The organism is Sphingopyxis sp. Geo25 (assembly GCF_949769135.1).
Classification (GTDB): Bacteria; Pseudomonadota; Alphaproteobacteria; order Sphingomonadales; family Sphingomonadaceae; genus Sphingopyxis.
Genome location: NZ_CATKOZ010000003.1, coordinates 109,890 through 336,777 on the forward strand (window position 1 = coordinate 109,890; position 226,888 = coordinate 336,777).

Consider the following 226,888-nt stretch of genomic DNA (forward strand, 5'->3'; position numbering starts at 1 on the left):
CAGCCCGTGGCCCGCGCCTTGGCGATCGCGCGGCGCAGCGCGTCATAGCCGACCTGGCCCTGGAACAGCTGGTCGCCGACGATCCAGGTCGGGGTCGCATTGAGCTGCAACTGCGTCGCGAGCGCGAGGTTCGAATCGATCTCGCGCTGGAACAAGGCCTCGTTCGCGGTCGCGTCGGCGCTGCCGTCGGTGACGACGCCGGCGCGCGAGGCGGCGGACGCGATCGCCGACGGGTCGAGCGACGACGCCTGGAACATTGCGTGGTGGAAGGCGTCATATTTGCCTTGCCGCGCGGCGGCGAGCGCCATGATCGCGGCGTCGCGGCTCTGCGGCGATATGATCGGCAGTTCGCGGAACACGACCTTTAGTCGCTTGTCTTCGCGGATCAGCCGGTCAACGTCGGGAACGCTCGCGCGGCAGAAGCCGCAGGCATAGTCGGTGAAGACGACGAGGGTAACGTCGCCGTCGGCATTGCCCGCCCAGGCACCGGCATAGGGCTTCTCGAGCGCCGGACGCACCGCGTCGACGGCCTTCGCCATTTCCTTGTTCCGCTGCGCCTCGAAGGCTTCGGGCACGATCTCGGGGTGCGCGCGAATATAGTCGGCGACGATCGTCTCGACCTCGCTCTTGCTCATGCCTCCGCCGAAGCGGCCGCCGAGCCAGAAGGCCGCGCCAAGCAGCAACAGCGCGCCGAGCGCAACTGCCCAGAGCGGTGCAGGCAGAGTGGGCGCCGCGGAGGCGGGACGCGGCGTTGCCGGACGATAGGGCGTGCGCTCGTCATCGGCCGGCCCCGAAACCGACGGCGGCGGCGCTGCCGAAGCAGCCTTGGTCCGCGCTGATTTCGCGGGACGCCGCGCAGCTGCCTCAATTGATTCGCCAGCGAACAGCGGCAGATCGGGAGCCGCTGCCGGCGCCTCGGCGATGCGAGCCCCCGCTTCTTCGCGGGCGAGCAGTTGCTCGAGCCCCGACGGCGGCGGTGCCAGTTCCTCGCGCGGTGCGGGCCGCAGCTTGGTCGCAGCACCGCCGATCCCGTCGCGGATCGTTTCGCCGCCGGCCCGCGCGGCGTTGCCGATGCCGGCTTTCGCCTTGTCGGCAACCTCGCCGAGCCCGCGCCCGGCCTCTCGCGACAATCGCGAAACCTTGTCGCCGATCGCCATCTTGTCCCACGCCGCGCCGCTCGCTCGGGCGGCGGCGCAGCTCGCTTTCGCCGATCCACGCCCCACCGCGCGGGCGGCGCGGGCGGTCAGTTCACCGGTTTTCGCGGCAAGTTCGCGCGAACGGCGCGGGATTTCCATCGCTTCGACACGTGCAGGAATGTCGGCCCGCTCGCCGACGTCGATCGTCCAGTCGGCGAAGGCTTCGGCGCCGTCGCGGATGCGGTCCCACAGGTTCGCGGCCCCTGCCTTGATCGTTTCGGGTTTGACTAGCGGGTCACGCGGCTTGTCGCCCGCCCTGTAGCGCGCGAGGTCGATGCCGACCGGCGGTTCGTCCTTCGGCTTTGCCAATCCGCCCTGGTCAAGCGTGTCGCGCATGGGTGCGCTCCCGGGCGTCGGGGCCGGGTCGCGCAGCCACGGCTGGTAATAATCGTCTTTCCTGTCAGTCACTTGTCGCCCTTGTGCATCGCCGATGGCGATGCGTCCCCATCGTATCTCGTTCGAATCTAGCGTCTTTTGCGCGCCTGTTCCACCTCGGCGCGCGACACCAGCGCAATATCCTGTGCACGGATCCAGTCGGGCGACCCTTCGGCCAACCCCTGCATCGCGGTTTCGGCATTACGCAGCGCCAGCGCCGACTGTCCACCCTCAAGGCTGTAACGCTCGGCCGAAGCGAGCGCCGCGCGCGGCTGGTCGCCCTTGCTCGCGTAGACGATGCCGAGTTGGTACCAAGCGAAAGGATTCTGGTTGTCGAGCGCGACCGCGGTCTTGAGCACCTTTTCCGCTTCAGCGAAATTGCCGGGATCTTCGGTCGCGATAAGTGCGTGGCCGAGCGTTGCGGCGATCAGCGGCTGCGAGCGCGAATTGGCCACCGCCTCGCGCAACGGCGGAATCGCGTCCTTCGGCCGCCCCGATTCAAGCAGGACCTGACCTTCGAGCTCGAGGAAATAGGGGTCGTGCGGGTTGCTTTTCAGCAACCCTTTGACCTCGCCGAGCGCCTTGTCCGGGTAAGCGCTCTTGTGCCAGGCATAGGCGCGGGCATAGCGCGCCGGGATGCTCGTGTCGCTTTCAGGATATTTGCGCAAGGTACGGTCGGGGTCGGCGATATAGCCCGACAGTTTCGCCTTGATCCGCTGGAAACGCGCCTCGATCGCCGGGTCGGCGGGTTTGCTCCACGCCGGGTCGACGACATAGACTTCGCGTAACGCCTGGATGCGATCGCCCGACATCGGGTGGGTCCGGCCATAGGCCTGATCGTCGTCCTGCTTGATGCCATAGCGGAATTCGAGATTCTGCAACTTCTTGAAGAAGGCGAGGCTGCCGCGACCGCTGATCCCGGCCTTCGACAGATATTGCGCGCCCGCCGCGTCGGCGGTCGATTCCTGGACGCGGGTGAAGGCGAGATATTTGCCGAGCGCGGCCTGCTGGCCCGCCATCAAGATACCCATGCCGGCCTCGCCGCCGCCCGCCGCCATCGCCGCTGCTCCGAGCAGCAGGCTGAGAAGCGAAATGCCGGTCGCGGTTTTGGCCCCCTCGCTCGCGCGGATCGCGTGGCCGCCCATGATGTGCCCGAGTTCGTGCGCGAGCACGCCCTGCACTTCTTCGGCACTGTCGGCAGCCTCGATCAGTCCGCTGAAGACATAAATGTCCTGGCTGCCCGCGACGAAGGCGTTGATGCTGCGGTCGCCGAGCAGGTGAACACGCACCTGCCCCGGCTGGAGCCCCGCCGCGACGAGCAGCGGATCCATCATGTCCTGGAACAGCGCCTCGGTCTCGGCATCGCGCAGGATCGACTGCGCCATTGCGGGCCGCACGGCAACGGCGACCATCGCCACCAAGGTCAAGAGGATGCGCGGCAACGCACGAAGGCCATGCGCCCGGTGCGCCTTGTACGACGGGGAAGCGGTCATCGCCGACTGTCTCGCGCCGCGCGCCTGAACCTCGAGTGAAGCCATGGAAGGCTTATTGGGGTTCAGCGCGCGCGGACGCAAGGTCAGCGTGTCGTTTCTGCGGTCAACCGCGTCGATCAGTTGCCAAAGGTGCGCTGCCACCAACCGCGACGAGGTTCGCCGTCGGGGCCGGTGCTGTCCTCTTGACCATCTGCGGCAACCGTTTCCCGGTCGCTCGTCGTCGCTTCCTCGGGCGCAGCCTCGACCGCGACGGCCTTCTTCGCGCGGCTCGCACGCTTTTTGGGCGCGGGCTTGACGATTTCGGCATCATCCTCGGGTTCGACCGCCGGTGCTTCGGCAGCGGGCGCCTCGACGGCTTCGGGCACCTCGGCCTCGGCAGCCGCAGCAGCCTTGGTCTTGCGCGGCGCGCGCTTGCGTTTCGGCTTCTCCTCGGCGGCGGGCGATTCCTCGACAACCGGCTCGGGCGCAGCTTCGGTGGGGGCAGCTTCTTCGTCGGTCACTGCCTCGGCTTCGGCTTCCTCGACCTTCTTGCGGCCGCGTCCGCCGCGGCGGCGCTTGGGCTTCGCCTCTTCCCCTTCGTCCGCTACCGGAGCAGCCTCTTCGGCGGCCGCTTCGCGGGGATCTTCGCCAATGTCCTCGCCATCGGCAGCCTCACCCTCGGGCGCTTCGCTGCCTTCCTCATCGCGGCGACCGCGACGTCCACGGCGACGACGGCGGCGGCGCTTGCGGCCCTCGCCATCCGCGCCCTCCGGGCGTTCCTGTCGTTCGCGGCGTGCGGGGCGCTCCTCGGCTTCGGCCTCCCCGGCCTCTTCCTCTTCTTCCTCGTCCTCATCGACAAAATCGTCGTCGTCATCCTCGATCGGGGCGATCGGCGCGAAGCTGCGGCGGGCGACGGGCGGCGGCCCGCCAACCTCGATCGCCATGCGCGCGCCCTCGGTCTCGCCATCGGGCAGGATTTCGACGCTGACGCCGTAGAGTTCCTCGATCTCGCGCAGCTCGCGACGCTTTTCGTTGAGGAGGTAGAAGGTCGCCTCCTGGCTGGCGCGCAGGATGATCTTGCTGCCCTTGCCGCGTGCGGCTTCCTCTTCGATCAGGCGCAGCGCACTGAGGCCAGCCGAGCTGGCGGTCCGGACGAGGCCCGTGCCCTCGCAATGCGGGCAGGGGCGGGTCGAGGCTTCGAGCACGCCGGTTCGCAGGCGCTGGCGGCTCATTTCCATCAGGCCGAAGCCCGAAATGCGGCCGACCTGGATGCGCGCGCGGTCGTTCTTCAGCGCATCCTTCATCGCCCGTTCGACCTTTCGGACGTTCGAACCATGATCCATGTCGATGAAGTCGATGACGATCAGCCCGGCCATGTCGCGCAGGCGGAGCTGGCGCGCGATCTCGTGCGCGGCCTCGAGGTTGGTGTTGAGCGCGGTCTGCTCGATATTATGCTCGCGCGTCGACCGCCCCGAGTTGATGTCGATCGACACCAGTGCCTCGGTCGGGTTGATCACCAGATAACCACCCGACTTGAGCTGGACGACGGGATTGAGCATTCCCGCGAGCTGGTCCTCGACGCCGTAGCGCTGATAGAGCGAGACCGGGTCGGCATATTGCTTCACGCGCCGCGCGTGGCTCGGCATCAGCAGTTTCATGAACTGCTTGGCCGCCTTGTAACCCTCGTCGCCCTCGACGAGCACTTCCTCGATATCCTTGTGATAGATGTCGCGGATCGCGCGCTTGACGAGGTCGCTGTCGGAGTGGATCAGCGCCGGAGCGCTCGACCCCAAGGTCTTTTCGCGGATCTCGTCCCACAGGCGCGCGAGATAGTCGAAGTCGCGCTTGATCTCGACCTTGGTGCGGCTCATCCCCGCGGTGCGGACGATGCAGCCCATCGTCGGAGGCAGGTTGAGTTCGTCGATCATCGCCTTCAGCTTGCGGCGATCAGCGCCGTTCGAAATCTTGCGGCTGATCCCGCCGCCGTGCATCGTGTTCGGCATCAACACGCAATAGCGCCCGGCAAGCGACAGATAGGTGGTGAGGGCGGCGCCCTTGTTACCGCGTTCTTCCTTCACGACCTGGACCAGCATCACCTGACGGCGGCGGATGACGTCCTGGATCTTGTAGCGGCGGCGCAGCGACATGCGATTTTCGCCGTCTTCGTCGTCGCCCCGGCGGCCACGGCCACCCTTGCGGCCATTGCGTCCGCCCTTGCTCCGCCCGCGGCGGCGATCGCCGCGGCCGTCCCTGGCCTCTTCGCCCCCGTCTTCGCCGTCGGCCTCGCCATTGTCTTCGGCGTCGTCATGCTCATCGTCGCCGTCTTCGCCCACCGTTTCGGGCGCGCGCGGGGCGTCGCCATTATCGTCACCGTTATCGTCGTCATGATATTCGACATCGGCGACGTCGCCTTCGAGCTCGTCGAGGTCATCCTCGGCGCGCTGCGCCGCCGCGGCGGCATGTTCGGCCTCTTCGCGAAGCAGCGCCTCGCGATCTTCCTTCGGAATCTGGTAATAGTCGGGGTGGATTTCGCTGAAGGCCAGGAAACCGTGGCGATTGCCGCCATATTCGACGAACGCCGCCTGCAGGGACGGTTCGACGCGGGTAACCTTGGCCAGATAGATATTGCCCTTGAGCTGCTTGTGCTCGGCGGACTCGAAATCAAACTCCTCGATGCGGTTTCCCTTGGTGACGGCGACCCGGGTCTCTTCCCGGTGCCGCGCGTCGATCAACATGCGCGTGGTCATTAGTATCACTCCAGGCGCGCAGTGGCGCGCCAAACAAAAAGGCCGCGACCATCCTTGGCGGACGGCGGCGGTCGATAGGGTTCAAAGAAAAAAAGACGTTATTGCCGCGCGGGGCCCGCGTCCGGTCGTGGACGCGCATGCGGTCTTTCGCCGCGACACATGCGGAAGCAAAAGCCTCCGCGTCGCGATCGAAAGAGGGCATGGCAAGCCTCATACGGCATCAACCTGTTTCGGGGCGGACGGGAAGCCGGGGCAATTTTTCGTTGAAAAATCGCGTCAGCCGCCCGATCAGCCGGGTGGATCGACGGAGCGAGATTTTCGGCAGGTCCGGCACCGGGGCGGCCATGATCCGCGATTCGCGAGATCAGGCCTCTTCCCCTCAAAAGGCCGGACGGAGCCGGAAAGTCCTCCGTCGTGGCAGGGTGCTAGCATCGGCATGGGCCGACGGCAACCTCCACCACCCGATAAAGATGGGAGAGTGTGACCACATTGCAACCATCTCGCCGCATTCTCCCGTCTTTGCCGCATGCGTCCGGCGTGGTTAACCGCCGTTTGACACAGGCTGGCTAATAAGGGATTTGCCCTGTTGGATTGCCCCGGCGCCATGGAATGACGATGATCCTGCCCTTTCTCCTCGTGGCAATCGCACCGGCCCCGGCGCTTCCGGTCGAAGCCGCGCTGCATCCTCGCCGGAGCGAAGCGGCGCGACACGCCGGTTTCTTGCGGGCCGATCGCCCGAAAAAGCGCTACAGCGTCACTGTTCGGATCGGCAAGCCCAAGCCCGCGGTGGCCCTGCCGCGGATCGAAGGCCCCGACAATCCGCGCCTGCCGCTCGTGGTGATCGACGCCGGGCACGGCGGACACGATCCGGGCGCGACTTCTCCCTACAGCGGCAAGCGCGAAAAGGATCTGACGCTGGAACTCGCGCGCGCGATCCGCGACGACCTGGTCGCCGGGGGCCGCGTCCGCGTCGCGCTTACGCGGTCTGACGACCGCTACCTCGTGCTAGAGGAGCGTTACGGCATCGCCCGGCGGCTGAAAGCCGACCTGTTCCTTTCGATCCACGCCGACGCGGCAGAGAATGAGCAAGCAAACGGCGCGTCGGTCTATACGCTCTCCGAGGTCGCATCCGACCGTGAAGCCGCGCGGCTCGCGGCGCGCGAGAACAAGGCGAACATCATCAACGGAGTCGACCTCGGCGCGCACAGCAGCGACGTGTCGTCGATCCTGCTCGACCTGACGCAGCGCGAGACGATGAATGTCGCGTCGGATTTCGCGAGGCTGCTGCAGCGCGAGGCATCGGACGAGATGACCTTCCGGACGACCGCGCACCGTTTCGCGTCGTTCGTCGTGCTCAAGGCGCCCGATACGCCCTCGGTGCTGTTCGAGACGGGCTTCATCTCGAACAAGGGCGATTCCGAGTTTCTGACGTCGAAGGGTGGGCAGAAAAAGGTCGCGCGCGGAGTACGCGACGCGGTGCAGATTCATTTCGCACGGAAGATCGCCGCCGCGCGCTGAAACGCCTTGACCATCGCCCGGCGCGCCGACAGCTTGCCGGCGACGGGAGAGATCGATGGGGTGGAGCAACTGGTCGGGCAGCGTGACCGCGCCAGCCGAGGTCGCAAGGCCGCAAAGCGAAGACGAATTGGCCGCGCTCGTACGGCGCGCGGGCAAGGTCCGCGCGACCGGCGCCGGGCACAGCTTCATGCCGCTCTGCCAGTCGGACGAACTGATCCTCGGCCTCGACCGGCTGGCCGGAGAGATGCGGATAGCCGCCGACCGGACCACCGCGCACATTCCGGCGGGCTGGAGCATCAGGAAGCTGACCGCAGCGCTTTGGGAGGAGGGCCTGTCGCTCGCCAATCAGGGCGACGTCAATCCGCAGTCGCTTGCAGGCGCGATGGCGACCGGCACACACGGCACCGGCATCGACCTTGGTTCGCTGGCGACGATGGCGCGAGGTTTTCGTCTGGTTGGCGCCGACGGTGAGACGCGCTGGTGCGACGCCGCGACCGAAGCGGACCTCTATCAGGCGCAGCGGCTGTCGCTCGGGATGTTCGGGATCGCGACAGAAATCGAGGTCGCCGTCGTTCCCGCCTATCATCTCGAGGAGCGGATCGAGAAGCGGCGCTGGAGCGAGGTGCGCGAATGCTATGACGAGCTTGCTTCGCGGCACCGCCACATCGAATTCTGGCTCTTTCCGCACGCCGACGACGTGATCCTGAAGACGCTCACGCCGTGCGACCCTTGCGATCCGCCGCCCTCGACGACCGACATGGAGGAGAGCGCCTTTCGCCGCGTGCTCGATATCGCCGCGAAACTGCCCTTCCTCACCCCCTTCCTGCAGCGCGCGATGATGCGAACGCGGTTCGAAGGACTTCGCCGCGGCCCCGCCCATGCGATCTTTCCGTCCGACCGGACGATCCGCTTCGAGGAGATGGAATATGAACTGCCGCGCGCGGCGGGTCTGGCGGCGCTGGACGAAGTCGTCGGCTGGATTCGCAAGAAGCGGCTGCCGGTGACCTTCCCCTTCGAATATCGCACCGTCGCGGCCGATGATATCTGGATGAGCCCGATGAACGCCGGACCTGTCGCGGCGATTTCGATGCACCAATATGCCAGGATGCCGTGGCAAAGCCATTTGGCGGGCGCCGAGGCGATCTTCCGCAGCTTCGGCGGACGGCCGCACTGGGCGAAACGCCACACGCTGACGCGCGATGACGTCGACGCGCTTTACCCGATGGCCGAGCACTATCGCACCGCACGCCGCGCCGCCGACCCGCACGGCAAATTTCTCAACGCGCATCTGGAGAGCCTGTTTTCATGAGCGACGATTTGACCCTGCACGCGCATCTGATCGGTCGGCAGGGGTCGCGCGCCGACCTCAACACGCCCGTGCTCGTGCTCGACCGGGGAGCGCTCGACCGCAATATCGCCGCGATGGCCGAACTGGCGGCGCGGCATGGCGTGGGGCTCCGTCCGCACGCGAAGACGCACAAGAGCGTCGACATCGCGCTGCGCCAGATCGGCGCGGGCGCGCTCGGCGTGTGCTGCGCGAAGATCGGCGAGGCCGAAGTCCTGTGCGATGGCGGGATAACCGGCATCCTGATCACCTCACCCGTCGCGGCGCCGCGCGCGATCGAACGGCTTGCCGCGCTCGCGGCGCGTGCCGTGGGGCTGATGGCGGTGGTCGATCATCCCGCCGTCGCCCGGCGAATCGACGCAGCGCTTGCGACGGCGGGGACGACGCTCGACGTCATCATCGACATCGATCCCGGTATCGCACGCACCGGTGTGGCGTCGGCGGAGGCAGCGGTCGCACTGGCGGAGACGATTGAGGGGCTGCCGAACCTCAATGGGCGCGGCGTGCAATTCTACTGCGGCTCACAGCAGCATATCGAGAATTATGCCGAACGCCGCGCGGCGATCGTCGAACGCACCGGCTATCTAAAGTCGGTGGTGGCGGCGCTGACCGAGGCCGGATTCAAGCCCGAGATCGTCACCGGATCGGGCACCGGCACGCACCGGATCGATCTCGACCTCGGCGTCTTCACCGAGTTGCAGGCCGGCTCCTATGTCTTCATGGACAAGCAATATCTAGACTGCGACCTGACCGGCAACGACAGCACTCCGTTCGAAACCGCGCTCGGCGTCGACGCGCGCGTGGTCAGCGCCAATCATTCGGGGCTCGTGACGATCGATGCCGGATTCAAGTCGCTTTCGACCGACGGCGGCGTCGCGGTGGTGCGGCACGGCGCACCCGAAACCGCGTTCTTCGTCTTCATGGGCGACGAACATGCGGCGCTGATCGCGCCGGGCATCGGCGAGCAGCTCATACCCGGCGATCCGGTGACGCTGACAGTGCCGCACTGCGACCCGACCGTGAACCTCTACGATCATTATCATGTCGTCGAGGGCGACACGCTGGTTGCCATATGGCCCGTGAGCGCTCGCGGCAGAGCGCGGTAAGGCAAACCGCCGCAACGCAGCTTCCCTTTCGTTCACGCAGGCTTTAGAGGCTCTTCGCATATGGCTTCCGAGACCGCGTCCCATTTCCGCCTGCGCCTGCGCCGCGACAGCAATGCCGTCATCGCCTGGTTCCGCGAGATGTGGACACGGCGCTGGTTCCGCATCCTCGGCTATCTGGCGGGCGCGGGGCTGCTCGCCATGCTGCTGATCTGGGTGGCCTTCGCGCGCAACCTGCCGTCGGTCGACCAACTGCGCGATTATCAGCCGCCGCTGCCGACGATGGTCCGCGACGCCGAGGGCAAGCCGGTGCACAGCTATGCGCGCGAGCGGCGCGTCCAGCTCGAATATGCGGAATATCCGCAACTGCTGGTCCGCGCCTATCTCGCGGCCGAGGATCGCACCTTCTTCGAACATGGCGGGATCGACTATCCGGGCATCGTCACCGCGATCATCACCAACCTCACCAACAGCGGCCGCCCCGTAGGCGCCTCGACGATCACGCAGCAGGTCGCGAAGAACCTGCTGCTGACCAATGAGGTCAGCTACACGCGCAAGATTCGAGAGGCGATCCTCGCCAAGCGCATCGAGGCAGCGCTGACCAAGGAGCAGATTCTCGAACTCTATCTGAACGAAATCCCGCTCGGCCGTCGCAGCTTCGGCGTACAGGCCGCGGCGCGCGCCTATTTCGACAAGGATGTCGACCAGCTCGCGCTCCATGAAATGGCGTTTCTCGCGATCCTGCCGAAGGCACCTGAAACCTATGGCCGCGCGCGCAACGCCGACAAGGCGATGGCGCGACGCAATTTCGTGCTGTCCGAAATGTACCGCAACGGATGGATCACGGCGGCGCAGCGCGACGCCGCGCAGGCGCAGCCGCTCGGCCTCACCAACAGCGGCAACACCGCGATCGCGCAGGTCGGCGGCTATTACATGGAAGAGGTGCGGCGACAGCTGATCGACCAGTTCGGCGAAACCCCCGAAGACGGTCCGCTGTCGGTCTATGGCGGCGGTCTGTGGGTGCGCACCGCCTACGACGGCAAGATGCAGCAGGCGACGACCAAAGCGCTGCGCCGCGGCCTTATCCGTTACGACACAGGCAAGGGCTGGTCGGGGCCGATCGCGACGATCGAAGCCGACGACCAGTGGCAAAGCCGCCTCGCGTCGAGCTTCATCGGCATTGATTACGACCAGTGGCGGATCGCGGCAGTGTTGTCGAAATCGGCGAGCGCCGCGCGGATCGGTTTCGCCAATGGCGACACGGGCAGCCTGCCCGCGAGCGCGGCGCAGCTCGGCTATCGCAAGAGCGGCGGCCCGGCCTTCTCGGCGCTGCGCCCCGGCGACCTGATCGCGGTCAGGGCGACCGCACCCGGCGTCTATCAGCTCAAGAATATCCCTGAAGTGTCGGGCGGGATGGTCGTCGAAAGCCCGCATTCGGGGCGCATCTATGCGATGCAGGGCGGCTTCGACGTCCGCCTGTCGCCCTTCAACCGCGCGACGCAGGCCGAGCGCCAGCCGGGTTCGACGATCAAGCCCTTCGTCTATGCCGCCGCACTCGACAACGGGATGACCCCCGCGACAATGATCGTCGACGGGCCTTTCTGCGTCTATCAGGGCGCGCGCTTCGGCAACAAATGCTTTCGCAACTTCGGCGGCAGCGCGGGGTCGGGCGAGCATACGATGCGCTGGGGCCTCGAACAGTCGCGCAACCTGATGACGGTGCGGACCGCGAGCCAGATCGGCATGGAACCGGTCGTCGAGACGATCCAGACGATGGGCATCGGCAAGCACGAACCCTATCTCTCGACCGCGCTCGGCGCCGGGTCGACGACGGTCGAGAAGATCACCAATGCCTATGCGATGCTCGCGAACCACGGGCGCGAACTCAAGCCGCGCCTGATCGACTATGCGCAGGATCGCCGCGGCAAGGTCATCTTCCCGAAGAATTGGCGGCCCTGCCAAGGCTGCAACATGAAGGACTGGGACGGCAAGCCGATGCCGCGCTTCGCCAAGACCGGCAAGCAGCTGATGGACCCGATGACCGCTTATCAGGTCGTCCACATGCTCGAGGGCGTCGTCCAGCGCGGCACCGCGGTGCGCCTTCGCGACCTCGGCGTCCCGCTGTTCGGCAAGACGGGGACGACCTCGGGGCCGAAGGACGTCTGGTTCGTCGGCGGGTCGCCCGACGTGATCGCGGGCGTCTATATCGGCTTCGACCAGCCGCGGAACATGGGCGGCTATGCGCAGGGCGGTAGCCTTGCGGCGCCGATCTTCAAGGAATTCTTCCAGGGGTCGCTGATGGATGCGCCGCCGGTGCCCTTCACCGCGCCGAAGGGCATTCGCATGGTGCGTATCGACCGCCAGTCGGGCCGCCGCGTCTATGGCAGCTGGCCGGGCACCGACCCCAAGGCCGCGATCATCTGGGAAGCGTTCAAGCCCGAAAGCGAACCGCGCCGCACGATCCGTGAGGACGAAATCAAACCGATCAAGACGCCGAAACGGTCGACCGGCCCGGCGCAGAAGGGATCGTCGGGCCGCACCGACACCGACTTCCTCGACGACCGCGGCGGGATTGTCTGACGCCGGTAATCTGGCTTGTCACCGGCGCCCGAGCCTCTATGGCCGGTCGCATCGAATTTCAGGAGCAAAGACCATGCGCGCCGAAGCGCAGGATCATGTCGATACCATCAATGCCGCCCTCGCGTTGCTGCGCCGCTTCCTCGACTGGGACCGCGCGGTGCGCCGCCTCGACGAACTCAACGCGAAGGTCGAGGACCCGACGCTGTGGGACAATCCCAAGGCGGCACAGGACGTCATGCGCGAACGCCGCCGCCTCGATGAGGCGATCAACGCGACGCGCGCGATCGAAAAGGAGATGGGTGACACGGTCGAACTGATCGAACTCGCCGAGATGGAAGGCGACGAGGCGCTGGTCGACGATGCCGTCGCCGCGCTGGCGACGCTCGCCGCGCGCGCCGAAGACGACAAGATCAAGGCGTTGCTCGCGGGCGAGGCCGACAGTTACGACTGCTATATCGAGGTCCACGCCGGCGCCGGCGGCACCGAGAGCCAGGACTGGGCCGAAATGCTCCAGCGCATGTACAGCCGCTGGGCCGAGAAGCGTGGCATGAAGGTCGAGCTGATCGAATATCAGGCGGGCGAGCAAGCGGGGATCAAATCGGCGACGATGCTGGTCAAGGGCGAGAATGCCTATGGCTATGCCAAGACCGAAAGCGGGGTCCACCGCCTCGTCCGCATCTCGCCCTACGACAGCTCGGCGCGGCGCCATACCAGCTTCTCGTCGGTGTGGGTCTATCCGGTGATCGACGACAATATCGAGATCGAGATCAAGGAAAGCGACCTCAAGATCGACACCTATCGCGCCTCGGGCGCCGGCGGCCAGCACGTCAACACGACCGATTCGGCGGTGCGCATCACCCACATGCCGACCGGTATCGTCGTCGCGTCGCAGATCGACCGTTCGCAGCACAAGAATCGCGCGACCGCGATGGGAATGCTGAAGGCGCGTCTTTATGAAGCCGAGCTGCAGAAGCGCGAGGCCGAAGCATCGGGCGAATATCAGGCGAAGACCGAGATCGGCTGGGGCCACCAGATCCGCTCCTACGTCCTTCAGCCCTATCAGCTGGTGAAGGACCTGCGCACCGGGGTTACCTCGACTGCGCCGGGCGACGTCCTCGACGGTGCGCTCGATCCGTTCATGGCGGCGGCGCTGTCGCAGAAGGTGACCGGCGAAAAGGTCGAGGTCGAGGACATCGACTGATGATGCGCGGCGTCCTCGCGGCGCTGGCCCTCGTGCCGCTGCTTGGCGGCTGCGACGGCCCGTGGAACGAGGATAGCGATCGTATCGAGACCGCGCGCGAATTCCCGCCTGCAGATCGACCGGTTGCGCCGATCACCTCGACCAAATGGTCGACCGAGGAAGCGCGCGATCGCGTCAACGAAGCCGATGACGTGATGGATTCGGCCGACGTCCGCCCGGGAATGACCGTCGCCGACATCGGCGCGGGCGATGGCTACTACACCGTACGCCTCGCCCCTCGCGTCGGTGCGACGGGCCGCGTGCTCGCGCAGGACATCCAGCCCGAAGTGATCGAGCGCCTCGCCGATCGGGTCGCACGCGAGCGGCTCGACAATGTCTCGCTCAAGCTCGGCGCGGTCGACGATCCGCGACTGCCGGCGAACAGCTTCGACCGCGTGTTCATGGTCCATATGTATCACGAGATCGGCGAGCCCTATGCCTTCCTCTGGCGATTGCGCCCGGCGCTGCGGGCCGGCGGGCAGGTGATCGTCGTGGACGGCGACCGTTCGATCGCGCAGCACGGCACCCCCTTCCGCCTGCTCGTCTGCGAGTTCGAGGCGGTGGGCTACAAGCTGGTGTCGTACAACGACAAGGCGCACGCCGGCGGCTATCTCGCGCGCTTCGTGCCAGAGGGCAAACGCCCCGCGCCCGACGCGATCACGGTCTGCAAAAATCCCTAATAGGTCAGCAGCTGGTCGTTCGGCCCACTGTCGGCAAGAAAACTGACGAGACCGCCCGCGCGGACCTGCGGCACCAAGTCGCTTGCCGTCATCCGCACCAGCGCCATGCCCGACTGACAGACGGTCAGCCGCACGTCCATTGCCATCGCCTCGGCGATCAGCGAGACGAGATCGGGTTGTCCCGCGGCGCGCCGCGCGGCGTCGCCGTCGAACGTGACGGGTGTGCGGAGCAGCGCCGCAGCCTCGCCCTGCAGGAAGATGCGCACCGATCGGCCGAGCGCCGCCGCCGCCGCCGCGACTTCGAGCGCGGCATAGAAGCGCTGGCCATCGGCCGAGGCGACGATGATGCTCAGCCCCGGCATATCGGACACTCGGCATCCTTGGGCACCGCCACTTCGCGCCAGCGTCGGTCGAGCATGTCGATGATCGCGAGCTTGCCGGTCAGGGGCTGCCCCCATCCGGTGAGCGCGCGCACCGCTTCGAGCGCCGCCATCGTCCCGATCATCCCCGCAAGCGCGCCCATCACCCCCTGTTCGGCGCAGTTGATTCCGGGCCGGTCGGGGTCGTCGCCGACGAGACAGGCATAGCAGGGGCTGTCCTCCCGCCAACCTTCGTACAGCGCGACCTGCCCTTCGAACGCGCCGATCGCGGCGGAGAGCAATGGAATTCCGAGCGCAACGGCGGTGCGGTTGACGGTCAGCCGCGTTTCGAAATTGTCGCAGCCGTCGAGGATCAGGCCGGCACCGGTCAGCAGAGCATGGGCGTTGCCCGCATCGAGCCGCCGGGGAACCGCGACGGCCTCGACATGCGGATTGATCCGCAGCGCGGCGTCGGCGGCGACGTCGGCCTTAAGGGATCCGATATCGGCGTCGGTAAATAGAGGCTGGCGCTGGAGATTGCTGCGCTCGACGACATCATGGTCGATGATCGTCAGTTGACCGATGCCCGCCGCCGCAAGATAGGTGATCGCCGGACAACCGATCCCGCCCGCACCGATGACCGCGACATGCGCGGTCTTCAGCTTCGCCTGCCCTGCGCCGCCGAAGGCGGGCAGGATGATCTGGCGTGCATAGCGGTCGAGTTCGGCGTCCGACAGCAACGCCTATTCGCCCGGCTGGCGGAGTTTCATCGCGGACAGCGAGCCGACATTTTCGGGGATATTGTCGTCTTCGATCGCGTCGTCGCCGGTGCCGCCCGCGACGCCGGTCGACCCGAAGCCTCCGGCCCCGCGGGCGGTTTCATCGAGCGTCTCGACCTCGGCAAAGACGGCACGCTGGACGGGCGCCGGGACGAGCTGCGCGATGCGGTCGCCACGCGTGATCTCGAAATTATCCTCCGACAGGTTGGCGAGGATCACCTTCACTTCGCCGCGATAGTCGCTGTCGATCGTGCCCGGCGTGTTGAGACAGGTGATACCGTGCTTGAGCGCCAGACCCGAGCGCGGGCGAACCTGTACCTCATAACCGGGCGGGATCGCCATCGCGAAGCCGGTCGCGACCGCGTGGCGCGTGCCCGGCCGCAGGGTCAGCGTTTCGGCGGCGACGACGTCCATCCCCGCTGCGCCGCCCGACGCATAAGCAGGAAGCGGCAGGCCGCCGCCGTTCGGCAGGCGCTGGATGGCGATCTCAATCGGAATTAGCGGGTGCACGGGTTGCGAGTTCATCGGCGATCTTTTCCATCAATTTGCGGGCGACCGCGTTTTTGGGCAGCCGGTCCCAACTATCTACGCCCGCTTTGCTAACGATATGTACCCGGTTCGTCTCGCCCCCCATCGGGTCGACCGAGACGTCGTTGGCGACGATCCAGTCGCAGCCCTTGCGTGCGAGCTTCGCCTCGGCATGCGCGATCACATCATTGGTTTCGGCGGCGAAGCCGATCAGCAGCGGCGGGCGCTGCGGGCTTTTCGCGACGCTGGCGAGAATATCGGGATTCTCGGCGAGCGCCAGCGGCGGCACGGCGCCGCTGCCGTCTTTCTTGATCTTCTGCGGCGCGGTGTCGGCCGCACGCCAGTCGGCGACCGCAGCAACCATGATCGCGGCGTCGACCGGCAGGCCCGCTTCGACCTCGGCCGCCATCTCGCGCGCGGTCTCGACATCGACGCGGATCACTCCGGGGGGCGTCGGCAGATCGACCGGGCCGGCAATCAACAGCACCTCGGCGCCCGCTTCGGCGGCGGCGGCAGCGATCGCGAAGCCCTGCTTCCCGCTCGAGCGGTTGGCGATGTAGCGCACCGGGTCGATCGGCTCGTGCGTCGGGCCGGCGGTTATCAGGATGCGGCGGCCGAACAGCGGGCGATGGCTCGCGGGCGCAAAGTCGGGCTGGCCGGTGAGCGGGATCGGGGCGGGCGCGTTGGCGAGCGCCCGGTCGATCGCCGCCTTGATCGCTGCGGGTTCGGGCAATCGGCCCGGACCATATTCGCCGCACGCCATTTCGCCCTCGTCGGGCTCCATCAGGACGACGCCGTCGCCGCGCAGCGTTGCGACGTTGCGGCGCGTGGCGGGGTGCAGCCACATGCGCACGTTCATGGCCGGCGCGGCGAGCACGGGCTTGTCGGTCGCGAGCAAAAGCGTCGTTGCCATGTCGTCGGCGATGCCCGCCGCCATCTTTGCAAGCAGGTCGGCGGTCGCCGGCGCGACGACGACCAGGTCGGCCTCGCGGCTCAGCTGGATATGCCCCATCTCGACCTCGTCCTTCAAATCGAAAAGATTTGTATATACTTTATTTTCGGACAGCGCGGCGAGCGTCAGCGGGGTCACGAACTGCTCGCCGGCGCGAGTGAGGACGGAGCGCACGACATAGCCCGACTTGCGAAGCAGCCGGACGAGTTCGATGCTCTTGTACGCAGCGATACCGCCACCGATGATGAGCAGGATGCGGGGATTGGCCATCGTTTCAATATCCCGTCAGCAGGACGTCGAGCGCCCCGACAATCGTGAAATGCTCGCTCTCCAGATTGGCGATCGGACGTTGCAGACGGTCTCGCGGAATCGCGAAGATCAATTGGGTGGCCATTATCAGTTCCTCGCCATTGATGGCAAAGGCCGGATTGAGCCGGGGAACCGGTTCAAAACCCTTCGCCGGCATGAGCGGCACCACGACACGCGTCACGAGATCGCCAAGCAATTCGCTCTGACAGTCGAGCAGATAGCCCAATCCGCGCGAGCCCGGATAAACGTCGTACCGCGCCATCAAAACTGCCGGTATTTGTCATAAGGCATGCCGTTTTTGCGGATATATTCGTTCCAGCTCTCGATGGCCGCGCGATTTTCCTCTTTCCACGCGGCGTCGCGCGCCTTCTTGACCTCGGCGGCAAGGCCGGACTGGCAGGCATCGCTGACGTTGATGCCGAGCTTTTTCGCCTCTTCGACGAGCTCGGCATTCAATGAAACATTGGTTGCCCTTTTGGGCCCTTCGAATCGCGCAGGACGGTTCATCACCATTCTCCTTGCGCATAATCTATGCGCAGATCGCCACCCATTCAACCCATCCAGTTCAGAGCCGCCGCGCCGGCCGCCGCGCCGGCCAGCGCGGTCAGCGCATACCGCCACCAGCGCCGCGTCGCGCGCTTTTCCCACATCAGGGGAATGTCGGGCAAGGGCGGTGCGGGCGGCGCGGCGCCTTTCTTGGGCAATTGCTGATCGAGGCGGCGAATGATGTCGGGGATCAGCGCCAGCGTCTTGCCCTGTTCGCGGAGGCCATCGGCGAGCGCGGCTTCGGGGCCGAGTTCGTCGCGGATCCATTCGCTTACAAAGGGGCCGGAAACGTCCCACATGTTGATCTTCGGATTGAGCATCGTCGCGACGCCCTCGACCATCACCATCGTCTTTTGAAGAAGGAGGAGGTGCGGCTGCGTCTGCATGTCGAAATCGCGCGTGATCGCGAACAGCCCGTCGAGCATCTGCCCGACGCTGAGCTCGCTCACCGGCTTGCCACGCATCGGCTCCCCGACCGCGCGCAGCGCCGTCGCGAACTCCTCGACGCTGTGATAGTCGGGCACATATTGCGCCTCGAAATGAATCTCGGCGACGCGGCGGTAATTGCCCGTTGTCAGGCCATAAAGGATTTCGGCGAGCCAGTAGCGCGCCTGCCGGTTGATCCGCCCCATGATACCGAAATCGACCGCGGCGATCGTCCCATCGGCCTTCACGAACAAATTGCCCTGGTGCATGTCGGCGTGGAAGAAGCCCTCGGCGATCGCCTGCCGCAGAAAAGCGTTCACCAGATTGCCCGACAAGGCCTCCATGTCGTGCCCCGCCGCGATCAGCTGATCGCGGTGCGAAATCTTGATGCCGTCGATCCAGTCGAGCGTCATCACGCGATTGGCGGTGCGATCCCAGTCGATCGCGGGCACCTCGTAAGTCGGTACGGCCGCCATCGCGTCGGCGAGCTCCGACGCCGAAGCCGCCTCGCGGCGCAGGTCGAGTTCGCGCAGCGTCCACCGGCGGAAGTTGGCGATGACCTGCCGCGGGCGGAGGCGGCTCGCCTCGCCGCCGAGCGCCTCGAGATGCGCGGCGGCCCATTCATAGGTTTCGATGTCGCGCGCGAACTGCTTGTCGATGCCGGGGCGGCGGACCTTGACCGCGACCCTGCGGCCGTCGGTCGTCACCGCCCGGTGGACCTGGGCGATCGAGGCCGAGCCGACGGGTTCGGGTTCGAATTCGCTATAGAGGCTTTCGAGCGGAGCTTCGAACGTCGATTCGATTTCTTGCCGGATGCGGTCGAAAGCGACGGGCGCGAGCGCGTCCTGCAAAGTGAGCAGGTTACGCGCAGCCTCTTCGCCGACGAGATCGGGACGCGTTGCGAGCGTCTGGCCAAGCTTGACCGCGGCGGGGCCGATCGCCTGAAAGGCCGCGGCATAGTCGGGCACCGCGGGCTGGATCGTCCCGAAGCGCGCAATGCGGCACAGGCGCTTGACCCCCGGCGGGGTCTGCGGCGCGCTCTCGATCCCGCGCAGCGCGCCGTGGCGCGCGAGGATGCGTCCCCACTTCAGCAAGCGGGCAATATGGGTGATCGGTCGGGTCAAGCTTTCCACCCACTGTGGATCGCGACGAGGCCGCCCATGATCGGCTCGACCTTCACCGCTGTGAAGCCCGCCTCGCGGATCATCCGCGCGAATTCGGGCATCGGGGGGAAGCGGCGGATCGATTCGATCAGGTAGCGATAGCTGTCCTCGTCGTCGGCGATCAGCTTGCCGAGCTTCGGCACTAAATGATGCGAATAGGCGTCATAGACCTGTGCGAAGCCCGGCCATTCGTTGGTCGAAAATTCGAGGCAGAAGAAACGCCCGCCAAAGCGCAGCACGCGGTGCGCTTCCTTCAGCGCCGCAGGGATGTCGGTGACGTTGCGGATACCGAAGGCGATCGTATAGGCGTCGAAAAACTGGTCGGGAAAGGAGAGCTTCTCGGCATTCTGTTCGGACCAGACGAGCGTGTCGATCCCGCGCTCCGCCGCGCGCTCCATGCCGACGCCGAGCATGTCCGGGTTGATGTCGGCGACAGTGATGCTGGCGCCCGACCGCTCCATGCGGAAGGCGATGTCGCCGGTGCCACCCGCCATGTCGAGGATCGTCTCGCCCTCGCGCGGTTTGACGCGGCGCACGAAGCGATCCTTCCACAGGCGATGCATACCGCCCGACATCGCATCGTTCATAATGTCATACTTGCGCGCGACGCGGCTGAACACTTCGCCGACCATCGCGGTCTTCTCGCCCGCGGGGACTTGCTCATAGCCGAAGCTGACGGTTTCCGGAGTGGCCATGCAATTGCGCTTTCATGCGGGGAGAAACAAAGTCTGACCGGCCTTTAGCCAAGGGTTGAAGCGCAGGCAAATGGCGCGTAGCCGCATTGGCGATATGCCCGAACTGCCAGAAGTCGAAACCACCGTCCGCGGCCTCGCCCCTTTCCTCGAAGGACAGCGGCTGGCGGCGGTCACCACCTTCCGCCCCGATCTGCGCCGCCCCTTCCCGGCCGACCTTGCGCAGCGGCTGACCGGGGCAACGGTCACCCGCCTGTCACGCCGCGCCAAATATGGCATCGTGTCGACCGACCGCGACGACCATATGATCTTTCATCTCGGCATGTCCGGGCGCTGGCGCACCGAGGGCGGCGCGGCGGGGAAGCACGACCATCTGCTGCTCGAAACCGGCGCGGGGCACCGGCTGTTCCTCCACGATCCGCGGCGATTCGGGTCGGTCGATCTCGTGACCGGCGATCCGCTGCTGCTGTTCGAGGCATTCGTAGCCCTCGGCCCGGAACCGCTGTCCGATGCGTTCGATACGGCGTATCTGGCGGGGGCGCTTGCCGGGCGCCGTGCACCGATCAAGGCGATGCTGCTCGATCAGACGGTCGTCGCGGGGCTCGGCAACATCTACGTCTGCGAAGCGCTCAACATGGCGAAGATATCGCCGCTGAAGCCGGCGGCCGATGTGTCCAGGGCAAAACTGGCCGCGCTCGTGCCGGCAATCAAGGACGTCCTGATCGCGGCGATCGCCGCGGGCGGATCGACGCTGCGCGATTTCCTCAGCCCCGAGGGCGACCTCGGCTATTTTGCGAAGGACTGGCGCGTCTATGGCCGCGAAGGCGGGACGTGCGAATGCGGCGGCAAGATTGAACGCACGGTGCAGAGCGGCCGCTCGACCTTTCATTGCCCGAAATGCCAGCGTTAGGGGCGTTTCGCGGTTGACCCGAAATGACAATCTGGCTATGGGCGCACCCTTCGAGCAGGGTCCGGTCGTCCGGAACCGGCCGCATCCGGACATTGATTCGCTGCTTTCGCGCGATTCGGCTGCTCCGCTGAGGCTGTGCTCCGACCATGTAGACCGTTTGAAAGACTAGAGGAATTTATGGCCAATACGCCGCAGGCAAAGAAGCGCATCCGCCGCAACCAGGCGCGTGCCACGATCAACAAGAATCGCGTTTCGCGCATCCGCACGCTGGTGAAGAAGGTCGAGGCCGCCGTCGCTTCGGGTGACAGGGACGCTGCGGCGACCGCGCTGAAGGCGGCACAGCCCGAAATGGCGCGCGGCGTTGCCAAGGGCGTGCTCCACAAGAACACGGTCGCCCGCAAATATGCGCGCCTGACCAAGAGCGTGAACGCGATCGCCTAACCGCGCGATCGCCTGAACCCATTGTCCCGAAAGGGAACAAAAAGGACCCGTCGGCACCCAGTCGGCGGGTCCTTTTTTATGGCCCACTTTGTGACTCGGCGATGGCATTTGTGTTGCAGCGCGGTAAGTCACGGAATTCTCGCGATTCGCTAGCGTCACAAACGATGTCACAAATAATATATTGAAATTATTGAATAAAAATTGATCTTGGCGCGATTCCTGACCCCATCGGGAGTCAAGATTTTTATTTCAGTATTTTTACATGAGCGCCCCTTGATCGACTCGGCACCGCCTGCCTAGACAGGGGTGTCGTCGGCCTTCGCTGGCGGCCGCCACATCGACATGATTCGTTCTTTTTCGGACTGCGTGTCCGGGACAGGAGGCTTGCGCCCTAGGCGTGGGCTGTGACGGACCAGTATGTGCGCAGGCCGCGCGAAGCGTCTGGACGGTGGGGGACTTCAGGGGGCGACACGGGTGATACAAAGCAGGAATCGGCATGGGATGGACGCAAGGGATGGGGCTGTGAGCGGTGGAGACGCCGCTATGCTCTGGCCGCGCGTTGCAGAGGGGCTGCGCCGCGACCTCGGCGCGCGCACCTTCGACCATTGGCTGAAGCCGGTCCGCTTTGCCGACTATTGCGCACTTTCGGGCGTCGTGACGCTCGAGACCGCCAGCCGCTTTTCGGCAAACTGGATCAACGAACGCTTTGGCGAACGGCTCGAACTCGCGTGGCGGCAGCAATTGCCCACGGTGCACGGGGTAACGGTGCGCGGCGGCGCAGCGGCCGCCGACCGTGCGACCGCCCTGTCGTCGCAGCCGCTCCCCGCGTTCGAGGCGCCGCAACCGGCCCCCACCGCGAACCCTGCCCTGCTCGGTTTCGATCCGCGCCTCTCGTTCGACCGTTTCGTCGTCGCGCGCTCGAACATTCTCGCCGCCAATGCCGCACGGCGCATGGCGATGGCCGAGACACCGCAGTTCAACCCGCTCTATCTCTGCTCGGGTACCGGTCAGGGCAAGACGCACCTGCTTCAGGCGATCGCGCAGGATTATGCCGCGTCGCACCCGACCGCGAATATCATCCTGATGTCGGCCGAGAAGTTCATGCTCGAATTCGTCGGCGCGATGCGCGGCGGCGACATGATGGCGTTCAAGGCGCGGTTGCGCGCCGCCGACCTGCTGCTGCTCGACGACCTGCAGTTCGTGATCGGAAAGAATTCGACGCAGGAAGAGCTGCTTCACACGATCGACGACCTGATGACCGCGGGCAAGCGCCTCGTCGTCACCGCCGACCGGCCGCCGGCGATGCTCGACGGGGTCGAGGCACGGCTCCTGTCGCGCCTATCGGGCGGGCTCGTCGCCGACATTGAGGCGCCCGAGGATGATCTTCGCGAACGGATCATCCGCCAGCGGCTCGCCGCGATGCCGATGGTCGAGGTGCCCGACGCGGTCGTTGCCTATCTGGTCAAGCATTTCACCCGCAACATCCGCGAGCTTGAAGGCGCGCTCAACAAGCTGCTCGCCTACGCCGCGCTCACCGGCACGACGGTCGACCTCGCGCTCGCCGAAGACCGGCTGGCGGAGAATGTTCGCAGCGCTCGCCCGCGGATCACGATCGACGAGATCCAGCGCGCAGTGTGCGCTCACTACCGTCTCGACAAGTCGGAAATGGCCTCGAAGCGCCGCGTCCGCGCCGTCGCCCGCCCGCGTCAGGTCGCGATGTATCTCGCAAAGGAACTGACGCCGCGCTCTTATCCCGAGATCGGTCGCCGCTTCGGCGGGCGCGACCATTCGACGGTGATTCACGCCGTACGCACGGTCGAGGCGCTGCGCGTCGCCGACAGCGAACTCGACGCCGAAATTGCCGCCATCCGGCGCAGCCTGAACAGCTGATTGGGTCGCACCAAGGAAAAGGCCCGGCTTCCCTGGGGAAGCCGGGCCTTTTTTCTTGTCGCTTGCCGCTTGGCGATCAGCCCTTTTCGGGCGGCGCCACGGTGATGCGCACGCGCTCGCCCGAATTGCCGGGGAAGCCCGTGAACATCGCCTCGACGAGGTTCGGGACGATCGCCTGCAGATTATTGTCGCGCGACTGCGCTTCGGCATGGCCTTCGAACAGGCGATAACCATCGGCGGCGCGGTTGATCTGGAGGTTGAGGCCGCTGGTGTAGACGGTGTAGCTCGACACGTCGTTATAACCCCAGCCGGGTCCGAAACCGCCCCACAGGAAGGGGTCGCGATAGCCATAGACATAGCGGCGGCCGCCCGAACCGCGGACGATCACGGGGCGATAATAGGAAGGACCCCAGCCGCCGTACCATGGATCGCCGAAGCCGGGGCTCGAGACGACCTTCTCGCGGCCCTTGTCGACGCCATAGTCCATGCGGACGACAAGGTCCGGGCGCTCCCCGCTACTGGCAGGACGATAGCCGTAGCGGGTGAGTTCGCCCGCCACGAGATTGGCATATTGGCCGAACTCGATGCCGCCCTGCAACGCGGGATTGCTCGCCTCGATCGCAAAACTCTGGCCCTGCGGCGCGGGAAGCTGCGTCTGGAAGCGCGCGACATCGGCCTTGAAAGGCGTCGCGCAGCTTGCGAGCGCCAGTGCGGCACCCGTCATGGCGGCCAGGCCGAGATGCCGGAAATTGATCTTGCTCATGTCTCTGCTCCGTGATTCGGATCGGCACACACGGCGCCTTTTATAGCATGACTATATCGATGCGACTTAACCTTGGTTGAACCCGCTTCGTCGCGCGGCGGTTCCATCTCCCCGATATGGGGAGGTGGAACCGGCAAACAAGATTTTTCGTAATGAGACGAAGGTTTAACGGCAGAGCCCAAGCGCGGCATAGGCGGCATCGAGCGTCGGCTTGGCGAGCGCCGCGGCGCGCGCCGCGCCGGCTTCCAGCGCCGCGTCGATCGCCGCCGGATCGGCCTTCAATTCGGCAAAGCGCGTCGCGATCGGCCGCAGCGTCTCGACGAGCAATTCGCCGAGTGCCGGCTTGAACGCCCCGAACCCCTGCCCCGCAAAGCGCGCGAGCACCTGATCGACGCTTTCATCGGCCATCGCGGCATATATCGAAACGAGATTGGCCGCCTCGGCCCGACCTTCGAGCCCCGCGGCTTCGGACGGCAGCGGTTCGGGATCGGTCTTCGCCTTCCGGATCTTCGCCATGATCGTATCGGGATCGTCGATCAGGTTGATCCGGCTCGCGTCACTCGGGTCCGATTTCGACATCTTCGCCGTCCCGTCGCGCAGGCTCATGATCCGCGCCGCGGTCGGCGGGATCGTCGGCTCGGGAAGCGTGAAGGTCTCGGTCCCGGTATCGAGGTTGAACTTGGTCGCGATGTCGCGCGCGAGCTCGAGATGTTGTTTCTGATCGTCGCCGACGGGGACGTGCGTCGTCTGATAGAGCAGCACGTCGGCCGCCTGCAGTACCGGATAGGCATAGAGGCCGACGCTCGCGCCCTCGCGGTTCTTGCCCGACTTTTCCTTGAACTGCGTCATCCGGTTGAGCCAGCCGATCCGCGCGGTGCAGAAGAGCAGCCAGGCGAGTTCGGCATGCGCGGGGACGCGCGCCTGGTTGAACAGGATCGCCTTGTCGGGGTCGATACCGGCCGCCATCAGCGCCGCCGCCATTTCGCGCGTGTTCGCGGTGAGCTCGGCCGGGTCGTTGTGGACGGTGATCGCGTGAAGGTCGGCGAGGAAGTAAAGCTTTTCCCCCGGCATATCGTCCTGCATCCGCACCCAGTTGCGAATCGCGCCCAGATAATTGCCGAGGTGCAAATTTCCGGTGGGCTGGATGCCCGATAGCGTCCGCATGCCTTATTCCTTCGTGGTCGCCGCGCCATTGCGGCGCCGCCGCGTCAGCATGGCGAGCAGATCCTTGTCAAGCGCGCCGGTCGCGAAGGCGGCGGCAAAAAAGACCATGCCGCCCGCGGCGACGAGGATGGCGAGCGACCAGATGCGCTCGAAGGCACTGCCGCCGTAAAAGGGCTCCATCAGCGGCATCATATAGAGGAGCAATGCCGCCATCGCCGCGACCGCAACCAGCTGGCGCGCGATGCGCCCGGCGAGCTTCGCCGTGAAATGGAACCAACCGCGACGATGAAGCACCGTATAGAGCAACAGGCAATTGACCGACGCCGACACCGCGGTCGCTCCGGCGAGCCCGACGATGCCATAGCGTTCGACGACATAGAGGTTGATCGCGATGTTGACGAGCAGCGAGGCAAGCGCGGTCCACACCGGCGTCTTGGTATCCTCGCGCGCGAAGAAGCCGGGATTGAGGATTTTCACGATCACATAGGCGGGCAGGCCGCAGATCAGCGCGACGACGATTTGCGCCATGACCACGCCGTCGCCGGCCGTAAACTTGCCCCCGACGAAGAAGGCGGTGACGAACGCCGGAGCGCAGATCGCGAGCGCGGCGGCGGCGGGGAGCGTCAGCAGCGTGGCGATTTCGAACGCGTTCGCCTGCAACCGCTGTGCCTCCGATGCGTCGCCGCTGTGGATGTGGCGCGAGAGCATCGGCAGGATCGCGGTGCCCAGCGCGATGCCGACGATCCCGAGCGGCAACTGGTTGAGCCGGTCGGCAAGCTTGAGCAAAGTCAGCGACCCCTGCGGCAGCGAGGTCGCGAAGAAGGTGTCGACGAACTGGCTGACCTGATAGATGCCGGCGCCGAAGGTCGCGGGCAGAATCAGCGCCCCGAGCCGCTTCACCTCGGGGGTGAATTTCGGGAGGCGCCAGTGGAGCGTCAGGCCGGCGCGCCGCACCGCCCACACCATATAGGCGAGCTGAACGACGCCCGCGAGGCTCACCGCGATCGCGAGCGCTTCCGCAACGATCCGGTCGTCGCCGCCGGGCCCCCGCAGCCACCAGCCGGTGACGATCCCGCCGATCAGCACGATATTGAGCAATACCGGCGCAAAGGCGCCGGGCGCGAAGCGCGAGCGCGCGTTGAGCAGGCCCGAGAGCATCGCGACGAGGCTGATGAGCGCCAGATAGGGAAAGGTCACGCGGCTCAGGAACACCGCGAAGTCGAACTTGCCCGGCACCTGCTGGAAATCGCGCGCGAGCAGCCACACGATCCCGGGCATCACAACCATCATGATCGCGGAGAAGCCGAGCAGCACCCAGAGGAAGACCGAGAGCACATCGTCGGCGAATTTCGCCGCCGCTTCCTCACCGCCCGCTCCGCCTTGTCCCGTTCCGTGCAGCGCGCGGCTGTACATCGGCACGAAGGCGACCGAAAAGGCCCCTTCCGCAAACAGGCGGCGGAAGGTGTTGGGCAGGGTGAAGGCCAGCTGGAAGGCGTCGGCGGCGAGCCCGGCGCCGAGGACGCGGGCAAGCAGCATGTCGCGCGCAAAGCCGAAAAGGCGGCTGACCATCGTCAGGCCGCCGATCGTCCCCACGCTTTTGACGAGGCTGCTCAACCCCTTCGCCTGCCCCCGTCGCGGGGTTTAGGCCTGACCGACCACGACGTCGCCGGCCGCCTCGGCCTGCATCGCCTGCGCCTGTTGCATGAACAGGCCGTGGAAATCGATCGGTTCGAGGAGCAAAGGCGCGAAGCCGCCGTCGCGCACGACGTCGGCGACGACGCGGCGCGCGAAGGGGAAGAGGATGCGCGGCGCTTCGGCCAGGAAGAACGGCTGCAGCTGGTCGTCGGGGACGTTGCGGACGCCGAACAGGCCGGCATATTTCAGGTCGACGATGAACGACGTGCCCTCGTCGGTCTTCGACGTGATGTCGATCTTCAGCGACACTTCGTACAGATTTTCGCCGACGTTGTCGGCACCGATGTTGAACTGGACATCGACCTGCGGCGCCGACTGCCACTGGTAGACGGCGGGCGCGTTCGGATTCTCGAACGACAGATCCTTCACATATTGCGAGATCAGGCCGATCGCGGGCGCGGTATCCTCGCCGTTCGGCTGCAGGGCGGGGTTGAAGTCGCTGCTGGTCTCGTCAGCCATGATCTTAACGCTTTCGTTGGAAAAGAATGGGAAGGATCGGCCGCGAAGGCGGCGCGTTGCCGCGGCGCTTAGCAGCGGCGAAGCGTCAGCACAATGGGCGCGAATCGTTGACCTGCCGCAAGCCTGCGGTCATGGTGATTTGAAACATGGCCGCGGATCGCCTATGTTGAACCAAGATTTTCCATCGTCCGCACTGGATATTTGCCTGTGACCGCTTTTTCGATCGTCCTGCTCGCCATGATCGCTGCCTTTTTGGGTATGCGGCTCTACTCGGTGCTCGGCAAGCGAACGGGGCACGAGCAGGAACCCGTGCTCCCGCGCCGCGACGACCGTCCAACCTCGCCTTCTGCCTCCGCGCCGGTTCGCCTCGACGACGCCGACACGTTGAGCGCGCCGCAGGCGGCCGCGCCCGGCGGGACAGGCCTCGTCTATGAACCCGCCGCCGAAGCGGGCCTTCGCCAGCTGCTCGCGAGCGATCGCAATTTCGACGCCGGCCGCTTCATGGAGGGCGCCGAGGCGGCGTATCGGATGATCCTCGAGGCCTTCTGGACCGGCGACCGAGACACGCTCCGCGACCTCTGCGACGACGACAGCTACGATGGTTTCGTTACCGCGATCGAAGCGCGCGAGGCGCGCGGCGAGAAACTCGACAACCGCCTGATCGGGATCGATTCGGCAAAGATCACTGCGGTCGAGATCGACCGCCGCGAGGCGCGGATCACCGTCCGCTACCGGGCCGACATCAGCGCCGTCACCCGCGACGCCGACGGCAAGATGATCGCGGGGTCGATGAGCGACGCGTCGCAGACCGACGATTTCTGGACCTTCCGCCGCCAGCTCGGCAGCAGCGATCCGAACTGGTTGCTCGACGAAGTCGAAGCCGCCTGATTTCCGTGGCTGACGCGAAGACGCACCGGGCGCCGCTGGCGCGCCGATCCAGCTTCGCCCTCTTGGCCTTCCTGCCGTTGCTGTCGGCCTGCACTTCGGTGATCCCCGAAGCGGGCCCGCGTCCGGCCGCTGCGACGCAGGCCCCCACGCCTGCGCCCACGCCCGTCGGTTCCCCGCGCCCCTATACGCCGCGCCCATCGGAAACCGGGAGTGTCGCCGCGCAGCCGGTCCCTGCGACACCCAATCCGCCGCTACCGGCCCCCGCCCCGTCCGCGACAGCGACGACCGCGGCCGAGGCGGGCGTGATCGCCGGGCCGGAATATACCGAGCTGGGGATCGGCGCCGAACAGGCGACCGCCGCGCTTAAGGCGTTTCGCCTGAGCTGCCCGTCGCTGCTCCGCCGCACCGACACGAGCGGTCTCACCCAGAACGCCGAATGGACCGAAAGCTGTGCCGCCGCGAAAGACTGGGCCGACCGCGACGCGACCAATTTCTTCAGCCGCTATTTCGGGACCGTCCAGGTCGGCGCGGGCACCGCCTTCGTCACCGGCTATTACGAGCCCGAAATCGCCGGATCGCGGACCCCGCGCCCGGGCTATGACGTGCCCATCTATCGCCGCCCCGCCGACCTGGTCGACGTCGACCTCGGCCAGTTTTCGGGCGACCTCGCTGGCAAGAAGATCCGCGGCCGCGTCGAAGGCAGCAATCTCATTCCCTATTACGACCGCACCGCGATCGAGAGCGGCGCGCTCGCGAACCGCGGGCTCGAAATCGCCTGGGCGGCCGACGCCGCCGAATTCTTCTTCCTGCAGGTGCAGGGGTCGGGGCGCCTCCGTCTGCCCGACGGCGCCATCATGCGGATCGGCTACGACAGTCAGAACGGCCGCGATTATGTCGGCATCGGCAAGCTCCTGCTCGACCGCGGCGAGTTGCAGCGCGGACAGGCGTCGATGCAGGGCATCCTCGACTATCTACGCGCCGATCCGGTGCGCGGCGCGGCGGTGATGAACGAGAATCCGAGCTGGGTCTTCTTTCGCGAAGTCACCGGCCCCGGACCGCTCGGCGCGCTCGGCGTGCCGGTGACCGCGCGCTCAAGCCTTGCCGCCGATCCCAAATTTGTGCCGCTCGGCGCGCCGGTCTTCCTGTCGCTCGACCGCGCCGAACCGAACGGGCTTTGGATCGCACAGGACACCGGCGGCGCGATAAAGGGCGCGAACCGCTTCGACAGTTTCTGGGGCGCGGGCGATCAGGCGCGCGCGATCGCCGGCGGCATGGCGGCGCGCGGCGCGGCGCTGCTCCTCCTGCCGCGCGCGAGCGTCGCGCGGCTCGCCCCGCGACCCTGACATGGCACGCCGGCTCGATCCGCACGAAACGGCGCTCTGGAAAAGGGTCGCGGCGACCGTCGAGCCGATCGTCAAGCGCCCCGCAGCACCCGAGCCCAAGGCCCCGCCGACCGTGCGCCCGCCGAAAGCCACGCCGCGAAGCACCGCCGCGCCTGCCGCTACACCTGATCCGGTCCGCTTGCCGCCACGGCGGCGTAGCTGGTCGGGCGCGACCCTCGACGGCCATTGGGACCGGCGCCTGCGCAAGGGGCTCGTGCGCCCCGAGATGACCATCGACCTTCACGGGCACAGCCTCGCCTCGGCGCAGGCTCTACTCGACGAGGCGATCGGGCGCGCCCTGATGCGCGGGGCGCGTGTCCTGCTGGTGGTTGCCGGGCGATTGCGCCCAGGCGCCGACCGCTTGCCGCTGATGCACGGCGATCCGCGTCCGCGCGGCGCGATCCGCGCCTCGCTGCCCGACTGGCTGTCGGTGTCGCCCTATGCCGACCGGATCGTCGCGCTGCGCCCCGCGCATATCAGCCACGGCGGCGGCGGCGCGGTCTATGTGATCCTGCGCCGCCCAAGAGAAGACTAGAGGAAGGCGCGCATCAAAATGCCGCGATAGATGGCGGTCAGCTTGTGCAGGTCGTCGACCGCGACCGCCTCGTCGAGCTTGTGCATCGTCGCGTTGGTGAGGCCGAATTCGACCACCGGGCACAGCGCGTGGAGGAAACGCGCGTCGGAGGTGCCGCCGGTCGTCGACATTTCGGGCATCAGGTCGGTCTCGGCATGGATCGCCTCGGCGACAAGCCCCGACAGTTCGCCCGGCGGGGTCAGAAAGGCTTCGCCCGAAATCCTGCCCACGACCTTCGCCAGCGGCTCGACGTCCTGCGCCAGCCGCTCGACCATCGCGACGAGATCGGCGCCGCGATGCTGGTCGTTGAAGCGGATCGACAGCCGCGCGCGCGCCGAGGCGGGGATAACGTTGGTCGCGCCATTGCCGACCTCGATATCGGTGAATTCGATGTTCGACGGCTGGAACCAGTCGGTCCCGGCGTCGAGGCTGACCGCGTCGATCGCCGCCAATATCCTGACCAGCTTGGGGATTGGGTTGTCGGCGAGGTGGGGATAGGCGACATGGCCCTGCGTCCCCGGCACGTCGATCCAGATATTGACCGAGCCGCGCCGCCCGATCTTCACCATATCTCCGAGCCGGTTGACCGATGTCGGCTCGCCGACGACGATCATGTCGGGCCTTATGCCGCGCGCATCCATATGCTCCATCAGCGCACGGGTACCGAAGATCGCGGGCCCCTCCTCGTCGCCGGTGATGATCAGGCTGATCGTCCCCGCTTCGGCCGGGGTCGCAGCGGCGGCGGCAACGAAAGAGGCGATCGCGCCCTTCATGTCGACCGCCCCGCGGCCGTAGAGCAAATCACCACGGATCTCCGGCACGAAAGCATCGCTCGTCCAGCCGACGCCCGGCGGCACCACATCGAGATGCCCCGCGAAGCCGAAATGCACGGGCCCCTTGCCAGCACGCACCGCGAGCAGATTCTCGACCGGCCCGTCGGGTTCGATGCCGTCGATGAACCTCTCGACCGTGAAACCAAGGGGCGTCAGCGCTGCCTCGAGCACGTCGAAAACGCTGCCCGTGGCGGGCGAGATGCTGGGTGCGGCGATCAGCGCCTGCGCGAGGGTGACGGGATCGACGGCGTTGCTCATGCCGCTCCCTTACCCGCTTGCGCCGCACCAAGTCGAGGCTTTGCATCGGACCCGCGTTGTGCGAAACAAAGGAAGAACAAGGAAAGGGACTGCCATGCCCAAGCTCGATCTCGACGCCATCCCGCAGACCAATGCCACCGGCTATCCCGCGCCCTATGACGCGCCGGTACAGGGGCGCTGGTATCGCCGCCTTGCGCCGCCGGGCGGGATCAGCGACTTCGCGGCGAGCCACGTCGTGCTGAAACCCGGCGCCTGGTCGTCGCAGCGCCACTGGCACGACGGCGAGGACGAGATGCTGGTGATGATTTCGGGCGAGGCGGTGCTTGTCGAGGATGACGGCCGCTGGCCGATGCGCGCGGGCGATATCGCGGTGTGGCCGAAAGGCAGCACCAACGGCCATCATCTGATCAATGAATCGGATGCCGATTGCGTGTTCGTCGCGCTGGGCGGCGGCAGGAAATATGATACCGGCGGAGGCTATTCCGACATCGACATGGTTTTTACGCCCGACGGCTATTTCCACAAGGACGGCACGCCCTATCCGGCGAAGCGAATTCCATGATGCCCAGGCAGTGATGGGCCGCTCTGCGGCGGGGAGCGGACAGTGCTTCATCCTCCTCGGTCATCGCGTGCGCAACCCGGAGGCGACGGTGACACAAGCATCGCCTTCGGCCGGACCCTAGCCGCTTTCCTATTTTACCGGCAGCCCTATATCCTGCTCGCTTCATGACCCGCGCCCGCGTCCTCCTTTTGACCGCCGCCCTCGGCCCGCTCGACTATCGCGTGCCCTATGGCAGCGAAGCCCCGCTCGGCAGCGTCGTCGTCGCGCCGCTCGGCCCGCGGCGGATGGGCGGCGTGGTGTGGGAGGACGCCAGTTTCGGCGCCCCCGAGCCCGTCGGCGACAACCGCCTGCGCAACCTGTTCGAGGTCGTGCCGGTCCCGCCCGTCGCCGCGCCGCTGCGCAAGCTGGTCGAATGGACGAGCGACTATTATCTCGCACCGCCCGGGTCGGTGCTGCGCATGGTGCTGCCCGGCGCGGCCTTTACCGACGCGCGGCGCCCGATCGTCGAATATCGCGCCACCGGCGAATTGCCGGCGCGGATGACCCCGCAGCGCACCGTCGCGCTCGAAAAGATCGGCACGCGGCAGGGCATCGTCCGCGAACTCGCCGCCATGGCCGAAGTCAGCGAGGCGGTGATCCGCGGGCTCGTCCAGACCGGGGCGCTCGAAGCGGTCAGCGTCTCGGCCGACCAGCCCTATCCCGAGCCCGACAGCGACTTTGCCCCGCCCGACCTCTCCGACGAGCAATCCGCCGCCGCGCAGCAACTGAGGGACGCGGTCGCCGCGGCGAAATTCGAGACTTTGCTGCTCGACGGCGTCACCGGGTCGGGCAAGACCGAAGTCTATATGGAGGCGATCGCCGCCGCGGTCGAGGCGGGCAAGCAGGCGCTGGTGCTGCTCCCCGAAATCGCGCTCACCGAGCCGATGCTGACGCGCTTCGCCGCGCGCTTCGGTTGCGAGCCCGTCGCCTGGCACTCGGGCCTGCGCTCGACCGAACGTCGCCGCGCCTGGCACAGCATCGCCGCGGGCGAGGCGAAGATCGTCGTCGGCGCACGCTCGGCGCTGTTCCTGCCCTATGGCAACCTTGGGGTCATCGTCGTCGACGAGGCGCATGAGACGAGCTTCAAGCAGGAGGACGGCGTCCATTATCACGCGCGTGACGTCGCGGTGATGCGCGGGCATTTCGAGGGGCTGCCGGTCGTCCTCGCGAGCGCGACCCCGGCGCTCGAAAGTCTCGCGATGGTCGAGGCGGGCCGCTACCGCCACATCGTCCTCCCTGCGCGCTACGGCGGCGCGACGCTGCCCGACCTCGCGGCGATCGACATGCGGCAAGACCCGCCCGACCGCGGGCGCTGGCTCGCGCCGCCACTCGTCGACGCGCTCGCCGACCGGCTTCACAAGGGCGAGCAGAGCCTGCTCTTCCTCAACCGCCGCGGCTTCGCGCCGCTGACGCTCTGCCGCACCTGTGGCCACCGCATCCAATGCCCGAACTGCACCGCATGGATGGTCGAGCATCGGCTCGTTCACCGCCTCGCGTGCCATCATTGCGGGCATGTCATGCCGCCGCCGCGCCTCTGCCCCGAGTGCGAGGACGAGGACAGCCTGGTCGCCTGCGGCCCCGGGGTGGAGCGTGTTGCCGATGAGGTGAGCTTACGCTTTCCCGAAGCGCGCACCGCGATCGTCACCTCGGATACCCTGTGGTCACCCGCGAAGGCCGCCGAATTCGTCGATGCGGTCGAGGCGGGCATGGTCGACATCATCATCGGCACCCAGCTCGTGACCAAGGGCTATCATTTCCCGAACCTGACGCTCGTCGGCGTCGTCGACGCCGACCTCGGCCTCGACGGCGGCGACCTTCGCGCGTCCGAGCGCACCTTCCAGCAGATCGCGCAGGTCGCGGGCCGCGCGGGTCGCGGGGTCAAGCCCGGCGCAGTGCTGATCCAGACCCGAGTCCCCGACGCCCCCGTCATGGCCGCGCTCGTCGCGAACGACCGCGAGGGCTTCTACGCCGCCGAGGCCGCGGCGCGAAGGCAAGCCGGCGCGCCGCCCTATGGCCGCTTCGCTGCGCTCGTCATCTCGTCCGAGGATATCGAGGTCGCCCGCGGCGTTGCCAAGAGGCTGGGCGAGAAGGCGCCGGTCGCCGACGGACTCGCCATCTACGGCCCTGCCCCCGCGCCGCTCGCGATGCTCCGCGGCCGCCACCGCTTCCGCCTTTTGCTCCACGCGCCGCGCAGTTTCGACCTGCAAGGGGCGATCCGCGACTGGGTCGGCCGCATCGACTGGCCGGCGAAGGCGCGCCTCGCGATCGATATTGATCCATATAGCTTTGTATAGTCGTACCAGCCCTTTACACCGTCGGACGGTGCTGGCAGCATTGCGGCATCAGGGGACGGGGGCGCAGAATGAAGAAAGCCGGTTTGGGCCTGCTGGCCGGAATCGCGATCATGGGCGGGGCAGACAGGGCTGAGGCCAAATGGCTGCGCGCCGATACCGACAATTTCATCATCTACAGCGAGGGCAGCGAGAAATCGCTGCGCGACTTTGCCGACAAGCTCGAACGCTTCGACGCGACGCTCAGCCTGCGCTTCGGCATTTCGCGCGTGAAAGAGCCCAACCGCCTGACCATCTATCTGGTCGAGCGCGCCGCCGATGCCGGCAGACTCACCGCGGGCCGGCTGGGGCCATCGATCGCGGGCTTCTACAGCGCCGACCCCGAAGGCAGCTTCGCGGTTTCGAACCGCGAGAGCACGGTCATCAAGGGCACGCCCGAATGGCAGCAGACGCTGTTCCACGAATATGGGCATCATTTCATGCGGCGCTACCTGCACGCCGCCTTCCCCGCCTGGTTCATCGAGGGCTTTGCCGAATATTATTCGACCACCGATTTCACCAAGGACGGCAAGGCGGAGATCGGCAAACCACCTTATGGACGCGCCTACGGCCTGCTCGAAATGCCCAAGATCCCGGCGGAGACCCTGCTCTTCCAGCGGCCGGGCACGATGCGCAATTCGGGCCAGATGGACGTCTATTACGGGCGCGCCTGGCTGCTCACCCACATGCTCTACAGCAGTACCACGCGCTCGGGCCAGCTCGGCGCCTATCTGGGCGCGATCAACAAGGGGGTGGAGGCGAAGAAGGCCGCGACCGACGCCTTCGGCGACCTGACGCAGCTCGACCGCGACCTCAACACCTATCTGAAACAGCGCCTATCCTATCGCACCACGGGCGAACCGATAGCCGTTTCGGCCACCGTCACGATCACGCCGCTGTCACCCGCCGACGATGCGATGCTGCCGCTGCAGCTCGAGCGCAAGAGCGCGAGCGGCGACGAGGAGCGGCTGAGCAAGGTGCGCGATGGCTTGGCGAAGCTGGCGGCGCAGTATCCGGGCGACGCCGACGTCTGGTACGAGCTGGCGATGGCCGAATGGGACCGGGGCAAGGAAAAGCGCGACTCCGGCGCCGCGCGTGCGTCCGTCGACAAGGCGCTGGCGCTCGACCCCAAGCATGTCCGCGCCAATGTCCTGCTCGGCCGCATCATGCTCGACGCGCTGCGCGAGAAGGACGATCCCTCGGCGGCCGACTGGAACGCCGCGCGCAAGCCGATCATCCTCGCCAATCAGACCAACCCCGACGATCCGGTGCCGCTGCTGGCCTATTTCCAGAGCTTCGCCCCTCAGGGCCGCGAGCCGCCGTCGATCGCAATCGACGGTCTCGCGCGCGCATTCGAACTTGGGCCCGAAAATGGCGAGGCGCGGATCAACTACGCCTTTGCGCTTGCGAATCGGGGCAAGTTCGACCGCGCCATCGCCCTCGCCAAGAGCATCGCCTACGATCCGCATGGCAATGGCGACGGCCCGGCGCTGCTCGACCGGCTCGAAGCGATGAAGGCAAAAAGCGAAGGAAAGGCCGCGGCCGACGACGAAAGCGCCGACTGACCCTGCCTCAATAGTCTGGCTCTTCGCCGCCCAGAACCTGCGCGGTTTGCGCAGCGAGCCACGCCATCGCCCCTGCCCACGGCTGGTGCCCGTGGCTGATCCGCGCGACGCCGAGCGCGGCCAGTTCCCGATGCGTCGGGCCGCCCTTGCCGCGCAATATGTTCACCGGCAGCGGCGAGCCTTCGCAGATCGCGCCGATAGATTTCGGGTCGAGCAGGAAAGGCACGAACAGCGACCCTGCGCCCGCGTCGGCGTAGGCACGCGCGCGTTCGAGCGTCGCGGCGACCAGCGCCGCGCCGTCCTTTGCGACGTCAGCCCCGCGAAACGTGTCGCAACGCGCATTGACGAAGATGCCGGTGTCGGCCGCGGCGCGATAGCGCGCCACCGCCTCGGCGACCGGCAGCAGCGCGTTCTCGCCGGGCAGCCGGTCCTCCATATTGATCCCCGCCGCGCCCGCCGCCTTCGCGCGGCCGACCGAAGCGCCGACCGCAGCCGGATCGGCGCCATAGCCCGATTCCATGTCGATCGTGACCGGCAGGTCGGTCACCGACAGGATACGGTCCAGATTTTCGAACACATCCTCGAGCGGGAAATCCTCGCCGTCGGCGCGGCCCTGCGCGCCCGCGACACCAAAGCTGCCCGTTGCGATCGCCTTCGCGCCCGCGCCGGCGACCGCGCGCGCGCTCCCGGCATCCCAGATATTGACGAGGATCAGCGGGTTGCCCGGAACGTGCAGCGCGCGGAACTCGGCCACTTTATCGGTCATTTGCTTTCCCTCTTCAGAAGCTCGCGCTTGATCGGCAGGCCATAGGCGTAGCCGCCGAGCGACCCGTCGCTGCGTACCACGCGGTGGCACGGGATCAACACCGCCACGTTATTTGCCCCATTCGCGCTCCCCGCCGCGCGCACCGCCTTGGGCTTGCCGACGGCTGCAGCGATATCGGCATAGCTGCGCGTCTCGCCCGCCGGAATCTTGCGCAGCTCGCGCCACACCGCTTCTTGGAAAGCGGTGCCCTTCACGTCGATCGGGATATGATCGAAGCCGGCCGTCGGCGCCTCGACCGCGTCGACGACCTCTTTCAGCAGCGCCGAAAACTCGTCACCGCCTTCGACCAGCTCGGCCGCGGGAAACCGCTCTTCGAGCGCCTCGCGCCCCTCGTCGAAGCTCAGGCGGCACACGCCTTTATCGGTCGCCGCGACGAGCATGTCGCCAAGGCTGGTCGACACGACCGCCCAGTGGATCGTCGCGCCCTTGCCGCCATTCACCCACGCCGAAGCCGTCATGCCCATGCGTCCCTCCATATTGTCATAGAAACGCGACGGCCCCGAAAAGCCCGCGTCGTAAATCGCGTCGGTCACCCTTGTCCCGTCGCTCAGCGCCTGCCGCGCGCGCTCCTCGCGCAGCGCGCGGGCGTAAGCGGCGGGCGACAGACCGGTGTGGCGGGTGAAGACGCGCTGGAAATGCGTCGGCGAATAGCCGGTGCGCGATGCAAGATCGGCGAGCGCGAGCGGTTCTTCGCTCGCCTTGATCGCCTGGATCGCGGCGAGCACCGCCCCCTCGTCGCGCGCGACGTCGTCAGGCAGGCAGCGCCTGCACGGACGAAGCCCCGTCTCGCGAGCCGCGGCGCCGTCGGCGAAGAAGCGGATATTCTCGCGCAGCGGATGCCGCGCGGCGCAGCTCGGCCGACAGTAGATGCCGGTCGTGAGCACGCCGGTCACGAAGCGCCCGTCGAGCGCGCGGTCGCGGCGAAGCACCGCCGCCCAGCGATCGTCGTCGGTCATCAGATCGCCGGTCATGCTGCATCCCTTTCGATCCGCGCGGCAAAGCAGCCATACGCAGCGTTGTGAGCGTGAATATAGGCAATGCCATCATCGGCGAACAGGTCGCGGATCGCCGTGTCGGCCTCTCCCGGCGCCGCGAGCCGCGCAGTCTGCAGCATCCCTGCAGAGTCGAAGGCGCGCAGCGCGAGCGGGCGGCCCTCGAACACCGGCGGCGTCTCGCCGCGATAGGTCGCCGCTTCAACGCCGGGCCGGACATAGATCGCATAGGCGCTGCGATAGGGCGTCGCGACGTCGTGGCTGGTGTGATGCAGCAGGATCAGCTCCTCCCCCGCCCTCGCGTCCTCCAGGCTGATGCGGCAGGGAAAGCCGCGGTCGGCGGTCGCGGTGACGCGGCGGGCGTTCAGGGCATCGAGGCCGGCCTCATCGAGGTCGAACAATCGGGAAAAGGGTTCGGGGTCGAGCCCCCGGATCACATAGGTCATGGCTTGTCCTTTCTCTTGCCTGGACCGCCAATGCCACGCCTCGATCCCGGCCGCGTCCCGATGCTTGCGTTCAAAATATCGCAGCGAACTGTATTACTGTATTATATCATTGACTCACTTCGGCAACAGCGCCATTCTCCCAACAATTTCGGGGAGTCTGCCATGGCGACGATCGACGCATCCCTCGTATCCGCCCGGCCCGCGCGCCGCGCCGACTGGCTGGGCCGCGCCGCGACCTTTTGCTATCTGTCGATCGCGGCGGGACAATTGCTCTTCACCGCTTTCATCCTGCTCTTCTATTACCCCTCGTCGCTGTCGGGCGATTTCGCGGCATGGAACGCCAAGCCGCTGATCAAGGGCTTCGTCGCGGGCGACGCGAGCGGCAATCTTTTCTTCGCGGCCCATGTGCTGATGGCGGCGGTGATCACCTTCGGCGGGCTGATCCAGCTCGTCCGGGCGATCCGGGGTCGCTGGCCGCAGGTCCATCGCTGGAACGGCCGCCTCTATCTGGCGACCGCGCTCATGCTGTCGCTCGGCGGGCTGTGGCTGACATGGGGTCGCGGCACCTGGCTCAACCTGATCGGCGCGGCCGGCATCACGCTTGACGCGCTGCTCATCCTGGCTTTTGCGGCGATGGCGTATCGCGCTGCCCGCGCACGCCGCTTTGCCGATCATCGCCGCTGGGCGCTGCGCCTGTTCGCGGTCGCTTCCGCCGTCTGGTTCATGCGGGTCGGCTATATGGCGTGGGGCATCGCGACCGGCGGCGCGGGGATCGGCAAGGCGATGGACGGACCGTTCGACATCTTCCTTGCCTTCGCCAACTCGCTGCTGCCGCTGGCGGTGACCGAACTCTATCTCCGCGCCGACGCACGCGGGACGCCTGCCGCCAGGAATGGCGTCGCCGCGCTGCTGGCAATCGGCGGCGTCGTCATCCTCGCGGGCAGCGCGGGCGCGTGGATGATGATGTGGAGCCCTTATCTGTAACTGGCTGACTATTCTGTAACTGGCTGACTATAAAGTCGTGCTCGCGCCATTCCGCTTTGACTCCTCGGCAGCCGGATTCCCGCCTTCGCGGGGACGCAGGACATTTCATGTCCAGCGGCTTGCCTTCGTGGCCTCAACGGCTAGGTTCGCCGCCATGACCCGCTTCCTCGCGCTCCTGCTCGCCCTCCTCACCGTCACCCTCCCCGCCCGCGCCGCCGACGATATCAGCGCCGTTTCGCGCAGCGTCGTGCGCGTCGTCACCGTGGCGATGGTCGATGGCGAGGTCGTCGGCTTCGGCCACGGCAGCGGCATCGCCATTTCGCCGACGCGCATCGTCACCAACGCGCACGTCGTCGAATCGGCGGCGCGCTACCCGGGCAATGTCGCCCTGGGCGTCGTCCCGTCGGAGGGGCAGAAAAGCTATGCCGCGAAACTGATCGCGATCGACACCGAGCGCGACCTCGCGCTGATCGAGATGACCGAGGGGCGCGTTCCCGCCGCCGCGGTCTATTCGGGGCCGATCGATTCGGGGGTCGACGTCGTCGCCTTGGGCTACCCGGGCAACGTCGATCTCGCGACCGCGCGCAGCGCCGCCGACTATATCACCCCGCGCACCCCGGTGCGCAGCGAGGGCAATGTCTCGAACCGCCAGCTCGTCGAGGGTGTCGATTCGCTCGTCCATACAGCAAAGATCTCGCGCGGCAATTCGGGCGGGCCGCTCGTCGACCAGTGCGGCCGCGTCGTCGGCATCAACGCCGCGATCACCCGCGCAGACGAAGGCGATTCGCCTTTCGCCTTCGCGATCTCGACGCGCGAGCTCGCGCGCTTCCTTGCCGATGCGAACCAGCCCTACAGCTCGATCGGGACGCCCTGCCTGTCGATGGCCGAGGCCGATGCACGCGACCGAGCCGCGCTCGACGCCGATGCACGCAGGGCGGCCGAAGCCAATGCCGCGAAGGAAGAGGCCGCGGCGCGCGACCGCCAGCTGAGGCAGGAGCGCGCCGATGAGGAAGCGCTTGCCGCGCGCGAGAACCGTATCGCGCTGGCCGGAGTGTTGTTCGTCATCGGCGCGCTGTCGGCCGGCGCAGGCCTGATGTTCCATGGCCAGAAGAACGCCCGCAACGCAAAGATCGCCGGCGGCGCCGGTGCGGCGCTGATCCTGGCCGCGGCGGTCGTCTTCATCACCCGCCCCGACGCCCATGCCGAGCCGCCCGCGGAGAAAGCGAAACCTGTCTTCGCCGATGCGCCGACGGTCGCCGAGGGGCAGTTCCTCTGCACAATCCGCGCCGACCGCAGCCGCATCACCGTCTCATCGACCACCGACGTGCCGATGAAGGTCGCCGCGAACGGCTGTGTCAACGACCGCACCCAATATGCGCAGGGGGCCGACGGCCATTGGCAGCGCATCCTCGTCCCCAACGACGACGCGACCGTCACCGTCGCCTCGCTCGACCCGACGGGTAAGGAGTATCGCGTCGAACGCTATCTGCTCGACGCCGACACGATGACGCGGGCGCGCGAGATTCGCGCCGGGGTGACGCTCAAGAGCTGCACCGCCGACCCCGACGCACTCGCGGGCCTCGCGACCCAACAGGAGGCGATCCGCGCCGTCCTGCCCGCGAGCCCGAACGAGCGCCTCGTCTATCAGTGTCAGAAGGCAGCCGCGAGCGCGGCCGCGCCTGCCCCCTGATCGGGGAAACGACGACCGGGGAGCGGGCGCGAGCGGCCGCGCGCTATTTCGACAGGTCGCGCAGCAGACTGTCCCAGTGCGCCAGCGCGGGGGCGATCGCGTCGACGGGCACGCGCTCGTTGAGGCCGTGCGCGTAGCTGTCGCTGGCTTTCGAGAAGAGCCCCGCGACGCCGTAGCTCGGCACGCCCTGGATGCGGAAATGATAGCTGTCGGTCGCGCCCGCGCTCATCGACGGGATGATCGGCAGGCCCGGCGCGCGCGCATGGACCGCTTTCGCCACCGCCGCCATCACGTCGGGTCGCAGCGGCGAGGCGTCGCTGGCGCTGGCGTCGGGATCGGGGTTCACCGTCACGCCGGGGTCGCCGATCACCTTCACCAGTTCGGCGCGCACCTCTTCGACCGGCACGCCCGGGAAGATGCGGCAATTGATGTTCGCGGTCGCGCGCTGGGGCAGCGCATTTTCGGCATGGCCGCCCTTGACGAGCGTCGGCACGCAAGTCGTGCCGATCTGGCCGACATATTCGGGGTCGGCGCGGATCGCGGCGATCGCCTTCGCATCCGACGGGTTTGCGGCAAAAGCCTTCAGCGCCGCGCCGATGTCGCCGCCGACCTGATCGGCGACGATCGGCATACCGACCCTGGTCAGCTCGTTCTGCTGCGGCGTAAAGCGATAGGCGCCGATCTTGGCGAGCGCCTCGGACAGCTCGGCGATCGCATTGATCGCGCCGGGGCGCGAGCTGTGGCCGCCGGGATTGGTGACTTCGAGGGTGAAGTCGGCATAGGTCTTCTCGCCCGCCTGCAGTCCGTAATATTTGGGCTTGCCGTCCTCGCCGATCAGCCCGCCGCCGCCGTCGCCGTTGAGCGCGAACTCGGCGTTCTTGTATTTGGCGGCGAGCGCGCGCGTCGTCGTCATCGAGGTTTCCTCGTCGCCCGACAGGAGCAGGATGATCGAGCGCCTGGGCTTGAAGCCGTCCTTCTTGAGCTGCGCCATCGTCGCGACCATCATCGAGACGTCGAACTTGTTATCCTCTGACCCGCGGCCGAAAATATAGCCATTTTCCTCGACCGGAACGAAGGGATCGCGCGTCCAGTCCTTCGGATCGGCCTCGACGACGTCCATATGGCCGAGCAGGACGATCGGCTTTTGCTTCGTCGTGCCCTGCAGGGTCGCGGCGAAGGTTGCGGTCTCGCCCATCGGGGTGATTTCGATGTCGGCGTCGGTGTAGCCCGCCGCCTTGAGCACGCTCGCATAATAGGCCGCCAGCTCGGGAACCTTGCCGCGGCCCATAACCGTCGGGATCGCGATGCTGTCCTTCAGGATCTTTTTCGCCGCGTCGGTGTCGGCGGGCTTGGCGTGGACGGGCGCGGCGGCGAGCAGGGCGGCGGCGAGGGCGATGGGGGCGGTAAGGTTTCGCATGGAAACCCAACCTAGCCGGCCGGCGCCGCGGCGCAAGAGATAGAAATGGATCAGCATCGCGTCGATGCCGATCCGCATCGCAGCAACCTATTCGCTCGCCTCCGCCTTCGGCTTGCGGAATTCACTGACCAGCAATTTGTCGATCTTGCGCCCGTCCATATCGACGATCTCGAACTTCCAGCCGCGGTCGGTGAAGCATTCGCCTTCCTTGGGCAGATGTTTCAGGATCGCGAGCGCATGGCCCGCCGCGGTTGCATAGTCGCGGTCGTCGCCAAGCTCGATCCCCAGCCGCTCGGCCATCTGGTCGGCGGGCATCGATCCCGCGATGAGCAGGCTGCCGTCCTCGCGCTCGACCACGAAGGGCTCGCTGCCGATATCCTGGTCGGACGCGAATTCGCCTGCGATTGCGGAGAGCAGATCGGCGGGGGTCACCAGCCCGTCGAAATGGCCATATTCGTCGTGGACGAGCAGCATCGGCACCTCGGCCGCGCGCAACCCCTCGAGTGCGTCCATCGCGTCGAGCTGGTCGTGGATGACCTTTACCGGCCGCATCAGCTGCTCGAGGTCGATCACGTCGCCGCGAAACAGCGCCGCCACTATATCGCGCGCCTGCACGACGCCGACGATGTCGTCGACCGACCCGCGTGCGACCGGCAATCGGCTGTGCGGGGTCTCGAGAAGCTTGTCACGCACTCCGCGCGCGTCGAGCGACGTGTCGATCCAGTCGACGTCCTTGCGCGGGGTCATCACCTCGCGCACCGGCCGGTCGGCGAGGCGCACGACGCCCGAAATGATCGCGCGCTCGCTTTCCTCGATCAGGCCCGACTTCGACGCCTCGGCGACGATCAGGTGCAACTCCTCGGCGGTCACCCGGTCCTCGGATTCGCGGCTGAGCCCGAGCAGGCGAAAGACGAGCGCCGAGCTGTTGTCGAGCAGCCAGACGAGCGGCGCCGCGACGCGCGACAGCCAGACCATCGGTCCCGCCATCGCGATCGCGATGCGTTCGGGCGCGCGCAGCGCAAACTGCTTCGGGACCAGCTCGCCCGCAATCAACGAGAAATAGGTGGTGATGCCGATGACGACCGCGAACCCCGCAGCCTCGGCATGTTCGGCGTCGAGCCCGAACCAGGCGACGAGCCGGTCGGCGACCGGCTGCCCCAGACTCGCGCCCGAATAGGCGCCCGCCAGAATGCCGATCAAGGTGATGCCGACCTGCACGGTCGACAGGAAGCGGCCGGGGTCGGCGGCGAGTTGCCGCGCTATCTTCGCGCCGCGGCTCCCGCGCTTTTCCGCCGCCTGCAGCCGCGGGTCGCGCGACGAGACGATTGCGAGCTCGGACATGGCGAACAGGCCGTTGAGGAGGATCAGCACCGCGATAATCGCGACGTCGGACCAGGGGAAAGGAGTCATCGGGCGTGCGTGCGGCGCATCGGCGCCCGGCCCCTGTCGGCGTTGGTCATCGCGCACCTATAGGCGAAACAGGACGCACAGCACAATGGCGCTCGCTGAACGGCCCAGTCAGGGGGCGTTAAGCGAGATTTTGGAACCAGTTGCCCCGGCCATATGTTATCGACACCGACGGCGGCGTTCGCAGGGCCGACAGGCAGCCGCCGCAGACAAGGGAGCGACAGGATGAACAGCAAGACGATCAAGCTCACCGCCCTCGCCAGCATCGGCGCGCTCGCGCTGACCGGCTGTGTGACCGACCCCGAAACCGGCAAGCAGACGATCTCGAAGGCCGCGATCGGCGGCATCGGCGGCGCGCTCGGCGGCTATCTGCTCGGCGATCTCGTCGGCGGCCGCAACGATCGCACCGAGAAGATCCTCGGCGCGGGCATCGGCGCCGTCGCGGGCGCGGGGGTCGGCTATTATATGGACCAGCAGGAAAAGAAGCTCCGCGAACGTACCGCGGGCACCGGCATCGACGTCGAGCGCCAGGGCGACCAGCTCGTCCTCAACATGCCCGGCGACGTCACTTTCGACTATAACAGCGCGGTGGTGAAGCCGAACTTCCGCAGCGCGCTCGACAGCGTCGCCTCGACCCTCGGCGAGTATCCGAGCACCTTCATCGACGTTTACGGCCACACCGATTCGACCGGCAGCGACACCTATAACCAGGGCCTGTCCGAGCGCCGCGCGGCGTCGGTCGCTGACTATCTCGCCGGCCGCGGGGTCAATCGCGCGCGCATGGCGACGCTCGGCTATGGTGAATCGCAACTGAAGTGTGCGCCCGAACGCAGCGAGGCGGATTATCAGTGCAACCGCCGCGTCGAAATCCGCATCGCACCGGTGACGCAGAACGACGTCAACGCCGCGCAGTAACAAGCTTCCATTCCCGTGGAAGGATCGGGGCGTCGCCGCAGGGCGGCGCCCCGTTCTTATCCGAGGCTGGGGAAGCTGGCCTTCAGGCCGTCGATCACGAACTGCGCCGCGAGCGCCGCGAGCAGCACGCCAAGCAGGCGGGTGATCACCGCCTCGCCCTTGTTGCCGATCAGCCGCATCAGCGGCCCCGCCGCGAGGAGTGCGCCCAGCGTGAGAAGGAGGACCAGCAGCAGCGCGGCAAAAATCACCACCGCGCGGTCGAGCCCGTTGTTCTGCGCGACGAGCAACATCACCGAGGCGATCGACCCCGGTCCCGCGAGCATCGGCATCGCCATCGGAAAGACCGAGACATCCTCGACCTCGGGGGTCGCCTTCACTTTCTCGGCGCGTTGTTCGCGGCGTTCGGTGCGCTTTTCGAACACCATATCGATCGCGATGATGAACAGCATGATCCCGCCCGCGATGCGGAAACTGTCGAGGTCAATGTGGAGGAAGCTGAGCAGCGCCTCGCCGAACATCGCGAAAAAGACGAGGATGAACCCCGCGATGACCGTCGCGCGAATCGCCATCGAGCGACGCTGCTGCGCGCTCGCGCCGGTCGTCAGGCTGGCGTAGATCGGGGCGCAGCCCGGCGGATCGATGACGACGAACAAGGTCACGAACGCCGAGATGAAAAGGTCCATCATTTCGGCGGCGCGGCCACTTTATCGTCGATCACCGTCGCCATCGTCTTACCGTCCCAAAGGCGGATGACGAGGCGGCGCGACTGGTCGGGACGCACGGTCGAGGTCCAGCTGAGCGTCTGGTCGGGCGACAGGCCGACCGCCATGTCGTCGCCCTCGTCGCCGGCCTCGATCGGCACCGCGGGACGCGAGCCGCATTTCGCCTGTTTCGATTCGATGAAATCGGGCGCGGCACGCGGCGCCGTCAGCGCGTCGCCATGATCGAGCACCCAGTTGATCTTGCCGCTGATCGGGTCGCGCAGCCAGACGGTGGTGAAATAGCCGTTGCCGCCCCCCTTTTGCCAGGCGCCGGTGGTTGCGCCGGCGTTTCCGTCGCAGCTCACATAGACGGCGTGCGGCTGCCACTTCACCGCTTCGGCGGGGTTCGCCTGCGCCTTCAGCCAGTCGCGCGCTTTCACCCGTTGCGGCACGAACATCACCGCATCGGGCGCCGAGGTCTCGCGGAACGCGGTCCACTGGCCTTTCTCCTGCGCCAGCCGCGCGAAGGCGATTTCGGCGGCGACATAAGCACTCGGGTTCGCGGCGAGCGGCCGCTTGCGCGGATCGGGCCCCTGCGCGCAGCCGGCAACCAGCGAAAGCGTGACGACAGCAAGCACAAGGCGCATCAGAAACCCTCCGGGTCGGCGAGCCCGGCGCGGCGATGCGCCGCGACGAGCGTGTTGCGAAGCAGGCAGGCAATCGTCATCGGCCCGACGCCGCCGGGGACCGGGGTGATCGCCGAGGCGACCGCAGCCACATCGGCATAATCGACGTCGCCCACGAGCCGCCCCTTCGGCGCGCCGTCGGCGGGCGGCAGGCGGTTGATCCCGACGTCGATGACGACCGCGCCGGGCTTGATCCAGTCACCCTTGACCATCTCCGCCCTGCCCACCGCCGCGACGACGATATCGGCGCGGCGGACAAGGTCGGGCAGGTCGCGAGTGCGGCTGTGCGCCATGGTGACGGTCGCGTTGGCGCCGAGCAGCAGCGCCGCCATCGGCTTGCCGACGAGGATCGAGCGACCGATCACGACCGCGTCCTTGCCCGACAGGTCGCCAAGCCGGTCCTGTAGCAGCAACAGGCAGCCATAGGGCGTGCAGGGTACCATGCCGGGGATACCGAGCGCGAGCCGCCCGGCGCTGACCGGCGTCAGCCCGTCGACATCCTTGTCGGGGTCGATCGTCGCCACCGCGCGCTGTTCGTCGAGATGGCCCGGCAGCGGGAGCTGGAGGAGAATGCCGTCGACGGCTTCGTCGGTATTAAGCGCCGCAAGCAGCGCCTCGACCTCGTCCTGCGTTGCCGTTGCCGGCAGGCGATGCTCGAAGCTTTCCATGCCGGCGGCGAGGGTCGCCTTGCCCTTGGACCCGACATAGACCGCGCTCGCCGGATCGTCGCCGACTAGGACGACCGCGAGCCCCGGCACGCGGCCGGTCGCGGCCTTGAACGCGGGTACGGCCGCCGCAATGCGGTCGCGCAGCCCGGCGGCGAATGCCTTGCCGTCAATGACCTGCGCATCGGTCACCTCAGATCGCTCCCGAGTTGACGCCGAGCGTGTAAAGATAGCTGATCACCGGCCCCTGGAGGATGATGAGCAGGATCAGCACCACCATTGGCGTCAGGTCGAGCCCGCCGAAATCGGGCATGATCCGCCGGAACGGCCGGTAAAGCGGCTCGGTGATCCGGTCGAGCACATGCCAGAGCTGGCCGACGAAATCATTGTGTGTGTTGATGACGTTGAAGGCGATCAGCCACGACATCACCGCCTGCACGATGATGATCCACCACAGGATGTTGAGGAGGATCGACAGGATTTGAAGGAACATCAGGTACATGAATATCTCCGGCGGGGCGCGTCGGCTTGCCGCACCCTAGCGATGAATGAGCGTGCCCGCACCCCGTGCGGTGAAAATTTCGAGCAGCATCGCGTGCGGGATGCGCCCGTCGAGGATGACCGCGGCCTCGACTCCGGCGTCGACCGCGGCAACGCAAGTTTCGACCTTCGGGATCATGCCGCCGGTGATCGTCTCATCGGCCTTCAGCGCATCGATCGCTTCGCGATCGAGATCGGTCAGCAGCGAACCCGATTTGTCGAGCACGCCCGCGACATCGGTCAGCAGGAAGAAGCGCTTGGCGCCGAGCGCCCCGGCGATCGCCCCCGCCATCGTGTCGGCGTTGATATTATAGGTCGCTCCGTCGGCGCCAAGCGCCACCGGCGCCACCACGGGAATGAAATTGTCGCTCGCGAGATTGGTCAGGATCGTCGGGTCGACCGCGACCGGTTCGCCGACGAAGCCCAGGTCGACGTGGCGCTCGATCCCCGAATTCGGGTCGGGCTCGGTGCGGCTGATCTTTTCGGCGAGCACCAGATTGGCGTCCTTCCCCGAGATGCCGACCGCCCGCCCTCCGAGCCCGGCGATCCAGCCGACGATTTCCTTGTTGATCTTGCCCGCCAGCACCATCTCGGCAACCTCGGCGGTCGCCGCGTCGGTGACGCGCAGCCCGCCGACGAAGGTCGATTCGATCCCGAGCTGTTTCAGCATCCGGCCGATCTGCGGCCCGCCGCCATGCACGACCACTGGGTTGATACCGACTGCTTTAAGGAGGACGACATCCTCGGCGAAGTCGCGCTGTGCCTCGGGGTCGCCCATCGCATGGCCGCCATATTTGATCACGAAAGTCTCGCCGGCATAGCGCTGCAGATAGGGAAGCGCCTCGACCAGCGTCTCGGCCTTTGCGAGCAGGTCGGGCATTTTCGAAGGGTCGGTCACAGGGGTCATCCGGGGTTGTTCGCGTCGAGTTTGCGGCCGATGGCGACCACCGCCATCACGAGCAGCGGCACCATCACCGCCGACAACGCAACCTTGGCGATCATCTGGCCGAGCATCAGATCGCCGATCGGCCGCACGCCGTAGAAGCTGACCGTGATGAAGATCAGCGTGTCGATGATCTGGCTGAGTGCCGCGGCGATAAAACCGCGCAGCGGCAGCAAACGTCCATTGTTCGCGGTCATCCGCGCGAAGATCCAGACGTTGAGGCTGACGGACACGCCATAGGCGAGGATGCCTGCCGCCATCATCCGCCAACCCTGCCCCATGATGATCGGGAAGGCTTCCTTCGCGGGCTCGTACATGCCTTCGTCCATTGGCAGCTTCAGGACGAACACGGTCAGGATGATCGCAAGGATGAGCGGGATGAAACCCAGTCGCACCAGCTTGTCGGCGACGACGCGGCCGTGCAGTTCGGCAATACCGCTCGAAATGGCGATCAGCGTGAGAAAAGGAAAGATTCCGGCCTCAACCGCGAGCGGACCGAGCGCAACCTGCTTCGCGCCGAGAAACCCGCCGAGCGGAACCATGCCGCCGTAGAGGATCGCAAACAGCAGCAACGAAGGCGCAGTCACGCGCGAGGGGCTAGTTTCCATCGGCGCCGCTTAGTCGGTTTTGCGAGCGCTGGAAAGACACCCAATCGGCGCAGGCTTGCCCCGCGCCCAAAGCCCGTTAGACAGGCGCAATAAACTTGCGGGGGACGCACGCTCATTATGGAACGCCTCATCGGTCTGCTCGGCATCGTCGCATTGCTTGCGATTGCCGTGCTCTTTTCATCGAACCGCCGCTGGATCCGCCCGCGCGTCGTCATTCCCGCCTTCCTGCTGCAGGCCGGTTTCGCTTTGCTGGTGCTCGGCACCCCGTGGGGCCGATCGATCATCGGCGGCATGTCGGCCGGCGTGTCGAACCTGCTTGGCTATGCAAAGGCAGGCACCGACTTCATCTTCGGCCCGCTCGCAAGCCCCGAAATGGGCGGGCACAGCTTCGCGATCGCCGCGCTCCCCGTCATCATCTTCTTCGCCTCGATGATCTCGATCCTCTATTATCTCGGCATCATGCAACTGGTGATCAAATGGGTCGGCGGCGCGATCCAGAAGATCACCGGTATCACCAAGGTAGAAAGCCTCGGCGCGGCGGCGAATATTTTCGTCGGGCAGAGCGAAAGTCCGCTCGTCATCCGACCGTATCTCGCCGCGCTGACGCCGTCGCAGCTCTTCACGGTGATGACGGTCGGCATGGCGGGCGTCGCGGGGACGATCCTCGGCGCTTATGCCAGCATGATCGGCGAGCAATTGCTGCCCTATCTGCTCGCCGCGAGCTTCATGTCGGCGCCGGGTGGCATATTGATGGCGAAGATCATGATGCCCGACGACCCCAAGGATCTTGGCATCGAGCCGGTGATCATGCCCGAGGCGAGCCATGACGAGGAAAAGCCCGCGAATATCATCATGGCGGCGGCCCAAGGCGCGCAGACCGGCGTGAAGCTCGCGGTTGCGGTCGGTGCGATGGTGCTCGCCTTCGTCGCGCTCGTCGCGCTCGCCAACGGCCTGCTCGCCGGGATCGGCAGTTGGTTCGGTTATCCCGATCTGTCGTTCCAGGCGGTGATCGGAACGATCTTCCGCCCGGTGATGTGGTTGATGGGCGTACCATGGGACGAAAGCGCCGCTGTCGGCGGACTGTTCGGCACCAAGATCGTCCTCAACGAATTCGTCGCCTTCATCGACCTTGGCAAGGTGCAGGACGCCATGTCGCCCGCGTCGATCGCGATCGCGACCTTTGCACTCTGCGGCTTCGCGAATTTCAGCTCGATCGCGATCCAGATGGCGGTGACCGGCGGCCTCGCGCCCAACCAGCGCCCGATGATCGCGAAGCTGGGCCTCAAGGCGCTGCTCGCGGGCAGCCTGTCGAACCTGATGTCGGCGGCGCTCGCCGGACTGATGCTCGGCATTGCGCCGCCGGCCGCACCCCCTCCCGCAAAGACCGTCGCGGCGCCTGCCGCGCCCGCACCGGCGCCCGTCGATCCCTGACGCTAGGGAGAATTTGCAAGCCGCTCGAGCTTGGCTTAAGCTTTCAGAATATAACGAATCCCGGGTCGCATTTCGCTGAAATGGGAGGCTGTCATGAAAAGCGCATATCGTTTGTCGATCCTTGCCGCCGTGGTCACGGTTTCGGGGGCGGGACTTTTCGCAACTTCGAGCGCCCAGCCGCCCGAAGACAAGATGCTGCGTCCGCCCGAAGCGACCATCTATCGCGACGCGGCTTATAAGGGGCCAGCCGTCTTCATCGGCGAGGAAAAGTCCAATCTCGGCCTCGCCTGGCCGGTCAATTCGATCCGGGTCGCGAGCGGCCGCTGGGAATTGTGCGAAAGGACACGCTTCCGCGGCCAGTGCCGCACCGTCGACCGCGACACCCCGATGATGGGCAATATCCTGCGCGGCATCACCGTCCAGTCGATCCGGCCCGTCGGTTCGGGCGGTGGCGGCTGGAACCCCAACCCGCCCGCCAACGACCAGGTCGCGCGCGGCAATTTCGCCGAATTTCACACCCAACCTTCGCAAGGCAATTACCGTGTCCTCGCCTGCACACGAGGGTCGGCGACGGCCAATTGCGCGGCGCAGACCGCCGACACCTGGTGCCGCTCGATTGGCTGGAACGGGTCGGCGCGCGAACATATGGAGACGGTCGCGGGGCGGATCTATCTCGCCGACGTGCTGTGCGTACGCTCGGGCTATTAGGGTCAGGGGTCCTGACCCTAAGGGGAGAGACATTATGAAAAAGACGGTGGCAATCCTCGCCGCAGCGCTTGCGCTTGCCGGCTGCTCGTCGGTCCCGCGCAATACGGGCACCAGCTATGAGTGCAGCGGCGGTACGAAACTCAAGGTCGACTATGTCAGCAACGGTGCGATCGTCCGCGTCAACGGGATGCGGACGATGGTCCTGAAGGCGACGCCCGCCAACGCAGGTCAGATCTACGAGAACAAGTCGGGCGCCCGCCTCGCCCGCAACGGCAATGACGTCATGTGGAACACGGCCGCACGCACGGCAGCCGAAAGCTGCCGCGTCGTTTATACCCCGCTATAGGTTCATTTCGGCGAGGGCCGCGCGCACTTCGCCGACGAACAGGTCGGGCTGCTCCCACGCGGCGAAATGGCCGCCGCGGGGCGGGTCGTTCCAATAGACGATATTCTTGTATCGCCCCTCGGCCCAGCGGCGCGACAGGCGCATGATCTCGTTCGGGAAGAGACTGCAGCCGGTCGGCACATGGATTTCCCCGAAGCCGAAGGTGGCGAAGCTGTGCCAATAGAGCCGCGCCGACGAGGCCGCGCTATTGGTCAGCCAGTAGAGGCTGACGGTATCCAGCATCGCATCCTTCGACAGCGCCTTTTCGGGATGGCCGCCGATCGACTGTCCGCCCGGTTCATGACCGCAATCGGTCCATCCGTGGAATTTCTCGACGATCCAGCACATTTGTCCAACCGGAGAATCGGCAAGGGCGTAACCCACGGTCTGGGGCCGCGTCGCCTGCTGGGTCGAATAGCCGTTATCCTTGGCGCGATACCAGCCGAAGCGGGCGAGATAGGCCTTCTCGTCGTCGGTGAGGTCGGACATCGTTGCCGGGTCGGGCTGGCCGACGATCATGTTGACGTGGATGCCCGCGCAATGGTTCGCGTGATTGCCGCCGATCGCGCAGGTCACGGCGCTGCCCCAGTCGCCCCCCTGCGCAAAATAGCGGTCGTAGCCGAGCGCGACCATCAAGGCGTCCCATGCCGCCGCAATATGCTCGACGCTCCATTTGGCCTCGGCCGGCTTGCCCGAAAAGCCGTAGCCGGGGAGCGACGGGATCACGAGATGATAGTCGGCCGACAGCGGTTCGATGACATCGAGGAATTCGAGCACCGAGCCCGGCCAGCCGTGCGTCAGGACGAGCGGCCGCGCCGCGGGATTCGCCGAGCGGATGTGGAGGAAATGGATGTCGAGCCCATCGATCTGCGCGAGGAAGTTGGGATAGCTATTGAGCCGCGCCTCTACCTCTCGCCAGTCGTAACGGTCCTGCCAATAGGCCGCGAGTTCCTGCGCATAGGCGAGCGGAACGCCCTGGTCCCAGTCGTCGACGGTCTCCTTTTCGGGCCAGCGCGTCCGCGCCAGCCGATCGCGCAGATCGTCGAGCGCCGCCTGCGGCACATCGACGGTGAAGGCCCGGATATCGGCGACGTCCATCCAAATCCCCTCGCTCGCTGCCCCCTTGTCGGGGTATGTATCAGGGCCGCGCGGGCGCTTTGCAACCGCGTTGCAGGCCGACCCCTTTCAGAAAACCACGCCGCACCGTTCCGGCATAGACCGCCGCGGCATAGCGCCGCCGTTCGGCGTTGGCGCCGGTGACTTCACCGATCAGCCCGCGGAAGGGAATGACCGATCCGGCCAGACTGCCCGCGACGCGCCCCGCGGTTTCTTCGCGCTTTTTTTCGCGGTCCTTGTCGACCATTTCGTTGACGTCGGGGCCGAGCACCTCGTTGAGTTCGGTCACCTCGCGAATGATCGCCGAACATTTGCCCAGCCCGGCCAGCGAATAGGGGTCGCCCTGGATCGCCAGCAGTTTCGGGGGCGCTTCCTTGCCGTCGAACGGTTCGGTCACCTGGTTGGCGGTGTCCTTGATGGTGGAATCTTCGGGCGCGCCCTGCTGGGCGTATGCGGTCGCCGAAACGGCCAGCGCGGCGGTCGATAAAACTGCGAAAGTCCCTTTGTGCATCTGACGCCTCCTTCGCTGCTCCCGTGCAGCCTGCCAAGCTAACGCGTCGGAACCGGTTCGGCTCCCGTCCAGTCGTAGAAGCCGCGCCCCGCCTTCTTGCCGACCCAGCCCGCCTCGACATATTGGACGAGCAGCGGCGCGGGGCGGAATTTCGGATCGCCGGTGCCGCTCTGCAGCACGCGGATGATCTCGAGGCAGGTATCGAGCCCGATAAAGTCGGCGAGCGTGATCGGACCCATCGGATGGTTGAGACCGAGGCGGCAACCGGCGTCGATATCCTGCATCGTCGCGACCCCCTCGCCGAGCGCAAAGATCGCCTCGTTGATCAGCGGCATCAGGACACGGTTGACGATAAAGCCCGGCGCGTCGTTGGCATGGACGATTTCCTTGCCGAGCCCGCGGCCATAGGCCTCGACCTTCGTCAGCGTGTCGTCGCTCGTTGCGAGGCCGCGGATCAGTTCGATCAGGCCCATGACGGGCACAGGGTTGAAGAAATGGACGCCGATGAAGCGCGCGGGATCGGGCGCGGCCTGCGCAAGGCGGGTGATCGGGATCGAGCTGGTGTTGCTGGCGAGGATCGCGGTCGCCGAAAGATGCTGGCCGACGCTGGCGAAGATCGCGCGCTTGATCTCCTCGCGCTCGGTCGCGGCTTCGACGATGAGGTCGGCAGGTGCGAAGGCGGCATGATCGGCGACGGGGGTGATGCGGCCGAGCAAGGCGTCGGCGTAGGCTTGCGTCATCTTTTCCTTGGCAACGAGGCGCCCGAGCGATTTCGCGATTCCTGCCTTGCCGGCCTCGGCGCGCGCGATGTCGATGTCGGAAAGGAGCACATCATGGCCCGCGCCCGCCGAAACCTGCGCGATGCCCGCGCCCATCTGCCCTGCCCCGATGACGCCTACGATCATTGCCTGTCCTTTCGCTGAAATCCTGCCCGTGCCCCTACGGCTTCGAGCATAGGCGTCAAGAGCGGAGCATCACGGAGCCGAGCGGAACTCGGTCGCTTCGGCGAGGATCAGCGCGAAGGCGGGGTCGGCGTCGTCCCAGGTCGCGACCGGGGTCCAGCCGCCGGCGCGGAGCAGCAGGTTCGCGTCGCGCGGGCCGTACTTGTGGCTGTTCTCGCTGTGGATCGTCTCGCCCTTCGCCATCGCATAGCTGCGGCCGTCGACGGTGAAGTCCATCTCGCACGCCGCAACGAGATGCATTTCGATGCGCGCATGGACATCGTTCCAGATCGCGCGATGGCTGAAATTCTCGACCGGGATCGTCCCGCCGAGTTCGCGATTGATGCGTTCGAGGAGGTTGAGATTGAACGCCGCGGTGACCCCCGCCGGGTCGTCATAGGCACGTTCGAGAACCGCGATATCCTTGATCCGGTCGACCCCGATCAGCATCAGCGAGCCGTCGCCGAGTGCAACGCGCCAGTTGCGAAGGAGGTCGATCGCCGTGCGCGCGACCATGTTGCCGATCGTCGAGCCCGGAAAGAAGCCGAGCTTGGGCAGCGGGCAGATTTCGCGCGGCAGGTCGACGCGCTGGGTGAAATCGGCCTCGACCGGATAGATGGCAAGCGCCGGAAAGCGGTCCGCGAGCGCCTCGGCGCTGTCGCGGAGGAAATCGCCCGAAATATCGACGGGGACATAGGCGGCGGGGTCGATTGTCTGCAGCAGCAGCGGCGTCTTCGTCGAGCTGCCCGAGCCCAATTCGACGACCGCGCGGCCGGCGCCGATCGCCGCCGCCATTTCGGCCGCGTGACGCGTCAAGAGATCGGTTTCGCTGCGGGTCGGATAATATTCGGGGAGCGCGGTGATATCCTCGAACAGCGCCGATCCCGTCGCGTCGTAGAACCAGCGCGCGGGGATCGCTTTTTGCCGCTGCGACAAGCCCGCGTGGACGTCGGCGCGAAACGCGATGTCGACGCCCGTTGCATCGGCATCGACCTGTCGGAGCTGGCGGACAACGCCCATGTCAGAGATCCTTTACGAGACGGAGGCCGGTGAATTGCCAGCGCTGGTGGGGGTAGAAGAAATTGCGATAGGACGCGCGCATATGGCCGCGCGGCGTGGCGCAGCTACCGCCGCGCAGCACGAACTGCCCGCTCATGAACTTGCCATTATATTCGCCGACCGCGCCGGGCGCGGCACGGAAACCGGGATAGGGGCGATAGGCGCTGCCGGTCCATTCCCACACGCTGCCGAACATCTGTTGCAGATCCGTGTCGTCGCTGGCAGCCCGCGGCTGGACCGGCCCGGCCGTATCGAGCTGCTGTCCGCCAAGCGGGTCGAGTGCGACCGCCGCGGCTTCCCATTCGAATTCGGTTGGCAGGCGCGCCCCGGCCCAGGTCGCGAAGGCGTCGGCCTCGAAGAAGCTGATGTGGGTGACCGGCGCGGCGGGGTCGATCTCGCGCCATCCCGACAAGGTGAAATGCCGGCCTTCGCGCCAATAGGCCGGCCCCTGAATATCCTCGGCCTGCACCCATGCCCAGCCGTCGCTGAGCCAGAGCGCGGATGTGTGGTAGCCGCCGTCGGCGATGAATTCCTGCCATTCGCGGTTGCTCACCGGGCGACTGGCGAGCGCATGCGGTGTCAGCAGCGCATCGTGGCGCGGGCCTTCGCAGTCGAAGGCGAAGCCGCCGCCGACGTCACCGACCGGGATCACCCCTTCGGCGCCCTTGACCCACTGCAGAGCGCCCTGCCCGGAATCGGCGGAAATCTGCGCAACTTCACTCGCGATTGCACCCTGTTCCCACACCGCGGGGCCGAGCGGGTTCTGCGCGAAGAGATGCTTGAGGTCGGTGAGCAGCAATTCCTGATGCTGCTGTTCGTGGTGGATGCCAAGCTCGACCAGCGCCAGCGCGGCGGGCGGCAGATCGGGGAGCGCGGTCTGCACCGCGGCGTCGACATGCGCGCGCCATATGCAGACTTCGTCGAGCGAGGGGCGGGTCAGCAGCCCGCGGTGCGGGCGCGCATGGCGCGGCCCCTCGGCCTCGTAATAGCTGTTGAAGAGGTAGGCGTAGCGATCGTCGAAGAGGCGATAGCCGGGCAGATGGTCGCGCAGCACGAACGTCTCGAAAAACCATGTCGTGTGCGCGAGATGCCATTTGGCAGGCGAAGCGTCGGGCATCGACTGCGCGCTCGCGTCGGCGTCGGACAGGGTGGCGATAAGATCGAGCGACAGACGCCGGGTCGCGGCGAAGCGGCGGGCCAGTTCGTCCAGCGGATCGGTGCGGTTTGAAGCGTCGGTGCGGCTGGCCATAACTCAGACAATCCCCCGAGGTGCGATTCGGTTTCGCTGTGGGACCAATTATGGTTACGGCGCGAAGGATTGTCTAGAACAATAGGGGAACATTATCCTCCCTGTCGCGCCGCGATGGGGAGGTGGCAGCGGCGCAGCCGCTGACGGAAGGGCTATGGCGCAGCCCCTCCACCACTCGCTTCGCAAGCGGTCCCCCTCCCCACGGCTTCGCCGCAGGGAGGATGCTCAGCGCGTGGCGCCGGGTTTCCAGAGCACATCGCCCCCGGCAGCGGCGTTGATGTGCCGCGTCATCACGAACAGATGGTCCGACAGGCGGTTGAGGTAGTTGAGCGCGAGCGGATTGAGGTCGCGGTCGGCGTTGGCGGCGACGGCCGCGCGTTCGGCGCGGCGCGTCACTGCGCGCGCCAGATGGAGCCGCGCCGCCGCATCGGTGCCGCCGGGCAGGATGAAACTCCGCAGCGCATCGAGCGCATCGTTCATGCGGTCGATCTCGTCTTCCAGCCGCGCGATCTGGCTCGGCACGATGCGCAGCGCCATGTCGTGCGGGCCGAAACCGAACTGGATGTCGGGCGGGGTCGCAAGGTCGGCGCCGAGGTCGAACAGCTCGTTCTGGATGCGCGACAGCATCGCCGCCTCTTCGCTCGCCGGATCGAGCGCGACTGCCGCGAACCCGACCGCGCTGTTCGCTTCGTCGACGTCGCCGATCGCCGCCATCAGCGGCGCCGATTTGGCAATCCGCGAGCCGTCGACGAGGCCGGTGGTGCCGTCGTCGCCGGTGCGCGTGTAGATCTTGTTGAGCTTGACCATGGGGCCGCGGCTTAGCTTCCGGCGGCGGTCACGCCAATGATGATCAGCAGGATGATCGTGATCGCCTGCCACTTCACCCGGGCCATCATCATCTTGTTCTGCATGATCTGGTTTTCGCGGAGATTGCCCTCGGCCTCGGCGCGGTGGCCTTGCGCGAAATAGATGAGCCCGCGCGCGAGCGAGAAGAGGACGAGACCGGCGGCCGCGATGACCGCGAGGACGAGGATGATCTGCATGAGCCCACTTTAGGGGATTTGCAGCGAATAGCCAGCGGGAAGCCGCTGCGCGAGCAAATCGGCGGCGAGCGCGGGGCCGTCGACGCCGCTATCTCGAAGCGAAGCGAGCGCGGCGGCGGCGTCGCGTTTCGCGAGCCTCTTGCCGTCGGGGCCGCAGACGAGGCCGTGGTGGCGATAGACCGGGGTCGGCAGGCCGAGCAGTGCCTGCAGCAGCCGGTGGACATCGGTCGAGGCGATAAGGTCGGCGCCGCGAATGACATGCGTGACGCCCATCGCGGCATCGTCGAGGGTCGAGGCGAGATGATAACTTGCGGGCGCATCCTTGCGCGCGAGGACGACATCGCCGTGGGCCCGCGGGTCGGCGGCGCGCATCCCCTGCCCCAGCTCCTCCCAGCGAAGGTCGCCCACGCGCGCCGCGGCGCGGGCCATGTCGAGGCGCCACGCGTGCGGCTCTGCGGCGAGGCGACGGTCGCGTTCGGCCCCAGATAGATGGCGGCAGGTGCCGGGGTAGATCGAACCGGATGGGCCGTGCGGCGCGGCGAGGCTCGCGGCGATATCGGCGCGGGTACAGAAGCAGGGATAGACGAGCCCGCGCGAACGCAGCTCGTCGAGCGCGGCCGCATAGCGTCCGAGATGCGCCGACTGGCGCACCGGATCGCCGTCCCAGTCGAGCCCGAGCCAGGCGAGATCGGCGAGCGAGGCCGCGACATAGTCCTCGCGCGACCGGCTGCCGTCGATGTCGTCGATGCGGATACGAAAGCCGCCACCGGCCCCGCGCGCGGCGCCATGCGCAAGCACCGCGCTATAGGCATGGCCGAGGTGAAGCTCGCCCGTCGGACTGGGTGCGAACCGTGTCAGCATGACACGCTTTGCGATTCCATATGCTGTGCCGTGCCAAAGCGAATCATTCCATATCTTGCGGCACATGCCCCCTTGACGTCAGAATCTGATGCGGCATGTAATGACGGTGTCATGCAGGGAAGGCAGTGGCGCGCCATCCCGCGCAGCATAGGGGGCAGCGTTACCGAGCCATGTTCCATCCCGATCTTGCCAGGCATCCCGATTCCTGTCCGGCCCTTGTACTCAATGCAGACTATACGCCGCTGAGTTACTACCCGCTGAGCCTGTGGCCGTGGCAGACCGCGGTCAAGGCGGTTTTCCTCGACCGGGTGACCATCGTCGAGAATTACGAGCGCGAAATCCACTCGCCGACGCGGACGATGCCGATCCCCAGCGTGATCGCGCTGCGCCAATATGTGAAGCCGTCGCAATATCCGGCCTTCACGCGCTTCAACCTGTTCCTGCGCGACCGCTTCGCGTGCCAATATTGCGGGTCGGGGAAGGATCTGACGTTCGATCATGTCGTCCCGCGCCGCCTCGGCGGACGGACGAGCTGGGAGAATGTCGCCACCGCCTGCGCGCCGTGCAACCTCAAGAAGGGTGGCCGGACGCCGCAACAGGCGCACATGCCGCTCCACCAGCAGCCGTGGCGCCCGACGAGCTGGCAGCTGCAGGACAATGGCCGCTGCTTCCCGCCCAATTATCTGCATGAAAGCTGGATCGACTGGCTTTACTGGGATGTTGAACTGGAGGGTTAGGCAGCCCCGCCCGTTTGGGCTATGTCTTGGGTTTCCGTGTCCCTGCGAAGGCAGGGATTCATCTCCGGCCGGTTCCATTTTGCACCGGCCGGAGATGGGCCCCTGCCTTCGCAGGGGTGCATGGTTTGCAGGGAGACGATCATGCTGCGTATCGCGGTCCCCATCGCTCTTTCACTGACCGCGTGCGCGACGACCGCGCCTGCCGAACGGACGCTCGCCGTCACGGGCAGCATCGCCTATCGCGAGCGCATCGCGCTGCCACCGACCGCACAGATCGAGGTGCGGCTCGACGATGTCAGCCGTGCCGACGCGCCCGCCACCAATATGGCGACGCAGAGCTTTGCGAGCGAAGGCAAGCAGGTCCCCTTCGCCTTCACCCTGACCGTCGACCGCGCCGATATCGATCCGCGGCACAGCTATGCCGTGTCGGCGCGGATCACCGATGCCGACGGCAAGCTGATGTTCATCACCGACACGCGCAACTCCGTTACATTCGATAGCAGGTCGGTGATCGATCTGGGAACGCTGATGCTCGTCAGGACGCACTGATCTTTCGCAAGCATAGCTATGCGCGGCTTGACGCTGCGCCTTCGCAGGTGCAGCAAAGCCGCCCATGGGACCGCCGATCCAGATCTCGCAAAATCCCGACATCCGCTATCTCGGGCGGATTCTCGGCGACGTCATCCGCGCCTATGGCGGCGAGAAACTGTTCCGGCAGACCGAATATATCCGCTCGTCGAGCGTCGACCGGCATCGCGGCATCGCGGGGGCCGAGGCGATCGATCCGGGGCTCGACGCGCTGAGCCTCGACGACACCGTCGCGTTCGTGCGCGGTTTCATGCTCTTCTCGATGCTCGCGAACCTCGCCGAGGACCGGCAGGGGGTCGCCGCCGAGCCCGAGGCGACGGTTGCCGCCGCGCTCGAAAAGCTGCGCGCCGACGGGATCGACAGCGACGCGGTCGCGGCGCTGCTGAACGCCGCGCTCGTCGCGCCGGTGCTCACCGCGCATCCGACCGAGGTGCGGCGCAAATCGGTGCTCGATCACAAGAACCGCATCGCCGAGCTGATGCGGCTGCGCGACGCGGGGCTCGACGAGACGCCCGAAGGCGACATCGTCGAGGAAGCGATAAGGCGGCAGATCGTGCTCTTGTGGCAGACGCGGCCGCTGCGCATGGAAAAGCTGTTCGTCGCCGACGAGATCGACAACGCGCTGACCTACCTTCGCGACGTCTTCGTGCCGGTGCTGCCCAAGCTCTATGCGCGCTGGGAGAAGGATCTGGGGCAACGCCCCGCGAGCTTCCTTCGCGTCGGAAGCTGGATCGGCGGCGACCGCGACGGCAATCCCTTCGTCACCGCCGAGACGCTGAACATGGCGACGAGCCGCAACGCCGCGGCGGTGCTCGGCCACTACGCAGACGCCGTTCACGCCCTCGGCGCCGAGCTGTCGGTGTCGTCGGGGCTCGCGCCGGTGCCGCAAGCGGTCGAGGCGCTGGCCGAAGCAAGCGGCGACAATGCGCCGAGCCGACGCGACGAGCCCTATCGCCGCGCGCTGTCGGGGATCTATGCGCGCGTCTGCGCGACTTACGCCAGCATTGTCGGCAAGGCGCCGCCGCGCGCGTCGGCGCTGAAGGGCGCGCCCTATGCCACCCCGGCCGATTTCCGCCGCGATCTGCTGGTCATCGCGAACGGGCTGTCGGCGAGCGGCGAGGGCCAGCTCGTCGGGATCGGCGCGCTCGGGCGGCTGATCCGCGCGGTCGAAGTCTTCGGCTTCCACCTCGCGACGCTCGACATGCGGCAGAACAGCGCGGTCCACGAGCGCGTGCTGGCGGAGTTGCTCAAGGTGTCGGGGGTCGAGGGCGATTATCTGGCGCTGGGCGAGGAGGCGCGCGTCGCGCTGCTCCGCCGCGAACTGGGCGTGAACCGGCCGCTTGCCGCCGCGTGGCACGAGTGGAGCGAGGAGACCGCGGGCGAGCTTGCGATCGTCCACGCCGCCGCTTCGGTCCGCGCGCGGCTCGGCCACCAGGCGATATTGCAGTGGATCATCAGCAAGGCCGAGAGCCTGTCCGACCTTCTGGAGGTCCATGTCCTCGCGCGCGAGGCCGGGCTGTGGTCGGCCGAGGGCAACGACACGCTGATGGTCGTGCCGCTGTTCGAGACGATCGCCGACCTCGACGACGCGCCCGCGATCATGGCGCGCTATTTCGCGCTGCCCGAAATCGCGCCGCACATCGCCGCGCGCGGGCATCAGGAAGTGATGATCGGCTATTCGGATTCGAACAAGGACGGCGGTTACCTCACCTCGACCTGGGGGCTGCATCAGGCGTCCGCCGCGCTGACCCCGGTGTTCGACGCGGCCGACACGTCGATGCAGCTGTTCCACGGCCGCGGCGGCGCGGTCGGGCGCGGCGGCGGCAGCGCCTTTGCCGCGATCCGCGCGCAGCCTGCGGGCACGGTGCAGGGGCGCATCCGCATCACCGAGCAGGGCGAGGTGATCGCGGCGAAATATGGCACCGCCGACAGCGCCGCGACGAACCTCGAGGCGATGGTGTCGGCGAGCCTGCTCGCGAGCCTCGAGCCCGAGGGCATGAGCGACGCGAATTGCGGGCGCTTCACCGCGGCGATGGATGCGCTGTCGAACAGCGCGTTCACGGCGTATCGCGGGCTCGTTTACGAGACGCCGGCGTTCAAGGATTTCTTCCGCGCGATGACCCCGATCGCCGAGATTGCGGGGCTGAAGATCGGGTCGCGGCCGTCGAGCCGGACCAAGTCGACCGCGATCGAGGATCTGCGCGCGATCCCGTGGGTGTTCAGCTGGGCGCAGGCGCGCACGATGCTGCCCGGCTGGTACGGAACGGGTGAGGCCTTTTCGGAGTTCGGCGACAAGGCCCTGCTCGCCGACATGGCCGAGAGCTGGCCCTTCTTCGCCGCGCTGCTCGGCAATATGGAGATGGTGCTCGCGAAATCGGACATGGGGATCGCGGCGCGCTATGCCGAACTGGCGAGCGGCGTCGACGGGCATGCGGCCATCTTCACCCGCATCCGCGACGGCTGGAATCGCGCGCATGACGGGCTGCTCGCCATCACCGGCCAGTCGCGGCTGCTCGAGAAGAATCCCGCGCTCGAGGCGTCGATCCGGCTGCGGCTGCCCTATATCGAACCCTTGAACCTGCTGCAGATCGAGCTGATGAAGCGCCACCGCGCGGGTGAAACCGACCCGCGCATCGCCGAGGGCATCCAGCTGACGATCAACGCGATCGCGACCGCGCTCAGGAACAGCGGCTAATGCTGTGAACCCCGGCGAAAGCCGGGGCCCATGTCCGAACATTGCTACTGGGCCCCGGCTTTCGCCGGGGAGCACGTCCGGTCAGCTCTTGCTAATCGTCACCTTGCCCTTGGCGTTCGCGCCGTCGGGGCCGAAGTCGATCTTGAAATCATCGCCGTCCTTGGTCGTCCCGCGCAAGGTGTCACCGGCGCGCTGGACCTGGATATTCTTCTTGGCGAACTCGCCCGCCATCCAGTCGACCGCCTTGGCGGGCGGGGCGGGAGAGGTGAAGCCGAGTTCGACAGTTGCCTTGTTGCCGCCGCTGCCATTGTCGCGCGCATCGACATTGACCGTCGTGACATTGCTGCCCGGATAGAGTTTCACGCCGTCGATATCGAAATCGCCCTCGACGTCGAGGTCGACGAAATCGGGGATCTTCATGTCGATCCCGACGCCGTCGCCACCGATCTTGATCCGGCCGTTGCCGTCCTTGCCAGCCGTGATCTGGACCCCGCCATGCTCGTCGCCGGCGTTGATCGAGACTTCGGTCTTATCCGTCTTCTCCTCGCCCTGCCCGCAGGCGGCGAGGAGCATCATCGGGGGGATCAGAAAGGCAAAACGCATGGCACATCTCCTTGGTGCATTAGTTACATAATACACCTTGGGTTTGCCGAGTCAACGCCTCCACTCTCGGCATCCCGGACCTGATCCGGGATCCATGCAACAGCGGTCGTTATGGACCCCGGATCAGGTCCGGAGTGACGATGCTTGAGGATCAGGCGTCGATGCTGGTCTTCAGATCGCCATGGACCAGCCCGCCGTCGACCGCGATCGTGTCGCCGACGACATAGTCGCCCGCCTTCGACGCGAGGAAGATCGCGGCGCCCGCCATATCCTCGGGCACGCCGATGCGCTTGACCGGGATGCTCTTGGCGACCGCGTCGCCATGGTCGCGCGCCGCCTTGTTCATGTCCGACTGGAAGGCGCCCGGCGCGATCGCGGTGACGATGATATTGTCGGTCACCAGCCGCGCCGCAAGGCGCTTGGTCAGGTACAGGATCGCGGCCTTCGAGGCGTGATAGCTGTAGGTTTCCCAAGGATTAAGGCGCATGCCGTCGATCGAGCCGATGTTGATGACCTTCGCCGGGCGCTCGTGCGATCCGCCCGCCTTGAGCAGCGGGTGCAGTGCCTGCGTCAGGAAGAAGGGCGATTTGACGTTGATGTCCATCACCTTGTCCCAGCCCGCTTCGGGGAAGCCCTCGAACGGTTCGCCCCACGCCGCGCCCGCGTTGTTGACGAGGATGTCGAGGCGCTCCTCGCGCGCTTCGAGTTCCTTGGCGAGCGCGCGGCAACCCTCGACGGTCGAGAGGTCGACGGGAAGCCCGATCACCTTGCCCGGATAGCGCGTCTCGAAATCGGCGACGGCTTCCTCGATCTGCGCACTCTTGCGCGCCGAGATATAGACGCGCGCGCAGCCCGCGGCGAGATAGCCCTCGACGATCATCTTGCCGATCCCGCGCGAGCCGCCGGTGACGAGCGCGATGCGGCCGTCGAGGCCGAACATGTCCTGAAGATTCATCTGGCTTCTCCCGTCGATCAGTAGCCGCTCATCCGTGCGACCTGTTCGGTGTGATAATGGACGTCGCCCATAAATTCGGCGAGCGCACGGTCGCGCTTCATATAGAGGCCGATGTCATATTCGTCGGTCATGCCGATGCCGCCGTGCATCTGCACGCCTTCGCGCACCGCGAGGTTCGCGGCGCGGCCGGCCTTCGCCTTGGCGACCGAGACCATCAGCTTCGCGCCGTCATTGCCCTGGTCGAGCAGTTCCTGCGCCTTCATCACCGCCGCGCGCGCGACTTCCATCTCGCCATAAAGATGCGCGGCGCGGTGCTGGAGCGCCTGGAATTCGCCGATCAGACGCCCGAACTGCTTGCGTTCCTTGAGGTAACCGACCGTCATGTCCATCGCACCCTGGCCGACGCCGACCATTTCGGCGGCGGCGCCGGTGCGCGCAGCGGCGAGCAGCGCGTTCAGCACCTCTTCGCCGGCATCGACTTCGCCGATCACCGCATCGGCGTCGACCTCGACGCCGTCGAGCGTGACGTGGCTCGCAAGCGAGGAATCGACGAGGCGGCGCGGATCGGCGGTCACGCCCTTCGCTTGCCTAGGCACCGCGAACAATGTGATCCCGCCGTCGGTCTTCGCCGCGACGATGCTCATGTCGGCGACATGGCCGTGGAGCACGAAGCTTTTCTTGCCGTCGAGGCGGAAGCCGTTGCCCGCGCGCGTCGCGGTCGTCGCGATGCGGTCGGGGCGATGCTTCGATCCCTCGTCGATCGCGAGCGCGACGATCGCCTCGCCCGCTGCAATCGCGGGAAGCCAGCGCTCGGCCTGCGTGCCGCCCGCCTTCGCAAGCGCGGCGACCGCGCCGACGCTGGTCGACAGGAAGGGCGACGGGGTCAGGTTGCGGCCGATTTCCTCGAGCACGATGCCCGCCTCGATATGCCCCATGCCAAGGCCCCCGTGGGCCTCGGAAACAAGCATCCCGGGCAGGCCCATTTCGACGAACTGCGCCCAGAGGTCGCGCGAGAAGCCGGTGGCATCGTCACTGTCGCGAAGCTGGCGAAGATGCGCGACCGGCGCCTGTTCGGCGATGAACGGGCCGACGCTGTCCTTCAGCATCAACTGGTCTTCATTATGATAAAGCGGCATTTTGTTTCTCCAGTTCCCCTCCCGCTTGCGGGAGGGGTTAGGGGAGGGCTTGTTAGGACACCGCCCCTGAAATCGACAGGCCCTCCCCCGACCCCTCCCGCAAGCGGGAGGGGAGAAGGATTACGCTCCCGGCAGGTCGAGAATACGCTTGGCGACGACATTGAGCAGGATTTCGCTCGTCCCGCCTTCGATCGAATTGGCCTTGGTGCGAAGCCACCCGCGCGGGCGGGCGCCGCCCTTGGTTTCGGGGCTGTCCCATTCGAGCGCTTCGCTGCCGCCGCACGCCATCACCAGCTCGTGCCGTGCCTTGTTGAGTTCAGTGCCGACATATTTCATCATGTTCGAGCTCGCGGGATGCGCGCGGCCGGTTTTCCACATATCGATGAAACGCTCGCCCATCGCCCGATAGGCAAAGGCGTCGACGTCGAATGCGGCAAGCTGGGCGCGCAGGATCGGATCGTCGAGTTGGCCCGCCGCGTTGCGGCCGAGCACCCCGGCAAGCGAACCGCCAAGACTGACGAGCTCACCCGCCGAATCGCCGCCCGAAATCATCTCGCGCTCGTGCCCGAGGAGATATTTGGCGACGTCCCAGCCGCGATTGATCTCGCCGACATACTGCGTCTTGGGCACGACGACATCGTCGAAGAAGGTCTCGCAAAACGGGCTGTTGCCCGAGATGAGCTTGATCGGCTTCGTCGTGACACCGGGGGTCGTCATGTCGAAGAGCATGAACGTGATGCCCTGATATTTGTTCGTCTTGTCGGTGCGGACGAGGCAGAAGATCCAGTCGGCCTTGTCGGCATAGCTGGTCCAGATCTTTTGGCCGTTGACGACCCAGTGATCGCCCTTGTCCTCGCCATAGGTCTGCAAGGACACGAGGTCGCTGCCCGAGCCGGGTTCCGAATAGCCCTGGCACCAACGGATTTCCCCGCGCGCGATCGGGTTCAGATAATGGACTTTCTGTTCTTCGGTGCCGAACTGCAGCAGCGCCGGGCCGAGCATCCAGATGCCGAAGCTGTTGAGCGGCGAGCGGGCGCCGATGCGCGCCATTTCCTGCTTGAGGATCTTGGTCTCGGCCGCCGAGAGACCGGCGCCGCCATAGGGCTTCGGCCAGTCGGGAACGGTATAGCCTTTGGCTACACAGCGTTCGAGCCACAGCTTCTGCGCCTCGCTCTGGAATTTCCAGTTGCGGCCGCCCCAGCAGACGTCCTCGTCACCGCGGACGGGTTCGCGCATTTCGGGCGGACAATTTTCTTCCAGCCACGCGCGCACTTCGGCGCGGAAGGCGTCCAGATCGCTCATCTTCAAGGCTCCTCTTCTGGCCACAAATCTAGGACCGGAGCGCTACTTTACGCAAGCGTCAACTTGGGCCAAAAATCCGACGCTACGGCGCCGTAACGGAAGACTGCGAGCCGTTGACGCGCCTCGCCGCGCCCCTAAGCTAGGTGGCAAAATAAAACGGGAGCAGAGATATGCGATTCGCAGGCAAGATCGCCGTGGTCACCGGCGCGGCATCGGGCATCGGCAAGGCGGCCGTGCTGAAACTCGCGGGCGAAGGCGCGCATGTTTTCGCGGCCGACATCGACGAAGCGGGCGGGCGGGCGCTGGCCGAACAGTCGAACGGCAAGATCGACTTCGTCCGCTGCGACGTCACCGTCCCCGCCGATATCGAAGCGCTGATGAACACCGCCGCCGAGAAAGCCGGCGGGATCGACATCGTATTCAACAACGCCGCCGCGGGCGGCGACCGCGCGCCGATCGACGAGATCACCCCCGAAGGCTGGGACCGCACGATGGATCTCGTCCTCAAATCGGTCGCGATGGGCATCCGTTATGCCGCGCCGCATATGAAGCATCGCAAGGGCGCCAGCATCGTCAACACTGCAAGCGTCGCGGCGCTCGGTGCCGGCTATTCGCCGACGGCCTATGCGGTCGCGAAGGCCGGCGTGCTGCACCTCAGCAAGGTCGCGGCCACCGATCTGGCGCAATATGGTATCCGCGTGAACGCGATCTGCCCCGGCTTCATCAACACCAATATCTTCACCGCTTCGCTCGACGTGCCGGGCGAGCTCAAGACGCAGGCGAATGCCGTGATCGCGCAGATGAGCGCGCAGGCGCAGCCGGTCGCGCGCGGCGGCCAACCCGAGGATATCGCAAACGCGGTCGCCTATCTGGCGAGCGAGGAGTCGAGCTTCATGACCGGCACGCATATGCTCGTCGACGGCGGGCTGACGATCGGCCAGCGTCACGCATGGGACAAGGAAACGCCGGGCATGTTCGATGCCCTGCTCGCGATGGAGGAAGCGGCGAAAGCCGGAGCCGCCGGGTGACCGCCGACACCCCGGCATCGACGCGCCTGCCGGTCCGCCTGAAGCTGTTCCACGGCCTTGGCAGCGTCGCCTATGGCGTCAAGGACAACGGCTTTTCGACCTTCCTGCTGATTTTCTACAGCCAGGTGGTCGGGCTGGATGCCAGCCTCGTATCGCTCGCGCTGATGTTCGCGCTGCTCGCCGATGCCTTCGTCGATCCGCTGATCGGCTATTTCTCCGACCGCACCTACACGCGCTGGGGTCGGCGCCATCCCTGGCTTTATCTCGCGCCGATCCCGCTCGCTTTCGCATGGATGCTGCTCTGGTCACCGCCCGACGACCATACGCATATCTTCGCCTATCTGGTCGTCGTGGCGGTGCTGGTGCGTACGCTCGTTTCGTGCTGCGAGGTGCCGTCGCAGTCGCTCGTCGCCGAACTGACGAGCGATTATGACGAACGCACCGCGCTCGTCCGCTTCCGCTTCCTCTTCGCGTGGGGCGGCGGGCTGCTCGTCTTCTTCCTCGCCAACACGGTCTTCCTGCGCCCCGACGCGACGCACGAATTCGGCCAGCTCAATCCCGCCGGCTATTGGCTCTACGGTCTCTGCGGCGCGATCATCATGGCAGCGACGGTGCTGATCTCGGCGATCGGCCAGCATCGCCGCGTCGCGCATCTGCCCGCGACCAAGCCCGAGCCCGGATCGCCGAAACGGCTGTTCGCCGAAATATGGGAATCGCTGCGCCACCCCGCTGCGCTGATCCTGCTCGGCGCCTCGCTGATCGCGATTTCGAGCACGCAGATGACCTTCACCATCTCGAACTTCCTATACCTCTATGTCTGGCGCTTTTCGGACGGCGCGTTCGCGGCGCTGCCGTGGCTGCTGATGGTGAGCGTGATCGGTTCCTTCCTGCTCGTGCAACCGTTGCACCACCGTTTCGGCAAAAAAAGGACCGCGGTGGTGTGCGGGATTATCAGCACGATTTTCTGGGTCGTCCCCTTCGTACTGCTGCTGTCGGGCAACTGGCCCACGATCGGATCGAGTTTTTCCAGCAACCTGTTGATGGGCTTCATCCTCCTCTCGAACGTCAATGCGGTGATGGTGATGATCTCGGGCCAGTCGATGCTCGCCGATGTGGTCGAAGCCTCGCAGGTCGAGACCGGGCGCCGCACCGAGGGCGTGTTCGCGGCGGGCTGGATGTTCGTCCAGAAATGCGCGACCGCGGTCGGAATCGGGCTGACCGGGCTGCTGATCAGCCTGTCGGGGCTGCCGTCGAAGGCGATCCCGGGGCAGGTCGCGCCCGAGGTGATCGAGCGGCTGGTGGTGAGCTATGGCGTGATCGTGGTGATCGCCGCCGCCTGCTCGACCTGGATCTTCTCGCGCTTTCCGATCAACCGCGCCGACCATGAGGCACGGATCGCCGCATTGTCGGCGACCGAGGCGACCGGCCTGCAATGACCGCGCCCGCCCTTCCCGCCCCGCTGCCGATGCGGATCAAGCTGGCGCACGGGCTGGGCAGCGTGACGCTGGGGATCAAGGAGGCGGGGCTCACCACCTTCTTCATGCTCTATTACAATCAGGTGCTCGGCTTCGACCCGCGCACCGTGTCGCTGGTGCTGATCGGCGCGATGGTGATCGACGCACTGGTCGACCCGCTGATCGGGCGTCTGTCCGACGCGACACGCACGCGGTTCGGGCGGCGGCTGCCCTGGCTCTATGGCGCGGCGGTACCGATGGCGATCGCCTGGGCCTTGCTGTGGGTCTCCCCCGACATCGCACAGCATTCGACGCTGGGGCTGATCGTCAATGTCGTCGCCGTGCGCATCCTCGTCTCGGCATGCGAAATCCCGTCGGTGTCGCTCGTCGCCGAACTGACGCGCGACTATGACGAGCGCACGACGCTGATGCGCTTTCGCTTCCTGTTCGGCTGGCTTGGCGGGCTCACCGCGACAGCGCTCGCCTATGGCTATTTTTTGACCTCCGACGAGCCGGGACAGAGCGGCCTGCTCGAAGCCGCGGGCTATACCGAATTCGGGCTGTTCGGCGCGGCAATGATCCTGATGTCGACGCTGGGGTCGGCCCTGGGGCAACACCGGCGCATCGTATCGCTGCCGCCGCCCGCCGCGACAGGGCACGGCAATTCGATGCTCGCCGACATCGCGCTCGCCTTTCGCAACCCCGCCTTCGTCGCGCTGGTCAGCGGGGCGCTGTTCATCGTCACCGGCTATGCGACCGCGATCGCCTCGATCAACTATATGATGCTCTACGTCTGGCAGCTCGGCGACGCGCAGTTCGCCTGGTATCCGCTGGGGCTCGCGATCGCGGTGTTCGGCGCCTTCGCCGCGGTCGGGCGCGCGCATCGCCGCTTCGGCAAGCGCGACACCGCGATCGCTGCCGCGCTGTTCAGCGGCGTCCTCGCCTTCCTGCCCTATGCCGCGCGCAATCTGGGCTTCTGGCCCGAGCTCGGCGGGACGGCGTCGGTCTTTCTGCTGCTCGGCTTCATGACGCTGTCGCTGTTCGGGCAGATCGTGGCGAACATATCCGCCGCGTCGATGGTCGCCGAAATCGTCGAGGCGCACGAGGTCGCTCATGGCACGCGAATCGAGGGCGTGTTTTTCGCGGGCTATCTGATGACGCAGAAATTCGGGCAGGCGCTCGGCATCTTCCTCGTCGGCCAGCTCGTCGCCTTTGCAGGGCTGGGCGAGCGGATGCGGCCCGAGGACCTGCCCGCCGACACGGCGACCCAGATGGGATGGATTTACGCCGGGCTGATGGTGTCGATCGGAGTGCTCGCGGCGCTCGGGCTGCGCCGCTACGCGATCGACCGGGCCAGCCACGAGGCGCGGCTGGCGCTGCTTGGCGGAGGCGAGCCCACCCATAAGGAGCGCTCATAGCGAATATGCCGAAACATAATGTCCGCCGATCGCAGAAAAATGCGATTTCGCGGCATCCGGGCCTTGGCAAAGCGACCGAATCGGCCCAAGGGTTTACGTAAACGTAAAGGGAAGGATGTAGCGATGGATTTCGATCTTACCGACCGGCAGAAGCATTGGCAGGGCCGGGTTCGCGATTTCATCGAGCGCAAGGTCCGCCCCGCGGTTTCGACCTACAAGCAGCAGGATGCCGCGGGCGATCGCTGGAAGGTGATCGAGGTCGTCGAGGACCTGAAGGCCGAGGCGAAGGCGGCGGGCATCTGGAACCTGTTCATGCCGCCCAAGTCGGCCGCGCATCATCATGTCGACGAGACGTTCGAGTTCGAAGGCCCCGGCCTCACCAACCTCGAATATGCGCTCTGCGCCGAGGAAATGGGCCGCGTTGGCTTCGCGAGCGAGGTGTTCAACTGTTCGGCGCCCGACACCGGCAACATGGAAGTCTTCCACCGCTACGGGACGCGGGCACAGAAGGACAAATGGCTCGCGCCGCTGATGAACGGCGAAATCCGGTCGGCCTTCCTGATGACCGAACCCGCGGTCGCCTCGTCCGACGCGACGAATATCGAGACGCGGATCGAGCGCGACGGCGACGATTATGTGATCAACGGCACCAAATGGTGGTCGTCGGGCGCAGGCGATCCGCGCTGCAAGGTGGCGATCGTGATGGGCAAGACCGACTTCGGCGCCAAGCGCCACGCGCAGCAGTCGATGCTGGTCGTGCCGATGGATGCGCCGGGGATCAACATCAAGCGCCACCTGCCCGTCTTCGGCTATGACGACGCGCCGCACGGCCATATGGAAATCGAGCTGAAGGACGTCCGCGTCAACGCCGAGGAGGCAATGCTGCTCGGCGAGGGCCGCGGCTTCGAAATCGCGCAGGGCCGTCTCGGGCCGGGCCGCATCCATCATTGCATGCGCACCGTCGGCGTCGCCGAGGAAGCGCTGGAACGCATGTGCAAGCGGCTCCAGTCGCGCGTCGCCTTCGGCAAGACGATCGCCGAGCACAGCATCTGGGAACAGCGGATCGCGCGCGCGCGGATCGACATCGAGATGACACGCCTGCTCTGCCTGAAAGCCGCCGACATGATGGACAAGGTCGGCAACAAGTCGGCCGCGGCCGAGATCGCGATGATCAAGGTGCAGGCGCCGAACATGGCGCTCTCGATCATCGACGATGCGATCCAGGCGCATGGCGGCGGCGGGGTCAGCGACGACTTCGGCCTCGCCAAGATGTACGCAGGCCAGCGCACGCTGCGCCTGGCCGACGGCCCCGACGAGGTTCACGCCCGCGCGATCTCGCGCATCGAGCTCGCGAAACATTCGCCTGCCGCGACCGATGCCGGCTTCTCGTCGGGCGACATCGGCGTTTCGCGCTAAACAGCAGCAGATTTCGGAGAGACACTTTGACCAAAGCCGCCGTTCTGATCGAGCCGGGCAAGCCGCTCGTCATCGAAGATGTCGTCGTCGACAAGCCCGGCCCGCACGAGGTGCGCATCCGCACCGCGGCGTGCGGCCTGTGCCATTCGGACCTGCACTTCATCGACGGTGCCTATCCGCACCCGCTGCCCGCGATTCCCGGGCACGAGGCGGCGGGGATCGTCGAAGCGGTCGGCAGCGAGGTTCGCACGGTGAAGCCCGGCGATGCGGTCGTCACCTGCCTGAGCGCCTTCTGCGGCCATTGCGAGTTTTGCGTCAGCGGGCGCATGTCGCTTTGCCTCGGCGGCGACACGCGCCGTCCCGCAGGATCGGCGCCGCGCATCACCCGCCCCGACGGCTCGCCGGTCAACCAGATGCTCAATCTCAGCGCCTTTTCGGAGGTGATGCTGGTCCATGAGCATGCCTGCGTGCGGATCGACCCCGACATGCCGCTCGACCGCGCCGCGGTGATCGGCTGCGCGGTGACCACCGGCGCCGGAACGATCTTCAACGCGTGCAAGGTGACGCCCGGCGAGACCGTTGCCGTCGTCGGCTGCGGCGGCGTCGGCCTCGCGACGATCAACGCCGCGAAGATCGCCGGCGCGGGCCGCATCATCGCCGCCGACCCCGTGCCCGAAAAGCGCGAACTCGCGAAGAAGCTTGGCGCGACCGACGTCGTCGATGCGCTTTCTGACGATGCCGCGAAGCAGATCCTCGAAATCAGCAAGGGCGGCGTCGACCATGCGATCGAGGCGGTCGGACGCCCGGCCTCGGCCAGCCTTGCCGTCGCTTCGCTCCGCCGCGGCGGCACCGCGACGATCCTCGGCATGATGCCCCTCGCCGAAAAGGTCGGCCTGTCGGCGATGGATTTGCTCTCGGGCAAGAAATTGCAAGGCGCGATCATGGGCGGCAACCGCTTCCCGGTCGATATCCCGCGCCTTGTCGACTTCTACCTCCGCGGACTGCTCGACCTCGACAGCATCGTCGCCGAGACGATTCCGCTGAGCCAGGTCAACGAAGGCTTCGACAAGATGCGAAAGGGCGATGCCGCGCGGTCGGTGATCGTGTTCGACCAATGACGACGGGCATCGACGCGCAAAAGGCCTTCAGCGGCACCGTCGCCCCCGAGGGCGCCGACATACTCGACGAAGCGAAGCTGACCCAGTGGATGGAGGCGAATGTCGAAGGCTTCAAAGGCCCGCTGACCCAAAGCAAGTTTGCCGGCGGCCAGTCGAACCCGACCTACAAGATCAGCGCGCCCTCGGGCAATTATGTCCTGCGTCGCAAGCCTTTCGGCCCGCTGCTGCCCTCGGCGCACGCGGTCGACCGCGAGTACAAGGTGCAGGCCGGACTCCATAAGACCGGCTTCCCCGTCGCGCGCCAGTACGGCCTCTGCACCGACGACAGCGTCGTCGGCAGCTGGTTCTACGTCATGGGCATGGTCGACGGGCAGACAATCTGGGACGGGTCGATGCCCGGCTCGACCCCCGAGAACCGCCGTGCGACCTATCATGCTATGATCGACACGCTCGCCGCACTGCACAGCGTCGATATCGAGGCGGCGGGTCTGTCGGACTTCGGCAAGCCGGGCAATTATTTCGGCCGCCAGGTCGACCGCTGGACGAAACAGTACAAGCTCTCCGAAACCGAGACGATGGACGAGATGGAGCGGCTCATCGCCTGGCTGCCCGCCACCTTGCCCGAACAGACGCGCACCAGCGTCGTCCACGGCGACTATCGCATCGACAATATGATCTACGCGAAGGACCGGCCCGAAGTTCTGGCGGTGCTCGACTGGGAACTCTCGACGCTCGGCGATCCGCTCGCCGATTTCACCTATGTCGCAATGGCCTGGGTGACCGAGAATGGCGGGCGATCGGGGGTCATGGACCTCGACCGCAAAGCGCTCGGCATTCCCGAACTCGACGAGGTCGTCGAGCGCTATTGTCAGGCAACGGGCCGCGACGGCGTGCCCGACATGAACTGGTATTTCGCCTATAACTTCTTCCGCCTTGCCGGGATCATGCAGGGGATCAAGAAGCGCGTCATCGACGGCACCGCTTCCTCCGCCCATGCCAAGGCGATGTCCGAACGCGTCCTCCCGCTCGCGGAAAAGGCGTGGGATTTTGCACGAAAGGCAGGCGCATGAGCCTTTTCGACATGAGCGGTCAGGTCGCGCTGATCACCGGATCGTCGCGCGGCATCGGCAGGGCGATCGCCGAGGCGATGGCCGAGCAGGGCGCAAAGGTCGTGATCTCGAGCCGCAAGCAGGACGCCTGCGACGCCACCGCGGCCGAGATCAATGCGACGTTCGGCGACGGCACCGCGATCGCTGTCCCCGCGAATATCTCGTCGAAGGACGATCTGCAGCACCTCGTCGATACGACGCGAAAGGCGTTCGGCAAGATCAACGCGCTTGTCTGCAACGCCGCGTCGAACCCCTATTACGGCCCCGGCCTCGGGATCAGCGACGACCAGTTCCGCAAGATCATGGACAATAACATCCTGTCCAACCATTGGCTGATCTCCATGGTCGCGCCCGAAATGGTCGAACGCGGCGAAGGCGCGATCACGATCATCAGCTCGATCGGCGGGCTCAAGGGATCGCCGATCATCGGCGCCTATTGCATCTCGAAGGCCGCCGACATGCAGATGGCGCGCAATTTCGCGGTCGAGCTGGGTGCGAGCGGCATCCGCGTCAATTGCATCGCGCCGGGCCTGATCCGCACCGACATGGCGCGCGCGCTGTGGGAGGATCCCGAAAATCTGCGGCGCTCGACCGCCGCCTCGACGCTGAAGCGCATCGGCGAACCCCACGAGATCGCGGGCGCCGCGGTCTTCCTTGCCAGCAAGGCGGGAGCATTCACCACCGGCCAGACCATCGTCTGCGATGGCGGCGCCACGATTTCGGGAGGCGCATGATGGGCGCATTGGACGGCAAGATCGCAATCATTACCGGCGCAGGTTCGGGTATCGGCCGCGCGAGCGCACTGCGTTTCGCCGCCGAGGGCGCGAAGCTGGTGCTCGGCGACAAGACGGCGGCGGTGCACGACACCGCGCAGGCGATCAAGGATGCGGGCGGCGAGGCGATCGCGCTCGAGATCGACGCGGGGGTCGAGGCCGACGTCGCGAAGCTGGTCGCGACGGCGAAGGACAGTTTCGGCGGGCTCGATGTCGCGTTCGCCAACGCCGGGATCATCGGCGACATGGGGGGCATCTTCGATTTCGACCCCGCCGCGTGGGCCGAAACGCTGCGTGTCAACCTGATCGGCCCCGCGCTGATGGTGAAGCACGCCGGCAAGGCGATGGTCGACCAGGGGCGCGGCGGCGCGATCGTGCTGACCGCAAGCGTCGCCGGGATCAATTCGGGCGCGGGCCCGGGCGCCTATTCTGCGTCGAAGGCGGGCGTCATCAACCTTGCCAAGGTCGCCGCGCAGCAGCTGTCGACCAGCGGCGTGCGGGTCAACGCGATCTGCCCCGGCCTGACCGAGACCGGCATGACCAAGCCGACCTTCGACTATGCGAAAGCCAAGGAGGTCACGCACAAGCTCGGCCAGCTCAATCCGCTGCGCCGCGCAGCGCAGCCCGAGGAGCTGGCGAATGTCGCCCTCTTCCTGGCGAGCGACCAGGCGAGCTATGTCAACGGACAGGCGATCGCGGTCGACGGCGGGCTTACCAGTTCGCATCCGGTGACGCGCCAGCTATTGGGCCAGACGTCACACTGAGCGCGGAGGCTATATGAGTCACGGATTCGACACCAGGCGGCTCGACCGCATCCCGGCTTTCCTGCAGGCCAAATATGTCGACACCGGCCGTCTTCCGCACGCCGCGACCCTGGTATCGCGACGCGGCGAGATCGCGCATCTGTCGTGCATCGGCGACGCGCGTCCGGGCGAGGCGCTGAAAGACGACGCGATCTTCCGCATCGCCAGCATGACCAAGCCGATCACGTCGATCGCCTTCATGATGCTGGTCGAAGAGGGCAAGGTCGCACTGAGCGATCCGCTGACCAAATTCTGTCCCGAATTCAAGGATACCGGCGTCTTCGTCGCGGGCGGCGGCAACGTCCCCTTCCTGACGCGCGCGCCGGCGCAGCCGATCCGCATGGTCGACCTGCTGCGCCATACCGCGGGCCTGACCTATGGGTTTCAGGAACGCACCCCGGTCGACGCGGCCTATCGCAAGGCGCGGATCGACGATTTCGACGCCGATTACACGATGGACAGCTTCATCGCGGGGCTCGCAAAAATTCCGTTGCAGTTCGACCCCGGCGCCCACTGGAATTATTCGATGGCGACCGACGTGCTCGGCGCGGTCATCGAGCGCATCGAGGGCAAGCCGTTCGCGCACGTGTTGCAGGAGCGCATCTTCGGCCCGCTCGGCATGGTCGACACCGGCTTCAGGGTCCCAGCCGACCAGCAGCACCGGCTGACCGACTGCTACGCCTTCGACCCCAAGGAGAAGATGAAGGGTTTCGACAGCGGCGACCGCAGCCGCTGGGCGAAGGACCGCAGCTTCCATTCGGGCGGCGGCGGGCTCGCCTCGACCTTGCACGACTATCACCGTTTCTGCCTGATGCTGCTCGGCGGCGGCAAGCTCGGCGATGTGCGCATCGTCAGCCGCAAGACGCTAGATCTGATGACCTCGAACCATCTCGTCGGCGGCGGCGACCTGACGCAGCACAGCGTCGGCATCTTTTCGGAGGACGAGAACGCCGGGGTCGGCTTCGGCCTCGGCTTCGCGGTCACGCTCGATCCCGCCACCACGGGCATTCCAGGCTCGGCCGGCGACTTTTACTGGGGCGGCATGTTCTCGACCGGCTTCTTCGTCGATCCGGTCGAGGAGATCTGCATGGTCTTCATGACCCAGCTCATGCCCTCTTCCACCTATCCCGTCCGGCGCGAGGTCAAGACACTCGTCCACGCCGCCCTCGACGACTGAAACGCCCACCCACCCCTCCGTCCGCAGCGGACAAAGCCCGAGCGGACGGTCCCACATTCAAGAGGAGTCTCCCATGTCCGAAGAAACCCCCGTCAGCGTGACGCTGCAGAAGGACGGCGATGTCGCTGTCGTCATCGTCAACAATCCGCCCGTGAACGCGCTGTCGTGGCACGTCCGCCAAGGCCTCAAGGATAATTTCGAAGCCGCGCTCGCCGACGACGGCGTCAAGGCGATCGTGCTGCGCTGCGACGGCGGCACCTTCATCGCCGGCGCCGACATCAGCGAGTTCGGCAAGCCGCCGCGCGGCCCCGATTTCAACGCGGTACTCAACATGATCGAGGCCGCGACCAAGCCGGTCGTCGCCGCGATCCACGGGACGGCGCTTGGCGGCGGTCTCGAGACCGCGCTCGTCTGCCATTACCGCGTCGCCGTCCCTTCGGCGAAGCTCGGGGTGCCCGAAGTGAAGCTCGGCCTGCTGCCCGGCGCGGGCGGCACGCAGCGCCTGCCGCGCGTCGTCGGGGTCGAAGCCGCCGCCACGATGACCTCGCTCGGCGACCCGCTGCCCGCCGCCAAGGCGAAGGACCTCGGCCTCGTCGACGCCCTCGCGGCCGAGGACAGCCTGGCCGCCGACGCGATCGCTTTCGCACGCGCCAAGATCGCCGACGGCCCGCGCCCGACGCGCGAACGCCCGGTGTTCGGCGATGCCGCCGTCATCGAACAGCTCAAGGCCGCGAACGCCAAGCGCTGGCGCGGGTTCGAGGCGCCCTATGCGAACCTCGCCTGCGTCGAGGCCGCGACGCGCCTGCCGTTCGACGAAGGCCTCGCCTTCGAACGCCAGGAATTCATGAAGCTGATGATGGGCAGCCAGTCGGCGGCGCAGCGCCACCTGTTCTTCGCCGAACGCCAGGCCGCGAAGATCGACGGCCTGCCGAAGGACATCCAGCTCCGCGACGTCAAGAAGGTCGGCATCATCGGCGCCGGCACGATGGGCGGCGGCATCATGATGAACTTCCTCCAGAAAGGCGTCCCCTGCACGATCGTCGAGATGCAGCAGGACGCGCTCGACCGCGGGCTCGGCGTCATTCGCAAGAATTATGATGCCTCGGCCGCCAAGGGCCGCTTCAAGCCCGAACAGGTCGACCAGATGATGGGGCTCATCACCCCGTCGCTCGACCTGGAGGCTCTCGCCGACTGCGACCTGATCATCGAGGCGGTCTATGAGGATATGGGGGTCAAGAAGGAGATCTTCGGCAAGCTCGACAAGATCGCCAAGCCCGGCGCGATCCTCGCGTCGAACACCAGCTATCTCAATATCGACGAGATTGCCGCCTCGACCAGCCGCCCCGGCGACGTCGTCGGCATGCACTTCTTCTCGCCCGCGAATGTGATGAAGCTGCTCGAAGTCGTGCGCGGCGATAAGACCTCGGACGACGTGCTCGCGACCGCGATGGCGTGGGGCAAGAAGATCGGCAAGGTGTCGGTTGTCGCCGGCGTCTGCCACGGCTTCATCGGCAACCGCATGCTGGCACCGCGCCAGATCGAGGCGCAGAAACTGCTGCTCGAAGGCGCGACCCCGCAACAGGTCGACAAGGTTCACACCGATTTCGGCATGCCGATGGGTCCGTTCCAGATGAGCGACCTTGCGGGCGTCGACATCGGCTGGCACCGCGACCCAAACCGGATCGAAAGCATCCGCGACGCGCTCTGCTCCGAAGGCCGCTGGGGCCAGAAGAAGCAGGCGGGCTTCTACGACTATGACGAGAAGCGCACTCCGACGCCGAGCGCGCGCGTCGAGGAAATCATCGACGAGTTCCGCAAGAAGGCGGGAATCGAAAAGCGCGAGATCACCGATCAGGAGATCATCGAGCGCACCCTCTATCCGATGGTCAACGAAGGCGCGCTGATCCTGGAAGAAGGCAAGGCGCAGCGCGCGAGCGACATCGATGTCGTCTGGGTCTTCGGCTATGGCTGGCCCGTGTATCGCGGCGGCCCGATGTTCTGGGCGGGCATCGAGGGCACCGACAAGATCGCCGCGGCACTTGAGAAGCACGGCTTCACCGTCGCGCCGCTGCTCGCAGAGAAGGCGGCGGCGAAGGCGGGCTTCTGAGCCAGCGCGAAACGAAGAAAGGGCCGCCTGTCCCCGCTTGGGTCAGGCGGCCCTTCTTTTGTCAAAATCCCGGCGACCGGCCGCAAAAACAGTGGCGATTCGGGGTTAAGATCATGGCGGCATCGGCCGTTAGGGCAGAGCATGAATGCCATGTCCTTCGCCCTCGCCCTGCTCGTCGCAGCCGGCGCGCCGACGGCGGCGCAAGCACCGCCGCCGCAGGCAAGCGCCGTGGGCATCGCGCGTGCGCGCATATTGGAACCGGCCGAGGTGCGGCGGGTGAATGGCCGGATGGAAGTGCGCACCGGCGACCGCAAGGCGCCAACCCAAGTGCATCGCACAAAGAGGCCGGATGGCGGCGAGACAGCGGATTTTTATTGAAACGGCGCCGGAAAGCGCGATCGGCGCGTTTCGACCGGAAGTGGACGTGACTCCCAACCTATTCCGTTCGCATCGAGCGAAGTCGAGATGCCCCTCGGGCTAGGCGCAAGGCCGCCGGGTGTCTCGACTTCGCTCGACACGAACGGAAATAGAGAACGGCAGCTCCCCACCCCAAAGCCGCCACTGGCGGCGCTGCTGTTTATCCCTGCAAAGTCTGGATGATCGCTGAAAAATCGCGGCCATCCTTGTCGGCCTCGACGAACGCCTCGTACAGTTCGCGCGCCTTCGATCCCATTGGAACATCGGCGTCGACGCTCGCCGCCGCCTCCATAGCAAGACGCAGATCCTTGAGCATCAGCGCCGCGGCGAAGCCGCCCTTGTAGCCATTGTCGGCGGGCGTCGTCGGCCCGACGCCCGGAAGCGGCGCGTAGGACGTCAGCGACCAGCACTGCCCCGACGACACGCTGGCGATGTCGAAGAATTTCTGCGGATCGAGCCCGAGCTTCTGCGCGAGCGCGAGCGTTTCGCACGTCGCGATCATCGAGGCGCCGAGCAGCATGTTGTTGCAGATCTTCGCGCCCTGTCCGGCGCCCGCATCGCCGGCGTGGATCACCGCCTTGCCCATCTTCGCGAGGATTGGCTCGGCGCGCGCAAAGCCTTCGTCGGTGCCGCCGACCATGAAGGTAAGCGTGCCCGCATTGGCGGCAGCGATTCCGCCCGAAACCGGAGCGTCGACCGCGACAAGGCCCTTGGCTCTCGCAGCTTCAATATTGGCGCGCGCGGTCGCGACGTCGATCGTCGAGCAATCGAGGAGCAAGGTGCCCGGCGCGGCATTGGGGAAGACATCGGTTTCATAGACCGAGGCGACATGCTTGCCCGCGGGGAGCATCGTCACGACCGCTTCGGCGCCGGTGACGGCTTCGGCCGCCGAAGCAGCGCGCGTACATCCCGCCTCGACCGCGCGCGCCAGCGCCTCTTCGCTGAGGTCGAAGGCGCGAACCTCATGGCCCGCCTTGGCAAGGTTTGCGGCCATGCCGCCGCCCATGTTGCCGAGTCCGATGAATGCGATTTTCATAATTCTCTCCACAAACCTCAAAGGCTTGTGTGTCCCCGCGAAGGCGGGGATCCATCATCCGGCAGTTTGAAATTGCACCATCCGATGATGGGCCCCCGCCTTCGCGGGGGCACACAGCTTTTCACTCAAAAGTTGGACTATATTCGAGACGATCACCGACCCTTCCACACGCCTTCGCGCTTTTCGATGAACGCGGCCATGCCTTCGGCCTTGTCCTCGGTCGCGGCGAGGATCTGGAACAGGCGGCGTTCGTAGATCAGCCCCTGGTCGAGCGTCGTCTCGAACGCGGCGTTGACCATGTCCTTGTTCACCATCGCGGCCATCGGCGGCATCGACGCAATCAGGGTCGCGGTCTTCACGGCTTCGTCGACCAGCGTCTCATGCGGAACGACGCGCGCGACAAGGCCGGAGCGTTCGGCTTCGGCGGCGTCCATCATCCGGCCGGTGAGGCACATTTCCATCGCCTTCGCCTTGCCGATCGCGCGGGTCAGCCGCTGCGACCCGCCCATGCCCGGCGCGACGCCGAGCTTGATTTCGGGCTGGCCGAATTTCGCCTTGTCGCTGGCGATGATGAAGTCCGCCATCATCGCGAGCTCGCAGCCGCCGCCCAAGGCAAAGCCGTTCACGGCGGCGATCCACGGCTTGCGGACCTTCTTCACGAAGTCGCTCGTCCATTTCGAGAAGAAATCTTCCAAGTAGAAATCGGCGGCCGCCTTGTCGGCCATTTCCTTGATGTCGGCGCCGGCGGCAAAGGCCTTGTCGCCCGAACCGGTGAGGATGGCGCAGCGCTGGCCGGCGTCGGCCTCGAAGGCGGCGAAGGCGGCGATCAGATCGTCGAGCACGCCCGAATTCAGCGCGTTCAGCGCCTGCGGGCGGTTCAAGGTCACCAGCGTGACGGCGCCGCGCTGTTCGACGAGAAGGGTTTCGTAGGTCATTCAGATCGTCTCCAGATGGTCGTCATGCCGGACTTGATCCGGTATCCATTCCGACGGTGCGCCAATGACCCCGGATCGAGTCCGGGGTGACGAGGTTAAGTGAGCGGGGTCCATTTCTCGGATTCGGGCAACGGCGCGAAGATCGCGTCGATCCAGTCGTCGGTGACGGCTTCGGGCGTCGGCGGGTCCCATTTCGGGCTGTTGTCCTTGTCGACGATCAGCGCGCGGACGCCCTCGATGAAGTCGTGCATCTGGACGACGCGGGCGCCAATCGCATATTCCTGCGTCATCTCGGCCGCGAAGTCGTGCATCTCGCCGCCTTCCTTGAGCTGACGCAGCGCAACCTTGCAGGTCTGTGGCGACTTGCTGTGCAGCGCCGCCAGTTCCTTTTCCGCCCATTCGCCGCTATCGGCTTCGAGCGCGGCGAGGATATCCTCATAGGTGTCGCTGGCGAAGAGGCGGTTGATCTTGTCGATCTGGTGGGTGATCGCGGCGGGGGGCGCGGTGACCGACAGTTCGCCCAATATGCCGCCGATGCGGTCGGGGTGCTGCGCGATGCGCTCTTTCGCCTCGGCGAGCTTCTCCGAAGGCAGATAATGCGTCGCGAGGCCGAGCGCGAGGCAGTCCGCCCCGTCGAGCCGCGCGCCGGTGAGCGCGAGGAAGACGCCGACGCGCCCCTCGAGCCGCGGCAGATACCAGCCGCCGCCGACGTCGGGGAACAGGCCGATCCCGGTCTCGGGCATGGCGAAACGCGTATGCTCGGTCGCCACGCGATATTTCGCCGGCTGCGAAATGCCGACGCCGCCCCCCATGGTGATGCCGTCCATGAAGGCGACGACGGGCTTGGGGTAGGTGAAGAGCAGATGGTTGAGGCGATATTCGGTGTGGAAGAATAGCCGCGCCTCGATGCCGTCCTTCGCACCGCTTGTCGCAAGCATACGGATGTCGCCGCCGGCGCAGAAGCCGCGACCTTCGCTATGGTCGATGATCACAGCCTCGACGGCGTCGGAATCGCGCCACGCCAGCAACGCATCGATCATCGCCTGGCACATCGGCAGGTTGAGCGCGTGGATCGCCTTCGGGCGGTTGAGCGACAGACGGCCGACGCGGCCCTCGACGCTGATCAGTACATCCTCCGTCATTGGCGCAGCAGGTCCCTTCCGACGATCATCCGCATCACCTGGTTGGTGCCTTCGAGGATCGAATGAACGCGCAGGTCGCGCCAGAAGCGCTCGATCGGATAATCCTTCAAATAACCATAGCCGCCGAACAGCTGCAACGCGTCGTTGACGATCTTGCTGCCGCTATCGGTCGCGAGCCGCTTTGCCATCGCCGAAAAGCGCGACTTGTCGGGGGCGTTCGCGGTGACTTTTGCGGCCGCCATATAAAGCAAGGCGCGCGCGGCTTCGAGGTCGGTCGCCATGTCGGCGAGCATGAACTGGGTGTTCTGGAAATCGGCGATCGGTTGCCCGAACTGCTGGCGGTCCTTGGTGTAGGCGATCGCTTCGTCGAGGCAGCGCTGCGCGCCGCCCAAGGAGCAGGCACCGATGTTGAGGCGGCCGCCGTCGAGCCCCGCCATCGCGAAGCGGAAGCCGTCGCCCTCGGCGCCCACGAGATTTTGGGCCGGCACGCGGCAATCCTCGAAGATCACCTGCGCGGTGGGCGACGCGTTCCAGCCGAGCTTCTTCTCGGGCGCGCCGAAACTGAGGCCCGGCGTGTCCTTTTCGATGACGAGGCAGGAGATGCCCTTCGCCTTTTCCTCGCCGGTGCGGACCATGCAGACATAGATGTCGTTCACCCCGGCGCCCGAGATGAACTGCTTGGTGCCGTTGAGGATATAATGGTCGCCATCCTTCCTCGCGGTCGTCTTGAGCGCCGCGGCGTCGGAGCCCGACCCCGGTTCGGTCAGGCAATAGCTCGCGATCTTTTCCATGCTGACGAGATCGGGCAGGAAGCGCGCCTTGATTTGGGCGCCGCCGAAGCGGTCGATCATCCACGCCGCCATATTGTGGATCGAGATATAGGCCGACGTCGCGGGGCAGCCATAGGCCATCGCCTCCATGATCAGCGCCGCCTCGAGCCGGCCGAGCCCGATGCCGCCCGATTCTTCGGACACGTAGATCGCGCCGAAGCCGAGTTCGCCCGCGGCCTTCCACACGTCGACAGGATAGTGGCTTTTCTCGTCCCACTCGGCCGCGAAGGGCGTGATGCGGTCGGCAGTAAATTTGCGCGCCATATCCTGGATAGCGAGCTGGTCGTCGGTAAGCTGGAACTGGTCGGTCATGTCTCTGTCTCTAAAATGGCCTCGGCTTCGATTTCGACCTTCCACTCGGGGCGGATCAGCGCGGGGATGACAAGCATCGTCGACGCGGGGCGAATGTCGCCGAACATCGCGCCATGCGCGCGGCCGACGAGATCGGCGTCGGCGGGATCGGTAATGTACATGCGGGTGCGCACGACGTCGGCAGGCGAGGCGCCGAGCGCTTCGAGTGCCTCGCGAATGATCGTCAGGCAGCGCGCCGCTTGCGCGCCCGCGTCGCCCGGCGTCGAGGCGCCATCGGGCTCGATCGGCGCGCAGCCCGCGACGTCGATGCGGTTCCCCACCCGAACCGCGCGGCTGTAGCCATAGACGGGTTCGAAGGGCGAGGCAGAGCTGTGGTTGCGACGCGCCGGATCAGCCACAGGTGATGCGCTCGATCTTGTAGGCGTCGTCGTACATGATGTTCACGCGGTCCTGGCGGTAATCCATCGTCATCGCCGAGCGCGGCGGGCCCCAGCGCAGCGTGCGGGCACCGGTTGCCTTGAGTACCGCAGCGCCGACCTCGGGCGTTGCAGTCTGGCCGACGAAGGAAGTGCCGCCGTCGGCATTGCATGTCATCGGGTCAGGCGCGGGCGCCGGTTCGGTTCCACCACCCATCGTGGCGCAGGCGGCAAGCGGCAGCATGGCGGCGGCGGCGGCAAAGCGAATATCCATGTCTGTTCTCCCCTGATGGCGCCGCCCCGATGGCGGCAGCGCGACCATAGCCCGGCCGCCCTCCCGCGTCGATGACGGGAAGGCGCCGAACCGGCCCGGCTCACCCCATCGTCGGGATGACGAAGGCGTTGCCGCCGTCAGGCGAGCCGTCGGGCCAGCGCGCGGTGACGGTCTTGACCTTGGTCCAGAACTTCACGCCTTCCATGCCGTGCTGGTTGGTGTCGCCGAACGCCGACCGCTTCCAGCCGCCGAACGTATGGTACGCGACCGGCACCGGGATCGGCACGTTGATGCCGACCATGCCGACGTTGACGCGCGCCGCGAATTCGCGCGCCGCGTGGCCGTTGCGGGTGAAGATCGCGACGCCGTTGCCATATTGGTGCTTCGACGGCAGTTCGAGCGCGGTCTCGAAATCGGGGGCGCGGACGATCTGGAGCACCGGGCCGAAGATTTCTTCCTTGTAGCTTTCCATGTCGGTCGTGACATGGTCGAACAGGGTCGGGCCGACGAAGAAGCCCTTTTCATGCCCCTGCAGCGTGAAGCCGCGGCCGTCGACGACGAGCTCGGCGCCCTCGTCGGCGCATTTCGCGATCCAGCCCTCGACCTTTTCCTTGTGCGCCTGCGTCACGACGGGACCGTAATGCGCCTCGGCATCGGTCGACACGCCGACTCGCAGCGCCTCGATCGCAGGAACCAGCTTTTCGCGCAGGCGGTTTGCGGTGTCCTCGCCGACGGGAACGACGACCGGCAGCGCCATGCAGCGCTCGCCCGCCGAGCCGAAGGCCGCGCCGGTCAGATCGTTCACGACCTGGTCGAGATCGGCATCGGGCATCACGATGCCGTGGTTCTTTGCGCCGCCCATCGCCTGCACGCGCTTGCCGTTCGCGACGCCGCGATTGTAGACATAGTGCGCGATATCCGACGAACCGACGAAGCTGACCGCGCCGATGTCGGGATGATCGAGGATCGCGTCGACCATTTCCTTGTCGCCATGGACGGTCTGGAAAATGCCTTCGGGCATACCCGCTTCGAGAAAGAGTTCCGACAGGCGCACGGGGACCGAGGGGTCGCGCTCGCTGGGCTTCAGAATGAAGGCATTGCCGACCGCGGTCGCGACGCCGCCCATCCACAGCGGAATCATCGCGGGGAAGTTGAACGGGGTGATACCCGCGCCGATGCCGATCGGCTGGCGCATCGAATAGACGTCGATGCCCGGCCCGGCGCCCTGCGTATATTCGCCCTTCAGCACATGCGGGATGCCGCAGCAGAATTCGATGACTTCGAGACCGCGCTGGATATCGCCCTTCGAGTCCGCGATCACCTTGCCATGCTCGGCCGAGAGCATCTCGGCGAGCTCGTTCATATTGGCTTCGACGAGGCGCTTGAATTCGAACATCACGCGTGCGCGGCGCTGCGGGTTGGTCGCGGCCCAGGCGGGCTGCGCGGCCTTGGCAGCGGCCACCGCGCGATCGAGGATGGCGCGGTCGCCGAGCGCGACCTGCGCCTGCACGCCGCCGTTGTTCGGGTCGAGGACATCGCCGAAGCGCCCGGAACCTCTTGCGCCGCCGCCGGCGCCGCCGACGATGTGGTGGTCGATCTGTCGCATATCCGAGTCTCCCGTATGACGTTGCCGCTGCCACAGACCAGTTGCGCCGCGATTGCAAGGGATAGACTTGCAGGCATATCCTGCATATTTGCAGCTCATGGACTGGGATAAGCTGCAATATTTCCTGTTCGTCGCGCGCCACGGCACGCTCGCGCGTGCCGGCGCGGCGCTGCATGTCGATGCGACGACCGTCAGCCGACAGGTCAGCGCGCTCGAAGCCGCGCTGCAGCAGACTTTGTTCGAACGCGCGCCGACGGGGTTCGTTCTGACCGCGGCGGGCCGGGCGCTCGTTCCGCACGCCGAAGCGATGGCGGCGGCGGCGGCGCGCATCCATTCGGCGCAGCCGGGCGGGTCGGCGCTGTCGGGGCAACTCCGCGTCAGCGTCTCCGAAGGGTTCGGCAACAGCTTCATCGCCCCGCGCCTGGGCAGTTTCGTCGCCGCGCATCCCGAGCTCGAGATCGACCTAGTCGCTTCGTCGGGCTTCCTCAACCCGTCGCGGCGCGAGGCCGATATGGCGGTGCTGCTTGCGCGGCCGCGCAAGGGCCCGCTGATCACGCGCAAGCTGTCCGACTACAGCCTCGGCCTCTACGCCCCCGCCGATCGCCCCGACTGGCAAGATGCGGTCGCCGCGGCACCGCTGTCGCGCGCGGGCATCCCGGTGATCGGCTATATCCCCGACATCCTCTATGCCCCCGAACTCGACTATCTGGGCGAGATCGAGCCGGGTCTCCGCGCGAACGTCCGCTCCTCGTCAATCCTCGCGCAGCGGCGAATGATCGCCGGCGGCGCAGGGGTCGGCGTGTTGCCCTGCTTCCTCGCGGGGGACGATCCCGCGCTGGTCCGCGTGCGCCCCGATCAGACGATCGCGCGCGCTTTCTGGCTTGCGCTCCACCGCGACGTCGCACCGCAGCCACGCATCCGCGCCTTTATCGACTGGCTCGACGTCGAGGTGCGCGAGAGCCGGACGCTTCTCGTCCCCGCCTGATTGCCCGCGCGTCCAAATTGTCGCACTTTGTCGCAAGTGCCTGAAAGCGCTTGCATGGTGTAATGCGATGGGCTGAATAGCCCGAATCCGATGCTTTGCTCCCCCGCCGGCCGGCCTAACCCGAGACGGACTTTTCGAATGACGATGACGAAGCCGCCGCTCCTGATCGGAGCCTTGTGCGCCCTGACGCTTTCGCTCGGCGCCTGTTCGGGCAAGGAAGACGAAGGGCGCGGCAATCGCGCCGCGCAGGTCGGCTATGTCGTCGTCCGGCAGGAGGCCGTGCCGCTGACCACGTCGCTCGGCGGCCGCACCGTCGCCTTCGAGACGAGCGAGGTCCGGCCGCAGGTGAACGGCATCATCCGCCGCCGCCTGTTCACCGAGGGCGGCTTCGTGCGCGCCGGCCAGCCGCTCTACCAGATCGACGCCAGCCTCTACCGCGCCGCGGTCGATCAGGCGGAGGCAAACCTCGCCAGCGCGCGCGCCAGTGCGCAGGCGGCCGACGAGAAAGCGAAGCGTTTCGAACCGCTCGCAAAGATTCAAGCGGTCGCACAGCAGGATTACAGCGACGCGCTCGCGCAGGCACGTAGCGCGCGCGCCGCGGTCGCGCAAAATGCCGCCGCGCTCGAAACCGCGCGGATCAACCTGCGCTACACGACGCTGTCGGCGCCGATCAGCGGGCGTATCGGACGCAGCCTGGTGACACCGGGCGGGCTCGCGAGCGCAAACCAGGCAACCCCGCTGGCGGTGATCCAGCAGACCGACCCGATCTATGTCGACATGCAGCAATCGAGCGCCGACCTCACGCGCCTCCGCCAGGCGCTGGCGAGCGGCGGGGTGACCCCCGGCAGCACCTCGGTACGGCTGAAGCTCGAGGACGGCAGCGATTATGGCTTCGCCGGCACGGTGCAATTCTCCGAAGTCACCGTCAACGAAGGCACCGGCACCGTGACCCTGCGCGCGCGCTTCCCCAATCCGCAGGGGCTGCTGCTGCCCGGCATGTTCGTGACCGCGCTGTTCGATCAGGCGATCAATCCGACCGCTATTCTGGTCCCGCAAGCCGCGGTGCAGCGCGACTTTGACGGATCGGCCTTCGTCTATCTGGTCGGCAAGGACAATAAGGCGGCGCGGCGCAAGATCGTCGCCGAGCGCACCGTCGGCCCGAACTGGGTCGTCACCGACGGGCTGAAGCCCGGCGACAAGGTCATCACGCAGGGGGTCGGCAACCTCAAGGCAGGGGCGCCGGTCAAGCCGGTTCCGGCGAGCAGTCCGCAGCGGTTGGGGGCACCCTCTGGCAAAGGCGCGGACGGGGGCGCGGACAAGGCCGCTGCGGCGAAAGGAAACTAGGCCCCCATGTCACGTCTTTTCATCGACCGGCCGATCTTCGCCTGGGTGCTGGCGATTATCGTCATGCTCGGCGGTCTCGGCGCGCTGCGCGCGCTGCCGATCGAGCAATATCCCGACATCGCCCCCGCGCAGGTCAACATCCGCGCGACCTATCCGGGCGCCTCGGCCGAAGCGATCGAGAACAGCGTCACGCAGGTGCTCGAACAGCAGCTGACCGGAATCGACGGCCTGCTCTATTTCAGCTCGCAGTCGAGCTCGCGCGGGCAGGCGACCATCACCGCAATCTTCGCCAAAGGGACCGATCCCGACATCGCGCAGGTGCAGGTGCAGAACAAGATCGCCTCGGCGATCTCGCGCCTGCCGGCGCAGGTGCAGAGCCAGGGCATCCGCGTCACCAAGGCCAATTCGGACACGCTGCTGCTCGTCGGCGTCTATGACACCACCGACAGTCGCTCGTTCCAGGACGTATCGGACTTCCTGTCGTCGAACATCCAGGATCCGCTGTCGCGCGTCGAGGGGGTCGGCGACGTCAACGTCTTCGGCTCGCCGCACGCGATGCGCATCTGGCTCAACCCGCAGCGGCTCGCCGCGGTGTCGCTGATGCCCGGCGATGTCGTCACCGCGATTACCGCCCAAAATGCCGAGGTCGCGGCGGGTGAGGTCGGCGGCACGCCGGCGCCGCAAGGCCAGATGCTCAACGCGACGGTGACCGCTCAATCGCGGCTCCAGACCGCCGAGCAATTCGAGAATATCGTGCTGAAGACGCTGCCCGACGGATCGAGCGTGCGGATCAAGGATATCGCGCGCGTCGAGATCGGCGCCGAAAGCTATGCGACGATCGTCCGCATCAACGGCCATCCGGGCGCGGGCATGTCGATCTCGCTCTCGCCGGGTTCGGACGCGCTCGAAACCGCCGACCGGGTCAAGGCGCGGATGCAGGAGCTCTCGGCCGACTTCCCCGACGGGCTCACCTACAGCTACGCCAACGACGCGACCGCCTTCATCAAGCTGTCGGTGAGCGAGGTGCAAAAGTCGCTGTTCGAGGCGATCCTGCTCGTCATCGTCGTGATGTTCGTCTTCCTGCAAAGCTGGCGCGCCGTGCTGATCCCCGCAATCGCGGTGCCCGTCGTGCTGCTCGGTACCTTCGGCGTCTTTTACATATTGGGCTTCAGCATCAACACGATGACCTTGTTCGGGTTGACCCTCGCGATCGGTCTGCTCGTCGACGACGCGATCGTCGTCGTCGAGAATGTCGAGCGGTTGATGGAAGAAAATCCCGGCATGTCGGCGCGCGAGGCGACGATCCAGTCGATGAAGGAGCTGCAGGTCGCGCTGATCGCGATCGCGCTCGTGCTGTCGGCGGTGTTCCTGCCGATGGCCTTCTTCGGCGGATCGACCGGGGTCATCTATCGCCAATTCTCGGTCACGATCGTCTCGGCGATGGCGCTGTCGGTGCTCGTCGCGCTGATCCTGAGCCCGGCGCTGACCTCGACCTTGCTCAAACCCCCGCAGCATGGCGACGTGCCCGAAAAGCCGCACCGTTTCCCGCGCGCCCACGCCGCGATGAAGCGCGCGCAGGACGGCTTCAACAACTGGTTCGACCGCTCGGTGAATGCCTATGTCGGCAGCGTGACCAAGGTCGTCGACCGCAAATGGCTGTTCCTCGGCATCTATGCGCTGATCCTCGCCCTGCTCGCGGTGATGTTCCTGCGGCTACCGAGCGGCTTCCTGCCCAACGAGGATCAGGGCCGCGTCCAGATCCAGTTCCGCCTGCCCGCCGGCGCGACGCAGGAGCGCACCTTGCAGGTGCGCGACCAGATCGAGAAATATCTGCTGACGCGGGAAAAGGCGAATGTCGGCGCGCTCTTCCTTGTCGCGGGCGGTGGCGGGGGCGGCGGCGCCGTCGGCCAGAACACCGGTCAGGGCTTCATCAACCTGGTCGACTGGGACAGCCGGCCAGGCAAGGAAAATACCGCCGACGCGATCGCCGAGCGCACGCGCAAGGCTTTGTCGGGAATTCGCGACGCGCAGGTATTCGCGCTCGTCCCGGGCGCGGTGCGCGGGCTGGGCGATGCGTCGGGCTTTACGATGGAGTTCCAGAACCGCAGCGGGATGAGCCGCGACGAATTCGTCGCCGCGCGGGAGAGATTGCTCGCCGCCGCCAACGCCAATCCGAAGCTCACCTCGGTGCGCCTCTCCGACCTTCCCGACGTCGCGACGCTCAAGATCGACATCGATTCGCAGCGGCTCACCGCTTACGGCCTCACCAACAGCGACGTGAACAACACGCTCGCGACCGCGTGGGGCGGCCGCTACGTCAACGACTTCATCGACAAGGGCCGCGTCAAGCGCGTCTATGTCCAGGGCGACGCGCAATATCGCGCCAAGCCCGAGGATCTCGGCCAATGGTATGTCCGCTCGTCGAACGGCGAGATGTCACCCTTCTCGGCCTTCGCCGACCTCGGCTGGTCGACGACGCCCAGCAGCACCTCGCGCTTTCAGGGTGTCCCCGCCTTCGAAATCTCGGGCCAGCCCGCCCCCGGCACCAGTTCGGGCGAAGCGATGGACGAGATGGAGCGAATGGCGAACGAAATTCCCGGCACCAGCGTCGCCTGGTCGGGCTCCTCCTATCAGGAGCGGCTATCGTCGGGGCAGGCGCCCTTGCTCTATGCGCTGTCGCTGCTCGTCGTCTTCCTCTGTCTCGCCGCGCTTTACGAAAGCTGGTCGATCCCGCTCGCGGTGCTGCTCGTCATTCCGCTCGGCCTCGTCGGCTCGGTGTTCGCGGTGACGCTGCGCGGGCTCGAGAATGACGTTTATCTGCAGATCGGCCTGCTCACCACGATGGGGCTCGCGGCGAAGAATGCGATCCTGATGATCGAATTCGCCGAGCAGGAAGAGAAAAAGGGCAAGCGCGTGATCGAGGCGGCAGTGGAGGCGGCGCGCATTCGTCTGCGTCCGATCCTGATGACGAGTTTCGCGTTCATCTTCGGTGTGCTGCCGCTCGCGATCGCGACCGGCGGCGGCGCGAACAGCCGCGTCGCGATCGGCACCGCGGTGATCGGCGGGATGCTGACCGCCGCGCTGCTTGCGATCTTCTTCATCCCGCTCTTCTTCGTCCTCGTCCGTCGCGGCGTTCGCGACGGGCTCGCGGCGCTGCGCCAACGGTTCGGCAAGAAGGACGGCGGCGCGGAGGTGGCGGCATGAATCGCGCCTCCCTCCTGATCGCGGCCCCGTTGCTCCTGGCCGGCTGCTCGCTCGCGCCGAAGGCGGTGCTGCCCGCGCCGCCGGTGCCGCAGAGCTGGCCCGCGGGCGACGCCTATCTGCTCCAGAGCGAGGCGGCGCTGCCGGTCTTGTCGTACAAGACGGTGTTCACCGACGCGCGGCTGCAGCGCCTCGTCGAACAGGCGCTGGTCAACAACCGCGACCTCCGCGTCGCCTATGCCAATCTCGCCGCCGCGCGGGCGCAGGCGCGCGTCAGCCGCGCCGGGCAGTTCCCCGAACTCGGCGTCAGCGCGGGCGCGGGCTATTCGGACAATGGAGGCACGGGCAGCGGGAGCGGCGATTTCTCGCTGCGCGGCGGGATTACCGCCTTCGAACTCGACCTGTTCGGCCGCCTCGCCAACGCCGCCGAATCCGACCGCAACAGCGCGCTCGCAACCGAGGCGGCATCGCGCACCGTGCGCCTCGCGTTGATTGCGGACCTTGCGAGCGCCTGGGCCACCTATGGCGCCGACCGCGACCTCCTCAAGATCGCCGAGGATACCGCCGCCAACGCGCGCGAAAGCGTCCGTCTGACCAGGGCGCGGCTAGACGGCGGGGTCGCGCCGCGCACCGACCTCAGCCAGGCCGAACAGATCCTCGCCACCGCCGAGGATTCGATCGCACAGCAGAAAACCCTGCTCGCGCAGGACGAGAATCTGATCCGCCTGCTCGTCGGCGCCGAGTTCGACCGTGCGCAGCTCCCCGCTGGCCTCGCCGAAGTGACGCCGGGGATCGTCCAGCTTCCCGCCGGGGTCAGCTCGGAAATCCTGCTTCGCCGTCCCGATGTGATCGAGGCCGAATATCGCCTGCGCGCCGCCAATGCCGATATCGGCATCGCGCGTGCGCGGCTGTTCCCGACGATCTCGCTCACCGGACTGCTCGGCTTCGCGAGCGACGCGCTCGGAAGCCTCTTCGACAGCGGATCGTTCAACTGGTCGGTCGGCGGCGACGCCAGCGCGACGATCTTCGACTTCGGCGGCCGCCGCGCCGGGGTCGATGTGACCAAGGCGCAGCGCGACGCCGCGCTCGCGAGCTACGAGGGCGCGATCCAGACCGCGTTCCGCGAGGTCGCCGATGCGCTCGCGGTGCAGGGGACGATGTCGGAACGCGTCCGCGCCGCCGCTGCCAATACCGGAGCCGCCGCCGATACCGCGATGCTCACCGACGCCCGGTACAAGGGCGGCGTCGACAGCTTCCTTTCCAGCTTGGATGCCCAGCGCAGCCTCTATGCGGCACGGCGAAGCGAGATCGGGACGCAGTTGCTGCTCGTGAGCACGCGCATCGCGCTGTTCCGCGCGCTGGGTGGGGATAGCAACGCGGGCGTTACGGCGCCCTAATAGCCTTTCGTCACCCCGGACTTGATCCGGGGCCCATGCTTCGTCGGAGGAATGGATGCCGGATCAAGTCCGGCATGACGAAATGAACAAGGGTTGAGTCAACTTGACAATCGCCCCCGCTCGCGCGCTAATAGAACAAATCAGGAACATATATGCACGAGTCGTCCCAATCTCTCGCCGGGTTGCGCAAGCATATCGCCCGGCTGGCCGCCGATGGTGGCCAGACAAGCCGCCCGGCCGAAGGCTGGTTGGCGAGCGGACATGCGGGCTTCGACGCCGCGCTGGGGGGCGGGCTTGCCATCGGGCGGACCCATGAATTTTTCGCCGCCGACGCGCTCGACGGGACGAGCGCCGCGGCCTTCGCTGCGCTGCTCGCGCTGCGTACCCCGGGCACGACGCCGCTGATCTGGCTGCGCACCGCTGATGCCGGAGGGCGCGCCGGGCATATTTACGCCCCCGGAATCGCCGAACTCGGCGGCGACCCCGACCGGCTGCTGCTCGTCGAAACCCCCGACCCCAAGATGCTGCTCGCCTGCGCCAACGATGCGATCCGCTGCACCGGATCGGCGGCGGTGATCGTCGAAAGCTGGGGCAAATTCCCCTTGCTCGACCTCACCGCAGGCCGCCGCCTCGCGCTCGGCGCACGCGACGCCGGGACGACGTTGCTGATGCTACGCCTCAATGCGGTCCCGGTTCCGAGCGTCGCCGAGACGCGGTGGAGCGTCGCCGCGGCGGCGTCCCGCGAACTTGAGGCCAATGCGCCGGGGGCACCCGCCTTCGACCTCGAACTGTTGCGCTGGCGCGGCGGCCCTGCGGGCGGCCGCTGGCGACTGGACTGGAACCATGACGACAAAAGTTTCGGGCACAGCCTCGGGGAGCCGACGCTATCTGGCGCTCTTCTTCCCGTACCTGCCCGCCGAGCGGCTCTGTCGCACGGCGCAGCAGCCGCCTGACGCCCCGCTGGTTTTCACCGAGAAGATACGCGGCGCGCTGCGCATCGCGAGCGTGGACGCGCAAGCGCAGGCGGTCGGACTCGCCGTCGGCATGCCGCTTGCGGACGCGCGCGCGCGGGTTCCCGAGCTGATCGCCGTCCAGCACGACCCGGTCGCCGACCACGCCTGGCTCGACCGGCTCGCCTTGGGATGCAACCGCTACACGCCGCTCGTCGCGCTCGACGCTCCCGACGGGCTGATCCTCGACATCGCAGGCGCCGAGCATCTGGCAGGTGGCGAGGCGAGCCTGATCGCCGATGCCGAAATGCGTCTGTCGCGGCTCGGCATGAGCGTCCGCCACGCGTTCGGCCCGACCGCCGACGCGGCGCGTGCGCTCGCCCGCTACCAGACGCGCCCTGCCCCGGACGAAGCCAGCGCGGTCCGCCGACTGCCCGTGCTCGCGCTCGAACTCGGGCCCGAGGCGACGACAGCACTCGTTCGCGCGGGACTGAAGACGATCGGCGACCTCGCGAGCCGCCCGATGGCGAATATCGCCGCGCGTTTCGGCGCCGGCGCCGCGATGGCGCTCCGCCGTATCCTCGGCGACGCGCCGAGCCCGCTCGACCCGCGCATCGCGCCGCCCCCGGTCGCGGTCGAACGCCGCTTCGCCGAACCGATCGGCAGCACGGCGCATGCGACCAAGGTGCTGGCCGAACTCGCGAACGAAGCGATCAAGGAGTTGCTCGATCGCGGCAAAGGCGGCCGCCATTTCCGTGCGACCTTCTTCCGGAGCGACGGGCTGGCGCGCGGCATCGATATCGAGACCGGCCACGCGACGCGCGACACGCGCCTCGTCATGCGGCTGTTTGCCGAGCGGATGGACGGGCTTGCCGACCCGCTCGACCCCGGCTTCGGCTTCGACATGATCCGCCTCACGGTGCCGCGGCTCGACCCGCTCGGCGCCACGCAGCTGAAACTCGAAGGCGGCGAAGTCCGTGAAGCGGCGATGGACGAGCTCGTCGACCGGATGACGACGCGGCTCGGGCGCGGGCGTGTCAAAAAATTGATAGCTGCCGACACGCATATCCCCGAACAGGCGCAGCTCGCGCTTCCCGCGATCGACGCGCCGCCGCCGCTGCCCTGGCAGATGCCCGAACCCGGCGAGCCGCCGACGCGCCCTTTCCACCTGTTCGACCCGCCGCAGCCGATCGAGGTGATCGCCGAGGTTCCCGACGGCCCGCCGCAGCGCTTCCGCTGGCGCCGCGCCTTTCACGCGATACGCCGGTATGAAGGCCCCGAACGCATCGCCGCCGAATGGTGGCGCCGCCGCGACAATGGTGGGCTGACACGCGACTATTACCGCGTCGAGGACGTCCACGGCCGCCGCTACTGGCTCTTCCGCCACGGCCTGTACGACGAGAAGCCCGACCCGCGCTGGTATATCCATGGGGTCTTCGCATGAGCGACGAGTCCGCTGATCCTGGTTTCGCCGAACTGGTCGCCGCGACCAACTACAGCTTCCTGCGCGGGGCGTCGCATCCCGCCGAGATGGTGGCCGAGGCGATCGCGCTCGGCATGACCGGCATCGGCATCGCCGATCGGAATAGTGTGGCCGGGGTGGTGCGGGCATGGGCTTTTCTGAAAGAGCTGCGGGTCAAAAATCCCGGGGCAGTAGAGGGCTTCCGGCTCGTGGTCGGTGCAAGGCTCGTCTTCGCCGACGGCACGCCCGACATCGTCGCCTATCCCGTCAGCCGCCACGGCTGGGGCCGACTGACCCGCCTTCTGTCGATCGGCAATCTGCGCACGCAAAAGGGCAGCTGCATTCTCGAACTGGGCGACCTGCTCGACCATTGCGAGGATCTGCTACTGATCGCGATGGAGGGGGATGAGGAATTGCTTCGCACCCTCAAACGCAAACGGCCGAAATCGGTCTGGCTGGCCGCCACAATGCCGCTGTCGGGTGCCGACACTCGGCGCTTGGCCGAACTCCAACGCTTATCGGCAGCGACAAATGTCCCGCTGCTCGCCACCAATGACGCCTTTTATGCGACATCCGCCCAACGCCCGCTTCACGACATCATCACCTGTATCCGGGAAGGCGTGACCCTTCAGAAGGCCGGCAAGCGACTCCGCGCCAATGGCGAGCGCCATTTGAAAGCGCCTGCCGAAATGAAGCGACTGTTCGCACAAAGCCCGAAGGCGATTGATGCCAGCACCAAGCTGCTCGCCCGCATCAATTTCGACCTCGAAGATTTGCGCTACGAATATCCGCACGAGCCGGTGCCGCCGGGCTGGAAGCCGTTCAACTATCTCCACCATCTGGTGAAGACAGCCGCGGAGAAACGCTATGGCGCACCGCTGAAGCCCAAAATCCGCAAGATGATCGGCAACGAACTCCGTCTGATCCGACGGCGGAATTATGTCTATTATTTTCTGACCGTTTACGATCTCGTCCGCTTCGCACGCGCGCAGGAGCCGCCGATCCTGTGTCAGGGGCGCGGATCGGCCGCCAATTCGATCGTCTGTTTTCTGCTCGGCGTCACCTCGGTCGATCCGGACGAGCACAAGCTGCTCTTCTCCCGCTTCGTCTCGGCCGAGCGGGACGAACCTCCCGACATCGATGTCGATTTCGAACATGAGCGGCGCGAGGAGGTCATCCAGTATATTTACGACCGCTACACGCGCGACCGCGCGGCGATCGCCGCAACCGTCATCCACTATCGCCCGCGCAGCACGATCCGCGAGGTCGGCAAGGCGCTCGGGCTCAGCGAAGATGTCACTGCGCGGCTCGCCGACACGAGTTGGGGAAGCTGGGGGGACGAGGTGCCCGTCGAGCGGCTGGTCGAAGCAGGGCTTAACCCGCACAATGGCGAAATCGAGCGCCTGCACCGCTTTGTAAGCGAACTGCTGAAAGCACCGCGCCACCTGTCGCAGCATGTCGGCGGCTTCGTCCTCACCGAAGGTCGGCTCGATGAGCTGGTCCCGATCCATAATGCCGCGATGGAAGACCGAACCTTCATCGAATGGGACAAGAACGACATCGACGCATTGGGACTGATGAAGGTCGACGTTCTCGCGCTCGGTATGCTGACCTGCATCCGCAAATGCTACGACCTGATGCGCGAGCATGGGCTGGGCGATCACACGCTGGAGCTCGACATCGATTCCAAGGATCCGGCCGTTTACGACATGCTGTGCAAGGGCGACAGCATCGGCGTCTTTCAGGTCGAGAGCCGCGCGCAAATCAATATGCTCCCGCGTCTGCGGCCCCGGAAGCTCTATGATCTGGTCGTGCAGGTTGCGATCGTCCGTCCCGGACCGATCGAGGGCGATATGGTGCATCCCTATCTGCGCCGCCGGAACGGGGAGGAGGAGGTCGAATATCCCTCGCCGGCGCCGCCGCACGATCCGAACGAGCTTAAGGAGGTGCTGGGTCATACTTTTGGCGTGCCACTCTTTCAGGAGCAGGCGATGAATCTGGCGATCACCGCCGCCGGTTTTACGCCCGAAGAGGCCAATGGACTGCGGCGCGCGATGGCGACCTTTCGCAATGTCGGCACGATCGACAATTTCCGCGACAAGATGGTCGGCGGCATGGTCGCGCGCGGATACAAGCAGGATTTCGCCGAACGCTGCTTCAAACAGATCGAGGGTTTCGGCAGCTATGGCTTTCCCGAAAGCCATGCCCAGTCCTTCGCACGGCTCGTCTATGTCTCGTCATGGATCAAACATTACCACCCTGCCGTCTTCGCCTGCGGCATCCTCAATTCGCAACCGATGGGTTTCTACGCCCCCGCGCAGCTTGTGCGCGACGCGCGCGACCACGGCGTCGAGGTGCGCGCGGTCGATGCCAACGCCAGCGGTTGGGACAATAGTCTCGAACGGCGCGATGATGGCAGCCTCGCTCTCCGGCTCGGTTTCCGGCAGGTCGACGGGTTTCGCGAGGAGTGGGCGAAGGCGATCGCCGATGCGCGCGCCACCTCGGCTTTCACTTCGGTCGAGGAACTCGCGCGCCGCGCCAACCTGCCCTCGCGCGCGCTGCGCCTCATCGCCGATGCCGATGCGTGCCGGTCGATGGGGCTCGACCGACGGCCGGCGCTGTGGGATGCGCGGCGCGTGCGGCAGGGGGTGCTGCCGCTGTTCGGCGCCGCCGAGGCGAATGAACTGGGCTTCGAGGAAGACGCACAGCTGCCGCCGACCCCGATGGTCGAGCATGTGCTCACCGATTACCAGACGACGCGGCTGTCGCTGAAAGGCCATCCGATGGCGTTCCTGCGCGCCGACCTCGCGCGCGAGGGCATATTGAGCGCTACCGAGGTCGCGGCGGCCAAGAACGGGGCGATCGTCCGCACCGCAGGCGTGGTGCTGGTCCGCCAGCGGCCGGGCAAAGGCAATGCGATCTTCATCACGCTCGAGGACGAGGGCGGGATCGTCAACATATTGCTGTGGGCGCGCCATTTCGAACGCTATCGCCGCGCGGTGATGGCGTCGCGGCTGATGCTCGCCGAGGGCGAAGTGCAGCGAAGCAAGGAGGGTGTCATCCACCTGATGGCAACGCGGATCGTCGACCGGACGGCGATGCTCGACGCGCTCGACAGCGACCGGCGCTTCGAACCCGAGGTCTGCCGTGCCGACGAGGTCAAGCATCCGCAAGTGCCGCGCGGACGGTCCGAAGGCGACTATGCGCAGCGCCACGGCCATCCGCGCAATGTGCGTATCCTGCCCAAGTCGCGGGATTTCCATTGAAGAGCTTTGTCCCGGCTGACGCCGGGAACGGTTCCAGCCCGCTCCCCCTCCCAGCCTCCCATAGGATACGATGTCGGGAGGCTGGGAGGGGGAGCGGGCTGGAACCGCGCCTGTTTCGGTCACGCCGAAACAGAATACAAAGATGCCCCGGCTGTGGGGAGCCGGGGCATCGGATCAGGCCAATAAAGGGACCAACCAAAGTTGGCCTGAACTGTTTGCGATGGTTATCTTTTAGCCGCGGAGCAGGTTCATCACGCCCTGCGCGCTCTGGTTCGCCTGCGCGAGCATCGCGGTCGACGCCTGCGACAGGATCTGGGCAGCGGCCAGCTTGGTCGATTCCGCCGAGAAGTCGGTGTCTTCGATGCGCGAGCGCGATTCGTCGAGGTTGGTGACGCGGGCCGACAGATTGTCGACGGCCGCGGTCAGGCGGTTCTGCTGCGCACCGAGGTTGGCGCGTTCGCCGGCGACCGTGGTGATCGCGGTGTCGAGCGTCGCCAGCGCGCCGGTGGCACCCGCCGCAGTCGCAACCGACAGAGCGTTGACGCCGAGCGTCGTGGCGGTGAGGTTGCCGATCGTGATGTTCACGACTTCGGTCGAGTTGATGCCGGTCTGGATGTCGAAGCCGGCGGCGACGCTGCCGTCGAGCAGCTTGTTGCCGTTGAAGGTCGTCTGCGTCGTGATATCGCCGATCTGCGAGATCAGCGCCGTGACTTCCTTCTGTACCAGCGCGCGGTCGGCGTCGGCCAGCGTGCCGTTCGAGGCCTGCATGGCCAGTTCACGCATACGGACGAGGATGTCCGAAATGCTGGCGGCGCCGCTGTCGGCGGTCTGAGCGAGCGAAATACCGTCGTTCGCGTTACGGATCGCCTGCGTGAAGCCCTTCGAAGCGGCGTTCATGCGGGTTGCGACGGCGAGGCCGGCGGCATCGTCCTTCGCGCTGTTGATGCGCTTGCCCGACGACAGGCGTTCCATCGCCTGCGACTGCATGCGCTCGGCAACACGCGAGCTGTTCTGGGCGCGGAGCGCGCTCACATTGGTGTTGATGACAGTCATGTTGTTCCTTTCCGGCCTCGATGGCCATTCCCGTGATGTGAGGGCTCGAGGAGCGGTCACGGATGCAGTAACGGCGGGCGGCGGCGGCGATTAAGCCGGCGTGTCAAAAAAATGCCGAAGGCAGCGTTAAGCCTGATCCGCATTCATTCATCCCGCTGGAAAAGCGCCATAAAATTTTTTGGCACGCGCTTTGCATTACTCTTTGGGCGTGCGGTCGACCGCTGCGCACCAGGACGGATGAAAGCTTATGAGCACGATTGACCCGAGCCGGCTGTTGCAGATGCGCAGCACGATTCTCAATCAGAACCAGGCGCTGCAGCGCGCCGCGGGCCGCGGTGCCGCGGACGGCATCGAGGGCGGCGTCGGGGGAACCCCCGATTTCGGCGCCGCCATCAGCAACGCCCTGCAACAGGTCAACAACCAGCAGGCAAAGGCCAGCGAACTCAGCGAAGCCTATGAGCGCGGCGACACGCACGACATCGTCAGCGTGATGATCGAGCGCCAGAAGGCCTCGCTGGGCTTCGAGACCACGTTGCAGGTCCGCAACAAGCTGCTCTCCGCCTATCGCGACATCATGAACATGCCGGTATAATCCATGGCCGATACCCAGACCCTCGTCCCCGTCGATCCCACCCCGAACCGCCTGCCGGTACCCGGCATGGGCGGCCGCTTCGCGCCGGTGCAGGACTTCGTCCGCCAGCCCGCCGTCCAGCGCGCGCTGCCGATGATCGCGACCAGCGCCGCCATCGGGATCGCCGCGCTCGCCTATTTCATGACAACCACCGCCCCGCAGGCGCAGCTCTTCGCGGGGCTCGACGACAGCGACAAGGCGGCCGTCGCCGATGCGCTGCAGACGCAGGGGATTGCGCACGCGATCGACCCGACCACCGGATCGCTGACCGTCGACGCCGACAAGCTCTATCAGGCGCGCATCGCCCTCGCCGGCCAGGGCCTGCCCAAGGCGCAGCCGAGCGGCGACAGCCTGATCGCTTCGCTGCCGATGGGATCGAGCCGCGCGATCGAGGGCGAAACGCTGCGCTCGGCGCGCGAGGCGGACCTCTCGCGCACGATCGAGACGATCGACGCGGTCAAGGTCGCGCGCGTTCATATCGCCGCCGCCGAACCCAGCCTCTTCGTCCGCGAGGACAAGCCCGCGACCGCATCGGTGATGCTGACGCTGCAGAACGGCCGCTCGCTTTCGGACGGGCAGGTCCAGGCGATCCGTTTCCTCGTCGCGTCGTCGGTTCCCGGAATGAACGCCGACGAGGTGCAGGTGATCGACCAGCGCGGGTCGCTGCTGAGCGACGGCGTGTCGAACGCCGACATGAAAACCTTCCAGCTCCAGACGCAGATGGAGGAGCGCTTCCGCCGCGCGCTCGACACTTTGCTCGGGCCCATGCTCGGCGCCGGCAACTATAGCGTCGAGGTCCACGCCGATGTCGACATGTCGGAAAGCCAGGCGACGCGCGAAAGCTTTCCCAAGGACGACCGGGCACTGACCAGCGAACAGGTCACGCGCACCGTCAGCGGCGAAGGCAATGCGCCCGCCGTCGGCATTCCCGGCGCACTGTCGAACCAGCCGCCGCAGGCGTCGACCGTCACCGACACCGCGCCGCTGCCCTCGGCACCGGGCGCCCCGGCTCCGACGCAAACGAACAGCAACGAGAATGCGACCCGCGCCTATGAGGTCGGCCGCGAGATTTCGGTCACGCACCAGCCGCAGGGCCAGCTTCGCCGCGTTTCGGTCGCGGTCGCGCTCAACCAGGGCAAGAAGGCGCTGACCCAGGCCGACATCGCGAAAATCGATGCGCTGGTGAAGGGCGCGGTCGGTTATGACGCGACGCGCGGCGACCAGGTCGCGATCAGCCAGCGTCCCTTCGCCACGGTCGAGGACGCGGCCCCCGCTTTCTACGACGCCCCCTGGTTCCTGCCGCTGCTGAAGCAGGTCGGCGCGGTGCTCGCCGCGATCCTCGCCTTCTTCTTCATCGGCCGGCCGATGATCAAGGCGGCGAAACAGCGCGCCGTCCAGCGCGCCGAGCGCGAGACCCAGCTCGAAGAGACGCTGCTGGCGGTCGCCGACAATCAGGCGACGCGCGCCGCGAGCCAGCGTCCGAGCAACGAGATCACGCTCGAGATGATCGAGGCGGCGCCGAGCTATGAGGCGCGCGCCAACCTCGTCCGTGCCTTTGTCCGTCAGGACTCGGCGCGCGCCGCGCTCGTCGTCCGCCAGCTGATGCAGGAGGGTGCCCGTGGCTGACGAAATCGACACCCTCGACACCCCCGTCAGCGCCAAGCCGACGATCGAGGGCGCCTCGGCCGCCGCGATTTTGCTGATGCTGCTCGACGAAAGCGAAGCAGCAACGATCCTCAAGCATCTCGACGCCGACGAGGTTCGCCAGCTCGCGCGCTCGATGTTCGACTCGGCGAATGCCAGCGAAACGCAGATCGACCTCGCACTCAGCCATTTCGTGTCGGAAAGCCGCAACGTCAGCGCGCTCGCCGTCGGCGCCGACACGCGCATCCGCACCGTGATCCACGAAGCGGTCGGCAACGTCCGCGCCGACAACATCCTCGCCGCCGTCGCGCCGCAGTCGAGCGCCGCGTCGCTCGAAATGCTGCGCTGGATGGACGTCGATGCGATCAGCGCTCTGCTCGCCAACGAACATCCGCAGGTCGGCGCGCTGATCCTGTCGGTGCTCGTTCCCGATGTCGCGGCGCGCGCGATCGAGACCCTCGACGAGGCGCTGCAGTCCGAACTGGTCCTGCGCGCGGCGCAACTCACCGCAGTTCCCGCCGCCGCGATCGAAGATCTCGAATCGGTCCTCGCCGCCGCCAATGTCAGCGGCCAGCGCGTCGCGAAGCAGCCGATCGGCGGCCCGAGCGACGTCGCGAAGATCATGAAGAAGATGCCGAAGCAGCTCAGCGAACGTACGATCCGCGCGCTCAAGAAGCAGGACAAGCTGCTCGCCCAGATCATCGAAGAGGAAATGTTCATCTTCGAAAACCTGCGCGACCTCGACGCCAAGAGCCTCGGGACCGTGCTCCGTTCGGTCGACGCGGCGCAGCTCGCGATCGCTCTCAAGGGCACCGACGCCGATATGGTCGACCGCTGCCTCGCCACCATGTCGAAGCGCGCGTCGGAAACGATCCGCGACGAAATGGCGGAGATGACGATGGTCAAGCGCGTCGACGTCGACGAGGCGCAGAAGGCGATCATGCAGGTCGTGCGCCAGATGGCGTCATCGGGCGAGATCATGATCGCGGGCGCCGGAGACGATTATGTCTGACCGCGCCGCCGAAACCACCGCCATCTCGCTGGCCGCCGTCATGGCACAGAGCCGCGGCTTCCGCCCGATGCAATTCGGCATGGCGCGCGCGGCCGAGATCGTGCCGGTCGAACGCTTCGATGCCGAAGGAGCCCCCGCCGACGATCCGTTCGCGCTCGGCCTGGCCGAGGGCCAGCGCCTCGCCGAAGCGGGCTTTGCGATCGAACGCGACCATCTGCTCGCACTCGTCGCCGGCGCCGAGGCGCTGCAGGACGAACCGAGCGAGGAGCTTGCACAGCTCATCGCCGAAACGGTCGAGCGGCTCGTCCGCCAGATCGTCGAAAGCGCGCCGATCGACGGCGACTGGCTCCGCAACCAGGCCGAAACCGCCGCCGCGATGGTCGCCGAAGCCGACAAGGCGCGCACCCTGTGGGTCAATCCCGCCGATGCCGCGCTGCTGATGGACGCGCCGATCGCTCTGCCGATCGAAGCCGATCCGTCGATGACGCGCGGCACCGTGCGCATCGAAACCTCGGCCGGCTGGATCGAACATGGCCGCGCCGTCTATTTGAACGAATTGCGCGCCGCGCTCGGCAGCGACGGACCCGCCGCATGACGCGCCGCCTCGCCATGACCGCGCAGCAGCTTCTGACGCCCGTCGAACTCGGCGACGCGAGCCCGCGCCGCATCGGCACGCTCGTCGCGCACGAAGGCATCATGCTCGAAGTGTCGGGTTTCCCTCAGCCGCTCGGCAGCAATGTTCGCATCAAGTCGGCGAACAATGACTATGTCTATGGCGAGGTCGTCGGCTTTCGCGGTCACCGCAGCCTCGTCCTTCCCTTCGACACCAACATGCCGCTCGTCACCGGCGCGCCGGTCGAGCCGCACGGCGCCTCCTCGATGGTCACAGTCGGCAAGGCGCTGCTCGGCCGCATTATCGATGCGCAGGGCAATCCGCTCGACGGCCGCCCGCCGGTCAAGTCGCATTTCCAGTGGCCGCTCGCCGGCCGCAAGGTCAATCCGCTGCGCCGCGGCCGCGTGACCAGACCGCTCAACATGGGCGTGCGCGCGATCAACGGACTGCTCACCGTCGGCGAAGGCCAGCGCGTCGCGATCATCGCGGGCTCGGGCGTCGGCAAGTCGGTGCTGATGGGCCAGATGATCGCGGGTACCGAATGCGACGTGATCGTCGTCGGCCTGATCGGCGAGCGCAGCCGCGAAGTCAGCGACTTCGTCGAAACCAAGCTGCCGCCCGCGGTCCGCAAGAAGTCGGTCGTCGTCGCGGTTCCCGCCGACCATCCGCCGCTGCTGCGCCTCCGCGCCGCAATGCGCGCAACCGCGATTGCCGAAAGCTTCCGCGCCGACGGCAAGAAGGTGCTGCTGCTGATCGACAGCCTGACCCGCGTCGCGCACGCGCAGCGCGAGATCGGCCTGACGCTCGGCGAACCGCCGACGATGAAGGGCTATCCGCCCTCGACCTTCGCGCTGATCCCCTCGCTCGTCGAGCGCGCGGGTAACGACAATGCGACCGGCGGCTCGATCACCGCGCTCTACACCGTCCTTGCCGACGGTGGCGACATCGACGACCCGGTTGTCGACTCGGCGCGCGCGATCGTCGATGGTCACATCATCCTGTCGCGCCAGCTCGCCGAACAGGGCGTCTATCCCGCGATCGACGTCGCCCGGTCGCTGTCGCGCACGATGGCCGATTCGGTCGATCCCGACCATGCGCTCGCCGCCGCCCGCTTTCGCCAGCTCTGGTCGGCGTATGAAGAGAATCGCGATCTGATGCTGATGGGCGCTTATGTCGCCGGCGCCGATCCGGTGCTCGACGAAGCGATCGCGCGCCGCGCCGACCAACTCGCCTTCGTATGCCAGGCCGCCAGCGGCCAGATCGATTTTGCCTCCTCCCGCCAAGCCCTGATTGAAGGATTTTCTGCATGAACGCCCGCACCGCACGCCGCAAACGTATCATCCGCGTGCGCACCGTCGAACATCAGATGGCGGAAGCCAATCTCGCGCGCGCTACCGGCGAGCTCGCGAGCCTCGTCGAACTGTCGAAGCGTCTCGAAACGCTGCGCGCCGACCTCGCGATGGCCAAGGGCGAAGTCGCGGGCCGCGCCCTCAACACGATTGGAGAGCTCGGGATGCGGCTCGACATGGCGAAGGAAAATCTCGTCGCGCCGCTCGTCAATGCGAGCAGCCGCCGCGACCAGGCCGGAGCCATGGCGCAGAACGCGATGGTGAAGGAAGAATCGGCGGTTCGCCTCTACGAGCGCAGCCGCCTGTCCGACGTGCGTGAGCAGGAACGCCGCACCGACGCGAACCGCCCGCATCGCCGCCGCGCGATGAGCCTGCGCCTGCTCGACGGCGGTGCGGCATGATGGCCTCGCTTCCCCAGACCCCGGCGCACCACGGCCTCGCCTCGATCCTCGCCGCGCTCGGCGCCGCCGCGCCCGCGAACGAGAGCGGCGTCGATGGCGGTTTCGGCCAACTTCTCGCGAATATGCCGACCGCGACATCGGCCGCACCGGTCGCCGCCAATCTCTTCGGCGCCCAGACTCCCGTTGAGTCCGGCGCCCCGGCCGCGCTGCCGGTCTTCGTCGTATCTGCCGACGCCGACAGGTTGCCCACCCCCGCAACGACCCCCGCAACGCCCGCCGCTCCGCCCGCGGCGGCGCTGTTCGGGCTGCCGCAACTCGTCGTCGATGCGCCGGTCGACGCCGCGCTTCCGGACCAGCCGGCCGTCAAGGTTCCGACGGCAGCGACGGCCGAGGCGGCTTCCACCGCCGATGCCGCTGCAGCGGCCGCCAGCCTGTTGATCGCCGTCGCCACGCCGGTCAAGGCGGCGACCCCCGCGAACGACAAGGTCGCGCCGACCGCGCAGAAAGAAACCGACGCGTCCGTCGATGGCGCAGCAGAGACCGCCACGCCCGCTCCGGTCCTTCCTCCGATCGCTGTGACCGTCGAAACGCTGCCGGTCGCCAACGTGATCGCCGCCTCGATGCCGACAGCGGGCAAGCCGATCGCAGAAAAGGTTTCGAAGCCCGCCGCGCCTGCCGCAGCCTCGCGCCCGGCGGACCCGGTGCTGCCGGCGGCTGCAGGCAAGCCCGCCGAGACCGCGCCGACCCAGCTCACGACCGCCATCACCGTCGACCCCAAGGCCGCCAAGCCGGTGATCGATGCCGGCGCCTCGATGACCGTGCTCTTCGCCCAGCCCGACCTGCAGGGGGCCACGCCGCTGACCGAGGCCGCGAAGGCCGCGCCGGTCGCCGAGCGCGTGCTCGACACCGCCAGCGACGACCAATGGATCGCGCAGCTCGCCGCCGACATCGCAGCGACCAAATCCGACAAGGGCGAACTCAGCTTCCGCCTGATGCCGCGCCATCTCGGCCGCCTCGATGTGTCGATGCTGGCGGGCGACGAGGGCGTCACGCTGCGCCTCGACACGCAGCATGAAGCGACCGCGACGATCGTACAGACCGCACAGCCGCGCCTCGTCGAGGATCTGCGCCAGCAGGGCGTGCGCGTCGCCGAAGCGCAAGTGACGCACACCCCGGCCGAAGCCGGGCGCCAGCAGATGCAGCAGCACCAGGGTCAGGGCCGCGGCCCCGCCCCTGATGCGAGCCACCTCATCGAAACCGCCGCCGAGCGGCACGACAGCGAAACCGACGAACGCACCGCGGGCCACCGCGGCCGCTTTGCCTGACCAGGAAGGACCTGACCATGAGCAAGGAAAAAGCCCCTGAGGGCGCCGAACCCAAAAAGGGCGGCAAGATGAAAAAACTGCTGATGCTTGGCATCGGCGGCACCGCGCTGATCAGCGCGGGCGCAGGCGCCGGCATCTATCTGGGCGGCGGCCTTGGCGGCCATGAAGCGAAGCCCGAGGATCATTATCCGAAGCTTGTCGTGCGCACCGAGGGCGAGGAAGCCGCCGCTGCCGAAGGCGAAGAGGGCAAGGAGCCCGCGCCGAAGGTCGGCACCGTCTCGGTCCCGAACGACCGCTTCAAGGTCGATCCGCGCAAATATGAGATCACCTATTACCCGATGACCGATGCCTTCACGACCAACCTCGCCGACGGCTCGGGCTTCCTGCAGGTCGGGATCAGCCTGTCGACCTTCTACGACGGCAAGGTGATCAGCAACATCAAGCGCCAGCAGGTGCCGATCCGTTCGGCGGTACTGATGGTGCTAGCCGAACAGGATCCTGCCCTGCTCTCGACCTCGCAGGGCAAGCAGCAGCTCCAGCGCCAGCTGACCAATGCGATCAACGACGTCCTTCGCGACAAGGAAGGCTTTGGCGGGATCGACAATGTCTATTTCACGAGCCTGGTGATCCAGTGAGCCTCGAACCGAAACCCATCGACACCTCGGCGAAGCTGGCGGCCGACGCAAAGGCATCGCTGCTCCTGCGCAAGGCAGAGGACAGCTATGCCTTCCCGGTGCTCGACAGCGTCGGCAACCAGTTCGCGCGTAGCTTGCGCGATCTTGTCCGTGCGCTGGGCGCGCCGACGGTCAATGTCGAACGCGCCCCCGCGGTGCAGATGCGGTTCGCCGACTGGTGTCAGGAAGTTTCGCCGGGCCTGTTCTGGCGCTATCACGCCCCGCCCCTCAAAGGTCCGGTGCTGCTCGCCGCGACGCGCCCGCTCGTCCTCCAGCTCGTCGATATCTTCTATGGCGGCAAGGGGCAGCTCGGCAGCGAACGCGAAGAACTGACCGACGCCGAAGAGCGTTTCGCCGCGCGCCTCGGCCGCGACATGGGGATGCAGCTCGCCGCGGCGTGGAAGGCCGGGATCGAACCCGAACTCGACTGCGTCACCAGCGATCCTGCAAAGCTTGCGGCGGTCCGGGCCGACGACGAGTTGCTCGTCCAGCGCTTCACGCTCCGCGGCGGGGTTTTCGAGGGCCGCACCATTCTCTGCGCCTATCCGCAGGCCGCGCTGCGCGGAATCGCCGGTGCCGACCCTCTGCCCGAGATGCGCGATGCGCCCGCGATCGACCCCGAATGGACCGCGACTCTCAACAAGGCTCTCAAGACCGTGCGTCTTCCGGTCCGTTCGGTGCTCGCGCGCCCCGAGATTCCGCTCGTAAAATTATTGTCGCTCGAGGTCGGCGATATCATTCCGTTAACCATTCCGCGCAATGTTCCGGTAACCGTCGCCGGTCGCAGTTTCGCGTCCGGCAGCATCGGGGAAGCCAATGGGAATGCTGCCATCATGATTGAGACTATCGAAAAGGGATCGGACCATGACTGACATGAGCGAAGCCCCCGGCCGCACCGACCGTCGCGACAGCCGGACGATCGCCGGCGCGCCCAATTTCGACCTGCTCGCGGGCGTCTCGCTGCGCGTCTCGGTCGAGGTCGGATCGACCTCGATGACGCTTGCCGAACTGCTCGCGCTTTCCGACGGCAGCGTCGTCGAACTCGACCGCGCCGCGAACGAACTCCTCGACATCTATGCCAACGGCACGCTGATCGCGAAGGGCGAAATCGTCAGCGTCGACGGTCGATACGGCATTCAGGTCGCCGAACTCGTCGCGCCCGACCGCGGCATCGCGGGCTTCGAGCGGAGAGGCTGATGTTCGAGTATATTCTTCGGCTGCTCATCCTGCTGCCACTCGTCGGCGGCATGGCGTGGGGCAGCCTGTGGCTCTGGAAACGCGTCCAGATGGGCGTGCCGTTGACGCCCGGCGGCGCCAAGCAGGCGCGGCCGGTCGAAATGATCGGCGTGCTGCCGCTCGGCCCCGGCACCAAGCTCGCGGTCGTCGAATTCGCCGGACAGCAGATTCTACTCGCGGTCTCGCGCGGCAATGTCACCCGCCTCGCCGACAACAGCCAGGGCGACTTCCATGTCGGCTAAGACGCCCGTCAAGGGATTGACGCCGCGTGCCCGCTGGCTGCGCCGTGCCGCGATTGCGGGCGGCATCGCGTTGCTCGCGACGGCCGCGCCTGCGCTCGCGCAAGAAGCCGAGGCGAGCGGACTGACCCGCGCGGTCAACGAAATCGGCGGCAACGGTCGTCCGCTGTCGCTGTCGCTGCAAATCCTCGTCTTGATGAGCCTGCTGACGGTGCTGCCGTCGCTGCTCCTGATGATGACCAGCTTCACCCGCATCATCATCGTGCTGTCGATCCTGCGCCACGCGCTCGGGCTCCAGCAGACGCCGCCGAACCAGGTGCTCGTCGGCCTCAGCCTTTTCCTGTCGCTGTTCGTGATGCAGCCGGTGATCAGCGAGGTGAACCGCGTCGCGATCGAGCCCTATGGCCAGGAGCAGATCGATATCGGCACTGCCGTCACCCGCTCGGGCGACGCGCTCCACGGGTTCATGATGACGCAGACGCGCAAGTCCGACCTGATGATGTTCGCGAAGATCGCCAAGGCGCCGACCTATGCGAGCCCGAAGGACGTGCCCTTCTCGATCCTGCTGCCCGCCTTCGTCACCAGCGAGCTCAAGACCGCCTTCCAGATCGGCTTCCTGATCTTCCTGCCTTTCCTCGTGATCGACCTGATCGTCGCCTCGGCGCTGATGTCGCTGGGCATGATGATGCTGTCGCCGACAGTCATCTCGATGCCCTTCAAGCTGTTGCTCTTCGTCCTCGTCGACGGCTGGGCGCTGACGATGGGTTCGCTCGCCTCCTCTTTCGGGACATAGCCGGTGGAAGCCGATTATTTCGTCGGACTTGCGCAGCAATCCCTTTGGATACTCGCGCTCGCCTCGGCGCCGATCCTGATCCCGATCCTCGTCGTCGGCGTGCTGCTCGGCATGGTGCAAGCAGCGACCTCGATCAACGAACAGACGTTGAGCTTCGTGCCCAAGCTGATCGTCACTGCGATCTGCCTCGCGATCTTCGGCAGCAGCATCCTCGTGCTGCTCACCGATTTCACCCGCGACCTGTTCGCGGAGATCCCGAATCTGGTCCGCTAGGGCCGCGCGATGGTCCCGGCCGAAATCCCGAATGTCGAAGCGATGCTCCAGCTCTGGATGCTGGGGATGATCCGCCCCGGTGCGGCCTTCATCGCCGCGCCGGTGTTCGGCGCCGCCAATGTGCCAGTGCAGCTTCGCCTCGTCATCGCGCTCGCGGTCGGGGTTCCCGCCGTCGCCGCGTCGGGGATAACGCTGCCACCCGACGGTATCGTCTCGGTCCCCGGCTTCCTGATGATCATCGGCGAGGTCGTGATCGGCCTCGCGATCGGTTTCGTGCTTCAGATGGGCCTCGCCGCCGCGCTGCTCGCGGGCGAAACGATCAGCAACACGATGGGCCTCGGCTTCGCATCGATGGTCGATCCGCTGAGCGGCACGTCGAGCAGCGTCGTCGGGCAATTTCTCTCGATGCTCGCGACCGCGCTCTTCCTCGCTGCCGACGGGCATCTGCTGCTGATCCAGATCATCGTCGACAGCTATAATGCGCTGCCCCCCGGCAATGCCTTTCCGTCCTTCTCCGCGATCGGCGGACTGCTGCGCTTTGCGAGCCTGATGTTCGCCGCGGGGCTGACGATCGCGCTGCCGGTCGGCTTCGTGCTCGTGCTCGTCCAGATGATCATGGGCGTGATCGGACGGTCCGCCCCCGCGATGAACCTTTTCGCGGTCGGCCTGCCCGCGACTTTGCTCGCCGGCGTCATCCTGCTCGGGATCGCGACCCCGGCGATGGCCGAGGCGATCGCCCGTTTCCTGTCGGACGCGCTCGACATGGCGCGCGTCCTCGCCGCGGGGCGCTGAGCCATGACAGGCACGACCGAACGCGACCAGAAGACCGAACAACCAACCGCCAAGAAGCTCGCCGATTCGGCGCGCGAAGGCGATGTGCTGATGTCGAAGGAGCTTGCGACCGCGCTGATGATGCTCGCGGGCGCCGGCTGGCTGTTCGCCGCGGGCGGCTGGCTCGTCCAATCGGCGGGCGAGCTGTTGAAGCGGGGGCTGACGCTGGGCGCCGACGATGTCGCGCATTTCGCGCCCGGCGAGGCGCTGATGCGCGATGGCGTCGAGATCCTGTTGCCGCTTTCGAGCCTCTTCGCGCTCGCGCTCGTCGCGAGTGTCGCCGCCCCGGCGATGCTCGGTTCGCTCGGTTGGCGTGGCAAGGCGATCGCCTTCAAGGGCAACCGGATGAACCCGCTTTCGGGAATCAAGCGCATCTTCGGTCCGCAAGGCCTGATCGAACTGGTCAAATCGCTCGCCAAGGTGCTGCTGCTCGGCACGATCGGCTATTGGCTCGTCGCGAACAGCCTGCCTGCGATCATGTCGATGGCGCAGGCCGACCTCAATGGCGCGATCGGGCTGGCGGGCAAGTCGGTCGGCCATGCGATGCTCGCAATGGCGGGCGGCCTCGTCGTCATCGCACTGATCGACGTCCCCGCGCAATGGTATCAGCGCAACCGCCGCCTGATGATGAGCAAGCAGGAGGTGAAGCAGGAGATGCGCGAATCCGACGGCGCTCCCGAGCTCAAGCAGGCGCAGCGCCAGCGGCAGCACGAAATCCTGAGCGGGTCGGCGCGCAAGGCGGTGGCCGAAGCGACCGTCGTCCTTACCAACCCGACCCATTTCTCGGTCGCGCTCCGCTACCGGCCCGGCCAGGATGCCGCGCCGGTGGTGGTCGCGCGCGGCCGCGGCGACGTCGCGCTGTCGATCCGCGAACTGGCGCGCGGCGCCCGTGTGCCAATCCTCGAATATCCGGCGCTGACCCGCGCGATCTACTTCACCGCACGCGCCGGGCGGGCAATCCCCGAGGAATTGTTCGTCGCGGTCGCGACCGTCCTCGCCTTCGTCTTCCAGCTCGAACGCGCGGTCGCCGAAGGGCTCTCGAAGCCATCGGTCGACGTGCCGCCGTCGCACCGCTTCGACCCCGAAGGCCGCCGACAAAATTGATCCTTCGGCGCTTAAGACACCGGAATCCCGGCCGTTAAGAAGCTCGAAGGATATTCGTCATGGTTACATCGATCGCCTCTTCGCTCGGCGCCGGGTCGGGAATTGACATCGCAAAGCTGGTCAGCGACCTGTCGTCGGCATCGCGCGAGCCGAAGGTCGCGCGTCTAGGCGGCCTGATCACCGCCAACACGGCGCGGATCAGCGCGGTATCGCAGGCGCGGTCGGATCTTGTCGGTTTCGCCGATTCGCTCGAACAGATGATCGCCGACGGGTCGCTGCGGAGCAAGCCGACAGTGTCGGACGAAAGCGTCCTCGCCGCCACCGCCCGCGCGGGCCTGCAAGCCGACAAATTCGCCGCAACGATTGTCGTCAACAGCCTTGCCCGCGCCCAGAGCAGCTATTCGGGCGTCGTCGCCGACAAGACGGCGGCGATCGGCACCGGCACGATGACCCTGACCGCGGGCGGCGTCGCAAAGACGATCACCGTCGGCGCGTCGAACAACAGCCTCGAGGGGCTCGCCACCGCGATCAACGCCAGCGGCGCCGGCGTGACCGCGTCGATCATCTCCGACCAGGGCGGCAGCCGCCTGATCCTGAAAGGCGCGACGGGCGCCGCCAACGCCTTCACGCTCACCGCCGACGGCGGCGCCGATCCGGGGCTTGGCGCCTTTGCGACCAATGGCGGCCTCTCGGTCGGCCAGACCGCCGCGAACGCCGAATTCACGCTCGACGGCGTCGCCTTCAGCCGCGCGTCGAACACGATCGACGACGTCGTGCCCGGCATATCGTTGACGCTCAAGAAAGCCGCTCCCGGTCAACCGGTCGACCTTGGGGCGAGCCGCCCGCTCGATCTGATCAAGCAGACCGTTGGCGACTTCGTCGACGTCTATAACCAGCTCAAGAAAAGCCTGCAGGCGGCGTCGAAACTATCGGGGGCAACGACGGGCCTGCGCGAGCTCGAACGCGAACTCAATACGCTCGTCACCAAGGTGCTCACCAGCCATGGCAGCATCAACCAGCTCTCCGACATCGGCGTCTCGACCACGAAAGACGGGACGCTGACGCTCGACAAGGTCAAGCTCGACGCGGTGCTGGCGTCCGACGCCGGCGCGGTCGAGGGGTTGTTCAATCCCCTTCGCGACGGCACGCACAATCCGGTCAGCGACCCGGGCATAGCGGGCGCGCTCGACGCAATCCGCGACAAGGCGGTGGCGACCGACGGCGCGATCGGCCGGCTCGAGAAATCGCTGGCCGACAAGGGCACGTCGCTGTCCAAGGAACTCGAAAAGGTCGAGACGCGCGAAGCGGCGTACAAGGCACGGCTCGAGAAGCAATATTCGCAGCTCGACGTCAAGCTGAACGCCTTCAAGGCGACGCAGGCCTATCTCGAGCAGCAGATCAAGCTGTGGTCCAATTCCAATAACGATTGATGGTACCGATGACGACCGCCACCGCCTCGACCGTCCGCGCGACCGGACTCTATCGCCGCCTGCAGAACGAAAGCCGGGCAAATGCGGCGGACCCGATCGAACTGGTGACCATGCTCTATGACGAGCTGGAGACGGCGGTGGGCGTACTCGCGGCGATGGTGCGCCAGGGGCAGCGCGTGTCGGCGACCGAGCCCGCGCACCGCGCCCGCGCGATCCTGATCGGCCTCGACGTCGGGCTCGATCACGAGAATGGCGGCGACGTCGCCGAGGCACTCGCCCGCGTCTATCGCAGTATGCGGCGCAAGCTCGACAATGCAGTCGCCGCGAACGATGCCGAAGAGCTCGACGAGCTGCTCAAGGGCATCGTAACCGTCAGCTCGGCCTGGCGTCAGCTGCGCCAGTAATTTCTCACGACCCTGAAAAGGGTTCGGCACCGGCCGCTTCCCTGCTGCCGCCAAAGGTGGGGACAGGCGTCAGAGGGAGGAGTGCGGCCGGTGCCGAATTCAGCGGCGCCGAAACTGGTGGGGTAGTTATCAGGCGGCCTGCTGCTGAACTCCATATTTGCGCATCTTCTCGATCAGCGTCGTGCGCTTCAGGGTCAGGAGGCGCGCGGCCTCCGAGATGATGCCGTCGGCGAGGTCGAGCGCATTGTGGATCTGTTCGAGCTCGATGCTTTCGATTTCGCGCTTAAGGTCGATCGGGCGGCCCGGAGCCGGCGTTTTGGCGAAGGGCATCGGTGCCGACTGTTCGTCGCCGCTGGTTGCGGTGACGGGAGCGGCGGGACGCGGCGCGAAAGCCGCGGTCGGGTTCAACAGGATGGCGACATCGTCGGCGCCGAGCGTTTCGCCGCCATAGAGCACGCTGGCGCGCTCGACGAAGTTCCTGAGTTCGCGGACATTGCCCGGCCAGCGATGCTGCATCAGCACCGCGAGCGCGGCGTCATCATAGCGGCATTTGGTTTCGCCGGGCATGTTGCGCTGGAAATGGCGGATCAGCGCCGGAATGTCCTCAACCCGCGCCGCGAGGCTCGGAACCTGCAGGACAACGACGCCGAGGCGGAAGAAAAGATCCTCCCGGAAGCGGCCGTCTGCAATCGCGGTGCCCATATCCTGGTGGGTCGCCGAAATGACGCGGACGTCGACCTTCTTCATCTCGCTGCTGCCGACGCGGACGATCGTCCGGTCTTCGAGCACGCGGAGAAGTTTGACCTGCATGTCGAAGCGCATGTCGCCGATTTCGTCGAGGAAGAGCGTACCGCCCTCGCTGGCTTCGAAATGCCCGATGCGGCGAGCGTGAGCGCCGGTGAAGCTGCCCTTTTCATGCCCGAACAGCTCGGATTCGATGAGGTCGGCGGGAATGGCGCCGCAGTTGATCGCCGAGAAGGCCCTGCCCGAACGGACGCCTTCATCGTGGATCGCGCGGGCGACCAGTTCCTTGCCCGAGCCCGAGGGGCCGCAGAGCATGACCGATGCATTGGAGCGGGCGACCCGCCGGATCATTTCGCGAAGCTGGACCACCGCCGGGCTGTGCCCGATGATCAGCGCCTCAAGCGCCGAGCGATCCTCCCCATTCTGTCCAACAGTCTGCCCCACGGTCATTTTCGTCTCCACCGCGCCCCCCATTCGGCGCCCTCTTGATGGAGACAGAAATTGAGGAAAATGGTAAACGAATGATTATCCAGATTAACACAAGTCATTGAAAATAAAGCATTATTGCCATATTGGTAGCAATGTCAGCGCAATTTGGATGTTTACGAATTTCAATGCTGCCAGATTGGCTCTATTTCTCGTCCCCGACCCGCCAGCCGAGGGTGATCGAGATGCGACGGTTGCGCGGATCGAGCCGGTCGACAGGGTTATAGGGCTCGCGATCGGCGACGCCTTCGATGCGTGCGTAGCGGCTGCCGTCGACCCCCCGATACTCCAGGAAGTTGCGAACCACCTCGGCGCGGTCAACCGACAGGCGCCAGTTGTTCATGCCCGTTTTCGCCGACCAGGGCGCGGCATCGGTATGGCCGCGGATCATCACCCGGTTCGGGGTCTCGGCAATCGGCTTGGCGATCTCGCTGAACAGCTTCGCGCCGGCGGGCGTCAACTGGCTGGTGCCCATTGCGAACATCGAGAAGTCGGCATCGTCGACGACGTCGATACGCATCCCCTCGGTCGTCACGGTGAAGCGCAGGTTGCGCGCAAGACGCTTGAGCTCGCCCTTCTTCTGGACGCGCTCCATCATCGATTTCGCGACCTGCGCGAATTTTTCCTTTTCGCGCTCGCGCCCCGCCGCTTCCTTCGGGCCGCCGACCGCGTCCTTGGGGATGGTCAGCGAGCGCGTGCCCGTCTGGCCCGCGCGGTGCGGATAGCGGTCGGCCGAGACGATCGAATCGCCGCCGAACAGGCTTGCGCCGCCGGCGCTCTCCTGCTTGGTCTTGACGATCGTCGGCGCGAAATAGTCGGCGAGCGCCTTGCGCTGCTTCTCGGTCGTCGCGCCGAGCAGCCACATCAGCAGGAAGAAGGCCATCATCGCGGTCACGAAGTCGGCATAGGCGACCTTCCACGCGCCGCCGTGATGGCCGCCATGGCTTTCCTCGATCACCTTCTTGACGATGATCGGCCGGACGAGGTTGGGACGCGCAGCCACTACCGCCCTCGCATTCCGTCGAAGACTTCGGCAAAGCTCGGCTGGTTATGGTGATCGACACCCGAGCGCGCCGCCTCGATCACCAGCGGCTGCGGATGGCCGTGGAGCGACGCGATGATGAGCTGCTTCACCGTGTGGTAGATGGCGGCGTCGCTTTCGATCACCGCCTTGGCGCGGTTCGCGAACGGGCCGACAAGACCATAGGCCAAGAGCACGCCGAGGAAGGTGCCGACGAGCGCCGATCCGATCATGCCGCCGAGGATCGCCGGCGGCTTGTCGATCGAACCCATCGTCTTCACAACGCCAAGCACCGCGGCGACGATGCCGAGCGCTGGCAGCGCGTCGGCGAGGCCCTGCAGCCCTTCGGCGGGCTTCAGCGCATGGTGGCGATGGCTCTTCAGCGCATTGTCCATGACATCCTCGACCGCGTGCGGATCGAGCGTACCCGACGACACGACGACGAGGCGCAGCGTGTCGCAGATCAGATGGACGAGCGTGTCGTCCTTCAAAAGCCTGGGATACTGCTGGAAGAGCGGCGAAGACTTGGGATCCTCGATGTGCGGCTCGACCGCGACCGGCCCCTCGGTCCGCATCATCTTCATGAGCGTCGAGACGAGCAGGATGACGTCGAGATAGTCCTGCTTCTTGTATTTCGGGCCCTTGAACACAGCACCAAGACCGCCGCCGAGCGCTTTCAGCTCGGCACCCGAATTGCCGATGATCAGCGAGCCGACCGCGGCACCGCCGATGATGAGCATTTCGTGGGGTAGTGCGTGCATGACCGGGCCGAGGTTGCCGCCCGTCAACGCAAAGCCCCCGAAGACCAGCAGGATCAGTACGACGATGCCGACGACGGGAAACATGCGCGCTCAACTCCGTTCGGGCTGGCAGCCCGGAAAATTCAGGGGACGTCTATTAAGCTTAACGGCAGCCGGCCGGAGAAATTGAGACCGCTCAGTTCAAAAGATCGAACATTGTCTGCCGGTTGATCTTGGCGAAGGCGGCCTGCGCGGCGCTGAGCGTCAGATCCTGGGCGTTGAGAAGCGCGATCGCGCTCTCGAGATCGGTGTCCTCGACCGACTTGCGTTCGTCCGCGATCTCGATCCCCCGCGCCGCAAGCCCTTCGCCGATCCGTTCGAGCCGCCCGGCGGCGAGGCCGATGACGGCATTCTGGTTGGCGACATGATCGATTGCGGCGGTCAGCGTGTCGAGACCGGCGGTCATCGCGGGCTTGTTCCCGGCTCCGACCGCGGTCGCGACGTCGCGAAGGCTGGTCGACAGGCTGTTGCCGCCGATGACGAAGACATCGGCTGCCGACGGCACCGCCGCGAAGCTGACGTCCGAATCGAACCGGATGACGCGCGCGTTCCCGGAGGCGAACAGCGGTTCGCCGTTCGAATCGCGCGTTGCCGCCAGCCCGTCGATTTCGTCGGCGATCGCGTTCAGCTCGGCGGCGATCGTCGCGCGGTCGGCGGGCGCCAGCGTGTCGGTCGAGGCCGAAAGCGTCAATTCGCGCGCACGCGTCAAAAGGCCGCTGACCGACTGGAGCACGCCGTCGGCCTGCGCGGTCTGCGCTTCGGCCGATTTGATATTCGCCGCCCAGCTCGCCATGCTCGCCTGCGTCGTGCCGATCGTCTGGATGCGGCGCGCGGCGACGGGATCGTCGGACATGCGCTGGAGCCGCTTGCCGGTCGAGATCTGGATCTGCGTCCGTTCGAGCGCCTCGGCGAGCTTGCCCTGGCGGGCGATCTCGCGGGTCATCTTGTTGCCAACCGCGTTAATCATCTTGTCCGCCCCCTTAAATCGAGCTCAGCAGCGTCTGCATCGTCTCGCGCGCGACCTGGATCGTGCGTGCCGCGGCCGAATAGGCCTGTTGGAAACGGATCAGCTCCGACGCTTCCTTGTCGAGGTCGACCTGGCTGACATTGTCGCGTGCTGCGGCGGCCGCGTCGGCGCGCGTCGCGGCCGCCGCATCCTGCGCGCGCGCCGAAGCGGTCGCCTGCGCCTGCGTCGCCATATGCCCCGACCAGACCGTCTCGGGTCCGGTCGCGCCGCGCATCGTGCCGAACGCCAGCATATTGCCGTTGGTGCTCGTCGCATTCGCTGCGGCAACCTGTTCCGGCGTAAGCGTCGTTGCAGTGAGCGTCGCAGCGCTGGTGCCGGTGAAAAGCGGCTGCCCGCCCGCGCCGTTCGCGTCGATGCCGGCCTGGTGCGCCGCGTTGAGCTGGCTCGCGAACTGCGCCGCCATCGTGTCGAGCCCGGCGCGCTGATCGGCGACATGGTCGGCCGCCTGCGCGAACCCGGCAAGCTCGCCGGTGGCGGTCGCGAAGGGCGAACCGCCGACCGAATAGGAAAGGCGCCCGTCCGCCGCCGTCGTGACCGCGATCGGGGTGACCACACCGCCGCCGACGAGCAGGTCGCCGCTGCCGGCGACGCGCAGCGTCACCGCGCCGTGGGTGTCGAACGTCGCGCTGACCCCCGCCTGCGATGACAGCTGGTCGAGCAGCCGGTCGCGCTCGTCGAGCAGCGCCGCCTCGTTGGTCGAGCCCGGCCGCGCCTTGCGCAGCCCGACGTTGATCTGTTCGAGCGCGGTCAGATTGGCATTGAACTTGTCGACACCGGCTGCTGCCGCGCCCGAAACGCCGTCGGAAAGACCCGACAGCTGGCCGGCCGCCGTGCGGAAACCCGATGCGACGTCGTCGACCGCCTGCAGGAACTGGCTGCGCAGCGTCTTGTTCGACGGATCGGCGGTCAGCAGGTCGGCTGTCGTGTAAAGCTTGTTGAGTGCGGTCTTGATACCGTTGGTGTCGTCGCTCAGTGCCCCCTCGACGCGGTTCATCCAATCGAGCTTGGTCGCCGCTCGCTCCGAATCGCCGCCCGAGATGCGTGCATCCTCGATCAGCCACTGGTCGACCGAGCGCACCACGCCCTTGATATTGACCCCGCCCGGGGTGACCGACCCGCTGTAGAGCACCATGTTGCTGCCCGCAGGCACCTCGCCGAGCTCGAGCCGCCGCCGCGCATAGCCCGGCGTCTGGGCGTTGGCGATATTGTCGCCGACCATCGAGAGCGCCTTCGAATAGGCGCGCAGCCCCGTATAGCCGATGCTGAGAAGGTCGCTCATTGGACGCCTCCGCCAAGCGACGTCGGCCCGCCGCCGAGACCGCGGAACTGGCGCTCGACCATGTCGGCGATGCCGAACTGGCGCAATGCCGCCATCGAATCGGCGGTCTTGGCGTCGGCCATCTCGCGGAAATTGTCGGTCGCGCTCGACCCGAAAATGTCGTCGGCAAGCTTCGCCTGCCGCATCGACGCCATCAGCTGGCGCAGGATCACGGCCTCAAAAGCCTCGGCCGCCTTGCGCAGCCCGCCGTCGCCGCCGCCCGCCGCGGCGGGCGTGGGCGTCGGCGCACGGGTGGAGGAAATGGGCGTCGTCATATGATCACCAGTTCCGCAGTCAGCGCGCCGGCCTGGCTCAGCGCTTCGAGGATGGCGACAAGGTCGCCGGGAGGGACGCCCATGCGGTTGATCGCATCGACGAGCTGCGAAAGCGAAGCCGTGGGCTTGATCATCATCACCGGGCGATACTCCTGGTCGACACCGATCTCGCTCGACGGCTCGATCGCGGTCTGGCCGCGGCTGAACGGCGCGGGCTGCACCACCGTCGGCGATTCCTTGATCGAGACGGTCAGCTTGCCCTGCGTCACCGCCGCGGTCCCCACGCGAACCGCGCCGTTAATAACGACCGTCCCGGTGCGGGCATTAACAATGACTTTCGCGGGCGGTTCGGCGCGGATTACGTCGAGATTCTCGATTCGGGACATCAGGCGCATCCGCTCGTCGCCGCCACCCGAGGCGCGGATCGCGATGCTGGCGCCGTCGATCATGACGGCCGAGCCCGGCAGCGCCTGATTGATCGCGTCGGTGACGCGCTTTGCATTGGTCGCGTCGAACTGGTGGAGGTTGAAGGTCAGCTGGTCGGTCGCGGTGAACCCTGTATCAACCGCGCGTTCGACCGTCGCGCCGCCGGCGATGCGGCCGCTCGACGGCACATTGACCGTCAGCTTCGATCCGTCGGCGGCATCGACGCCGAGCCCGCCGATGACGAGATTGCCCTGCGCCATCGCGTAAATCTGGCCGTCGGCGCCATAGAGCGGCGCGAGCACCAGCGTGCCGCCGCGCAGGCTTTTCGCCTTGCCGATCGCCGACACGGTGATGTCGAGGCGCTGGCCGGGTTTCGAGAAAGCGGGCAGCTCGGCGGTGATCATCACCGCCGCGGCATTCTTGAGCGCCGGGTTGACCCCGGCGGGCAGCGTCAGGCCGAAGCGCGAGACCGCGCCCTTCATCCCCAGCGTCGAATAGTCGAGGCTGTCGTCGCCCGTCCCCGCGAGGCCGACGACGATGCCGTAGCCGGTGAGCTGGTTCGCGCGCAGGCCCTGGAACTGGCCCATGTCCTTGATCCGTTCGGCCTGCGCCGGCGCGGAAAAGCCAAGGCTCGCCAGAAGCAGCAGGAAGAAAGTGAGGAGGGTCGGACGCCTGGTCACTGGATTATCCTCTTTCAGAACGGGCTGATGATCGAGAAGAAGCGCTGGAGCCAGCCTTGCTTGCTGGCGCGCGCGATCTCGCCCTTGCCCACGTATCGAATGTTGGCATTGGCGACGCGCGTCGACAGGATGCGGTTGTCGGGACTGATGTCGATCGCGCGGACGACGCCCGAAATCTGCACACGTTCGTCGCCGCGGTTGAGCGTCAGCAATTTCTCGCCTTTCACCAGCATCGTGCCGTTCGGATAGACAGCCGCGACGGTCACACTGACCTCGCCCGACAGCGCGTTCGACTGCGACGCGTCGCCCTTGCCCTTGAACTGCTGTGTGCCGCTCGCGCCGACATCGCTCGGGTCGAACAGCGAGAACGGTCCGGTCGCCGGCGGCGTCAGGCCGATGCTGCCGTCGCGCTGGGTGTTGGCGGCGTTGCTTTTCGTCGCGGCGGTGCGCTCGACGAGCTGGATCGTGATGATGTCACCGACCTGCCCGGCGCGCCCGCCCGAGGTGAGCGGGGTGTAACCGCTCTGGAAGATCGCGCCATTGGACGGCGGCGCGGGCGGCGGCGCGGGCATCGACACCGAAAAGGCGTCGGGCGCGACCTTGTCCTTCGCGGCCGCCGGAGCCGCCACAAGCGCCAAGGCGATCAGGCCGAGTTTAGAGAGTCTGCGCGGCATTTTTCATCATCTCGTCGGTGGCCGAGATCATCTTCGAATTGACCTCATAGGCGCGCTGCGTCTCGATCATGTCGACGAGTTCCTCGACGACATTGACGTTCGATCCTTCGAGCATCCCGCCGCGCAGCGAGCCGCGGCCTTCCTCGCCGGCGCCGCCGACGAGCGGCGCGCCCGAGGCCTGCGTCTCGACGAGCAGGTTGTTGCCGATCGCCTGCAGCCCCGCGGGGTTGGAGAAGCGCGCGATCTCGATGCGGCCGAGCTCGGTCGCGCCTTCCTGTCCCGGCACGCTCGCCGACACGGTGCCGTCGGCGCCGATGGTGATGCTCGACGCATCCTCGGGGATCTGGATCTGCGGCTGGAGCGGCTTGCCGTCCGAGGTCACGATCGTGCCGTCGGGCGAGCGGCCGAAATTGCCGGCGCGGGTGTAGCCGATGCGCCCGTCGGGCATCTGCACCTGAAAATAGCCAGCACCGTCGATCGCAACGTCGAGGCCGTTGCCCGTCGTCGCGAACGTGCCCTGCGTATCGATGCGCGCGGTGCCGCTGAGCGCGACACCGGTGCCGAGGTTGAGGCCGGTCGCATAGCGGTTTTCCGCGGTCGACGGCGCACCCGGCTGCGTCATCATCTGATAGCTCAGCGTCTCGAAGCTCGCGCGGTCGCGCTTGAAGCCCGTCGTGTTGACGTTGGCGAGGTTGTTCGCGATCACCTGCATCCGGAAGCCCTGGGCATCCAGACCGGTCCGCGCGACGTGAAGGGCTCCGAAGCTCATCTCTATTCTCCTTAACGGGGCAGCTGCATCAGATTGGCCGTCGCGCTGTCCATGTCGCGCGCGTCGGTGATCATCTTGAGCTGCGTATCCCAGCTCCGGCTCGCCTCGATCATCTCGACGAGCGCAGTGGTGGCGGCGACGTTCGACCCTTCGATCGAGCGGGTGACGAGCCGTGCCTCGGGGTCGTCGGGAAGAATCCCGCCTCCCTTCACGCGGAACAGCCCGTCGATCCCCTTGACGACATCCGAACCCGCCGGGGTCGCGAGCCGCAGCCGGTCGACCTCCTGCGGATTCTGCGGGTCGCCCCCGTTCGGCACGACCCAGATCCGGCCCTCGGCATCGATGCTGATCGAGTCGGCGGGCGGGATCGTGATCGGCCCCTGCGCGCCCTGTACCGGGCTGCCGTCACCGGTGGTCAAAAGGCCACTCGGCGATAGCTGCAGGTCGCCGCGGCGGGTATAGGCTTCCTCGCCATTTTTCGCCTGAACGACGAGCAACGCATCGCCCTGTACCGCGACATCGAGATCGCGGCCGGTCTGGGTGATCGTGCCCGCAGCCATGTCGGCGCCGAGCACCTCTTCCGAGGCGACGGCGCGCGTATCGAACCCTTCGCCGTTCAGCCAGAGCGACTGGGCTTCGGCCATGTCGGCCCGGAACCCCGGCGTCTGGGCGTTGGCGAGATTGTTCGCGATCGCCGTCTGCCGGGCCATGCTGCCCCGCATCGCGGTCAGGCTGGTGTAGATGAGGCGGTCCATCTGGATACTCCCGGCAGGCGGTCAGTCGCGCGTCTTACGTGCGCATGTTGATGACGGTCTGGGTCAGCGTCGAAGCGCCCTCGATCGCCTTGGCGTTCGCCTGGAAGTTGCGCTGCGCGGCGATCAGCATCACCAGCTCCTCGGTAATGTCGACGTTCGAGCGTTCGAGCGTGCCCGACCGGATCGTGCCCATCGGGCCGTTGGTCGCAGCATCGATCGTCGGTGGTCCGCTTTCGCCGGTGGACTGCCAATGCGCGTCACCGATGGGGCGCAGACCCTCCATCGCGGGAAAAGTCGCCATCGCGACCTTGCCGAGCACCTGGTCTTCGCCGTTCGCAAAGGTCGCCGTGACGAGGCCGTCGAGGTCGACCGAGACGTTGATCAGCGAGGCCGTCGGATCGCTCGGTGCACCATCGGGCAGAACGAAGTCATAAGCGCCGGCGAGCGTGCGGTCGGTGACGTTGCCCGCAGCATCGACGGGAAGCAACTGGAGTTTCTGGCCGGTCGAATCGATGACGGTGCCATCGGGCAGCGGCGAGAAAGCGCCGTTCCGCGTATAGGTGACCTGGTTGCGCGGCGGCTCGCCCTTGACGATGAACAGCCCCTCGCCAACGATCGCGAGGTCGAGCGTCTTTTCGCTCGTCTCGTACGACCCCTGGGTGAACTGCTGGGTGATGCCGATCAGGCGCTGGCCCTGGCCCGCGACGGTTTTCGACGACTGCGTCGGCGACGAAGCGAAGATGTCGCCGAACTGCGCCTTGCTGCGCTTGAAGCCGATCGAGTTGGCGTTGGCGATATTGTTCGAGATGACCGACATGTCGGTCTGGGCGCCCTTGAGGCCCGAAAGCGAAGTATAGAACGACATGGACTTATCCTTCCTGCGAAATGATTAGGTGGTCGGGGTGGCCGGCGGCGTCGCCGGGGGTGTCTGGGCGGCCTTGATGTCCTTGAGCAGCGCGGTCTGTGCCGCGAGCTGTTCGGAAATGCTCTTCAGCACCGTGTTGGTCTCGCTGACCCCGGCGAGGCTGGAGAATTGCGCCATCTGCGCAACCATCTCCTGGTTATCGACCGGGTTGAACGGATCCTGCGACGACAGCTGCGCCGTCATCAGGCGCAGGAAATCGCTCTGGCCGAGCTGCTGGCCCTTCAGCTGCGTCGGCGAATAATTCTGATATTGCGAACCGATGGAATCGACCATGATTACTGTCCCAACCGCAGCGTTTCGTTGATCAGGCCCTTTGCGGTTTCGAGGACCTGGACATTGTTCTGATACTGGCGCGCCGTCTCGACCATCTCGACCAGCTCGGCGGCGCTATCGACCGCCGCCTCCCACACATTGCCGTCCTTGTCGGCGAGCGGGTTCGACGGATCATGACGCTTCGAGGGCGCCATCTTGCCCGTCGTGACCTGGTCGACCTGCACGGTCGCGCGGCCCTGCGCGTCCATCACGGTGCGGAACACGGGCTTCAGCGAGCGGAAGGCTTCCTTCTCGCTGCCCGCGACCGTCCCCGCGTTGGCGAGATTCGACGCAGTGGTGTTGAGGCGAACGAGCTGCGCCGACATGGCGCGCCCGCTAATGTCGAAGACCGAAAAATTGCTCATCGTCATTCGCCCTTGATCGCGCGCGTCAGCGTGTTGACGCGGCCCTGGAGGAAGGAGAGGCTCGAGCGATAGGCGAGCGCATTCTCGGCGAAGGCGGTCTGTTCGGTCGCCATCTCGACGGTGTTGCCGTCGAGCGAGGGCTGGACGGGCACGCGATAGGCGATCGCGCCGTCGGTCGAGGCGCCCTGGCTTGCAAGGTCGAGCGCCTTCGAAAAGTCGAGATCGCGCGCCTTGTAGTTGGGCGTGGCGGCATTGGCGATGTTCGACGCGAGCATCATCATGCGCTGGCTGCGCAGCTGGAGCGCCGTCGCGTGCAGGCCAAAGAGCTTCTCGGTTGCCATCATCATCTTCCCTTGCTTGCCGCAGTGGACGGGCTGGCCGGCCGGCGCGGGCACGCGGAATAACACCAAGGCATGATGCAATCGCCGTGCCAAAATCTATTTATCTTTGCTTTTCAAATATATGTGCCGGTCGCTCGATCATCCGCCGCGGCCCCGGACGGCAGCTCGTCAAAAGATTGACGTGGCGCCGTGCCACCACACGGAATTCCGCGGGAAAGCCCGACTGGCACGCATCCTGCAGTTCGATTCCGTGGAATTTTGGACCAACAAGGATTGTCGCCATGACCCGCAAGATCGTCGCCTGCCTCGCTGCAAGCCTGACCGCGCTTCCCGCTGCCCATGCACAGCAGGCGATGCAGGACTGGCAGCCCATCGACGCGATCGCGCAGACCGTCGCCAATGCGATGGGTCGCGCCGCCGTGCCGATCGATCGCCGCATCAAGCTGGCGCGCTGCCCCGAACAGCCGGCCATCACCGCGCTCGACGCGCAGACGCTCGCCGTCCGCTGTGCGCCGCTCGGATGGCGCCTGCGAGTCCCGCTCACCGGTCCGGCGGGCGCGGCGCCCATGCAAGCAGGCTTTGCCGCCCCCGCGCCGACGGCACCCGTCGTCCGCCGCGGCGACAATGTCCGCGTGACGATCGAAAGCGAGACTTTCACGGTCAGCTATTCGGCCATCGCGACGCAGGACGGCCGCCTTGGCGAGACGATCGCGCTGCGCGGCAATGACGCGAAAAACATGTTGAGCGCCGTCGTCACGGGCCCCGGCCGCGCGCGGATGACCGACTGACACGCTTCACACGACCAAGCCCCACTGGCCCGGCGGCGTCGGCATTCCGACACGCCGGGTTTCTTTTTTCATTTTTTCGGTAACCACCCCTTAATCTCCGGACGCGCCGTCCGTTAAAGCCTTGTGAGACGCATCCGCCGTTCGTTCGGGCGGGGCAGATGGAGGCAGCTATGTCGAGTGACGGCAAGATCGGACAGGTGGGCGGCGTCAGCCGCACGGCCCCCGTGCGCAAGATCGCAGACAGCACGCTTGCGGCCGGCGCGGCGCCGCTTCGCACGGCCGCGCCCGACGCGCTGGCGGGCGCGAGCCTGATCCGCATCGCGAGCGACCTCGCATCGATGCCGCCGCCGGTGGACAGCGCACGCGTCGCCTCGCTGCGCACCGCCATCAACCAGGGCGGCTACCGCGTCGACGCGGCGACGATCGCGCTCGCGATGCTGAACTATGCACAAGGGCGCACCGAATAATGCCGATCGAGGATGTCCAGGCCAAGCTCGACCTGCTGGTCGGCGCGCTCGACGGGCAGGACGCCGGCGCGATCATCGCCGCGACCGAGGAACTGGCGACGGCGGTGATCCTGTTTCGCGGCGCCGCGATCCCGGCGGGCAGCGAAGCCGAGGCGCGGACGCTGATCACCCGGACGCTGGCGCAGCTCGAAGCCGCCGCGATGCGGATCAACCTGCTCAAGGACTGGACGCGTCAGAGGATTGACATGAACCATGCGATCCGCGGCACCCGGCCTCGAGGGCTCGCCTTAACCTACTGACAAACCGTATTTTCCGGCCAGCTTCCGGAAAATGGCACGATGATTGCTTTTGGTTCCCTGAAAGAGCGGAACCCAAGGCATGAACCTGATCAACCCTTCTGCGACACCTGCTCCTGTTTCCGGGGCGCCCGGCGCCGTTCCCGTACTGGATGCCGTGCAGAATGCATCGGCGCGAACCGGGGTCGATTTCGACTATCTGGTCGATGTCGCGCGGGTTGAAAGCCGTTTCAACCCGACCGCCAAGGCACCGACCTCGTCGGCGCGCGGGCTGTACCAGTTCACCAGGCAGACCTGGCTCGCGACTTTGCATCGCCACGGCGCCAACCATGGGCTCGGCTGGGCCGCGAATGCGATCGGTAAGGATGCATCGGGGCGGTTCAGCATTGCCGACCCGATGCTGCGCGACCAGATCCTCGGTCTGCGCGACGACCCTGTTGCCGCGTCGAACATGGCGGCGGCACTGACCTCCGACAACCAGGACTATATCGAAAGCCGCACCGGGCGCGCCGCCGAGCCGGTCGACCTGTATCTTGCGCATTTTCTGGGGAGCGCGGGCGCCGCCCGCTTCCTCGGCGCGTGGAGCGACAATCCCGACCAGCCCGGCGCGACGATGTTGCCCGACGCCGCAGCAGCCAACCGCCCGGTCTTCTACAACGCCGACGGCAGTATGCGCAGCCTCGGTGAAATCCGCGAATTCTTCCGCGCCAAGCTCGAAGCCGATGGCGGCGCCGGCATGATGCCGGGCCCGCCCGCTCCGACGTCCGGCTGGCGCATGCAGATGGCGAGCGCCAGCGGCGCCAATGGCGGCGGGCGCCCGCCGCTCCCGATGATGGATATCCAGCCCATGCCGAAGAAATTGTCGATGGACTTCGCCGCGAGCGCGTATCGCCGCCTCGCCTCGCTGGGGGGTCGCGCCTGATGGGCGACCTGAAACTCGGCAACTGGCCCCGCATCGCGGGCGCCGCGGCCTTGCCCGCGGCGATGTTGATTCTCGTCGCGCTGATGGTGATCCCGGTATCGCCGATCCTGCTCGATATCAGTTTCGTCGCCAACATCATGCTCAGCCTCGCGATCCTGATGGTGGCGATGCAGGCGTCGAAACCACTCGATTTCTCGTCCTTTCCGACCGTGCTGCTGCTCGCGACGCTGTTCCGCCTGTCGCTGAACGTCGCCTCGACGCGCGTGGTGCTCGTTCACGGACACCAGGGTACGGCATCGGCGGGGCATGTCATCGAGGCGTTCGGCCAAGTGCTGATCGGCGGCGATTATGTCGTCGGGTTGTTCGTCTTTTTCGTGCTGATGATCATCAACCTGGTCGTCATTACCAAGGGTGCGGGCCGTGTCTCCGAAGTGTCGGCACGCTTCACCCTCGACGCCTTGCCCGGCAAGCAGATGGCGATCGACGCCGACCTCAACGCCGGCCTGCTCACCCCCGACGAAGCGAAGGCGCGCCGGCAGGAAGTGGCGACCGAAGCCGACTTCTATGGCTCGATGGACGGCGCCTCGAAATTCGTGAAGGGCGACGCCGTTGCCGGCTTGCTGATCCTGTTCGTCAACATCGTCGGCGGGCTGATCCTCGGCATTTTCAGCCACGGCCTCTCCTTCTCCGAGGCCGGCAGCACCTATGTCACGCTCGCGATCGGCGATGCACTCGTCGCGCAGATTCCCGCGCTGCTCCTCTCGATCGCCGCCGCCGCGATCGTCACCCGCGTTTCGTCGCCGCACGATCTGTCGGGCCAGATCGGCAGCCAGTTCGCTTCGCCGTATGTGTGGTTCGCGGTGAGCGGCGTGCTTTTCGTGCTCGGCCTCGTCCCCGCGATGCCGCAGTTGCTGATCCTTCCCGCCTCGGCCATCGCCGGCACGATCGGCTGGCAGCTGCGCAAGGCCGCGCAGGTCGCCGAAGCCGCCCCGCCGCCCGCCGCGCCCGCGCCCGACCCGCACCATATCGAATGGGCGGACGTCAGCGACGTCGGGCCGTGCCAGCTTGAAATCGGCTATGCGCTCGTTGCGCTCGTCGACGAGCGCAAGGGCGCGCCGCTGATGACCCGCATCACCGGCATCCGCCGCCAGCTGTCGAAGGAGCTGGGTTTCGTGATCCCGCCGGTGAAGGTCACCGACGACCTGTCGCTGCCGGGCAACGCCTATCGCATCGCGGTTGCCGGGGTGATCGTCGGCGAGGACGAGGTCTATCCCAATGAGATGCTCGCGCTTGACGCCGGCGACCTCGTCACCACGGTACCCGGCCGACCGTGCAAGGATCCCACCTTCGGGCTCGACGCGCTGTGGATTCCCAAGGCGTCGCAGAATGACGCGATCGCCGCGGGCTATACCGTCGTCGATCCGTCGACGGTCGTCGCGACGCACCTCAACAACAGCATCGTCGCCTCGGCGTCCGAGCTGTTCGGGCTCGACGATGCGCAGGCGCTGATCGACAATCTGAAGACGCATTATCCGCAGCTCGCGCAGAGCCTGAGCCCGCAGGGCTATGCGCTGCCGCGCGTCGCCGCGCTGTGCAAGGCGCTGCTCGTCGAGCGCATCCCGCTGCGCGACTTCCGCAAGATAGCCGAGGCGATGGTGGCGATCGCCGGCCAGCAACTTGGCGATGCCGACCTGATCGAGGCGGTGCGCCAGCGCATCGGCGCGCTGATCGTCCAGACGATCGTGCCCAGCCGGATGCCGCTGCCCGTGGTGACCTTCGCCCCCGAGATCGAGGTGCTGCTGAACCAGGCGGTGCGCGCGAATCCGGGTGCCGAATGGCCGTTCGAGCATGGCATGGCGATGAAGATCATCGAACAGATCGGCGACGCGGTCGAACCGCTGCTGCTCTCGACACGCAGTTTTGCGCTCGTCGCCTCGCCGCTCTGCCGTTCGGCGCTGTCACGGCTGGTACGAGCGACCTTCCCCGACGTCGCGGTCATTTCATACCTCGAAATCCCGGCAAACAAGGCGACCGAGATCGTCGCGACGATCGGCGCCGAAGTCCCGCGCCTGAACGCTCCCGATGCCCAGATGAAGGACGAGCCCCATGAAAACTGAGCCCGCCGATCAATTTGCGGCGGCCAAGGCCCGCGCTCCGCGCCTCGGCGGTTATGGCGAGAGCGCCGAGACGCTGATCGAGGAATATGCGCCGCTGGTGCGCAAGATCGCCTGGCAGGTGCATTCGCGCGTGTCGCGCACGAGTGACCTTGAGGATCTGATCCAGGTCGGGCTGATGGCCCTGATCGAGGCGAGCCGGACCTATGAGGAGCGCGGCTTCGCCTTCACCACCTATGCCACTACGCGCATTCGCGGCGCGATGATCGACCAGCAGCGGCGCGAGGCCGATGTCGGGCGTTCGGCGATGGCGGCGGCGCGGCGATTGCAGCAGACGCGCGCCACGCTCGAACAGAAGCTGATGCGCGCGCCAACGGCGGCGGAGATGGCCGAGGCGTTCGGTCTCTCGGCCGAGGACTATTTCGCACTGGAAAAGAGCGCGACGCACGGCCGCTCGACGTCGCTCGACGAGCTCGTCGACGAGGGGAGCTTCCTCTTTGCCGACGACCGGCCGGGCGCCGGTGAAGCGATCGAGCAGGACGGCCTGCTCAGGGCATTGCAATTATGCGTCGGCCGGCTTGGCGAGCGCGAACAGATGATCCTGCAGCTCTATTTCTTCGAAGAGCTGAATCTGCAGGAGATCGGGCTGACGCTCGACGTCAGCGCGGCACGCGTCTGCCAGATCAAACGTGATGCGATGGCGAAGATCGAACGGATGATGCGCGACATGACCGAATGAGGCCGGCGGCGGGAGGGGTGTGCCGCCAACCTCACCCCGGCAATCACGCGGCGCGGGTGTACCCGTTGCGCATCGCCGTACCGAATTTCTCGAAATAGCTGGCCATCTTCTCGGTGCCTGCCTCGGTCAGGCGGACGAGCGATCGACGACGATCGCGCTCGTCGATCGACCGTTTGACGAGACCCTGCGCTTCGAGCGCCGCGATCATCCGCAGCCCCGACGACAGGGGAACGCCCGCGCCGGTCGCGAGGTCGCTGGCGCTGAGCGTGCGGCCGTTCGCGTTGGCGAGCATGAGGTCGAGCATCATGTCCCACGTCGGCCCGGACATTTGCGCGGTGCCGAAGTGCGTCCGGCGCATTCGCCGGACCTGGATGCTGAGCGCGAGCTGGTCGACCAGCCGCGGCTGCGCCTCGGCTGTCGGCAGGACGAAGCCTGAAACCGCCGCTTGCGCCTGCTCGTCGCCACCCTTCGCCAGCATGTCGTGAATCTGGTCGATGCGCGAGCGTATTTCCGCAATTTCCTGATTCGAGAATTGCTGCATGTATCAAGACCCCTCGGGCACTAAATTCGAGCCCTGGTATCCTCTCTCCGTCTGGTCGAACCCGATGCGTACAGAATGACAAAAAGGATCGGGTAAGAGATATACATTGAAAGCAGCGCGTAGGGACGCGCCAATATCTCCGAAAACATCAGCTTCTGGACGTGACCGAAAATGGCGATCAACTGCCATCCGGTTATCCAATAGGGCCAGAAACGCTGCGTTTTCAACGCGATGACCCAGAAGCTCGCCAAGGCGACGACGTCTATCGCGAAGATACTATATTCAATATGCGACCAGTTCGGTTTCGGTGCCAGAACGGTGGTGCAGACCGAGGCGAGCAATGCGGTGTACGCTGCCCAGCGTTCCAGAGGCCCGCCGCGCCACATCGCGACGGCCACGGTGAGCAGCAGAACCCCATAATAAATCGCCACGGTCCACATGTGGTTTGGTCCACCCAGTTGCTCAGGAAGCCTTCGCCAGCGGGAAGTGCGCGATCTCGGCCGTGCCGCGATCTTCACCTGCCTCGACGAGCGACGCTTCGGGCGGCTTGACGCCGGCACCGAACATACGCGTGCCAAGGCCTACCTGCTTCTGCGTCGCGGTGAGCGCGATGTGCGCGTCGGTCAGCAGCTGGCGAACCTCGCCCGCGGCGGCCAGCGCATTGGCAACCTTCGCCATCGCTTCCTGGCCGACGATCGCCGACATGTTGATATCGCGCCGTGCGGTCGGTAGCGTCGCCGCGAGCTGGGCGATGCGGATCATCGTTTCGTCGATGGCGTCTTCGGCCTGGTGGAGTTCGGAGGCGATCTTCTTCGCCGCGGAAAGTCGTTCGTTCAGCATGTCTTCGGTCCTTGAAAGCGAATGCCGACGGTTTCCCCCCCGCAGCATTCAGGTCAAAACACGACCAAGACCAACAAGGATCGAATAGAGAGCGGAAAATGCCAATATGGTCGCGAAGGCGATCAGGATCGGCCAGATAATCCTTTCCATCAACCCGTGCCGGTTGGCCGGCTGGGACGCGGTAGGAAATGGCGAACCGATGTCGAAAAGCCGCCGGATCGAACTGCGCCCCGCACCGGCTTCATCGGCGGGGACGGCATCGCCTAGGTCGAACAATTGATATGTCAAAGGCTGATATGGCGTAACCTGGTCGAATACACCGTTACGAGCCAGGATCGTCGCGGCCTCTATTCTGTTGGAAACATTAAGTTTTTTTAGGGCGCGCCGCACGCGCTCGTCGACCGTATGCGGCGAAACATCCATAATGCGAGCGATTTCCTTGGAATTTTTGTGCTCGAAAACATGCCGCAACGTTTCAATTTGCGCGGCCGAAAGGAGGCTGATGTAATTGTCTGGATCACCCTGCACGCCTTGGCAATAGAGCATCAGGGGTCGAAATCAAGTTACGCGGAAGCATGATTCGCGTATCATGTTACCCTAAAGTCATCCGGCGAACAGTTTCGCAAACGGGCATACCGTGAACGCAAATTCTGGCTTTGATCAGCCCAAGCAATGGTTCGCTGCGCATACCGGACGGGACTGCTAGAGCATCGCGCATGCCGAACCTCTCCTGTCGCGCCCTTTTCGACATCCCCGACGATGTCGCCTATTTCAACACCGCGTATAATGCGCCGCTGCTCCGCGCTTCGCGCGACGCGCTCGTATGCGCGGCAGGCGCGAAGTTGCGGCCTTGGGAGCGCGCCCCCGCGGATTTCTTCGCCGATGCCGAAACCCTGCGCGGCGTCTCCGCGGCGCTCTTCGGCACCGCCGCTGAGAATTTCGCCATCGTGCCCGCCGCAAGCTATGGCATCAGTACCGCCGCGCGCATTCTCGAGCCGCGGTTGCAAGCGGGCGACCATATCCTGGTGGCCGCGCAGGAATTCCCGTCGAATATATTCCCCTGGCAGCGGATCGCCGCCGAGCGCGGCGCGGCCATCCGGACCGCCGGGCGTCCGGTCGATGGCGACTGGACGCGGGCGGTGCTCGCCGCACTCGATCCGTCGGTCCGTATCGCCGCACTCTCGGCGTGTCACTGGACCGACGGCGCCACCTTCGACCTTGTCGCGATCGGCGCGGCATGCCGCGCGAACGGTACGGTCCTCGTTCTAGACGTCACCCAGTCGCTCGGCGCGGCGCCGCTCGACCTCGCTGCCGTACGGCCCGACTTCATGGTTGCGGCAGGCTATAAATGGCTGCTTTGCCCCTATGGCTTTTCGCTGCTCTACGTCGATCCGCGTTGGCACGGCGAACGTCCGCTCGAGGAAAGCTGGCTGGCGCGAAGCAATGCGCAGGATTTCACGCGCCTCGCCGATTATTGCGCCGAGTATCGCTCCGGCGCGCGGCGGTACGACGTCGGCGAGACCTGTGTGACGACCGTGTTGCCGGGCGCGATTGCGGCGCTTCGTCAGATCGAACAATGGGGGATTGCGGGTATCGTGGCGCGATTGGGCGCGATCACCGACCGGATCGCGGCCGCCGTCGCGCCGCTCGGCTACGAAATATTGGCCCCGCACTTCCGCAGCCGGCACATCCTTGGCTTGTCGGTTGCCGGAGACCCGCAGGACCTGATCGGGCTTCTGCGTGCGCGCAACATCCATGTCAGCCAGCGCGGGGACGCGATCCGCATCGCGCCGCACCTGCATGTGACGGACTCCGACGTCGATCGTCTGATCGAGGCGCTCGCCGGCGATTAGTCGCGCATAAGGCCGGGACGCGCGGCAAAAGCGCGGACCGATGCCGGCGCAGACGAAAATGTCGCCCGAAATCGCGCGGGCTCTTGCATGCCGCACGGGAAGATTTTGGGGCTATTCCTTGGCCGTGCCGGACGAGAAGGCGGACCAGAATCAACGCAAACGGGATCAACCCCGCATGATGCAACGCCCGATAATGCCGTGCGCTTTCCTATCCCGTCACCCCGCCCGACGCCAGCTTTGCCGAAGTCCGCGCCGAGAATGCGGCGCCATCGATGACGGCACGCTCGTGAAACCCTTCGCCGATCAGATGGGCTTCATCGGAACAACAAACCCGGAAGCGAAGCTTGCGCCGTTCGAGGGCTTCGAGCACCACCTCGGCGGTCACACGCATGCCAACCGGCGTCGCCGCGGCGTGACTGATATCGACATGCGTGCCCACCGTCGCCTCGCCCTCGCCCAGATAGGGCGCCAGCGCCTCGATGCAGGTCGCCTCGATAAAGGCGATCATATAGGCGGTCGCAAAGACCGGCGGCATGTTCGCCATGACGCCGAGCGGCAGCGGGATTTGCGGCACCGTCAGCCTTGCGTCGACCATGATCGTCGACCGGAACGACAAACCGATGGGTGGGGGCGTCATCTTCGTCTCCTTCTACACCGCATCGGCTGTATGCCCTCCGATCATCGCTGCCGCTCGGCGATGAACATCCTCTTCGAAAGCGCACGCCTTACGCAGCGCCGTGTCGAGGTGAACCCCGGTGATCGCCGATGTCGCCGCGAGGATGCCGTCGGTCGTCCGGACCATCGAATGCTCGAAGCGCAGCACCTTTTCGCGCACCTCGACGAGGCGCGAGGTGATGGTGACCGTGTCACCCGCAACCAGCTCTCGCAGATATCGCGTCGTCTGTTCGACCGCCGCCATCCCGCGTCCGTTCGCGGCCAGATAGGCCTGCGTTAGGCCCAGTTCGGCAAAGAGGTTCCACGTCGCTTCGTCGAATTTTCCGGTGTACCACATGACGTTCATGTGGCCCATCTGATCGCAGTGCCATGGATAGACGACGCCGCGGTAGCTCAGCACTTGCGGGGATTCGTCGGTCATTCGGGTCTTGTCCTCATTCACAAAAGGTGGCGAAATCCTCGATCGGGGCGCGGCCCAGATCGAGGTTGTTTTCGGGCGCGGCTTCGTCGGCCCAGCCGAGCGACATGCCGCACACCAGCATCTCGCCTTCGGGGATGCCGAGTTCGGCGCGGATCACGCGGTGGAATTGACACCAGCTCTGCTGCGCGCAGGTGTCAAGGCCGCGCACCTTGGCGGCGAGCATGACGTTCTGCAGGAAGCAGCCATAGTCGAGGAAACTGCCGAGTTCGAGTGCGCGGTCCATCGTGAAGATGATCCCGACCGGCGCATCGAAGAAGAGGAACTGGCGCGCCATCGCGCGCATCCGGCCGTTCATGTCGTCGTGCGCGATGCCGAGTGCGGCGCCGAAGGCCGCCCCGAACGCCATGCGACGCGCAAGGATCGCCTCGGGAAACTCGGTGGGGTAATATCTATACTCTTCTTCCTGCGGCTGCGGGCCGCTGGCGAGCAAAGCGTCCACCGTCGCAGCGCACAACCGGTCGCGCGCGGTGCCGGTGACGACCCACGCCCGCCACGGCTGGATGTTCGTCCCGCTCGGCGCATAGCGTGCCACGTCGAGGATATCGCGAACCATAGCCGCTGGCACCGGGTCTTTGCGGAAGCGGCGGGCGGCATGGCGTGCTCTGATCGTCGCATCGACCATGTCGGTGGCGCCTTCGACGGAGTGCGGTTTCAATTCGGCGGCGGCAAGCATCGGAAATGTCTCCTGAGCGCATAATGTATAGTGGACGCTATACATTGATTCGTATTAAATGTAAAGTGATTGCTATACTTCCGGGGTTCGACGTGACCGAAACGATGAAAAGGGGTGATGCGAAGCGCGCGGCGCTGATCGAGGCGGCGGCGGCGCTGCTGATCGAAAAGGGGCTCGCCGGAATGACGACACGCGAGATCGCCGAGCGCGCGAAGAGCACGGAGCGCACATTGTTCAAGCAGTTCGGCAGCAAAGAAGGGCTGCTCACCGAAGTGCTCGACCGCGTCGCGATCGAACAGCTCGACCAGTCGCTGTTCATGCAGCTCGAGACCGACCCGCCGCGTACGTGGGACGACTTCGAGCAGTGGAACCGGGCGGTGATCGTCGAGCGCGCGAAGGCGCAGGGCACGGGATCGGACGCCGGCCGCATGTTTCTGGTCGAAATCCTTCAGAATCCGACCTTCAAGGCGCGCTACAGCCCGGTGTGGCTGTCGCGGCTGTGGCGACCGCTTGTCGCTTGTCTCGACAGGCTCAAAGCGGACGGGGCGATTGCGGCCGATGCCGACACCGCTTTTCTCGCGCGCTCTTTCCTCAGCCTTCATCTCGGCTATCTGGTCACGCGGCTCAACATCGCTCCGGGCCCCCATTGGGACAGCGAACGCGATGCGGCGCAGCTGGCCGCTCTGTTCCGCGCCGCCGCCGAACGCCCCCAGCCGGGCCACCGCGCGGTCAGGCGATAACCGTCGCTGCGATCCGCGCTTCGCGAAGCGCGCTCCGCCGCACCTTGCCGGCATCGTCGCGTAATTCCTCGGCGGTGAATTCAATCGAGCGCGGCATCTTGTAGCGCACCAGCCGGTCGCCGAGGAATGCGAGCAGCGCGTCCGCGTTCGGCGTCCGACGCGCGGCGGGGTCGGGACGCACGATCGCGTGGACGCGCGCGCCCATATCGTCATCGGGCAGACCGATCACGACCGCGCATTCGACGCCCGGATATTCCATCAACGCATTTTCGATCTCGGCCGGATAGATGTTCGCGCCCCCCGAAACGATCATGTCGGTGCGCCGGTCGGCGAGATAGAGATAGCCTTCTTCATCGAGCCAGCCATGATCGCCGATCGATTCATAGCCTCCCCCCGCCTGCTTCGCCGCGGCGCCGAGATAGTGATAGGTTGAGCCCAGACCACCCGGCGGGAGCAGGAATATTTCGCCGATCTCGCCCTGCGGCACCGGCTGCCCGTCCTCACCGAGAATGCAAATCTCGCACTCGACGGCGCGGCCCACCGAGCCCCGATGCGCCAGCCATTCCTCGCCGCTGATCACCGTCGCTCCCTGGCGTTCGGTGCCGCCATAATATTCCCAGATCTTCTCGGCCCCGATCCAGTCGATCCATTCCTGCTTGAGCCACGGCGGCATCGGTGCCGCCATATGCCACACCCGTTCGAGCGACGAGAGATCGGCGCCCGCGCGAACTTCGTCGGGAAGCTTCGCGATGCGGTTCATCATTGTCGGGACGAACACGACCCACGCGACCTTGTGCGATTCGATCAATGCAAGCGCCTGCGCCGCGTCGAATTTGGTCATGCCAACCAGGCTGTTCCCGCGGCCCAGCGCGATGTGCGAGAATGCAAAGGGGGCATTGTGATGGCACGGACCGGGGTTCAGCACGACCTTGCCCTCGGGCAGCCCCATCGCCGGCGCGACCGACAGGTCGACGACACCGGGCTGATGATCGACGATGATTTTCGGCCGGCCTGTCGATCCGCCCGAGGGCATCGCTTTCCAATGTTTGGGAACCCGCGTCGGAAAGGGAAGGTCGCAGCCGCCGTCGAGCCCGAACGAGACGGGCATCGCGTCGATCGCGAACGCCAGCGTTGCATCTGCCGCAATGATCAACCGCGGGCGGGCAAGGGCGACGATCGCCTTGATCTCGGCGAGCGGCAGCTTTGACGAGACGACGCACGGCGTGGCGCCGCATTTCCAGATCGCGAAGGTCAGCTCGTACAGCGCATTGCCGTTCGGCAGCGACAGCATGACGATATCGTCGTCGCGGACTCCTTGCGCGGCAAGCGCCCAGGCGCGCCGGTTCGCGCGCCGTTCGAGCTCGGCCCATGTCATGACCTCGCCATTATGTTCGAGCGCCCAGCGATCGGGGCCGAACTGGCGCGCATAGTGGCCGGGAACATCGCCGATCGGAAGCAGGTCGCCCACGTCAGCGCCCCAGGCTCTGATAGGCCGCCTCGATGATGCGGCTACCGCGGACCGATTCGCCCGGGCCTTCGACGAAGCGGTTCATCACGAAGGCGACCGACATGCGCTCGTCGAAATCGACAAGGCAGGACGAGCCGCCCTGGCCGCCCCAATAGGCGACGCGGTGCCCCGGACGATTCTGGCGCAGCGGCGATTCGAGCGCGAAGCCCATGCCCCATTTGACCGGCAATCCAAGGAGCAAATCGATGCCGTCGGCCTGCACTTCGAGCGCCCGCAAGCGCCCGGCATCGGACAACAGCGTGACGCCGTTGGCGCTGCCGCAGGCGAGCGCCGAATGGACCGTCGCGACCGACCGCGCGTTCCCCTGCCCGTTCGCGGCACCGATTTCGGCGCGTCGCCAGTCGCTGGTCGTCGAGAGTCTGGGGCTGAGGACGGGATTGAGTCCGACACGCTCGGCGATTGGATTGCCCGATGGCAATTGCTTCGGTGTCGCCTGGACAAAGCTGGCGATGCGATGATCCTCGCTGGCATCGATGCCGATATGATAGTCCGCACCGAGCGGCCCCGCGACATGGTCCGCGAAATAGCGGCCGAGCGTCTTGCCCGTGATGCGTTCGATCACCCCGCTGATGAGATGGCCCTGTGTGATCCCATGATAGCCCGACGCAGTGCCGGGCTCCCACCACGGAGCCTGCGCGGCGAGCAGCGCCGTGCTCTTTTCGAGGTCGTAGACATCGGCCCAGCTGACATCTTCCGTCCATCCGGCGAGGCCCGACGTATGGCCGAGCAGCCAGCGAACGGGGATTTCAGCTTTTCCTTCGGCCGCGAATTCGGGCCAATATCTGGCGACCGGCGCGTCGAGATCGAGTTCGCCGCTGTCGGCCAGGACGAGCGCCGCCATCGCGGTCATCGTCTTCGTCGTCGAATGGGTGGTGATGATCGTGTCGCGATCCCAGGGGCGGTCGAAGTCGGCGTCGAAATAGCCGCCCCAGATGTCGACGACAGGTTCGCCATCGACAAAGACCGCGACCGACGCCCCCACATCCTCGCCCATCGCGAAGCTCAACTCGAGCGCTTGCCTCACCGGTTCGAAGCGCGTGTCGCAATGCCCCTTGATCTTCGCATTTTCGAGATGCGGATAGCTTTCAGGCGCCGTCGATATCGACGGATTCCACTTGGCAGTCACGTATCGTCTCCCATTGCGCCGCGCATCCGGGCCGACGCCATATTCGGAAAGCTGGCTCGCCGGCGCTGCCGCCGCCACGCCAATCACCCGACGCTTTTTGCCAAAGCGGTCAGCCTTCGATGTCGCGGACGAGCGCGGGGCGCCCCGCCCAGAAGGCAATCGCCGCGAGCGGCCCGCCGATCGCCGACCAGGCGAGCGCGAGGCGCAGGCCTTCGCTGCCGCCTATCGCGTCGCTGAGGATGCCGACGCTGAGCGGGCCGACCCCGAGCGCGACGAAATTGACGATCAGGAACAGCACCGCCGAGGTCGTCGCCCGCATCCGCACGGGCACGATGCTCTGCGCTCCGGCCAGAACCGGCGCCATCGCAAAGCTCGATATGACGATCCCCAGCGAGAGGAAGCCGAGCGCGGTGAGCGGCGCGGCGATCATCGCTGCGGCGACGAAGCAAGGGGCGCTCGCAAGCGAAGCCAGCGCGGGGACGCCGAGGTAGGCAGCAGGGTCGCGCGCGCGCAGCCGGTCGGTGAGCATTCCGCCGACGATTACCCCCAACGCGCCGGCTGCTCCGAACGCGAGGGCGAGCATGGCGCCGACGACGCTCGTCGCGCCGAGGCTGGGACTGAAGCGCGCAGCCAGCGCCTCGAGTTCGGCCGTGTGGTTGCGGATCAGCAGCGAGCCGAAAAAGGCACCGAAAGCAAGCGTCGTCGTCGAAACGAAGGACGAACCCGTGACGAACATCCAGAAGCTGAACTTGCGCGAGAGCACGCCGAGCGCCTCGCGCGCCGACGGCACCGTATCGTCGGCGCCGATCGCGGGCCGCGGATCGCGCAGCGTGAACAGCATCAGGAGCGCGAGGACGATACCGGGAAAACCCGCGAGCACAAAGGCCCAGCGCCAGCCGAATGCGTCGGCCGCAATCCCGCCGCACGCAAGCCCGATCAGCGCCCCGAACGGCTGCCCCGAACCGACGAGCGCGAGCGCTCGGGCACGCTTTTCGGGCGGCGTGATGTCGGTGACGAGCGCATGCGACGCGGGGCCGCTTCCCGCCTCGCCGACCCCGACCAGGACGCGCGCGACGAACAACTGGACAAAGCTCTGCGCCGCACCGCAGACCATCGTGAACAGACTCCACAGCGCCATGCAGCCGCCGAGCAGCAGCGGCCGCCGCATCCGTTCGGCGAACCGCGCGAGCGGCAGCGCCATCGTCGCGTAGAAGAGCGCGAAGGCGAGCCCGGTCATCAGCCCGATCTGCGTATCCGATAAACTGAGATCGCGGCGGATCGGTTCGACGAGAACATTCAGAATCTGGCGGTCAACCGCGCTGAGCGTGCTCGCGCCGAGCAACAGCGCGAGCGCGTAGCGGTGGCCGCCTGCCTGTGCCGGAACCATCGTGGCAACCTTTTCCATGGGGAGATCGGGTGTGGTCATCGCGCGCTCCCCGCACGCAAGGCATCATAAACGAAGCGCGAGAAGGGCGCAAAATAGGGTGCGGGCGAGTTGATGGTCTGGGTGAAGAAGACCGCCGCGAGCTCGAGTTCGGGATCGACCCAGAAACGCGTTCCCGCCGAGCCGCCGAAGCTGAAGCTTCCCTGCCCGCCTGCGTCCCTCGCAAGCTCGGGTTCGCGCACGACGACAACGCCCATCCCCATGTCGAGGCCGACGCCCCGCTCGTCGAGCGGCATTTTCATCATGGCATGTCTGCCGAGCCGGTCGATGACGCGCCCGCGGCGGAGTTCGGCGACGCTTTCGGGCTTCAATACGCGCGCCTCGCCGAGTGCGCCCTTTCCGGCGAGCATCATCGCAAAGCGCAATACGTCGTCGACCGTCCCTGCGAGCCCCGCGCCGCCGAGGTCGGCGCCCGGCTGCCGCGTCACGTCGAGGGGGTGAAAAGTCGGACCACCCGGCCGCGGAAAGCGCATCGTCGTGCATTCTTCGAGCCCGCCGGTGTAGGGCTGCGCAGCGTAGAGCTTGACCAGCCGGTGCTGCTCGTCGTGCGGCACGAAAAAGCCGGTGTCTGTGGCGCCGATCGGATCGAAGAGATGCGTCTTCAGAAAATCGGCATAGCGCATCCCGCTGACGATCTCGACGATCCGGCCGAGGACCGCGAGACCCTCGCTGTAGTTCCACGCCGTGCCGGGTTCCGCGATCAGGGGCAATGGCGCCAGCTTGTCGACATACTCCGCGAGCGTCGGCTGCTGCGCCTCGCGCGTCCCCTCCTGCAGGCCGTTGGCGAGATAGAGATCGGGCACGGGCCCCGCGAAGAAGCCCGAGGTCAGCCCCGACATATGCGTGACGAGGTGGTCGATCGTGATCGCCGTCCTGGCCGGAACCAGCCCGGTCTCGGTCCAGACCTTCATGTTCGCGAAGGCGGGAATATAGTCGGCGACCGGATCGTCGACACGGATCAGCCCCGCCTCGACGAGAATCATCGCCGCGACCCCCGAATAGGCCTTGGTCAGCGACAGCAGCCGGTAGATGCTGTCGGCCTCTATCGGCCGGCCGGTCTCGCGATCGGCCCAGCCCATATGTCCGCGGGCGAAGACCTGACCCTTGCGCGCCAGCGCATAGGCCATGTTGGGCATCAACCCGCCCCCGACCATTTCGCCATAGAAACGATCAATACGGCCGAGCGCGTCGGGACAGAAGCCCGCCGAGCGCGCGTTGCTTGTCGGCAATTGCACGGCGGGCTCCAGCAAGGTCGCCATTTTAGAAGGTCGCGCCGAAGCGAACGCCCCAGGTGCGTGGCGGCAGATAGGTGCCACGCGGCAGGAAGAGCGCGAAGGAGGGGTTCGTCTCCTTGTCCGCGGCGACGTCGTTATTCTCCAGATTGTCGACATAGCCGGTGACCGAGAAGCGCTTGGACCGGTCGGTCCACACGATGCGCGCACCGCTCCGCCAATAGGAGCCGATGACATAGGGCTGGTCGTTGAACGGCCGCGTGAACTGCTTGCCGACCCAGGAGGTGTTGAAGCGCGCCGTCAGCGTGCCGACCGACCCCAGATCGAAGCTCTGTTCGAGCCCACCGCTCAATTTCCATTCGGGCGAACGGGTGAGGCGGTTCCCCGCAACATTGATCGGACAGGCGGTCGCCGGCGGCACGGGCGTGCAGGCAAAGGGCGTTCCCGTCGCCAGCGGATTGGTTTCGTCGACCGACGAGAAATCCTTATATTTGGCGCTGAGGTAGGTGAGCGCGAATTCGAAGCGGGTCCGGTCCACCGGCTCGGCGTTGAATTCGACCTCTACCCCTTTCGATACCGCAGAGGCGGCGTTTTCGAGGAAGCTCACCCCGACCGGCGGGCGGCGATATTCCTGCTTGTTCTTGTAATCGTATCGGAAGGCCGAAAGATTGAAGGTGACGCGCCGGTCGAACCACTGGCTCTTCAGGCCGATCTCGGCTGCGTCGACGGTTTCGGGGTCGTAATCGTTGCCGTTCGAGCCGCCCGCCTGGTAGCCGCCCGCCTTGTAGCCGGTCGAGTAACTGCCATAGAGCATCAGGTCGCTCGTCGGATACCAGTTGACGCCGAGCTTGTAGTTGAACTGGTCCCAATGCTTTTTGTACGGCCCCGAATGGATCGGTCCGCCCGTCGCAGGGTCGAACAGCCCCAGGCCCGGCGCAAACGTATCTTCCTCGAGCCGCTTCTTGTCGTATGTGTAGCGCGCACCCGCAACGATCTGCAGCTTGTCGGCGACATAATAGTCGGCCTGACCGTAGGCGGCGTAGGAAGAGCTGTCGAAGACGTTGGGCCCGAAGGTCAGGATCTGCCCGTTCGGGATGATCAGCCCCAGATAGTTGAACAGGACGGGCAACGTATATTGCGAATTTTCGCGATAATAGAAGAGCCCGCCGACCCACGACAGCGGCCCATTGCCGTTGGAGGCCAGCTGCAGCTCCTGCGTAAGCGTCTCGAAATCGAGCGTGATGTCCTGTTCGGCAATGTTCAGCGGCGACAGGTCGAGATCGAAGTCCAGGTTCTTGAGGCTGTTGTTGCTGTACCCGGTGATCGACTTCAGCGTCGCGAAGCCGAGATCCCAGCTGGTATCCGCGAAAAATCCATAAGTCACATCTTCCTTCGTGGGATCGATGTTGAAGGCAACGACCTGGCCATCGGCTATCGAAGGGTTCACCGTGGTCGCCGCCGCCGGGTAGAGTGCGTAGATGAGTGGCGACCAAGTGTAGGGCGCCTGCGGGCTGAGCGTCGCCGACGTGCTGTCGTCATGATAATAGAAGCCGCTGACATTGATCTGGAGCCGCTCGGACAGGTCGAAGAACAATGCGCCGCGAATGCTCGTATAGTCGCTGTCGTTGAGGTCGCGGCCGGTGACGATGTTCGTGATATAGCCGTCGCGCTTTTCGTTCGACAATGCGAGCCGGAAGCGCAGCCGATCGGAGATCGGACCGCCGACGGCCGCCTGGAACAGCCGCTTGTCATAATTGCCGAGCGTCAGCGACACGCTGCCCTCGAACACGTCGCTCGGCTTCTTGGTGATGATGTTCACCGCCCCGCCGACGGCATTGCGCCCATAGAGCGTGCCCTGCGGCCCGCGCAGCACCTCGATCCGTTCGATGTCGAACAGGTCGCGGGTCAGGAAGCTGCCCGCCTGGAGATAGTGGCCGTCCATGTTGAGCGAGACGCCGGGATCGCCGCCGATCACCGGATTTTCCGCTCCCACGCCGCGCAGGATGAGGCGCGAGTTGTTGAGCGTATTCGCCGACATCGTCAAACCGGGGGTCGAATATTGAAGATCCTCGATGGTGCGAATGCCGCGCATCTCGAGCTGCTTTTCGTCGAGCGCGGTGATCGCGATTGGTACGTCCTGCAGCGACTGCGCGCGCTTCTGCGCGGTCACGACGATTTCAGTGTCGCGGCTGTCGGCGGCATCGGCGGTGTCAGCCGCTTCGGCGGCCGCCGCCTGCGGAACAAGCGCCGCGACGGTCGCGAGCAACAGGAATTTCTTGTGCGAAAAGGCACGCATATCACCACTCCCCAAAGTTTATCGGTTTCGCGGGATGGTGCGGCGAGCAAGGCCTGGCGACAACGCCAACTATCCGACCTTTTGCGCCGAAGACATGGCGCAAATGCGTCGATTCCGAGGGCATGGCGACCCACCGGGGAAAGCCGGCACAGCTATCGGAAAAGGATCGCGCCGGCCGGGCACCAAGGCGTTGCCGGTCAGGCCGCGACGGGTGTTTCACGACATGTCGCGCGAAACTCGCGCGGCGCCTTGCCCATGTGGCGCAGAAACACGCGGCGAAAGACGTCGGCCGACGAAAAGCCGAAGCGATGCGCGATGCATTCGATCCGCCCGTCGCCCGCTTCGAGCGCCTGCCGCGCCGCCTCGACGCGCATACGCTCGACCGTCTTGGCAGGGGAGCTGCCGACGACTTCGGTATAGCGGCGCACGAAATTGCGCGTGCTCATGCCGACATGCGCCGCAAGCTGTTCGAGGCGGAGATCGGCGCCGAGATTGTCGGCGATCCACTGGTGCAGCCCGTCGAAGATATCCTCCTCGACCGATTGCGCGCGAAGCAATGTGCTGATCTGCGGCTGGTCGGCGCCGCGCCGGTTGACGACGACGAGCTGGCGCGCGATCCGCATCGCGACGCCGCGCCCCAGATCTTCCTCGACCATCGCGAGCCCGACATCGACTGCCGAGCTGCTGCCCGCCGCCGTCCAGAACCGGCCGTCGCGGACGAAGGTGGTGCCATGCTCGACCCGCGTTTCGGGATAATCGGCCTCGAGCGTCGCCGCGACGTCCCAACGCGTCACCGCGCGCCGACCCTCGAGCAGACGCGCCGCGGCGAGCAGAAACACCCCGCCGCCTGTCGCGCAGACGCGCCGCGCGGCGAGGGAATGGCGCCGCATCCACGCCAGCGTTCCGTCCTGCACGCTCCAAGGGACGATCCCTGCGCCGCCGGGAATGATCAGCGTATCGATCGGGTCTGCGGGATCGGGCTCGCCGAGTTTCTCGGTGACGACATGGCCGCCCGAAATCATCCGTACCGTTCCGGCGGAGGGCGCGACGATCGAGAGCCGGTACGGCCATTCGTCGCCGAAAATGAGGTCGGCGGGCTTCCCGCGCCCGAGGATTTCGCTGGCGCGTGCAAAAGGTTCGCTGATCCCGAATATGTCGAGCGCGTTCGCACCGTCATAGGCGAGAATCGCGATCCGCCGGGCGCGGACGGGTTCGCAGGCGGCGAGCCCCGCGTCGGGTTGCCTTTTCCTGCGGTCTTGCATGGATGTGTTCATCGCTTGCAACCTGTTTGCTTGCACCTTACTCCCGCAGCAATTAATATCACAAAATATCCTTTATGCAATGAAACGAAAATAAATAGGGCAAGCGATTGGATGAACAGGTAAATTCTCCCGCGATGGCGAAGGACGGAAGCGCGCCCAAGCGCAAACGCGGCGCGCCGCGCAAGGCGACTCGCGGGCAGGTACTCGACATCGCGACGCGGCTGATCAACCGCCGCGGCGTCGTCGCGACGCTGCTCGCCGACGTCGCGCGCGAGATCGGGGTGACGCGCATGGCGATGTACCAGCATGTCGCCGACCGCGAGGATCTGGTCTTCCAATGCTATGTGCAAAGCTGCGACCGGCTCGACGACGAGGTCGCGCAGGCGGCAAGCACCGCGGGCGGCGCGATCGAACAGATACGCGTGATGCTCCGGCGTCTGCTCGGCCCCGAAGCCCCCGCGCTGTGCGCGATCGTCGAGCCGGGCCTGCTGCCGGAGGATAAAAGGCGTGAGGTCGAACGGCGGTTCGACGCGGTGATCGCGCGCATCGTCGCCCTGCTCGACGCCGGGCATCGCGACGGGATCGTGCGCGCCTGCGATTTCGAGATCGTCGCGCGTGCACTGATCAACACGCTCTTCTGGGCGCCGCTTGCCATGCTGTGGAACCGGCGGCGGCTCGAGATCACCGGTCCGTCGATGCTGCAATCGGCCGAGTGCCTGTTTTTCGACGGCTGGGCGAGCGATCGCAGCGCGGCGGTCGAATACCGGCCGCTCGATATCGAGACGTTGACCAGCCCGGTCGCCGATGCGTTCGATCGTGCCGCCGTAGGCGACGCGAAGCGCGAGCGGATTCTGGCCGCGGCATCGCGCCTCTTCAACAGCAAGGGAATCGATTCGACGACGCTTGAAGACATCGCGGCCGCCATCGGCGCGACCCCACGCACCCTCTATCACAATGTCGGCGACAAGGAGACGTTGGTCGCCGAATGCTATTTCAGGATGATGCGGATGGGCATCCATCTGCAATCGGCGGCGTTCGATCAGCCGGGGCCGAAATTGCCCGGCTACATCGCCTTCCAGAAAGCCTGGGCGCTGACGCAGATGCGCGCGGACCTGTCGCCGCTGATGCCACTTGCCGGTTTCGAAATGCTTAGCGCGCAGCATCAGGCGCGTTTCTATGGCTACGCCGACGAGCTCACGGTGCTGACGCTGGCGCACGTCCAGCAGGGCGTCGTCGATGGGAGTATGCGGCCGATCGGCACCTTCGCGACGGCACTGCAAGCGGGCGTCCTCGGCTGGCTTGCGCGGGCGAGTTATACAGATGCTGCCCAGCAGGAACATGTCGCGCGCGAAATCGCGATACTGCTCGCGGTCGGGATCAGGGCGATCGAACGCGAGCCGGCCAACGCGATGCGTTTCTGACCGGCATGTTCCGCTGGTCCGCGCGCGCCGCGCCGCCTATAGGCTGGACCCTATAATGAGCGCGCAGGACAGCAAAGCCGGCCCCGTCGGCGCATCGACGACCGATCGCGGCGTGCGCCGGACCGGTCTTGCCGAGCGCGGCGATTCGGACCTGACGCGCGCGCTCGCGATCGAGGCGCCGGTGTCGGTCGAGGTCTCCGGCATCGGCTATGCGGTGATGATGGCGACCCCCGCCGATCTCGAGGACTTTGCGCTCGGCTTCGCGCTCGCCGAGGGGCTGGTCGAGACGCCCGCGCAGCTCACCAAGATCGACGTCCACCCGATCGAGGGCGGCTGGGCGCTACGCCTCTGGCTCACCCCCGATCGCGCGCACCTGGCGCTCGAACGCGCGCGGCGCCGGGTCAGCGAAAGCAGTTGCGGCCTGTGCGGGATCGAGAATATCGAGGAGGTGCTGCGCCCGCTGCCGAGCGTCATCGCACGCATCGACGTCGACCGCTCCGCGATCGCGCGGGCGCTCGCCGCGCTCGCCGATCACCAGCCGCTAGGCCGCGCGACCGGCGCGGTTCATGCCGCCGCCTTCTGTACGCCGGTAGGCGAGATTCTCTGCGCGCGCGAGGATGTCGGGCGGCACAATGCACTCGACAAGCTGGTCGGCGCCCTCGCGCGCGCGGCGATCGATCCGGCGGGCGGCTTCATCCTGCTCTCGGCTCGGTGCAGCTATGAGCTGGTCGAAAAGACCGTGCGCGCGGGCTGTCCGATGCTCGTCACCATCTCGGCGCCGACCAGCCTCGCCGCCGAACGCGCCGCCGCCGCCGGACTGACGCTCGTCGCGCTCGCGCGCGCGGATTCGGCATTGTTGATCAGCGGCGGGCCGATCGCTTAGGAACCGCCCAGCGCATTCACGGTGAACGCCAATATCCCCATGTTGAACACGAACGCCGCCATGCAATGGCCGAGCGCGACGCGGCGCATATGCGCGCCCGATATGGTGACATCGGAGGTCTGGAAGGTCATGCCCAGGGTGAAGCTGAAATAGAGGAAGTCCCAGTAACCGGGTTCCTTGACCCCCGGCACCTCCAGCCCGCCGCGATCGCGACCGCCCTCCTGCAGATAATAGAGATGCGCATAATGGAGCGTGAATACCATGTTCGCGAACAGCCATGCGAGCAGGAGGGTCGCGACGATCAGCACGATATCGCCGCGATCGAGTCTTTCGGGGCTGGCGATCAGCGTCCCGACCGCGAACAGTACGACGAGAGACAGCAGCACCGAGATCGCGAGCAGGCCGGCGCGGTTCGCGTCATTGTCGACGGCGCGACCTCGCATTTGCTCGGCATCGGAACGCAGCAGCGTCAGCGAAGCGGCGAGGAAGACGAGCGCCGCCGCATCGAACCCCATGAGCAAGGCCGTCCGGCTCCCATCGCCAAGTGCCGCCAGCGCCCCGGCGACGCCCGCAAAAACCGCGGCGAAGAGAAGGAAGCGGACCGGCGCGATGTGCCGGCCGACGGCGAGCTTCGCGCGACGCGACATCGGTGGCGTCAACCCGCCGCCGCGACGATGCGCACGGGGATCGACTTCGCGGCGGGACAGCCGCTGACGCGATCGTAGTGATCGAGCGGCAGCAGCGGATTGAGCTCCGGATAATAGCCCGCGAGCGATCCGCGCGGCATCGGATAGTCGACCAGCGTCAGCGCATCGACGCGCCGGTCGATCCCGTCGGCGGCGATCGTTTCCAGCGCCACCTTTGCACCCGCCGCCAGCCCGCGCGCTTCGCGGTCCTCGGCGTTGACGAACAGCACCATCCGGTCGTTGTACACGCCGCGATAGCGATCGTTATAGCTGTAGATCGTCGTATTGAACTGGTCGTGCGAACGGATCGTCGAGAGCCGCAGCATCGCGGGATCGTCGACCGGCGCGTCGACATGCAGCCCCGGCAGCACGAGGAAATTGGCCTTGCCGTTTGGGGTGAGCCACGCGAGCCGGCGCGGCGCGACGTCGAGGTGAAAGCCGAGCGGCGCCTTGATCCGTTCCGAAAAATCCGAGTAGAGCGCCGGATAGACCTCGGCGATCTTGTCGCGGATGCGGCCATAATCGTCGATATAGCTTGCCCAGTCGACGCGGCTTTCGGGCAGCGCCGCCATCGCGGTGCGGCAGACGATCTCGACCTCGGGCTTCAGGTCGTCACTCGCGCGGCCGAGCACGCCGCGCGAGGCGGTGATGTTCGACATCGAATCCTCGATCGTCACGAACTGTTCGCCCGCCGCGGTCTCGATCCGCTCCGACCGCGCGACGACGGGCAGGATCAGCGCGTCCTTGCCGTGCACGAGGTGCCCGCGGTTGAGCTTCGTCGCGATCCCGACGGTCAGGTCGAGCGAGCGCATCGCGTCATAGGCGCGGTCGGTATCGGGAATCGCGCGGACGAAATTGCCGCCGAGCCCGATGAAGACCTTCGCGGTGCCCGCGAGCATCGCCTCGACCGACTCGATCGTATGATGCCCGTTCTCGCGCGGAGGGTCGAAGCCGAAGACGCGCTGGACCTGGTCGAGATAGGCCTGTGTCGGCTTCTCGTCGATCCCGACGGTACGGTCGCCCTGCACGTTGGAATGGCCGCGGATCGGCGAAATGCCCGCACCCGGCCGCCCATAATTGCCCTTGAGCAGCAGGATATTCGCAACCTGCTGGACCAGCTGCGACCCGTACTGGTGCTGCGTCAGCCCCATGCCATAACAGATGATCGTCGCCTTCGACCGGATATAGATTTCGGCGCAGCGGCGGATCTGCTCCTCCGATATGCCCGATACCGCGACGATTTCGGCCCAGTCCTGCGCCAGCATGTCGTCGCGCAGCGCTTCAACGCCGACCGTATGTTCGGCGATGAAGGCGCGGTCGATGACCGCCTCGCCCGCCGCCTCGCGTTCGAACATCACGCGCATCATGCCCTTGAGGAAAGCAAGGTCGCCGCCGATCTTGATATGGACGAATTCGCTGGCGATCGGCGCCGATCCGAAGGTCGCCATCTGCACGACGTCCTGCGGCTCGGTATAGCGCATCAACGCGCGCTCGGGCATCGGGTTGACTGCGACGATCGGGCAGCCGCGCTTGTGCGCGTGAAACAGCTGCGTCATCATCCGCGGCGCGTTGGTGCCGGGGTTCTGCCCCATGACGAAGATCGCCTCGGCATGGTCGAAATCGTCGAGGATCACCGTGCCCTTGCCGACGCCGATCGCGGGGGGAAGCCCACGGCTGGTCGGTTCGTGGCACATGTTCGAGCAATCGGGAAAATTGTTCGTGCCATATTCGCGCACGAAGATCGAATAGAGGAACGCCGCCTCGTTCGGGGTCCGGCCCGAGGTATAGAATTCGGCCTGATGCGGGCTTTCGAGCGCGCGCAGGTGCGATCCGATCAGCGCGAAGGCATCGTCCCAGCTCACCGGCACATAATGGTCGCTTGCCGCGTCGTAGCGCATCGGTTCGGTCAGCCGGCCCTGCATCTCGAGCCAATAGTCCGACTGCTCCATCAGCTCGGTCACGCTGTGCTGCGCAAAGAAATCGCGCGTCACACGGAACTTCGTCGCCTCATGCGCCAGCGCCTTCGCGCCATTCTCGCAGAATTCGAGCTTCTTGGTGCAGGTCGCGTCAGGAAAGGCGCAGCTCGGGCATTTGAAGCCGCCGGGCTGGTTCATCGACAGCAGCGCGCGCGATCCCTTGGTGACGACGCTCTGTTCGAGGAGGACCTTCGCCGTCGCCGCCGCCGCGCCCCATCCGCCCGCAGGGGCGTTATAGGCCTGATAGCGGGCTTTGCCGTCGGCCATCGCGTCATCTCTCCCGAACCAGAACACCTCAACCGAATAAAGCACAGCGCGGCGCGCATGACCATGCAAACCATGGTGTGATTGCCCGTAGCGGGCAGGCGATCCATCGAAAAGCGGCCAGCCCCCGGGGCGGGGGCTGGCCGGATGCAGGCGGGCCGGGGTCAGCGGGTGCCGGGTGAGACCCCGGCCAGCCTGCGGTTCGGGTCGCCGAAGGAGCTCAATCGCCTTCGACCCCTTGGCTTCTAGTCCCGCGAGGCCGTCCCCCGGATGGCCGGCACATGACAATATCGTAATCCGCGCGTCAGCTTGCGGAGGCGGGCGGCCGCCTATGAGGGGCGCATGACACGAACGACCGGAAACAGGCGATGGGGACGCGCGGGGCTGTTCATGCTCCTGCTCGCGCTGCTCGGCGCCGGCCTCTATTACGTCCATCTCGGCTATTATCGCCACACGATCTTCCACGATCTGCCCGCCGCCGGAGTCGGGCCCGAACGCCCCGCGCTCGTCATGCTGTCGGGCGACATGGGCGACCGCGTCGGGATGACCCCGAAGGTCGCCGCGCGGCTCCATGCGCGCGGCTATGCGATCGTTACCGTCAACAGCCTGTCCTTTTTCGCGCCCGGCCGCACCGCCGCCGAGACGAGCGCGCTGATCGCGGGCGCGATGCGCCGCGCGATGGCGCTCGGCCGGACCGGTCATGTGGTGCTGATCGGCCAGTCGTTCGGCGCCGACATGCTCCACGCCGGGCTCGCGGAGCTGCCCGCCGCCGCGCGCGCGCCGATCCGCGCGGTCGTGCTTGTCGTTCCAGGGCGCGACATCGTGTTTCGCGCCTCGCCGGTCGAGCTCGCGGGACTCGAAACCCCCGACGCGCTCGCGCTGCCGACCGCGTCGCGCCTGACCTGGGTGCCGGTCACCTGCATTCATGGCTCCACGGAGGCGAACAGCCTCTGCCCCGAACTCACCCTGCCCAGCGTCCGGCGCGTCACGCTGCCCGGCGGGCACCGGCTGGATTTCGACGATGCGGCGCTGACCGCAGCGATCCTGCCGACAGTAACCCAAGCCAAGGACAATCGGTCATGAAGATGCCGGCGCTGGCACTGATGCTTGCCGCCTCGACGGGTATCGCGGCGGCCGCGATACCGCAGCCCGCCGCGAACCCGATCGGGCTGTGGGAGAACCCCAGGGGGACATTGCTTGTCCGGACGCGCTTTTGCGGACAATTGCTCTGCGGCAATATCGTCTGGGCGAGCCCGAAGGCGATGGCCGACGCCCGCGACGCCGGCGTAAATGCGCTGATCGGAACCGAGCTGCTCAGCGACTATCGCAAGAGCGGCGCCGCACGCTGGACCGGGCAAGTCTATGTCCCCGACCAGGGCCGCCGTTTCTATTCGACGATCGAGCAGAAGAGCCCCAACGATATCCGCATCTCGGGCTGCATCCTCGGCGGCCTGCTCTGCAAGCGGCAGGACTGGACGCGGCAATGAGCCGGTTTCTCGCCCGCATCCGCACGCACAAGCGGTCGCTGTCGATCCTCGCAGCGCTGCTTGTCGCTGCGCTCGGCTTCGCCGCGCTCTTCGGCCTGCTCCATTCGGTGCGCCCGCGTGCAATCCGCCAAGCCTTCGACGCGCTGTCGGCGGCGCAGATCGCGGGGGCGCTGGCGCTCACCGCGACGAGCTATCTTCTCCTCACCCTCTACGACAGTTTCGCGCTGCATGTGCTCGGCAAGAAGCTTCCTTGGCGCACGGCGGCGCTCGCCAGCTTCACCAGTTACACGCTCAGCCACAATCTCGGCCTCGCGCTGCTCACCGGCGGGTCGGCGCGCTACCGCGTCTATCGTGCCGCCGGACTCAGCGGCGGCGCGATCGGCAGCGTCATCGCGCTCGCCAGCCTCGCCTTCTGGAACGGCGTGATCCTGCTCGCCGGCCTCGCCGCGGCGACGAGCACGCAGATCCTGCCCTTCTTCGACTTCGGCCTGTCGCTCCACTGGCTGCACCTCGCGGGAATCGCGACGGTGACGATCTGCCTGATCCCGCTCCTGCTCCGCCATTTCGGGTTGCGCGCGATCGAGATCGGCGGCTGGCGCACGCCGATACCCGGTCCGGCGATGAGCGCGGCGATGACGCTTGTCGCCGCACTCGATCTCGCCGCCGCCAGCGCCGCGCTGTTCATCCTGCTCCCGGCGCCCGATCCGGCGGCCTGGCCGCTTTTCTTCCTCGGCTATGCGCTCGCGATCATCGCCGCGCTGATCAGCCATGTGCCGGGCGGGCTCGGCGTGTTCGAGGCGGTGGTGATTGCGATGGTGCCCGGCGACAAGGCAGAGCTGCTCGCGGCGCTGCTCGCCTACCGCGTCATCTATTATCTGCTGCCGCTGCTCCTCGCCGCGCTGCTCCTTGCCTGGCACGAAAGCCGCGCGTGGCACGGGCAGGCGAGGGAGCTGGCCGCGGCGGGGCAGTCGCTGCTGCGCGAGCTGGCGCCTCCGCTGCTCGCCGCGCTCGTCTTCGCCGGTGGTCTGATCCTCCTCCTCTCGGGATCGACCCCGGCGGAGGCGGCGCGGATGCACGACCTCAAGCATTTCCTTCCGCTGCCGTTCGTCGAGGCCTCGCACCTTGCCGCGAGCCTTGCGGGCACGCTCCTCCTCTTCCTCGCGCCCGGGCTGCTCCGCCGCCTCGACGGCGCCTTCGTCGCGACGCGCGCCTTGCTCGCCGCCGCGATACTCTTCTCGCTCGCGAAGGGGGGCGACTATGAGGAGGCGCTGATCCTGACCGGTATCGTCGCCGCACTGCAGTGGAGCCGCGCCGCCTTCTATCGCCGTACCGCGCTGATCGACGCGCCGCTGTCGACGGGCTGGATCGCCGCCGCGCTGACCGCGATCCTCGCCTCGGCCTTCGCGGGCTTCTTTGCCTATAAGCATGTCGCCTATTCGGGTAGCCTCTGGTGGCAGTTCAGCCTGAAAGGCGACGCGCCGCGTTTCCTGCGCGCGCTGTTCGGCATCGCGGTGCTGCTCGCCGGGCTCGCGATCTGGCGCCTCTTTGCGCCGTCGGCGCGCTCGGTCCGCACCAGCGCGGTCAGCTTCGACCAGCTCGAACCCGCGCTCGCGCTCGCCGACCGCACCGACGCCTTCCTCGCGCTGACCGGCGACAAGCGCTTCCTCCTGGCCGACGAGGGCGACGCCTTTCTGATGTACCGGATAGAGGGCGCCAACTGGATCGTGATGGGCGATCCCGTCGGCAACGAGGATCGCTGGTCCGACCTCCTGTGGAAGCTGCGCGAAAAGGCCGACGCCGCACAGGGTCGCATCCTGCTCTACCAGATCGGCGCCCGCACCCTGCCGCACGCGATCGACCTCGGCCTCTCGATCGTCAAATATGGCGAAGAGGCGGAGGTCGACCTCGCCGCCTTCACGCTTGCCGGGCCGCAAGCGAAGTCGCTCCGCCACGCCGAACGCCGCGCCGCACAGGAAGGCGCCGAATTCGCGGTCATCGCGGCCGCCGATGTCCCCGCGCACATCGCCGAGCTCCGGGCCGTATCCGACGATTGGTTGCGCGCGAAAAAGCAGCGCGAAAAGGCCTTCAGCCTCGGCAGCTTCGACCCCGCCTATATCGCGCGCTTCCCCTGCGCGGTGGTGCGGATCGACGGGCGCATCGTCGCTTTCGCCAATATCCTCGCGACCGCGAACGGCGCCGAAATGTCGGTCGACCTGATGCGCCACGTCGCGGCGCCGCCCTACGGCGTGATGGATTTCCTGTTCATCCGGCTGATGCAATATGCCCGCGACCGCGGCTTTCGTCGCTTCACGCTCGGCATCGCGCCACTGGCCGGAGTCGACGGGCGGCGGCTCGCCCCGACCTGGGCGCGCGGCGCGGCCTTTCTCTTCCGCCATGGCGAGATGCTTTATGGTTTCGAAGGGCTGCGCAGCTACAAGGCGAAATTCGCGACCCACTGGGAACCGCGCTATATCGCGGGGCCGCGCGGCATGGCCTTCGCGCAGGGCATGGCCGCCGTCCACCGCATCGTCAGCCGCCCTCCTGCGACGAAGAAGGCCGCTGCGCCCGTCGCGGCACCGGCGTGAGCGATGGACGCGATGCCTCCGCGCCCCATGCCTCCCGCCAGCGCGTTGCTGCTGATGCTCGCGGGCGTCGTCGGACTTGCGGCGCATCTCGCATCGACGCCCTTCGCTCCTCCGGGCAACCAAATCCCCGGCCTGACCTTTGAGGCCGAACGCACCGCACCGCTCGCGCCGCTCGCGCTCGTCGTCACCAGCGTGCAGGACGGCAGCGCCGCGGCGAAGGCAGATATCGCGGCGGGCGACGTCATCGTCGGCATCAACGGCAGGCCGATCGCATCGGTCTCCGCCGTCGCGCGGGCGATGAAGGGCGATGCGACACGGGGCGTCGACCTCCATATTCGCCATGACGGCGAGAGCCGCTATAAGCATCTGCCGCCCATCCGATCGAAGGAACCGCATGTCCCAGAAAATACTCGTCATCGAGGATGACCGGACAACCGCGGACTTCATCGTCAAGAGCCTGACCGGCGAGGGGTTCGTCGTCGATCACGCCGCCGACGGGCGCGACGGGCTGTTCCACGCGACCGACGGCAGTTACGACGCGATCGTCCTCGACCGGATGCTGCCGGGGATGGACGGGATGGCGGTGCTCGCGGCGCTGCGCGCGGCGAAAGTCGCCACGCCGGTGATCATCCTGTCGAACCTCGGCGCGGTCGACGCGCGGGTCGAGGGGCTGACCTCGGGGGCCAACGACTATCTGGTCAAGCCCTTCGCCTTTTCGGAACTGCTCGCGCGGCTGAAGCTGTTGATCGCCAAACCGTCGGGCGGAACGCAGGTCGAAACCATCCTCGCGTGCGAGGATCTGGAGATGAACCTGCTCAATCGCCGCGTCACGCGGGCGGGCAGGCGGATCGAGCTCCAGCCGCGCGAGTTTCGCCTGCTCGAATATCTGCTCCGGCACAAGGAACAGGTCGTCACGCGTACGATGATGCTGGAGGGTGTGTGGGAATATCATTTCGACCCCGGCACCAATGTCGTCGACGTCCATGTCAGCCGCCTGCGCCGCAAGGTCGACGACGGCTTCGACAAGCCGCTCGTCCACACGATCCGCGGCGCCGGCTATATGCTCGGCAAGGCGGGCTAGGCGCCAATGCGGCGGGGGTTCTTCCAGTCAACGACGGTGCGGCTCGCGCTCGCGTTGCTGCTCGCGCAGGTCGCGGCGCTCGCGCTGGGGCTGACGGTCATTCATCGCTTCACCGCCGCGACGATCCTTGCCGACGCGCGCACCGCGGCCGAGGTCGCGCGCGACGATTTCGCCGAGGAATATCGGCAGGAGGGTGAGGCCGGCCTCGTCCGAGCGATCCGCGACCGGCTCGCAGCACGCGACGACCGCAATTTCGTCGTGTTGCTCAAGGGTCCGGGCGGCGCGCCGCTCATCGGCAATCTCAAGCAATGGCCCGCGACGCTGGGCGACAACGAGCGATGGCGGCGGATCAGCCTGTTCCGCGAGGGCGGCACGGCGGCGGAAGAAATGGGACTGGTCACGCGGCGCCTGGACACCGGCCATGTCCTTCTAACCGGGGAAGTGCTCGAGGCGCAGGCACAGCTCGCCCGGGCGAGTCAGGCAGCCTTTCTCTATGCACTTGCCGCGGGAATCCTGATCGCGGCGGTCGTCGCCGCGCTCGCGGCGTGGATATTGTCGCGGCGGGTCGACGCGTTCGCGCGCGCCGCCTCGGCCATCGCGTCGGGCAAGCTCGACGCGCGCGTCGAGCGCGACGAGACCGGCGACGCCTTCGACCGGCTGGGCACCTCGATCAACGCGATGCTCGACCGGATCGAGGCACTGGTCGGCGAGCTGCGCATGGTCACCGATTCGATGGCGCACGACCTCCGCTCGCCCGTCTCGCGGATGAAAGCGACGCTCGAACAGGCGCTCGGCCGCACGCGCGACCCGAACGCGACCGCCGCGCTCGCCGGCGCGATCGACGAGGCCGACAGCCTGCACCGCCTGCTCGACACCGCACTCGAGATCAGCCGCGCCGAGGCCGGCATCGGCCGCGACCAGTTCGCCCGCTTCGCACTCGCGCCGCTGCTCGACGATCTCGCCGAAGTCTATGGCCCGCTCGCCGAGGACGAAGGCTTCGCGATCAGCGTCGACGCGCCCGCCGAGCTCAAACTGATCGCGCACCGCGAAATGCTGCTCCGGGCGCTGTCGAACCTGATCGACAATGCTCTGAAATATGCCGACGGCGGATCGGCGATCCAGCTGTCTGCGGCACGGGACGGAACCGACGTCGAGATAAGGGTCGCCGACGACGGCCCCGGCATCGCCGAGGAGCAGATCGGCGAGGCGGCCAAACGCTTCGTCCGCCTCGACCCCGCGCGCGGCGGCTCGGGCGCCGGGCTCGGGCTCTCGCTCGTCGAGACGATCGCCCACATGCACGACGGCCGGATGACGATCGCGCGGGCCGACCCGCACGGCACCATCGTCAGGCTGCGGCTGCCCGTCGCCGCCTGATCGCGTCATATCGGCGCCGAAGCCGAGCGGATCGCGCTGGGCTTCGGCAGCTGGGCGCGCCAGCCTTGGCGCGTGAACCAGAGCGGGGGCCATATCCATCTGATCCTGCCCGAGGCGGTCGAGCGCGCGGCGTGTTTCCGCACGCTTGCCGAGCCCGGCGGCCGGATCGTGCGCAGCTTCGCGAGCGCCGACGCCTGGCTGGAAGCGGGCGCCGATGCCGACTGCGCGATCCTGCTCTTTCATTGGCAGCAAGCAGGGCGCGTCAGTGGCGAGACATTGCTCGCGCAGCTCGCCGGACGCGCCGATGTCACGATCTTCGTCGCCGCGAGCCGCCTCGGCATCGCCGACGCCCGCGCGATCCTGCGCGGCGGCGCGCATGATTTGCTCCCCGCTCCGCTCGACCCGCGCCTCGTCCGCCGCACGATCGATGAGGCGATCGCAAGCTGGCAAGCGCGGCGCGACGCGCTCGCGCTGCACCGCGACGCTGAACTGCGGCTAGCCGCACTGACACCGCGCGAGCGCGACATATTGGAAGCGATCGCGGCGGGAATGGGCAACAAGGCGATCGCCCGCCGCCTCGACCTCAGCCCGCGCACGGTCGAAGTTCACCGCGCGAACATCATGCGCCGCGCCGGGGCGGGCAGCGTCGCCGAGCTGCTCCGCCTCGCCTTCACCGCCGAGCTGGCGCGCGGAAACCCTCTCCATTTCGGTGCATGAATCCCGATCGGCACCGCCGGATCGCCGCACAGGTGCCTATAAGGAGGATGAACGGACGGCCGCCGCTGAGTTGGTCCCCATCGGCACCGCCGTTCTCCCTCGTGGCCGAACCCCACCAGGCCACGGATCCCAAGCGGGCCGGCGGAGAAAGTTCCATCTCCGCCGACCCAATTTCTGTGGAGTGACCCCAATTTCTATCGACTGACCAACGCGCGCTGCTCAGGCCGTCCCATCGAGAGCAGGATCGGGTCGGACGCCTGCCGCGCCATGAAATCGGCCTTGCCGGCCATTCCCTGCCATTCGATGCCGATCAGCGACTGCGCGATCGCACCGCCCAGCGTGTCGCCGGGGCCGGGCAGGATTATCACGTCGGGCGCGAACTCCTTGACTGCGACCTGCACCGACAGCGCAAAGTCATAAGGCGCCAGAATCTGGTGGCCGAAGGTATAATCCCAGATCGCGGCCGGGTCGCTGGAGAAGCGCCGCCAGATATGCCCGCGCCCGTCGACCATCGGGATTGCAGGACCGCCGAACAGCGACGGAGGCAATTCGGCCTTCGCCTTGTCCGAGCTGCCGAACATCAACGGCGTGTGGAAAGGGCCGTGGCCCGCGAGGCGCAGCGGATCGCGGCCGGGCGTTTGCGGCGCTTCGGCGAGCAGCGCGGCAAGACCTTCCTCATTCCCCGCAAGGACGAGCATCCCGGCGAGGTCGATCGACAAGGCGAGATCGTGACCGGGGCGCGCAGCGATATTCGCGACGAGATCGAGTAACTGGTCACGGAGGCCGGGGACGGGCCGCCAATCCTCGTCGACCACCTGAAGCAATATCTGCCCGCCGGGACCGTGCGTCTGGCTGTTGAGGCCCATCGCGTTCGAAATGCGAAAGCCATCCTCGATCGACACCGCCCCGCCGAGCGCGAGCGCGCTGTACCAGCCCATCGAATTGCCCGCGACCGCGACGATGTCGAATTTGTCGCGGTCGATGCTCTGATAATCGAGCGCAGTGGCGGCATAGATCAGCGGCGCCGCGACGTCGCCGCGCATATGCGTCGCGACGCTGAAGCGCTCAGCGCCATCGAGCTCGGTGACGGTCGGCTGGCCGCGTTCGGCGCGCTGCGCGTCGAAATTCGCGATGAGGTCGGCGAACCGCGCCCCATGCAACCGCACGATGCTGCCAAGCTCGCCTTTTCCATAGGTGCCGCGCCCGGGCGCAACGACGAGCGCAGTCCTACGCGCGTTCATGCCAGCAGCTCCTTCGCGGCCGCGTAGATGCTGTCGCGGCTCGGCAGGGTCAGCGTCGCGGCCTTCCCCAGGGGAATGAAGCTGTCTTCGGCGGCGATGCGCGCGAGTTTCTTGCCCGGCGTGCGCTCGACGAATGTCGCCATCAGCGCCTCGCTCTGCGAACCCGTGATGCGGCATTCGTCGACGATCAGGATGCGCTTCGCATCGCCCACCGCGGCGACGAGCTTGTCCTCGTCGACCGGGCCGAGCCAGCGCAGGTCGATCACCCGCGCCTTCACGCCATCGGCCGCGAGCAGTTTCTCGGCCTGGCGCGAGAGATAGTAGCCGTTGCCATAGGTCACAATCGCAAGGTCGGTGCCACCGCCATGGACGCCGACGTCGCCGAGACGGATCGGTGTCCCCTCACCGGGCGCTTCATAGACGCTGGTCCACAGGCCATCACCCTCCTCGTGCAGGTCGCGGGTCATATAGAGCGCGATCGGTTCGACGAAGACGACGACGCGCTGCTCCTCGCGCGCCAGCCGCACGCATTCGCGCAGCATATGCACGGCATCGCGCCCGTTCGACGGCACCGCCAGGATAACACCCGGAATGTCGCGGAAGACCGCGAGGCTGTTGTCGTTGTGAAAATGGCCGCCGAAGCCCTTCTGGTAACCGAGCCCCGCGATGCGGATGACCATCGGGTTGGTGTACTGGCCGTTCGAGAAGAAGCTCAAGGTCGCCGCTTCGCCGCGGATCTGGTCCTCGGCATTGTGGACATAGGCGAGGAACTGGATCTCGGGCATCGGCAGGAAATCATTGTGCGCCATCCCGATTGCGAGCCCGAGGATCGCCTGTTCATCGAGCAGGGTGTTGATGACGCGCGCCGAGCCGAAGCGCTGGTGGAGTTTCGCGGTGACGTTATAGACCCCGCCCTTCGGCCCGACATCCTCGCCCGCGACGACGATCTCCTCGTGCGCGAGCATCAGGTCGGCGAGCGCCCACGACAGCAACCGCGCCATGTGCATCGGCTTGTCCATCTGCCCGGCGTCGCTGCCGAACATCGCCTTGCGGTCCTCGGCCGACGGCGTGTTCGGCCGCGCGACTTCGCGCGTCGGCGGGATCAGACTTTCCATGACATGCGTCGGGGTCGTGATCTTCGGCCGAAGGATCGCGGCCTCGGCCTGCCGCGCCAGGGTCGCGCCGATCTCCTCATAGGTTTCGGCAATCTCGGCCGCGGTCATCCAGCCCTGCTGCACCATCAGGGCCGCGCCGGCGAGCAGCGGATCACGCGCCTCATCGGCCTCGATCAGCGCTTTCGGCAGATAGGCGCCCTGCACGTCCGACCCAGCATGGCCGTAGAGCCGCACCGTCGCCATGTGCAGGAACACGGGCCTTCGCGTCCGGCGCGCATAATCCGCCGCCGCCTTCGCCCCGGCATAGGCCGAAGCAAGGTCGGTGCCGTCGCACTGGATATAATGCAGCCCCGCGCGGTGCCGGAACTGCGCCTCGATCCAGCCCGTCGGCGTGCGCGTCGAAATGCCGATGCCATTGTCCTCGCACAGGAAGATGAGCGGCATCGGGGTGCCCTGGAAGGCTGCCCAGCCCGCGGTGTTGAACGCGCCCTGCGCGGTCGAATGGTTTGCCGAGGCGTCGCCGAAGCTGGTCAGGACCACCGCATCGTCGGGAAGCGGCAGGCCCTTGCGCCCGAGCCGCCGCGCAATGCCGATCGAGAAGGCCGCGCCGACGGCTTTCGGCAGGTGCGACGCGATCGTCGAGGTTTGCGGCGGGATGTTGAGCGGCTTCGACCCGATCACCTTGTGGCGCCCGCCCGAAATCGGATCCTCGCTCGACGCGGCGAAACTCAAGAGCATGTCCCATGTCGCGCTCTCGCCGGGCAACTGACGCGCGCGGTGGAGCTGGAAAGCGTTCGAGCGATAGTGGAGGAACGCCATGTCGGTGACGCGCAGCGCAGCGGCGACAGCGGCATTGCCCTCGTGCCCCGACGAGCCGATCGTGTAGAAGCCCTCGCCGCGCGCCTGAAGATGGCGCGACAGCCGGTCCATCTGGCGGCTGGTGAGCTGCGACAGGAAGATATCGGTCGCCTCCGCCCGCGACAGGCCCGCCGCAGCCGGATCGGGCGCATCGGCGCGGCCGGGCAAGCGGCCTTCTGTCAGCGCGCCGAGGAATTTTTCATGCACTGCCTGCGCCGCGTCCACCGACTTCCTCCATTAGCTGGGCCATATGGTTGCACGCGCAACTACCGGCCTCCTACCGGCGCGCTAGAACGGGGCAGTTTGGCGCGCAAGCATCTCTTGCCTTGCTGCGCCGCCTCGCGCTACCACCTTGATCGATGACGCATCGGGGCGGGGCTCTCTTCTCAACATGATGTCGCTGTGGATCGCCCAGGCGTCGGCAGCGACGGCCGCCTCCGATCAAGGATGGCTCGTCGACCCCGAACTCGTCGATCCGGCCTATGGCCAGACGATGGCCGGGGGCGAGATCCAGACAGGTTTCCCGCCGCCACCCCCTCCGCAGCCCCAACAACCGCAATGGGATCTCGGCTGGCTGCGCGATTTCTTCGAATGGAGCGCACCGGCGCTGAAGCCCTTGATGTGGATCGGCGCCGCGGCACTGCTCCTCCTCATCCTCTATCATTTCGTCCCCGCCTTCGCCGACTGGGTCGATAATCTGCGCTTCGGCCGCAAGCGCGGCGATATCGAGGAAGAGGCGCTGGGCGAGGCCGAAGCCGGCGCCGCGCGCGCGCGGCTCGCCGACGCCGACGCACTCGCTGCGGCGGGCCGTTTCGCCGAGGCGGTTCACTTGCTGCTCTATCGGAGCGTCGACGACATCAGCGACCGCCGCCCCGGACTCGTCCGCCCGGCGATGACGTCGCGCGAGCTTGCGGGCGCGAGCGATCTGCCATCGGTCGCGCGCCATGCCTTCAGCCGGATCGCGCGCGCGGTCGAGATCAGCCTGTTCGGCGGCCGCGCGATCGACGAGGGCGCGTGGACAGAGTGTCGCAGTGCCTATGCCGAACTGACCGTGCCGCAGAATTGGGCGCGGGCATGAGCGGCGAACGGGCGAACGATTCGGGCTTCCACCCGCTGTTGATGGCGGCGATGGTGGTGGTCGGCGTGATCGCGTTCATCGCGCTCTGGGCATTGATCGCGCTCGGCCCGCAATTGTCGAGCGGCAACGACGGCGGCGGCCATTCGCTGTCGAAGGCGGCGCCCGGCTTTGCCGGGATCGTCGACCTGCTCGAACGGTCGGGCGCGCATGTCGAGCTGCGGCGTCATGTCGGCCCCGGCGCCGCGTCAGCCGACGAGCCGCTGCTGATCCTTACCCCGACGCACCAGACCAAGCCGGGCGAGATCGAGGAATTGCTCAATCAGCGCGGACGCCGCGCGCTCGTCGTCCTGCCGAAATGGCAGACGATGACGATCCCGGGGCAAGCGAAGAAGCCCGGCTGGGTCAGCCAGGGCTTTCCAGTCACCCCGGGCACCGCGCTGCTTCCCGAAAGCCAGTTCGGAAAGGTCCGCATTCGGGCGCCGCAAGCGCGCGCGCAAACCGTTCCCGCGAACGTCGCCGGGCGGCCCTTTGCGGCCTATCTCCCCGACAATGCGCAGACGGTCGACGGCGACGGCATCATTCCGCTGATTGCCGGCGCGAACGGCGGCGCGGTGCTGGCAATGGCGAAGGAGCGTGATTTCTACATTCTCGCCGATCCCGACCTCATCGACAATTTCGCCTTCGCATCGCGCGACAGGGCGCGCGCGGCAGCGATGCTGGTCGATGCGGTCGGTGAGGATGCGGATACCGACAGCGTTGCCTTCGACCTGACGCTCAACGGCTTCGGCGGCGGGCGCTCGCTGCTGCGCTTCGCCTTCGTCCCGCCCTTCATCGGCATCACGCTCTGCCTGATCGCGGCCGGATTGCTCGCGCTGTGGCAGGCGTGGGTGCGCTTCGGGCCCGCACTGAAACCCGCGCGCGCGATCCCGATCTCGAAGGAAGCGCTGATCGCGAACAGCGCCGACCTCGTGCGGCAGGCGCGGCGCGAGCTCGACGGCGCCGACGCCTATGTCGCAAGCCAGCGCCTCGCGATCGCGCGCCGCCTGCACGCACCCGCGGGGCTCGATAGCGAGGCCACCGACGCGTGGATCGACCGGCGATCGAAGCGCAGCGGCGATCTGTTCTCGGCGATCGCGCGGCGCCTGCCGTTCGCGCGGAACCGGCATGAATTTTTGGAAGGCGCGCAGGCGCTGCACGACATCAGGAAGGAACTATTGCGTGACGGCTGACATCGAGAGCGTGAAGGCGCTGGGCGCCGCGATCGAGGGCGAGGTCGCCAAGGTCGTGTTCGGGCAGGGCCCGCTGACCCGCATGGTGACGATCGCCTTGCTCGCGGGCGGGCATGTCCTGCTCGAAGGCCCCCCCGGGACCGCGAAGACCTTGCTCGCACAGGCGTTCGCGCGCGCGGTCGGGCTCGACTTCGGGCGCATCCAGTTCACCCCCGACCTGATGCCGGGCGACATTCTCGGCTCGAACCTCTTCAACTTCCAGACGTCGAGCTTCACGCTGACCAAGGGGCCGATCTTCACTGAGCTGCTGCTCGCCGACGAAATCAACCGCACCCCGCCGAAGACGCAGGCCGCGCTGCTCGAGGCGATGCAGGAACGGCGCGTGACGATCAACGGCGAGCCGCACGCGATTAGCCCTCGCTTCACCGTCCTCGCGACGCAAAACCCGATCGAACAGCAGGGCGTCTATCCGTTGCCCGAGGCGCAGCTCGACCGCTTCCTGTTCAAGCTCGTCGTCGACTACCCCGACGCCGCCGAGGAGCGACGGATCGTCGCCGACCATGGCGGACGCTTCAAAAGCCCCGCGGTCGCCGATTTCGGCGTGACCAAAATTACCGACGCCGCCGCGATCGGCGCCGCGATCGACGCCATCGCGGCGGTGCGCCTCGCCGAGGAAGTCATCGACTATATCGTCCGCCTGATCCGCGCAACGCGCGCCAGCGCCGACCTCGAATGCGGCGCAAGCCCGCGCGCCGCGACGATGCTTGCGCGCGCGTCGAGCGCCGCCGCGGCGCTGGAGGGCCGCGACTATGTGATCCCCGACGATGTCCAGCGCCTCGCCGCAGGCGTGCTTCGCCACCGCGTCATCCTGTCGGCCGCTGCCGAGATCGAGGGCCGCAACGTCGAGCAGGTGATCGCCGATATCGTCGAGCGCGAGGACGTGCCGCGTTGATCTACCCGACCCGCCGCGCGATCTATCTCCTGCTGCTCGGCGCTCCGCTGGCGCTGGCGCTCGGGCTCGTGCGGCCGGAGTTATGGGTGATCGCGCCCGCGTGGATCGGCCTCCTTCTCTTCGGCCTTCTCGTTGACGCCATGCTCGGTGCGAACCCGCGCCGCCTCGCGCTCGACGCCACCATGCCGCACCAGGTCGGCGTCGGCGACCCGTTCGACCTGCGCCTCGTCGCGAAGGCCCCCACCGTCCCGCGCCGCGCCGAGATCGCGCTCGCGCTCGACGAGCGGCTCGCCCCCGGCGGGCGCCTTGCGGGCGAGATGCGCCGCGCGAGCGATGCCGAGGCGCTGGTCCGCACGCTGCCGCTCGCGGCGTCGCGGCGCGGACAGGCGCTCGTCGAGGCGCTGTGGGTGCGCTGGGCCGGGCCGCTCGGGCTCGTCTGGAAACAGCGCCGCTTCGCGCTCGATAGGGCGATTTCAGTCGTCCCCAGCCTGCGATCGGTGACCGAAGAAGGCAGCCGCCTGTTCCAGCGCAACAGCTGGTTCGGCCTCCGCCAGCAGCAGCTTCGCGGCGAAGGCACCGAATATGAATCGCTCGCCGAATATCAGCCGGGGATGGACCGCCGCGCAATCGACTGGAACGCCTCGGCGCGCCACATCAAGCTGCTCGCCAAGGAATATCGCGTCGAGCGCGACAATCGCGTCGTCCTTGCCATCGATGCCGGGCGCACGATGGCCGAGCCCGTGGGCGGCATGCCGCGCGTCGACCGCGCCGTCTCGGCGGCGCTGCTGCTCGCCTATGCGGGGCTCAAGCTCGGGGACCGCATCAGCTTCTTCTCCTTTGCCGCCAAGCCGCAGGCGCTGACCCCGGCCTATATGCACATCCAGGATTTCCCGGCACTCCAGCGCGCGGCGAGCTTCATCGACTATGCCCCGGTCGAGAGCAATTTCACCCTTGCGCTGTCGACGCTGTCGGCCGAGCTCAACCGCCGCTCGCTGATCATCCTGTTCACCGAATTCACCGACGCGACGAGCGCCGACCTGATGATCCGCGCCGCGGGCCGGCTGGTCAGGAAGCACCGGCTGCTGTTCGTCGTGATCCGCGACGACGAGGTCGAGGAGGTCGAGCGCCGCCGCCCCGAAAGCGCATCGGACGTCACGCGCGCCAATGTCGCCGCGGCGATGCTTCGCGACCGCCAGCTCGTCATCGCGCGGCTCCAGCGTTTGGGGGCGGACGTGATCGAGGTGCCCGCCGACGCGATGGGCGCCGCGGTGGTCGAGGCCTATCTCGGCATCAAGCGGGCCGGCAGCCTGTGAGCGCGGCCGAGCTTCCCTCCTTCTCGACCGGCCGCTTCCGGGCCGAGCGCGAGGCCGACTGGATCGCCTTCGACCTGCTGCTCACCAAGCTCGAAAAGCGCGGCGCGAAGGCGCTGACCAGTGACGAACTGCTCCAGCTTCCGATCCTCTATCGCGCGACGCTGTCATCGCTCTCGATCGCGCGTGCGACAAGCCTCGACAAGGCGCTGCTCGACCATCTCGAGGCGCTGTCGATCCGCGGCTATTTCCTCGTCTATGGCGTCCGCGAAACGCGCTGGAGCCGGATCCGCCGCTTTGTCCTTTACGACTGGCCTGCCGCGGTGCGCGCGGTGTGGAAGGAAACGCTGATCATTTCGCTGGTGATCATCCTCGGCGCGCTGACGAGCTGGTCGCTCGTCGCGCACAATCCCGAGTGGTATTATAATTTCGTCGATGAAAGCATGTCGGGCGGCCGCGATCCGCGCGCGACGGTCGAATTCCTGCGATCGACGCTCGGCCACGGCAAGGACGGGGGGGGACAGGAAAGCGGACTCCATGTTTTCGCGACCTTCCTCTTCACCCACAACAGCCGCGTATCGATCATGTCCTTCGCGCTCGGCTTCGCCTTCGGCGTACCGACGATGATGCTCGAATATTATCAGGGCATCGGCCTCGGCGCGATGCTCGCGGTCTTTTCGTCGAAGGGTCTCGGGTTCGATTTCGGCGGCTGGCTGTTCATCCACGGCACCACCGAGCTGTTCGCCGCCGCGCTGTCGGGCGCGGCGGGTCTGCGGATCGGCGCCGCGGTCGTCTTTCCGGGTGCGCGGTCGCGGTTGGAGGCCGCGGCGCAAGCGGGCAAGACCGCGGGCAAGGTGATGGTCGGCGTGATCCTGATGCTGCTTGTCGCGGGGCTGCTCGAAGGCTTCGGCCGCCAGCTGATCACCGACACCATGCTGCGCTATGGCATCGGGACGGTGATGCTGCTCTTCTGGCTCGGTTATTATTACGTCCCGCGGCGCGGAGACGTCGCATGACCGCGGCGACTAACGCGCGGATGCGCGCGGCGAGTGCGAAGAAGATTCGTGAGTTTGTGACCCCCGAAGGCGTCGACCTGCAACTCAGGATCGCCAGTTCGGGCTTGCGGCTCGGCGCGCTGATCGTCGACCTGCTCGTCATTTCGGCCGTCCTGTTCGTCTTTTCGATCTTCATGGCGTGGGTCGGCTTTTCGGCGAGCGGCGACATCGCGGTGATGATCTGGATGCTTGGCGCCTTCGTGCTCCGCACCTTCTGGTTCATCGGCTTCGAGCTTGGGTCGCGCGCCGCGACGCCGGGAAAAAGGCTGATGGGCATCCGCGTCGTCGCGCGCGATGGCGGGCGGCTCACCGCCGACGCCGTGGTCGCGCGCAACCTGATCCGCGAGCTCGAACTGTTCCTGCCGCTGATGATGCTCGGCGTCGGCACGGCGGAGGATATGGTGTCGGGCTGGACCGTCCTTGCCGGGGTGACCTGGTCGCTGACGCTCAGCCTGTTCCTGCTGTTCAATCGCGACCGGATGCGGATGGGCGACCTGATCGCGGGCACCTGGGTCGTGATGGCGCAGCGCGCGAAGCTCGATAGCGACATCACGACCGCCGCCGAGGCCGGCGCGATGCAGTTCAGCGACGCCGAGCTGTCGGTTTACGGCATATTCGAACTGCAGGAGCTCGAACGCATCCTGCGCGGCCGCGACCCGCGTGCGATGCGCGAGGTCGCGGACACGATCCGCGCCAAGATCGGCCGGCCGGTCGCCGAAGAAGATGACGTGTTCCTGCTTTCCTACTACCGGCAGCTGAAGGCCCGGCTCGAACGCGGGCTGCTGTTCGGAAAGAGACGAGAGGATAAATATGCCAGCGAATGAGGCTGTATCGGTCACCGAAGCGCTTCACCGGCGCCGGTCGGTGCGTGCCTTTTCGGACAAACCCGTCGACCCCGCCGTCCTCGAGGCGATCTTTGCCGCGGCGCAGCGCGCGCCGTCGGGCGGCAATCTCCAGCCCTGGCAGGCGGTGGTGCTGACCGGCGCGCCGTGGCAGCGCGTGAAGGATGCGGTCGCGGCGCGGATCGCGATGGGGCGCGAGGGCTACCAGCCCGAGTATGACATCTATCCCAAGGGCCTGACCGATCCGTGGGAAAGCCGCCGTTTCGGCGTCGGCGAGGCGCTCTACGCCTCGCTCGGCATCCCGCGCGAGGACAAGAAGGGGCGGCTCGCTCAATTCATGGACAATTACCGGGGTTTCGGCGCACCGGTGATGCTTTTCCTCCATTGCTCGCGCATCATGGGGCCGCCGCAATGGTCGGACATGGGGATGTGGCTGCAGTCGGTGATGCTGCTGCTCGTCGAACATGGCCTCGCCAGCTGCCCGCAGGAATGCTGGGCGATGTATGGGCAGGCGGTCCGCGAGACGCTGGACCTCGGCGAGGACCAGATATTGTTCACCGGCCTTGCGATCGGCCATGCGAACGAGGATGCGGCGGTGAACCAATGGCCCGTCCCGCGCGTCGGACTGAACGAAGTGATTGATTGGCGAGGGTTTTGAGAATGAGAATCGGGCGAACATGGGCAGGCTATGGCATCGCGGCGGCGGCCCTGCTGGTCGCGGGCTGCGCCGCCGTGCCGAAGGCCGAGGCCCCGCCGCCCGCGCCGGCGCCGGCCCCCGCCCCGCCGCCCCCGCCGCCCGCGCCCGAGAAATCGTGGGAGGATCGCGCCCTGACCGCCGGCGCGTGGCGCTATGACGCGGGCAGCCGCACCGCGAGCTTCGTCCAGAGCGGCAACCCAAGCCCGCTGCTCTCGCTTGCCTGCAGCGGCGGCAGCATCCGCCTGACCTCGGGCCTCGACGGCAACGTAGCGCTGCGCACCAGCGCCGGCGCCGACCAGATCCGCTTCGACGGCGGCAGCGCGAGCGTCCCGAGCGGCGACGCCCGGCTCGACCGCATCGCCTTCAGCCGCGGCCGCTTCGCGCTCGAAGGGACGACCGGCGCGCTGACGCTGCCCGTCCAGTCCGAAATCGGCCGCGCGATCGAGGATTGCCGGGGCTAAAGGGCGGCCTCTGCTTTGGCGGAGGATATCCGTGATGCCTTCGTTCGCCCTCGCGGCCCGGATTTTTCAAAGTTCGGGAAAGTTCAGCCCATTGCATGGTCCGTTGGGGACCGGGGGTGTTCCGAACGCCTCTCGCCCGCCTTGACGCGCTGATTTCCCAAATGGGAGCGTCGGGTGAAGGCTGACACGGCGGGATAATGTAGGAAAGGCCTATTTGAGGGCGGTGTCTGCTTTGGGGTGGGGAGCCGCCCTTCCGCTATTCGTCATCCCGGGCTTGACCCGGGACCCGCCTTTCCTCTTCCGGCCTCGGATAAAAAGACAAGGCAGGCCCCGGATCAAGTCCGGGGTGACGATGATTGATAGGGCCGCATTCGGTCGGAAGCAGCCATCCCCCTAAACCTAAAATATCCGCTTTCCAGCAGTATCGCGCCATGCCGGCTGCATCGCCCGGCGCTTTGGAGGCGGCACCTTCCCCGGATGGTGGGCTATCGCACCACGCTTCAGAGTGGCAAACGCTACGGTTCCGGCCGTCTCGCTCCTGTCGCCTCAAGCCCCCAAACGGACCGTCCCGCCCCTGATCCAGCCCCAGCGGCACGGGCCCTGATATTCGCGCGCGTTCTGCACCGACTTGCCGACGCCGCACATATCCTCGTCGGTGCCGGGGGCGGCGAAGACGATGCCGAACCAGGCGTCGTCGTCGGTTGCCTCGCACACCGAGACCTTCGCGCCGCCCGCTACCTTTGCCTTGACCGCGCGCGTTTCGCCCGGCGCCCAATAGACGTCGGTGCCGCCGTCCTTGACGCGGCTGATGCTCGAACAGGCGGGCAGGCTCGGCCCTTCGGTGCCGATCATCACCGCGCGCGTCGCCAGCGGTTCGCCCGCCACCGCCGGGGCATTGTCGGCGGGGGGCGCAGGCTGGCTGCAGGCGGCGAGCGAGAGGGCGAGAAGCATTGAGAGAGTCTGTTTCATGGACCCGAAACTAGCCGCCGCGCCGCGGCTGTGCAACGGCCCTTCGGAATCGCCCGAGAGGCGCATTTTCGCTTGGGTTTTACCTCCCCCGACCCTATATAATCGATATGACAGAACCCAGCGAGAACAGCGCGCCCGAAAGCGCCTCAAAACAGCCCAACACCAACGCCTATGGCGCCGATTCGATCAAGGTCCTGAAGGGCCTCGACGCGGTGCGCAAGCGCCCCGGCATGTATATCGGCGACACCGACGACGGGTCGGGCCTGCACCATATGGTGTTCGAGGTCAGCGACAATGCGATCGACGAAGCGCTCGCGGGCCACTGCGACCTCGTCCTCATCACCTTGAACAGCGACGGATCGGTCAGCGTCGAGGATAACGGCCGCGGCATTCCCACGGGCATCCACGCCGAGGAAGGCATTTCGGCGGCGGAAGTCATCATGACCCAGCTCCATGCGGGCGGGAAGTTCGAGAATACCAGCGACGACAATGCCTATAAGGTTTCGGGCGGCCTGCACGGCGTCGGCGTCTCGGTCGTCAACGCGCTCAGCGAATGGCTCGAACTCACGATCTGGCGCGACGGCGAAGAGCATTGGATGCGCTTCGAGCATGGCGACGCGGTCGCCCCGCTCAAGGTCAACGGCCCCGCCCCGGCGGGCAAGAAGGGTACGCGCGTCACCTTCATGGCCTCGACCGAGACCTTCAAGAATGTCACCGAGTTCGACTTCGAGAAGCTCGAGCATCGCTACCGCGAGCTCGCCTTCCTGAATTCGGGCGTGCGGATCAAGATCGTCGACGCACGGCACGCCGAGCATGTCGCGCACGATCTTTTCTATGAGGGCGGCATCGCCGCGTTCGTCAAATATCTCGACCGCAACAAGACCGCGCTGCTGCCCGATCCGATCGCGATCAGCAGCGAACGCGACGGCATCGGCATCGACGTCGCGCTCGAGTGGAACGACAGCTATTACGAAAATGTCCTCTGCTTCACGAACAACATCCCGCAGCGCGACGGCGGCACGCACCTCGCGGCCTTCCGCGCCGCGCTGACGCGCACGCTCAACGGCTATGGCGAAAAGTCGGGGATGCTGAAGAAGGAAAAGGTCAGCCTGACCGGCGAGGATATGCGCGAAGGGCTGACCGCGATCGTCTCGGTCAAGCTGCCCGACCCGAAGTTCAGCAGCCAGACCAAGGACAAGCTGGTCAGCAGCGAAGTCCGCCAGCCGCTCGAAAGCCTGATGGCCGACCGGATGACCGAATGGCTGGAGGAAAATCCGGCCTATGCCAAGGCGGTGATCCAGAAAGTCATCGACGCTGCCGCGGCGCGCGAGGCCGCGAAGAAGGCGCGCGAGCTGACGCGGCGCAAGGGCGCGATGGATATCGCGAGCCTGCCCGGCAAGCTCGCCGACTGCCAGGAACGCGACCCCAGCAAGTGCGAACTGTTCCTGGTCGAGGGCGATTCGGCAGGCGGATCGGCGAAGCAGGGCCGCGACCGGCATGTGCAGGCGATCCTGCCCTTGAAAGGCAAAATCCTGAACGTCGAGCGCGCGCGCTTCGACCGCATCATCTCTTCGAAGGAAGTCGGGACGCTGATCCAGGCGCTCGGCACCGGCATCCGCGACGAATTCAACATCGAGAAACTGCGCTATCACAAGATCGTGATCATGACCGACGCCGACGTCGACGGCGCGCATATCCGCACCTTGCTGCTCACCTTCTTCTATCGCCAGATGCCCGAGATTATCGAAAACGGCCATCTCTACATCGCGCAGCCGCCGCTCTACAAAGTCGCGAAGGGGCGGAGCGAAGTCTACCTCAAGGACGACGCCGCGCTCGAAAATTATCTCGTCGATGCCGGCATCGACGCGCTGCTGCTCGAAACCCCGGGCGGGGCGCGGTCGGGGAACGACCTGCGCGAGCTGATCGAGCATGGCCGGCGGCTGCGCGCGCTGATGCGCTATGTGCCGCGCAGCCTGAACCACGGGCTGGTCGAGGCGCTCGCCTTTGCCGGCGCGCTCGACCCGAACCTCGACACCGCGGGGCGCCACAGCGCCGCCGCGACGTCGGCGACGTGGCTCAATGCCGCCGAGCGCGCGCTGACGGGGGGCGGCGAAGCGGTCTGGACCGTCGAGGCGGTCGAGGGCGGAGGCTACACGCTCGAGCGCCGCTGGCGGGGGGTAAGCGATCTCCATGCGGTCGATGCGGCGTTCCTGCAAAGCCAGGAGGCCCGCCGCCTGCACAAGCTGGCGAGCGAGCAGGCCGAAACCTATGCCCGCCCCGGCCGCCTCGTGAAGGCGAGCGGCGCGGCGGCGGTCGAGGTCGAGGCGACCGAGGGCGACGAGGAGGATGTCCCCGCAGCTTCGCCCGCCAAGTCAAACCCGGTGACGCGCCCGTCCGAACTGCTCGACGCGATCTTCGCGCACAGCCGCAAGGGGCTGTCGATCAGCCGCTACAAGGGGCTGGGCGAGATGAACGCCGAACAGCTTTGGGAAACGACGCTCGACCCGGCGCACCGCTCGCTTTTGCGCGTCAGAACCGAGCAGGCCGACGTCGCCGACGGCATTTTCGAGCAGCTGATGGGCGACGAGGTCGAGCCGCGGCGCGACTTCATTCAAACCAATGCCTTGAGCGTCGCCAACCTCGACGTCTGATCGCGGATTCGGCCCAGCGCGGCGCGGACGGCTTGCGCGAGCCGATCCGCGCTGGCTAGGGACGCGTACCCAACAGGGGAGGCTGAATATGCGGCGCTTGATGGCGATAGCCCTGCCGTTGCTGCTGGCGGTGCCGGCGGTCGCGCAAGGGCAGGACGGCAGCGACGACACCGAAATCGGCAGCGGATTGGCGAGCTATTATGGCGACGAACTCGCTGGCAACCGCACCGCAAGCGGCGAGCGTTTCGACCCCGCCGGCTTCACGGCCGCGCACCGCACGCTCGCGTTCGGCAGCAAGGTGCGCGTCACCAACCTCGCCAACGGCAAGAGCGTCGTCGTGCGCGTCAACGATCGCGGCCCGTGGGGCGGCGGACGCGTGATCGACATCAGCCACGCCGCGGCGAAGGAAATCGGAATGCACCGCAGCGGCACCGCGCGCGTGAGCATGACGCTGGTCGACGGCGCCGACTAGGCCCGCCCGGCGTCAGCCGACGCTCGAATCGAACACCGACCAGCCCGCCGCATAGGCAAAATGTTCGAGCGCGATCGCGCCGACGAGCGACGTCCCGGCTTCGTTGAGGCCGGGCGACCACACCGCGATCGATCCCTGCCCCGGCGCGATGCAGAGGATGCCGCCGCCGACCCCGCTCTTGCCGGGCAGACCGACGCGGAAGGCGAATTCGCCCGAATTGTCATAGTGACCGCAGAGCATCATGATCGCATTGATCCGCCGTGCGCGGTGCGGCTCGATGATCTGCTCGCCGGTCAGCGGATCGCGGCCCTCCAGCGCGAGGAAAAGCCCCGCCTTGGCAAGCTGGCGGCAGGTCATCGCGATCGCGCACTGGCGGAAATAGACCCCGACCGCATCTTCGACCGGATGGCGCAGATTGTCGAACGCCCGCATGAAATAGCCGAGGCTGCGGTTGCGCGCGCCCGTCTGCGATTCGGAGGACGCGACCTCCAGGTCGATCGCGATGCTGGCGTCGCCGGCGCGGGCGCGCAGAAAGGTGAGGATTTCCTCGACCGTCGTATCGCCGTCGCGGCCGTCGATCAGCCGGTCGGTCGTCGCGATCGCGCCGGCGTTGATCAGCGGATTGCGCGGGATGCCGGCTTCGCTTTCGAGCTGGACGATCGAATTGAACGCGCTGCCCGACGGCTCGCGCCCGACGCTGTCCCACAAGCTGCTTCCGACGCGGCGAAGCGCGAGCGCGAGCGTGAAGACCTTTGACACCGACTGGATCGAGAAGGGAATATCGGCATCGCCCGCGGTGTGAACCGTGCCGTCGGGAAGCGCGAGCGCGAAGCCGAAGCGGTCCGGATCGACCTTGGCGAGCGCCGGGATATAGTCGGCAACCTTGCCCTGCCCGCGGTGCGGCAGGGCGACGTTATAGGCTTCGGCGACGCAGCGGGCGAGATCGGTCATGCGGTTTTCCTAGCAACTTCATTCGCGATTGCATGTATTTTCATTTTTCAGCAAATATTGTACATAAGTGAAATCAATTCACGACTCGGGAGACGAGACATGGCCGACCATCCGCGATCGAAGGGGCTTTCGAGCGCCCTCTGCTACAAGGACAGCAAGGCGGCGTTCCGCTGGCTGGAGGAGGCGTTCGGGTTCGAGCCCGTTTTCGTGCTGCTCGACGAGCAGGGCAATCTCGCGCACAGCGAGATGGAATATGGCGCGTCGACGATCATGGTCGGCAATGAATGGTCCGACGATCATCGCAGCCCTGCCAACCTCGGCGGCAAGAACACGCAGACGGTGCATGTCCAGCTGGGCGCGGGCGAGGATATCGACGCGCATTGCGAGCGCGCCCGCTCCGCCGGTGCCGACATCATCGCGCCGCCCGAGACGCAATTCTACGGCGACCGCACCTACCGCGCGAAGGATCCGGAGGGGCATATCTGGACCTTCGGCGTCACCGTCGAGGAAAAGACCTCGGACGAATGGGACGCCGAGGGCGGCTTCACGACGAAGACGCGGCTCGACGATTGAGCACCGCACTCGACCGGATGCTGGAGGCGCTCGCCGACCCGAAGCGGCGGCGCGCGATCGAACTGCTCGGCCAGCGGCCGCGGAGCGCGGGCGAACTGGCGAGCGAGCTCGGGCTCGCGCCGCCCGCAATGAGCCGCCATCTGCGCGCGCTGAAGGAAGGCGGGCTCGTCGAGGACGGGCATCCCCACTTCGACGCGCGCGTGCGCATCTATTCGTTGAAAGACGGCGCGACCGACGAGCTCAAGCGCTGGCTCGCCGAGACCGAGGCGTTGTGGATGCACCAGCTTGGCGCGTTCAAGCGTCACGTCGAGGACGGGAAATGAGCGCCGCCGTCATCGTCGCGCTGCGTGTCGGGGCCTCGCCGCGGGCGGCCTTCGACGCGTTCACCGACGGAATCGGCCGCTGGTGGACGAGCCATCCGCTATTCCCGCTGTCGTCAAAGGGCGACGGGACGCTTCGTTTCGACCCTTCGGGGCCCGGCGGACGGCTGGTGACGCGCTTCGACGATGGCGAAGAGTGGGAGATCGGCCGGGTGCGACACTGGCTCCCCGGCGAGCGGCTCGTCTTCGGTTGGCGGATCCCGAGCTTCGCACCCGACCAGGCGACCGAGGTCGAGGTGCGCTTCGAGGCGGTCGGCGCCGACACGCGGGTGACGGTCGAACATCGCGGCTGGGATGCGATCCCGCAAAAGCATGTCGCGCGGCACGGGTTCGAGCTGATGCTGTTCCAGCGGCGCCTCGGCGAGCATTGGCGCGGGTTGCTGAAAGGCATGAGCCAGAAGCTCTAGCTGGATGTCGGCTTTGGGGTGGATTCCAGACCTTCGTCACCCCGGACTTGATCCGGGGTCCACGACTTCAACGCCGCGATGGATCCCGGATCAAGTCCGGGATGACGAAGTGGGAATGTCTAAATTGGGGGGGGCGGTCGCCCCAAGCTCGTCATGCTGAACTTGTTTCAGCATCCATGGCCGGGTCTTGCATCCGGCGCCGCGCCGAAGGAAACGGCAGACCATGGACCCTGAAACAAGTTCAGGGTGACGATGCAGGATAGGTCCGCAACCGGTCGAAACCGGTCTTCGAAACCAGATCAGCCGCAAATGGCGGCTTTCGGTCGAAACCGGTCATCGAAGCCAGATCGGCCGCAAATGTCCGCTTTCGGCCGACAGCCTTCCCGTGCGTAGCGGTGCGATAACTCAGTTCAGCGTGACGAAGCGCGCCATGTCGTCGCGCGTCAGATAGCGGACATCGTCGAACGGGGTGCTGTTGGTAAGCGCATAGAAGGCGCGCGCCTTGGCATCGTCCATGCCCATTTCGCGGTAATAGCTCAGATATTCGGCGTGGACGGGATCGTTCGCGGGATAGTCGTTCGCCTCGCGGCCGGTGTCGTCGGCCCAGCTGTGGACGCCGAATTCGGCGTCGGGGGCGGCGCGGCGGGTGGCGCCGGCGAGCCAGAGTTCGACCGCGCCCGAGCGGACCGAGCCGCCACTGGGAACGACGGTTTCCAGCCCCGCGCGGCGGACGGCGCGCGCGAGGATCAGATTCGCTTCCTCGTCGAGGCTGCCGGGGCAGTCGATCATTTCGAGGCGCTTGAGGTTCGGATAGGCCGCGAGCATCGCGGCGAACTGGCGCGGCGTCGCCGAGGTGACATCGCCCGCCATGCGGACGGTGGCATCGTCGACCACCGCGAACGGGCCGAACTTCGCCCTGGCGTGGCCGAGCGTCGCGAGCGTGCCCGAAGGGGCGTAGCGGCGCGTGGCGCCAATCTCGGTGTCGGTATCGGCATCGTCGGCGATCGCTTCGTCGTCGAAGGGCGCGGCCTGTTCGTCGATAGTGTCGTCGTCGAAGCCGGTATCGGCGGCCTCATAAGTCCAGGTCACCGTCGTCGTGACGACGATCTGCTGCGCCTGCGCGGGGGCGAAGGCGAGGATCGCCGCCAGCGCGGCGACGATCAGGGTGCGGCAGAGAGCGGCCGGTGAAACCATGGCGCTGCTTTCGCGCGCGCGCGGCTTCCAAATGGCAAAGCAACAGAGTCAGCGCGGTGTTAACCGCATTGCGGGACGGATGGCGTCCTCCAGATTCCGCTCGTGTCGAGCGAGTCGAGACACCGGGCAGCATGGCGCCATTCCGATAGGCCTCTCGGCTTCGCTCGATGCGAACGGGAGGTGATGGTTATTCCGCCTCGCAGAGCGCCTTCAATTGCTCGGCGACCGCGCCCCAGCCGGAGGTGAATCCCATCTCCTCATGCTGTTTCTGCGCCTCGTCGGTCCAGTGACGCGCCCAAGCTGTATAGCGCGTGCCGCTGCCTTCGGGCGCGATCTCCCAGCCGCCGATCATGAAGGGCGTCGCGGGCGCCATTCGCCCGTCGGGTCCGATCATCACCGCGTCGGTCGACACGAAGCGGACACCGGGGACGACCTCAAGGAAGATGCCGTCGCTCGGATGCGCTTCGCCGTTTGGGCCGTGCATCGTCATCGCGGAGCGCCCGCCGGAGCGCCAGTCCTGCTCGATGATCTCGGTCGTCCACGGCTTCGGGCACCACCATTCGGTGATCCGGTTCGTCATCACATCCCACACTTTTTCGGGTGCGGCGTCGATATAGATGTCGACGGACAATTCGCGGGGTTCGGTCATCATGGTCTCCTAAGGGGAAAGGTCAGTCGCGGTCGGGGGCGCCGAGCGGGAAATAATGGCGATAGGGACGGGCGCCATCGACCGCGCGCGCGACCGATGGATGCGCGAGCAGGCGGGCGCGATAGGCGCGCAGATTCTCGTACGTCTCGGGAATCTGGTGGACCCAGTCGGCATAGAAGAGCGACGGCGCCGCCGCGCAATCGGCGAGGGTGAAGCCATAGGGGGTCGCCCAGCCGCCGCCCGCGAGCTCCTTGTCGAGCCAGGCGTAGATGGTGTCGAGCTTGGCCTTCGCGCCATCGACGATCGACTGGACATGACCTTCGGGGCCGCGGATCGCATCGTTCACGACCTCCTGCATCTGGCCCATCACATGATTGTCGAAGATGCGGTCGGACAGCCGGACCTTCAGCGCGGCGTCGAAATCCTTGGGGATCAGCCGCGGCTCGGGGACGAGCTGGTCGAGATATTCGATGATGATCGACGCCTCGAACCAGGGCTGGCCGTCGTGGACGATCAGCGGAAATTTTCCGATCGGCCAATGCGCGCGCAGTTCCGGCCCATGCGCGGGAAATTCGGGATCGACGTTGCGATATTCGAAATCGATGCCCTTTTCATAAAGCGCGATCTGCGCCTTCCAGCTGTAGGAGGAGAAGGGGTGGCCATAGAAAATCAGCATCAGCGGGCGTCCTTGCGGGTCAGCCATGCGAGCGGCAGACCGATGAAGAAGATATGCGGGAAGATCGCGACCGCGCCCTTGACGAGGTCGGGCGGCGGGAAAGGTGCGCCGAACCGGAGCGGCAGAACGATAGCGTTCATCACCAGATAAAGGCCGAACCCATAAAGAGTTCCGGTCAGCCACCACGGCTGGCGCAGCGCGGGCATGCGGCGCGCCGAGAAGAACCAGAAGGCGACCATCGCGAACATGATGGCAAAATGCGTCGCAAGTCCCGCGAGCGCGCCGCCTAAGCCCCAGTCGCTCGCGCCGTCGCCGAAGGGGCCCTTGGCGACGCCGCGGAGCATCTGGCCGGGATTGCTCCCCGCGAGCACGCTCCACACCGCCGCGTAGGCGATGTCGAGCGTGCCGCAGAGCAGCCAGGCGAAGAGGAGCGGGCTACGCCGCGCCAACCGCTTCGCCCCGGATCGCGGCTTCGATCGCGGCGACGTCGATCTTCTTCATCGTCATCATCGCCTCGAACGCGCGCTTGGCGGCGGCCTGATCGCCGCTCGTCATCACGTCGGTCAGCACACGCGGGGTGATCTGCCACGAAATGCCCCATTTGTCCTTGCACCAGCCGCACATGCTTTCCTGTCCGCAGTTGCCGACGATCGCGTTCCACAGCCGGTCGGTTTCTTCCTGCGTGTCGGTGTGGACCTGGAAGGAAAAGGCCTCGCTATGCTTGAAGGTCGAGCCGCCGTTGAGGCCGATGCATGGATAGCCGAGCACGGTGAAGTCGACGGTCAGCACATCGCCTTCCTTGCCGCTGGGGTTGTCGCCGGGGGCGCGGTGGATGCCGCCGACCGCGCTGTCGGGAAAGGTCGCGGCATAGAAGTTCGCGGCTTCCTCGGCATCCTTGTCGTACCAGAGGCACAGCGTTGCTTTGTTCGACATCATTTCTCTCCTTTGATCGGCCCGCCGATCGACCAGAGATGGCCGAACGGATCCTTCACCTGCGCGTAGCGGTCGCCCCAGAAGGCATCGTGCGGTTCGAGCGTCGACGACGCGCCCGCGTCCATCGCGCGCCGGTACCAGCTGTCGGTGTCGTCGACGTGGAGATGCAGCGTCACCCCCGTCGGCGGGCTCATCGCATGGCCGCTATATTCGGGAAAATCGTCGTGCATCATCAGCGATGCGCCGTTGACCGTCAGATGCGCGTGCATCAGCCGCACGCCGTCCTCGGCGGGCATGCGCATATTCTCGGTCGCGCCGAACGCCTTCTTATAGAAGTCGATCGCCTCGCTGCCCCGCTTGTCGGGGATCGCGATATGCGGGGTCAGGCCGGTGGTCGGGCCCTGATTAGGATTTGCCATTGCTGCTCTCCTCTATTTGCGCGGACCGACAAGGCCGAAGGCGGCGCCCTGCGGGTCGATGCCGTTCATCGCATATTCGCCGCCGGGGATTTCCATCGGCCCGTTGGTGACGGTGCCGCCGTTCGCGGTCACTGCCGCTTGCGCGCGGTCGATATCGTCGACGCCGATGTAAAAGCTCCACATCGATGCGGGCATGCCGGGCATCAGCGGCATCACCGCGCCGATCCCGACGTCGCCGCGCTGGATGAAGCGGTACGCGCCCATCTCGCCCATATCCATCGCGCCTTCCTGGCCCCAGGCGAAGTGGCGGGTGTAGAAGTCGATCGCGCTTTCGGGATCGCTGGTCGCGAGCTCGTTCCAGCGGATGTGTTGCGCCTCGGTGACCGAAAAGACGTCGCTCTCCATGCCTTCCATGCCCTCGGGAGGCTTGGGGGCCATGACATAGAAGGGCGCGCCCTGCGGATCGGTGACCATTGCGATGCGGCCGACCGGAATGTCCGACGGCGACATCTGCACGCTGCCGCCGTCGGCCTTGATCGCATCGACCGCAGTATCGACGTCGGCGACATGCAGATAGCCGATCCACAAGGGCCGCCCGCCGCCCGCGATCATGTCGGCATTCAGCGCAAGCACGCCGCCCGCGTTGCCGCCGTCGCTGCGGTCGATCATGCGATAGTCCATATCGCCCGCCGCGGGGTCACGCTCGGGCGCGATCGTCCAGCCGACGACCGCGCCATAGAAGCGCGCCGCGCCCGCCGGGTCGGGGGTCATCAGTTCGTACCAGATGAAGTTCGATGCTTGCGTCATGATCGGGTGCCCTCTTTCCAAATGCGGCATCTTCTTGATCCTCCCTGCGGCAAAGCCGTGGGAGGGGGGTGCGGGGTTGGATTGCCCCGGCAATCCAAGTCCAGTCCGGGGGGCTGGACGACCCAGCAATCCGCGGAGCGGATGGTGGAGGGGCTTGCGAGGCTTGCGCCAAAGCCCCTCCGTCGGCCCTGCGGGCTGCCACCTCCCCATCGCTACGCGACAGGGAGGATTTGCTTCAGGCCATCACGATCGGCTCAAAGCCGCCGTAGATCATGCGCTTGCCGTCGAAGGTCTGGTTGTTCGGATCATGCTGCATCCGCTCGTCCTTCATCATCTTTTCCCATCCCTGGGTGCGCGTTTCCTTGTCGGGCCACTCGACCCAGCTGAAGACGACGGTTTCGCCCTCCTGCTTGTGCGCGGCGCGATTAAAGTCGGTGACCTTGCCGTCGGACACATCGTCGCCCCACGCCTCGACGACGCGCGTCGCGCCGTAGTCGCGGAACACCGCCGACGCCTTGTCGGCCATCGCGCGATAGGCTTCCCTGTTGCCGTCGGGGACGGGGACCAGGTAGCCGTCGGCATAGCCGGTGGCGCCCCCCATCGTTTCATTGGCGCCGCGGTCGTCGACGATCGATTCAAAGCCGCCGATGATCATCCGCTTGCCGTCGAACGGCATCTCGCCGCCCATCGCCGCCATGCGCGGATCGTTCATCATCTTTGTCGTCGCGGCGTCGCGCGTCGCCTTGTCGGGATATTCGAACCAGCTGAAGACGACGGTCTCGTCGGGTTTGGCCTGCACGGCGCTCTTGAAGTCGTTGAGCTTGCCGTCGGGGACGTCGTCGCCCCAGCATTCGACCATGCGCGCGACGCCGAATTCCTTGAACAGCGGCGCGGCGTCGGCGGCGTGCTTGCGATAGGCTTCCTTGTTGGCAGTCGGCACCGCGAGCACAAATCCTTCTACATAGGTCATCTTGTCTCTCCTTAGGGGGGTGGGAGTTTTCAGGCGGCGGGTGGACCCGCTTCTTCGCTGAAGGCGTCGAGCTGCGCGGCGAGCGCGCGCTGGAAGGCGGGGCGCGCGAGGCAGCGATCGAGATAGGCTGCGACGCGCGGCTGTTCGGCGACCAGCCCGGCCTCGACCGCCTCGCGCAGCACGGTCGCCATCGCGATGTCGGCGACGGTGAATTCGCCGACGAGATAGGGCTTGTCGCCGATCGCGTCATCGAGCCGGCCGAGCCGGCCCTGGATGAATTCGATCAGGCTCGGCCTACGAAGCTTCGCCCACTCCTCGTCCTTCGCGAACAGGTCGACATTGCCGAGTTCGAACAGCATCGGCTCAACGCTGTTATAGGCGGCGAACAGCCAGGCGAGGGTGTTGGCGCGCGCCTGGGGATCGCGGGGCATCAGCCGCGCGTCCTTCTCCGCAAGATGGAGCAGGATCGCGCCGCTTTCGAACAGACGGATGCCGCCGTCGTTAAGCACGGGCACCTGCCCCCACGGCTGGAACAGGAAATGGTCGGCGGAGCGGTTGACCGCGCTGATCAGATGTTCGGCATAGTCGAGCCCGATTTCCTCGCACGCCCAGCGCGGGCGGAGGTCGCGGACGAAGCCGCGCGCGAAGTCGGGCACCCAGTCGAACGCGGTGACTTCAAGGCTGCTGTCGGGGTTCACCGGCATGGCTAGTTCCTCTTCCCTTTGATATAGGCGACGATCGACATCGCGTGGCCATGGCCGAGGTCGAAATCCTGCTTCAGCCAGTCGGTGACCGCGGTCGCCTTGACGCCGGGGGCGAGGCCGTTTGTATCGGCTAGCCCTTTTTCGGTGGCGATGGCTTTCAGATCTTCGGCCGATTTGCCGGTCTTCGCCTCCACATTGTCGAGATAGGCCTGGAAGCTCATGTACCCGCTCCCGTCAGGCGGCGACTTCGGGGACGGGCGCTTCGCCGTTCGCGACGGCGGGGTCCATCCAGAAGGGGCCCCAGACATGGCCATCGGGGTCGAGGACATCGCGGCCGTACATGAAGCCATGGTCCTGTACCGGGTTGATGTCGGCCGTGCCGCCGGCGGCTGCGGCCGCCTCTGCCATCGCATCGACCGCTTCGCGGCTGCCGAGCGCGAGCGCGAGCGACACCTCGCTCGACCCCGCCGGCGCGATCGGCCGGTCGGTGAAGCTCTTCCACTTGTCGTGGGTCAGGATCATCACGAAGATCGTGTCCGACCAGACCATTGCGGCGGCGGTGTCGTCGCTGAAGCGCGGCTCGTTGGTGAAGCCGAGCGCCTCGTAAAAGGCCTTCGACCTTGCCAGATCGGCGACGGGCAGATTCACGAAGATCATTCTGGGGGTATCGGACACATGCTCTCTCCTCAATCTCGCCCGAACAGCATCCGGACGTAACGCTTCAGATGGGTGACGGTCCCGCGCGCAATCGCCGGGTCGTTCGTGGTTTTCGCCAGGACGAAGGCGCCCTGCAGAACCGACTGGACATGCTGGGCGAGACCGATCGCGGTGACGTCGTCAGGAACGCCATAGAGATCGATCGCCGCCTGGATGTCGGGGGCAAGCGCCTCGCAATAGGCATTGATGCTCGCCTCGCATGCGGCGCGGATGCGGTCGCTCGTCGCATAGGCCTCCTGCACCATCGTGCCGACGAAGCAGGTATAGTCTTCGGTGGGACCGTCGAGCATCGCCAGGCGGAAATCGATATGGCCGAGCAGGCGGTCGAGCGGATCGCCCAAGCGGTTGTGCGGTGCGAGTTCGAACATCGGCCGCGCGCGCTCGGTCCAGCCCTCGGCCGCGGCGACGCCCAGCGCTTCCTTCGATTCGAAGTGATGGAAGAAGGCGCCCTTGGTGACGCCCGCGACCGCGCAAATCTCGTCGACACTCGTCGCGGCATAGCCCTGCCGCCGCACCGTCGCGTGCGCGGCAGCGATCAGCGCGGCGCGCGCGCTGCCGCGCGGGGCGCGGGTCTTGCTGGCGGCGGCGGTTCGAGTCGTGGTCATGCGAATTGCCATACCGACCAGTTGGTATGTTGTCAAACTCTGATCGGCCAATTGCGCCAAGGCGGCGATAAATTGACTCGACCTTCCCGCGACTTGGCCTAAGAAGGCACGGGAACAAAGGGGGATCATGGTCGCAATCGTTTCAACCGTCGCCTACCTGGGCATCGATGCGCGCGGGGTCGAGGTGCAGTGCCAGATCACGCCCGGCATGCCGCGCTTCGTCGTCGTCGGCCTGCCCGACAAGGCGGTCGGCGAGAGCCGCGAGCGCGTGCGCGCGGCGATCGCCGCGATCGGCCTGTCGCTGCCGCCGAAGGTGATCACGGTGAACCTGTCGCCCGCCGACCTGCCGAAGGAAGGCTCGCACTACGACCTGCCGATCGCGCTCGCGCTATTGGGCGCGATGGGGGTGATCGATGCCGAGACGCTGGCGGGCTATGTCGTCGTCGGCGAGCTCGGGCTCGACGGGCGGGTGGCGGCGTCGCCCGGCGTGCTGCTCGCGGCGATTCACGCGGGCAGCGTCGAGCGCGGGCTGATCTGCCCCGCCGCGCAGGGCCCCGAGGCGGCGTGGGCCGGGCATGTCGAGGTGCTGGGGGCGCCCGACCTCCTGTCGCTGCTCGCGCATTTCAAGGGGCAGGCGATCCTGTCGCCGCCGGTGCCCGGCGAGGTCGAGGCACCGATGCGCGCCGCGGACCTTGCCCAGGTCAAGGGGCAAGAGACGGCGAAGCGCGCGCTCGAGATCGCGGCAGCGGGCGCGCATAATCTGCTGTTCAGCGGCCCGCCCGGATCGGGCAAGTCGCTGATGGCGGCGTGCATGCCGGGCATATTGCCCGAGCTGACCCCCGCCGAAGCGCTCGAAGTGTCGATGATCGCGTCGGTCGCGGGCAGCCTCGAGGGTGGGCGGCTCGTGCGCGCGCGGCCGTTCCGCGCGCCGCACCATTCGGCGTCGATGCCCGCGCTCGTCGGCGGCGGGCTGCGCGTCCGCCCGGGCGAGGTCAGCCTCGCGCATCTTGGCGTGCTGTTCCTCGACGAGCTGCCCGAATTCCAGCGCGGCGTCCTCGACAGCCTGCGCCAGCCGCTCGAAACAGGCGAGGTCAGCGTCGCGCGCGCCAATGCGCATGTGACCTTCCCGGCGCGCGTGCAGCTCGTCGCGGCGATGAACCCGTGCCGCTGCGGCCACCTCGGCGACCCCGCGCTCGCGTGCAGCCGCGCGCCGCGCTGCGCCGCCGACTATCAGGCGAAGCTGTCGGGGCCGTTGCTCGACCGCATCGACCTGCATGTCGAGGTCGAGGCGGTGCGCGCCACCGACCTCGTCCTGCCGCCCCCCGCCGAGGGCAGCGCCGAGGTCGCGGCGCGCGTCGCCGCGGCGCGCGATATCCAGACCGCGCGCTACGCCGATCACAAGGCGCGGACCAATGCCGAGATCGACGGAGAGCTGCTCGAAGCGGTCGCGACTCCCGACGAGCCCGGCCGGCAATTGCTCGCGCAGGCGGCCGAAGCGATGCGCTTGTCGGCGCGCGGCTACACGCGCATCCTGCGCGTGGCGCGGACGATCGCCGACCTGGCGGGAACGGAAAGCATCGGCCGCATCCACATCGCCGAGGCGCTGAGCTATCGGCGGCAGGCGCCACGGAACTGACAGATGGACGACGAGATTGCGTTCGAGGCCGAGGTGATCGAATGGCGCGGCCCCGCGCCCTATCTGTTCGCGGTCGTGCCCGACGCGCATGTCGCCGACATCCGCTATGCCGCGCTCACCGAAAGCTATGGCTGGGGGGTCGTGCCGGTGGTCGCGCGGGTCGGGTCGACCGAATTCACCACCTCGCTGTTCCCGCGTGACGGCGGCTATCTGGTGCCGGTCAAGGTCGCAGTGCAGCGCGCCGAAGCGATCGGTCGCGGCGACCGGATCGCGGTCCGCCTGCGCATCGGGCGGCCGGGCGGCTGACGCCGGTAAAGATTTTCGAAGATTTTCATGCAATAGGAGGCACATGACTGCGGGGGGCAATCTGTGGACGATGCTGCGCGGCCGCCTTGTGCTGGGGCTGGCGATGCTCGTCTGCGCCCTGTCGGCGGCGCCGTCGCGCGCCGAAACGCTCAAAGTGGGTGCCCCGCTTTGCCATGCGCAAAGCCCGCTCGCCCTGCCCGATGCCGGTCTTCGCTCGCTGGCCTTTTCCTGCGCCGGCTCGCCCGCCGGATACCATAAGGCGAGCCTCTGGCTGCGCGCCGCGCCGGAGCGCGGGCAGCGCTGGCGCGGCGATGCCGCCTTGATGATCCACCAGTCGCGCTTCGACCGGCTCGCGGTCGCCTTCACCTATGCCGACGGGCAGACCCGCTGGCAGCAGGTGCGGCAGGGCGACTATGGCTCGCACTGGCGCGCGGGCGGCCAGATATTGTTCGAGGCGCCCGAGCGGACGGTACCGCTGACCGCGGTGACAATGCGCTTCGACCGGCTGGCGAGCGTCGACCTGCTCCGCGCGCGCCTGATCCCGAAGGGGGACGCGATCGTCCAGTCGACCGGCATGGCGATCGCGATCGGCGCGGCGCTGACCCTGCTGCTTGTCAGCGGCATCTACAGCCTGTCGCTCGCGGTCGCGGTCCGCCGCTCCTATCTCGCGTGGCAGGCCGGCTGGTCGGCGACGATGCTGCTGTGGGGCGCGGTCTGGTCGCAGGCGCATCTCGGCCTGCTGCCGGGGCTCGCCGGCACCGCGTCGGCCAAGATCGGAACCTTCCTCGCCTGCCTCGCGATCGCTATCGCCACCGCCAGCGCCGTGCTCGCCATCGACGCGCGGCTCGTGGCGCGGCGCCTGCGTCTGGCGGCGCTCGCGCTCGGCGGGTTCGTCGGCGTCGTCGGCGTGCCGCTGGCGCTGATCCGCAGCGAAAATCTGGCGTGGTGGGGCGATCTGCTCGGGCTGGTCATCCTCGCCGATCTCGCCGCGGTCGCCGCCTGCCTCGGTATCGCCTGGCGGCGCGGGTCGGTCGAGGCGCGCGATTTTCTGGCCGCCTGGTGCCTGCCGATGGCGGTGCTTGCCTTCATCCATATCGTCGATGTCGACGACAGCCTGTGGGGCGGCGGGTCGAAGGTCATAGTCCTGCTCGCCGCGACCTGGCAGGCGCTGTGGCTGTCGGCGTCGGCGACGCGGCGACTCGCGCAGCTGCGGATCGAGCGCGACCGCGCGCGCGCGGCGGAGGCCTTTGCGCAGCAGCTCGCGCGCCGCGATCCGCTGACCGGGCTGCTCAACCGCCGCGGCTTCGTCGAGAGCGTGACCCCGCTGCTCGACCGCGCGCACGCCGATGATCTGGCCGCCGCGCTGCTGGTTGTCGACATCGACCGTTTCAAATCGATCAACGACGTCCATGGCCACGACGCGGGCGACGCCGTGCTGTGCGAGGTCGCGCGCCGAATCGAGCGCTGGGAAGGGCCGATGTGCTCGGTCGCGCGGCTCGGCGGCGAGGAGTTCGGCCTGCTGACCGTGGGCATGGAAGGGATGGTGCTGGCGCGCTTTGCCGAAAGCGTGCGGCGCGGCATCGCCGCCTGCGACCATAGCGTCGTGATCGGCGAGGGGAGTGTGACCGCGAGCGTCGGCGTCGCCGAAGTGCGGCCCGCAAGCGATTTCCAGCAGCTCTACCGGCTCGCCGACGAAGCGCTGTACGACGCCAAGCGCAGCGGGCGCGACTGCGTCGTCATCCAGCGCTGCTTCGACGACCCGCCCGGCGAAGCGCCGGGCCGCGAGGCCGCGCTTTCGAGCTGAGACGCGGATCGCGCGGAGTGCGCCGAAACGCCGCGTTGGGGCGGTCTTGTCGATTGCGGGGTGGCGCGACGGGGTTCGGGCATCGGCTCCCCTTGGCGCCGATCTGGATCGGATGGCGGGAAGCGACCGAAGGTGGTCCTAGACGATCCTCCCCCACCGGGGGAGGGGGACCACCCGCAGGGTGGTGGAGGGGCACAGGAGATCATAGGCCGCGCCAGACTGCACGTACCCCTCCACCATGCTTCGCATGGTCCCCCTCCCCGTGCCGGGGAGGATCGGCGACATCCGCTTCCCACCCCAATTTAGACATCCCCTCCTCGTCATCCCGGACTTGATCCGGGATCCAGCGCGGCGTTGAAGTCGTGGACCCCGGATCAAGTCCGGGGTGACGAATATTGGGAATCTACGCCATTTCGGACATTGGAGAGACCAGGTGGCGGCGCGCACGCTTGTACTGGAACGATCACCTCCTGCCCCCGCAACCAAAATTCGGCCCGAATAGCCGTGGCCCAAAAAAATATCGCCCGGCCTGCATCCGATTGGCGCCGCGACGCCGTCCAGTCGATGATCGGCGCGATGCCGGTCCTGGCGGCGGCTCCGCGCGGGCTCGGCTTGCGTTCCCCGGCGCAGCCGTCCCGCCTTGCCGGGAGCCGCCGCCTGTGGTTTCACACGCCCCGGGCGTGAAGGAGAAAGAGAATGAGCTATTTGCTTGCCGCCGCCGCCGCCACGGCCGCCGCGGTTCCCGCCGCGCCGGTGCCCGCCGCAAGCGTTACCGTGCCGGTCGCGCCGGGCGAGGTGATCAGCGCCGCCGACGTCGCCGCCTATATCGATCCGCGCGACATCGCCTCGTTCATGCCGCCGCCGCCGCCGACCACCGAGCTGGTTGCGGTAAGCGACAGCTTCTTCAACCTGATCGAGAATATCACGATGGTCGCGCTGTTCGTGATCGGCTTTTTCCTGCTCGCGCGGCTGCTCCATGCGTGGATGCTGCACCGTTCGATCCGCCGCGCGCTCGAGGCAAAGTCCGACGCGGCGCTGCCGATGATCGACAAGCTCAACAAGCCCTACGAGCAGCTTGGCATCGGGTTCGGCAAGTCGGGCGACGCGCCCGGCGACGACCGCAACGGGCTGGTGCTGCTGGCGATCGGGCTCGCGATGGCGGGCTTCGGGCTGATCCAGGGGCATGAGCAGCTGATCCGCCTGTCGGCCGGCGCCGCGCTGTTCCCCGCCTTCGTCGGCGCCGCGCTGCTCTATCGCCGCCGCCTCGCGCGCGCGGCCGCCGCCGAGGAGCGCGGCGCTGCGTGACGGTGAAGTTGCCGCGGATGCCGATTGGGCGCTCAACCAGCGCGTTGCCGGGGGAGATCGCGCCGCTTTCCAGCTCCTCGTGCTGCGGCACGAGGGGCGATTGCGGAGCTTCCTGTCGCGCGTCGCGGGGAGCGATGCCGACGACCTGGCGCAGGAGGCGTTGGTGCGCGCCTGGACCCGCGCGCGCGATTATCGGGGGCAGGGCAGCTATGGCGCGTGGGTCATGGGGATCGGCTGGCGGCTGTTCCTCGACCAGCGTCGCACGGCGCGGCGGCGCGAGGGGCTGGCGGCCGGCGAAGATGTCCCGACGTCGAGCGATCCGCGGCCGGCAAGCGACGCCGCGATCGACGCCGAACGCCTGCTCGCCGGCTTGTCGCCGCAGGAACGCGCCGCGCTCACCCTGTGCTTCGGCCATGGCTGCTCGCACGGCGAGGCGGCCGAGATCATGGGGGTGCCGCTCGGTACGCTCAAATCGCTGGTCTTGCGCGGGCGCGCGAAGGCGCAGAAGATGATCGGCGAAGGAGGTGCATCATGACGCAGCCCGACGAGGCTTTCGACGCGATGCTGGGCGCGGTGCTGGCACCACCCGAGCGGCCGGGCGACCGCGCGTTTCTGGTCCGCGTCGAGCACCGGATCGACGCCGAGGCGGCGCTGGCGCGCGCCGAGCGCCGCTTCTGGAAGAGTTTCGGTTTCGAGGCGCTGGCGATCGGCGCGTTGCTCGCGGCGCTGTGGCTGCTGTCGTCGTCGGACCTGCTCGCGCCGCTCGCGGGGCCCGCGCACTGGGGCCTTGCGCCGCCGCTGCTGCTGGTCCTCGCGCTGTGGTTTGCGGGGACGCAGCGGCTGCGGCGGCTTTGACGGCGAATGGGACGGGCGATCAGGTCTCTTCGTCGTCGTCCTCGACCGGCGGCGGCGGTGCCGCGCGGCGACGGCTCGGCTTTTCGGGGGCTTCGGCGGCGGGCAGCTCGGCGGGTGTGGCCGCCGCGCCCTTGACCAGCGCGTCGAGCGAGCCGCCGTCGAAGCCGAGTTCCTTCATCAGACTGTCGATCACCGGCGCCTGCGCGCGGTAGGCGAGCGCTGCCGACACCGCGTTGCTGGCGAGGTTCCCGCTGCCGCCTTCGCCGGCCGCGCCGCCGCCCGCCGACTGGCTGATGCCGTCGACCTGGACGATCTTGATCGAATCGATCGCCTCCATCGGCTTCGCTGCCTCGCGCACGACCTCGGGCAGCACCTTCAGCAGCGCCATCTTTGTCTGGAGCGAGATCTGGCTTGAGGAGAGGATGTTAGCCGCCTCGTTGATCGCGCGCTGGCCCGCGGCCTCGACCTCGAAGCGCACGCGCGCAGCCTCGGCGCGCAATTTCTCGGCCTCGGCCTCGCCCTCGGCTTCGAGGCGGAGCGCCGAGGCGCGGTTCGCTGCGGCTTCCTTTTCGGCCTCGGCCTGCACCTTGACCGAGATTGCCTGCCGTTCGGCTTCCTTTGCGGCCTCGATCAGTTCGATGCGCTTCGAGCGCTCGGCGACCTCCGTCTCGCGCGCTGTCGCGACCTGCTCCTCGGCGGCGACCGCCAGCGCGCGCGCATTGTCGGCTTCGGCACGCGCCTGGCTTTCCTCGCGGCTCTTGTTCTGGATCAGGATCTGCTGTTCCTGCCGCGCGAGTTCGATCGCCTGCTCCTGCGCGATCCGCGCCTCCTCGATCGCGCGGTCGGCCTCGATCTGCTTGGCGTCGATCAGTTGCTTCGCCGCGATGCGGGCGTTTTCGGCCTCCTGATTGCGCTGCGCCTGTTCGCGCGCGATCTCGGCGGCCTGCTCGGCGCGGCGCACCTCGATCTCGCGCGACTGGCTGAGCTTGGCGAATTCTTCCTCGCGCTGGATCGCGAGCGACTTCTGCTCGGCCTCCAGATTCTTCGTCTCCATCTGGACGCGCGTGTCCTGTTCGATGTCGTTGCGCGTCTTCTTGCGCATCTCGATCTGCTCGGTCAGCTTGGTCAAACCCTCGGCGTCGAAGGCGTTGTTCGCGTTGAAATGCTCGATCGAAGTCTGGTCCAGCCCGGTCAGCGACACCGATTCAAGCTCGAGCCCGTTCATCGCGAGGTCGTTCGAGCTGACCTGCTGCACCTTTTGCACGAAGTCGGCGCGCTGTTCGTGGAGCTGGTTCATCGTCATGCCCGCGGCGACCGAGCGCAGCGCGTCGACGAACTTGCCCTCGACCAGATCCTTCAGCGCCTCGGGCTGCATGGTGCGCAGGCCGAGCGTCTGCGCAGCCATCGCGATCGCGCTGCCGTCGGGGCGGACGCGGACGTAGAATTCGGCCTTCACGTCGATACGCAGCCGGTCGAGCGTGATCAGCGCGTCGGTGTTCTTGCGTTCGACCGCGAGGCGCACGGTATTCATGTTCACCGGCATCGTCTCGTGCAGCACGGGCAGCACCAGCGCGCCGCCGTTCATCACGACGCGCTCGCCGCGAAAACCGGTGCGGACGAACGCGATTTCCTTGGTGGCGCGGCGATAGAGCCGCGTGATGATGAGTCCCAGGATCAGGAGGACGGCAAGGCCGATCCCCGCGTAAATGCCAATTTCAATCATGGACTGTTTTAACCCCCGATTCGCGCTTCCAGAGTTGGAAGGTCATGCGCGAATATTAGGGTTAGTCGAGCCGGGGTAAATAAAAATCGCCCTTGGAGTAACCCTTGAACAATTCGCCTTCGCGTTTGACCAGCAATAGTTTTTCCCCGGTCTGGAACGACTGGCCGGGACTGTCGGGTTCGACCATGATTTGGTGGATTTGCCCGTGATGGTCGGTCACCGTCGCGCGCGCCGGATGGCCCTCGCGCGCGATGCCGATGCTGATTTCGGCATAGAGGCCGATCAGTTCGTCGCGGTCGATCGCGGTGGTTTCGAGGCCGGGAAAAATCCTTCCGACGAGCCGCGCGGCGACGCCGGTCGGCGGCAGCGCGGCGACGGCGGTCAGCGGCACCATCAGCAGGTTCGAACCCGGCCCGCCGGTGAGGCCGGTCATGAGTTGCTGGAGCCCGAGCCCGATCGCGCCGAACAGCGCGAGGAAGAGGACGAGCCACATCAGGAAGGGGACGCGCCCGATCCCGGCCCAGGCGAGCAGCGCGTCGGCGACGCCCGCATCGCCGTCGGCATCGATATCCATCCCGTCGATGTCGCCGAACAGCCCCGTCGCCTGTACCGTGCCGATCAACAGCATCAGCAGCAAGGCCGAACTGAAGAAGACATTTTCGGACGCGAGCAGCTGATCGAACATCAGGGTCTTGTGGCGTCGGGCTTCGCGCTTGGCAAGCGGCGCTAGGACCGGTTGTCCTGGAGCGGTTCCTCGCCCTCGATTCCCTGATATTTGAGTTGGAGATAGCGTTCGCGCGTCGCGAGCTTGTCGAGTTCGCCCGCGGCGAGGCTGCGCGCGGCGTCGCCGATTTCGCGTTCGAGCATCGTGAGCCCGCCGACGAGCGTTTCGTCGGGGGTGCGCCCGGCATGGGCTTCCTTGCGGAGGCCCGCGGGAATGCGCTGATAGCCCGCGACGAGTTCGGGCAGGTCTTCGCCGACGAGCTTGCGGATGTTCGCCGCCGCCGGGCTCGACGCGTCGAGCGTCTGGAGCTGCGGCGCGAGCAGGTCGAGCTGGACGCCGATGCCGTCGACGAGCTGGCGCGCCGGCGCGGGGAGTGCGGGGCGCTGCGCCTCGAGCCAGATCTCGGTGCGGCCGGCGAGCTGTTTGAGGTCGGCCTTGGGCAAGTCCTGCTGGTGCGGCTCGGGAAAGGGCGGCCATTTGCCGAACAGCACCGCGACGCCGATCAGCAGCACGAACAGCGCGAGCAGGCCGGTAAAGCCCAAAGGCTGGATCAGCGCGCCGAACAGCGCCGCGCCGATCAGCACGATGCCGCCCGCGACGAGGACGCGGCCGAGCTTCCTGTAGAGATGCTGGCGGCGCAGCGCGACGCTTTTGGTGCCGATCGGACGGCGCCGCTCGCGCGACCGTTCGATCGCCGAGGCGGCCGAGAGCCGGACCTGATCGACTTCGCTCATCGACATCGTCAGCCCTCGATCGCGGCGAGCGGACTGCCCTCGCCGCCGACGCTCGCCTGCGCTTGCGATGCACCCTCGGCGCGCGCGATATAGCCTTTCGACTTGGCGACCTCGCCTTCGAGTGTGGTCACGGTCGTCTTCATCGTGTCGAGCGCCTTGAGCTTGAAGGTGTCGATCGCGTCCATCGTGTCGTAGATATTCTGGAACGCGCGCTGCAGCGTTTCCATCGGGATGGTGCTCGATGCCGCCTGCTCGTGGATGCGCGCCGTGTTGTCCTTCAGCATCTTCGACGTGCCGTCGATGATGTTCGCGGTCGTGGTGTTGAGCGCGGTGATCTGTTCGAGGACGAGTTTCTGGTTCGTCATCGCCTGCGCGACGGTGATCGCGGTCTTCAAGGCGCCGACGGTGGTCGTCGAGGCGCGGTCGACCCCCTTCACCAGCTCGACATTGTTCTTCTTGACGAGGTCGAGCGCGAGATAGCCCTGCACCGTCACCGCCATCTGCGTGAGCAGATCCTGGGTGCGCTGGCGCGCGTAGAAAAGCGCATTTTCGCGGATGATTTTCGCCTTGGCGGGATCGCTGCCGTCGAGCTCGGTCGCCTTCGCCTCCAGCCGCTCGTCGAGCGTCTTGGCGATGTGGATCATCTGTTCGAGCTTGCCCATCGATTCCCACATCTTGCGGCGCTCGACGTCGATCGCGGCATTGTCCATCAAGAGCTCGTCCTTGCCGTTCGACAAGGCGGTCAGGATGCCGCCGATATGTGTCTGCGCGCTGCGGTACTGCGCGAAATAATTGTTGATCTTGCTGCCGAAGATCTTGTCGAGGAAGCCGCGCTTGCTGAGCAGCTTGCCGTTCGCCGAGGGGTCGAGCCGTTCGACCGTGGTACGGAGTTCGATGAGGCTCTGGCCGATGTCGGTGTCGCGGTCCATCGCGCGGATCGGGCGGTCGAGGAACCGGTTGCTGTGGCCCGCCGCCTCCAGCATTTCCTTGCGGCCCATGTTGGTGATCTGGTCGACGCGCTTGCCGAATTCGGGCGAATTCTCGTCCTGCGCGACGAGGTCGTCGATGAAGCCGTCGACGCGCTCCTCGAGCTTCGATTTCTGTTCGCCCGACAGCGGGACAAGGCCCGCGGCCTTTTCGGGCGCGACGGCGGGGACGGGTTCGGGCGGCGTCAGCGTCAGTGTTTCGGGTGCGGTGGCCGTCGCGGTCTCTTCGCTCATTCCTGTTCCTTCCAACCCCTATACCGCCAAACTATATGGCATGCAGTCCTGTGTTATTCAAGCACTACACCTCTTGGCGCCGCGCGAGCACGGGCGCGATCCACGCCGAGAGGATCAGCTGCGCCATATGATAGACGAGGATCGGGACCAGCACCATGCCGGCGGTCGCGGGCGGGAAGAGCGTCGCGGCGAGCGGCGCGCCGACCGCGATGCTCTTTTGCGCGCCGGAGAAAAGCAGGGTGATGCGGTCGGCACGGGCGAGCTTCAGCAGCCCGCCGAGCGCCCAGGCGCCGCCAAACGAGAGCCCGAGCAGCGCGGCGACGGCCGCGAACACGATGCCGATCTCGCGCCCGTCGAGCAGGCCCCAGATGCCCGCGACGACCGCGGCCGAGAAGGCGACGTAGACGGCGATGGCGATCGCGGTGCGGTCCATGAAGGTCGCGAGGCCGCGGTTCGCGAGCACCCACGGACGCAGCCAGCGCTGGACGAGCTGGCCGGCGATGAAGGGCAGCAGCAGGATCGCGACGATGCGCAGCACGGCTTCGCCGTGAATCGCACCCTCGGCGCCTGCAAGCGCGGCGAAAAGCAGCGGCGAGGCGGCGACGCCGGTGAGGTTGAGCAGCGCGGCGGCGACGACGCTGGCGGCGACATTGCCGCCGGCAAGGCTGCTCGCGGCAGTCGCCGACTGGACGGTCGAGGGCAGGATGCCGAGGAAGAGGAATCCCAATGCGAGGGTGGCGGGCAGGACGGGCGCGGTAGCCGCCTGCGCGGCGAGGCCGAGCAGCGCCATGACGCCGAAACAGAAGCCGAGCGCGCTGCCCTGCAGCTTCCAGTTCCGGATGCCGTGGAGCACTTCGTCGCGCGGCAGGCGGACGCCGTTCAGGAAGAAGAGAAAGACGATCGCGGCGGTCGACAGCCCCTGCGCCACCGGCACCGCGGCGCCGCGCACCGGCAGCAGGCTGGCGAGCAGGATTGTCGCGAGCAGGACGGGGACGAAACGGTCGGGGAAGAGGCGCGAAAGCATCGGGGCCAGCGATGGCGCGATGCGGCGGGGTTGGCAAGGCTTGTGGCGCGCGCGCCTCGCGCGCGGCTTTGCCGATTGCCTGACCTTGTCCGCCGCACTAGACCATTGATCGGGTGCCCGAATGGAGGAATGCAGAGTGAGCGACGGCAGCGAAGCGACCGAAATCTACATCGGCCTCGGCGGCGGCGGAGCGCCCGACGGGCCGCGCCAGTCGCTGGTGCTGAAGCGGGCGAACCGCCACGGGCTGATCGCGGGCGCGACCGGCACCGGCAAGACGGTGACCCTGCAGGGCCTGGCCGAGGGCTTTTCGGCGGTCGGCGTGCCGGTGTTCGTCGCCGACGTGAAGGGCGACCTTGCCGGCATGGCGATGGCGGGCAGCCCGACATCGAAGATGCACGAGATTTTCGCCGCGCGCGCCGCCGAGATCGGCGACAGCGATTGGGCCTATCACGACAATCCGGTGATCTTCTGGGATCTGTTCGGCGAGCAGGGGCATCCCATCCGCACGACGATTTCGGAAATGGGACCGTTGCTGCTTGCGCGGCTGATGGGGCTCAACGAGGTGCAGGAAGGCGTGCTCGCGATTGCCTTCCGCGTTGCCGACGAACAGAATCTGCTACTGCTCGATCTGGGCGATTTGCAGGCGATGCTCGCCTGGTGCGCCGAGAATGCCGACGAACTGACGACCAAATATGGCAATGTGTCGAAGGCCACGGTCGGCACGATCCAGCGACAGTTGCTGACGCTCGAAAGCCAGGGCGGCGACCATTTCTTCGGCGAGCCCGCGCTCGATATCCAGGACATGATCCGCACCGACGAGAATGGCCGCGGCTACCTGAATATCCTCGCCGCCGACAAGCTGATGGCCAGCCCGAAGCTCTATGCGACCTTCCTGCTCTGGCTGCTGTCCGAAATGTTCGAGACGCTTCCCGAGGTCGGCGATCCCGACAAGCCGAAGCTCGTCTTCTTCTTCGACGAGGCGCATCTGCTGTTCGACGACGCGCCACCCGCGCTGACCGAGAAGATCGAGCAGGTCGTGCGCCTGATCCGTTCGAAGGGCGTCGGGGTCTATTTCGTCACGCAGAACCCGATCGACGTGCCCGAGGATGTCGCGGCGCAGCTCGGCAACCGCGTCCAGCACGCGCTGCGCGCCTTCACCCCGCGCGACCAGAAGGCGGTCAAGGCAGCGGCCGACACCTTTCGCCCCAACCCCAAGGTGAATGTCGAACGCGAGATCACCGAGCTGAAGGTCGGCGAGGCGCTCGTCTCGCTGCTGATGGCCGACGGTGCGCCCTCGCCGGTCGAGCGCACGCTGATCAAGCCGCCCTGCTCGCGCGCCGGCCCGCTCGACGCCAGGGAGCGCGCGATCATCCAGTCGATCTCGCCTGTTGCGGGCAAATATGACACGGCGGTCGACCGCGAAAGCGCCGAGGAATTGCTTGCCGCCAAGGCCGAGCAGGCGCAGGCGGCGGCGGTCGAGGCGAAAGCGCAGGCCGAGGCCGACAAGCAGGCCGCGATTGCCGCGAAGGAAGAGGCGAAGCGCAAGGCCGCCGAGGAGCGCGTGCGGCTGCAACAGGAAAAGGCGGCGGCGCGCGAGGCTGCGAAGCCGTCGATGGCCGACAAGATGATCCAGTCGGCGGCGCGGTCGGCGGCGACCAGCCTCGGCCGACAGGTCGCGGGCAAGTTCGGCGGGCAGCTGATGCGCGGCATTTTGGGCAGTCTGTTCAAATGAGCGAGGCGGCGGCGATGGAAGCGAGCCTGATCGCCGCCGCCGGCGCGGATATACGCCTGCCGCTGTTCGAGAGCTTCTTCGCGGCCTTTCCCGAGCGGCGCGCGAGCTTCATCTCGGTCGATGCCGCGTCGCGGCGAATGACCGACGAGACGTTCGAAATGATGCTGGGCCTCGCAAAGGGCGAGGCCTGGGTCTGGCCGCTGGTGACCGAACTGGTGTTCACGCACCGCAGCTATGGCGCGTTGCCGATCGCCGAATATGACGCCTTCATCGACATGACAGTCGAGGAGCTTGGCAGCGCGGCCGGGAGCGAATGGACCGCAGAGGCCGCCGCGGCATGGCTGCGCCACGCCGACGCGCTGAAAGCCATGATCCGCAAGGCGCGCAGCGAATGGAAGAGCGCAATGCCCGCGGGAGCGCCGCAGCTCGCCGAATAGCGATTCCCGTCATCCGCGCGAAGGCCCGGATGACGGGATCGGCCACCCAACCCTAGTTGCCCTTCAGCCAAGCCGCGATTTCGCCCTTGATGCGCGGGCGGCTGGCGCCGCGTTCCTTCAGGCTGGCGATCGTCTTGTCGTAGGGCTTGCGGGCGTCGGCGGGCAGCGGCGCCGCAATCGCTTCGAGCTTCGCGATCATCGCCGGGTCGTTCGACCAGGCGGCCAGCGCGGCGACGAAGCGCGCGCGCGACGCGGCGTCGATCAGCCCGTCGACCGCGGCGCGGTTCGCCTGCGCGAAGTCGACCGCCAGTTCGGGGTGGGTGCGCGCGACCGTGCTGATGATCGCGGCGCTGACGGTCTTGCCCGGCTCGTCGGTGAGCGCGAGCGCCAGTGCGCGCTTCGCGAGCGCGGCATCCTTGGCATTGCCGAGCCTCGTGTAGAAGGCGCTGCGTTCGACCGCCGATTTCGATGCTTTCGCCATCGCGCGCAGCTTGTCCCATTCGGCCGCGCTGGCGTTGGCTGCGACGATGCCGATCCAGCGCGACTTCAGCGGGCCGTCGAGCGCGGCGGGATCGCGGTCGAGCCATGCGAAGCGGCGCCGCGCCTCCGCCAGCACCGCCGGGTCGCCCATCGCGCCGAGCGAATCGAGCAGGTCGGAGCGCAGGATCGCGTCGAGCGCCGGCTCGCCGGGACGCGGGTCGAAGCCGAGGCGCGCCATCGCGGGCGACAGCGCGGCGCTGGCGCGCGCGGCGACCTGTCCCCGCAGCGCGGGCTGGTCGTCGAAATAGTCGTAGAGGATTTCGTAGCGGCCGGCGGCTTCGGCGAGCACCTTCTGGTTGGCGTCCTTCGGCGTCGCTGCGAGCAGGCCGAGTGCGGCGCCCATCGGCTGGTAACCGGCGTTGGCGAGCGCGAAATTGTCGCCGAGCAGCCCGAGCTGGTCGATCGGGGCGAGCGCCGCGAACCGGCCGCGCAGGGCGGCGAGCGCCGCGGGCGAATAGAGGGTGCGATAATAGCCCGCCTGCCCGGCGTTGATCAGCACCGGTCCGCAGCCGGGCAAGGTCAGCGTACCGGCGCCGCCCGACACCACCTGCCGCGCGATCCCGCCCTCGCCCGCCTGCGCGAGCACGGGCACCTGCCAGCGGCGTCCCTGCGCCTCGATACTGTCCTTGCGGTCGCGCGAAAATTCGCCCTGCGTCAGCGCGACGGTCGTGGTGCCGCCCGTGCAGCTCACCGCGCCGACGCGGAGCAGCGGGATGCCCGGCTGCCCGGTGAAGTCGTGCGCGATAGCCGTCAGGCCCTTGGCGCCTGCGGCCTCGACTGCGTTCCACAGGTCGTCGGTGCGCGTGTTCGCATATTTATGCTTCGCCATGTAGGCGCGGAGGCCATCGCGCCACACATCCTCGCCCGCATAGGATTCGAGCATCGTGATGACGGCTTCGCCCTTTTGATAGGTGATCGCGTCGAAAGCCTGATTGGTATCCTCGACGGTGCGGATCGTCTGGACGATCGCGTGCGTCGTCGCGAAGGCGTCGAGCCTCATCGCGCGCTCGCGCCCGCCGACGCGGTCCAGCAGCGGCTGCCAGTCGGGATGGAAATGGTCGGTCGACTTGGTTTCCATCCAGCTCGCAAAGCCCTCGTTGAGCCAGAGATCGTCCCACCATGCCATCGTGACGAGATCGCCGAACCACTGGTGCGCGACCTCGTGCGATTGCGTCGTGTAGATCTCCTGCCGCGTCGCATCGCTGGTGATCTTCGGGTCGTCGAGCAGGATGCGTTCGAAGGTGAAGATCGCGCCCCAATTTTCCATCGCGCCGAAGAATTGCGACTGGCCGGGCCCCGCGACATTGTCGAGCTTGGGCAGCGGATAGGGCTGAGCGAAATAGTCGCTGTAGTAGGTGAGCAGCGGGCCGAGGCTGTCGAGCGCGAAGCGCGCCTGCTCGCCCGAGCCCTTTGGCGAGACGATGCCGACCTCGGCGCCGCTTTCGCTCTTCGCCGCGAGGCGTTCGAACTGGCCCGTCGCGAAGAAGAGGAGATAGGACGACATTTTGGGCGAGGTCCGGAACACGACCTTTTTCCGCCCGCCTTGGGCCGGGGTTTCGCTCGCCACTGGCATGTTGCTGACCGCGAGGTCGCCCTCGGGCACGGTCACCGCGAGGTCGAAGGTCGCCTTGTAGCTCGGCTCGTCGAAGCTGGGGACGAAGCGGCGCGCGTCGGGCGCCTCGAACTGGGTGAAGAGCCCGCGCACCTCCCTGCCCGTCGCCTTGTCGGGATAGTCGAGCGCGAAGAGACCGTTCGCCTGCGTGTTGATGACGCCGGTGTAGGCGGTGGTCAGGCGATAGCGGCCGGGCGCGAGCGGCGCGGGGGCAGTGAAGGTCGCGGTCTGCGCCGCGGCATCGGTCGCGACGGTCAGCGGAACCGCCCTGCCGTCGGCGCCGGTGAGCGTCGCGCCGGCGAATTTGAGGTCGAGCGCGTTGAGCGTCAGCGTCGCCGACGCTTCATAGAACTCGATGTCGATCGCGGCCTCGCCGGCGAAGGTCAGCGCCTGCGCATCGGGGGTGACGCTGATCGCATAATGCAGTGGGCGCGCGATTCGGGGCAGCTGGCTGGGGACGCTGGCGTCGAGCGGGGCGCCGGTGAAGGCGGGCGCGGCGGCGACCGGCGCGGCGGGGGCGATTCCAGGCTGTGCGGCGCAGGCGGCAAGCCCGAGCGACGAGACGGCGGCGACGAGCAGATGGCGAGTCGGATATTTTTTCATGATGGCGATCCCCGATATGGTTTGCGCGCGCCTAAGCCCACGCCCGGCTTTGCGCAAAGACAAGTTTCGGTGGATTCGCGACAAGTCTCGACAGACGACAGGAGTTGGGGCAGTTTTGGTTTCATGACAAAACCTATTTTGCCCGGAGAGGTATCCGCCGCCGTCGTCAACCCGGTTGCCTATGGCGATTGGGAACCCCTTCACGAGCAGCTCGCGTGGGCGCGTGCCAACGCGCCGCTCGCGGTGGCCGAAAACCCCGATCACGATCCCTTCTGGCTGGTGACGCGGCACGCCGACATCATGGCGATCAGCCGCGATCCGCAGCGCTTTGCGAACGGCATCCGCCCGACCGTGCTCACCAACCGCGACGGCGAAGCCCTGGCGCGCGCCGCGACGCCCAACAATGACGGCCACCTCATTCGTTCGCTGGTGCAGATGGATGCGCCCGACCATATGAAATACCGCCTGCTGACGCAGAGCTGGTTCATGCCGAAGAATCTGAAGATCGTCGAAGACCGCATCCGCCTTATCGCGCGCGAGACGGTCGACCGGATGCTGGAGGCAGGCGGCGAGACCGATTTCGCCCGCGACGTCGCGGCGCATTATCCGCTGCGCGTGATCATGGATATTCTGGGCGTTCCGCCCGAGGACGAGCCGCGGATGCTGATGCTGACGCAGCAATTGTTCGGCTCGACCGATCCCGAACTCAACCGCAACAAGGTCGAGATCACCAGCGCCGAACAGGCGATCGCGATGCTGCATTATGTGATCGCCGATTTCGAGACCTATTTCCGCGAACTCACGGCCGACCGCCGAACGAATCCGCGCGAGGATATCGCGACGGTGATCGCCAACGCGATGGTCGGCGGCGAACAGATCCCCGACCGCGAGCTCGCCGGCTATTATATGATCATCGCGACCGCGGGGCACGACACGACGAGCGCCTCGACCGCGGGGGCGATCATGGAGCTGGCGAAGAACCCGGCGCTGTTCGAACGCTTTCGCGATGCCGGGACCGACAAGGCGGGGCTGATCGAGGAAGCGATCCGCTGGACGACCCCGGTGCAGCATTTCATGCGCAGCGCGCGCGAGGACGTCGAGATGGGCGGGCAGACGATCCCTGAAGGCGACTGGCTGATGCTGAGCTATGTCTCGGGCAACCGCGACGAGGAGGTTTTCGCCGATCCCTTCACCTTCGACCCCGACCGCGACAAGAACCCGCAGATCGCCTTCGGCTTCGGCGCGCATGTCTGCCTCGGCCAGCATCTCGCGCGGATGGAAATGCGGATCATGATGGAGGAGCTGTTGCCGCGGCTGAAAAAGCTGGAACTGGCCGGCGAGCCGGCGCGGGTCGAATCGGTGTTCGTCGGCGGGCTGAAGCGGCTGCCGATCCGGTTCGAGGCGGCTTAGACGGAGCGTCGGCGGGTAGTTCAGCGCGGCAGGCGGTCAATCGGGTGGTTGCGGGCGGCCGAAGGTGGTGACGGTCGGCCAGTCGCCGCCGGTCTCGATCCGTGCGTCGATGCCATAGACCGCGCGCAGCAGGTCGGGCGTCAGCACGTCGCGCGGCGTGCCGTCGGCCAGGATCGTGCCCCGGTCGATGACAAGCAGCCGGTCGCAGTAGCGCGCCGCCATGGTGAGATCGTGGAGCACTGCGATCACCAGCTTGCCCGTGTCGGCCTCGGCGCGGAGCAATTCCATCACGTCGATCTGGTGGCCGGGGTCGAGGCTGGCGAGCGGCTCGTCGGCGATCAGCGCCGGCGCCTCGACCGCGAGCGCGCGCGCGAACAGTGTCCGCGCGCGCTCGCCGCCCGAAAGCTCGGTCGCGATACGGTCCCTGAGATCGAGCACGTCGGCGCGCGCCATCGCGCGTTCGATCGCGACGGCGTCGCCACCGGCGATCCGCGACATCGGCGCGAGGTGCGGCAGGCGGCCGAGGCCGACGAGCCGCTCGACGGTGAGCGGCCAGTGCAGGGTCTGGCCCTGCGGCAGATAGGCGATGCGGCGCGCGAGCCCGGCGCGGGGCAGCGCCGCCACATCGTCGCCGTCGATCCGCACGGCGCCGGTCGCGGGGACGAGCGCGAGCATCGCGCGCGCCAGCGTCGACTTGCCCGCGCCATTGGGGCCGACGATGCCGGTCAGCGTGCCTGCGGCAAACGCGGCGCTGACGTCGCGGACGACGGGGCGGCGGCCGAGCGCGACGCCGACCCGATCGAGCGTGAGCGTCACCATATCCGCTTCTCCCGCATCAGATGGACAAGGAATATCGGGACGCCGAGGAAGGCGGTGACGACGCCGAGTTTCAGCTCGTTTGTCGTCGGGATGATCCGCACCCCGATGTCGGCGAGCACCAGCAGCGCCGCGCCGCCGATCGCCGAGGGCAGCAGGGTCGCCGAGGGGCTGCGGTCGGTGAGCGGCCGCATCAGGTGCGGGACGATCAGCCCGACGAAGCCGATCGCGCCCGCTACCGCGACGGCGCCGCCGACCCCGATCGCGGTACCGACAAGCAGGCGGAGCCGGAGGCGGCGGATATCGACGCCGAGCGCCTGCGCGGCATCCTCGCCCAGTGTCAGCGCGTCGAGCGCGCGGCTGTTCCAGAGCAGCATCGCCGCACCGATGGCGACGCACGGCAGCGCGATCGAGACATGCTCGAACGACCGGTTTTCGAGGCTGCCGAGCAGCCAGGTCATGATCTCCATCGCCGCGAAGGGATTGGGCGACAGGTTGAGAGCGAGGCTGGTTCCCGCGACGGCGAGCGTGCCGACCGCGAGCCCGGCGAGGATCAGCGTCAATGGACTTTCCGAACGCCCGGCGAGCGCGAAGAGCACGGCGAGCGACAGCAGCGCGCCGCCGATGGCAAGCAGCGGTAGCGCGGCGGGGTGGATTTGCGCGAAACCGAAATAGAGCGCGGCGACCCCGCCGAGCGCGGCGGCGTTCGAGGTGCCGAGCACCGAGGGCTCGGCAAGCGGGTTGCGCAGATAGCCCTGCAGCGCTGCGCCCGCGAGGCCGAGGATCGCACCGACGACCAGCGCCAGCACCGTGCGCGGCAGGCGCAGTTCGAAGAGGATCGTGGTCGCGATCGAATCGCCATGACCCGATGCGGCGGCAAGCAACCGGCCGACCGACAGGTCGACGGGGCCGAACAGCAGCGAGGCGATCGCGGCGGCGAGCGTCAGCGCGGCGAGCAGCGCGAGGAGCAGCGAGCGGCTCATTGGCCGCCCCGGTCGATCGCGGCGATCTGCGCGACGATCGCGCGCGCGGCGCTCGCATAGCCGGGACTGCCGCACACGGTCCAAGCCTCCGGAATGCTGATGCGCGGAATGTGCTTCAGCGCGGGATGATGGAGCATTTCGCTGCCCTGGTCGGTGACGGTGTCGGTCGCGCTTTCGACGATCAGGAAATCGGGCTGCGCGGCGACCATCTCCTCGAGGCTGAGCTGCGACAGCGGCGGCTTGCCGAGCTTTCGGGCGAGGTTGATGAGACCGGCGCGGCCCATCAGTTCGTCGACCAGCGTGCCCGTACCGGTCATATAGCCGCGCCGCTGGTAATAGGCCGCGACGCGGCCGCGCCCGGGCTTCGGCAGGTTCGCGAGCTCGGCCTGCATCCGCGCGACGAGCGCTTCGCCGCGGCCGACGTGGCCGACCGCCTTGGCGGTCTGCCGGATCGAGGCGTAGATCTGGTCCAGCGTGGTCGCGTTGTCGACATCGAGCAGCGGGTAGGTCTGGGGCAGCGCGGCGAGCGCGGCGCTGCGGCTCGCGGGCATCCCCACGACAAGGTCGGGATCGATCGCGAGGATCTGCTCGGCCGAATTGCCGAGCAGCGGCAGGCCGCGCGCCGTGATGGCGGCACCCGACATTTCGGGATCGATCGCGTTGCGCGTCAACCCCGCGATCTGGCGCCGGTCGGCGAGCGCGAGAACGAGCTGGTCGGTGCAGAGGTTGATCGAGACGATGCGGTCGGGCGCGGCCGGCGCCTTGGGCGCGCTCGCGGGCACTGCCGCCCAGAGCGCGCCCGCGCCGGTCGCCGCCAACAGCGCACCGAGGGCCAGGCGGGTGTGCCTCAAAACCCGAAGCCCGCCTGCGCGCGAACATTCGGTTCGCGGAACAGACGCTTCAACGGCGCCGTTTGGGGGATGAGTCTGCGGCGTCGGTCAACGCCTGCGGGGCGTTGCGGCTTCATCGTCAGAAGCTCAGCCGCACGCCGCCATAGGCAGCGCGTCCGGAGCCGACGAAGCTGAAGACCTCCTCATAATCCTCGCCCAGCAGATTCTCGACGCGCCCGAAGACCGAGATCGCGCGGCTGATCTTGTAATCGAGGCCGAGGTTGACGAGGACATACTCCTTCAGCGCGACGGTGACCGGAATATAGCTCGGGTCGATATAGGCGCTGTCGGTGGTGCGGCCGTTGTAGCGCAGCGTCAGCGTCCCGGCGAGGCGCTGGTCGGCGCTGGTGACGGTGGTGTTGAAGCTTGCGACATGCTTCGGACGGCGGATTTCGGCGACGCCATTCTCGCGCGATTTCAGCCAGGTATAGGCGAGGTCGAAGCGGAGCTGCGGGATCGGCTGCGCGCTCGCGAAGGCTTCGATGCCGTGCTGCTTGCTGTCGGTCGCGCGGTTCGCCGGGGTCGCGACGAAATTCGGCGGCGGATAGTCGGTGAAGATCTCGTCCGTCAGCTTCGAATCGAACCAGGTGACGCCGAGCGTCGCCCAATTGTCGGCGCCGAAACTCTGTTCGACCCCGGCCTCCCAGCCCTTCGACTTTTCGGGCTTGACGTCGGGGTTGCCGATGTAAATGCCGTCGATGAAGCCATAGAGCTCGTAATAGCCGGGGTTCTTGATCCCGGTACCATAGGCGGCGCGGACGCGGGTGCCGGTCGGCAGGCGATAGCTGCCCTGCACCCGCCAGGTCGTCGCATTGGCAAAACGGTTGTTGTCGTCGTGGCGCACCGAGGCGCCGAGCGAGAAGGCGTCGCCGATCAGCTCATATTGGCCGACGATGCCGAGATTGTCGGTGTGGCGCTTGCCCTGAAAGGCGAAGGGGCTGAGGCTGCGGAAATTCTCCCGCTCGACGTCGACCGCGGCGGTCAGCCGGTGGGTAAGCGCCGCGGTCCCGAGCGACAGGCTGGACGTGAAGCTGCCCTTGTAGCGCTGGCCCTTGTCGCCATAGTCGAGCCCGACGCTGGTATAGCTCTTGCGCGTCGCGTCGGCGAACTGGCCCGAAAGCGTGCTCACCCAACGGCCGTCGAGCGCGCTGAACTGCGCCGAGAGCAGGCCGTAGAAGGCCTCGTTCGTGTAATGCACGCCGGGGCTGTCGACCGTATAACCGAAGAGCGGGCTCGTCGGATCGAACTCGCTGTTGTTGGTATCGGCGTCGGTATAGCTGTAGCGGAGCACGCCGGTCAGCTCGAAGGCCTCGCCCGGAGCCCAGCCCAGCTTCGCGGTCGCACCGACGCTGTCCGATCCGACGTCGCGGGTGCCACCGCGCGCGGTCGCATAGCCGTCGGTGCCATAGTAGGAGCCCGACAACGCATAGTCGAAATCGCCCAATGCGCCCGCGGCGCGGGCGCCGCCGCTGATCGTGCCGAAGCTGCCGCCCTCGATGCGCGCGGCATAGCCCGGCGCCTCGCGGCCCGACAGGGTAATATAGTTGATCACGCCGCCGATCGCGTCGGAGCCGTAGAGCGACGATTGCTGGCCGCGCAGCACCTCGATCCGCGCCGCGGGGTCGGCGATCAGCGTGCCGAAATCAAACTCGCCCTGAAAGGGGTCGGCGGCCTCGATGCCGTCGATGAGGACGAGGACGTGATTGGCCTCGGTGCCACGGATGCGGATCTGCGTCTGGCCGCCGACCGCGCCGATGCGGTTCACGGCAACACCCGGAACGTCGCGCAGGACGTCGGAGACGATGCGCGTCTGGCGCGCCTCGAGCGTATCGGGGGCGATGACGGTAACCGAGGCGCCGAGCTTGTCGGCCTCGATCCCCTCGCCCGATCGCGACGCGGAAACGATGATTTCCTCGCCCGGCCGGTCGGCGATGTCGCCGGTTTCGGCAAGGGCAGGCGTCGCCGCCAGAGTAAGCACGGAAATGGAAATGCTCTTCAACATGGGAATCCCCCGCACGCCAGCAACGAAGGCGGGGCCTGCCGGGCACGTCTTGCGACCGGCCGGCGCAGGGAGCGGGGTGGCGTAAAGAGCCCACGCATCCTGCACCGCGGCGGACCCGCCGCCTGGTCGTCGCTCGACGGAATATCCCGTGCCCCGGTCTTTCCCTGGACCAAAGGCATTGAGCGACCCACGCCGGCAGGTCTCCTGGCTCGCGGGTCATCGCTTGATGCACGCCTTCCCGGGCTGGGCCCAGTGGCTGCCCCGGACGGGTCCGGGGCGGTGCATCGCGCTCACCGCTTACAGTTGCAGGGACAGCCTCGGCTTCGAAGGGCGGCGCGTGCCATCCTTCCTACCGTGTTCCCTATTAAGTCCCTTTCGGGGCACCGGCGCGATCATGCGAGGCCAAGGCCCCGCGCCGCCGCCCATAGCGCGATGGCATATTTTGGCAATCGGCTTTATTCGGGTGCGGGCAGGCACCAGGCGCGGCAGAAGGTTTCGACCGCATCGTCGACCTCGGCCGCGAGGCGTTGGGGGTCGTTCCCCCCGGGCAGGCAGAGCAGCGCGAACTGATAGACGCCCGACTGGCAGAGGCCCGAGAAATGCTGCACCGCGCGCATCGGATCGCCCATGCGGATCTCGCCGCGCGCCATCTTTTCGGCAACCCATTCGGCGGCGCGCGCTTTGCCGCGCCGCGGGCCGCGGTCGTAGAAGGTCTCAGCGAGGTGCGGGAAGCGGTCGGCCTCGCCGACGACGAGCCGATAGAGCGAAAGCAGCGGGGTCGCGGTGAGTTTGGTCATCAATATGGTGCCGAAGCCGCGGAGCACGTCGGGCACGGGCTGGTCCACCGGCAGGTCGATCGTGAGCATATGGCCGTATTGCTCGACGATGTCGTCGACGACCGCCTCGAACAATTCCTCCTTCGACGGGAAATAGCTCCAGAGCGTGGTTTTCGACCCGCCAACCTTGCTGGCGATCGAGGACATTGTGGTGCCTGCATAGCCGTTCGCGAAAAAGGCCTCGCGCGCCGCGTCAACGAAGGCCTTGCGGCGCGCGGCGGCGGCATCGTCGAGGGTGGCCGTACTGGCTGGTATCATTTCGATTGACAACTGAATCTCCAAGGTGCAATGGCGCATGATACCAGCTAGTATCACTGGATGCCATGCCTAATAGGATTCTCCCCTCCGCCCTTGTGCTGAGCCTGCTTGCGGGCTGCGCCAGCGTTCCCGATCTCGGTCCCAGACCGGCCCCGGCTGCCGCCGAGTCGCTTGAATCGTCAGCGACTTTTGCCGATGCACGGGGTGCCTGGCCCGTCGAGGGCTGGTGGCAGGCTCTTGGCGATCCGCAGCTCGACGCGCTGATCGCCGAAGGGCTGAAGGGCTCGCCCGATATCGCGACGGCCGCCGCGCGCGTCCGCGCCGCCGAAGCTATGGCGCAGCAGGCGGGGGCGGCGCTGCTTCCGCGCGCCGGGGTCGAGGGCAGCGCGGGCGGCGTCCAGCAGAGCAAGAATAACGGCATCCCGCCGCAATTCGTGCCCGACGGCATTCAGGACACCGGCCATGTCGCCGCGACCTTCGGTTTCGATCTCGACCTGTGGGGCAAGAACCGCGCGGCGCTCGCCGCCGCGACATCGGAGGCCGAGGCGGCGCGCGTCGACGAAGCGCAGGCGCGGCTGATGCTGACCACCGGTATCGCTTCGGCCTATGCCGACCTTGCAGGCTATTACCGGGCGCTCGATGTCGCAGAGGAAGCGGTTCGCGTGCGCAGCGCGAGCGCCGATGTATCGGCCAAGCGCACGCTGGCGGGGATCGAGAACCAGTCGGCCGAGCGGCAGGCCGAAAGCCGCGCCGCGGCGGCACGCGGCGATATCGCGGCGCTCGACGAGGCGATCGCGACGACGCGCAACCGGCTCGCCGCGCTCGTCGGCGCGGGCCCCGACCGCGGCCGCGCGATCACGCGGCCGACGCTTGCTTCGCCCGATATCGACCTGCCGCCGCAGGCGGGGATCGATCTTGTCGGACGCCGGCCCGATATCGTCGCGGCGCGGCTGCGCGCCGAGGCGGCGGCGAAGCGGATCGACGTCGCGAGGGCCGATTTCTACCCGAATATCAATCTCTCGGCGCTCGTCGGGTTCCAGTCGCTCGGCCTGTCGAAGCTGTTCGACAAGGGATCGGACTATGGCAATGGCGGCGTCGCGATCAGCCTGCCGATCTTCGACGGGGGACACCTCGCGGGCCGCTATCGCGGCGCCCGCGCCGAATTTGACACGGCCGTGGCGAATTACGACCGGACACTGATCGCGGCGCTGCGCGACGTTGCCGATATCGCCCAGAGCCGCGCCGCGACCGAGCGGCAGTTGGGCGACCGGCGCGCGGCGCTCAAGGCGGCGACCGACGCGGCGCAGCTTGCGGGCCTTCGCTATCGCGCGGGCCTGTCGACCCAGCTGCCGCAGCTCACCGCCGAAGACAGCATGACCCAGCTCGCGCGGCAGGTCTCCGACCTCGAAGCGCGCAGGCTCTCCCTCGATATCGCCCTGATCCGCGCGCTTGGCGGCGGTTACCAGACACACGCAGGAGAATGACGATGGCCGACGATACGGCTGCGCCGACCCCCGAAACCGCCGAAGAAAGCGCCGAGGCGGCCGCCGCGCGCACCGCGAAGCGCGCGCGCCTGCTCCGCATCCTCGCAATCGCCGTCGTGTCGATCGCGGCGATCTGGGGCCTCTGGTATTTCCTGACGCAGGCGGGGCGCGTGTCGACCGACAACGCCTATGTCGGCGCCGATTCGGCGACGGTGACCGCGCTCGTCGCGGGCCCGGTCAAGGATGTCCGCGTCAGCGGCACGCAGGTGGTGAAGAAGGGCGACATCCTCGTCATCCTCGACGATGCCGACCAGCGGATTGCGGTCGCCGATGCCGAGGCCGCGCTGCGCCAGGCGCGCCAGCGCTATGGCCAGGCGAGCGCGACCGCCGATGCGGCGCGCTCGCGCGTCGCCGCGCGCGGCGCCGATATCGCGCAGGCGCGGGCGCGGCTTCGCGACGCCGACGCGGCGGTTGCCAAGGCGCGCGCCGAACTGGCGCGGCGCGAAAGTATCGCAGGCACCGGCGCGGTCTCCGCCGAGGAACTGACGACCGCGCGCACCGCACTCGCCTCGGCAATCGCTGCGCGCGACCTTGCGGCGGCGGGAATTTCCTCGGCCGAAGCAACGCGTGGTTCGGCGAGCGGCGATCTCGGCGCCGCCGAGGCGGTGGTGCGCGGCACGACGATCGACACCGCCCCCGACGTCGCCGCAGCGCAGGCGCGGCTGGAGAAGGCCAAGCTCGACCTCGCGCGCACCGTGATCCGCGCGCCGGTCGACGGCGTCGTCACCAACAAGCAGGTGCAGGTCGGCCAGCGGATCGCCGCGGGGGCGCCGATCATGGTGATCGTCCCTGTCGCGACCGCCTATGTCGACGCGAATTTCAAGGAAAGCCAGTTCAGGCGCATCCGCATCGGCCAGCCGGTCGAGCTGACCTCGGACTATTATGGCGGCGATGTCGTTTATCGCGGCAAGGTGATCGGCATCGCGGGCGGCACCGGCGCGGCCTTCGCGCTGATCCCGGCGCAGAACGCGACCGGCAACTGGGTCAAGGTGGTGCAGCGCCTGCCGGTGCGCATCGCGATCGACCCCCGCGATCTGAAAGAGCATCCGCTGCGCGTCGGCCTGTCGATGGAAGCAGTGATCGACACGCGCGGGAAATGAGCTGAACGATGGCCAGCGCCGCCGCCGTATCCGCCATTCCGGCCGAACCGCAACCGCTGACCGGCGTGCGGCTCATCGTCGCAGCCTTCGCGCTCGCGCTCGCCAATTTCGTCGTCGTGCTCGACACGACGATCGCCAATGTCTCGGTCCCGCATATCGCGGGCGGCCTTGCGGTGTCGCCGACGCAGGGGACATGGGTCATCACCAGCTATGCGGTCGCCGACGCGATCAGCGTGCCGCTGACCGGCTGGCTCGCGATGCGGTTCGGCACGGTGCGATGGTTCATGGTCTCGATCGTCGGCTTTGGCATTTTCTCCTTCCTATGCGGCGTTTCGCGCACGCTCGACGCGCTGGTGCTCTTCCGCGTGCTGCAGGGGCTGTCGGGCGGGCCCTTGATGCCGCTGTCGCAGATCCTGTTGCTGCGTATCTTTCCCAAGGAAAAGGCCGGCGTCGGCCTTGCAATCTGGGCGATGACGACGACCACCGCGCCGATCCTCGGTCCGATCCTCGGCGGCACGATCAGCGACAACTGGACCTGGCCTTGGATCTTTTTCATCAACCTGCCGGTCGTTGCGATCTGCGCATTCGGCGTCTTCACCTTGCTCACGCCGTTCGAGACGAAGCGCGCAAAGGCGCGGATCGACGTCATCGGCCTGATCCTGCTCGTCATGTCGGTCGGGGCGTTCCAGATCATGCTCGACACCGGGCGCGAGCATGACTGGTTCGAATCGACGTGGATCGTCGGGCTCGCAATCGTCGCCGCGATCAGCTTCGCCGCCTTCGTGATCTGGGAGCTCACCGACGCCAATCCGGTCGTCAACCTGCGCATCTTCCGCTTTCGCGGCTTTACCTTCGCGACGATGGCGATCTCGCTCGGCTTCGGCGCCTTCTTTGCGCAGGTCGTGCTGACGCCCTTATGGCTCCAGCAGGTCGCGGGTTATACGGCGACCGAGACCGGCTTCATCGTTGCCTGGCTCGGCGTGTTCGCCGTCCTGCTGTCGCCGGTCGCGGCGGGCCTGATGACGAAGGTCGATGTCCGCATCACCATCTCGGGCGGCATCCTCTGGATGGCGTTCATGTCGATTCTGCGGGCGAGCTGGAACGCCGATGTGGGTTACTGGACGCTGGCGCTTCCGCACATATTGCAGGGGATGGGCATGCCCTTCTTCTTCGTCGGACTCACCGCGCTCGCGCTGAGCTCTGTGCCCGCGCAACACCAGACGTCGGCCGCCGGGTTGATGAGCTTCCTGCGCACGCTGTGCGGGGCGATCGGGACCGCGGTCGCAACGACCGCGTGGGACGATGCCAGCCGCACCTCGCGCTCCGAACTCGTGTCGTCGCTGAACAATCCCGAGGCGGCGATGACCTCGCTGCAGAATGCCGGGCTCACGCTCGAGCAGGCGCGGGCCGCGATCGAGCGCCTCGTCGATGTCCAGGCCTCGACGCTCGGCGTGCTGCACCTGTTCCTCGCGGCGGCGGTGGTATTCGTGCTGGCCGCGATAGCGGTGTGGTTCGCGCCGCGCCCGAAGCAGATATCGATGGGCGGCGGGCACTAGCCGCTATCTGGCGAACAACTGTCCAACGTCGGCGAAGGCCTTGAACTCCAGCGCATTGCCCGCCGGGTCGAGGAAGAACATCGTCGACTGCTCGCCCGGCTGATCCGGAAAACGCGTGTGCGGTTCGATGACGAATTCGACGCCATGCGCCCGCAACCGCCCGGCAAGCGCCTGCCAGTCGGCGGGCGGCAAGACGACGCCGAAATGCGGCACCGGCACCTCGTGCCCGTCGACCGGATTATGCCCCGCGACCGCCGTGCGCCGTTCGACGCGGTGCGCGACGATCTGGTGGCCATAGAGGTTGAAGTCGATCCAGTCCGCGGCGCTGCGCCTCTCGGGGCAGCCCATCACCGTGCCGTAGAAATGGCGCGCGGCGGCGAGATCGTCGACGGGAAAGGCGATGTGGAAGGGGGCGAGGTTGCTCATGCGGTCGCTTGTGGCGTGCCGTGCGCCGAAATGCCAGCGTCGGGCTTGGGCTTTCGGGCGCATCATGCTAGGCGCCGCGCCCATGCTGACGATCAACGGCCTAACCGTGCGCCTCGGCGGGCGCACCATCCTCGACCGCGCGAGCGCGAGCCTGCCGCCGAAGAGCCGCGTCGGGCTGATTGGGCGCAACGGCGCGGGCAAGTCGACGCTGATGAAGGTGATGATCGGCCAGCTCGAAGCCGACGAGGGCGGCATCGAAATGCCGCGCCGCACGCGCGTCGGCTATATCGCGCAGGAAGCGCCGAGCGGGACGGCGACGCCGTTCGAGACGGTGCTGGCGGCGGACACCGAACGCGCCGAGCTGCTGGCCGCATCAGAAACCGAGCAGGATCCCGACAGGCTCGCCGACATCCACGAGCGGCTGATCGCGATCGACGCCTATACCGCGCCGGCACGCGCCGCGCGTATCCTGATCGGGCTCGGCTTCGACGAGGAGATGCAAGGCCAGCCGCTCGACAGCTTTTCGGGCGGCTGGAAGATGCGCGTCGCGCTCGCTGCTTTGCTCTTCTCGAACCCCGACCTGCTGCTGCTCGACGAACCGTCGAACCACCTCGACCTCGAAGCGACGATGTGGCTCGAAAGCTTCCTGCGCGCCTATCCGGGGCAGCTCGTCGTGATCAGCCACGAGCGCGACCTGCTCAACAATGTCGTCGACCATATCCTGCATCTCGAAGGCGGCAAGGTGACGCTCTACGCCGGCGGCTATGACGCGTTCGAGCGCCAGCGCGCTGAGCGCGCGGCGCAGCTAGCGGCGGCGAAGGCCGCGCAGGACGCGCAGCGTGCGAAGCTGCAGGACTATGTCGCGCGCAACAGCGCGCGCGCCTCGACCGCGAAGCAGGCGCAGTCGCGTGCGAAGCAGCTTGCCCGGATGCAGCCGATCGCGTCGATCGCCGAGGACCCGAGCCTCGTCTTCGACTTCCCGAGCCCCGGCGACGAGCTGAAGCCACCGCTGATCACGCTCGACCTCGCGAGCGTCGGCTATGCGCCGGGCAATCCGGTCCTATCGCGGCTCAACCTTCGCATCGATCCCGACGACCGCATCGCGCTGCTCGGCCGCAACGGCAATGGCAAGACGACGCTCGCGCGCCTGCTCGCGGCGCAATTGAAGCCCGAGGATGGCGCGATGGCCTTCGCCGGCAAGATGCGCGTCGGCTATTTCACCCAATATCAGGTCGAGGAACTCGACGGCAGCGACACGCCCTTAGGTCACATGACGCGCGTGATGGCGGGCAAGACCCCGGGCGCGGTGCGCGCGCAACTGGGGCGCTTCGGCTTCACCGGCAACAAGGCGACGACGGAAGTAGGCAAGCTGTCGGGCGGCGAACGCGCGCGGCTCGCGCTCGCGCTGATCACGCGCGAGGCGCCGCACCTCCTGATCCTCGACGAGCCGACCAACCACCTCGACGTCGATGCGCGCGAGGCGCTGGTGCAGGCGCTCAACGGCTTCGACGGCGCGGTGCTGATCGTCAGCCACGACCGGCACATGCTCGAGCTTAGCGCCGACCGGCTGGTACTCGTCGACAATGGCACCGCGCGCGATTTCGACGGCAGCATGGACGATTATGTCGCCTTCATCCTCGGCAAGAGCGCCGCGAACGACGATGCGAAGCCCGCCGCCAGATCGAAGGACGCCAAGTCTGCGCGGCAGGAAGCCGCGAAGGCTCGCGAGGCGCAGGCGGTGCTCCGCAAGACCGCCAAGGACCATGAGGCGCGCGCCGCAAAGCTCGCGCAGCAGATCAGCGCGATCGACCGCGCGATGTTCGACCCCGCGAGTGCCGAGCCCGCGCTCGCGAAGCTGACGATGGGCGACCTGTCGCAGCGCCGCGGCAAGCTCGCGTCTGAGCTCGAAGGCGTCGAGGCGGCGTGGATGGAAGCGCTCGAGGCGATCGAGACGGCGGCGGCCTGATCGGATCCTTTGGGGGATTGCTCTGGATCGCGGGACGGACGACGATGACGGTCCGTTCCGGGATCGAATCATGGAGGAAGAGCCCCGATGTTTCTTGCGACCCTGTTGCTGGCCGCCAATCCCGTCGCCAAGGTTCCGCCCCCGGTGACGACTGCGCCGCGGCCGATCACCTGCAGCGACGATTGCATCTCGCCGGTCGAGGCGGTGACCTATGCCTCCTATCTGGCGCCGAAAGCCGGGATCGCCGGCACCTTCCGGATGGAAGTGAAAGCGGTTGGCGAGCAGAAGGGTATCTACTACCTCAATTCCGAAACCGATTATCGCGACCGCAACTGCCTTACCATCGCAATCCCCGCAGCGGTGATGGCAGAGCTCGCCGAAGGCGAGGGGCTGGCGGCGGCGGAGAAACGCTTCAAGGGCCGGACGATCATGGTGCGTGGCGTCGCACAGCGGGTGAAGATCGCCTTTTTCGATGACAGTGGAAAGCCGACCGACAAATATTATTACCAGGTCCAGATACGGATCGGGCAGGCCGCCCAGATCGGCCCGCGTGTGAGGCAGCGAGGTGGCTTCATCTATGATGGGCCGGCATCGGCCCAGCCTTGACTTGCCGGGGCGATATGGCGATAATAGTTTCAATTGAAACTAGATGGGATTGATTGCCATGGCCGACCTGTTCGAAAACCCGCTGGGCCTCGATGGCTTCGAGTTCGTCGAATTCTCGGCGCCCGATAAGGGCATTCTCGAGCCCGTTTTCGAACGCATGGGCTTCACGCTGATCGCGCGCCACCGCTCCAAGGATGTCCAGCTGTGGCGGCAGGGCGGCATCAATCTGATCGCCAATTACGAACCGAAATCGCCCGCGGCCTATTTCGCCGCCGAACATGGTCCGTCGGCATGCGGCATGGGCTGGCGCGTGCGCGACGCCGCAAAGGCCTATGAAGAAGCCATCGCGCGCGGCGCCGAGCCCGTTGAGGGCAAGACCGGACCGATGGAGCTTCGCCTGCCCGCGATTCGAGGCATCGGCGGCTCGATCATCTACCTCATCGACCGGTATGGCGACGACCTCAGCATTTACGACATTGATTTCGTCTATGAGGAGGGTGTCGATCGTCATCCCGAGGGCGCCGGGCTGAAGGTGATCGATCACCTGACCCACAATGTTTACGGCGGCCGCATGGCGCATTGGGCCGCCTTCTACGAGCGCATCGCGGGCTTCCGCGAAATCCGCTATTTCGACATCAAGGGCGAATATACCGGCCTGACCTCGAAGGCGATGACCGCGCCCGACGGCAAGATCCGCATCCCGCTCAACGAAGAGGGCGCGGGCGGCGGCGGCCAGATCGAGGAATATCTGCGCGCCTATAATGGCGAGGGCATCCAGCATATCGCGTTCGCGTGCGACGATCTTTACGCGGCGTGGGACAAGCTCAAGGCTCTCGGCAACCCGTTCGCTCCGGCACCCCCCGCGACCTATTACGAGATGCTGGCCGATCGCCTGCCGGGTCATGGCGAGCCGGTCGAGGAACTCCAGTCGCGCGGCATCCTGCTCGACGGATCGACCCAAGACGGCGACCCGCGCCTGCTCCTCCAGATCTTCGGCCAGACCGTCATCGGCCCGGTCTTCTTCGAATTCATCCAGCGCAAGAAGGACGAGGGTTTCGGCGAGGGCAATTTCACCGCGCTGTTCAAATCGATGGAAATGGACCAGATCCGTCGCGGCGCGCTCAACGTCGAGGAACCCGCCGAATGACGAGTCCGACCAAAAGCCCGATCAAACTGGGCGGCGTCCACCACGCCGCCTATCGCTGCAAGGACGCGAAGGAGACGGTCGAGTGGTACGAGGCCATGCTCGGCATGACCTATACCACCGCCTTTGCCGAGGATCATGTGCCGTCGACGGGCGAATATGACCCGTACATGCACGTCTTCCTCGACGCGGGTAACGGCAACATCCTGGCCTTTTTCGAGCTTCCGAACCAGCCCGACATGGGGCGCGACGAGAATACGCCGAAGTGGGTCCAGCATCTGGCGTTCAAGGTCGGCAGCTATGACGAACTGGTCGCGGCGAAAGCGCATCTGACCGCGAACGGCATCGACGTGCTTGGGCCGACGCACCACGGCATCTTCAAGTCGATCTACTTCTTCGACCCCAACGGGCACCGGGTGGAACTCGCGTGCGACATCGGCACCGACGAGCAATATGCCGAGCTGAAGCGCGTCGCGCCGCTGATGCTCGAGGAATGGAGCCAGACCAAGAAGGCTCCGCGCCACGCGGATTGGCTGCACGCGGCGGCGAACGAATAGGCGTGCGCTGCCGCCCATTGCGCTGATATCGTCACCCCGGACCTGATCCGGGGTCCATCTACGCAGCGTGGAGCGATGGATCCCGGATCAAGTCCGGGATGACGAAAAATGGGGTGTTCTACTCCCGGTCGAGTCCGATGCTTTCCAGCGTCGCGCCGCTGCATTTGTCGACCTTTTTCTCGCCCTTGTCGCCCGACAGCGCGCCGATCGCGAGGAACCCCGCGACCACGGCGACGAGGAAGGCGCCGGTGACCCAGATCAGATATTTGTCGATGAACGCCTTGATCGGTGCCCCGAACAGCCGGAACAGGATTCCGACGAGCATGAACGAAAAAGCCCGGCTGGCGAGGCTCGCCCACAGGAAAGTCCAGAAATTCATGTGGATGAAGCCGGCGGTGATCGTCAGCAGCTTGAACGGGATCGGCGTCGCGCCCTTGATCAGGATGATCTCGGCGCCGAATTCGCGCAGATAACAGGCGGCCGGCGGAAAGGCGTCGGTGAGCCCGAGCACCCCGAGCAGCCACAGCCCGACGCTTTCATAGAGGAAATAGCCGATCGAATAGCCGAGCATCCCGCCCGCGACCGACGCGAGCGTGCAGATGATCGCGTAGCGCACCGCCTTCTTCGGGTTCGCGAGGCACATCAGCCCGAGCAGCGGATGCGGCGGGATCGGGAAGAAGCTGGCCTCGACGAACGACACCAGCGCCAGCCAATATTCGGCGTGCGGATGCGCCGATTTCTCCATCGTCCAGATGTAGAGCCGCTGGATCAGGCCGGGGCGATGGGCGGTGGCGGTCATGCAGGTCCTTGTCGTCGGGTCAGGATGACCACCGCCTCCCTATGCCGTTCGTGTCGCGCGAAGTCGAGACGCGCCGAAGCTGTTTCCCGGCGAAAGCCGGGATCCATGCGGCACCGACCGACATGGACCCCGGCTTTCGCCGGGGAACAGGCACATCAGTGGCGGAAGTGCCGCATCCCGGTGAACACCATCGCCAGCCCCGCCGTGTTCGCCGCCGCGATCACTTCGTCGTCGCGGATCGAGCCGCCCGGCTGGATCACGCAGGTCGCGCCAGCCTCGACCGCCGCGAGCAGGCCGTCGGCGAAGGGGAAGAAGGCATCGCTCGCGACCGCGCTGCCGACGGTGCGCGGCTGCGCCCAGCCATGGCTTTCCGCGGCTTCGCGCGCCTTGACCGCGGCGATGCGCGCGCTGTCGCGGCGGTTCATTTGCCCCGCGCCGATGCCCGCGGTCGACCCGCCCTTGGCATAGACGATCGCGTTCGACTTCACATGCTTGGCGATCGTCCAGGCGAAGAGCGCGTCGGCAAGTTCTTCCTCGGTCGGCGCGCGGTCGGTGACGATTTTGAGGTCGGCGCGGGTGATGCGGCCATTGTCGCGGCTCTGGGCGAGCCACCCGCCCGCGATCGTCTTCATCATCAGTCCGCCGCGCGCCGGATCGGGCAGATCGCCCGTCAGCAGCAGGCGGAGATTCTTCTTCTTCGCGAACACCGCGCGTGCATCGGCGTCGGCGTCGGGCGCGCAGACGACCTCGGTGAAAATCCCGCTGATCGCTTCGGCGGTCGCGCCGTCGAGCGGCCGGTTGACCGCGATGATGCCGCCGAAGGCCGAGACATCGTCGCATTTCAGCGCGGCGTCATAGGCCTCGGCGATCGTCGCCGCGGTCGCGACGCCGCAGGGATTGGCGTGCTTGACGATGACGCAGGTCGGATCGGCGTCGCGAAATTCCGCGACGAGTTCGACCGCGGCGTCGGCGTCGTTGATATTGTTGTAGGAAAGCTCCTTGCCCTGCACTTGCTCGGCCTGCGCGATGCCGCGCGCCGCAGGGCCGACGGGCAGATAAAGCGCGGCCTTCTGGTGCGGGTTCTCGCCATAGCGCAGTTCGCTCGCGAGCCTGGTGGTCAGCGGCAGCGTATCGGGGAAAAATTTCCCCTGATCGGCGAAGGCGAACCATTGCGCGATCATGCTGTCATAGGTTGCGGTGTGCGCGAAGGCGGTCGCCGCGAGGCGCTTGCGCAGCGCCAGCGTCGTCGCGCCGCCATTGGCGTCCATCTCGGCGATGACCGCGGCATAATCCTCGGGCTCGGTGACGATGCCGACGAAAGCGTGGTTCTTCGCCGACGAGCGCACCATCGCCGGGCCGCCGATGTCGATATTCTCGATGATCGTGTCGCGGTCGGCGCCGCTCGTCACCGTCTGGAGGAAGGGGTAGAGGTTGACCACGACGAGGTCGATGCCGCCGATCCCATGCGCCTCCATCGAGGCGACATGCGCCGCGTCGTCGCGGACCGCGAGGATGCCGCCGTGAACCGTCGGGTGCAGCGTCTTGACGCGGCCGTCCATCATCTCGGGAAAGCCCGTGAGGTCGGAGACGTCGAGAACGGCATGCCCCGCCTCGCGCAGCGCCTTTGCGGTGCCGCCGGTCGACACCAGCTCGACGCCGTGCTTGACCAGCGCGGCGGCAAGCTCGGCGAGCCCCGCCTTGTCGCTGACGGAGAGAAGCGCGCGGCGGACGGAAATCAGATCGGTCATGGGAAGGGGCGGCCTTTGCGAGACAGGAAAGACGCGGACGCCCTAGGCGGGTGCGCCCGCTATCGCAAGCCGCGTTGGCCGATAAACGCATCGTGTCCCCGCGAAGGGGTGACCCTTCTCCGGCCAGTTCTACCTTGCACCCACCGGAGATGTGCCCCTGCCTTCGCAGGGGCGCACGGAGTCTGTGTCGTCCGAAGCTACAGCCCGAGTGCTGCCGCGATCCGGTCCCAGCGCACCAGCTTGAAATTCTGCGCCTTGGGAGCGTTGTCGCCGTCCTGCGCGAGGAAGATGCCATCGGGATAGGCGGGGCCGAAATTGCCCGCGACCGCCTCGATCCCGTCGGTCTCGCTCGTCGCGCCATACTGGCCCGCGGCGACCGCAAAGCGGCCGACATAGTCCATCCCCGGAAGCTTGAAGACCGCATAGGCGTTGTCGCCCTGGCTCGACGCGATGAGGTAGCGCTGGCCCTTGTGATCGATCGTCGCCAGACCCTCGACGTCGGCGACCAGGCGCTGGTTGTCGACCGGCGCGACGAGGCGTGCGGTGGCGGTGGTGCCGCTTTGCTCGAGTTGCCAGATGCCGGCGTCTTCCTCGCCCACGTAAAGCGTGTCGCTGTCGAAGACGCAGCCTTCGGACTGGGTCGGGATCTTGTACTCCCACCGGACCGCAAAGGTCGGCGTGCCCTCGGCGGTCAGCGTGCCGACGCGCACCGTGCCGTCCTTGACGATCAGCGCGGCGGTGATCGGTTCGCCCGGCGCGCTCTTCTTCAGGCAAAGGCCATAGGCCTCGCCCACGCCCGCCGCGGCGCGGCCGAGCGAGACGATCGCGGGCTTGTCGGCGTCGAGGCGGAACAGCGCGAGATGCGCGTTCAACCCGTCGTTGCGGTCGCTTGCGACGATGATGTTGCCCGCGACGTCGACATTGTTGACGAGCCCCGCCTGCGCGAAGGCTATGTCCTTGCCCGCCAGGTCATAGACGTGAAGCCCGGCCTTCTTGTCGGTCGCGACGATCATCGCGCGGTTGGGGTTCGCGGGATCGATCCAGATCGCCGGATCGTCGGCCGCGTCGGCTTTGCCCGTTCCGACCGGCGCGGTCTCGCCGCCCGCGGCGACCTGCACCGGCGGCAGTCCGGTGATGGCGGGTGCCTGCATTCCGGCGCACGCGGTCAACGTCGATGTAAAGGCGAGCGAAGTCAGCAGCTTCCAACGATCGGTTCGGGCCACGCGATTTCCCCCTGTTGCTGTGCGCCGAAAGCGCCTAGGCCGCGCCCCGTTCCAGCAAAGCGGCAGCGCGTCAATCCCACAATATCTCGGTCACTTAAGCGTCATCGAAGCGTCATCTCTGTCGCCGCAAACTGTCACACCCCGCCCCTAGAGGCCCCTGCAACGCAAACAAGGGGGCCCCATCCATGATTCGACCTTTCCGCCTGCATTCCGCCGCAACGCTCGCGATCGTCGCTGCGCTCGTTGCCAGCCCCGCCGCTGCGCAGGATACCGCGCCGGTCCAGAACGAGGATGGGACGATCACGACGTCGCAGGAAATCGTCGTTCTCGGCGGTATCGGCTATCGCAACCGCAGCGAGAGTGGGGCCGAGCCGGTCGTTTCTTATGACAGCGAGTTTTTCCAGCGCTTCGAGCCGCTGACCGCGGGCGACGCGCTGAAGCGGGTGCCGTCGGTGACCTTCCTCTCCGACGTCATCGAAAGCGACGGCGCGCGGCTGCGCGGCCTGCCGCCGGGCTATACGCAGATTCTGATCAACGGGGAGAAGGTGCCGGGGTCGAACGCCGACCGCAGCTTCTTCCTCGACCGCATCCCCGCCGAACTGATCGACCGCGTCGAGATCGTCCGCTCGTCGTCGGCGCGCCGGACCGGAGACGCGGTGGCGGGCACACTCAACATCAAACTGCGCGACGGTTACGAGCTCGACGGCGGCTATCTCCGAGCGGGCGGGCTGCTGTTCGACGACAATGAACTCGAACCCAGCCTCGGCGGTGTGGTCGGCGGCGCGCTCGGCCCCGGCCGCTTCTTGCTCGGCGGCAATTTCCAGGGTCGCCACAACCCGAAGAAGAAGCTGTCGCTGCGCTATGGCGATTCGCCCGAGAACAACCCCGATTTCGCGACCGACGATTTCGACAACCGCGAAGACCAGCGCGATACGCGCGACGGCAAGGATTATTCGTTCAACGCGACCTATGACATCAAGGGCGATACCACCGATTTCTCGGTGAACGGCTTCTATGTTCATACCGACCGCACCGAAGACGAGCGCAGCTTCGAATATAATGATCCGACCGCCGTCAACGGTCCGGTTCGCGCGACGCCGCCGGGCAATCTGACCGTCGACAACGCCAATGTCGCAAAGATCAATCAGGACAATTACAGCGTGAACGGCAAGCTCGCGCATCGCTGGTCGGCGGGCGAGACGAGCCTGAAGGTCGGGTACGCCTATTTCGACGAGGATCGCTTCGAGACCGAATATGAGGTCGAGTTCGATCGCGCGCTGCCGCGCTTTACCGGCGACCAGACGCGCACCGGCATCACCGACAAGGAGTTTTCGGTGCGGCTCGAGCATGAGGTCGAGCTGGGCGACACCGCGAAGCTGGTTTTCGGCGGCTTCTGGCAGGACAAGGACCGCGACACGTCGATCACCGAGGCGCCGCGCGACCGCTACAATCTGACCGCCGCCGACCGTCAGGGCTATGACCAGTTCGCGCGCAACCCGACCGAATTCGTCCGCACCTTCGGCGCCTTCGTGCCCGCGGTGGGCGGCGTGAACATGATCGAGGAAAAGCGCCTCGACGGTTTCGTCCTTGTCGAAGGCGACATGCCGGGCGTGAAGTGGGAGGCCGGGGTTCGCTACGAGACGACCGACCTCACCATCGACGACCTGACCGTGCCCGCGGCGCTGCAGCGCTTCACCAACGAATATGAGAAGCTGCTTCCCTCGGCATCGGTCAAGATCGACGTCGGTCCGCGCGGCCGCATCATCGCATCGGCGGCGCGGACGAGCCGCCGCCCCGAGTTCAATTTTCTCTCGCCCGCCACGCTCGAAGCCGAACTGGGCGACAACGATCTCCTCGGCAACCCGCTGCTCGATCCCGAAACCGCCTGGGGTTTCGATGTCGGCTACGAACAGCGTCTCGGCCGTTCGGGCATCGCGGGGATCAACTTTTTCTACCGCAAGGTGAACGACCTGATCGAGCTCACCAACACCGGCGAAGAGGGATCGGAAGGGCCGGGCACCTTTGTCTATCAGCCGCAGAACATCGGCGACGGCAAGGTTTATGGTGTCGAATTCGACCTGTCGACCGACCTCGGCTTCGTCGGACTGCCCGACACCGGCATCTTCGGCAACGTCTCGTGGCTCGACAGCAAGATCACCGACGAATTCGGCAAGCGCCGCTTCAACGGCCAGAGCAAATATGTTTATAACTTCGGCCTGATCCAGGACATCAAGTCGATCGGCGCGGCGTTCGGCGCGACCTATCGCAAGCAGGGCGGGGCGTTCGACCGCACCGTCGGCGAGGAGGTGTTCACCACCTATGGCGCCGACCTCGAAATCTTCGTCGAAAAGCGCATCGGGAAGAGCTTCACGATCCGCGCCGTCGGGCAGAACCTGCTGAACGGCGCGAAGCGCGAACGCTTCAACAAGTTCACGACGGTCGAGGATCAGGTCGATCGCAACTTCGACGAATATGAACTGGAGCGCGAGAAGGCCGGGCCGGTTTTCCAGCTGATGGCGCGCTACGCTTTCTAGAAGGTCCGGCGGCCGGCGCTCGCTTGCGGGGCGTCGGCCGCAGGATTCGAATGGGCCGATTGTCTGCTTGGGGGTGGTTTCCAGACCGTCCCCTATTTCCGTTCGTGTCGAACGAAGTCGAGACACCCATCGAAGCAGCACCTGGACCGAGGGGCATCTCGACTTCGCTCGATGCGAACGGGGTCAGTCAGGGCCGCGACCGGTCGTAAAGCAGACCTTCATCATCCCGGACTTGATCCGGGATCCCTCGCAGTGCCGAACGCATCGACCCTGGATCAAGTCGACCGAGCCACTTGCCCCGTTCGAGGGTGACGAGAAAAGACGAGTCCGCAACCGGCCGATCGCCGACGCGATTCCCTATCCGATATGCTTGAAGATCCAGCCGATGCTAGCGCCGCCCGCCGGCGCGATGCCGGTGACGACGAGCTGTTCGGTCGGGTGCGGGCGGCCGTCGCCGTCGACCCACAGGCTCTCCTCGACGTCGAGCGTGCCTTCGGAGGTGCGGAACTGCCACAGCGGCCCGCCGCTGATGCGCAGCAGCGCGCCGAGCTTGTCGGCGGTCAGGCTGGCCGAGATGTTGCGGCCGAGGTGGAAGCGCAGCGTATAGGGCTTGTCGCCCTTGCGCCGGGTACGCGGGGCCGGGAGCAGCATGTCTTCGCCGCGCAGCTCGCGCCCGTTCGGCGACAGGATCAGGAGGCGGCGGTGGATCAGCCCGTGGCGGCGCGCATAGCCGTCGTGGCTCATCTCGAGCCGGCTGCCCTGCGGCGTCTCGCGCCGGTCGAGCTCGACCTCGGTCACCCCGCGGCCGAGCAGGCCGCTCGCAAGGATCGCGGTCGAATTGGTGTCGCCGATCGTCAGCGTCGAATGCGCCGCGGTGGTGCGCAGGCCGCGCGCGAGGTCGGCGGGGATCGTCGCGCCGGTCAGCGCGGCGCCGCCGCAATTGACGACAATGCGTTCGTCGCCGTCGCTGAGCTCGAAGGCAAGGGTCGAGGCGCAGCCCGCCTCGGTCACGCGGGCGATCGGCGGCGGCGCGGCGTCGGCGAGCAGGACGACGCGGTTGGCGACCATCCGTTGATAGCCCCAGTCGCGGGCCTGCTTGAGCGGACGCGTGCGCACCCCGCTTGCGGCGACGACATATTGGATGTTGAGCGCCGAGGTCGCACCGCTGCCCTGCCAGCTACCCATGCCGCCATCGGCGTGGACGAGGCCGAGCAGCGCCGGAACGGTGCGGGCAAGCGCCTCCTGCAGGAAGGGCGGGACCTCCATGCGGCGCATGTCGTAGATGCGCGCGAGCATCGACAGCGCCATGATCGCGTCGAGCTGCGCCTGCGGCGCGCGCGCGATGTTGCCGCCGTCGGCGTAGAAGCTGGTCTCGATGACCTTGCGCAGCCCCGCCTCGCCGAACACCTGCCGCGGCTCGCCGCCGGGCATGAGGAGCGAGGCGGCGACGATGCCGATCCACGCGACGAGCTGTCCGGTGCCGGGACGCGTCTTGTCGGCGACACGGTCGAGATGGCGCGCGGCGCGCGCGAGATGGTTGAGCACCGCCGAGCGATAGACGAGGTCGCTCGACGACAGGATCAGCGGCGCGTGCGCGGCCCAGAAGAGGATGCGCCAGCCGGTGTTGTCGGCTTTCCAGGCGGGCTCGCTCACCGCCTCGCCATGGACGGCGAGCCAGTGGCGCACGACCGCCTCGGCGATCGGGGCGCCGTCGGCGCGGGTGCCGGTGGCCGCGAGGTCACGCAGCCAGGCGAAGCTGTGCAGATAGTCGGCGAAGGGCGGCGAAACGTCGAGCGCGGCGAAGTCGAGATTGCCGAGCGAGAGCTTCAGTCCGCGATGGAGGAAATGGCCGGCGCGGATCGCGGTCCCCGCGCGCATGTCGCCGGGCACGGGATCGGCGGGGACGCCGAGCAGCTTCAGGGGAAAGCGGCCCTTGAGGCGGAAGGCGTGCAGCGGGGTGCGCCAGGTGAGGCGAGTGACGTAGTTGGCAACCCGGTCGCCAAGCGACAGCCCCTTGTCGTCGGGCAGGCGGATCAGCCGCTTGCCCGGTTCGATGCTGTCGTCGATGGGCGGCGCGTCTTCGCCGGCGTCGGGAATCGGGCTGGACGGGGCAGAGGTCAATGGTCTCCCCTCCATCGATCAGCCGCGCAGGCGGCGGATATTGTCGGCGTAGGCGTCGGGCCCGCCCTTGAAGGTCGCGGTGCCGGCGACGAGGACATCGGCGCCCGCGGCGATCGCCTGCGGCGCGGTCGCGACGTCGATGCCGCCGTCGACCTCGAGCCGGATGTCGCGGCCCGATTTGTCGATCATCTTGCGCACCGCCTCGATCTTGCGGAGCTGGCTGGAAATGAAGCTCTGGCCGCCAAAGCCCGGATTGACGCTCATGATCAGGACAAGGTCGATATCGTCGATCAGATAGTCGAGCATCTTCGCGGGCGTTGCGGGATTGAGCGAGACCCCTGCCTGCTTGCCGAGCGACTTGATGTGCTGGACGCTGCGGTGGATGTGCGGTCCGGCTTCGGGATGGACGGTGATGATGTCGGCGCCCGCGGCGGCAAAGGCGTCGAGGAAGTGATCGACGGGCGAGATCATCAGATGGACGTCGAAGGGCAGGGTCGAATGCGGGCGCAGCGCCTTCACGACCATCGGGCCGATCGTCAGATTCGGCACAAAATGGCCGTCCATCACATCGATATGCACCCAGTCGGCGCCCGCTTCCTCGATCGCGCGGACCTCTTCGCCCAGCCGCGCGAAATCGGCGCTGAGGATCGAAGGGGCGATGCGGACGGAAGGTACGGCGGCGGTCATGGGGACCGGCCTTAACCATCTAGAAGTTTTGGAGCAAGCGCGCCGGGCCCGCTATCGGCGGGTGTCCACAAATATTATCGCAGATGCCTATCGCCAGCGCCAGCCGCCTTCGGTCCTGGCACGATAAAGCGGCATCGGCAGAAGCCCCGCGAGGACCACCGCGATCGTCATCATCCACGGCCGCTCGCGCAGCAACACCGTCACGCCGGTGATCAGCGCGATATGGACGAGCAGCATCACCCAGCCCTGCCAAGCGATCGGCAGGCCGGTGCCGTAGCCGCGGCGCTTCGGGCGGAACCATGGGCGATCGCCCCGCAAAAGATGCAGCATGTCAGCTCTCCTCCGTCTTCGGCGGCCGGCCGCGTTTCGGCGCTTGCGACCGTTTGACGCCGACGCCGCGGCGCGTGAGCGCCTCGCGCAGCAATATTTCGATCTCGGCATTGGCGCTGCGCAGTTCGGCCGCGGCCAGCCGCTCGATCGCGGCGTAGAGCGCCGGATCGAGACGGAGGGCAAAGGCTTTCTTGGACGACGCAGCCACCGGACGAACTCAGTAGAGCGACCCGGTGTTGACGACGGGCTGGGTGTCGCGCTCGCCGCAGAGGACGACCATCAGGTTCGACACCATCGCCGCCTTGCGCTCGTCGTCGAGGTGGACGACGTCCTTTTCCGACAATTGGGTCAGCGCCATCTCGACCATCGTCACCGCGCCCTCGACCAGCTTTTTGCGGGCGGCGATGACGGCCTCGGCCTGCTGACGGCGGAGCATCGCGCCAGCGATCTCCTGCGCATAGGCGAGGTGCGTCAGCCCGCATTCGTCGACGGTGATCCCCGCAACCTCGAGCCGCTCGATCAGCGCCTTCCTGAGCTCGATCCCGACCTCGTCGTGATTGCCCCGCAAGGTGATTTCCTGATGCTCGATGTCGTCATAGGGATAGCGCGAGCCGATCGAGCGCACCGCGGCCTCGATCTGCGCCATCACGAATTCCTTGTAATCCTCGACGTCGAACAGCGCCTGCGCGGTGTCGGTGACGCGCCACACGACCTGCGCCGCCATTTCGATCGGGTTGCCGCGCAGGTCGTTGACCTTGATCTTGTCGGATATGACGTTGTTCGCGCGCACCGCGATCTTCTTGCGAGTCAGCCAAGGAAGGACCCAGCGGAGGCCCTCCTCGCGGTCGGTGCCCTTGTAGGCGCCGAACAGCTGGATCGCCGCCGCCTCGTTGGGGTTGATCAGATAGAAGCCGCAGAGGATCACCGTGCCCGCGATCGCCGCTGCGATCAGCACGCCCCATTTCCAGGCGGCCTCGACGCCGTTGATGTTGGTGACGACCGCCCAGGCGGCGACGCCCGCGAGCAGCAGCCAGACCAGCAGCATCAGATAACCGCTCTGCGTCGCGGCCCGCGTCTCGCGGCTGCGGTTCAGCGCCGGCGTTGCACTCTCGACCATGTTTCCCTCCGAATCAGTCGATATAAAGATGATATCATATTTATATCGTTTTCGGTGGCCGTCAATCGCGATTCACGGGGCCCTTCGCATGCCCGTTTCAGAGCGGATATCGGTCATGCCTTGTTTCTTCGCCGCGGCCCGGATTTTTCAAAGTTCAGGAAAGTTCAGCCTTATGCATCCCCGTTTTGGGCCGGCAGGATCGCCGAACCATCCCGCACGCCGTGCCGCGGCCGCAAGCCCGACCGCCTTTGTCCACCGAGCGAAAGAGCGGAAAGAAGGCTGGCATAGCCCGATAATGTAGGAAAGGCCTATTTGAAGGCGTGCCGGCTATGGGGTGGTTTCCAGACCTTCGTCATCCCGGACTTGATCCGGGATCCATTGCAGCGCCGAAGTCGTGGACCCCGGATCAAGTCCGGGGTGACGATGAAAGATAGGTCAGCTTCCGGTCGATTGCCGACGATCAAGAAAGCATTGCACGCCCCTCTATCCCGCCCCACGTTCAACTCATGTCCCTCCCCGCCCCCTTCACCGACTGGTTCGCCGCGCGCGGGTGGCGGCTTCGGCGGCATCAGGCCGACATGCTCGCGGCGGCGCAGCGGGGCGAGCACGCGCTTCTTGTCGCCGCGACGGGCGCGGGCAAGACCTTGTCGGGGTTTCTGCCGAGCCTCGTCGATCTGGCCGACCATCCTTCCGACCGGCTGCACACGCTGTACGTGTCGCCGCTGAAGGCGCTCGCCGCCGACGTCGAGCGCAATCTCACCGCCCCGATCGCCGAGATGGAGCTCGACATCAGCGTCGAGAGTCGCAGCGGCGATACGAGTTCGGACAAGAAGGCGCGCCAGCGCAGCCGGCCGCCGAACATCCTGCTGACGACGCCCGAATCTTTGTCGCTGCTGCTCTCCTATCCCGACAGCTTCGCGATGTTCGCGGACCTGAAGACGGTGGTGATCGACGAAATCCATGCCTTCGCGCCCGGCAAGCGCGGCGATTTGCTGAGCCTGGCGCTCGCACGGCTCCAGCACATCGCACCCGATCTGCGCCGCGTCGGGCTGTCGGCGACGATCGCCGATCCGGTGCAATATGCGGGCTGGCTGGCGCCCGATGCCGATGCCGGGAAGGTTACGCTGGTCGAGGGTGAGGCGGGCGCCGATCCCGACATCGACATCCTGCTGCCCGCGGGCGCGGTGCCGTGGGCGGGGCATTCGGGGCGCTGGGCGGTGCATCAGGTGATGGACGTCGTCGCCGCGAACCGCACGACGATCATCTTCTGCAACACGCGCGGGCTCGCTGAGCTGATCTTTCAGGAGTTGTGGAAGGTCAACGATCTGTCGCTGCCGATCGCGATCCACCACGGCAGCCTCGACCGGGAGGCGCGCCAGCGCGCCGAAGCAGCGATGGCCGAAGGACGGCTGCGCGCGCTCGTCGCAACGTCGAGCCTCGACCTCGGGCTCGACTGGGGCGACGTCGATTGCGTGATCCAGATGGGAGCGCCCAAGGGATCGTCGCGGCTGCTCCAGCGCATCGGGCGCGCGAACCACCGGCTCGACGAGCCGAGCCGGGCGCTGATCGTGCCCGGCAACCGCTTCGAATATCTGGAAGCGCGCGCGGCATTGGACGCGGTCGAGGCGGGCGAGCGCGACGCCGACCGCTTCCGCCCCGGCGCGCTCGACGTGCTCGCGCAGCATGTGATGGCGCTCGCCTGCGCGGCGCCGTTCAGGGCGGAGGCATTGCTCGCCGAGATCCGCAGCGCGGCGCCCTATCGCTGGGTCGATGCCGAGACCTTCGGCCGCCTGCTCGGCTTCGTGCGCGACGGGGGCTATGCGCTCAAAAGCTACGACCGGTTCCGGCGTCTCGCGCCCGACGGGCAGGGCGGCTGGCGGATCGCGCACCCGCGCCTTGCCGCGCAGCACAGGCTCAACGCCGGGATCATCGTCGATGCCCCGACACTCGACGTTCGCTTCAAGAACGGGCGCAGATTGGGCAGCGTCGAGGAATATTTCGCGAGCACGCTGGTGACCGGCGACACCTTTGCCTTCGCAGGGCTCAGCCTCGAGGTCGAGGCGATCCGCGACACCGATCTGCTTGTTCGCCCGACGACACGCCCCGCACGCATTCCTTCCTATGTCGGCGCGCGCATGGCGCTCTCGACGCGGCTCGCCGACCGGGTGCGCGTTTTCCTCGCCGATCCGGCAAGCTGGCGGCGCTTTCCCGAGGATGTGCGCTTCTGGCTCGAAATGCAGCAATTGCGGTCGGTGCTGCCGCGCTCGGGCGAACTGCTCGTCGAGACCTTCCCGCACGAGGGGCATCATTATCTGGTCTGCTATCCGTTCGAGGGCTGGAACGCGCACCAGTCGCTCGGGATGCTGATCACCAAGCGGATGGAGCGGGCGGGCTTGCAGCCGCTGGGTTTCGTCGCCTCCGACTATGCGCTCGCCATCTGGTCGCTGCGCCCGGTCGATCATCCCGAAAATCTGTTCGACGCCGAAATATTGTCCGAAGAATTCATCGAATGGGTCGAAAGCTCGCACCTGTTGAAACGTGCGTTCCGCGAGGTCGCGGTGATCGGGGGCCTCATCGAACGCCAGCATCCGGGCAAGCGCAAGACCGGGAAGCAGGTGACCTTCTCGACCGACCTGATCTTCGACGTCCTGCGCAAATACGAACCCGACCATCTCTTGCTCGAAGCCGCCTGGGCCGACGCGCGCGAGCGGCTGACCGATGTCGCGCGGCTCGGCGACCTGCTCGACCGCGCGGCAGGGACGATG

Annotated in this window: 218 protein-coding genes, 1 pseudogene and 1 riboswitch (2 of these 220 only partly in view); of the genes and pseudogenes, 107 read left to right on the plus strand and 112 right to left on the minus strand. The window is 66.7% G+C overall.

Going from position 1 to position 226,888, the window contains the following annotated elements:
- From QOL68_RS11085 to QOL68_RS11095, 3 genes are all read right to left on the minus strand, one after another.
- On the minus strand, positions 1–1,532 hold the 5' portion of the coding sequence (locus QOL68_RS11085) for a DsbA family protein (protein ID WP_282949421.1). 1 nt of this gene lie to the left of the window's left edge; the window shows 1,532 of its 1,533 coding nt (coding positions 1–1,532); its start codon is at positions 1,530–1,532; only part of the stop codon is in view: it crosses the left edge, with 2 bases visible at positions 1–2.
- A gap of 128 nt (positions 1,533–1,660) precedes the next feature.
- Complete coding sequence (locus QOL68_RS11090) at positions 1,661–3,064, minus strand: M48 family metalloprotease (RefSeq protein ID WP_502957387.1); 1,404 nt, start codon at positions 3,062–3,064, stop codon at positions 1,661–1,663.
- A 116-nt stretch (positions 3,065–3,180) separates the two neighbouring features.
- Entirely contained in the window at positions 3,181–5,790 is a 2,610-nt protein-coding gene (locus QOL68_RS11095; protein ID WP_282949420.1) for an Rne/Rng family ribonuclease, read from the minus strand.
- Positions 5,791–6,399: 609 nt separating this feature from the next.
- Between QOL68_RS11095 and QOL68_RS11100 the strand changes: the two genes are divergently transcribed.
- From QOL68_RS11100 to QOL68_RS11125, 6 genes are all read left to right on the plus strand, one after another.
- On the plus strand, positions 6,400–7,308 hold the full coding sequence (locus tag QOL68_RS11100; protein ID WP_502957388.1) for an N-acetylmuramoyl-L-alanine amidase family protein: 909 nt from the start codon (positions 6,400–6,402) through the stop codon (positions 7,306–7,308).
- A 55-nt stretch (positions 7,309–7,363) separates the two neighbouring features.
- Positions 7,364–8,617 (plus strand): D-arabinono-1,4-lactone oxidase, encoded by a 1,254-nt coding sequence (locus QOL68_RS11105; protein WP_282949419.1) that lies wholly within the window; start codon positions 7,364–7,366, stop codon positions 8,615–8,617.
- Positions 8,614–9,759, plus strand: a complete 1,146-nt coding sequence (locus QOL68_RS11110; protein WP_282949418.1) for a DSD1 family PLP-dependent enzyme — start codon at positions 8,614–8,616, stop codon at positions 9,757–9,759. Before QOL68_RS11105 ends, QOL68_RS11110 begins: the two co-directional genes overlap by 4 nt.
- Positions 9,760–9,819: 60 nt before the next feature.
- The gene (locus QOL68_RS11115) at positions 9,820–12,336 is read left to right on the plus strand and encodes a penicillin-binding protein 1A (RefSeq protein WP_282949417.1); all 2,517 of its coding nucleotides are present in this window, start codon (positions 9,820–9,822) and stop codon (positions 12,334–12,336) included.
- Between the two features lie 73 nt (positions 12,337–12,409).
- The gene (gene prfB / locus QOL68_RS11120) at positions 12,410–13,537 is read left to right on the plus strand and encodes a peptide chain release factor 2 (protein WP_282949416.1); all 1,128 of its coding nucleotides are present in this window, start codon (positions 12,410–12,412) and stop codon (positions 13,535–13,537) included.
- Positions 13,538–13,539: 2 nt separating this feature from the next.
- Complete coding sequence (locus QOL68_RS11125; RefSeq protein ID WP_282949527.1) at positions 13,540–14,256, plus strand: class I SAM-dependent methyltransferase; 717 nt, start codon at positions 13,540–13,542, stop codon at positions 14,254–14,256.
- Here the strand turns inward: QOL68_RS11125 and QOL68_RS11130 are convergent.
- The 8 genes and pseudogenes from QOL68_RS11130 to QOL68_RS11165 all read right to left on the minus strand — a co-directional run bounded on the left by QOL68_RS11130 (position 14,253) and on the right by QOL68_RS11165 (position 20,013).
- On the minus strand, positions 14,253–14,618 hold the full coding sequence (locus tag QOL68_RS11130; protein WP_282949526.1) for a DsrE family protein: 366 nt from the start codon (positions 14,616–14,618) through the stop codon (positions 14,253–14,255). The two genes, QOL68_RS11125 and QOL68_RS11130, sit on opposite strands and share 4 nt — an antisense overlap.
- The gene (locus QOL68_RS11135) at positions 14,606–15,355 is read right to left on the minus strand and encodes a HesA/MoeB/ThiF family protein (protein WP_282949415.1); all 750 of its coding nucleotides are present in this window, start codon (positions 15,353–15,355) and stop codon (positions 14,606–14,608) included. Before QOL68_RS11135 ends, QOL68_RS11130 begins: the two co-directional genes overlap by 13 nt.
- Positions 15,356–15,457: 102 nt before the next feature.
- Positions 15,458–15,919 (minus strand): annotated as a pseudogene (gene dut, locus QOL68_RS11140) (dUTP diphosphatase); the annotation flags it as partial.
- Complete coding sequence (gene coaBC, locus QOL68_RS11145) at positions 15,882–17,144, minus strand: bifunctional phosphopantothenoylcysteine decarboxylase/phosphopantothenate--cysteine ligase CoaBC (RefSeq protein WP_282949414.1); 1,263 nt, start codon at positions 17,142–17,144, stop codon at positions 15,882–15,884. The gene coaBC and the pseudogene dut, both read right to left, overlap by 38 nt.
- A gap of 4 nt (positions 17,145–17,148) precedes the next feature.
- Entirely contained in the window at positions 17,149–17,445 is a 297-nt protein-coding gene (locus tag QOL68_RS11150) for a CcdB family protein (RefSeq protein WP_058456306.1), read from the minus strand.
- Positions 17,445–17,690, minus strand: coding sequence for a type II toxin-antitoxin system CcdA family antitoxin (locus QOL68_RS11155; protein WP_282949413.1), 246 nt, complete (start codon positions 17,688–17,690; stop codon positions 17,445–17,447). The genes QOL68_RS11150 and QOL68_RS11155 overlap by 1 nt, the downstream gene beginning before the upstream one ends.
- 44 nt (positions 17,691–17,734) lie before the next feature.
- Complete coding sequence (ubiB, locus tag QOL68_RS11160; protein WP_282949412.1) at positions 17,735–19,279, minus strand: 2-polyprenylphenol 6-hydroxylase; 1,545 nt, start codon at positions 19,277–19,279, stop codon at positions 17,735–17,737.
- Complete coding sequence (locus QOL68_RS11165) at positions 19,276–20,013, minus strand: class I SAM-dependent methyltransferase (RefSeq protein ID WP_058456308.1); 738 nt, start codon at positions 20,011–20,013, stop codon at positions 19,276–19,278. The genes ubiB and QOL68_RS11165 overlap by 4 nt, the downstream gene beginning before the upstream one ends.
- Before the next feature lie 94 nt (positions 20,014–20,107).
- On the opposite strand from QOL68_RS11165, the gene mutM reads away from it, so the two are divergent.
- The 3 genes from mutM to dnaA all read left to right on the plus strand — a co-directional run bounded on the left by mutM (position 20,108) and on the right by dnaA (position 23,251).
- The gene (gene mutM / locus QOL68_RS11170; protein ID WP_282949525.1) at positions 20,108–20,920 is read left to right on the plus strand and encodes a bifunctional DNA-formamidopyrimidine glycosylase/DNA-(apurinic or apyrimidinic site) lyase; all 813 of its coding nucleotides are present in this window, start codon (positions 20,108–20,110) and stop codon (positions 20,918–20,920) included.
- Positions 20,921–21,097: 177 nt separating this feature from the next.
- A complete protein-coding gene (gene rpsT, locus QOL68_RS11175) occupies positions 21,098–21,361 on the plus strand; it encodes a 30S ribosomal protein S20 (protein ID WP_282949411.1) in 264 nt (87 codons plus the stop codon).
- A 543-nt stretch (positions 21,362–21,904) separates the two neighbouring features.
- Positions 21,905–23,251: a chromosomal replication initiator protein DnaA gene (gene dnaA, locus QOL68_RS11180; protein WP_283404304.1), complete on the plus strand. Its 1,347-nt coding sequence runs from the start codon at positions 21,905–21,907 to the stop codon at positions 23,249–23,251.
- A 76-nt stretch (positions 23,252–23,327) separates the two neighbouring features.
- Here the strand turns inward: dnaA and QOL68_RS11185 are convergent, their stop codons facing one another.
- The 4 genes from QOL68_RS11185 to secB all read right to left on the minus strand — a co-directional run bounded on the left by QOL68_RS11185 (position 23,328) and on the right by secB (position 27,332).
- Positions 23,328–24,014, minus strand: a complete 687-nt coding sequence (locus QOL68_RS11185; protein ID WP_058456311.1) for a DUF4136 domain-containing protein — start codon at positions 24,012–24,014, stop codon at positions 23,328–23,330.
- 165 nt (positions 24,015–24,179) lie between these two features.
- Entirely contained in the window at positions 24,180–25,178 is a 999-nt protein-coding gene (gene trpS, locus QOL68_RS11190) for a tryptophan--tRNA ligase (protein ID WP_058456312.1), read from the minus strand.
- Between the two features lie 3 nt (positions 25,179–25,181).
- Positions 25,182–26,792: a murein biosynthesis integral membrane protein MurJ gene (gene murJ / locus QOL68_RS11195; RefSeq protein ID WP_282949409.1), complete on the minus strand. Its 1,611-nt coding sequence runs from the start codon at positions 26,790–26,792 to the stop codon at positions 25,182–25,184.
- 27 nt (positions 26,793–26,819) lie between these two features.
- Positions 26,820–27,332 carry a protein-export chaperone SecB gene (secB, locus tag QOL68_RS11200; protein ID WP_058456313.1) on the minus strand — a complete coding sequence of 171 codons (513 nt, stop codon included), beginning with the start codon at positions 27,330–27,332 and terminating at the stop codon, positions 26,820–26,822.
- Between the two features lie 207 nt (positions 27,333–27,539).
- On the opposite strand from secB, the gene QOL68_RS11205 reads away from it, so the two are divergent.
- From QOL68_RS11205 to QOL68_RS11215, 3 genes are read left to right on the plus strand one after another with little or no spacing between them, the layout of a single operon-like run.
- On the plus strand, positions 27,540–28,220 hold the full coding sequence (locus QOL68_RS11205) for a Tim44/TimA family putative adaptor protein (RefSeq protein WP_156416603.1): 681 nt from the start codon (positions 27,540–27,542) through the stop codon (positions 28,218–28,220).
- A 5-nt stretch (positions 28,221–28,225) separates the two neighbouring features.
- On the plus strand, positions 28,226–29,563 hold the full coding sequence (gene mltA, locus QOL68_RS11210; protein WP_282949408.1) for a murein transglycosylase A: 1,338 nt from the start codon (positions 28,226–28,228) through the stop codon (positions 29,561–29,563).
- A gap of 1 nt (position 29,564) precedes the next feature.
- A complete protein-coding gene (locus QOL68_RS11215) occupies positions 29,565–30,137 on the plus strand; it encodes a Smr/MutS family protein (RefSeq protein WP_282949407.1) in 573 nt (190 codons plus the stop codon).
- On the opposite strand, the gene dapE is transcribed toward QOL68_RS11215, so the two are convergent.
- Positions 30,134–31,267, minus strand: a complete 1,134-nt coding sequence (dapE, locus tag QOL68_RS11220) for a succinyl-diaminopimelate desuccinylase (protein ID WP_282949406.1) — start codon at positions 31,265–31,267, stop codon at positions 30,134–30,136. The genes QOL68_RS11215 and dapE overlap by 4 nt on opposite strands.
- A 94-nt stretch (positions 31,268–31,361) precedes the next feature.
- On the opposite strand from dapE, the gene QOL68_RS11225 reads away from it, so the two are divergent.
- From QOL68_RS11225 to QOL68_RS11235, 3 genes are all read left to right on the plus strand, one after another.
- Positions 31,362–31,829 (plus strand): cupin domain-containing protein, encoded by a 468-nt coding sequence (locus QOL68_RS11225; protein WP_282949405.1) that lies wholly within the window; start codon positions 31,362–31,364, stop codon positions 31,827–31,829.
- A gap of 164 nt (positions 31,830–31,993) precedes the next feature.
- Entirely contained in the window at positions 31,994–34,162 is a 2,169-nt protein-coding gene (locus tag QOL68_RS11230; protein WP_282949404.1) for a primosomal protein N', read from the plus strand.
- Between the two features lie 68 nt (positions 34,163–34,230).
- The gene (locus QOL68_RS11235) at positions 34,231–35,763 is read left to right on the plus strand and encodes a tetratricopeptide repeat protein (protein WP_282949403.1); all 1,533 of its coding nucleotides are present in this window, start codon (positions 34,231–34,233) and stop codon (positions 35,761–35,763) included.
- Positions 35,764–35,770: 7 nt separating this feature from the next.
- On the opposite strand, the gene QOL68_RS11240 is transcribed toward QOL68_RS11235, so the two are convergent.
- Genes QOL68_RS11240 through QOL68_RS11250 form a run of 3 tightly spaced genes read right to left on the minus strand, consistent with a single transcriptional unit; the run spans position 35,771 to position 38,027 of the window.
- Entirely contained in the window at positions 35,771–36,529 is a 759-nt protein-coding gene (locus tag QOL68_RS11240) for an isocitrate lyase/PEP mutase family protein (protein WP_282949402.1), read from the minus strand.
- Complete coding sequence (ada, locus tag QOL68_RS11245; protein ID WP_282949401.1) at positions 36,526–37,560, minus strand: bifunctional DNA-binding transcriptional regulator/O6-methylguanine-DNA methyltransferase Ada; 1,035 nt, start codon at positions 37,558–37,560, stop codon at positions 36,526–36,528. Before ada ends, QOL68_RS11240 begins: the two co-directional genes overlap by 4 nt.
- Positions 37,557–38,027: a DUF1203 domain-containing protein gene (locus QOL68_RS11250; protein ID WP_282949400.1), complete on the minus strand. Its 471-nt coding sequence runs from the start codon at positions 38,025–38,027 to the stop codon at positions 37,557–37,559. The genes ada and QOL68_RS11250 overlap by 4 nt, the downstream gene beginning before the upstream one ends.
- Positions 38,028–38,189: 162 nt before the next feature.
- Here QOL68_RS11250 and QOL68_RS11255 point away from each other — a divergent pair, with 162 nt between their 5' ends.
- Positions 38,190–39,011, plus strand: coding sequence for a DUF2306 domain-containing protein (locus QOL68_RS11255; protein WP_282949399.1), 822 nt, complete (start codon positions 38,190–38,192; stop codon positions 39,009–39,011).
- A gap of 154 nt (positions 39,012–39,165) precedes the next feature.
- The gene (locus QOL68_RS11260) at positions 39,166–40,701 is read left to right on the plus strand and encodes a S1C family serine protease (protein ID WP_204992199.1); all 1,536 of its coding nucleotides are present in this window, start codon (positions 39,166–39,168) and stop codon (positions 40,699–40,701) included.
- A gap of 43 nt (positions 40,702–40,744) precedes the next feature.
- On the opposite strand, the gene QOL68_RS11265 is transcribed toward QOL68_RS11260, so the two are convergent.
- Both QOL68_RS11265 and QOL68_RS11270 read right to left on the minus strand, forming a co-directional pair.
- A complete protein-coding gene (locus QOL68_RS11265; RefSeq protein ID WP_282949524.1) occupies positions 40,745–42,118 on the minus strand; it encodes a M20/M25/M40 family metallo-hydrolase in 1,374 nt (457 codons plus the stop codon).
- A gap of 87 nt (positions 42,119–42,205) precedes the next feature.
- Entirely contained in the window at positions 42,206–43,528 is a 1,323-nt protein-coding gene (locus QOL68_RS11270; RefSeq protein WP_282949398.1) for a hemolysin family protein, read from the minus strand.
- Between the two features lie 222 nt (positions 43,529–43,750).
- Here QOL68_RS11270 and QOL68_RS11275 point away from each other — a divergent pair, with 222 nt between their 5' ends.
- Positions 43,751–44,440: a YiaD family glycine zipper/OmpA-like lipoprotein gene (locus QOL68_RS11275; RefSeq protein WP_058456323.1), complete on the plus strand. Its 690-nt coding sequence runs from the start codon at positions 43,751–43,753 to the stop codon at positions 44,438–44,440.
- 56 nt (positions 44,441–44,496) lie between these two features.
- Here QOL68_RS11275 and QOL68_RS11280 read toward each other — a convergent pair whose 3' ends face one another.
- From QOL68_RS11280 to QOL68_RS11305, 6 genes are read right to left on the minus strand one after another with little or no spacing between them, the layout of a single operon-like run.
- Entirely contained in the window at positions 44,497–45,126 is a 630-nt protein-coding gene (locus tag QOL68_RS11280) for a MarC family protein (protein WP_058456324.1), read from the minus strand.
- A complete protein-coding gene (locus QOL68_RS11285; protein WP_282949397.1) occupies positions 45,123–45,788 on the minus strand; it encodes a hypothetical protein in 666 nt (221 codons plus the stop codon). The genes QOL68_RS11280 and QOL68_RS11285 overlap by 4 nt, the downstream gene beginning before the upstream one ends.
- Positions 45,788–46,684, minus strand: a complete 897-nt coding sequence (gene folD / locus QOL68_RS11290; protein ID WP_282949396.1) for a bifunctional methylenetetrahydrofolate dehydrogenase/methenyltetrahydrofolate cyclohydrolase FolD — start codon at positions 46,682–46,684, stop codon at positions 45,788–45,790. Before folD ends, QOL68_RS11285 begins: the two co-directional genes overlap by 1 nt.
- Position 46,685: 1 nt before the next feature.
- A complete protein-coding gene (locus QOL68_RS11295; protein WP_282949395.1) occupies positions 46,686–46,994 on the minus strand; it encodes a YggT family protein in 309 nt (102 codons plus the stop codon).
- A 36-nt stretch (positions 46,995–47,030) separates the two neighbouring features.
- A complete protein-coding gene (gene argB / locus QOL68_RS11300; RefSeq protein WP_282949394.1) occupies positions 47,031–47,939 on the minus strand; it encodes an acetylglutamate kinase in 909 nt (302 codons plus the stop codon).
- On the minus strand, positions 47,936–48,583 hold the full coding sequence (locus QOL68_RS11305; RefSeq protein WP_282949393.1) for a queuosine precursor transporter: 648 nt from the start codon (positions 48,581–48,583) through the stop codon (positions 47,936–47,938). Before QOL68_RS11305 ends, argB begins: the two co-directional genes overlap by 4 nt.
- A 117-nt stretch (positions 48,584–48,700) precedes the next feature.
- Here QOL68_RS11305 and QOL68_RS11310 point away from each other — a divergent pair, with 117 nt between their 5' ends.
- The 3 genes from QOL68_RS11310 (at position 48,701) to QOL68_RS11320 (ending at position 51,068) form a co-directional block, all read left to right on the plus strand.
- Positions 48,701–50,014 (plus strand): NupC/NupG family nucleoside CNT transporter, encoded by a 1,314-nt coding sequence (locus QOL68_RS11310; RefSeq protein WP_282949392.1) that lies wholly within the window; start codon positions 48,701–48,703, stop codon positions 50,012–50,014.
- 93 nt (positions 50,015–50,107) lie between these two features.
- Positions 50,108–50,722 carry a beta/gamma crystallin-related protein gene (locus QOL68_RS11315; protein WP_204992192.1) on the plus strand — a complete coding sequence of 205 codons (615 nt, stop codon included), beginning with the start codon at positions 50,108–50,110 and terminating at the stop codon, positions 50,720–50,722.
- 34 nt (positions 50,723–50,756) lie between these two features.
- On the plus strand, positions 50,757–51,068 hold the full coding sequence (locus QOL68_RS11320) for an MliC family protein (protein WP_282949391.1): 312 nt from the start codon (positions 50,757–50,759) through the stop codon (positions 51,066–51,068).
- Here the strand turns inward: QOL68_RS11320 and QOL68_RS11325 are convergent.
- The 8 genes from QOL68_RS11325 to gluQRS form a co-directional block, all read right to left on the minus strand.
- Positions 51,063–52,205, minus strand: a complete 1,143-nt coding sequence (locus tag QOL68_RS11325; protein WP_282949390.1) for an epoxide hydrolase family protein — start codon at positions 52,203–52,205, stop codon at positions 51,063–51,065. The two genes, QOL68_RS11320 and QOL68_RS11325, sit on opposite strands and share 6 nt — an antisense overlap.
- Positions 52,206–52,245: 40 nt before the next feature.
- Positions 52,246–52,734 carry a hypothetical protein gene (locus QOL68_RS11330; RefSeq protein WP_058456333.1) on the minus strand — a complete coding sequence of 163 codons (489 nt, stop codon included), beginning with the start codon at positions 52,732–52,734 and terminating at the stop codon, positions 52,246–52,248.
- 38 nt (positions 52,735–52,772) lie between these two features.
- The gene (locus tag QOL68_RS11335; RefSeq protein WP_282949389.1) at positions 52,773–53,639 is read right to left on the minus strand and encodes a 3-hydroxyacyl-CoA dehydrogenase NAD-binding domain-containing protein; all 867 of its coding nucleotides are present in this window, start codon (positions 53,637–53,639) and stop codon (positions 52,773–52,775) included.
- A 69-nt stretch (positions 53,640–53,708) separates the two neighbouring features.
- Positions 53,709–54,695 carry an L-histidine N(alpha)-methyltransferase gene (gene egtD, locus QOL68_RS11340; RefSeq protein ID WP_282949388.1) on the minus strand — a complete coding sequence of 329 codons (987 nt, stop codon included), beginning with the start codon at positions 54,693–54,695 and terminating at the stop codon, positions 53,709–53,711.
- Position 54,696: 1 nt separating this feature from the next.
- On the minus strand, positions 54,697–55,983 hold the full coding sequence (gene egtB, locus QOL68_RS11345; RefSeq protein WP_282949387.1) for an ergothioneine biosynthesis protein EgtB: 1,287 nt from the start codon (positions 55,981–55,983) through the stop codon (positions 54,697–54,699).
- Between the two features lie 225 nt (positions 55,984–56,208).
- Positions 56,209–56,790: a cob(I)yrinic acid a,c-diamide adenosyltransferase gene (locus QOL68_RS11350; RefSeq protein ID WP_282949386.1), complete on the minus strand. Its 582-nt coding sequence runs from the start codon at positions 56,788–56,790 to the stop codon at positions 56,209–56,211.
- 11 nt (positions 56,791–56,801) lie between these two features.
- Positions 56,802–57,026: an HIG1 domain-containing protein gene (locus QOL68_RS11355; RefSeq protein ID WP_058456338.1), complete on the minus strand. Its 225-nt coding sequence runs from the start codon at positions 57,024–57,026 to the stop codon at positions 56,802–56,804.
- A 9-nt stretch (positions 57,027–57,035) separates the two neighbouring features.
- Positions 57,036–57,887, minus strand: coding sequence for a tRNA glutamyl-Q(34) synthetase GluQRS (gluQRS, locus tag QOL68_RS11360; protein WP_282949385.1), 852 nt, complete (start codon positions 57,885–57,887; stop codon positions 57,036–57,038).
- A 170-nt stretch (positions 57,888–58,057) separates the two neighbouring features.
- Here gluQRS and QOL68_RS11365 point away from each other — a divergent pair, with 170 nt between their 5' ends.
- The 3 genes from QOL68_RS11365 to ppc all read left to right on the plus strand — a co-directional run bounded on the left by QOL68_RS11365 (position 58,058) and on the right by ppc (position 61,907).
- A complete protein-coding gene (locus QOL68_RS11365; RefSeq protein WP_058456388.1) occupies positions 58,058–58,624 on the plus strand; it encodes an HNH endonuclease in 567 nt (188 codons plus the stop codon).
- A gap of 141 nt (positions 58,625–58,765) precedes the next feature.
- Positions 58,766–59,173, plus strand: a complete 408-nt coding sequence (locus QOL68_RS11370) for a YbaY family lipoprotein (protein WP_282949384.1) — start codon at positions 58,766–58,768, stop codon at positions 59,171–59,173.
- 64 nt (positions 59,174–59,237) lie between these two features.
- Entirely contained in the window at positions 59,238–61,907 is a 2,670-nt protein-coding gene (gene ppc / locus QOL68_RS11375; RefSeq protein ID WP_282949383.1) for a phosphoenolpyruvate carboxylase, read from the plus strand.
- An 81-nt stretch (positions 61,908–61,988) separates the two neighbouring features.
- On the opposite strand, the gene QOL68_RS11380 is transcribed toward ppc, so the two are convergent.
- The 4 genes from QOL68_RS11380 to QOL68_RS11395 form a co-directional block, all read right to left on the minus strand.
- Positions 61,989–62,510 carry a hypothetical protein gene (locus QOL68_RS11380; RefSeq protein ID WP_282949382.1) on the minus strand — a complete coding sequence of 174 codons (522 nt, stop codon included), beginning with the start codon at positions 62,508–62,510 and terminating at the stop codon, positions 61,989–61,991.
- 151 nt (positions 62,511–62,661) lie between these two features.
- The gene (locus QOL68_RS11385) at positions 62,662–63,465 is read right to left on the minus strand and encodes an SDR family oxidoreductase (RefSeq protein WP_282949381.1); all 804 of its coding nucleotides are present in this window, start codon (positions 63,463–63,465) and stop codon (positions 62,662–62,664) included.
- A gap of 17 nt (positions 63,466–63,482) precedes the next feature.
- Positions 63,483–64,601, minus strand: a complete 1,119-nt coding sequence (locus QOL68_RS11390) for an acyl-CoA dehydrogenase family protein (RefSeq protein WP_204992180.1) — start codon at positions 64,599–64,601, stop codon at positions 63,483–63,485.
- 120 nt (positions 64,602–64,721) lie between these two features.
- Positions 64,722–65,903 (minus strand): acyl-CoA dehydrogenase family protein, encoded by a 1,182-nt coding sequence (locus tag QOL68_RS11395; RefSeq protein WP_282949380.1) that lies wholly within the window; start codon positions 65,901–65,903, stop codon positions 64,722–64,724.
- Positions 65,904–66,073: 170 nt separating this feature from the next.
- On the opposite strand from QOL68_RS11395, the gene QOL68_RS11400 reads away from it, so the two are divergent.
- The 11 genes from QOL68_RS11400 to QOL68_RS11450 all read left to right on the plus strand — a co-directional run bounded on the left by QOL68_RS11400 (position 66,074) and on the right by QOL68_RS11450 (position 78,684).
- On the plus strand, positions 66,074–66,931 hold the full coding sequence (locus QOL68_RS11400) for an SDR family NAD(P)-dependent oxidoreductase (RefSeq protein WP_058456346.1): 858 nt from the start codon (positions 66,074–66,076) through the stop codon (positions 66,929–66,931).
- Positions 66,928–68,367 (plus strand): MFS transporter, encoded by a 1,440-nt coding sequence (locus QOL68_RS11405; RefSeq protein ID WP_282949379.1) that lies wholly within the window; start codon positions 66,928–66,930, stop codon positions 68,365–68,367. The genes QOL68_RS11400 and QOL68_RS11405 overlap by 4 nt, the downstream gene beginning before the upstream one ends.
- A complete protein-coding gene (locus tag QOL68_RS11410) occupies positions 68,364–69,803 on the plus strand; it encodes an MFS transporter (RefSeq protein ID WP_282949378.1) in 1,440 nt (479 codons plus the stop codon). Before QOL68_RS11405 ends, QOL68_RS11410 begins: the two co-directional genes overlap by 4 nt.
- 123 nt (positions 69,804–69,926) lie before the next feature.
- Entirely contained in the window at positions 69,927–71,219 is a 1,293-nt protein-coding gene (locus QOL68_RS11415) for an acyl-CoA dehydrogenase family protein (RefSeq protein ID WP_282949377.1), read from the plus strand.
- A 26-nt stretch (positions 71,220–71,245) separates the two neighbouring features.
- On the plus strand, positions 71,246–72,337 hold the full coding sequence (locus QOL68_RS11420) for a Zn-dependent alcohol dehydrogenase (protein ID WP_058456350.1): 1,092 nt from the start codon (positions 71,246–71,248) through the stop codon (positions 72,335–72,337).
- Positions 72,334–73,407, plus strand: coding sequence for a phosphotransferase family protein (locus QOL68_RS11425; RefSeq protein WP_282949376.1), 1,074 nt, complete (start codon positions 72,334–72,336; stop codon positions 73,405–73,407). Before QOL68_RS11420 ends, QOL68_RS11425 begins: the two co-directional genes overlap by 4 nt.
- The gene (locus QOL68_RS11430) at positions 73,404–74,180 is read left to right on the plus strand and encodes an SDR family NAD(P)-dependent oxidoreductase (RefSeq protein ID WP_282949375.1); all 777 of its coding nucleotides are present in this window, start codon (positions 73,404–73,406) and stop codon (positions 74,178–74,180) included. The genes QOL68_RS11425 and QOL68_RS11430 overlap by 4 nt, the downstream gene beginning before the upstream one ends.
- The gene (locus QOL68_RS11435; protein WP_215353210.1) at positions 74,180–74,983 is read left to right on the plus strand and encodes an SDR family NAD(P)-dependent oxidoreductase; all 804 of its coding nucleotides are present in this window, start codon (positions 74,180–74,182) and stop codon (positions 74,981–74,983) included. Before QOL68_RS11430 ends, QOL68_RS11435 begins: the two co-directional genes overlap by 1 nt.
- Before the next feature lie 13 nt (positions 74,984–74,996).
- On the plus strand, positions 74,997–76,199 hold the full coding sequence (locus tag QOL68_RS11440) for a serine hydrolase domain-containing protein (RefSeq protein ID WP_282949374.1): 1,203 nt from the start codon (positions 74,997–74,999) through the stop codon (positions 76,197–76,199).
- A gap of 73 nt (positions 76,200–76,272) precedes the next feature.
- A complete protein-coding gene (locus QOL68_RS11445) occupies positions 76,273–78,306 on the plus strand; it encodes a 3-hydroxyacyl-CoA dehydrogenase NAD-binding domain-containing protein (protein ID WP_282949373.1) in 2,034 nt (677 codons plus the stop codon).
- A gap of 150 nt (positions 78,307–78,456) precedes the next feature.
- A complete protein-coding gene (locus tag QOL68_RS11450) occupies positions 78,457–78,684 on the plus strand; it encodes a hypothetical protein (RefSeq protein WP_282949372.1) in 228 nt (75 codons plus the stop codon).
- A gap of 199 nt (positions 78,685–78,883) precedes the next feature.
- Here the strand turns inward: QOL68_RS11450 and mmsB are convergent, their stop codons facing one another.
- The 7 genes from mmsB to QOL68_RS11485 form a co-directional block, all read right to left on the minus strand.
- Positions 78,884–79,759, minus strand: a complete 876-nt coding sequence (gene mmsB, locus QOL68_RS11455) for a 3-hydroxyisobutyrate dehydrogenase (protein ID WP_502957389.1) — start codon at positions 79,757–79,759, stop codon at positions 78,884–78,886.
- Between the two features lie 152 nt (positions 79,760–79,911).
- Entirely contained in the window at positions 79,912–80,694 is a 783-nt protein-coding gene (locus QOL68_RS11460) for an enoyl-CoA hydratase-related protein (RefSeq protein ID WP_282949371.1), read from the minus strand.
- A gap of 95 nt (positions 80,695–80,789) precedes the next feature.
- Positions 80,790–81,836: an enoyl-CoA hydratase/isomerase family protein gene (locus tag QOL68_RS11465; protein ID WP_282949370.1), complete on the minus strand. Its 1,047-nt coding sequence runs from the start codon at positions 81,834–81,836 to the stop codon at positions 80,790–80,792.
- Entirely contained in the window at positions 81,833–82,978 is a 1,146-nt protein-coding gene (locus tag QOL68_RS11470) for an acyl-CoA dehydrogenase family protein (RefSeq protein WP_204992168.1), read from the minus strand. Before QOL68_RS11470 ends, QOL68_RS11465 begins: the two co-directional genes overlap by 4 nt.
- The gene (locus QOL68_RS11475; protein WP_282949369.1) at positions 82,975–83,376 is read right to left on the minus strand and encodes a RidA family protein; all 402 of its coding nucleotides are present in this window, start codon (positions 83,374–83,376) and stop codon (positions 82,975–82,977) included. The genes QOL68_RS11470 and QOL68_RS11475 overlap by 4 nt, the downstream gene beginning before the upstream one ends.
- Positions 83,369–83,668: an I78 family peptidase inhibitor gene (locus QOL68_RS11480; RefSeq protein WP_058456362.1), complete on the minus strand. Its 300-nt coding sequence runs from the start codon at positions 83,666–83,668 to the stop codon at positions 83,369–83,371. Before QOL68_RS11480 ends, QOL68_RS11475 begins: the two co-directional genes overlap by 8 nt.
- A 100-nt stretch (positions 83,669–83,768) precedes the next feature.
- Entirely contained in the window at positions 83,769–85,274 is a 1,506-nt protein-coding gene (locus QOL68_RS11485; RefSeq protein WP_282949368.1) for a CoA-acylating methylmalonate-semialdehyde dehydrogenase, read from the minus strand.
- A 97-nt stretch (positions 85,275–85,371) separates the two neighbouring features.
- On the opposite strand from QOL68_RS11485, the gene QOL68_RS11490 reads away from it, so the two are divergent.
- The 7 genes from QOL68_RS11490 to QOL68_RS11520 all read left to right on the plus strand — a co-directional run bounded on the left by QOL68_RS11490 (position 85,372) and on the right by QOL68_RS11520 (position 97,879).
- Positions 85,372–86,259: a LysR family transcriptional regulator gene (locus QOL68_RS11490; RefSeq protein WP_282949367.1), complete on the plus strand. Its 888-nt coding sequence runs from the start codon at positions 85,372–85,374 to the stop codon at positions 86,257–86,259.
- A 138-nt stretch (positions 86,260–86,397) separates the two neighbouring features.
- Positions 86,398–87,603 carry an efflux RND transporter periplasmic adaptor subunit gene (locus tag QOL68_RS11495; RefSeq protein ID WP_282949366.1) on the plus strand — a complete coding sequence of 402 codons (1,206 nt, stop codon included), beginning with the start codon at positions 86,398–86,400 and terminating at the stop codon, positions 87,601–87,603.
- 6 nt (positions 87,604–87,609) lie between these two features.
- Complete coding sequence (locus tag QOL68_RS11500) at positions 87,610–90,807, plus strand: efflux RND transporter permease subunit (protein WP_282949365.1); 3,198 nt, start codon at positions 87,610–87,612, stop codon at positions 90,805–90,807.
- Positions 90,804–92,201: an efflux transporter outer membrane subunit gene (locus tag QOL68_RS11505; protein ID WP_282949364.1), complete on the plus strand. Its 1,398-nt coding sequence runs from the start codon at positions 90,804–90,806 to the stop codon at positions 92,199–92,201. Before QOL68_RS11500 ends, QOL68_RS11505 begins: the two co-directional genes overlap by 4 nt.
- Positions 92,202–92,353: 152 nt before the next feature.
- Positions 92,354–93,154, plus strand: a complete 801-nt coding sequence (locus QOL68_RS11510) for an ImuA family protein (RefSeq protein ID WP_282949363.1) — start codon at positions 92,354–92,356, stop codon at positions 93,152–93,154.
- On the plus strand, positions 93,045–94,595 hold the full coding sequence (locus QOL68_RS11515; protein WP_282949362.1) for a Y-family DNA polymerase: 1,551 nt from the start codon (positions 93,045–93,047) through the stop codon (positions 94,593–94,595). The genes QOL68_RS11510 and QOL68_RS11515 overlap by 110 nt, the downstream gene beginning before the upstream one ends.
- Positions 94,592–97,879 (plus strand): error-prone DNA polymerase, encoded by a 3,288-nt coding sequence (locus QOL68_RS11520; RefSeq protein ID WP_282949361.1) that lies wholly within the window; start codon positions 94,592–94,594, stop codon positions 97,877–97,879. Before QOL68_RS11515 ends, QOL68_RS11520 begins: the two co-directional genes overlap by 4 nt.
- A 231-nt stretch (positions 97,880–98,110) precedes the next feature.
- On the opposite strand, the gene QOL68_RS11525 is transcribed toward QOL68_RS11520, so the two are convergent.
- Entirely contained in the window at positions 98,111–98,932 is an 822-nt protein-coding gene (locus QOL68_RS11525; protein ID WP_058456370.1) for a flagellin N-terminal helical domain-containing protein, read from the minus strand.
- A 247-nt stretch (positions 98,933–99,179) separates the two neighbouring features.
- On the opposite strand from QOL68_RS11525, the gene fliE reads away from it, so the two are divergent.
- Genes fliE through QOL68_RS11610 form a run of 17 tightly spaced genes read left to right on the plus strand, consistent with a single transcriptional unit; the run spans position 99,180 to position 112,891 of the window.
- On the plus strand, positions 99,180–99,524 hold the full coding sequence (fliE, locus tag QOL68_RS11530) for a flagellar hook-basal body complex protein FliE (protein WP_058456371.1): 345 nt from the start codon (positions 99,180–99,182) through the stop codon (positions 99,522–99,524).
- Positions 99,525–99,527: 3 nt separating this feature from the next.
- On the plus strand, positions 99,528–101,189 hold the full coding sequence (gene fliF, locus QOL68_RS11535; RefSeq protein WP_282949360.1) for a flagellar basal-body MS-ring/collar protein FliF: 1,662 nt from the start codon (positions 99,528–99,530) through the stop codon (positions 101,187–101,189).
- On the plus strand, positions 101,182–102,219 hold the full coding sequence (locus QOL68_RS11540; protein WP_282949359.1) for a flagellar motor switch protein FliG: 1,038 nt from the start codon (positions 101,182–101,184) through the stop codon (positions 102,217–102,219). Before fliF ends, QOL68_RS11540 begins: the two co-directional genes overlap by 8 nt.
- Positions 102,212–102,814, plus strand: a complete 603-nt coding sequence (locus QOL68_RS11545; RefSeq protein WP_058456374.1) for a FliH/SctL family protein — start codon at positions 102,212–102,214, stop codon at positions 102,812–102,814. Before QOL68_RS11540 ends, QOL68_RS11545 begins: the two co-directional genes overlap by 8 nt.
- A complete protein-coding gene (locus QOL68_RS11550; RefSeq protein ID WP_058456375.1) occupies positions 102,811–104,142 on the plus strand; it encodes a FliI/YscN family ATPase in 1,332 nt (443 codons plus the stop codon). The genes QOL68_RS11545 and QOL68_RS11550 overlap by 4 nt, the downstream gene beginning before the upstream one ends.
- A complete protein-coding gene (locus QOL68_RS11555; RefSeq protein WP_282949358.1) occupies positions 104,139–104,582 on the plus strand; it encodes a hypothetical protein in 444 nt (147 codons plus the stop codon). The genes QOL68_RS11550 and QOL68_RS11555 overlap by 4 nt, the downstream gene beginning before the upstream one ends.
- Positions 104,582–105,907 (plus strand): flagellar hook-length control protein FliK, encoded by a 1,326-nt coding sequence (locus QOL68_RS11560; RefSeq protein ID WP_283404305.1) that lies wholly within the window; start codon positions 104,582–104,584, stop codon positions 105,905–105,907. Before QOL68_RS11555 ends, QOL68_RS11560 begins: the two co-directional genes overlap by 1 nt.
- 17 nt (positions 105,908–105,924) lie before the next feature.
- Positions 105,925–106,542, plus strand: coding sequence for a flagellar basal body-associated FliL family protein (locus QOL68_RS11565; protein WP_282949356.1), 618 nt, complete (start codon positions 105,925–105,927; stop codon positions 106,540–106,542).
- A complete protein-coding gene (locus QOL68_RS11570; RefSeq protein WP_204992154.1) occupies positions 106,539–107,453 on the plus strand; it encodes a FliM/FliN family flagellar motor switch protein in 915 nt (304 codons plus the stop codon). The genes QOL68_RS11565 and QOL68_RS11570 overlap by 4 nt, the downstream gene beginning before the upstream one ends.
- A complete protein-coding gene (gene fliN / locus QOL68_RS11575; RefSeq protein WP_058456577.1) occupies positions 107,446–107,778 on the plus strand; it encodes a flagellar motor switch protein FliN in 333 nt (110 codons plus the stop codon). Before QOL68_RS11570 ends, fliN begins: the two co-directional genes overlap by 8 nt.
- Positions 107,778–108,059, plus strand: coding sequence for a flagellar biosynthetic protein FliO (locus QOL68_RS11580; RefSeq protein ID WP_058456576.1), 282 nt, complete (start codon positions 107,778–107,780; stop codon positions 108,057–108,059). The genes fliN and QOL68_RS11580 overlap by 1 nt, the downstream gene beginning before the upstream one ends.
- Positions 108,049–108,849 (plus strand): flagellar type III secretion system pore protein FliP, encoded by an 801-nt coding sequence (gene fliP / locus QOL68_RS11585; RefSeq protein ID WP_058456575.1) that lies wholly within the window; start codon positions 108,049–108,051, stop codon positions 108,847–108,849. Before QOL68_RS11580 ends, fliP begins: the two co-directional genes overlap by 11 nt.
- Positions 108,850–108,852: 3 nt before the next feature.
- The gene (locus tag QOL68_RS11590) at positions 108,853–109,122 is read left to right on the plus strand and encodes a flagellar biosynthetic protein FliQ (protein ID WP_282949355.1); all 270 of its coding nucleotides are present in this window, start codon (positions 108,853–108,855) and stop codon (positions 109,120–109,122) included.
- Between the two features lie 9 nt (positions 109,123–109,131).
- Positions 109,132–109,914, plus strand: a complete 783-nt coding sequence (gene fliR, locus QOL68_RS11595) for a flagellar biosynthetic protein FliR (RefSeq protein ID WP_282949354.1) — start codon at positions 109,132–109,134, stop codon at positions 109,912–109,914.
- A 3-nt stretch (positions 109,915–109,917) separates the two neighbouring features.
- A complete protein-coding gene (gene flhB, locus QOL68_RS11600; protein ID WP_282949353.1) occupies positions 109,918–111,057 on the plus strand; it encodes a flagellar type III secretion system protein FlhB in 1,140 nt (379 codons plus the stop codon).
- A gap of 59 nt (positions 111,058–111,116) precedes the next feature.
- Positions 111,117–112,487: a flagellar filament capping protein FliD gene (fliD, locus tag QOL68_RS11605; protein WP_282949352.1), complete on the plus strand. Its 1,371-nt coding sequence runs from the start codon at positions 111,117–111,119 to the stop codon at positions 112,485–112,487.
- A gap of 8 nt (positions 112,488–112,495) precedes the next feature.
- Positions 112,496–112,891, plus strand: a complete 396-nt coding sequence (locus tag QOL68_RS11610; protein ID WP_058456590.1) for a flagellar export chaperone FliS — start codon at positions 112,496–112,498, stop codon at positions 112,889–112,891.
- A 129-nt stretch (positions 112,892–113,020) separates the two neighbouring features.
- On the opposite strand, the gene QOL68_RS11615 is transcribed toward QOL68_RS11610, so the two are convergent.
- The 14 genes from QOL68_RS11615 to QOL68_RS11680 all read right to left on the minus strand — a co-directional run bounded on the left by QOL68_RS11615 (position 113,021) and on the right by QOL68_RS11680 (position 123,812).
- The gene (locus QOL68_RS11615; protein WP_282949351.1) at positions 113,021–114,085 is read right to left on the minus strand and encodes a sigma-54 interaction domain-containing protein; all 1,065 of its coding nucleotides are present in this window, start codon (positions 114,083–114,085) and stop codon (positions 113,021–113,023) included.
- A 181-nt stretch (positions 114,086–114,266) separates the two neighbouring features.
- Positions 114,267–115,124 (minus strand): flagellar motor protein MotB, encoded by an 858-nt coding sequence (locus QOL68_RS11620; RefSeq protein WP_058456570.1) that lies wholly within the window; start codon positions 115,122–115,124, stop codon positions 114,267–114,269.
- A complete protein-coding gene (motA, locus tag QOL68_RS11625) occupies positions 115,124–115,987 on the minus strand; it encodes a flagellar motor stator protein MotA (protein ID WP_204992149.1) in 864 nt (287 codons plus the stop codon). The genes QOL68_RS11620 and motA overlap by 1 nt, the downstream gene beginning before the upstream one ends.
- Before the next feature lie 91 nt (positions 115,988–116,078).
- A complete protein-coding gene (locus QOL68_RS11630) occupies positions 116,079–116,909 on the minus strand; it encodes a flagellin N-terminal helical domain-containing protein (RefSeq protein ID WP_204992148.1) in 831 nt (276 codons plus the stop codon).
- Between the two features lie 13 nt (positions 116,910–116,922).
- Complete coding sequence (gene flgK / locus QOL68_RS11635; protein WP_058456567.1) at positions 116,923–118,248, minus strand: flagellar hook-associated protein FlgK; 1,326 nt, start codon at positions 118,246–118,248, stop codon at positions 116,923–116,925.
- The gene (locus QOL68_RS11640; RefSeq protein ID WP_082657903.1) at positions 118,245–118,562 is read right to left on the minus strand and encodes a rod-binding protein; all 318 of its coding nucleotides are present in this window, start codon (positions 118,560–118,562) and stop codon (positions 118,245–118,247) included. The genes flgK and QOL68_RS11640 overlap by 4 nt, the downstream gene beginning before the upstream one ends.
- The gene (locus QOL68_RS11645; RefSeq protein ID WP_502957390.1) at positions 118,559–119,668 is read right to left on the minus strand and encodes a flagellar basal body P-ring protein FlgI; all 1,110 of its coding nucleotides are present in this window, start codon (positions 119,666–119,668) and stop codon (positions 118,559–118,561) included. Before QOL68_RS11645 ends, QOL68_RS11640 begins: the two co-directional genes overlap by 4 nt.
- Positions 119,669–119,682: 14 nt before the next feature.
- Positions 119,683–120,342 (minus strand): flagellar basal body L-ring protein FlgH, encoded by a 660-nt coding sequence (locus QOL68_RS11650; RefSeq protein WP_282949350.1) that lies wholly within the window; start codon positions 120,340–120,342, stop codon positions 119,683–119,685.
- The gene (flgG, locus tag QOL68_RS11655; RefSeq protein ID WP_058456564.1) at positions 120,323–121,111 is read right to left on the minus strand and encodes a flagellar basal-body rod protein FlgG; all 789 of its coding nucleotides are present in this window, start codon (positions 121,109–121,111) and stop codon (positions 120,323–120,325) included. Before flgG ends, QOL68_RS11650 begins: the two co-directional genes overlap by 20 nt.
- An 11-nt stretch (positions 121,112–121,122) precedes the next feature.
- Positions 121,123–121,866 (minus strand): flagellar basal-body rod protein FlgF, encoded by a 744-nt coding sequence (gene flgF / locus QOL68_RS11660; RefSeq protein ID WP_058456563.1) that lies wholly within the window; start codon positions 121,864–121,866, stop codon positions 121,123–121,125.
- Between the two features lie 34 nt (positions 121,867–121,900).
- Positions 121,901–122,731: a flagellar hook-basal body complex protein gene (locus QOL68_RS11665; RefSeq protein ID WP_058456562.1), complete on the minus strand. Its 831-nt coding sequence runs from the start codon at positions 122,729–122,731 to the stop codon at positions 121,901–121,903.
- Between the two features lie 24 nt (positions 122,732–122,755).
- Positions 122,756–123,064, minus strand: a complete 309-nt coding sequence (locus tag QOL68_RS11670) for a flagellar hook assembly protein FlgD (protein ID WP_204992143.1) — start codon at positions 123,062–123,064, stop codon at positions 122,756–122,758.
- Positions 123,065–123,066: 2 nt separating this feature from the next.
- The gene (gene flgC, locus QOL68_RS11675; RefSeq protein ID WP_058456560.1) at positions 123,067–123,474 is read right to left on the minus strand and encodes a flagellar basal body rod protein FlgC; all 408 of its coding nucleotides are present in this window, start codon (positions 123,472–123,474) and stop codon (positions 123,067–123,069) included.
- Positions 123,471–123,812, minus strand: coding sequence for a flagellar basal body rod protein FlgB (locus tag QOL68_RS11680; RefSeq protein ID WP_204992580.1), 342 nt, complete (start codon positions 123,810–123,812; stop codon positions 123,471–123,473). The genes flgC and QOL68_RS11680 overlap by 4 nt, the downstream gene beginning before the upstream one ends.
- Positions 123,813–124,090: 278 nt before the next feature.
- On the opposite strand from QOL68_RS11680, the gene QOL68_RS11685 reads away from it, so the two are divergent.
- The 6 genes from QOL68_RS11685 (at position 124,091) to QOL68_RS11710 (ending at position 129,135) form a co-directional block, all read left to right on the plus strand.
- On the plus strand, positions 124,091–124,597 hold the full coding sequence (locus tag QOL68_RS11685) for a flagella basal body P-ring formation protein FlgA (protein WP_204992142.1): 507 nt from the start codon (positions 124,091–124,093) through the stop codon (positions 124,595–124,597).
- A gap of 170 nt (positions 124,598–124,767) precedes the next feature.
- The gene (gene flgM, locus QOL68_RS11690; RefSeq protein ID WP_058456558.1) at positions 124,768–125,064 is read left to right on the plus strand and encodes a flagellar biosynthesis anti-sigma factor FlgM; all 297 of its coding nucleotides are present in this window, start codon (positions 124,768–124,770) and stop codon (positions 125,062–125,064) included.
- Positions 125,064–125,363 carry a hypothetical protein gene (locus QOL68_RS11695; protein ID WP_058456557.1) on the plus strand — a complete coding sequence of 100 codons (300 nt, stop codon included), beginning with the start codon at positions 125,064–125,066 and terminating at the stop codon, positions 125,361–125,363. The genes flgM and QOL68_RS11695 overlap by 1 nt, the downstream gene beginning before the upstream one ends.
- A gap of 79 nt (positions 125,364–125,442) precedes the next feature.
- Positions 125,443–126,282 carry a transglycosylase SLT domain-containing protein gene (locus QOL68_RS11700; RefSeq protein ID WP_282949349.1) on the plus strand — a complete coding sequence of 280 codons (840 nt, stop codon included), beginning with the start codon at positions 125,443–125,445 and terminating at the stop codon, positions 126,280–126,282.
- On the plus strand, positions 126,282–128,399 hold the full coding sequence (gene flhA / locus QOL68_RS11705; RefSeq protein ID WP_204992139.1) for a flagellar biosynthesis protein FlhA: 2,118 nt from the start codon (positions 126,282–126,284) through the stop codon (positions 128,397–128,399). The genes QOL68_RS11700 and flhA overlap by 1 nt, the downstream gene beginning before the upstream one ends.
- Complete coding sequence (locus tag QOL68_RS11710) at positions 128,389–129,135, plus strand: sigma-70 family RNA polymerase sigma factor (RefSeq protein ID WP_204992138.1); 747 nt, start codon at positions 128,389–128,391, stop codon at positions 129,133–129,135. Before flhA ends, QOL68_RS11710 begins: the two co-directional genes overlap by 11 nt.
- 43 nt (positions 129,136–129,178) lie before the next feature.
- On the opposite strand, the gene QOL68_RS11715 is transcribed toward QOL68_RS11710, so the two are convergent.
- Genes QOL68_RS11715 through QOL68_RS11730 form a run of 4 tightly spaced genes read right to left on the minus strand, consistent with a single transcriptional unit; the run spans position 129,179 to position 131,044 of the window.
- Positions 129,179–129,676 carry a MarR family winged helix-turn-helix transcriptional regulator gene (locus QOL68_RS11715; protein WP_058456553.1) on the minus strand — a complete coding sequence of 166 codons (498 nt, stop codon included), beginning with the start codon at positions 129,674–129,676 and terminating at the stop codon, positions 129,179–129,181.
- A 20-nt stretch (positions 129,677–129,696) separates the two neighbouring features.
- Positions 129,697–130,116, minus strand: a complete 420-nt coding sequence (locus QOL68_RS11720; protein ID WP_058456552.1) for a hypothetical protein — start codon at positions 130,114–130,116, stop codon at positions 129,697–129,699.
- Positions 130,117–130,138: 22 nt separating this feature from the next.
- On the minus strand, positions 130,139–130,516 hold the full coding sequence (locus tag QOL68_RS11725) for a hypothetical protein (protein ID WP_204992136.1): 378 nt from the start codon (positions 130,514–130,516) through the stop codon (positions 130,139–130,141).
- A gap of 48 nt (positions 130,517–130,564) precedes the next feature.
- Entirely contained in the window at positions 130,565–131,044 is a 480-nt protein-coding gene (locus QOL68_RS11730; RefSeq protein WP_283404306.1) for a response regulator transcription factor, read from the minus strand.
- A 188-nt stretch (positions 131,045–131,232) separates the two neighbouring features.
- Here QOL68_RS11730 and QOL68_RS11735 point away from each other — a divergent pair, with 188 nt between their 5' ends.
- The gene (locus tag QOL68_RS11735; protein WP_282949348.1) at positions 131,233–132,369 is read left to right on the plus strand and encodes an aminotransferase class V-fold PLP-dependent enzyme; all 1,137 of its coding nucleotides are present in this window, start codon (positions 131,233–131,235) and stop codon (positions 132,367–132,369) included.
- Positions 132,370–132,577: 208 nt separating this feature from the next.
- On the opposite strand, the gene QOL68_RS11740 is transcribed toward QOL68_RS11735, so the two are convergent.
- Genes QOL68_RS11740 through QOL68_RS11750 form a run of 3 tightly spaced genes read right to left on the minus strand, consistent with a single transcriptional unit; the run spans position 132,578 to position 134,198 of the window.
- Complete coding sequence (locus QOL68_RS11740; protein WP_282949347.1) at positions 132,578–133,006, minus strand: thioesterase family protein; 429 nt, start codon at positions 133,004–133,006, stop codon at positions 132,578–132,580.
- 12 nt (positions 133,007–133,018) lie between these two features.
- Entirely contained in the window at positions 133,019–133,465 is a 447-nt protein-coding gene (locus QOL68_RS11745; protein WP_282949346.1) for an acyl-CoA thioesterase, read from the minus strand.
- 13 nt (positions 133,466–133,478) lie between these two features.
- Positions 133,479–134,198 carry a nitroreductase gene (locus QOL68_RS11750; RefSeq protein ID WP_197410190.1) on the minus strand — a complete coding sequence of 240 codons (720 nt, stop codon included), beginning with the start codon at positions 134,196–134,198 and terminating at the stop codon, positions 133,479–133,481.
- 104 nt (positions 134,199–134,302) lie between these two features.
- Between QOL68_RS11750 and QOL68_RS11755 the strand changes: the two genes are divergently transcribed.
- Complete coding sequence (locus QOL68_RS11755) at positions 134,303–134,938, plus strand: TetR/AcrR family transcriptional regulator (RefSeq protein ID WP_282949345.1); 636 nt, start codon at positions 134,303–134,305, stop codon at positions 134,936–134,938.
- Here the strand turns inward: QOL68_RS11755 and QOL68_RS11760 are convergent.
- The 6 genes from QOL68_RS11760 to QOL68_RS11785 all read right to left on the minus strand — a co-directional run bounded on the left by QOL68_RS11760 (position 134,928) and on the right by QOL68_RS11785 (position 143,826).
- On the minus strand, positions 134,928–136,406 hold the full coding sequence (locus QOL68_RS11760; RefSeq protein WP_282949344.1) for an AMP-binding protein: 1,479 nt from the start codon (positions 136,404–136,406) through the stop codon (positions 134,928–134,930). The genes QOL68_RS11755 and QOL68_RS11760 overlap by 11 nt on opposite strands.
- Before the next feature lies 1 nt (position 136,407).
- On the minus strand, positions 136,408–137,592 hold the full coding sequence (locus QOL68_RS11765; protein WP_282949343.1) for a serine hydrolase domain-containing protein: 1,185 nt from the start codon (positions 137,590–137,592) through the stop codon (positions 136,408–136,410).
- 109 nt (positions 137,593–137,701) lie between these two features.
- Complete coding sequence (locus QOL68_RS11770; RefSeq protein ID WP_282949342.1) at positions 137,702–139,018, minus strand: spinster family MFS transporter; 1,317 nt, start codon at positions 139,016–139,018, stop codon at positions 137,702–137,704.
- On the minus strand, positions 139,015–140,295 hold the full coding sequence (locus tag QOL68_RS11775) for a serine hydrolase domain-containing protein (protein WP_282949341.1): 1,281 nt from the start codon (positions 140,293–140,295) through the stop codon (positions 139,015–139,017). Before QOL68_RS11775 ends, QOL68_RS11770 begins: the two co-directional genes overlap by 4 nt.
- 1 nt (position 140,296) lies before the next feature.
- Entirely contained in the window at positions 140,297–142,564 is a 2,268-nt protein-coding gene (locus QOL68_RS11780; protein ID WP_282949340.1) for a TonB-dependent receptor, read from the minus strand.
- A 197-nt stretch (positions 142,565–142,761) separates the two neighbouring features.
- Positions 142,762–143,826: a GlxA family transcriptional regulator gene (locus tag QOL68_RS11785; protein WP_282949339.1), complete on the minus strand. Its 1,065-nt coding sequence runs from the start codon at positions 143,824–143,826 to the stop codon at positions 142,762–142,764.
- A 107-nt stretch (positions 143,827–143,933) separates the two neighbouring features.
- On the opposite strand from QOL68_RS11785, the gene QOL68_RS11790 reads away from it, so the two are divergent.
- Together QOL68_RS11790 and fdhD are read left to right on the plus strand one after the other, a co-directional pair.
- Positions 143,934–145,247 carry a TetR/AcrR family transcriptional regulator gene (locus QOL68_RS11790; protein WP_283404307.1) on the plus strand — a complete coding sequence of 438 codons (1,314 nt, stop codon included), beginning with the start codon at positions 143,934–143,936 and terminating at the stop codon, positions 145,245–145,247.
- Between the two features lie 55 nt (positions 145,248–145,302).
- A complete protein-coding gene (fdhD, locus tag QOL68_RS11795; protein WP_282949337.1) occupies positions 145,303–146,130 on the plus strand; it encodes a formate dehydrogenase accessory sulfurtransferase FdhD in 828 nt (275 codons plus the stop codon).
- Here the strand turns inward: fdhD and QOL68_RS11800 are convergent.
- On the minus strand, positions 146,127–146,777 hold the full coding sequence (locus QOL68_RS11800; protein WP_282949336.1) for a DUF1345 domain-containing protein: 651 nt from the start codon (positions 146,775–146,777) through the stop codon (positions 146,127–146,129). The genes fdhD and QOL68_RS11800 overlap by 4 nt on opposite strands.
- Positions 146,778–146,785: 8 nt before the next feature.
- Positions 146,786–149,059, minus strand: a complete 2,274-nt coding sequence (locus tag QOL68_RS11805) for an FdhF/YdeP family oxidoreductase (protein ID WP_282949335.1) — start codon at positions 149,057–149,059, stop codon at positions 146,786–146,788.
- Positions 149,060–149,398: 339 nt separating this feature from the next.
- Between QOL68_RS11805 and QOL68_RS11810 the strand changes: the two genes are divergently transcribed.
- From QOL68_RS11810 to QOL68_RS11840, 7 genes are all read left to right on the plus strand, one after another.
- The gene (locus QOL68_RS11810) at positions 149,399–150,139 is read left to right on the plus strand and encodes an AcvB/VirJ family lysyl-phosphatidylglycerol hydrolase (protein ID WP_282949334.1); all 741 of its coding nucleotides are present in this window, start codon (positions 149,399–149,401) and stop codon (positions 150,137–150,139) included.
- On the plus strand, positions 150,136–150,543 hold the full coding sequence (locus QOL68_RS11815; RefSeq protein WP_282949333.1) for a DUF2147 domain-containing protein: 408 nt from the start codon (positions 150,136–150,138) through the stop codon (positions 150,541–150,543). Before QOL68_RS11810 ends, QOL68_RS11815 begins: the two co-directional genes overlap by 4 nt.
- A complete protein-coding gene (gene mprF / locus QOL68_RS11820) occupies positions 150,540–153,128 on the plus strand; it encodes a bifunctional lysylphosphatidylglycerol flippase/synthetase MprF (RefSeq protein ID WP_282949332.1) in 2,589 nt (862 codons plus the stop codon). Before QOL68_RS11815 ends, mprF begins: the two co-directional genes overlap by 4 nt.
- Before the next feature lie 27 nt (positions 153,129–153,155).
- Entirely contained in the window at positions 153,156–153,554 is a 399-nt protein-coding gene (locus QOL68_RS11825; RefSeq protein WP_282949331.1) for a PDZ domain-containing protein, read from the plus strand.
- The gene (locus tag QOL68_RS11830; RefSeq protein WP_282949330.1) at positions 153,523–154,209 is read left to right on the plus strand and encodes a winged helix-turn-helix domain-containing protein; all 687 of its coding nucleotides are present in this window, start codon (positions 153,523–153,525) and stop codon (positions 154,207–154,209) included. Before QOL68_RS11825 ends, QOL68_RS11830 begins: the two co-directional genes overlap by 32 nt.
- 6 nt (positions 154,210–154,215) lie before the next feature.
- Positions 154,216–155,583 (plus strand): sensor histidine kinase, encoded by a 1,368-nt coding sequence (locus QOL68_RS11835; protein ID WP_282949329.1) that lies wholly within the window; start codon positions 154,216–154,218, stop codon positions 155,581–155,583.
- A 72-nt stretch (positions 155,584–155,655) separates the two neighbouring features.
- On the plus strand, positions 155,656–156,300 hold the full coding sequence (locus QOL68_RS11840) for a response regulator transcription factor (protein WP_282949328.1): 645 nt from the start codon (positions 155,656–155,658) through the stop codon (positions 156,298–156,300).
- Positions 156,301–156,494: 194 nt separating this feature from the next.
- On the opposite strand, the gene QOL68_RS11845 is transcribed toward QOL68_RS11840, so the two are convergent.
- Both QOL68_RS11845 and QOL68_RS11850 read right to left on the minus strand, forming a co-directional pair.
- Complete coding sequence (locus QOL68_RS11845; protein ID WP_282949327.1) at positions 156,495–157,541, minus strand: ACP S-malonyltransferase; 1,047 nt, start codon at positions 157,539–157,541, stop codon at positions 156,495–156,497.
- Positions 157,538–159,739 (minus strand): thiamine pyrophosphate-dependent enzyme, encoded by a 2,202-nt coding sequence (locus QOL68_RS11850; RefSeq protein ID WP_282949326.1) that lies wholly within the window; start codon positions 159,737–159,739, stop codon positions 157,538–157,540. Before QOL68_RS11850 ends, QOL68_RS11845 begins: the two co-directional genes overlap by 4 nt.
- A 166-nt stretch (positions 159,740–159,905) precedes the next feature.
- Here QOL68_RS11850 and QOL68_RS11855 point away from each other — a divergent pair, with 166 nt between their 5' ends.
- Genes QOL68_RS11855 through QOL68_RS11890 form a run of 8 tightly spaced genes read left to right on the plus strand, consistent with a single transcriptional unit; the run spans position 159,906 to position 167,138 of the window.
- Positions 159,906–160,592 carry a DUF4129 domain-containing protein gene (locus QOL68_RS11855; RefSeq protein ID WP_282949325.1) on the plus strand — a complete coding sequence of 229 codons (687 nt, stop codon included), beginning with the start codon at positions 159,906–159,908 and terminating at the stop codon, positions 160,590–160,592.
- Complete coding sequence (locus QOL68_RS11860) at positions 160,589–161,821, plus strand: DUF4350 domain-containing protein (RefSeq protein WP_282949324.1); 1,233 nt, start codon at positions 160,589–160,591, stop codon at positions 161,819–161,821. The genes QOL68_RS11855 and QOL68_RS11860 overlap by 4 nt, the downstream gene beginning before the upstream one ends.
- The gene (locus tag QOL68_RS11865; protein WP_282949323.1) at positions 161,811–162,773 is read left to right on the plus strand and encodes an AAA family ATPase; all 963 of its coding nucleotides are present in this window, start codon (positions 161,811–161,813) and stop codon (positions 162,771–162,773) included. Before QOL68_RS11860 ends, QOL68_RS11865 begins: the two co-directional genes overlap by 11 nt.
- Positions 162,770–164,086, plus strand: coding sequence for a DUF58 domain-containing protein (locus tag QOL68_RS11870; protein ID WP_282949322.1), 1,317 nt, complete (start codon positions 162,770–162,772; stop codon positions 164,084–164,086). The genes QOL68_RS11865 and QOL68_RS11870 overlap by 4 nt, the downstream gene beginning before the upstream one ends.
- Positions 164,083–165,099 carry a stage II sporulation protein M gene (locus QOL68_RS11875; protein ID WP_282949321.1) on the plus strand — a complete coding sequence of 339 codons (1,017 nt, stop codon included), beginning with the start codon at positions 164,083–164,085 and terminating at the stop codon, positions 165,097–165,099. The genes QOL68_RS11870 and QOL68_RS11875 overlap by 4 nt, the downstream gene beginning before the upstream one ends.
- Entirely contained in the window at positions 165,096–165,962 is an 867-nt protein-coding gene (locus QOL68_RS11880) for an RDD family protein (protein WP_282949320.1), read from the plus strand. The genes QOL68_RS11875 and QOL68_RS11880 overlap by 4 nt, the downstream gene beginning before the upstream one ends.
- Positions 165,949–166,638 carry a nitroreductase gene (locus QOL68_RS11885; RefSeq protein ID WP_282949319.1) on the plus strand — a complete coding sequence of 230 codons (690 nt, stop codon included), beginning with the start codon at positions 165,949–165,951 and terminating at the stop codon, positions 166,636–166,638. Before QOL68_RS11880 ends, QOL68_RS11885 begins: the two co-directional genes overlap by 14 nt.
- A gap of 2 nt (positions 166,639–166,640) precedes the next feature.
- Positions 166,641–167,138, plus strand: a complete 498-nt coding sequence (locus QOL68_RS11890; RefSeq protein WP_282949318.1) for a hypothetical protein — start codon at positions 166,641–166,643, stop codon at positions 167,136–167,138.
- Between the two features lie 546 nt (positions 167,139–167,684).
- Here the strand turns inward: QOL68_RS11890 and QOL68_RS11895 are convergent.
- The gene (locus QOL68_RS11895; RefSeq protein WP_283404308.1) at positions 167,685–168,089 is read right to left on the minus strand and encodes a hypothetical protein; all 405 of its coding nucleotides are present in this window, start codon (positions 168,087–168,089) and stop codon (positions 167,685–167,687) included.
- A 125-nt stretch (positions 168,090–168,214) separates the two neighbouring features.
- Here QOL68_RS11895 and gyrB point away from each other — a divergent pair, with 125 nt between their 5' ends.
- Positions 168,215–170,758, plus strand: a complete 2,544-nt coding sequence (gene gyrB, locus QOL68_RS11900; RefSeq protein ID WP_282949316.1) for a DNA topoisomerase (ATP-hydrolyzing) subunit B — start codon at positions 168,215–168,217, stop codon at positions 170,756–170,758.
- Between the two features lie 100 nt (positions 170,759–170,858).
- Positions 170,859–171,230: a septal ring lytic transglycosylase RlpA family protein gene (locus QOL68_RS11905; protein ID WP_282949315.1), complete on the plus strand. Its 372-nt coding sequence runs from the start codon at positions 170,859–170,861 to the stop codon at positions 171,228–171,230.
- A 12-nt stretch (positions 171,231–171,242) separates the two neighbouring features.
- Here the strand turns inward: QOL68_RS11905 and QOL68_RS11910 are convergent, their stop codons facing one another.
- Complete coding sequence (locus QOL68_RS11910) at positions 171,243–172,181, minus strand: glutaminase (RefSeq protein WP_282949314.1); 939 nt, start codon at positions 172,179–172,181, stop codon at positions 171,243–171,245.
- A 99-nt stretch (positions 172,182–172,280) separates the two neighbouring features.
- On the opposite strand from QOL68_RS11910, the gene QOL68_RS11915 reads away from it, so the two are divergent.
- Genes QOL68_RS11915 through QOL68_RS11925 form a run of 3 tightly spaced genes read left to right on the plus strand, consistent with a single transcriptional unit; the run spans position 172,281 to position 173,541 of the window.
- A complete protein-coding gene (locus QOL68_RS11915) occupies positions 172,281–172,754 on the plus strand; it encodes a VOC family protein (RefSeq protein WP_282949313.1) in 474 nt (157 codons plus the stop codon).
- Positions 172,751–173,077 (plus strand): ArsR/SmtB family transcription factor, encoded by a 327-nt coding sequence (locus QOL68_RS11920; protein WP_282949312.1) that lies wholly within the window; start codon positions 172,751–172,753, stop codon positions 173,075–173,077. The genes QOL68_RS11915 and QOL68_RS11920 overlap by 4 nt, the downstream gene beginning before the upstream one ends.
- Positions 173,074–173,541: an SRPBCC domain-containing protein gene (locus QOL68_RS11925; protein WP_058456514.1), complete on the plus strand. Its 468-nt coding sequence runs from the start codon at positions 173,074–173,076 to the stop codon at positions 173,539–173,541. The genes QOL68_RS11920 and QOL68_RS11925 overlap by 4 nt, the downstream gene beginning before the upstream one ends.
- A 405-nt stretch (positions 173,542–173,946) precedes the next feature.
- On the opposite strand, the gene QOL68_RS11930 is transcribed toward QOL68_RS11925, so the two are convergent.
- From QOL68_RS11930 to QOL68_RS11990, 12 genes are all read right to left on the minus strand, one after another.
- On the minus strand, positions 173,947–174,735 hold the full coding sequence (locus QOL68_RS11930) for a COG3904 family protein (protein ID WP_282949311.1): 789 nt from the start codon (positions 174,733–174,735) through the stop codon (positions 173,947–173,949).
- A gap of 187 nt (positions 174,736–174,922) precedes the next feature.
- Complete coding sequence (locus tag QOL68_RS11935; protein ID WP_502957391.1) at positions 174,923–175,387, minus strand: SRPBCC domain-containing protein; 465 nt, start codon at positions 175,385–175,387, stop codon at positions 174,923–174,925.
- Positions 175,388–175,406: 19 nt separating this feature from the next.
- Positions 175,407–176,060 (minus strand): glutathione S-transferase family protein, encoded by a 654-nt coding sequence (locus QOL68_RS11940; protein WP_282949309.1) that lies wholly within the window; start codon positions 176,058–176,060, stop codon positions 175,407–175,409.
- Positions 176,060–176,509, minus strand: a complete 450-nt coding sequence (locus QOL68_RS11945; RefSeq protein WP_282949308.1) for a hypothetical protein — start codon at positions 176,507–176,509, stop codon at positions 176,060–176,062. Before QOL68_RS11945 ends, QOL68_RS11940 begins: the two co-directional genes overlap by 1 nt.
- Positions 176,496–176,996, minus strand: a complete 501-nt coding sequence (locus tag QOL68_RS11950; RefSeq protein ID WP_502957392.1) for a VOC family protein — start codon at positions 176,994–176,996, stop codon at positions 176,496–176,498. The genes QOL68_RS11945 and QOL68_RS11950 overlap by 14 nt, the downstream gene beginning before the upstream one ends.
- Entirely contained in the window at positions 176,993–177,412 is a 420-nt protein-coding gene (locus tag QOL68_RS11955) for a VOC family protein (RefSeq protein WP_282949306.1), read from the minus strand. The genes QOL68_RS11950 and QOL68_RS11955 overlap by 4 nt, the downstream gene beginning before the upstream one ends.
- A gap of 12 nt (positions 177,413–177,424) precedes the next feature.
- Positions 177,425–178,219 carry a VOC family protein gene (locus QOL68_RS11960; protein ID WP_282949305.1) on the minus strand — a complete coding sequence of 265 codons (795 nt, stop codon included), beginning with the start codon at positions 178,217–178,219 and terminating at the stop codon, positions 177,425–177,427.
- Between the two features lie 235 nt (positions 178,220–178,454).
- Positions 178,455–179,189, minus strand: coding sequence for a DUF1428 domain-containing protein (locus QOL68_RS18970; RefSeq protein WP_502957393.1), 735 nt, complete (start codon positions 179,187–179,189; stop codon positions 178,455–178,457).
- 29 nt (positions 179,190–179,218) lie between these two features.
- A complete protein-coding gene (locus QOL68_RS11975) occupies positions 179,219–179,893 on the minus strand; it encodes a glutathione S-transferase family protein (RefSeq protein WP_282949304.1) in 675 nt (224 codons plus the stop codon).
- A gap of 2 nt (positions 179,894–179,895) precedes the next feature.
- The gene (locus tag QOL68_RS11980; RefSeq protein WP_282949303.1) at positions 179,896–180,114 is read right to left on the minus strand and encodes a DUF4287 domain-containing protein; all 219 of its coding nucleotides are present in this window, start codon (positions 180,112–180,114) and stop codon (positions 179,896–179,898) included.
- Positions 180,115–180,127: 13 nt separating this feature from the next.
- Entirely contained in the window at positions 180,128–180,550 is a 423-nt protein-coding gene (locus QOL68_RS11985) for a VOC family protein (protein WP_282949520.1), read from the minus strand.
- A 29-nt stretch (positions 180,551–180,579) separates the two neighbouring features.
- The gene (locus tag QOL68_RS11990) at positions 180,580–181,215 is read right to left on the minus strand and encodes a TetR/AcrR family transcriptional regulator (RefSeq protein WP_282949302.1); all 636 of its coding nucleotides are present in this window, start codon (positions 181,213–181,215) and stop codon (positions 180,580–180,582) included.
- Between the two features lie 127 nt (positions 181,216–181,342).
- Between QOL68_RS11990 and QOL68_RS11995 the strand changes: the two genes are divergently transcribed.
- From QOL68_RS11995 to QOL68_RS12020, 6 genes are all read left to right on the plus strand, one after another.
- The gene (locus QOL68_RS11995; protein ID WP_282949301.1) at positions 181,343–182,851 is read left to right on the plus strand and encodes a YifB family Mg chelatase-like AAA ATPase; all 1,509 of its coding nucleotides are present in this window, start codon (positions 181,343–181,345) and stop codon (positions 182,849–182,851) included.
- Between the two features lie 3 nt (positions 182,852–182,854).
- Positions 182,855–183,157 (plus strand): DUF1905 domain-containing protein, encoded by a 303-nt coding sequence (locus QOL68_RS12000; protein ID WP_204992085.1) that lies wholly within the window; start codon positions 182,855–182,857, stop codon positions 183,155–183,157.
- A gap of 43 nt (positions 183,158–183,200) precedes the next feature.
- Entirely contained in the window at positions 183,201–184,961 is a 1,761-nt protein-coding gene (locus QOL68_RS12005) for a GGDEF domain-containing protein (protein WP_282949300.1), read from the plus strand.
- 696 nt (positions 184,962–185,657) lie between these two features.
- Positions 185,658–186,266 carry a hypothetical protein gene (locus QOL68_RS12010; protein WP_282949299.1) on the plus strand — a complete coding sequence of 203 codons (609 nt, stop codon included), beginning with the start codon at positions 185,658–185,660 and terminating at the stop codon, positions 186,264–186,266.
- A complete protein-coding gene (locus QOL68_RS12015) occupies positions 186,259–186,801 on the plus strand; it encodes an RNA polymerase sigma factor (protein WP_282949519.1) in 543 nt (180 codons plus the stop codon). The genes QOL68_RS12010 and QOL68_RS12015 overlap by 8 nt, the downstream gene beginning before the upstream one ends.
- The gene (locus tag QOL68_RS12020; protein WP_282949298.1) at positions 186,798–187,121 is read left to right on the plus strand and encodes a hypothetical protein; all 324 of its coding nucleotides are present in this window, start codon (positions 186,798–186,800) and stop codon (positions 187,119–187,121) included. Before QOL68_RS12015 ends, QOL68_RS12020 begins: the two co-directional genes overlap by 4 nt.
- A gap of 19 nt (positions 187,122–187,140) precedes the next feature.
- Here QOL68_RS12020 and QOL68_RS12025 read toward each other — a convergent pair whose 3' ends face one another.
- From QOL68_RS12025 to QOL68_RS12045, 5 genes are all read right to left on the minus strand, one after another.
- On the minus strand, positions 187,141–188,844 hold the full coding sequence (locus tag QOL68_RS12025) for a flotillin family protein (protein WP_058457416.1): 1,704 nt from the start codon (positions 188,842–188,844) through the stop codon (positions 187,141–187,143).
- A gap of 61 nt (positions 188,845–188,905) precedes the next feature.
- Positions 188,906–189,529 carry a YqiJ family protein gene (locus QOL68_RS12030; protein WP_058457417.1) on the minus strand — a complete coding sequence of 208 codons (624 nt, stop codon included), beginning with the start codon at positions 189,527–189,529 and terminating at the stop codon, positions 188,906–188,908.
- Positions 189,530–189,570: 41 nt separating this feature from the next.
- On the minus strand, positions 189,571–190,308 hold the full coding sequence (locus QOL68_RS12035; protein WP_283404309.1) for a hypothetical protein: 738 nt from the start codon (positions 190,306–190,308) through the stop codon (positions 189,571–189,573).
- A 2-nt stretch (positions 190,309–190,310) separates the two neighbouring features.
- Entirely contained in the window at positions 190,311–191,522 is a 1,212-nt protein-coding gene (locus QOL68_RS12040) for a toxic anion resistance protein (RefSeq protein ID WP_058457419.1), read from the minus strand.
- 64 nt (positions 191,523–191,586) lie between these two features.
- Positions 191,587–192,546 carry a bile acid:sodium symporter family protein gene (locus QOL68_RS12045; protein ID WP_282949296.1) on the minus strand — a complete coding sequence of 320 codons (960 nt, stop codon included), beginning with the start codon at positions 192,544–192,546 and terminating at the stop codon, positions 191,587–191,589.
- Between the two features lie 136 nt (positions 192,547–192,682).
- Here QOL68_RS12045 and QOL68_RS12050 point away from each other — a divergent pair, with 136 nt between their 5' ends.
- Positions 192,683–194,278 carry a helicase HerA-like domain-containing protein gene (locus QOL68_RS12050; protein ID WP_283404310.1) on the plus strand — a complete coding sequence of 532 codons (1,596 nt, stop codon included), beginning with the start codon at positions 192,683–192,685 and terminating at the stop codon, positions 194,276–194,278.
- Positions 194,275–194,715 (plus strand): hypothetical protein, encoded by a 441-nt coding sequence (locus QOL68_RS12055; protein WP_058457422.1) that lies wholly within the window; start codon positions 194,275–194,277, stop codon positions 194,713–194,715. The genes QOL68_RS12050 and QOL68_RS12055 overlap by 4 nt, the downstream gene beginning before the upstream one ends.
- Before the next feature lie 52 nt (positions 194,716–194,767).
- Here the strand turns inward: QOL68_RS12055 and QOL68_RS12060 are convergent, their stop codons facing one another.
- On the minus strand, positions 194,768–197,470 hold the full coding sequence (locus QOL68_RS12060; protein WP_282949295.1) for a M1 family metallopeptidase: 2,703 nt from the start codon (positions 197,468–197,470) through the stop codon (positions 194,768–194,770).
- 123 nt (positions 197,471–197,593) lie between these two features.
- On the opposite strand from QOL68_RS12060, the gene QOL68_RS12065 reads away from it, so the two are divergent.
- Positions 197,594–198,880 carry a cytochrome P450 gene (locus QOL68_RS12065; protein ID WP_282949294.1) on the plus strand — a complete coding sequence of 429 codons (1,287 nt, stop codon included), beginning with the start codon at positions 197,594–197,596 and terminating at the stop codon, positions 198,878–198,880.
- 36 nt (positions 198,881–198,916) lie between these two features.
- Here QOL68_RS12065 and QOL68_RS12070 read toward each other — a convergent pair whose 3' ends face one another.
- From QOL68_RS12070 to QOL68_RS12090, 5 genes are all read right to left on the minus strand, one after another.
- Complete coding sequence (locus tag QOL68_RS12070) at positions 198,917–199,699, minus strand: ABC transporter ATP-binding protein (protein WP_282949293.1); 783 nt, start codon at positions 199,697–199,699, stop codon at positions 198,917–198,919.
- Positions 199,693–200,679, minus strand: a complete 987-nt coding sequence (locus QOL68_RS12075) for a FecCD family ABC transporter permease (RefSeq protein ID WP_282949292.1) — start codon at positions 200,677–200,679, stop codon at positions 199,693–199,695. Before QOL68_RS12075 ends, QOL68_RS12070 begins: the two co-directional genes overlap by 7 nt.
- Entirely contained in the window at positions 200,676–201,530 is an 855-nt protein-coding gene (locus QOL68_RS12080; protein WP_282949291.1) for an ABC transporter substrate-binding protein, read from the minus strand. Before QOL68_RS12080 ends, QOL68_RS12075 begins: the two co-directional genes overlap by 4 nt.
- 118 nt (positions 201,531–201,648) lie before the next feature.
- Positions 201,649–203,571: a TonB-dependent receptor plug domain-containing protein gene (locus QOL68_RS12085; protein ID WP_282949290.1), complete on the minus strand. Its 1,923-nt coding sequence runs from the start codon at positions 203,569–203,571 to the stop codon at positions 201,649–201,651.
- 177 nt (positions 203,572–203,748) lie between these two features.
- A riboswitch (cobalamin riboswitch) is annotated at positions 203,749–203,973 on the minus strand.
- A gap of 53 nt (positions 203,974–204,026) precedes the next feature.
- Positions 204,027–204,665 carry a TetR/AcrR family transcriptional regulator gene (locus QOL68_RS12090; protein WP_282949289.1) on the minus strand — a complete coding sequence of 213 codons (639 nt, stop codon included), beginning with the start codon at positions 204,663–204,665 and terminating at the stop codon, positions 204,027–204,029.
- Between the two features lie 95 nt (positions 204,666–204,760).
- On the opposite strand from QOL68_RS12090, the gene QOL68_RS12095 reads away from it, so the two are divergent.
- The 3 genes from QOL68_RS12095 to QOL68_RS12105 are packed head-to-tail and all read left to right on the plus strand — an operon-like array spanning position 204,761 to position 208,865.
- A complete protein-coding gene (locus QOL68_RS12095) occupies positions 204,761–206,149 on the plus strand; it encodes an efflux transporter outer membrane subunit (protein WP_349306399.1) in 1,389 nt (462 codons plus the stop codon).
- 2 nt (positions 206,150–206,151) lie between these two features.
- Positions 206,152–207,309, plus strand: coding sequence for an HlyD family secretion protein (locus QOL68_RS12100; protein ID WP_204994299.1), 1,158 nt, complete (start codon positions 206,152–206,154; stop codon positions 207,307–207,309).
- A gap of 8 nt (positions 207,310–207,317) precedes the next feature.
- Entirely contained in the window at positions 207,318–208,865 is a 1,548-nt protein-coding gene (locus tag QOL68_RS12105) for a DHA2 family efflux MFS transporter permease subunit (RefSeq protein WP_282949287.1), read from the plus strand.
- A 3-nt stretch (positions 208,866–208,868) separates the two neighbouring features.
- Here the strand turns inward: QOL68_RS12105 and QOL68_RS12110 are convergent, their stop codons facing one another.
- The gene (locus QOL68_RS12110; RefSeq protein WP_282949286.1) at positions 208,869–209,291 is read right to left on the minus strand and encodes a VOC family protein; all 423 of its coding nucleotides are present in this window, start codon (positions 209,289–209,291) and stop codon (positions 208,869–208,871) included.
- A gap of 82 nt (positions 209,292–209,373) precedes the next feature.
- Between QOL68_RS12110 and QOL68_RS12115 the strand changes: the two genes are divergently transcribed.
- The 4 genes from QOL68_RS12115 (at position 209,374) to QOL68_RS12130 (ending at position 213,564) form a co-directional block, all read left to right on the plus strand.
- On the plus strand, positions 209,374–211,257 hold the full coding sequence (locus tag QOL68_RS12115) for an ABC-F family ATP-binding cassette domain-containing protein (protein WP_282949285.1): 1,884 nt from the start codon (positions 209,374–209,376) through the stop codon (positions 211,255–211,257).
- Between the two features lie 87 nt (positions 211,258–211,344).
- Positions 211,345–211,863: a hypothetical protein gene (locus QOL68_RS12120; RefSeq protein WP_282949284.1), complete on the plus strand. Its 519-nt coding sequence runs from the start codon at positions 211,345–211,347 to the stop codon at positions 211,861–211,863.
- Between the two features lie 58 nt (positions 211,864–211,921).
- Complete coding sequence (gene hppD / locus QOL68_RS12125; protein ID WP_282949517.1) at positions 211,922–213,010, plus strand: 4-hydroxyphenylpyruvate dioxygenase; 1,089 nt, start codon at positions 211,922–211,924, stop codon at positions 213,008–213,010.
- Positions 213,007–213,564, plus strand: a complete 558-nt coding sequence (locus QOL68_RS12130; RefSeq protein WP_282949283.1) for a VOC family protein — start codon at positions 213,007–213,009, stop codon at positions 213,562–213,564. Before hppD ends, QOL68_RS12130 begins: the two co-directional genes overlap by 4 nt.
- A gap of 118 nt (positions 213,565–213,682) precedes the next feature.
- Here the strand turns inward: QOL68_RS12130 and QOL68_RS12135 are convergent, their stop codons facing one another.
- From QOL68_RS12135 to QOL68_RS12145, 3 genes are all read right to left on the minus strand, one after another.
- Positions 213,683–214,336 carry a YqaA family protein gene (locus QOL68_RS12135; RefSeq protein ID WP_282949516.1) on the minus strand — a complete coding sequence of 218 codons (654 nt, stop codon included), beginning with the start codon at positions 214,334–214,336 and terminating at the stop codon, positions 213,683–213,685.
- A gap of 182 nt (positions 214,337–214,518) precedes the next feature.
- A complete protein-coding gene (gene purH, locus QOL68_RS12140; RefSeq protein WP_282949282.1) occupies positions 214,519–216,111 on the minus strand; it encodes a bifunctional phosphoribosylaminoimidazolecarboxamide formyltransferase/IMP cyclohydrolase in 1,593 nt (530 codons plus the stop codon).
- A gap of 197 nt (positions 216,112–216,308) precedes the next feature.
- Positions 216,309–217,334, minus strand: a complete 1,026-nt coding sequence (locus QOL68_RS12145) for a phytase (protein WP_282949281.1) — start codon at positions 217,332–217,334, stop codon at positions 216,309–216,311.
- Between the two features lie 185 nt (positions 217,335–217,519).
- Here QOL68_RS12145 and QOL68_RS12150 point away from each other — a divergent pair, with 185 nt between their 5' ends.
- Positions 217,520–219,868, plus strand: a complete 2,349-nt coding sequence (locus QOL68_RS12150; RefSeq protein ID WP_282949280.1) for a TonB-dependent receptor plug domain-containing protein — start codon at positions 217,520–217,522, stop codon at positions 219,866–219,868.
- A 357-nt stretch (positions 219,869–220,225) separates the two neighbouring features.
- Here QOL68_RS12150 and QOL68_RS12155 read toward each other — a convergent pair whose 3' ends face one another.
- The 5 genes from QOL68_RS12155 to QOL68_RS12175 all read right to left on the minus strand — a co-directional run bounded on the left by QOL68_RS12155 (position 220,226) and on the right by QOL68_RS12175 (position 224,123).
- On the minus strand, positions 220,226–222,004 hold the full coding sequence (locus tag QOL68_RS12155) for a heparinase II/III family protein (RefSeq protein WP_058454180.1): 1,779 nt from the start codon (positions 222,002–222,004) through the stop codon (positions 220,226–220,228).
- A 3-nt stretch (positions 222,005–222,007) separates the two neighbouring features.
- Positions 222,008–222,676 (minus strand): ribulose-phosphate 3-epimerase, encoded by a 669-nt coding sequence (rpe, locus tag QOL68_RS12160; protein WP_282949279.1) that lies wholly within the window; start codon positions 222,674–222,676, stop codon positions 222,008–222,010.
- 87 nt (positions 222,677–222,763) lie between these two features.
- Entirely contained in the window at positions 222,764–223,006 is a 243-nt protein-coding gene (locus QOL68_RS12165) for a hypothetical protein (RefSeq protein WP_282949278.1), read from the minus strand.
- A gap of 1 nt (position 223,007) precedes the next feature.
- On the minus strand, positions 223,008–223,214 hold the full coding sequence (locus QOL68_RS12170; protein WP_058454183.1) for a type II toxin-antitoxin system antitoxin: 207 nt from the start codon (positions 223,212–223,214) through the stop codon (positions 223,008–223,010).
- Between the two features lie 9 nt (positions 223,215–223,223).
- Positions 223,224–224,123, minus strand: a complete 900-nt coding sequence (locus QOL68_RS12175; protein WP_282949277.1) for an SPFH domain-containing protein — start codon at positions 224,121–224,123, stop codon at positions 223,224–223,226.
- Positions 224,124–224,629: 506 nt separating this feature from the next.
- On the opposite strand from QOL68_RS12175, the gene QOL68_RS12180 reads away from it, so the two are divergent.
- On the plus strand, positions 224,630–226,888 hold the 5' portion of the coding sequence (locus tag QOL68_RS12180; RefSeq protein WP_282949276.1) for a ligase-associated DNA damage response DEXH box helicase. 150 nt of this gene lie beyond the right edge of the window; the window shows 2,259 of its 2,409 coding nt (coding positions 1–2,259); its start codon is at positions 224,630–224,632; its stop codon lies beyond the right edge, outside the window.

Coding starts and splice junctions, on each gene's coding strand:
- QOL68_RS11520 (WP_282949361.1), top strand. CDS start 94,592: ATGAGCGACGAGTCCGCTGATCCTGGTTTCGCCGAACTGGTCGCCGCG.
- QOL68_RS11185 (WP_058456311.1), bottom strand. CDS start 24,014: ATGAGCAAGATCAATTTCCGGCATCTCGGCCTGGCCGCCATGACGGGT.
- QOL68_RS11235 (WP_282949403.1), top strand. CDS start 34,231: ATGAAGAAAGCCGGTTTGGGCCTGCTGGCCGGAATCGCGATCATGGGC.
- QOL68_RS11885 (WP_282949319.1), top strand. CDS start 165,949: ATGCCAGCGAATGAGGCTGTATCGGTCACCGAAGCGCTTCACCGGCGC.
- QOL68_RS11880 (WP_282949320.1), top strand. CDS start 165,096: ATGACCGCGGCGACTAACGCGCGGATGCGCGCGGCGAGTGCGAAGAAG.
- fliN (WP_058456577.1), top strand. CDS start 107,446: ATGACTGACATGAGCGAAGCCCCCGGCCGCACCGACCGTCGCGACAGC.
- motA (WP_204992149.1), bottom strand. CDS start 115,987: ATGTTTCCCGTCGTCGGCATCGTCGTACTGATCCTGCTGGTCTTCGGG.
- QOL68_RS11105 (WP_282949419.1), top strand. CDS start 7,364: ATGGGGTGGAGCAACTGGTCGGGCAGCGTGACCGCGCCAGCCGAGGTC.
- QOL68_RS11110 (WP_282949418.1), top strand. CDS start 8,614: ATGAGCGACGATTTGACCCTGCACGCGCATCTGATCGGTCGGCAGGGG.
- QOL68_RS11785 (WP_282949339.1), bottom strand. CDS start 143,826: ATGCAAGACCGCAGGAAAAGGCAACCCGACGCGGGGCTCGCCGCCTGC.
- QOL68_RS11225 (WP_282949405.1), top strand. CDS start 31,362: ATGCCCAAGCTCGATCTCGACGCCATCCCGCAGACCAATGCCACCGGC.
- QOL68_RS11720 (WP_058456552.1), bottom strand. CDS start 130,116: ATGTGGACCGTGGCGATTTATTATGGGGTTCTGCTGCTCACCGTGGCC.
- fdhD (WP_282949337.1), top strand. CDS start 145,303: ATGAGCGCGCAGGACAGCAAAGCCGGCCCCGTCGGCGCATCGACGACC.
- QOL68_RS11895 (WP_283404308.1), bottom strand. CDS start 168,089: ATGCTTCTCGCCCTCTCGCTCGCCGCCTGCAGCCAGCCTGCGCCCCCC.
- QOL68_RS11280 (WP_058456324.1), bottom strand. CDS start 45,126: ATGATGGACCTTTTCATCTCGGCGTTCGTGACCTTGTTCGTCGTCATC.
- QOL68_RS11150 (WP_058456306.1), bottom strand. CDS start 17,445: ATGGCGCGGTACGACGTTTATCCGGGCTCGCGCGGATTGGGCTATCTG.
- QOL68_RS12030 (WP_058457417.1), bottom strand. CDS start 189,529: ATGTTCGATCAGCTGCTCGCGTCCGAAAATGTCTTCTTCAGTTCGGCC.
- QOL68_RS11430 (WP_282949375.1), top strand. CDS start 73,404: ATGAGCCTTTTCGACATGAGCGGTCAGGTCGCGCTGATCACCGGATCG.
- QOL68_RS11255 (WP_282949399.1), top strand. CDS start 38,190: ATGGCGACGATCGACGCATCCCTCGTATCCGCCCGGCCCGCGCGCCGC.
- rpe (WP_282949279.1), bottom strand. CDS start 222,676: ATGACCGCCGCCGTACCTTCCGTCCGCATCGCCCCTTCGATCCTCAGC.
- QOL68_RS11270 (WP_282949398.1), bottom strand. CDS start 43,528: ATGACTCCTTTCCCCTGGTCCGACGTCGCGATTATCGCGGTGCTGATC.
- QOL68_RS11925 (WP_058456514.1), top strand. CDS start 173,074: ATGAGCGCCGCCGTCATCGTCGCGCTGCGTGTCGGGGCCTCGCCGCGG.
- QOL68_RS12045 (WP_282949296.1), bottom strand. CDS start 192,546: ATGCTTTCGCGCCTCTTCCCCGACCGTTTCGTCCCCGTCCTGCTCGCG.
- QOL68_RS11545 (WP_058456374.1), top strand. CDS start 102,212: ATGTCTGACCGCGCCGCCGAAACCACCGCCATCTCGCTGGCCGCCGTC.
- QOL68_RS11515 (WP_282949362.1), top strand. CDS start 93,045: ATGACGACAAAAGTTTCGGGCACAGCCTCGGGGAGCCGACGCTATCTG.
- QOL68_RS11130 (WP_282949526.1), bottom strand. CDS start 14,618: ATGCCGGGGCTGAGCATCATCGTCGCCTCGGCCGATGGCCAGCGCTTC.
- gyrB (WP_282949316.1), top strand. CDS start 168,215: ATGACAGAACCCAGCGAGAACAGCGCGCCCGAAAGCGCCTCAAAACAG.
- QOL68_RS11640 (WP_082657903.1), bottom strand. CDS start 118,562: ATGACGACGCCCATTTCCTCCACCCGTGCGCCGACGCCCACGCCCGCC.
- QOL68_RS11435 (WP_215353210.1), top strand. CDS start 74,180: ATGGGCGCATTGGACGGCAAGATCGCAATCATTACCGGCGCAGGTTCG.
- QOL68_RS12070 (WP_282949293.1), bottom strand. CDS start 199,699: ATGGTGACGCTCACGCTCGATCGGGTCGGCGTCGCGCTCGGCCGCCGC.
- QOL68_RS12005 (WP_282949300.1), top strand. CDS start 183,201: ATGACTGCGGGGGGCAATCTGTGGACGATGCTGCGCGGCCGCCTTGTG.
- QOL68_RS11380 (WP_282949382.1), bottom strand. CDS start 62,510: ATGCGTTTTGCCTTTCTGATCCCCCCGATGATGCTCCTCGCCGCCTGC.
- QOL68_RS11305 (WP_282949393.1), bottom strand. CDS start 48,583: ATGGAAACTAGCCCCTCGCGCGTGACTGCGCCTTCGTTGCTGCTGTTT.
- QOL68_RS11710 (WP_204992138.1), top strand. CDS start 128,389: ATGAAAACTGAGCCCGCCGATCAATTTGCGGCGGCCAAGGCCCGCGCT.
- QOL68_RS11500 (WP_282949365.1), top strand. CDS start 87,610: ATGTCACGTCTTTTCATCGACCGGCCGATCTTCGCCTGGGTGCTGGCG.
- ppc (WP_282949383.1), top strand. CDS start 59,238: ATGGGACCGCCGATCCAGATCTCGCAAAATCCCGACATCCGCTATCTC.
- QOL68_RS11315 (WP_204992192.1), top strand. CDS start 50,108: ATGAAAAGCGCATATCGTTTGTCGATCCTTGCCGCCGTGGTCACGGTT.
- QOL68_RS11935 (WP_502957391.1), bottom strand. CDS start 175,387: ATGATGACCGAACCCCGCGAATTGTCCGTCGACATCTATATCGACGCC.
- QOL68_RS11365 (WP_058456388.1), top strand. CDS start 58,058: ATGTTCCATCCCGATCTTGCCAGGCATCCCGATTCCTGTCCGGCCCTT.
- QOL68_RS11350 (WP_282949386.1), bottom strand. CDS start 56,790: ATGGTCAAGCTCAACAAGATCTACACGCGCACCGGCGACGACGGCACC.
- QOL68_RS11125 (WP_282949527.1), top strand. CDS start 13,540: ATGCGCGGCGTCCTCGCGGCGCTGGCCCTCGTGCCGCTGCTTGGCGGC.
- QOL68_RS11815 (WP_282949333.1), top strand. CDS start 150,136: ATGAAGATGCCGGCGCTGGCACTGATGCTTGCCGCCTCGACGGGTATC.
- QOL68_RS11960 (WP_282949305.1), bottom strand. CDS start 178,219: ATGACGCAAGCATCGAACTTCATCTGGTACGAACTGATGACCCCCGAC.
- QOL68_RS11480 (WP_058456362.1), bottom strand. CDS start 83,668: ATGGATATTCGCTTTGCCGCCGCCGCCGCCATGCTGCCGCTTGCCGCC.
- QOL68_RS11740 (WP_282949347.1), bottom strand. CDS start 133,006: ATGACGCCCCCACCCATCGGTTTGTCGTTCCGGTCGACGATCATGGTC.
- QOL68_RS11855 (WP_282949325.1), top strand. CDS start 159,906: ATGATGTCGCTGTGGATCGCCCAGGCGTCGGCAGCGACGGCCGCCTCC.
- QOL68_RS11680 (WP_204992580.1), bottom strand. CDS start 123,812: ATGATGGCAACCGAGAAGCTCTTTGGCCTGCACGCGACGGCGCTCCAG.
- trpS (WP_058456312.1), bottom strand. CDS start 25,178: ATGCGGACGCTATCGGGCATCCAGCCCACCGGAAATTTGCACCTCGGC.
- QOL68_RS11955 (WP_282949306.1), bottom strand. CDS start 177,412: ATGGCAAATCCTAATCAGGGCCCGACCACCGGCCTGACCCCGCATATC.
- mutM (WP_282949525.1), top strand. CDS start 20,108: ATGCCCGAACTGCCAGAAGTCGAAACCACCGTCCGCGGCCTCGCCCCT.
- egtB (WP_282949387.1), bottom strand. CDS start 55,983: ATGGCCAGCCGCACCGACGCTTCAAACCGCACCGATCCGCTGGACGAA.
- flhB (WP_282949353.1), top strand. CDS start 109,918: ATGACAGGCACGACCGAACGCGACCAGAAGACCGAACAACCAACCGCC.
- QOL68_RS11995 (WP_282949301.1), top strand. CDS start 181,343: ATGGTCGCAATCGTTTCAACCGTCGCCTACCTGGGCATCGATGCGCGC.
- fliF (WP_282949360.1), top strand. CDS start 99,528: ATGGCCGATACCCAGACCCTCGTCCCCGTCGATCCCACCCCGAACCGC.
- QOL68_RS11310 (WP_282949392.1), top strand. CDS start 48,701: ATGGAACGCCTCATCGGTCTGCTCGGCATCGTCGCATTGCTTGCGATT.
- rpsT (WP_282949411.1), top strand. CDS start 21,098: ATGGCCAATACGCCGCAGGCAAAGAAGCGCATCCGCCGCAACCAGGCG.
- QOL68_RS11165 (WP_058456308.1), bottom strand. CDS start 20,013: ATGGCCACTCCGGAAACCGTCAGCTTCGGCTATGAGCAAGTCCCCGCG.
- QOL68_RS11285 (WP_282949397.1), bottom strand. CDS start 45,788: ATGCGCCTTGTGCTTGCTGTCGTCACGCTTTCGCTGGTTGCCGGCTGC.
- QOL68_RS11565 (WP_282949356.1), top strand. CDS start 105,925: ATGAGCAAGGAAAAAGCCCCTGAGGGCGCCGAACCCAAAAAGGGCGGC.
- mprF (WP_282949332.1), top strand. CDS start 150,540: ATGAGCCGGTTTCTCGCCCGCATCCGCACGCACAAGCGGTCGCTGTCG.
- argB (WP_282949394.1), bottom strand. CDS start 47,939: ATGACCCCTGTGACCGACCCTTCGAAAATGCCCGACCTGCTCGCAAAG.
- QOL68_RS11770 (WP_282949342.1), bottom strand. CDS start 139,018: ATGACCACACCCGATCTCCCCATGGAAAAGGTTGCCACGATGGTTCCG.
- QOL68_RS11330 (WP_058456333.1), bottom strand. CDS start 52,734: ATGCACAAAGGGACTTTCGCAGTTTTATCGACCGCCGCGCTGGCCGTT.
- QOL68_RS11980 (WP_282949303.1), bottom strand. CDS start 180,114: ATGAGCTTCCAGGCCTATCTCGACAATGTGGAGGCGAAGACCGGCAAA.
- QOL68_RS12075 (WP_282949292.1), bottom strand. CDS start 200,679: ATGAGCCGCTCGCTGCTCCTCGCGCTGCTCGCCGCGCTGACGCTCGCC.
- QOL68_RS11400 (WP_058456346.1), top strand. CDS start 66,074: ATGCGATTCGCAGGCAAGATCGCCGTGGTCACCGGCGCGGCATCGGGC.
- QOL68_RS12130 (WP_282949283.1), top strand. CDS start 213,007: ATGACGAGTCCGACCAAAAGCCCGATCAAACTGGGCGGCGTCCACCAC.
- QOL68_RS11485 (WP_282949368.1), bottom strand. CDS start 85,274: ATGCGACAGATCGACCACCACATCGTCGGCGGCGCCGGCGGCGGCGCA.
- QOL68_RS11985 (WP_282949520.1), bottom strand. CDS start 180,550: ATGATCTTCGTGAATCTGCCCGTCGCCGATCTGGCAAGGTCGAAGGCC.
- QOL68_RS11930 (WP_282949311.1), bottom strand. CDS start 174,735: ATGGTTTCACCGGCCGCTCTCTGCCGCACCCTGATCGTCGCCGCGCTG.
- QOL68_RS11260 (WP_204992199.1), top strand. CDS start 39,166: ATGACCCGCTTCCTCGCGCTCCTGCTCGCCCTCCTCACCGTCACCCTC.
- purH (WP_282949282.1), bottom strand. CDS start 216,111: ATGACCGATCTGATTTCCGTCCGCCGCGCGCTTCTCTCCGTCAGCGAC.
- QOL68_RS11115 (WP_282949417.1), top strand. CDS start 9,820: ATGGCTTCCGAGACCGCGTCCCATTTCCGCCTGCGCCTGCGCCGCGAC.
- QOL68_RS12100 (WP_204994299.1), top strand. CDS start 206,152: ATGGCCGACGATACGGCTGCGCCGACCCCCGAAACCGCCGAAGAAAGC.
- mmsB (WP_502957389.1), bottom strand. CDS start 79,759: ATGAAAATCGCATTCATCGGACTCGGCAACATGGGCGGCGGCATGGCC.
- QOL68_RS11560 (WP_283404305.1), top strand. CDS start 104,582: ATGGCCTCGCTTCCCCAGACCCCGGCGCACCACGGCCTCGCCTCGATC.
- QOL68_RS11460 (WP_282949371.1), bottom strand. CDS start 80,694: ATGACCTACGAAACCCTTCTCGTCGAACAGCGCGGCGCCGTCACGCTG.
- QOL68_RS11395 (WP_282949380.1), bottom strand. CDS start 65,903: ATGAGCGATCTGGACGCCTTCCGCGCCGAAGTGCGCGCGTGGCTGGAA.
- QOL68_RS12105 (WP_282949287.1), top strand. CDS start 207,318: ATGGCCAGCGCCGCCGCCGTATCCGCCATTCCGGCCGAACCGCAACCG.
- QOL68_RS11505 (WP_282949364.1), top strand. CDS start 90,804: ATGAATCGCGCCTCCCTCCTGATCGCGGCCCCGTTGCTCCTGGCCGGC.
- QOL68_RS11320 (WP_282949391.1), top strand. CDS start 50,757: ATGAAAAAGACGGTGGCAATCCTCGCCGCAGCGCTTGCGCTTGCCGGC.
- flgG (WP_058456564.1), bottom strand. CDS start 121,111: ATGAGCTTCGGAGCCCTTCACGTCGCGCGGACCGGTCTGGATGCCCAG.
- QOL68_RS12165 (WP_282949278.1), bottom strand. CDS start 223,006: ATGCTGCATCTTTTGCGGGGCGATCGCCCATGGTTCCGCCCGAAGCGC.
- QOL68_RS12155 (WP_058454180.1), bottom strand. CDS start 222,004: ATGGAGGGGAGACCATTGACCTCTGCCCCGTCCAGCCCGATTCCCGAC.
- QOL68_RS12175 (WP_282949277.1), bottom strand. CDS start 224,123: ATGGTCGAGAGTGCAACGCCGGCGCTGAACCGCAGCCGCGAGACGCGG.
- QOL68_RS12040 (WP_058457419.1), bottom strand. CDS start 191,522: ATGAGCGAAGAGACCGCGACGGCCACCGCACCCGAAACACTGACGCTG.
- QOL68_RS11490 (WP_282949367.1), top strand. CDS start 85,372: ATGGACTGGGATAAGCTGCAATATTTCCTGTTCGTCGCGCGCCACGGC.
- QOL68_RS11990 (WP_282949302.1), bottom strand. CDS start 181,215: ATGACCACGACTCGAACCGCCGCCGCCAGCAAGACCCGCGCCCCGCGC.
- QOL68_RS11465 (WP_282949370.1), bottom strand. CDS start 81,836: ATGACGGAGGATGTACTGATCAGCGTCGAGGGCCGCGTCGGCCGTCTG.
- fliD (WP_282949352.1), top strand. CDS start 111,117: ATGGTTACATCGATCGCCTCTTCGCTCGGCGCCGGGTCGGGAATTGAC.
- QOL68_RS11835 (WP_282949329.1), top strand. CDS start 154,216: ATGCGGCGGGGGTTCTTCCAGTCAACGACGGTGCGGCTCGCGCTCGCG.
- hppD (WP_282949517.1), top strand. CDS start 211,922: ATGGCCGACCTGTTCGAAAACCCGCTGGGCCTCGATGGCTTCGAGTTC.
- coaBC (WP_282949414.1), bottom strand. CDS start 17,144: ATGGCCAATCCCCGCATCCTGCTCATCATCGGTGGCGGTATCGCTGCG.
- QOL68_RS11860 (WP_282949324.1), top strand. CDS start 160,589: ATGAGCGGCGAACGGGCGAACGATTCGGGCTTCCACCCGCTGTTGATG.
- QOL68_RS11335 (WP_282949389.1), bottom strand. CDS start 53,639: ATGATCGTAGGCGTCATCGGGGCAGGGCAGATGGGCGCGGGCATCGCG.
- QOL68_RS11100 (WP_502957388.1), top strand. CDS start 6,400: ATGACGATGATCCTGCCCTTTCTCCTCGTGGCAATCGCACCGGCCCCG.
- QOL68_RS11630 (WP_204992148.1), bottom strand. CDS start 116,909: ATGATTAACGCGGTTGGCAACAAGATGACCCGCGAGATCGCCCGCCAG.
- QOL68_RS11800 (WP_282949336.1), bottom strand. CDS start 146,777: ATGTCGCGTCGCGCGAAGCTCGCCGTCGGCCGGCACATCGCGCCGGTC.
- QOL68_RS11750 (WP_197410190.1), bottom strand. CDS start 134,198: ATGCTTGCCGCCGCCGAATTGAAACCGCACTCCGTCGAAGGCGCCACC.
- flgC (WP_058456560.1), bottom strand. CDS start 123,474: ATGACGATGAGCAATTTTTCGGTCTTCGACATTAGCGGGCGCGCCATG.
- QOL68_RS11775 (WP_282949341.1), bottom strand. CDS start 140,295: ATGGCGACCTTGCTGGAGCCCGCCGTGCAATTGCCGACAAGCAACGCG.
- QOL68_RS11470 (WP_204992168.1), bottom strand. CDS start 82,978: ATGACCGACCAGTTCCAGCTTACCGACGACCAGCTCGCTATCCAGGAT.
- QOL68_RS12060 (WP_282949295.1), bottom strand. CDS start 197,470: ATGAAAAAATATCCGACTCGCCATCTGCTCGTCGCCGCCGTCTCGTCG.
- QOL68_RS11780 (WP_282949340.1), bottom strand. CDS start 142,564: ATGCGTGCCTTTTCGCACAAGAAATTCCTGTTGCTCGCGACCGTCGCG.
- QOL68_RS11355 (WP_058456338.1), bottom strand. CDS start 57,026: ATGCAGATCATCCTCGTCCTCGCGGTCATCGCGGCCGCCGGTCTCGTC.
- QOL68_RS11090 (WP_502957387.1), bottom strand. CDS start 3,064: ATGACCGCTTCCCCGTCGTACAAGGCGCACCGGGCGCATGGCCTTCGT.
- QOL68_RS11275 (WP_058456323.1), top strand. CDS start 43,751: ATGAACAGCAAGACGATCAAGCTCACCGCCCTCGCCAGCATCGGCGCG.
- QOL68_RS11095 (WP_282949420.1), bottom strand. CDS start 5,790: ATGACCACGCGCATGTTGATCGACGCGCGGCACCGGGAAGAGACCCGG.
- QOL68_RS12110 (WP_282949286.1), bottom strand. CDS start 209,291: ATGAGCAACCTCGCCCCCTTCCACATCGCCTTTCCCGTCGACGATCTC.
- QOL68_RS11745 (WP_282949346.1), bottom strand. CDS start 133,465: ATGACCGACGAATCCCCGCAAGTGCTGAGCTACCGCGGCGTCGTCTAT.
- QOL68_RS11755 (WP_282949345.1), top strand. CDS start 134,303: ATGAAAAGGGGTGATGCGAAGCGCGCGGCGCTGATCGAGGCGGCGGCG.
- egtD (WP_282949388.1), bottom strand. CDS start 54,695: ATGGGCGTTGTCCGCCAGCTCCGACAGGTCGATGCCGATGCAACGGGC.
- QOL68_RS11445 (WP_282949373.1), top strand. CDS start 76,273: ATGTCCGAAGAAACCCCCGTCAGCGTGACGCTGCAGAAGGACGGCGAT.
- QOL68_RS12150 (WP_282949280.1), top strand. CDS start 217,520: ATGATTCGACCTTTCCGCCTGCATTCCGCCGCAACGCTCGCGATCGTC.
- QOL68_RS11450 (WP_282949372.1), top strand. CDS start 78,457: ATGTCCTTCGCCCTCGCCCTGCTCGTCGCAGCCGGCGCGCCGACGGCG.
- QOL68_RS11810 (WP_282949334.1), top strand. CDS start 149,399: ATGACACGAACGACCGGAAACAGGCGATGGGGACGCGCGGGGCTGTTC.
- fliR (WP_282949354.1), top strand. CDS start 109,132: ATGGTCCCGGCCGAAATCCCGAATGTCGAAGCGATGCTCCAGCTCTGG.
- QOL68_RS12020 (WP_282949298.1), top strand. CDS start 186,798: ATGACGCAGCCCGACGAGGCTTTCGACGCGATGCTGGGCGCGGTGCTG.
- QOL68_RS11825 (WP_282949331.1), top strand. CDS start 153,156: ATGCCTCCCGCCAGCGCGTTGCTGCTGATGCTCGCGGGCGTCGTCGGA.
- QOL68_RS12055 (WP_058457422.1), top strand. CDS start 194,275: ATGAGCGAGGCGGCGGCGATGGAAGCGAGCCTGATCGCCGCCGCCGGC.
- QOL68_RS11385 (WP_282949381.1), bottom strand. CDS start 63,465: ATGAATCTTCAGGACATGTTCGGCCTCGACGGCCGCATCGCGCTCGTC.
- QOL68_RS18970 (WP_502957393.1), bottom strand. CDS start 179,189: ATGACCTATGTAGAAGGATTTGTGCTCGCGGTGCCGACTGCCAACAAG.
- QOL68_RS11915 (WP_282949313.1), top strand. CDS start 172,281: ATGGCCGACCATCCGCGATCGAAGGGGCTTTCGAGCGCCCTCTGCTAC.
- flhA (WP_204992139.1), top strand. CDS start 126,282: ATGGGCGACCTGAAACTCGGCAACTGGCCCCGCATCGCGGGCGCCGCG.
- QOL68_RS11550 (WP_058456375.1), top strand. CDS start 102,811: ATGACGCGCCGCCTCGCCATGACCGCGCAGCAGCTTCTGACGCCCGTC.
- prfB (WP_282949416.1), top strand. CDS start 12,410: ATGCGCGCCGAAGCGCAGGATCATGTCGATACCATCAATGCCGCCCTC.
- QOL68_RS11615 (WP_282949351.1), bottom strand. CDS start 114,085: ATGACCGTGGGGCAGACTGTTGGACAGAATGGGGAGGATCGCTCGGCG.
- fliP (WP_058456575.1), top strand. CDS start 108,049: ATGTCGGCTAAGACGCCCGTCAAGGGATTGACGCCGCGTGCCCGCTGG.
- dapE (WP_282949406.1), bottom strand. CDS start 31,267: ATGAGCAACGCCGTCGATCCCGTCACCCTCGCGCAGGCGCTGATCGCC.
- QOL68_RS11495 (WP_282949366.1), top strand. CDS start 86,398: ATGACGATGACGAAGCCGCCGCTCCTGATCGGAGCCTTGTGCGCCCTG.
- QOL68_RS11325 (WP_282949390.1), bottom strand. CDS start 52,205: ATGGACGTCGCCGATATCCGGGCCTTCACCGTCGATGTGCCGCAGGCG.
- QOL68_RS11230 (WP_282949404.1), top strand. CDS start 31,994: ATGACCCGCGCCCGCGTCCTCCTTTTGACCGCCGCCCTCGGCCCGCTC.
- QOL68_RS11295 (WP_282949395.1), bottom strand. CDS start 46,994: ATGTACCTGATGTTCCTTCAAATCCTGTCGATCCTCCTCAACATCCTG.
- QOL68_RS11250 (WP_282949400.1), bottom strand. CDS start 38,027: ATGACCTATGTGATCCGGGGGCTCGACCCCGAACCCTTTTCCCGATTG.
- QOL68_RS12010 (WP_282949299.1), top strand. CDS start 185,658: ATGAGCTATTTGCTTGCCGCCGCCGCCGCCACGGCCGCCGCGGTTCCC.
- QOL68_RS11650 (WP_282949350.1), bottom strand. CDS start 120,342: ATGCCGCGCAGACTCTCTAAACTCGGCCTGATCGCCTTGGCGCTTGTG.
- QOL68_RS11580 (WP_058456576.1), top strand. CDS start 107,778: ATGTTCGAGTATATTCTTCGGCTGCTCATCCTGCTGCCACTCGTCGGC.
- QOL68_RS11370 (WP_282949384.1), top strand. CDS start 58,766: ATGCTGCGTATCGCGGTCCCCATCGCTCTTTCACTGACCGCGTGCGCG.
- QOL68_RS11665 (WP_058456562.1), bottom strand. CDS start 122,731: ATGTCGTTCTATACTTCGCTTTCGGGCCTCAAGGGCGCCCAGACCGAC.
- QOL68_RS12115 (WP_282949285.1), top strand. CDS start 209,374: ATGCTGACGATCAACGGCCTAACCGTGCGCCTCGGCGGGCGCACCATC.
- QOL68_RS11240 (WP_282949402.1), bottom strand. CDS start 36,529: ATGACCGATAAAGTGGCCGAGTTCCGCGCGCTGCACGTTCCGGGCAAC.
- QOL68_RS11940 (WP_282949309.1), bottom strand. CDS start 176,060: ATGCTGATTTTCTATGGCCACCCCTTCTCCTCCTACAGCTGGAAGGCG.
- secB (WP_058456313.1), bottom strand. CDS start 27,332: ATGGCTGACGAGACCAGCAGCGACTTCAACCCCGCCCTGCAGCCGAAC.
- QOL68_RS11440 (WP_282949374.1), top strand. CDS start 74,997: ATGAGTCACGGATTCGACACCAGGCGGCTCGACCGCATCCCGGCTTTC.
- flgM (WP_058456558.1), top strand. CDS start 124,768: ATGTCGAGTGACGGCAAGATCGGACAGGTGGGCGGCGTCAGCCGCACG.
- QOL68_RS11425 (WP_282949376.1), top strand. CDS start 72,334: ATGACGACGGGCATCGACGCGCAAAAGGCCTTCAGCGGCACCGTCGCC.
- QOL68_RS11670 (WP_204992143.1), bottom strand. CDS start 123,064: ATGGTCGATTCCATCGGTTCGCAATATCAGAATTATTCGCCGACGCAG.
- QOL68_RS11845 (WP_282949327.1), bottom strand. CDS start 157,541: ATGAACGCGCGTAGGACTGCGCTCGTCGTTGCGCCCGGGCGCGGCACC.
- QOL68_RS11735 (WP_282949348.1), top strand. CDS start 131,233: ATGCCGAACCTCTCCTGTCGCGCCCTTTTCGACATCCCCGACGATGTC.
- QOL68_RS11510 (WP_282949363.1), top strand. CDS start 92,354: ATGCACGAGTCGTCCCAATCTCTCGCCGGGTTGCGCAAGCATATCGCC.
- QOL68_RS12025 (WP_058457416.1), bottom strand. CDS start 188,844: ATGATTGAAATTGGCATTTACGCGGGGATCGGCCTTGCCGTCCTCCTG.
- QOL68_RS11715 (WP_058456553.1), bottom strand. CDS start 129,676: ATGCAGCAATTCTCGAATCAGGAAATTGCGGAAATACGCTCGCGCATC.
- dnaA (WP_283404304.1), top strand. CDS start 21,905: ATGCTCTGGCCGCGCGTTGCAGAGGGGCTGCGCCGCGACCTCGGCGCG.
- QOL68_RS12085 (WP_282949290.1), bottom strand. CDS start 203,571: ATGTTGAAGAGCATTTCCATTTCCGTGCTTACTCTGGCGGCGACGCCT.
- QOL68_RS11695 (WP_058456557.1), top strand. CDS start 125,064: ATGCCGATCGAGGATGTCCAGGCCAAGCTCGACCTGCTGGTCGGCGCG.
- QOL68_RS11890 (WP_282949318.1), top strand. CDS start 166,641: ATGAGAATCGGGCGAACATGGGCAGGCTATGGCATCGCGGCGGCGGCC.
- QOL68_RS11555 (WP_282949358.1), top strand. CDS start 104,139: ATGAACGCCCGCACCGCACGCCGCAAACGTATCATCCGCGTGCGCACC.
- QOL68_RS11215 (WP_282949407.1), top strand. CDS start 29,565: ATGGCACGCCGGCTCGATCCGCACGAAACGGCGCTCTGGAAAAGGGTC.
- QOL68_RS11950 (WP_502957392.1), bottom strand. CDS start 176,996: ATGATGTCGAACAAAGCAACGCTGTGCCTCTGGTACGACAAGGATGCC.
- QOL68_RS11905 (WP_282949315.1), top strand. CDS start 170,859: ATGGCGATAGCCCTGCCGTTGCTGCTGGCGGTGCCGGCGGTCGCGCAA.
- QOL68_RS12120 (WP_282949284.1), top strand. CDS start 211,345: ATGTTTCTTGCGACCCTGTTGCTGGCCGCCAATCCCGTCGCCAAGGTT.
- flgF (WP_058456563.1), bottom strand. CDS start 121,866: ATGGACCGCCTCATCTACACCAGCCTGACCGCGATGCGGGGCAGCATG.
- QOL68_RS11155 (WP_282949413.1), bottom strand. CDS start 17,690: ATGAACCGTCCTGCGCGATTCGAAGGGCCCAAAAGGGCAACCAATGTT.
- QOL68_RS11525 (WP_058456370.1), bottom strand. CDS start 98,932: ATGACTGTCATCAACACCAATGTGAGCGCGCTCCGCGCCCAGAACAGC.
- fliE (WP_058456371.1), top strand. CDS start 99,180: ATGAGCACGATTGACCCGAGCCGGCTGTTGCAGATGCGCAGCACGATT.
- QOL68_RS12000 (WP_204992085.1), top strand. CDS start 182,855: ATGGACGACGAGATTGCGTTCGAGGCCGAGGTGATCGAATGGCGCGGC.
- QOL68_RS11390 (WP_204992180.1), bottom strand. CDS start 64,601: ATGCCGCTTTATCATAATGAAGACCAGTTGATGCTGAAGGACAGCGTC.
- gluQRS (WP_282949385.1), bottom strand. CDS start 57,887: ATGCTGACACGGTTCGCACCCAGTCCGACGGGCGAGCTTCACCTCGGC.
- QOL68_RS12090 (WP_282949289.1), bottom strand. CDS start 204,665: ATGATACCAGCCAGTACGGCCACCCTCGACGATGCCGCCGCCGCGCGC.
- QOL68_RS11975 (WP_282949304.1), bottom strand. CDS start 179,893: ATGCCGGTGAACCCCGACAGCAGCCTTGAAGTCACCGCGTTCGACTGG.
- QOL68_RS11610 (WP_058456590.1), top strand. CDS start 112,496: ATGACGACCGCCACCGCCTCGACCGTCCGCGCGACCGGACTCTATCGC.
- QOL68_RS11830 (WP_282949330.1), top strand. CDS start 153,523: ATGTCCCAGAAAATACTCGTCATCGAGGATGACCGGACAACCGCGGAC.
- QOL68_RS11265 (WP_282949524.1), bottom strand. CDS start 42,118: ATGCGAAACCTTACCGCCCCCATCGCCCTCGCCGCCGCCCTGCTCGCC.
- QOL68_RS11805 (WP_282949335.1), bottom strand. CDS start 149,059: ATGGCCGACGGCAAAGCCCGCTATCAGGCCTATAACGCCCCTGCGGGC.
- QOL68_RS12065 (WP_282949294.1), top strand. CDS start 197,594: ATGACAAAACCTATTTTGCCCGGAGAGGTATCCGCCGCCGTCGTCAAC.
- QOL68_RS11410 (WP_282949378.1), top strand. CDS start 68,364: ATGACCGCGCCCGCCCTTCCCGCCCCGCTGCCGATGCGGATCAAGCTG.
- ada (WP_282949401.1), bottom strand. CDS start 37,560: ATGACCGGCGATCTGATGACCGACGACGATCGCTGGGCGGCGGTGCTT.
- QOL68_RS11685 (WP_204992142.1), top strand. CDS start 124,091: ATGACCCGCAAGATCGTCGCCTGCCTCGCTGCAAGCCTGACCGCGCTT.
- QOL68_RS11415 (WP_282949377.1), top strand. CDS start 69,927: ATGGATTTCGATCTTACCGACCGGCAGAAGCATTGGCAGGGCCGGGTT.
- QOL68_RS11910 (WP_282949314.1), bottom strand. CDS start 172,181: ATGACCGATCTCGCCCGCTGCGTCGCCGAAGCCTATAACGTCGCCCTG.
- QOL68_RS12035 (WP_283404309.1), bottom strand. CDS start 190,308: ATGTCGATGAGCGAAGTCGATCAGGTCCGGCTCTCGGCCGCCTCGGCG.
- QOL68_RS11700 (WP_282949349.1), top strand. CDS start 125,443: ATGAACCTGATCAACCCTTCTGCGACACCTGCTCCTGTTTCCGGGGCG.
- flgK (WP_058456567.1), bottom strand. CDS start 118,248: ATGAGCGACCTTCTCAGCATCGGCTATACGGGGCTGCGCGCCTATTCG.
- QOL68_RS11725 (WP_204992136.1), bottom strand. CDS start 130,516: ATGCTGAACGAACGACTTTCCGCGGCGAAGAAGATCGCCTCCGAACTC.